Raw genomic sequence first — 184,679 nt, 5'->3', positions numbered from 1 at the left:
TTTAGACTTTGTTCTATAAAGAGTCGGTCTTCTAAAGAAAGATGTTTTTGGTTACCGGGAATAATTTTACTCATAATAAACTCCTTCCATTGCTGCCAGAAGGAGGTCTAAACATACCATGAATGGTGTGAAAGAGAAAATATCAACTGTGCAGAAGTAAAATCTACCGAGAGGTCAATGAGTAGAATTTAGTTTTTCATTTTTGAAAAATGTATAAATATTTATAGAATATTGAAGAAAAAGCGTACAAGTGCTATAATTCCTCTTAAGAATTTATTTTTGCTTGCCTACATTTTCCCCTAAAAATTCTTTCTTTCCCCAAAGAAAGAGTAGCATAAGGGGAAAAGGCGAGGATAAGGGTTTAACCTTAAGGAGAGGAGTGTTTATGGACAGCACAGTAAAAAGAAAGGGAGGGCTAGGGTTCTGGATTTGTAACTTTGCCTTCACCCTGGAGCGCTTTAGCTTTTACTCCGTAAAGTGGCTCATCGTACAGTTTTTAATCGCCAGTGTAGTCGACGGTGGTTTAGGAGTAGCGAAGGAAAATGGTGCTACTTATCAATCTTTCTTCGTAGCATTTACCTATTTAGCGCCTTTGTTCGGTTCTTACATATCCGATCATTTTGTGGGTGCTAAGTATCTGGTTCCTATCGGCATGGCTTTGATCAGCTTAGGATATTTCTTCGGCTTTAGATCATCCAGTCTTACCGATGTTGCTATCATGATTGCTCTGGCTTCTATCGGAACAGGACTCTTTAAGCCCCAGACCAACTCCATCACCGGAAAGTTATTCTCCGATCCTAAGGATTTGGATATGGCCTTCTCCACTCAGTATTCCATGGTAAACTTAGGTTCTTTCATTGGAACCACCAGCGTGGGACTGATTGCAGGAGCAAGAGGCTACAGAATCTGTTTCCTGGTTTGCTCCATCGTTATGTTGGTGAATGCTGTAATGTTCTTCTTAGGTTGGGGACCCTTGGGAGAAGCAGGAGCTAAGCCTTTTAAGGATAGTGCAGAAGCAGCAGCATCCAAGGAGACCATTAAGACAGCTGAGCCAAGCAGACCTCTTACAAAGATCGAGAAGCAAAGAGTACTGGCAATTATCGCCGTTTCCCTCTTCTCCTCCATCTTCTGGATTTTCTGGTATTTGGCATATCTTCCGGTTTATGATCACTGGGGAGCAATGAATGATGCTAAGGAATTTATCAACATGAACTGGAAGCTTTTCGGATTCACGATTCCCACATCCTTCTTTGACTCTGAGAATGGACTTCTTTGTATTCTGTTAGGACCTGCTTTAGGACTCCTTTGGGCTAGAGATGCAAAGCGTGCCGGCGGCGGACTCAGTATCTTTAAGCATACTGCATTAGGTATGGGAATTTTAGGACTTGCTTTCCTGGTGGCTGCAATGGCAGAGATTACCAGAGCAGGAAGACCTGCAAGCTTGCTTTGGGTTGTAGTATTCGGTTTCTGTATGTCTCTTGGTGAGATGACCTTCTCTCCATTAGGAAATTCCTTTATTTCCAAGTTTGCTCCCGGAAAGCTCCTTTCCGCAATGATGGCGGTATGGACCTTCGCTATCTTTATTGCAGGACTTTCCTACGGAACCTTGTATAACATTATTTCCAAGATGCCATTTGCAGCGGCAAACTTCGGTATTGCAGCGCTTTTGATTATCCTTGCAGCAGTTCTTTGGATTATGGACCGAAAGCTGAACAGCTTGATTACCAATGATCAGGTAGAAGAAACGGCATAAGAAGATATAAGATAAAGCATTTAAGAAGGGGAGGGCTTTGAGCCCTCCCCTTTCCTTCCTATATTGCTTAGAAAATTTTTTTGATTTTGTATTGACCCTTCTTTCAAGCTCTAGTCATTCTGATTCAGCCACTCCATCAATACCTTCTTGTAAAGCTCCTCTTCATCTACAAAGCACATGTGCCGAGAATAACGGAAAAGCTCCCACTTGGCATTGGGGATAGCATCAAACATTAATTTTGCGATATAGGGAGAGCAAAGGTCTTCAGCACCGTTACAGATTAGAGTTGGCTTGGAAAAATCCTTCAACTGATCCATGTAATTATAATCCCGGAGAGAACCGGTGGGAGTAAATTCATTTGGACCCCAGCCTGCAACATAAGCTTCGGTTCCTGCTTTTTTCTTTCTTGTCAGGCACTCTGCTGCATCCGGGCCAAAGGGACCGGCACAATATCTGGTCATAAACTCCGTAATGGCAACATCATAGTCCGGATCACTGTAGTTTCCGGTCTTCTCCGCCTTGGCGATAGCCTCCTGCATCTCCTCGGGAAGATAGCCTACTCTTCTTTTCTGTTCACTTTCCCAGATGGCATTGTAGGGAAGGGTACTGGAAAGAATATAGCTGGCAACTCCCTCGGGCTTACATTCACATTCATAAATGATCGCCAGCATACCGCCCCAGGACTGTCCTAAGATATGGACTTCATCCAATCCTAAATGCTTTCTCAGGGCGATTAATTCGTTTAGCCAGGTCTCCTTGGTCCAAAGCTCCGGATGTCCGTCCAGGTAGGAGTTTCCACAGCCCAGCTGGTCATACATAATCAACTGACGTCCGTCCTTATCAGCAAGGTCATCCAAAACCTCGAAATAGTTATGGGTGGAACCGGGTCCCCCATGGAGCAGAAGAAGAGGCTTTTTATTGCCCTTATTCTCTCCAACAATACGATAATACGTTTCATAGCCTAAATAAGGCATGCGCCCTTCTTGAATCTGTGCCATAATGTCCTCCGTTTCTACCGGCTGAGCCGCTGGTTTTCTTAAATTATATTTCTTTTATCATACCATATTTTTCAAGAGATGTTAATTATTTAACGGGAAATGTTATGAAGCGGAAGTCGCTTAATACTAAAAATCCCCCAAGGGAGAATGACAATCCTTTGGGGGATTTTACAAATCTTCTAATGAGAAAACATCGAATTAGATAAGAGAAAAGCTCTTTTATTCTCCCTTAACGATACTTCCGTCTTCTTTTACAATCAGAAGATCCTTGGTGTAGTGGTTCAATACGTGGCATCCGTCCTCGGTGATGATTACCAGGTCTTCTACACGTACGCCGATATTTTCCTCAGGAATATAGATACCGGGCTCTACAGAGAAGCACTGTCCAACCTCGATAATCTCTTCATTAACGGAGGAAACGTCTCCCACCTCGTGATCCTCGATACCTGCGGAATGTCCGGTTCTATGAGTGAAGTATTTACCATAGCCCTTCTCCTCGATATAGTTTCGGCAAGCCAAATCCACATCGCACATTCTGTTGCCGGGCTTTGCCATAGCGATTCCGCGAAGGTTCGCATCTCGAACAATCTGATAAATCTCCTTATGTCTTTCACTGACTTCTCCAATGAAGACGGTTCTGGTCATGTCGGAGATATAGTCATTTAAGACACCGCCGATATCCAGGATAACGCAATCTCCCTTCTTTCCCTTAGTGTCGTCGGTAACGTGGTGAGGATCTGCGGCACCGTGTCCGTAAGCGGTAATGGGATCAAAGGAAACGCCGGAACAGCCATGCTTCTTATACAAATCTCTGGTTACGGCATTTAATTCCTTCTCTGTTAAGCCCTTTACCACATAAGGCACCAACTCTTCCATAACCTTATCATTTACTAAAGAGGACTGAATCATCAGTTCTTGCTCATGCTTGTCCTTAATCTGACGTACCTTGTCCACGATTACGGAACCGTTGACGAAGGAGGAGCCTGCCTTCAATTCCTGTAAGCGAAGGAGGAAACGTGCCGGCCAGGTCTTGTCGATACCCATAGGCTTATCCTTTTCGATGAACTCGGAAAGAATTGCTACAGGATCTTCCGTATCGTCAAAATAAGTGATTTCAACACCTAAGTCTCTCTCCTGGGGAAGCATACGGTTTACGAACAGATGCTTGTCACCCTTTGTGTTGATATACAATGCCAACATTCTTTCGCCGGGATGAATCCACTTTCCGGTTAAATAGAAAATGGCGGGTGGGTCGGTAATAATCATCTGAGAAAGATTCCGCTCCTCCATCTTCTTTAAAATCCGCTCTAACTTGCCCTGATCCATGTTGTTTCTCCTTTCTATAGAGGGAGAAGGGAGCTTCCTGCTTCCTTGCTCCAAAGAATAATGTGTTTGGCATAACTACCTAGATTATAGCAAAAATTAACGAAAATGGCACATTGGATGCAAATTTTTTGCAGAAATTGTAAAAAATTGAAAAGCCTGATATAGATGAAATTTATAACTAAACATTTGAAATAAGAATTAGCATAGGAAGGCTCCTTATGCTATAGTACAGAAGTCCTAGTTGATTAGTAGGTTTATAGGAAATGTAAGTTACAACAGGATGAAATGCGTATAGAAAAAGGAAGAAGTAGTAAATCCGAAAGTAGTAAGCGGAATGTATGGGAGAAGAAGGAGAAGAGAATTATGGATAACGTAAAGAAGAAAAAAATAGCCTTGGGGTTACAATTATTGATAGCATTGTTTTTAGGAGGGGCAGCAGGATATTTCCTTCCCCAATTCGCAAGCTTTTACCAGTTTCTGGGACAGGCCTTTATCCGGCTCATCAGTATGCTGATTATTCCTTTGGTGCTTCCCCTTGTGGTGGTGGCTGTGGCAGAGGTGTTGGGAAAGAATCATTTTCAGAAGCTCCTGGGAAAGACCTTCCTGTATTTCTTTGCCGTAACTACAGGAATTACCGCCCTTTTTGTCTTTGCTTCCTATTACTTAGGCTTTGGTCAGGGAGTAAATATCGGACAGGAAGGTGCAAGCTTGGAAGGAATCGCCACCGGGGTAAAGATTGATGAGTTTTTCTTGAACTTCATTCCTTCCAATCTTTTCAAGGCACTTACCGACGGCGCATTACTTCCGATTCTGATTTTTGCCATTTTCTTAGGCTATGGCGTAGGTCAGCTGGAGCAGGAGAAGAAGGAAGCCTTCCTTTCCGGCACAAAGATTTGGATTGCCGCCATTTACAAGATTTTAGACGCAGTGATTTTACTCTCTCCTGTGGGCGTCTTCGGCTTTATTGCCAAGGACGTAGCAACAACCGGAGTGGACAAGCTGGTGGGACTTGGACAGTTTGTTGTGGGAATGTACCTTGGCTACGGCGTTTTGGCACTTGTAATCTTCCCTGTTATTGCTATTCTATATAAGGTGAATTATGTAAAGCTTTTCAAGAGTATCGGAGATTTGGTGACACTGGCCTTTGTGTCCGGCGGCTCCAGCGTGGTTCTACCCCCACTTTTGAAGCGTTTGAAGAAGGAAGGCTATGACGAGGCGGTAACGGATTTCGTGGTACCTCTCGGCTACTCCTTTAATCTGGAGGGAGCAGCAGTGTATTTTGCCTTGGCGACTGTCTTTTTGGCAAATGCTTACGGCATTACTTTCACGACTCAGGCCTTACTGTTTACGGTTCTCCTTTTAAGTTTAATCGGAAAGACCGCGGCAACAATCCCCTCCGGGGCCATTGTAGTTTTGCTGGCAGCAGCTCCCCAGTTGGGACTTCCTGTGGAAGGTGTAGCCCTGATATTGTCCGTAGACTTCTTTGCAAATGCAGGAAGAACCGCTCTGAATGTGGTAGGGCAGGCTTTAGCAGTGGCTGTATTGGATAGTAAAAAAGCGAATGCGGAAAAAGTAGAAAAGACAGCAAAGGTGGAAAATGCGACAGGCAAGGAACTTGTTGCCAATGCAGGCTAAGGAAAGGAAATATTATGGCAGAGAAAAAGGTATATGTAATCCATGAAAATCTGGAGTGGACCCAACATTTGGTAAAGTGGCTGGAAGAAAAGAAGATTCCCTATGAACTATGGGATTTATCTAAGGGAATCCTGAATTTACAGGAGACTCCTCCTGAGGGCGTGTTCTACAACCGTATGTCTGCCTCTTCTCACACCAGAGGACACCGTTATGCGCCGGAATACACCGAGCAGGTGCTTTCCTGGCTCACAAGACATGGCCGTAAGGTGGTAAACGGTTTAGGAGCCATTAATCTGGAAATCAGTAAGGTAAAGCAGTATCTTGCCTTAGAGGAAAATGGCATTCCCCACCCCAAAACCGTGGCGGTTTTAGGACAGGATCAGATTCTGGAAGGCGCAAGACAGCTAAATATCTACCCCCTGATTACCAAGCATAACCGTGCAGGAAAGGGCTTGGGGGTACAGCTTTTCCAAAATGAAGGGGAGCTGGAGGCCTATGTCAACAGCCCGGCCTTTGAACCTTCCGTAGACGGCATCACCCTTTTGCAGGAGTATATTAAGCCCGCAGACGGCAGAATTCGCCGTTCCGAGTTTATCGGACAGAAGTTCTTATACACCGTATCCATTGACTCCTCCGACGGCTTCCAGCTCTGCCCGGCAGACGGTTGCCAGATCGGAAAGAAGAAGGAAGAGCTGGAAAGCTCCGAAAAGTTCCAAATCACAGAACCTTTGGAGAAGGAAAGAGAGCAGGCCTACACAAAATTTTTACAGCACAGCGGCATTGATGTTGCGGCGATTGAGTGGGTACAGTCGGAACGCGGAGAGATTTATGTTTATGACGTAAATACCAACACCAACTATAATCCCACTGCGGAGAAGAATGCCAATATCTACGCTCATGAGCATTTGGCTGAATACCTGGGCAAGCTTTTAAAAGAGCAGGGGTAAAAAGATTTTCCGGAAATAAAGAATACGGATTGGAAGTTTTTGTAAAGAGAATATAAGCAGCTTTATAAAGTGAAGGAAGGGGATGTTCATTCCCCTTCCTTTTTGCTATAAATAAATGCATAGAACTAGGGAAGAGGGTTTTACGTTTTGAAGGGAGTGAGCAGTTGTGACAGAGATCAGTGCCAGACAAAGGGATTTCTTTGATCGTCAGGTGATTTCTTTGATAAAAATGAAGTACGGGATGGAGGACATGAAAGCCATTCGTTCCTTTTTGTTCTCGGAAACCTATCAGATGCTACTGGATCCATTGACAGAGGTATATACCTTTAGTCCGCAAATTGTATTTGAAATGTGGGAAAGTGAAATGATTACCGGAAATCCTCGTAACTCGCAATATATCAGAGGTGAATAAAATGAGTAAAGAAGGAGAGTTTTTTATTTATCTTTTGGAAAGATATGCAGATTTCAAAAAGCAAAAAGCAAGTGATATTCTAAAGTTATGGGATGAGGCAGACTTGACCAAGCTGATTTATGATTTATACGAAATCTATCATGTGGAGCGTTTGGAGAATGCCTTTGAAGATATAGATATCTTATTAAAAGAAAGAAGTGGCTTAGTAGAAGCCTAAAACAGAAAGGAAAACCCATGAATACATTTATTTGCTATGACCGTTGCAGTACCTGCAAAAAGGCGGAGGATTTTTTAAAGGCTCACAATGTCTCTTTTGAAAAGCGCCCGATTAAGGAGCAAAACCCAAGCGTGAAGGAAATCCATGAGATGAAGGAGCGTTCCGGTCTTCCCTTAAAACGTTTCTTTAACACCAGCGGACAGTTGTATAAGTCTATGGAATTAAAGGATAAGCTGCCCAATATGTCCGAGGAAGAGCAGGAAGCACTACTGGCTACAGACGGTATGCTGGTAAAGAGACCTATATTCCTTTATGGAGAGAAGGTTTTGGTGGGATTTAAAGAAAAGGAATGGTTAGAGGCTTTAGGAATATAAGATAAATACTTCGTCGGTGATATTTGTTGTAAATAAAAGGGGGCTTACAGTCCCCTAATTATCTCACAGCACTTCTTCACATCTTCTTCTTTTGTGGACCAGCTTGTGCAAAAACGAATTACACTGGAGTTTTCATCGTAGCGTTCCATGTAGGCGTACTGGGTCTGCTTTTTTAATTGTTCCATTTTTTCATGGGAAATGACAAAGAAGACCTGATTGGTGGGATAGTCTCCGAAGAGGGGGAGCCCCGCATCCTTTAAGGCTGCCTTAATTTCCCGGGCGTAGGCATTTGCCTTTTCGCCGATATGGAGGTAGAGCTCATCCTTAAAGAGCTCATCAAACTGTAGGCCCAGAAGCCAGCCCTTGGCAATGAGGGCACCATGCTGTTTGATGGAGGTGAAGAAATGGGGAAGTCGGGTGGAATCCGGAATCACCACCGCCTCTCCGAACATGGCACCGCATTTGGTGCCTCCGATATAGAAGACATCGCAGAGCCTAGCCAGATCCGGAAGCTTAATGTCATTTTCCGGGGCGGCAAGGGCGTAAGCCAGCCGGGCACCGTCTACAAAAAGCAGCAGTTGATGCTTTTTACAAAGCTCGGAAATGGCAGTAAGCTCCGCCTTGCTGTACAGACTGCCGTATTCCGTGGGCTGAGAAAGGTAAACCATGCCGGGCTGAACGGTGTGGGCTTTATTTTCGTCCAAGGCAAAGTCGGAAAGAAAGGCTTCCAGCGCTTTCGGAGAGAGCTTTCCGTCTTTTCCATTTAGGGGGAGCACCTTGTGTCTAGTCAGCTCAATGGCTCCGGCTTCGTGCACCGCAATATGTCCGCTGTCCGCACAGAGTATACCTTGGTAGGAAGGGAGGAAGGAGTCAATCACCGTGGCATTGGTCTGGGTGCCGCCCGCCAGAAATTCCACCTGAGCGTCGGGACAGTGACAGGCCTTTCGGATTTTTTCCTTGGCGGCTTCGCAAATGTTGTCGCTTCCATAGCCGGGATAGGGCTTTCTGTATTCTTCCGTCAAACGTTTTAAGATATTTTCGTGACAAGCCTCCAGATAATCGGACTGTAATTGCAGGATATCGGTATTCATTTTGCCTCCTTTTCTTCGGAAAATCTTTTTTTCGATTTTTTTATTTTAAATAGGGATGAAGAAAAATGCAAATCGGAAACATCGGATAAAGGAAAGGTCCAAACCGAAAATTCACAGGTGGAAGACAAAAAGAAAAAGCCCGATTCGATATGTACCGGAACAGGAAAAGAGATAAAAAATTAAATCAAACGCTTATCTTGTCAAAAACCTTGCCGATTATAATAAAGACGGATTCTTCCAGGGATTTCGGATTTAGAGACGAAGGAGAGTCTTCCGTCGAGGAATGTTACGCATTTTCCGGCTTTGCGGTTTAAGACAAAGCATTTTCCTCTTGTAAAGACAAGAGCTTTGCGAAACATTGGCCTCGACCTTTTTAGAAGTATAGAGTATTTAAGGGAGTAGTTAAAAAACGGTCACGTTGGCTAAAGGCTTTGCAGCATATTGCAGGGCCCGAATTACCCCTTAGGGATAGAGAAAAGTCGGTCAGGGAGGTCCTTCTTTTTTCCGGAATGGAGGCAAAATGAAGAAACAAGGAATAGACAGAGTACTGTTCCCCTTGGCTACAGCCATTCTGCTTGGTTTGTTCGGCGGACAGGCCTTTGCGGAGGGGCACAGTGGCACAGCTTCTGAAGGAAGATGGCAACAGGATGGAAACAACTGGAAGTATGTGGACGGTAACGGTCAGGAGAAGACCGGCTGGGTGGAAAACAAGGGACAGTGGTATTTTGTGGATCCCCAGAGCAAGAATTTAAAAAGCGGATGGATGGAGAAGGACGGAAAATGGTTCTTCCTGGACACCAAGGCGGATTCTTTAGGAAAGATGGCAACCGGATGGCAGTGGGTTGACGGCTACTGCTATTACTTTGCCGGAGATTCCGGAAGAATGTATCATAATGAAAAGACACCGGACGGCTTCTTTGTACAGGAGGGCGGAAAGTGCGCCAATGAGAAGGGTGAGCCATTATTCGACCTTTCCAAGGGTGTGCAAAGCACGAAAGAGAAGGAAGCGGTAGCGGAGCAGGCCAGAAAAGAAGGCAAGAGCCTGGAGGAAATCGTAAGTCTTGTGGCACAGGTAAAGTCTGAACCTACAGGAACTTCCCAGTCCCAGGCCGCAGAGGCCGATGCAGGAGCGGTGAAGTTCTCCGGCGTGGTTAAGAGTGCAGGAGGCTCCGGTGGAGGAGGCGGCGGTTCCAGCTCCGGCGGTGGTGGCGGAAGCTTTTCCGGTGGCGGTTCCGGCGGGGGAAGTTCTTCCGGAGGCGGAAGTTCCTCCGGTTCAAGCAGCAGCGCTTGGCAGACCAGCTATAACCCATCAACTAAGAATCCTTTTGCAACGAAGGAAGAGCTGTATAGCTTCCATTTACAAAATGAGCTAGCTAGAAAACAAGAAATTGAGGCGCGTTATCGGGAACAGCTTAGACAGGAACAGGAACGCCTGGATAGGCAGATAGCGGAACAAAAAGAGGCCGCCAGAAAGGCGAGAGAAGAAAAAGAGCGGAGAGACCGTGAAAATGCTGAGCTTTTAAGACAGCAGCAGGCTAAGAGAGAGGCGGCTTTCCGAGAGACAGAGGAGAAATTTAAAAACGGTTTAGAAGAGCCTGATCGCCTTCAAGTGATTTATAAGAAGGGAGAAAGCAGATTCGCTTTATTTGCCAAGGGTGTCGATTTAAATGCAGGAAGCTTCAGAAAAGATGAGAATCTGGTTATTGCAAAGAATACCTACACTTTTGAAATCATTCCCCAAACCGCTTCTTCCGGCTTTTATGATACTGCGAATGTAGCGGAAAGAGTATACGGTGCAGGAGAAGAGAACTACATTTCCAGATTAAGCTACTATGCGGCAGAACGAGATGCTTTACGACATGCCCTTTTACAAAGAAGTCGTGACGTGGTGAATCTCCGGGGAACAAGCCCTCAAAGCGGAAGTTTTAAGGCAAAAATCTTTGGAAAACTCCATAGTCTGGATGAGCTTTATACCGAGGCTGTTACTCCTACAAGGTCCAGCGCTTATGCCCTGTATCCAAAGACACAGGAAGCCGGTCAAAGCCAAAGAGCCAGCGCGTCCACCCTTTCTCGTTCAGAGGCAACAGCTTCCGCTTCCAACTTGGGAAGAGAGGAAGCACAGAACAGTACCCTTCCCCAGAACTTAAGAAATGAAGCTCTCTTTGATGAGAAGGAAGTTAATCCTTCCGACTTTTCCGAGAAGGTTTTGGAGTATTTGAAAAAGGGAGAGGTTCTGCTTCTGGAGCATAGCGGATTTAATAGAAGCGGAAATCAGATTGCCGTAGTTTACGGTGCAGAGTGGGATATCTATGGAGAATTAACCGCATTATATCTTACCGAGCCGGATGATAGTCTGCAGGCAATAAAACGTTATCCTGTGAAGAAGCTGAGTGGAAAAAAGGATGGTAATATCGAAGAAAAACTGGTCTTCACACCGGAAAAGAATGACAAAGTACAGTCTAAGCTGAAGTACTTCTATACGGTAGAGCTGTATGAGAAAGAGCCGGAGAATTTATTCTTTGACGTAACAGACTAAAGCTTTGGAGCAATCATTTTTCAAAACAAGAGAAAGAAAACATATAAAAAAGAAACGCTGAAGTAGCGCTCAGAAGACTAGAGCACTTTTGCTTTTCGAAATATAGCCTGTAATAAGGGGCAATCTGAGCCCGCGGGTTCTTGGCTTTTGTACTATAAAAGCTTAGAACCCCTGCGAGGCGAAGTTAGCGGGAGCGTGCCCCTGTTACAGGCTATATTGTTGAAAAGCGATAAATCACTACTTCAGCGTTTCTTTTATGTAAATTATTTCTCTTCTTCTACAGACTCGGTAAGCTTTGCTACCTCCATGTTCTGAGGCAAAATCGCACTTAAGATTAAAGCAACAACAAAGACTACCGCTACGACATTTTCCCCGAATACGGTCTGTACGATGGAGGGGAAGATGTGCCAGATGCTACTCTCCGTGCTGGAGGTAAATCCGATACCTACTGCCAAGGAAAGAGAAGCGATGACGATATTTCTCTGGCTGAAGCCGCAGGAAGCAATCATCTGCATTCCGGAGACTACGATGCTACCGAACATCATAATGGTACATCCGCCCAATACGCACTGGGGAAGGGAAGCAAAGAAATGTCCTACAGGAGGCAGAAGCCCTGCCAAAAGCATAGCTACCGCACCGGTGGCAATGGTGAAGCGGTTTACCACCTTGGTCATAGCGATAAGACCTACGTTCTGGGAGAAGGAGGTTACGGGAGCACAGCCGAAAAGTCCGGAAATGCTGGATCCGAATCCGTCACATGCCAGAGAACCGGAAATTTCCTTTTCGGTGATTTCTCTGTTTAAGCCGGAGGCTACCATGGCTGTAGTATCTCCGATGGTCTCTGCTGCGGAAACAAGGAAGATGATACAAACGGAAAGGATGGCGCCGATGTTAAACTGTGGAGTAAAGGGGAAGAGTCTTGGTAAAGACACAAAGCCGTCAGAGAAAATCAGGCTTAAATCCACCTTGCCCATAAATATGGAAAGAATATATCCAACAATCAAGCCGGCCAATACGGAAAGCTGCTTCATATAGCCCTTTACGAAGATGCTCCAGCCGATGCAGGTAAGTAAAGTTACGGTGGCAATGATTAAGTTTTCTTTGGAACCGAAGTCATCTCCGTAGCCTCCGCCGAAGGAACGAGCACCTACGGTAAAAAGGGAGAAGCCGATGGCGGTTACTACGGTTGCGGCAACGATGGGAGTAATGATTCTCTTCCAATACTTTGCCAAAAGTCCTAAAACACCTTCAAAGCAACCGCCTACGATTACGGCACCGATGACGGTGGGGTAACCGAAGTTTGCGGCAATGGTGGACAGGATGGTCACAAAGGTAAAGCTTACACCCATTACGATAGGAAGCTTAGCGCCAATCTTCCAGACCGGATACAGCTGGATAAAGGTGGCGATACCTGCGGCAAACATCGCATTTTGTAAAAGCATGGCGATTTCCTGCTGGGTAAGGGCGGGCTGTGCGGCTCCTGCGATAATAGTAATAGGGGCCAGGTTGGATACGAACATGGCTAAGACATGCTGTAAGCCGAAGGGGATGGCCTTTCCGATGGGCACTCTTCCGTCCAGCTTGTAAATGTTCTCCATGCGTGCTACTGACTTTTCTTGACTCATTTTTCCTCCTTCGTTTGTTTGAAAAAGAAAAAAGATTCCTGAAATATCACCGGGAAATAGATATTTTCAATGGTTTGTGCCTAAGGAGCTTCCTGATTTGCTCCCAAGCAGCATTTTCCGATGTCGGACTGTAGAGCTTTCTTCCTTGAAAATGTAGCTATTCCTTTTTGTGATTTTTCATAGAAATCTTTCCTGTTTTTTCAAAAAAATAAAAAATCCTATAACAAGAATCTGGACTGTATTGTAACACCCTGTAAAGTGCTTGTCTATATTTTGACAATACGCCAAAAATTAGACAAGTTCACGGAAATTTCTAAAAATAAAGGAAAAACCTTGGAAATATTAAAATGGCTTTTTGGCAAAAAATCCAGTAATATCAAGCTTGTAGGAAGATGCAAGGATAAGCTGTAATGGAAGGGATTTTTGCCAGTCAGTACAAAATTTTAGATTATCTAAAAAATTTTTTTGTTAAATCTATGACAGAAGCACCAAAAAAGCTTGGCAAAAACTGTGAATAGACTCCAGAAATGGGTGATTTTATACTTAGACAAAGCCATTCCGGAGGAAGAAGGCCTTGTATTTTCGTAACCAATGGATGCATTTGCAAACAGTCAGGAGGGTTTCCATGCGTGCAGTAGGGAAAGATAAGATTCGTGTTGATGCCTATGGAAAAGTCACAGGCGAAGCAAAGTATACTGCGGACTTAGAGCCGAAGAATATTTTGCACGGTAAGGTTTACCATTCCACCATCGGAAATGGTTTGGTAAAGAGCATTGATACCAGTGAGGCGGAGAAGGTACCGGGAGTCGTAAAGATTCTTACCTGCTTTGATGTGCCGGATATTCAATTCCCCACAGCAGGACACCCCTGGTCTGTAGAGAAAGCCCACCAGGATATCTGTGACAGAAAGCTTCTGAATCAGAGAGTCCGGATTTACGGAGATGATATTGCCTGCGTCATTGCGGAAAATGAAGTGGCCTGTGACCAGGCTCTTCGCCTTTTAAAGGTGGAGTACGAGGAATATCCTGTGATGACTACCGTGGAGGAGGCATTGGCGGAGGGAGCACAGGCGCTTCACCCGGATCTTCGTAAGGACAATGTTATCGTTCATAGCCACATGACTATGGGAGAGAAGGATTATACCTTTGAGGAAGGTCTTAAGAAGGCCAGGGAAGAGTATGGAGAGGAAAATATCTTCACTCTTGAGCGTGTGTATGATACGCCGAAGATTTCTCACTGCCATATCGAGCTTCCTGTATCCTTTGCCTATGTGGATGTGAATGACAAGATTACCATTGTCTGCTCCACCCAGATTCCCCATATCGTTCGTTTATATACCGCTATGGCGCTTGGAGTTCCTGCAGGAAGAGTTCGTATTATTAAACCCTATATCGGCGGCGGATTCGGTAACAAACAGGACGTATTGTATGAGCCGTTAAATGCTTACATGTCCATGCAGGTGGGCGGAAGACCGGTGCGCTTGGAGATTTCCCGTGAGGAAACCATTTACGGCACCAGAACCAGACACCAGATTACCGGACATACCAAGGCTGTGGTAACAAAGGACGGACAGATTCTTAGCAGAAGGATGGAAGCCTTTGCCAACAACGGGGGTTACGCTTCCCATGGCCACGCCATCTGTGCAAACTGCGGAAATGTCTTCAAAGAATTATATATTGATAAAATCGGTACAGAGGTAGACTGCTGGACTGTTTATACCAACGCGCCTACAGCAGGTGCTATGAGAGGATACGGTATTCCCCAGTCCGTATGGATTACCGAGTGCTTAACCGATGATCTGGCAAGAAAAATCGGAATGGATCCTCTGGAAATTCGTTTAAAGAACTGCATTCCTGCAGGCTTTAAGGATCCTCATAACGGCATTACCTTCCATTCCTATGGATTAAAGGATTCCATAATAAAGGGTGCGGAGCTTGCCAACTGGAAGGAGAAGAGAGCGGAGTACGATAAGCCTCAAAGCGGAGACAAGAGAAGAGGTATCGGTATGGCGATTTTCTGCTATAAGACCGGTGTTCATCCTATCGCTTTAGAGACTGCTGCGGCTCGTATGGTATTGAATCAGGACGGTTCCTGCCAGCTCTTTATGGGAGCTACGGAAATCGGACAGGGTGCGGATACCGTATTTACCCAGATGGCAGCAGAAGCCTCCGGTATTCGCTACGAGGAGATCTATATTGGATCTACCCAGGATACAGACACCTCCCCCTTCGATACAGGAGCTTACGCTTCCCGCCAGACCTATGTTTCCGGTATGGCTTGTAAGAAGGTGGCAGAGGAGTTTAAGGATCGTATCTTAGACTATGCGGAATATATGTTAAACAATGCGGTACAGGATTTCTCCAAAACCGTGTATGTGGAAGAGGTTACCGCTGCGGCAAAGAAGATTCGAGAGCTTCTTTCCCTTTCCGAAGAGACAGAGATTTCCAAGGATTCCTTAGAACTGGTGGATTCTCAGATTGTGGAAAAGAAGAGCGGAAACCCATTACTTCCCCTTGCTATTTTGGCAGACACCGCGTTCTATTCTTTGGATAAGTCCGTGCATATTGCGGCGGAATGTACCAACCACTGTAAGAGCAATACCTTCTCCTCCGGTGTGTGCTATGCCGAGGTGGAAGTGGATATGCCCTTAGGTTTGGTGGAGATTTTACGAATCGTGGAAGTGCATGATTCCGGAAAAATCATTAACCACGACACGGCAAGGGGACAGGTTCACGGCGGAATGGCACAGAGCCTTGGCTTCGGTTTATCCGAGGATTTACTGGTAGATCCGAAGACCGGAAAGGTATTAAATGCCAACCTCTTAGACTTTAAGATTCCTACCGCTATGGATGTTCCCGATCTGGAAGTGGATTTTGTGGAGCTGGAGGATCCCACCGGCCCCTACGGTAATAAGTCCTTAGGAGAGCCTCCTGTTATTGCAGCGGCTCCTGCAGTAAGAAACGCTATCTTACAGGCTACCGGCGTTGCCATGAATGTGGCGCCGATGACCAGCCAGAGACTCACAGATGCCTTCCGCGAGGCAGGATTAATTAAGACAATCTCTGTAGACTAAGGAGGAAAGCGATAGGGAGGGCTTCCTCCCTATGCCGGTTTCTTCTCAAGATTGTATAGAACATAGAGGACAGGGGCTCCTGTTTTAAGCGGGATTCCCGTCCGTAAAACACAAGAGTGATATTTATCTTATGGTAAAGGAGAGGATAAAGACATGTTTGATTTACAGGGATTTCATGAAGCAAAGGATGTAGCGGATGCGGTGCAGGCCTTAACTGCCAATCCCAATGCGGAAATCATTTCCGGCGGAACCGATGTATTGATTCGTGTTCGTGAGGGAAAGGATGCGGGGAAAGTGCTGGTATCCATTAAAAATATTGAAGAAATAAAGGGCGTAAAGCTTTTGGACAACGGAGACCTTTTCATTGGAGCAGGAACCTGCTTTACCCATTTGACCAATGACCCTCTGGTACAAAAGCATATCCCCATGCTGGGAGAGGCCGTGGACACCGTTGGAGGTCCCCAGATTCGAAATATGGGAACCATCGGCGGAAACATCTGTAACGGAGCAACCTCCGCAGACTCCGCAGCAGGCATGCAGGTTTTAAATGCCATTGTTTGCCTGACAGGCCCCAATGGGGAGAGAAGAGTTCCGATTTCCGAGTTTTATACCGGCCCGGGAAAGACTGTCCGTGAGCAAAATGAAGTTTGTACCGGCTTCTTAATCAAGAAAGAAGATTATGAAGGCTTCAGCGGAAAATACATTAAGTACGGAAAGAGAAAGGCAATGGAGATTGCCACTCTGGGCTGTGCGGTAATGGTAAAGCTGGACAAAGAGAAGAAGCATATTGAAGAAGTAAGACTGGGCTACGGTGTAGCGGCTCCTACCCCCATTCGTTGCCCGAAGGCGGAGGAAAGCCTGAAGGGTGCGGCTTGCACCGATACGGAAAGAATGGAGAACTATGTAAATATCGCCTTAACAGAGGTTCGTCCCAGAAGCTCTTGGAGAGCTTCCAAGGAGTTCCGTTTACAGGTGATTTCAGAGTTGGCAAAGCGTGCTTTAAAGGAAGCCATTGTTTTACAAGGAGGACAGATCAATGCTTAAAATTATTCATTTTAAGGTGAATGGAAGAGATGTGGAACTGGCTGTGGATGAGAGAGAGTCTCTCTTGGATGCCTTGAGAGTGCGTCTTGACTTAACTTCTGTAAAGAAGGGCTGTGAGGTAGGAGAGTGCGGAGCTTGTACCGTTTTGGTAAATGGAGAGGCAGTGGACAGCTGTATCTACCTGGCTATGTGGGCAGACGGAAAGTCCGTTCTTACCGTAGAAGGTCTTAAGGGGCCAAACGGAGAGTTAAATCCGGTTCAGACCGCATTTATCGAAGAAGCAGCGGTGCAGTGCGGCTTCTGTACTCCCGGACTGATTCTTACCGCTGTGGAGATTGTGGGAACAGGAAAGGACTATACCAGAGAAGAGTTAAGAAAGCTGATTTCCGGACATCTTTGCCGTTGCACCGGTTATGAAAATATTTTAAATGCCGTAGAAAGAGTAGTGAAGGAAAATCTTCAGAAAGCAAACTAAAAAATATTTTGGTTTTTGCCTAAAAATTTGTTAGGCAAATCGCACAAAAGTTTTTACTCTCTTTTGGAAAAAAGGGAAGTCTTTGCGGTGGGGGTGGCAACTCTCACCGCTTTCGTTTATAATCATATTGTTAATTTGTAAACGACATAATTATTTTTTAGATTATAAGGAGCGAGCTAAAAAATAATAAGATATCCTGCAGGAATACGGATTGCGATAAGCAGCCGAAAGCTTTTCAAAACAGTAAGAATGCTTAGCCGATAAAGGGGAGGAGCAATTTCTTTTTCTTCATCGGCTTAGGAGAAAGAGTAAAAAGGGAAGAGGATACCTTCGTCGCTATATTGAGTTTAGGAATTAGGAGATGCTTATGGAAGAGATGGATGTATTTCGTTTTATTGTAAACGGAAAAGAGGTGGAAACAAAGGAAGATAAGCCTTTGCTTCGTTTTCTTCGTGACGATTTAAAGTGTAAGTCCGTAAAAGACGGTTGTAGTGAAGGAGCCTGCGGAACCTGTACCATTTTGATTGATGGAAAGGCTGTGCGTTCCTGTATTTTGTCCACCAAAAAGGCAGTGGGAAAGAACATTGTTACTGTTGAAGGACTGAGCCTTCAGGAGAAGGAGGCCTATGTCTATGCTTTTGGACGTGCCGGTTCCGTACAGTGCGGATTCTGTATTCCCGGTATGGTGATGAGTGCCAAGGCTTTAATCGATGTGAATCCGAATCCAACAGAAGAGGATATTAAGAAAGCCATCCGCTCCAACATTTGCAGATGTACAGGTTATAAGAAGATTATCGAAGGAATTGCGCTTGCTGCCAAGGTGCTTCGGGGAGAGGAAAAGATTCAGTCCGAGCTGGAATCCGGAGAAGACTTCGAGGTTGGACAGTCCGCTTTCCGTGTGGATGTTCGAGAGAAGGTTCTGGGAACCGGAGAATATCCTGATGATGTGGAGATGGAAAACATGGTTTACGGAGGGGCTGTTCGTACAGAGTATCCAAGAGCCAAGATTTTAAAGATTAATACAGAGGCGGCAGAGAGTCTTCCCGGCGTTCTAGCTATCTTAAAGGCTGAAGATGTTCCTAACAACAAGGTGGGACACATTCAGCAGGACTGGGATGTTATGATTGCCGAAGGGGACACAACTCGTTGCATCGGAGACGCTCTTTGCCTGATTGTTGCTGAGACTCCTTCCATTTTGGAGGCGGCGAAGAAGCTTGTAAAGGTAGAGTACGAAGTGCTGGAGCCGGTAAGAAGCATTGCAGAGGCTAAGGCGGAAAATGCGCCTAAGCTTCATCCTAACGGAAATCTTTGTCAGCAAAGACACGTAACCCGTGGAGATGCCAAGTCCGCGATTGCTGCCGCTAAGTATGTGGTAACAGAGAGCTTCTCTACTCCATTTACAGAGCATGCCTTCATGGAGCCGGAGTGCGCCATTGCCTTCCCTTATAAGGACGGCGTGAAGGTTTATACCAGTGACCAGGGTGTATATGATACCAGAAAAGAGATTTCCATCATGATGGGCTGGGATCCTTCCAGAATCGTGGTAGAGAACAAGCTTGTAGGTGGCGGATTCGGCGGTAAGGAAGACGTTTCCGTACAGCATATTGCCGTGCTGATGGCTTTAAAGGTGGGAAGACCGGTAAAGGTAAAGTTCACCCGTCAGGAATCCATCAACTTCCACCCCAAGCGTCATGCTATGGAGGGTACTTTTACTCTGGCTTGTGATGAAAATGGTATTTTCCAGGGCTTGGATTGTGAAATCTACTTTGATACCGGAGCCTACGCATCCCTTTGCGGACCGGTATTGGAGAGAGCTTGTACTCATTCCGTTGGACCTTACACCTATCAGAACACCAATATCTATGGATACGGCTATTACACCAATAACCCACCTGCAGGAGCATTCCGCGGATTCGGTGTGTGCCAAAGTGAGTATGCATTGGAAATGTTGATTGATAAGCTGGCTGAGGAGGTAGGCATCAGCCCCTGGGAGATTCGTTTCCGTAACGCCATCGAGCCGGGAAAGGTTCTTCCCAACGGACAGATTGCGGATTCCTCTACAGCCCTTAAGGAAACCTTATTGGCGGTAAAGGACATTTACGAAGCCAACAAGAGCAGAGCAGGTCTTGCCTGTGCCATGAAGAATGCCGGCGTAGGTGTAGGTCTTCCGGACAAGGGAAGAGCCAGAGCGGTTATTAAGAACGGCGTGGTAGAGTTGTATACCGCAGCTTCCGATATCGGACAGGGCTGCCGTACCGTATTTATGCAGATGATGCACGATGGTACCGGTCTTCCGGTGGAGAAGATTGATCTTTCCAAGGGTTCCACAGAGGATTCTCCGGACTCCGGAACCACTTCCGGATCCCGTCAGACTCTGATTACCGGTGAGGCGGTAAAGGGCTTAGCCGTAGAGCTTAAGGGAGATTTGGACAAAGTAGGCGGAGACCTTTCCGCATTGGAAGGAAAAGAATATTTCTTCGAGTTCTTTGATCCCACAGATAAGCTTGGCGCAGACCTTCCCAACCCCAAGTCTCACGTAGCTTATGCTTATGCTACCAACCTGGTTCTTCTGGATGAACAGGGACAGGTAACGGATGTATATGCTGCCCATGACTCCGGAAAGGTTGTAAACCCGGTTGCGATTCAAGGACAGATTGAAGGTGGAGTATTGATGGGAATGGGCTATGCCTTAACCGAGGACTTCCCCTTAAAGGACTGCGTACCCACTGCTAAGCTTGGAACCTTGGGACTGCTTCGTGCAAACCAGATTCCTGACATCCATGCCATCTATGTAGAGAGGGATACACCTATCCCCTTCGCATTCGGTGCTAAGGGCATCGGAGAGATTGCCAGCATTCCTATTGCTCCGGCCATTGCCAATGCTTACTATGCCTTTGATCATGAGTTCAGAACCAAGCTTCCTATGGACAATACATTCTATAGAAAGAAGAAGGCATAATCCGGAATAGCAAAAATATAAGCTCATGAAGAAGGGACTATAAAAATCAAAAAAAATAGATTTTCGGCAATATAGGTCTAAATGAGGGGGTAGTCTGAGCCCGTCGGTACTTGCGAAAAACAAGCAAAACGCAGTTTTTCGCTTAGTATCCGCTACGAGGCGAAGCTAGCGAGAGCGTGCCCCAAATTTAGACCTATATTGCTTAGAAAACTATTTTGATTTTTACAGTCCCTTCTTCGTGACTTAAGGAAAAAATCGGATTATGGGAAAAAAGCTTCCTCATAACGGTGGAAATAAAATTAATTTTTTGTTAAAATAGGAGCATTATGAATCTTACCGCAATGCCAAAGGAGTAAAAATGGATAAGGAAGCATTGAAGAAAAGAATATTTGCAGAAGGAGAGAAGGCTAAGGGCGGTGTAAACCGCTTTCTGGAGGAAGAAAAGCAGGAGCTGTCGCATGAACCGGAACGGAAGGTAGAACAGCCACAAGCTATCCTTCAGAAGTCGGAAAAATCCGGCCTTTCCTTTAAAGCGCGAAAAGCCAGAAGGTGCAGATTTTTTAAGACAGCAAAGGAAAAAACAGAGGCATTTATCGAAAAAGCTGCCGCTCATGCAGAGGAAAGAGGCGTAAGAGGGCTTCCGGAAAGAAAGTTTATTGCGTTAAAGAAGAGAAAGAAGGTGTTGCATGCCTTTGTCATTCCCTGCTATGGAGAATCCTCTTATCTGGAAGCATGCATTCAATCTCTTTTAAAGCAAAAAAATCCATCTCCTATTTACCTTTGCACCGCAACTCCCAATGCATTTTTAAAGAGGATTTCCAGAGAATATCGTTTGCCCTTGTTTGTTCGAAACGGAGAGCCCTCTTTGGCAAGGGATTGGAATTTTGCTTTGGAGGTAGGCAGAAAGAGAGCAAAGCTGGTGACCATTGCCCATCAGGACGATTTGTATCATGAAGATTACACGAAGGCTGTGGAGCATGCCTATTCTCTCTATCCGGATGCCAGCTTGATTTTTACTGCGGTGCAGGACATTGACGGTATGGGACAGAAGCTGCCGAATGTTGCTGAGAAAGTGAAAAGAATCCTACGACTTCCCTATCATTTTACCCATCATACGGAAAAGAGCCTCTGGAAAAAGCTTCCCCTACTTTTTGGCAACAGCATCTCCTGCCCCAGCTGTACCTATGTGACAGCACATTGCAGAAGATTATTATTCAAAAATGACTATCGTTTTATTACGGATTGGGATGCCTTCCTGCATTTGGCGGAAAAAGAGGGGCGTTTCCTCTATATTAAGAAGGCTTTGCTTTCCTATCGAAGACACGAAGAGGCGGAAACCAGAAAGCAAATGAAGAACAAAAACCGCCTGAAGGAAGAAAAGGAACAATTCCGGAAGCTTCACGGCAAGTTTTTGGGAGGTCTTTTGGCGAAGGTTTACAGCCTGTCCGGAAAATGGGCGTAAGGCGTTCTTGTTACAAAGAAAAAGGATTTAAAAAGAGATAAAAACAGAATAGTATATAGTATGCAAAAACAGCATAGGTCTAAAATTCAGGCACGCTCCCGCTAAGTTCGCCCAGCGGGTAGCGGTACTAAGTTCAAACTTCACTTCGTTCGCTTTCACTAAGTACCAGCGGGCTCAGATTGCCTTCGTTTTAGACCTATGCTGTTTTTGCATGGCGGTGATTATACTATTTTCATACCTCTTTTTTTAGGCCAAGGAAAGGCTTCGCTTCATAGCTTGTCTTTGTAAGAGGAGGGACACCAGTACGCAGGACAGTAATTTATCCACCAAGTTTCCACTAACAGCCCCTAGATAAACTGAAGTAAAAAGCTCTTGGCCGGATTGCTTTAAGGCCATAATCACCAAGTCTGTTCCGGAACCGGTCAGTCCTCCGAAGAGGAAGATACGAATGGGAGCTCCAACCATTGGGCATAAAATGGCTAAAAGCAGTCCTGCAAGGATTGCCTTGGGAAGGCTGAAGCCCTTCTTTCCGGCTTTACTGATTAGGGCTACCACAACTGCAACCACTACATTGACCAAGGCAAAGGGGATTGCGCTGGGGCTGGCGGTAAAGCCCATCAGGAGGTTGGTGGCCACACCGGTAAGAACGCCATAGCCCATACCGTAGCATGCCGCAATGAAAATGGTGCCGATGGTATCCATAAAAAGAAGAGGTATCTTTAGCATGCTGACAAAATCTCCAAAAACTACATTTATCACCACCGCCAGAGCACAAAATAATAGGATCTTCGTATTCTTATTCAACTTGTTCATTGCAATTCTCCTTTATTAAATTCCTGCTGTATAACTTACCGTACAGCACACATTTTTTTGTTTTTTCATAGTAGATTTTTCTTACTGCATCTCTTGAGCTTTTTTCATCTTTTTCACTTAAGCTTAAAGCTTTTCTTCTATGAAGGCAGTAAAGCGAGCTTTATATTCTTCCCATTTTTCGTCCTTCTCCTCTTCGTCATAAAATACCGGCACTTCGAAACAGGCCTGTGTCCAGTTTCTTCTTTCCATTTCTTCCATGTATTTTTCCATTAGAATTCCTGGGGGAGAGGAAAGAGAACAGCTGGGGCTTTCCTGAATCCCTAAAACACCAAGATAGCTATAACCGTTTTTCTGATACTCTTCTAACTGCCAAAAAACAGGATCTAAAATCCTTCGGCAATGTTCGGTATAGCCTTCCGTCTTCTCATACTCAGCCTTATTCATTGAAGGACGATTGCTTCCCAGATACAAGAATTCCGGACAGGGAAGCTGAATGATGCCTATCCCCCTCTTTAGAATTTCTTCGACCAGGGGAAAGGCGCCTTTTGCACGCTCCAAGTCATGCACCACAGCATTTTGATTCAAAACACAATGACTGACTACAATGATTTTCTTTGATGGATAAATAGATAAGCCCTCCTTTTTATGTATTTTCAATAGTTTACCATGTTTATCACTCAAATCTTATTGCAATTTTAGATATATTAAGAGATTTATTGAAAAGAGATTTAATAAAAGAAAAATAGAACAAGTATCGACGAAAGGCAAAAACAGCATAGGTCTAAAATGAAGGCAATCTGAGCCCACCGGTACTTAATGAAAGCGAGCGAAGTGAAGCTTGAATTTAGTACCGCTACCCGCTGGGTGAACTTAGCGAGAGCGTGCCTGAAATTTTGACCTATGCTGTTTTTGTGTGTTATGTATTACTCTTTTCTTATCTCTCTTTTTTTATATCCCTTATTACTTACATCGTCCAATGCAGAATCCTGTTTCGAATCTTCTCAAAGCACTGCATCACGATGACCAGAACGATAATCATGAAAATGAAGCCTGCCCAGGTTCTGTCATAGAGCCCAAGTGCAGCATTTTGTCGCACATAATAGCCCATTCCGTATTCAGCACCATACATCTCCGCATAAACCAGCATAACGAAGGTGCCGGAGAGAGAGTTGATGAAGCCGGAGATAATGGAAGGACTGGCCGCCGGGAGAATTACATAAAGATAACGCTTCAAGCCTCTAAGCTTTAATACATCAGCCTTATCCAGATAACGCTTATCAATGGTCATAATTCCGGTGATGGTTCCGAAAACCGTGGACCAAATACTTTCGTAGACAATCAGAAAGAGAGAAGCCATACGAAAGCTTGGTGCCAGTAAGAGGGCAAAGGGAGAAAGCAGGATGGAGGGAACAACGCTAATGGTATAAAGCACCGGATGTAGAGCTTCCCGGAGTCCCTTGTTGCTTCCCATGATAATACCGATAATCAGAGCCAGGATTAAGGAAATCAGGATGGCCGGGGTCAAGATGGAAAGGGAAGCAATCAGGTTTAAACGCATAACATTTAAATCCCCGAGAAAGGCCTTGCAAATGGCTGTTGTGGTGGGGAAGAGAAAGGCATTAACCAACCGGTTGTTCGCCACAAAGGCATACAAAGCAATAATGCCGATATACACCAAAATGGTAATGCGATATTTTCGAAAAAAAGTCTGTATGACCTTCATCATCTGTTCTCCTTTATTCCCTTTTTTGTCTGTATTTCCCTTTGTTCTCTTTAAAACTTAAAGCCAAGACTCCTGGCTTTGGTGCTCATATGCAATATAAAACTTAAGCGTTATGTTCCTGATAGAACTTTTCCATCTTCTCATAGAACTCCGGATTCTCACTGCCGTAAGCTTCCTTGGCTTCCTCTAATGCTTCATAATAGAGGTCGTTTTGGATATGGTCGTCTACCTTGATTTTGTCCCAACCCTCACTTAAGAAGCCGGTTTCCCCCAGAATATTCCAAGCCCTCTCCACCTCGTGCTTCAGAGGATCTACGGAAATGCGGAAATGCTCATTGTCCATATAGGAATCCAGGTAATCCTCGGTTACATTCATTCTCTTGGCAACGATCTTCTTTACCTCTGCCTTATTCTCCGGGCTCTTCTCATAGTAAGCCTGGGCACGAAGGAGTACCTTGATAATCTTCTTAACCACATCTTTATTTTCTTCAAAATACTTGCTGGTTACTACCATACGACAGCAGGAGTACCAGGGCATTAAATCGGACTTATAGCTTACCACCTTCAGATTCGGCTGCTGCTGAACCTCGTAATTACGGCTAGTTCCCACAACGGCATAGTCCACCTCTCCCTTGATGACTGCGGCGGTCATGTCGGAGTAGTTGGGATAATGTACCCACTTCACATCGGTTTTCGGATCGTAGCCCTTTTCCAGAAGCGCTCCGCCGATGGTGTAATCGGAAGCGTCCGCTGCAACGGTTTTCCCTACCAGACTTTCCACACCGGTCCAGTCGTAGTTGTCGGTTCTGGTAATAATGGGCATACATCCGGTTGCCATATAGCCCCCTACAATCTGCAGGTCTTCCCCGGCAGCCAAGGTCTGCAGGGGACCGTTGGTACCGTAGTTGGAGAAAATGTCGATATTTCCGGAAAGAAGAGCGGTGGTAGCATCATTGCTGGCATCAAAGGGTTTCTGGGTGATTTCGATACCCTCGTCTTTGAACCATCCCTTTTCCATGGCTAATTCCTGGAAGGCATTACCGCTATTGTCTCTTGCCCAGTTAATCTTGATGACTTCTTTCTTATCCTTGCCCTCAGCCTTCGAGCCATCCTCTGCCTTGGCGCTTCCCTCCTTGGCGGTATCTGTGCCGGAGTTCTTGCTGTCTCCGCTTCCCTGCCCCTGACAAGCAAATAAAGCGAGAGATAAAGGAAGTACCGCTGCCAACATTTTGATTCTTTTCATAAATCTCCTTTCATGCCTACATAGCTGTGTATATCAGCCTACCGTTCCTATCTTAAGAGAATTATTGCCTATTCGAATAGACAATCCGACTCTCCGGACAGAGAATCCTTTCTTATCCCAAGAGGGATTCTTCTTCTCCCTTTTCAATGTCTTCATTTAGATAGGAAAGCAGGGTGTTTCTTTGGGTAATAAAAAACTCATTTTCAAAAAGTAAATCCGAGCGATTTCGCAAGTCCTTCGGAATCTCCACGGAGTGAATAATATGGCTGGGAGCCTGGCCTAAAACGAAAATACGGTCTGCAAGGAGGAGAGCCTCATCAATGTCATGGGTGACAAAGAGTACGGTTTTTTGTTCCTTTCTTTCCTTGCAAAGGGAGATTAACAGTCTTTGCAGTTTTCTTCTGGTGATGGCGTCCAGTGCGCCAAAGGGTTCATCCATCAAGAGTATGGGCGCGTCCATGCCGAAGGCCTGAGCAATGGCGGTACGCTGCTTCATTCCGCCGGAAAGGCTCTTGGGAAGCTTATGATAAAGCTCGGGTTTTAAGCCCACCATTTGCAAAAGTTCCTCTACCTTTTTCTGTAATACTTTTTTATCTTCTCCAGGAAAACATTGCTGCAGGGCAATCAGAATGTTATTTCCGATGCTTAACCAGGGGAAAAGACCATAATCCTGAAATACCACGGCCCTTTGTAAAGAGGTTCCCTGTATTTTTTCCTCGCCAATCAGAATTTCTCCGGCACTGGCAGACTCCAAGCCCGCAAAGAGGCGAAGTAAGGTGCTTTTTCCGCAACCGGACTGTCCAAGAATGCAGACGAATTCTCCCTGAGAAAATTGGGCGGTGATATTTTCCAAAATGGTTCTTTGATCATCCGCATAGTGAAAGGATAAATTCTTGATGCAAATTTCTGCCATTCTGCTCCTCCTGATTGTTTCTATAAAGCAAAAAAATAAGTATTTTGAACGTACAAATTAATTTCATAAAAAATACTATCAAGATTAAATATATTTGTCCAATTTCAAAACATAATAGAAGGTATTAATTATTCAAAACGACTATAATTATAAAGAAACTATAAAATTCTTAAAAAAGCAAAGGGAAAGGGCAGCTTCCGGGGAAAGAGAAAAAACAAAATATTATTAAAAAGCTTATATAAAATTGCAAATTGTGCCGATAATATAATTACTTATCAGAATATTGTGAAGATAAGGGTTAAAAGAACTGCTGGGGAAGGCAGTTCGTAGAGAGAGTAAGAAGGGCTAAGCTTAGCGGTAAAGAAGAAAGTAATTTAGGAAGAAAGTCGCTAAGAAAGAAAGTCGCTAAGAAAGAAAGTCACTAATGAAGTAAGTCAGCAAAGTAGGAGGAAAGGAAAGAGGAAAGAAAGCATGAAGGGAAAAAAGAGAATACAATTTATCGGTTTTTTTCTCTGCCTTTTGTTGGGGAATTCGTTGTTTGTTCCGAAGAGCTATGCCGCCGTTGCTCCGGTAAAAGTGGAGATTCCGGTGAGCTTGTATGCCGCGGGAGATTCATTCCCGGAGGAAGAATTTACGGTGGAGCTGGAACCGGTGATATCCGGTTCTAATTTGGTGCCGGATGAGAAAGAGATTCATCTCACTTTAGGCGCAGGAAAAACAAAGGAGGAGAAACGTTTTGCCCCCATTTCCTTTTCGGAGGAGGGAATCTATCAGTACGATATTCGCCAGAAAAAGGGTGATACGGAATATATGACCTATGACGATAGGGAGTATCTGGTTTCCGTAAAAGTGGAATTGCAAAACAAGGATAGTGCGGGAAATCCAAGACCTGCCTATCTCACTGCGGTATTGATTGTAACGGATCGAAATGATCCTCTAAAGCAGGATATGAAAAGAGGGGAAATTGCCTTTCACAACCGTTATGACAAGCCGAAGCCTCCGGAGCCGGAAACGCCCCCGGAGCCAGTGCCGCCGGAGCCAACTCCTCCGAATCCGAACACCCCGCCCGGACCGGGTAATCCTCCCGGGGAAAGCGGCAAGCCCCCCGCGCCCATTGTGAGCCATGATCCCGGGGTTTTAGGGGTAAAGAAGCTGGAAATTTTTAATCCGATAGTGGAGATTCCGAAGATTTGTACCAAGATTTATCGTACGGCCAGAAATGTGGCCACCGGAGATGAAAGCGGAATGTTTTTCTTTGGTGTGTCCTTCAGCCTTTCCCTCTTTGGCATCAGCCTATATTTTTATAAGAGAAGAGGAAAAGACTTATCCTCCGAATAAGCGGTAGGAACATAAGGAAAGGTACACACTTCTGAATAAAGATTTGGAAGAAAAGGAAGGGATTTATCCTCCGAATAGGTCTCGTAAAGAGCTAACAAACAGTCGAAATCGAAAGAATTTCTAAAGACCTTGACACCCTCTTAGGAGGGTGTTATTCTTTGAAAAGGTTTAGCACTCGAAATTGATGATTGCTAACAAATGAGACAAAACGTAAAGGAATGAGGAAGAAGAGCAGAAGCTTTTTCCTTGTTTCAGAAGGGATATGTATATGAGCATGCAAGATGTTTTGGAACAAATCCGTTCCCTTTTAAAGAAGAAGAAAAGGGGACGGATTTCTGCCATTTCCCGAGAAATTCCTCAGGAAATGCTAAAAAAGCAGAATTCTAAGCAGGAAAATGAAGCACAAAGCTCTCCGGGACAAAGAGCCCAAGGGCAAGGTTCTGAAGCGCGAAACTCTGTAGGACAAAACTCTGTAGGACAAAACTTCGGCGGGCAAAGTATCGGAGCACAAAACACTGAAGGGCATAATGCCGTAGCGCCTGAGGCGGTAGAGCAGAGCCCTGTAAGGCAAGAGCAGAACAAAGCGGCCCGGAGCGGGAAATCGAATACAGCTGTGCAGAGCACAGGGTGGAATCCAGAAACCCGCAGTGCAGAGCAGAATACAGCAAGTGGGAGCGCAGAATCGAATACAGCGGCACAAAGCACAGGACAAAACGCAGTGGAGCAGAATACAGAGTCGCAAAACGGTATAGAACGAGCGAAAGACAATATGACAGAATATAGAGGAGGAAATGTGATGCGGGTAATTCCGGTTTATAATATGATGGTTCTTCCCCATTCCTACATTTATTTTCAAGTACAAAGCTTTAAAAATATTGCAGGACAGGAAATCAGACAGGACGACCATGTGTTACTGGCTGTTTTAAAGGAAGACAGCTTTAATACAAAGGATTTAAGAAAGGAAGAGTTCCACTCCGTTGCGGTAGAGGGAAGTGTTACGGAAATCAGCGGAGACGGCTATGTGGTGGTTCGTACAGGACAGAGAGTTAAAATTCTGGAGTTGGCTCAAAAAGAAGGGGAGCCCCTGTTGTTGGAAACCGCCCCATTAAGCGATATCGAGGATTTGGATCGGGAGGATTCCGAGCGAAAGTTAAAGGAAATCAAGGCGGAATTAAAGACGCTGGTGGATCGTTTTAGAGCCGGAAGCATTATGCAGACCATGATTGACCAGTACGGTTCCATTCAAGAAGTGGCATGCATTCTTTCTCCATGGCTCAGTTTGAAAAATGAAGAGCGCTATCAGGTATTAAAAGAAGACAGACTTTCCGTTCGTACCAAGATGCTGGAGCAGATTCTTTATGAATATGTAGAAGTCACCAAGGTTACCTCCGATGCCAGAAATCAGCAGCAGGAGGACTACCAGAAGCTCTATAAGGAGCAGGCTTTACAAAAGCAAATCGACTATTTGCAAAAAGAGCTGGATGAGATGCACCCGGAGAAGGTTTCCGATTTAAGAAAGCTGGAGCTTAAGATTGAAGAATCGGGCATGAATGAGATTGCCAAGAAGGAAGCCTCTAAGATTTTAAATCGTTTGAAAAATGAAGGCACCAACGGTCAAGAGGCAGGTATGCTTTATGACTACATGGACTTTGTGACAGGACTTTCCTGGAAGAAGGAAGAGCAGAAGAGCATTGACTTGGACGAGGCGGAGAAGATTCTCTCCGAAGACCACTTCGGCTTAAAGAAGGTTAAGGAAAGAATGATTCAGCAGATTGCTGTAATGAACTTAAAGAAGCAGCAGTCCGGTTCCATCCTTCTCTTTGTAGGTGCTCCCGGAACGGGAAAGACCAGTATCGGAAAGAGTATTGCCAAGGCCCTTGGCAGAAAATATGTCCGAGTAAGCCTGGGTGGCGTGCGAGATGAGGCGGATATTCGAGGCCACAGAAGAACCTATCTGGGAGCTATGCCCGGAAGAATTATGGACGGTATCCATAAGGCGGGAGTTTCCAACCCGGTTATGGTATTGGACGAGGTGGATAAGCTTTCCTCCTCTTACAACGGAGATCCGGCAGCAGCCTTGCTGGAGGTTTTGGATCCGGAGCAGAACAATACCTTTACGGATCACTATATGAATGTACCTTATGATCTTTCCGATGTACTCTTCATTTGCACCGCAAACACCACGGACAGCATTCCCGCACCTCTCCTAAACCGTATGGAGGTGATTCAGTATCAGGGCTATACTCCCAGGGAAAAGTTTGAAATAGGTAAACGGCACCTGATGAAGAAGGCTTTGAAGAATGTAGGTCTTCAGCCGGAAAATGTGGAACTCAGCGATGAGGCCTTGGAAAGCATTATCTCCGACTACACCAGAGAAGGTGGTGTGAGAGGGCTGAAAAAGCGCCTGGATACCCTGTGCAGAATTGCCGCTGTGCATTTGGTAAGAGGAAAGGGCGAGAAGATTACCGTAGGGAAAGAGGATTTACAGGAATATCTGGATATGAATCCTCTTCATCATAGAGAAGTGGAAGAAAAGGGTAGAGCCGGCGTGGTCACAGGTCTTGCTTGGACCGCAGTGGGAGGAGAAATCCTCTTTATCGAGACGCTTGCTACCAAGGGAGAGGGCAAGCTTACCATTACCGGACAGCTGGGTAATGTAATGAAGGAATCTGCCCAGATTGCCATCAGTCTGGTGAAGTCCATGTTCCCGGAGAAGGCAAGCTTCTTTAAGGAAAATGACTTGCACATCCATGTTCCTGACGGAGCCACTCCGAAGGATGGCCCCTCGGCAGGTGTAACCCTCACCGTAGCCTTATCCTCCTTGGTGACAGGACAGGCGGTTTGCCCGCAGATTGCTATGACAGGAGAAGTTTCTTTGGAAGGAAAGGTAAATCCAATCGGAGGACTTCCGGAGAAGCTGATGGCTGCGGAGCGTGCAGGGGTAAAGACTGTCTTGATTCCCAAGGCAAATGTAGATGACCTTCGGGATGTACCGGAGGAGGTAAAGGATAAGCTGGAGATTCGTCCCGTGGAAAATGTGGATGAAGCTTTGTCCATCTGCGGCATCGAAAAAGGAAAGGACACTCCTACCGAAGAAAAGTCCGAAGAATAAAACTGAGACTGCAAAATCAAATTGAGACTGTAAAAAATCAAAATATATTGCCGAAAATTCTTTACTATTTTGATTTTTGCAGTCTCATTTTCTTTGGTTTTATAGGAAAAGCAATAAAGACAAAATAGATAAATAATTATCAAATTGTTAATAAAAAATTATACATATTTACAAATCTGCTGTTTGGAGATATAGTCCTTAGTGTTAGAAAAAACCAATTTATTCCTTGAAAGGAGCTGCACATGTCTACAACATCAGTACAGAAGCATACGAAATCCGGTTTTACTACATTGGGAATCGCAATCACGGCGGTGTTGATTGCGCTATCTACTTTGCTTACGATGTTTACCAAGATTCCCGTGCCCGGTATTCGGGGGTATTTTAATGTAGGAGATGCGGTCATTATGTTGGCGGCTCTTCTGCTGGGACGAAAAGAAGGAACGCTGGTAGGTGCCATCGGTCCAGCCTTGGCGGATTTGCTTTTGGGATATGCGGTATTTGTTCCTATTACCTTTTTGGTCAAAGGAATTGAAGGCTTTTTGGTAGCCACGGTCTACGGCAAAAAGAAAAGCTTTTCCTCCGCTCTTTTGGCGACGCTTATCGGTGGAGCGATTATCGTTATAGGATACTTTGTAGCGGAAAGCTTCGTCTTTGATTTTGGCGTAGCCTCTGCAGGAATTTTGACCAATACCATTCAGGCGGTGATGAGTGTGTTGATTTCCATGCTTCTTTATACCGCTCTTCGAAAGATTCCTTTTATTGCAAATTTTTCCAAGCAGGTGCAAGAGTAAAGAAATTTCTTGTATTTTTCATGGTTCTTAGTATAATAAGCAAGGAAACTATTTTTTACTGTTTTCTGCCGAGATTTAAGAAATTAGCTTGAATCATTTGGCGAAAGAGCTATGGATGTAAGTGCCCTGACCTTAGGAAAAGAGCTCAGGGCGACCGGAAAAAAGGAGGAACTGCATATGGTTTTAGTACCCATTATCCTTATCGTAATTGTTCTTGTTTGGTTTATCGGACAGAGCAATATGCTGAATCGTTACATGGTTATTATTGAAGAATCCAAGAAGACTGTGGATATTACCTTGGTGAAGCGGTTTGACACTATTTCGGAAATGTTAAAGGTGGCTAAGGCCTATGCCAAGCATGAGGAGAAGGTATTTACCGAGCTGGTAGCTTTGCGTCAGGGAGGAAGTATTCAGGATACGAACCGGGCGATTGCCAACCAAAATGATGTATTGGCACAGATTCGTATGGTAGGAGAGAATTATCCGGAGCTTTTGTCTTCTAAGCAATTTTTAAACCTGCAGTCCGAGATTGTCAGTGAAAATGAAGATTTGGCAGCAGCAAAGCGGATTGTCAACAGTAATGTACGTGTATTCAATCAGGCTGTTGTTAGTTTTCCCACAAGTCTAGTGGCAGGAATCAAGGGACTTGGTAAGGTGGATTTTCTGCATGAGGATTTAGAGGGTAAGAGAGATTTAAAGGATTTGGATTATAATATGGATTAAGGGAAGAAAAGCGTTTGCTCATAAGAGGAAATGGCTTAAAGTCCGAAATTTGGCAGGTTGAAAAGTCGAGATATAGGGATTTTTCTGCCTGCTTTTCTAATAGAAAGGACATCTATGTTAGGAACTTTGGAAGAGGATTTAAAGAAAATTGAGGACATGGAGGACAGTGCGGAGTTTCAAATCAAACTCCAAGCACTTCGTAAGAAAATGTTGGAAATTAAAAGGTGGTCTACAGCAAAATACCTTGTTCCGTTTTTTCTGATTCTTATGCCTCGTCTTATCGGGCGGGACAGTATGATCCTTTGCTTTATTTTGATTGGTAGCGGTCTTTTGTTTTATTATCTAAAATACCATAAGATGCCGGAGTTCTTCAGTAATATGGAAAGCCTTCAGGATGTTTATGCCAAGGAGGTGCTGGAGCCGCTGTTACAGAACTTCTATCCCGACCTAACGGTGGAAAAGAAGGGAATTGCTCTGGAGGATGTAGTGAGGTTCACCCCAAAGTCTCAAAAATATCTGCAAGATACCTTTTTGTTCTTTCATGATGACAGAGGACTTCTTATAGGAAATCTGGAGTCCTATCATACAACAGGCGGAAAGCATTCCACCACGGTGTATGATTTTACAGGACAGCTGTATTGCATGAAGAGTCCGGTGACAGTGCAGGGAGAAGTTCGCATTGTCCCTACGGATAGAGCTTTTCTTTTAAAAAATGAAGTGCAGTACAGATATCCTGCCTGCGGAAAAGGGGAGATGAAGCTGGATACGGAAGACATTCAGCACAATGAGCATTTTGATATCTATGCCACGGATGAGTTTGGAACAAGACGATTCCTGACTCCGGAAGTGCTCAGGATATTTTCCGAGAAATTTGCAGGACAGGAGCTTTCCATCTATATCAAAGGAGATCTGCTCTATATCGCCATTTACAGCGGCCACAAAATGTTTAGAGCCCCCTACACCGAAGCGGAAATCAATAGTCTCTCCTTCACAGAGGAGTATAAGAAGCTTCGGGGCTCCTTAGAGTATATCGAAGACATTTGTAAGGCCTTTGAAGAAAAATAGAGGGATGGAAATATCTAAGGTAATGAAATTCTATTTCATGCAGCATAGGTCTAAAATGAGGGCAATCTGAGCCCGCCGGTACTTAGTGAAAGCGAGCGAAGTGAAGCTTGAACTTAGTACCGATGCGAAGGCGAAGTTAGCGGGAGCGTGCCCGAGTTTTAGACCTATGCTGTATGAAATGCATTAACTATATTTCCATCCCTCTATTTTTATCGTAAGAGACCTTGTAAATGTCTTTTACTCCTCTAAGCGCTCCGGAGCGTAATATAACACCTGCGTGCCGCCATTTTCAAAGGAAAAGGGCACATGGATCAAGTTCTTCATAGCTTCCAGCACCTTTCCCTGCTTTTCCTTCTCCACATAGAAGAGGAGGAAGCCGCCGCCCCCGGCACCAAGGAGTTTGCCGCCAAGGGCTCCTGCCTCGCGACCTTTTTCGTAAAGGGCATCAATGCTGTCGGTACTGATGGTTTTTGCGGTTTTTCGCTTTAATTCCCAGGTCTTATGCAGAAGACGACCGAAGTCATTTAAATCCTTGTGTTTATCCTGCAACACATCCTCTGCCTCCACCAGCAAAGCCTTCATCTCGGACAAAAGACTTAGCTTGTCCTGAGGGGAGGATTTTTTATTTTCCTTTTGTACCTCGGAGGAAAAGCGGGTGAAGCCGGTGAAGAAGAGCATCAGATTCTCTTCCAAGGCCTTCTTTCTTTCCGGGAAAATGAGGATGGGGCTTACGGTATAGCCGTTTTGGGAAAACTCGATATGATTAAGTCCCCCAAAGGCTGCGGCAATCTGGTCCTGCCAGCCGCCGGATTCATTACAGAGTACCCTTTCCAGATAAATGGCTTCATCTGCCAGAGTTTTCTTTCCCACATACTTTCCCTTTAAGGCATGGAAGGCATGGAGCATGCCCACCGCAAAGGAAGAGCTGGTACCAAGGCCGGAACGGGCAGGAAGATCCGCCTCATAATTCAAACGAATCTTCTGCATATCCAACATTTTCATCGCCTCCCGGATAGCAGGGTGCTGGATTTCCTCAAGAGAAGAGACCCTTTCCGTCTTGGAGTAGGAAAGCTCGGTGCTATAGTCAAAAAAAGGAGGCAAATGCCGGACATTTACATAACAGTATTTGTCAAAGGTGGTGGAAAGCACTGCTCCGCCATGCTCCTTGAAATATTCTTCCATATCGGTGCCTCCACCGAAAAAGGACATTCTAAAGGGGGTTTTGGTAATAATCATGTTTGCTCCTTATTGGAATTTGATTTTCACTTTTACAGTATAGCATTTAATCGGAAATATCCAAATCTCGGGTAATCAGAAACTGATAGCCGGGGAATTTCTCTTCCAGTTCTTTTTGGATGCCGGCAATAAGGCCATCACGGTCCTTTTCTTCGAAATCCACCACAACATCCATGTGAATCCGTTTCTTCTCTTCTTCTACATAAAAGCCATGCATCTGTAAAACATGCTCCTTGGATAAAACCAGATCATGAATTTCCTGCTGGAGCTTCAGGAGGGCTTTATTTTCCGTGTTGCGGGAGTAAATGCTGATTCCCGCCATAATCACATGGAAGTTTTTGTAGATTTTCCTTTCAATCTTCCGCATTAAGGCATCCAGCTCTGCGGCGTGCATGGTATCCGCCACCTCGATATGGGCGGAGGCCAGATAGGTGTCCGGCCCATAGTTATGGAGGAAGAGATCATAGGTTCCGAAAACTCCGGGAATGGCATTGATGGTTTCTTTAATCTCCTTAGTCAAGTTGCTGTCCGCTCTTGCACCAAGAATCTGGGAAAGGGTTTCCTGTAAAAGCTCCCAGCCGGCTTTCAGAATAAAGAGGGAAATTACTACCCCTACATAGGCCTCTAAGGAGATACCGGTAAAACGGAAAAAGAGGGCGGATAAAAATACGGATAAGGACAGGATGGCATCATTTCCCGCATCCTCACCACTGGCAATAAGATTTTGGGAATTTACATTTTCACCTCTTCTTTTTACAAAACGGCTCAAGAAAAATTTGACCAAAACCGCTACAAAAATGATTACTAAGGAAATCATACTGTAGCTGGGCGCCTCCGGATGAAGAATTTTCTTTCCCGATTCGATTAAAGAAGTGAATCCGGCATAGAGCACCAAAAGACTGATGACACTGGCGGTGAGATATTCAATTCGTCCGTGCCCCAAAGGATGCTCTCTGTCCGGTGCCCTGCTGGCCAGACGGGTTCCTACAATGGTTATGACTGAGGACAGGGCATCCGTTAGATTATTTACTGCATCCAGAGTAATGGAAATGGAGTTGGAAAGAAGTCCGACTCCAGCTTTAAAACCGGCCAAAAACAGATTGGCCAGAATACCGATGATACTGGTTTGTACAATGACTTTTTCTCTATTGTTATTCATAAAGTTACTCTATTCTATGTTTTGCAGAATTCCTTTCGCTTTCTCTCAACTGTTTTCTGCAGAAATCTCCCTTCTCTTTGCTATCTTATTTCCAAAAGATATTTTTCGGAAGCTTTACCTCCGGCTTGTCAAAAAGCTTGTCTTTAATGGCAAGCTTCTTCGCCTCTTCATCGTAAATGGCCATAGGCTTCTGTCTGTCCTTGATGGCAAGGATAATGGGCACAAGGAAAATGGCCACCACACCTCCGGCAAAGCCGTTGTTATAAAGATTTGTCCCATTATAAAGAATTCCAACATTTAAGGCAACGGAAGAATGAAGAAAACCGGCTGCAATTCCCCAGAAAATGCCGAATTCTCCTGCAATGGGAGCCAAGGTAGTCACAAGAATCAGGGTGAGGGTGGAGCTGGGATCCTGCACGGACCAAACCTTCAAGAATCCTGCAAGAATTACGCCGAAGATTACCGGTAAAATATTTCGCAGATGCTTTCCGGTGGCGCTAAAGCCCACCAGACAGAAGATGGAACCGATGGTGGGGCCGTTAAAGTCTCCTCCCAGAATGTAGAGAATCAAAGTCATGGCAAGACCGTTTACCCCCATGTTGAAAATGGTGGGATAGTCTCCGTATTTCTTTAAATAGTCCGGATTTCCCTGTCCGCTTTCCTTCAGGATATCCCGATAGCCAAGAATTGTTTCCTTTCGCCCAAAGAAAAGGGAAAGGAGCATCAAGACGAGAAAGAGCGCAAGCAGACTGTAGAAGCCAAAGAGTCTGTGGTCGGTATCCCAAACCAGTCGGGACTCGATTTTTACCCCGAAGGATTTCATCAGGGAAATGACGATGGTGGCGATAATACCGCAGGCGAAACCGGCATTGTACAGGGAATAGCCCATGTGAGCGTGCTTGGTGTGGAGGGAAATGGGAACCAGAACATAACCGATGACAAGCCCCACAGCAAGCGCCAAAAGAAGCTGCAGGACATCCGGAATATTGGGAATCAGCAGAATCTGGGTGATAATCGGAGAAAGGGTGGTACCGCAAAGCCCGATATGAAGATATTTTCGGAAGGGAACCCGGTGAATTTTGGCATAAAGGGCATAGCCCAGAATTATCGCCCAGATATTTAAAAGATTCTTTCCGAAAAGAGAAAAGCCGAACATCAGGCAGGAGGCCATAATACAGCTTCCGTCAAAATTGGATTTGGCGATACAGAGTAAGCCCAGGGAAATAATGGTGAGGCATCCCGCATTGAAAAAGGCTGCGCCCACGCCGCCTACCACAAAATAGTCCGTAATCAAAATATCCGGTTGCACAATGATTTCCCGTACACCTTCAAAAATGCTCATAGGGTTTTGCTGGGTAAGACTGATGAGCATAAAATAAATAGGCACGATGGACATTAAAAGATAACGCTCCCAGTTCGGGAGAAAATGATGTAAAAGCAACTTGCTGTCTTCTGTGTTTTTCATGAAAAAATTCTGCTCCTTCACTGCCGGGGGAGGGGGATTTTCCTAGCCGATTCTCCAATATGAAACTATTAAAATAGTACAAGAAAAAGAAAAAATAAGCAATTATAAGATTCTAAGCAATTCCGGAAGAAAGACTTGCCTTTCTGTAGACTTTGTGCTATCTTGGTACGGCTAAGGGGTACGCCCTGACAAAGTGCTATTATTTATAGATAGCACATGCATTATGAAAACCAAGGAATCCCCAAGAGGGATAGACGAACCGCATGGTTGGCAATCATGCAGAAAGAGGGAGAAAATGAGAGAAGGTATTCATCCAACTTATCACCAGGCAACCGTAACATGTAACTGTGGAAACACATTTGTAACAGGATCCACAAAGCCGGAAATTCACGTGGAAATCTGCTCCAAGTGTCATCCTTTCTACACAGGAAACCAGAAGCTGGCATCCGCTAAGGGTAGAATCGATAAGTTCAATAAGAAGTTTGGAATGCAGCAGCAGTAAAAAGCAGGGCCTCGGCCCTGTTTTTTTGTTAATCTTTATGAAAAAAGCGTGATACTTTCTTGGGAACGATTGTTCAAAGGCCGGTACTTTAGTATAATTCTTCCTATTCCGGAAAGATAATTGGTTTATTTCCCGTTGGAACTTCTGTGTGTTTTGAAAATGCTTGGAGCTAGGAGATTATTTTCAAAATAGAAAAGAAAGAATAGAAATCTTTTTGTATAGCCGGATAGTAAGAGCTTTGGAAAGGAAGAATTTTGGAAAAACAGGTATATAGCGGTATCGGCGGTCAGGCAGTGATCGAAGGCATTATGATGAAGAATAAGGAGGACTATTCCGTTGCGGTACGAAAGCCGGACGGCAGTATTGACGTGATACAGGGAGAGTATCTGTCATTAACGGACAAATACCCTTTCTTCCGCCTTCCTTTTTTACGGGGAATTTTATCCTTTTACGATTCTATGGCACTGGGGATGAAGTGCCTTAGCCATAGTGCCAGCTTCTATGAGGATGATGAGGGAAGCGAGCCGGGAAAGCTGGAGCAGTTTTTGGACAAGCTTTTCGGAGAGAAGGTGGAGCAGGTGCTTTCCGCCTTAGTGATGGTCTTTTCCTTTGCCATGGCTCTGTTTATTTTTGTGGCTTTGCCCACCATTTTGCTAAGCTTTGTGAAGAAATTTCTTCCTATTGAATCGGCTCTGGCCTTCTTGGAGGGCTTACTTCGTATTTTGATTTTTGTTTTGTATATCAAGCTGATTTCCCGGGCTAAGGATATTCGCAGGACCTTTGAATACCATGGGGCGGAGCACAAATGCATTAACTGTGTGGAGCATGGACTGGACTTAACCGTGGACAATGTGATGGCTTCCTCCAAGGAGCATAAGCGTTGCGGTACCAGCTTTATCGTCTATGTGATGATGATTTCCATCTTCCTCTTTATGTTTTTGCATTTTGACAGCCTCTATTTAAAGATACTGTCTCGTCTTCTTTTGATACCGGTGATTGCAGGCATCAGCTATGAGGTGCTTCGTCTGGTGGGAATGGTGGACAACCCTCTTACCCGCTTGCTCTTTATTCCCGGTATGTGGATGCAGGGCTTAACCACCAAGGAGCCGGAGCGGGACGAAGTGGAAGTGGCCATTGCGGCGGTGGAGCGGGTCTTTGACTGGAGGGCCTTTCAGAAGAAGGCCTTTCCGGAGAAGGCAGTTTCCGAGCAGATGTCTTCGGGGAATACGATTTCGGAACAGTCGGTTTCGGAAAGTTCGATTTCCGAGCAGGCGGTTTCCGGGAATGTGAATTCAGAGCAGACGGCTTCAAAACCGGCTTCGGGGAATGCGGTTTCGGAAAATATGATTTCCGAACAGGCGGTTTCTGAGGAAGGGGAAGCGTGATGGAAGATTGGATGGCTTCCCGGGAAGCTTTGGGCTTTCCGAAACTTAGGGATGCGAGCTTGCAAAAAATAGAATTAACGGGGAAGCAGCTCCTTGTGGAAGCAGGGGTGGAAGAAGAGGAGGCGGCACTGGAAGTCCGCCTCCTTTTACAGGAGAGCTTTTCTTTGAATACCGCCGACTATCTCCTTAGAAAGCAGGAGCCCTTATGCAAGGCGGACAGGGAAAAAGTGGAAGCAGCCGGCATTGAACAAACGGAAATATTGGGAAAGCTTCATTCCTTTTTTGAAAACTTTGAAAAGCGGAGAAGACGGATTCCCTTGGCGCAAATTCTGGGAAGACAAAGCTTCTACGGACTGGATTTTTTTGTCAATGAAGATGTACTGATTCCCCGGGCGGATACGGAGTGTTTGGTGGACCTGGTCTTGGAAGACTATGCAGACTTGGCGAAGCAGGCAGGATCTTCTTCCTTAAATATTTTGGATCTATGCACCGGAAGCGGTTGTATCGGGATTTCTGTGGCAAAGCATTTGCCCTATCAGGAACTGCTTTTGGTGGATCTTTCGGAAAAGGCTTTGGTGGTGGCCAAGAAAAATGCGGAAAAGCATTTAGGGGAAAATGTTACGCTCTTGCAAAGTGATTTATTGACGGAGGTGCGGGGAAAGAAATTTTCCCTATTGCTCTCCAATCCTCCTTATATCGTAAGCAGGGTGATTCCCGGCTTGGAACGGGAGGTGTCGGAGTATGAGCCTAAGATGGCATTGGACGGGGGGGAGGACGGACTTTTGTTTTATCGCCGGATTGCCAAGGAGGCAAAGGCGGTTTTGCTTCCGGGAGCAAGCCTTTACTTGGAAATCGGCTACGACCAAGGTGAGAGCGTAAAAGACATTTTCCAAAAAGAAGGATATGAAGCGGTGGAAGTTTTTCCGGATCTTTCCGGAAATCCCAGAGTGCTTCGAGGGATTTTCCCCGGAAAATAATTCGTTTTTTCTACTGAAGAAAGAGTGATTTTTTATTTTTAAAAACTTAGGCTTCTTAGGGGGCATTATCGGGAGAAACAGTAGTTCTTTCTTGACACGATATGCCCAATCTATTAGTATAAGGATTGCGATTTAATCTATAGATTCTTAAAGGAATCTTAAAATTGGTTTCTGGCAAAGCCATAGGCTTGCAAGAGAAAGAGAGGGTAAGATGAGCTACTTAGAGATTGAGAAGGTCATTGGAAGAGAGATTATTGACTCCAGAGGAAATCCAACCGTTGAGGCAGAGGTTATGCTGTCTGACGGAACTATCGGAAGAGGAACTGCTCCTTCCGGTGCATCCACAGGAGAATTCGAAGCATTAGAGTTAAGAGACGGAGATAAGTCTCGTTTCGGCGGAAAGGGTGTTGCTAAGGCTGTTGAGAACATCAACACCATCATCAACGACGTTTTACTGGGAATGGATCCTATGGACATTTATGCTGTAGATCAGGCTATGATCGAGGCTGACGGAACCAAGGACAAGTCCAAGCTGGGTGCTAACGCAATCCTTGCTGTTTCTATCGCAACCTGCAAGGCTGCAGCAAACGCTTTAGACATTCCTCTTTACCGTTTCTTAGGCGGAGCAAACGGAAACCGTCTTCCTGTTCCTATGATGAACATCTTAAACGGTGGAGCACACGCTACCAACTCCGTAGATACACAGGAGTTCATGATTATGCCTGCAGGCGCTCCTTCCTTCCGTGAGGGACTTCGTTGGTGTACCGAGGTATTCCATGCTTTACAGAAGATCTTAAAGGATGAGGGAAATACCACTGCAGTAGGAGATGAGGGTGGTTTCGCGCCAAACTTAGCTTCCGATGAAGATACCATTGAGCACATCTTAAAGGCTATCAAGGCAGCTGGCTACGAGCCCGGTAAGGATTTCGTTCTGGCTATGGATGCAGCTTCCTCCGAGTGGAAGAGCGAAAAGGGTAAGGGCTTCTACCATCAGCCAAAGTCCGGTAAGGATTTCACCTCTGATGAGCTGATTGCTCACTGGAAGTCCTTAGTGGAGAAGTATCCTATCTACTCCATCGAAGACGGTCTGGACGAGGAAGACTGGGAAGGTTGGGAGAAGATGACCAAGGAGCTTGGAGACAAGGTTCAGCTCGTTGGTGATGACCTTTTCGTAACCAATACCGAGAGACTTTCCAAGGGAATTAAGTTGGGATGCGGAAACTCCATCCTGATTAAGTTAAACCAGATCGGTTCCGTATCCGAGACCTTAGAGGCTATCAAGATGGCTCACAAGGCAGGATACACCGCTATTTCTTCTCACCGTTCCGGAGAGACAGAGGATACCACCATCGCTGACCTTGCAGTAGCATTGAATACCTGCCAGATCAAGACCGGTGCTCCTTCTCGTTCCGAGAGAGTGGCAAAGTACAACCAGCTTCTTCGTATCGAAGAGGAACTTGGTGCAGCAGCATGCTATCCCGGATTCGGCGCATTCAACAGAAAGTAATTTATATCATAAAACGAGGGCTTCCGTGTTTTGCACGGAAGCCCTCGTTTTAAAATAAGGGATTGTAAAAAATCAAAACAATAAGGAATTTTCGGCAATATAGGTCTGAATGAGGGGAAGTATGAGCTGGATACTTATCTAAAGCCGGTGAAGTGAAGGACTGTAAAAATCAATAATTGAAGCGAATGATGCAGTGTAGGTCTATAATAGGGGTAGTCTGAGCCCGTCGGTACTTGCGAAAAACAAGAGAAACGCAGTTTTTCGCTTAGTATCCGCTACGTGGGGAGGCTAGCGAGAGCGTGCCCCGTTTATAGACCTACACTGCATCAGAGCGCTTTCTTATAACAAGTGCAGTCCTTCACTGCGCAGGGCGAAGCTAGCGAGAGGATGCCCCCATTTCAGACCTATATTGCTTAGAAAATTGTTTTGATTTTTTTACAATCCCTTCTTTTTTAATAGTCTTTCTCGTTTTTCAAACTTACACTATTTTGTCTTAAAAATCCCTTATACCCACAATCCCCTCCGCCGATACCATTTATAGAATTATTATAAATGTTCTTTCTTTTTGTGGCATGGAAGTATTAGAAAGAAACTTACCAAGGAGGGAAAATGAAATCTTTACGGAATACGCTTATCTTATCCATCTTACTACCGATACTGGTAGTTTTTATTTTGCTGGGCTTTGTGTTCATGCAGTTTATGGAAAAAAAGAGCACAAGAGAGGGAGATGCGGCTATGGAATCCTCAGCAGTGCAGATGGGAAGCGCTGTGGATACTATTTTATCTGAAATTGAAACCAGAATAGGCGTTATCGAATTGGCGGTAACAGATATTCCCGACCAGGACAAAATTCAGGCAAAGGATTTGGATTACTTTAAATCCTTTGAGGGCAATATGAATAATCTTTTGGTGGATGGCACCAAGGATATTCCCGGCCTGGTAGCTTCTTATGTTCGTTACGATCCGGCATTAACCTACGGTACTTCCGGAACCTTTTATACCGATACGGACGGAGACGGAAAGCTGGAGGCAGTTACCCCTACAGATTTAGCGGCTTATGAGCCTAGTGATACGGAACATGTAGGCTGGTTCTACACCCCCTTGGCCAACAAAAAAGCCACTTGGATGGAGCCTTACTTTAATGCCAACATTTCCAAGACCATCATTTCCTATGTGGTTCCCTTCTATCTGAAAAATGGAGACAACTATGGTGTAACCGGTGTGGACTTCGACTTTGCCTACTTGGATGATTTGTTAAAGAAAAATCAGAAGTATGAGGGAGACAGCAGTTTTCTAATCAATTCGGAGGGTAAAATCCTCTACCATGCCCAGTATCAAAACGGTGAGAATTTCCAGGAGATTGAAGACGGTAAGTATGCCGATGCGTTCAAGGAAATGCAGGATAAGGACCACGGTTTTGTTCATGAAGGAAGCGGAAAGTCCTCCATTTTAATGGGCTTTACCACTCTGGAAAACGGATGGAAGATCGTGGCGGTGCCAAGCTATCATGAAATCTACGGAAGCTTGGAGAGCTTTAAACTGACCTTTACGGTTTTCTCTGTCCTCTTTGCAGCTTTTATGTTGGTTTTGGCTGTCTTGGTAGGAAATCGTATTGCTCACCCCATTGTGAAGCTTTCCAAGTCTGTGGAAAGGATGTCTCAGGGTGCTTTGGATGAAAAGATTACCGTAAAAGATCAGACAGAGATTGGCGCTTTGGCTAAGTCCTTGGAGAGCCTGGGCGGACAGTTGAAAAATTATAAGCTTTACATCGGAGAAATTTCTGAGGTATTGAATCAGATGAGTGAAGGAGAGCTTTCCATTTCCTTACAGCATGAATACAATGGAGAATTTGCTTGCATCAAGGCGGCGTTAAATGCCTTGTCCGGAAAGCTTACCGATTTGATTGGTAATATTCAGACTTCTTCCGAAAGAGTTTCCGAGTTTGCAGGAAATGTGGCAAACAGTGCCCAGTCCTTAAGCCAGGGCTCCATTGAACAGGCAGGCAGCATAGAGCAGTTGTCTGAAAGAATTCGTGCAATTTCCGACCATGTGGAAAAGAGTGCGGAAAATACCAAGCTTGCCAATGCGGAAGCTCAGAGCACCCAGGGCGAGGTCGAGAAGGCTGACCAGCAAATGCAGAAGATGCAGAAGGCTATGGAGGAAATTTCCGATAAGTCCGGTGAAATTTCCAAGATTATCAAGACCATTGATGATATCGCCTTCCAGACCAATATTTTGGCTTTAAATGCGGCCATCGAGGCGGCAAGAGCAGGAAGCTACGGTAAGGGCTTTGCAGTAGTAGCGGATGAAGTAGGAAACCTGGCACAAAAATCCGCCGATGCGGCAAAGGATACCACCACCCTGATTGAAGAAACCGTACGGGCCGTGGAAGAAGGCGCAAAGCTTGCAGAGCATACAGCAGTTTCCCTGCAGCATGTGGTTAAGGGCTCCGGTCAGGTCAATGATTTGGTAAATGAAATTGCCAAGGCAACAGAGGAACAGGCAAAGGCCGTATCCGATGTACGAGAAGGCATTAACAGTATTTCCGATGTGGTACAGAGAAATACCGCAACTGCAGAGGAAAGTGGCGCTGCCAGCGAAGAGCTGAACCGGGAGGCTAAGGCACTGGAGAAGCAGGTGGCGGAATTTAAAATATAGGATAAAGAGGATGTAAAAAACCGAAAGATTTTCATCCAATATAGGTCTAAACAGGGGCACGCTCTCGCTAACTTCGCCTCGTAGGGGTACTAAGCGAAAAACTTCAGTTTCTTTGTTTTTCGCAAGTACCCACGGGCTCAGATTGCCCCTTGCTTCAGACCTATATTGGATGAAAATCAGCTCCAATTGTGTTTTTTACACCCTCTTTTTGTTATATTTAAATAGAAGGTGTAAAGCTAGAGTGATTTTTGGAAGGGAGTCTTGATGTTTTCCAAATGCTCTGTGCCCTGGGTGTGGCTGGGATATTCTCCGAGAAGGGGAGCGGAAAGCATTGGTGATACTCTGCAATGGTTAGAGGGCATAAAAATCCTAAGGCTTAATACAATTTTTGAATAAGTGTAGTCTTAATATATATTTTTAACAAATTCATTGAGCTTTAAGAACCTCCATGCTAAGATTACAAAGTGGCATTAATGACTAGACAAAGGAGGATACTATGGGATTTTTTGATGATTTAGGAAAGAAGCTTTCTGATGCAAGTCAGGACGTAATGCAAAAGGGAAAGGAAATGGCAGATACTGCTAAGTTCAATTCCCAGATTCATGATGAGGAAAAGAAGATTTCAGCAGTTTACAGCAAAATCGGTAAGAAGTATTTTGAAGTTTTTGAAAATGCTCCTTCAGAGGATTTTAAGGCTTTTATTGAAGAGATTCATGCTGCACAGGCAAAGATTGCGGAGATTCAGGAAAAGCTGAATGCTTTAAAGAATGAAGGCAAGGCTGCGGTAGAGAATGTGGCAGCGGATGCAAAGGAAGCTGTAAATCAGGCTGCCGATAAGGTGGAAAATGCTGCAGAAGGTGCTGTGGATGCAGCAAAGCAGGCTGCGGAGCATGTGGAGAACGCGGCAGAACAGGCCGTAAACAAGGCAGAGGATGCTGTTGACAACGCAGTAAACGGAAACTAATTGTTTGTGTGCTGAAAGCATCATAGTTAGGCATGGAGGAAGAAGAGTATGAAAACAAAATTAGGAGTATCTGTAGGCTTAGCAGCTGCCGGCGTTTATATTCTGGCGGTGCTGGGAAACTACACTGCGATTTTACTTGCTGTGGGTTATATTTTTCTGATGGAAGAGGATGCTTGGTTGAAGAAATCCGCATTGAAGGCTTTAGCAACGATGCTTTTCTTTAGCTTTCTGCTGAGCCTCTTGGGCTTGGTTCCGGATGCCTTTAAATGGATAGGAACTGCCCTGTCCGTTATCAATGTCAATGACGGTACTCGTGCCATTACCGCGTTTTGGTCCTTGATTACCCAGGCTATTGACATTTTCAAAACCTGTATTTTCTTGGCGCTGGCTTTCAAGGCACTGAACCAATCCACCATCACAGTTCCCGTTGTAGACGAGCTACTCAATAAGCATTTTGAGGAATAATCCGGAGGATTTGCGTACCAGCAAATCGGTAAACCAAACAAAAAATACTCTACAAAGAGCGGTGTTTGCCTAGGCGACGCTGCTCTTTTTGCATATTTCTCAACGAGTATCGTTCACGGAGCGAGCGGCATTCCGTTTGCCTTGATATAATAAAGAAAGGTGAATAATCCGAAGTTCCACCAATAGCCTTGAAAGAAGAGGCAATCTGAGCCCGTGGGTACTTGCGAAAAACAAAGGAACTGCAGTTTTTCGCTTAGTATCCCCTACAAGGCGAGGTTAGCGAGAGCGTGCCTCTGTTTCAGAATCACTATGTAGAAAGGGGAGCAAGTATTTTTCTGGTTTTCGATACTTCAAAAGGCACCCCCGCTCTTTCCCCTTCCTGACGACATTTTATTGACTAGTGAAAAATCTATGTTAGACTAGGAATGTTTATAGAATATAGAATAAGAACAGAAAATTTCTGCAAAAACGGCATTTGAAAAAAGCGCCGAAAAGAGAGTTCTTTGCAGGATGAGGAAGATAAAAGAGATAAAGGAGAGTCTATGGAAAAAAAGCCTTATTATATTACCACTGCCATTGCCTATGCCTCAGGAAAGCCCCATATCGGGAATACCTATGAGATTATCCTGGCTGATGCCATTGCCCGTTTCAAGCGTTACGAGGGCTATGATGTATTTTTCATGACCGGAACCGATGAGCATGGTCAGAAAATCGAGGGGAAGGCCAAGGATGCGGGGAAGACTCCCAAGGAATTCGTGGATGAGGTGGTAGGAGAAATTCATACCATCTGGGATTTGATGGACACCTCCTATGACAAGTTCATGCGTACCACAGAGGAATATCACGAGAAGCAAGTGCAGAAGATGTTCCGAAAGATGTACGAGAACGGAGATATTTATAAGGGAAAATACGAGGGCTGGTACTGTACTCCCTGTGAGTCCTTCTGGACCGACTCCCAGCTTGTGGACGGAAAATGTCCCGACTGCGGAAGAGCGGTGGAGAGGGCCAGTGAGGATGCCTACTTCTTTAAGATGTCCAAGTATGCGGATCGTTTGATGGAGCATATCGAAAGCCATCCTGAGTTTATTCAGCCGGTTTCCCGGAAAAATGAGATGGTGAACAACTTCTTAAAGCCGGGCTTACAGGACCTTTGCGTGTCCCGTTCCTCCTTTACCTGGGGAATTCCCGTGGACTTTGACGAGAAAAATGTGGTTTACGTTTGGCTGGATGCCCTAAGCAACTATATTACCGGTATCGGTTATGATGTGGACGGAGAGCATCAGGAACGTTTTAAGAAGTATTGGCCTGCGGACCTGCATTTGATTGGAAAGGATATTGTTCGTTTCCATACCATTTACTGGCCCATCTTCTTAATGAGCTTAAATGTTCCTCTGCCCAAGCAGGTTTTCGGACACCCCTGGTTACTTACTGCTACCGCCAAGTCGGATGAGGGAACCAAGATGTCCAAGTCCAGAGGAAATGTAATCTATGCCGACGACCTGGTAAGACTCTTTGGTGTGGATGCGGTGCGTTTCTTCGTTATGCATGAAATGCCCTTTGAAAATGACGGTGTCATTTCCTGGGAGCTGATGGTCGAACGCTTCAATTCCCAGCTGGCCAACATTTTAGGAAATCTGGTAAAGCGTACCATTTCCATGAGCAATAAGTACTTTGACGGCATTGTGGAGGATAAGGGCGTAACAGAGCCGGTGGATCAGGATCTGAAGAACACCGTTTTGGAGCAGGCAAAGCTTGCCGTATCCAAGATGGATGAACTGAAAGTGGCGGATGCTTTAACCGCAATCTTTGAAATTTTCAGACGCTCCAACAAATATATCGATGAGACAGAGCCATGGGTTTTGGCTAAGGAAGAGAGCAAGGCAGACCGATTAAGAACCGTGCTGTATAACCTGACAGAATCCATCGTCATCGGCGCATCTTTACTGAAGAGCTTTATGCCCTCCACAGGAGCGGAGATTTTAGAGCAGCTTTCCACTACGGAAAGAGACTTTGCTTCCCTTTCCGACTTCGGTCTATACCCCTCCGGCAATAAGGTGGTGGCGGACCCCAAGACTCTCTTTGAGAGAAAGGATTGGAAAGAGGTAGAGAAGGAAGTAGAAAAGATTACCGAGGCCCAGATTGCCAAGGCACAGGCCGAGGAGAAGAAGGAAGAGGCCAAGAAGGCGGCAAAAACAGCCTGTGCTTTAGGAAGCTCTCAGGCAGCGGGCAATACGGATTTGGAAAAGGGCATTGATATTCCCTTTAAGGCTGAGATTTCCTATGAGGACTTTGACAAATGTGACTTCCGTATTGGAAAGATTATTCATGCCGAGGAAGTGAAGAAGTCTAAAAAATTACTGCTTTTCAAGGTACAGGTGGGATCCGAAGTAAGACAGATTCTTTCCGGTATTAAGTCCAGTTACAAGCCTGAAGATCTCTTAGGAAAGAAGGTTATGGTGCTTTGCAACCTTGCCCCCAGAGAGATTTGCGGCTATCAGTCCGAAGGCATGCTCCTTTCCGCCATTGACGAAGAGGGCAAGCTTTCCCTGATGACTTCTTTGGCGGATATGCCTGCCGGAGCAAGCATTTCATAATATGACGAACTACCAGGCCATTTTAAATACCAAGAAAAAAGGGGGAGGAGTTTCCGCGTTTCTGCTGAAGCTCCTTGCCCTTATTTCCATGACTATAGACCATTTTGCCGCCATCGTAATTTTAAACGGAAAACTCTACGGCTATTCTACCGAGTATTTTCAAATGGCCATTGCAACAGAGGAGGGGCACAGACTGCTCCAAATCTATAGAATCTTTCGGATTATCGGCAGACTGGCCTTTCCGATTTATGCCTTTCTCCTGACAGAAGGCTTCCGTCATAGCCACGACCGAAAGAAGTATTTTTTCAGACTGCTTTTGATGGGCATAGTCTCGGAAGTGCCCTTTGACCTGGCATTTTTTAATCAGGTCTATAATTTTACCGTTCAAAATATCGGTTTTACTCTGGCATTGGGCGTGCTGTGCATGGAGGGGATGCATCGTTTTCGGAAGAACGTTTTCTACAAATGGGCTGCGGTGCTGTCCTGTGCCGCCATTGCGGAGCTGATTCGGGCAGACTACGGGGCACTGGGCATTTTCCTGATTGCCGCACTGTATAACTTTCGAAAAGAAAAGGCATTGCGCCTATCTTCAGGGGCTGCGCTGTCAGCGGCTCTGTCCTATGGAAGCTACTGTTTTGCAGCATTGAGCTTTCTTCCGATTGCCTTTTACAATGGTGAAAAGGGGCGAATTTCCCTCAGTCGTTTCTTCTACGTGTATTATCCTTTGCATCTTGGTTTTTTCTATCTTTTGATTTACTTAGGGGCAAAGATTACGGCGTAGGAATCGTCCGGAAAATAGTCATAAGATTATCCGAAGAACGGTGCGAAGAATAAGCACCAAGAATAAGCGCAAGAATAAGCACAAAGAATAAGTACCAAGAATAATTAAAAAGAATATAAAGTATGTAAGGAAAACAGAAATCAAAAAGGAGAAGAAGATGATTTTTGATACCCATTGCCACTACAATGATGAATCCTATGGGTCAGACAGAGAGGCATTGCTCCGCTCCCTTCCGGAACAGGGGGTGGACCGGATTTGTGAAATCGGTTATAACCTGGAAAGCTCCAAGGAGGCTATTCGTTTAGCGAGAGAGCTTTTTATTCCGGGACTTCAAAAATATGCAGTAGTTGGCTTTCATCCGGAAAATGCGGATGAGCTTACGGAAGAATCGCTGCTTGAGATTTATACCCTGAGCCAGGAAAAGGAAGTGGTGGCTATGGGGGAGATAGGACTGGATTATTTTCGGATAGATAAGCGCTCCAGGGTAGAAAAAGAGCAGGAGGCAGAGGCCTTTGCCAAAGGGGAAATTACGGAGATGCAAGCGTTCAATCCGGATCCGGAGGTGCAGAAGGACTGCTTTATTGCCATGCTGGAGCTGGCCAGGAAAAGAAACCTTCCGGTAGTGCTCCATTCCCGGGATGCAGCTATGGACACCTACCATTTACTTAGAGACCATAGGGGCTATGTCAATGGGGGAATTGTGCATTGCTTTTCCTACCCGGTAGAAGTAGCTAAACAATTCATCGATTTGGGCATGATGGTAGGCATCGGCGGCGTACTGACCTTTTCCAATGCCAAGAAGTTAAAGCAGGTGGCGACGGAGATTCCTCTAAACCACATTGTTTTGGAAACGGATTGCCCTTACATGAGTCCGGTTCCTCTTCGAGGAAGCAGAAATCATTCCGGAAACCTTCGCTATGTGGTTTCCTGTCTGGCGGAATTAAAGGGAATTTCAGAGGAAGAAGTGATTCGAAAAACCACGGAGAATGCCTTACAGGTGTATCGCATTAAGGATTAAGAAAGGAACAACGCAGTATAGCACTGCATCGTAAGGAATATGACAGCGAAAAAATTTGCTATCATATCTTGGTAAATAAAAAACTTCGGGAACTCCACCCAGGATAACCCACGGCACATGAAAGGTTTACCTTAGTGCTGCTATGTTCCCATCCTGACACGGTTCGGTATCTCCCATTGCGTGGGGCCCAAGCTTCATTGCCCCCGAAGCTCATTGAGTATAACGGATTTTTAGAAAATTGACAAGGGAAAGGTTTGCAATATGCAGTTTTCGCAAATGATCTTTGTGGCGGGATTTCTCCCCCTGTTTTTTGTTTTGTATTTCGGGAAGAAGGAACTTGCTTGGAAAAATGCGGTGTTTTTCCTGGCATCTTGCTTCTTCTTGCTTTTTCAGGGACTTTTGGCAGTAGCCTTTCTTTGCTTTTTTACCCTTTTTGTTTTTTTTATGGGAAAAGCTTTGGAAAGGGCCACGGAAGGGAAAAAGAAAAAAATATTTTTCCTATCCTTAGCGGGAATTCTCCTGCCTCTAGCTTTTTTCAAGTACAGTGCAGCTCTACCTTTCCTACCGAAAATGGTGAAGGGCTGGATGCCCTTTGGCATCTCCTTTTACAGCTTCCGCTTTATAGCTTACCTTTACGATTGCTATCAGGGAAAGGAGGCGGAGCAGGACATTTTTTCCTTTTCCCTTTTCGCCTTTGCCTTTCCGGTGCTTTCTCAGGGACCGATTCTTCGTTATTCGGAAATACGGGAAGAAATCAAAAATCGTGCATTTTCCTATGAAGCCTTTTCCCACGGTCTATTCCGATTTACCTTCGGCCTTTGGAAAAAGCTGGCTTTGGCGGATGCGCTGGGCTCCCTTTCAGTAGAAGTTCTTAGCTTGGACAGTCTGAAAAATGCTTCTATGCTACAGTCTTCTTCTCCGTCATTTTCCTTTCTGGCAGTCTTCCTTTCCGGTATTTCCTATATGCTGCAGATCTTTTTGGATTTTTCCGCCTATACGGATATGGCTATAGGAATCGGGGAAATCTGTGGCTTTACCCTTCCGGAAAACTTTCAGGCACCCTATAGTGCCCGTTCCATTCGAGACTTCTGGAGACGCTGGCATATTTCACTATCCATGTTTTTCCGGGACTATGTTTATATTCCGCTGGGAGGAAATCGAGTTCCCTTTCCTTTACAGGTGAGAAACCTGCTCTTGATTTGGGTATTAACCGGAATCTGGCATGGTTCCACGGCAAATTTCATTCTTTGGGGGCTGTATTTCTTTGTTTTTATCCTGCTGGAGCTTTGCTGTAAGAAGCTGTGGAAAAGAATGAAAAAATCAGAAGGAGGAAATTTCTCCTTTGTTCTGAGATGCTTACAGCACGTTTATACCCTGGTGGTGTTGTATTTTTCCTGGATTCTTTTCCGCTTTTCCGATTTCCAAAGCCTGAAAAATATCCTGTGGCTTCATACCTTGCCGAAGAGCCTGGCTTTAGTGGACGGAAAAACCCTGCTGATTGTAAAGAGCAACATTTTTCTTCTTCTTGTAGCTATTCTCTTTTCGGGTAATCTTTTGAGTAGCTTAGAGGAAGAATGGCAGAAGCTTCTGTTCCGGGGAAAATCCCGTTTGGCAAGGAAGAAAAGAGCAAGTTTGGGCTTTTACGGCATGGAGGATTCGGAGGAAGATTCTCCGGAAGCAGGGACAGATTCTCCGGAAGCTGTAGTAGATACCCCGGAAGTAGCGGCGATAGATGCCGGGGAAGCTGCTTTGAAAGGAGTTCCGGAAGCTACAGCAGATGAGTCGATTTTTGCTGCTTCTTCCGATAGGAAGGATTTATTCCCTGAAGAAAAATATCCTATGCTAAAGCTTAGCTTGGACGGGGAAGGTGCTCCTCGCCCTGAGGAAATATCCGGGGAAACGGAAGTGCAAAAGGAAGAAGCTATTTCACTTGCAGAAGAGGCAGAAGCTGAGCTTAGTCAGGAAAATCAGGAGGACTTGCTCCGCCATGAGAAAATCCTTCGAAGAATCCAAAGAAGAACAAAGCTTAGCATTTTCTTCTTAGACCATGCGGAACAGCTGTATTTCTGGGGAAAGCTTTTGGCGGCGATTGCCTTTTTGCTCTTGTCCTTCGCTCTTATGGCAGGGCAGAGCTATATGCCGTTTTTGTATAATCAATTTTAGTGAAGAATTTTCCGAATTTTTCAAAAGGAAAGAATGGCAAATGCGTAGAGGATAAGACTTATCGTACAGGGAGTAGAGGGGAATGGATAGTCGGGGAAGAGAAGAACAAATTACAGAAGAACAAATCACAGAAGAAAAGATTATGGAAGAAAAATTGACGGAAGATAAATCTACAGAAGTGGAAACTCCTAAAGCGAAGAGCAGGGAAGAGACGAGTCCGGAAAAGTCCGGGAAGGATTTTCCCTATGCCAAGGTATTTTCGTTGGCTATGATGGGGCTCTTGTGCTGCCTTTTTGTGCTGGGTATACTTCTCCCCTTAAGACCGCGATATTCCGATGCGGAAAAAAGAGAACTGAAGCAGTTTCCCGCATTTTCCTTGCAGGGACTTTTTGCGGGAAGCTATTTCCGGGATATCACATCCTGGTATCAGGACAGCTATCCGGGAAAAGAGGAGTGGATGCTTTTGGCTTCGAAAACAAAGGCTTTCTACGGCTTGCAGGGAGAGCAGATTTACGGAGCTGCCGAGCAGGTCAAAGAAGAAATTCCCACCGGAGAAGGCGCAATGGCGGAGACCTTCGCGTTGAAGAAGGATGGGGAAGGCCTGCAGGAGAACGGAACAGAGAAAAAGGAATCCGATGGGGAGAGCCAAAGAAAGTCGGATGCCCGGGATAAGAAAGAAGGAAAAGAGCAGCCAGAAGAAGGAAAAGGAACAGAGGAAAGGCAGGAAGAGGCGGAAGCTAAGCAAAGCGGGGAAGTAAAGCAAAGCTCCGATGCAAAGCAAGGCTCAACGAAAGAAAAAGAAGAAAACAGTAATTTTGAAACGGATGCGGAGGGAAATCTGCAGATTAAAAAGGCGGATAAGGCGGAAAATGTAGCCGGAGAACAGATTGGAAGTCTTTATCTGAACGGAGATTCTGCCTATGAGCTGTATTATTTCAGTGAAAAGGCGGTTCGTGCCCACGCTTCTTTATTAAATACGGTGCAGGCCATGTTTCCCAAGGTGAAGCTTAGCGCCATGATTGTGCCCAATTCCTTTGGCGTGATCTTGGATCCGAAGGTGCAGGAAAAGCTGGCTTCCTCCGGGATGGATCAGGCCATTGCCTATAGCTACAGCCTGATGGATAAAAGAGTCAATACGGTAAATGTTTTTGACGCTCTTTCCGCACACAAAAAGGAATACATCTATTTCCGAACGGATCATCACTGGACACAGCTTGGAGCGTATTACGGCTATCAGGAATATTGCAAAAGTATGGGCTACAGCACCAAGCCTTTGTCTGACTATCAAAAGCTGGATTTCCCGGAATTTTACGGAACCTTTTACTTCTTTATGAATCGTCCGGAAAGTTTAAAGGGGCATCCCGATCAGGTAACGGCTTATCAGGGGAGCATGAATACCATGCAATATACCGACAGCAAGGGAAATCTTCAGGAAGGAAAGTTGATTAATGATGCCAGCCAAATGCTTCCCGGAAATAAATACAACTGTTTTATGCTGGGAGATCATGGCTATGTGGAAATCCATAATGAAGGGGCTCCTCGAAAGAAGAGCATTTTGGTCTTAAAGGATTCCTATGGAAATGCTTTTGTGCCTCTTTTGGCACAAGATTACCGGGACGTTTATGTGGTGGACTACCGGCATTATCAGGGAAATGCTTCCTCCCTGATCAGGGAAAAAGGCATTGAAGAAATTTTATTCCTGAATAACATTATGGGAATCGGAGAAAGTCTCTCTCAAAAAATGTTGGCGGTATTTCAGTAGGTATAGAGCTTGTACGAAGATAGTTTCGAAGCCGGCGCCGGAGACCTTTTGAAGCCGGTACAGGAAATAGTTCTCATTGACACAAGTATTTCTATCCCTTAAAATAAGCTTGTTAAAAGGTTGAATATGGTAACAGAGAGATTTTTGCAAGGGATTTTTGGCGTGGCCAACCCTGCTTTGCTTCACATATTTGTACATTAACAAAAGAATAGTGAAGGAGGTACAGACATTGAACCCATTGGGAATCGCCATCATTGTGATTGTGGCGGCAGTGGTGGGGGCAATCATGTTCATCCTTGGACAGAATAAAGAAAAAACCAATTATGCTCGGAAGGTAGGAACAGCTGAGGAAAAGTCCAGGGAGATTATTGATGATGCCATTCGCACTGCGGAGAACAAGAAGAGAGAAGCATTACTAGAAGCAAAAGAAGAAGCACTGAAGGCTAAGAATGAGCTGGATAAGGAAATTAAGGATCGTAGAAGAGAAATTTCCGACCTTGAGAAGAGAATTTTGAAAAGGGAAGAAAGCTCCGAGAAGAAAGCGGCAAGTTTAGAGAAGAAGGAATCGGATCTCCAGAGAAAAGAGGAAGGATTACAGACCAGGGAAGGGGAAATCGAACAGCTTCATAGCCAGAAGCTGATTGAGCTGGAAAGAGTTTCCGGCTTAACCAAGGATCAGGCCAGACAGGAATTGTTGCATTCCGTAGAGGAAAGTATTAAGCACGATACCGCTTTATATATTCGGGAATATGAGGCCAGAGCCAAGGAAGAGGCGGAGAAAACCGCCAGAGAATATATCGTAGAGGCTATTCAGCGTTGTGCGGCAGACCAGGTAACAGAGTCTACCGTTTCCGTTGTACAGCTTCCCAACGATGAAATGAAGGGAAGAATCATCGGTCGTGAGGGTAGAAATATCCGCACTTTAGAGCAACTGACCGGAGTGGAGTTGATTATCGACGATACACCGGAGGCAGTAGTGCTGTCCGGTTTCGACCCGATTCGAAGAGAAGTAGCCAGAATTGCACTGGAAAAGCTTATTGTAGACGGCAGAATTCACCCTGCTCGCATTGAAGAGGTGGTGGAGAAGAGTCGTAAGGAAGTGCACGACAGCATTAAGGAAGAGGGAGAGTCTACTCTCCTGGAGCTGGGGGTTCACGGTGTGCATCCGGAGCTGGTATTCCTTTTGGGAAGAATGAAGTTCCGTACATCCTTTGGTCAGAACGCTTTACAGCATTCTATAGAAGTAGCACAGATTTCCGGCCTTTTGGCGCAGGAGCTGGGCTTGGATGTTCGTATGGCTAAGCGTGCCGGTCTTCTCCATGATATTGGAAAGGCCATTGACCATGAAGTAGAAGGAACCCATGTGGATCTTGGTATTGAACTTTGTCAGAAATACCATGAGCCCGAACCCGTTATCAATGCTGTGGCATCTCACCACGGCGGAACGGAGCCCACATCCTTGACTTCCTTCATCGTGGCGGCAGCGGATGCCATTTCCGCAGCAAGACCGGGAGCCAGAAGAAAGGCTTTGGAGACCTATACCAACCGTTTGAAGGAATTGGAAGAGATTGCCAACTCTTATCACGGAGTAGAGAAATCCTTTGCGGTACAGGCGGGACGAGAGGTTCGCATTATGGTAGTTCCGGAAGAGGTGAGTGATGATGATATGACCATTATGGCCAGAAACATTTCTCAGCAGATTCAGGAGCAGATGCAGTATCCCGGCGTGATTAAGGTAAACATCATCAGAGAGTCAAGAGCGGTAGATTACGCGAAATAAGGCTTCGGCACAGGGTTCAAAAGAGCTTTGTGCCGATTCTTTGATTTTCCGAAAGTTGCAATCCGCTATTTTTTATAGGCGGATTTGGATAAAGAAGTAACGAGTTTAAGAGAAATTTGTCATATCCTAAGAAGTTCTTTCAATATTTTTTCTGATTCTCCACAGAATTTTTGTTAAAATTCCGGAGAGAAATAGAAGGGATAAGAAATACAGTTTTGCTAAATTAACAGACATATTGTTGGAATATGAGGTTCAAGAATGGGAAGAGAGATAAGAGAAGGAGAAAGAGGACATAAGAGAGGAAAGAAGAAATCCTCTGCCTTTCGCTTTATCCGGAGGCTGTTTCTGGGCAGTGTTTTGTTTCTGTTTGTGCTTTCTGTATTGGGCTATGTGATTTTTATCCGTCCGGAGGTGAATCGTCTCCGGGGGATTGCCTATGATAAGCTGGCAGGCAGCAATTTAAAGGATTTAACCAAGAGAGCGGATACGGTGGTTTTTGATACAGACGGACAGCAGCTTGGCACCATTAATGCCGGGCATTTTGTGTACGATAAAATCGAAGACATTTCCCCGAATCTGCAAAATGCCTACATCGCCCAGGAGGATAGAAATTTTAAAACTCACCACGGAGTGGATTATAAGGCCACACTTCGTGCGGTTTTTCAGCTGGTCAAAAATCGGGGAAGAATCACCCAGGGCGGTTCTACCATTACCCAACAGGTGGTGAAGAATACCTATCTAAGCCAGGAGAAAACCTTTACCAGAAAGATTGTAGAAATCATGTTGGCGCAAGAGCTGGAGAAGATGTACAGCAAGGCCGACATTATGGAGATTTACTGTAATACCAACTTCTACGGAAATAACTGCTACGGAGTGGAAGCTGCCAGCCAGTATTACTTCGAAAAGCCTGCAAAGGACTTAACGGTGGAAGAAGCGGCGATGTTGGCAGGGATTTCCAACGCACCTTCCCGATATGAACCGGTGCGCCACCCGGATTTGGCTTTAAAGAAGCGAAATCAGGTATTAAAGTCTATGGAGACAGTGGGATATATTACAGAGGCGGAATATGAGGAGGCCATCGGAAAGCCTTTACAGATTTCCCAAAATGTGCAGAAGGGTACGGATGAGGATTATATGAACTCCTATGCTCTCTATGCGGCTACCATCCGTATGATGGAGGTTAATAAATTCCCCTTTACCTATCATTTTGAAACCCAGGCAGATAAGGAAGCTTATCAGGATCAGTACGAGGAACAATACAATTTTTACAATCGGGAGCTTCGGGCGGGAGGATACAAAATCTATACCTCCCTGGATCCTAAAATCCAAAACATTTTACAGGAAACGCTGGACAAGGGGCTGTCCAAGTTCCAGGAGGTGCAGGAAAACGGAAAGCTTTCCATGCAGGGAGCCGGCGTAATCATTGACAATAAAACAGGTTATGTGGTGGCTACCGTTGGAGGAAGAGGCACCGAGGACAAATATAACCGTGCTTACTTAAGCTATCGTCAGCCCGGTTCCGCGATTAAGCCTTTGCTGGATTATGCACCGGCCTTGGATCTTGGAGAGTACAATGCGGCTTCCGTTATTGACGATCACAAGTTTGAAAACGGACCCTCTAATTCCGATGGCAACTACTATGGGGCGGTGACCATGAGAGAGGCGGCCAACCGTTCCTTAAATACGGTGGCTTGGCAGATTTTGGACGGCATCGGCATTCAGAACGGTTTGGATTATTTGGAGAAAATGCATTTTTCCGGAATCAGCGTGAAGGATAATGATGCCCTGGCAGTTTCCATCGGCGGCTTTACCAACGGCCTTCGTGTGGTGGATATGGCGAAGGGTTATTCCACCTTGGCCAATGGGGGCGTATACAGCAATAAAACCTGCATTATCAAGATTGAATCCGATAAAGACGGCGTGGTGGCGGATGAGAAGACCATCCAGAATACCCAGGTTTTCCGAGAAGATACCGCCTTTATTATGACGGACATTTTGAAGGGAACCATGAATACGGAGTATGGTACCGGCCGTGGTTTACAGCTGAAAAACAAGATGCCGGCAGCGGGAAAAACCGGAACCAGCAACGGCTCCAAGGATACCTGGTTCTGCGGCTATACCAAATATTACAGTGCGGCAATCTGGGTTGGCCATGATATGCCGGTGGAAATGCCGGGAATCTACGGTGCCACCTATGCCGGAAAAATCTGGAAAAACACCATGGATATTCTTCATGAGGATCTGGAGCCGGAGGATTGGGAAGTGCCGGATACTGTAGTCAAAGAGGCGGATGAAAAGTCCGGCATTACAGACTACGTTTCCAAGACCGCAAAGCAAAGAGGCGAAGAGAATCGTAAGAAGAAGGCGGAAAAGGAAACCAAGGCACAGATAGAGAAGGACATCAAGACCTATGAGGCTATGAAGATTCAGAAGCTGGAGGATGTCTTTACCGCCAGAACCCTTTTCGGAAAAATCCGGGATTCCTTAAATGATATTACGGATGAAAAATTCAAAAAGGAATATCAGGAGCGACTCTTTACAAAGCAAAAAGAGTTCCTGGTGATTGAGGATAAATGGAAAGACGAGATTGATGCTTACATTGCCAAGAAGGAAGAAGAATCCAGAGTACAGGAATCTATAGCGGAAAGTAAGGCAAAGGAAGCGGAGGAAAAGGCGCAGAAGAATGCCAAGCGAGAGTCCTTCTTATCCGCTCTGACCGGTTTACAGAGCTTAGAGTATAGAGACGGAGATACGGAGGCATTGATTAATGATGCTATCGAACGTTTGCAGGAGTTGAACGGCAGTGAAGACTATTACAGCTTAAGCCAGCAGCTGGATGCGGCCATCCGCCGTGTTCGAAGCCTGCCCAGGAAGGAAGAAGAAACTCTCGAAAGTAAGAGCGGAGAAGGATCTCCCTTCTATAGCGGTCCGGGACCGGGAAATTACCTGGGAGAGCGAGACAGTAATAACGGCCCGGGAGTAAGCCCATAGAGGGATCCCGAAGGAACTAATCCGGGAGAAGTACTTAGGAAGGAAAATGGTTTATGGCAATAGGAAAAATTCATCCGGCTTGTAAACAGTATTTGTGGGGAGGAGAAAAGTTGATTCGGAAATACGGGATATCCTCCCCCAACACTCCCCTTGCGGAGGCTTGGGTGCTTTCCGCCCATTCGGATGGAGACAGCCGTATCAGTTTTTCTGAAGAAGAGCTTTGTTCCGAAGGAAAGGAATCTTCTGAAGGGGAGGTTTGCTCCGAGGGAAAGGAATCTTCTGAAGGAAAGGTTTGCTCCGAGGGAAAGGAATCTTCCGAAGGAGAGAGTTTTTCCGAAGAGGAAAGTTCTTCTGAAGGAGAAAGCTTTGCCGAATATCTAAAATACCATCCTGAGGCAGTGGGAAGCTTTGGAAAAGCCTTTCCCTTTTTTCCAACGCTGATTAAGCTGATTGATGCAAAGAAAGCCTTGTCCATCCAGGTACATCCCGATGACAGCTTTGCTTTATCCCGGGAGGGGCAATACGGCAAAACAGAGATGTGGATTGTCTTGGAACGAGAGGAAGGCGCTTTCCTGTATTTCGGATTTCAAAAAGACTATACGGAAGAAGAAATCCGAAGAGCGATAGAGGCGGAAAACTTTCCTTCTCTTCTTTGTAAGGTGATGGTAGAACCGGGGGATGTATTTTTCATTCCGGCAGGAACCGTACACGCCATCGGAGCAGGTATCCTGCTTGCGGAAGTACAGCAAAATTCCAATCTGACCTACAGAGTTTACGATTATGGAAGAAAAGATGCCCAGGGAAATACAAGAGAACTGCATGTGGAGAAGGCTTTAGAGGTGATGAACCGAAAACAGCTTTCCGCATATAGGCAAGAAGCATTCAAAAAGCAAGGGAAAAAGCCGGTAGGAGAAAAGGCGGCAGGAGAAAAGGCGGCAGGAGAAAGCGCGACAGGAGAAAACATCTACCTGGAACAAATCGGTTCCTGCGAATATTTTACAGTAGACAGACTTTTCTTAGAGGAAAATGCTTTCTACAGCGGAAAACTCACGGAAGAGAGCTTCCTTTCTCTCTTGGTTTTGGAGGGAGAAGGGGTACTTACCGTAGAAACTAAGCATGCTAAGGAAAAGCATCCGGATGGTTCTCCGGAGTATAAAGAGGAAACTTACTCTTCCAAGGGACAGAAATCCAAGTGCTTTGTAAAAAAGGGAGAAAGCTATTTCCTCCCTGCGGAAGAGGGACAGTGGTCATTAAAAGGCACAGGAAAGTTTTTATTGACTTTCCTTAGCGAAAAGAACTGCGTCCGGGAGGATTAAGCAGTTTAAAGTATTCAGTAACATTGAAGGCAAAAGTAATATTCAAGGGAAAAGCAATTTTCTAGGGAAGGGAAGGAAAAGTATGAAAGCTATTTCTGTAAAGCAAATGAGTCTAACGGCTATTATGACGGCGGTATGCTGTATCTTATCGCCGATTTCCATTAATATCGGACCTGTGCCGATTTCCTTAGGCACCTTTGCAGTATGTTTATCGGTAACGATTCTAGGAAGAAATCTGGGAATGCTTTCTTACCTTTTATATCTTTTGCTGGGCTTCATCGGCTTACCGGTTTTTTCGAATTATGGTGCCGGTGTGGAAAAGCTACTGGGACCGACAGGAGGCTATTTAATCGGCATGATTTTCCTTGCTTTTTTTGGCGGCTTTGCTGTGGAGCGTTTTTCCAAAAGCTTTGTAAAACAGTATCTGGGCTTGGCCTTCGGTATTGTTCTCTGCTATTTACTGGGGACTTTATGGTTGGGAAAGGTTTTGTCTATGGATTTTGGTAAGGCATTATCGGTAGGCGTGCTTCCCTTTATTCTTCCGGATGCCATCAAGGTCTTTTTGGCACTGGCTTTAGGAAGGAAAATCAGGAGCAGACTGTCGTTTTTGCAGGCAGAATAAAATTTTGGGTTGGGGAGTAAGGATGGAAGGTCAATTTTCAAGAACCGAGCGATTGCTTGGGGCTGATGCAGTGGAAAAGTTAAGTAAAGCCAAGGTAATTGTTTTCGGTATCGGCGGAGTGGGAGGCTATTGTGTAGAGTCCCTTGTGAGAAGCGGAGTCGGACAAATCGATGTGGTAGATGATGATGTGGTTTGCTTAAGTAATTTGAACAGACAAATCATTGCCACAAGGGATACCGTAGGAAGAGCCAAAGTGGAGATTGCGGAGGAAAGAATTCATTCCATCAATCCGGACTGTAAAGTCCGGGCTTTTCGCTGTTTTTATTTACCGGAAACCAAAGATCAGTTTGACTTTTCTGCTTATGATTATGTGGTGGATGCAGTGGATACGGTGGCAGCAAAGCTGTCTTTGATTGAAGCGGCCAAGGAAGCCGGTGTGCCGATTATTTCCGCCATGGGAGCAGGCAATAAGCTGAATCCTGCCGGGTTTAAGGTGGCGGATCTGTATGAAACTAAGATTTGTCCTCTGGCCAAGGTAATGAGAAGAGAATGTAAAAAAAGAGGAATAGAAAGCCTGAAGGTGGTGTATTCCGAAGAAATGCCCAGGAAACCCATAGAGTCCATAGAACAAGAGGAAGAAGTGCAAACGGTTTCAGAGCTTCCTCACACTGAAAACAGTGGAGCGGATTTGGAGATTGCTAAAGCGAAGGAAGCCGGAGCGGATTTGGAGATTCCTAAAGCGAAGGGAAAACGGTCCATCCCCGGTTCCGTTGCTTTTGTTCCTCCTGTGGTAGGTTTAATTATGGGGGGAGAAATTGTGAAGGATCTGCTGCAATAGTTCGATAATCCGGTAAGAAGCATAGCTTTTGTTTTTTATGAAAAGTAAGGGGAAATCTTATGCTTTTATACTTATGATTTATCCGTTTAAAGACGAAAATCTTTTGATAGGATAAAGGAGTGGAAGGATGTCACTGAGAAAACCCAAGGATAAGGAACTGGAAAGCTATATAGAAAACCATATCGAAGAAGCCATTGAAAAAGAATGGATTCAGGTGTATTTGCAGACCAATATTCGTGGATTATCAAAGCGTGTTTGCGGAGCGGAAGCTCTATCCCGTTGGATAGATCCGGTATATGGGATGATTTCTCCGGGGGAGTTTATACCCGTGCTGGAGAAAAAAAGAAAGATACATCTTCTGGACCGATATGTAATGGAAACGATATGTCGGGAGCTTGGAGAAAGAAGAAGACGAGGACAGTTTATCGTACCGATTTCAATGAACTTTTCCCGCCTGGATTTTGATGTGCCTAAACTTCTTCAAGAGATGGAAAAAATCATGGAAAGGAATTCCTTGCCGAGAAATTATCTTCATATTGAAATTACGGAAAGTGCCGTAATGGAAAATGAAGCCTATATGAAGGATACGGTAAGAGAATTGCACACTCTGGGCTATAAGGTATGGATGGATGATTTCGGCTCCGGATATTCCTCTTTAAATCTTTTGAAGGAGTTTGAGTTTGATACCTTTAAAATTGATATGCGTTTCCTCAGTGATATGGGGAAAAAGTCTCTTATAATCATTTCTTCTATTCTGTATATGGCGAAGGAAATCGGGATTCATACGGTAGCGGAAGGTGTGGAAACGGAAGAGCAATATCGTTTTTTAAAGGTGGCAGGTTGTGAAAGAATGCAGGGCTATTATTTTGCCAGACCTGAACCCATGAAGGAGTGGTTTGCTTCCACGAAAGAAAACTGTGAAATGGAGACGGAAGAAGATTGTTATCTGTACGATGAAATCGGTTTTGTCAATATCATCAGTCCCATTCCCTTTGACTTGGAGCGCTCCGATTCTTCCCCCAGCATTCATGGCTTTGAAACAGGTCAGCCGGTGGCGGTTATGTCGGAGATGGATGGGGTATTAAAACACTTGAATTTTACCAAGCCATATCGAAAGAATCTTTTGGAGCTGGGCTATGAGGGAACTCATCAATTTCAGGATTTGTTAAATGACAGATCTATTCTTTTTACGGATAAAATGCGGGATATTATGGATGTAGCCAAGGAATCCGGACGAATTGAAGCCATGGATTTTTTATCCGGAGGCAGGCATTGTCAATTCCAGACCAGATTGGTAGCCAGAAAAGGAGAGAAAAATATTTTTTTGGTGCGCTTGGATATCCTGTCCAATATCAGAAGATTTCAAAAGAATAAGGAGTTTCAGGAGGCATTAAGTCCACTATATACCGTCTATGATATGGTTTTTGTTTTTGACTTAAAGCAGAATATATTAAATCCGGTTTATGTCAACGAAATCTATGAAGGAGTTCATGAGAGTAGTAATCTTCGGGGAGAAATCGAAAAGTTTGTGGAAAACAAAGTCTATCCGAAGGATAAGAAAGCATGCTGGCAGTTCTTAAATCCTGACACTATGGCGGAAAGAGTGGAATGTGCGGAGAATGATTTTCTTTTAGCGTATTTTAGGAGCAAGAATCGTAAGAACGAATATGTATGGAAACGTTTCGTCTTAATCCGTTCTCATGAGCGCTCAAAGCAGGATAGGGTAATTTTCGGTATTCATACTTTGAATATGGAGAAGGTATCTATGATGCATAAAGAAGATTAAAGAATTATTCAAGAAGAGGACTTTTTTGAACGCTAGAAATCTTTGTATGTGTGTAGAAGATTGTATGTGTGTAGAAGATTGTATGTGTGTAGAAGATTGACGTGTGTAGAGTATTGATGTGTGTAAGTGTAGAGTATTATGTTTAAGTTCGGAGTAGTACTAGTTTAGATATAGGGGAACAGAGTAGGGGAAAGTTTTAAGAAAGGATAAAGAATGAGTGACAGGGCAGATTCATGGTTAAATCTGGATTATGACACCATTACGTTACGGCTTAAAGAATTAGCATCCGCATTTCATGCTGTCAGTATTGTTAACCCGTGGAACAAAAAGGTGGTAAAGCTTTACCCAAACCGCGTAGAGGAACTACATTCGGTTTGTGATGCACGATGGAATCGTAGAGGAGATTGTAGATTTTGTATTGTTGCTAAAGCCATGTCTACCAAGGGCCGGGCAGAGAAGTTTGAATTTATTGATGATGATATCTATTTTGTGATTGCTCAATATACGGAAATTGAAGGAGTGCCTTATGTTATTGAAATGGTGTCTTCCATGGAAGAATCTGCTTTAATGGGGGTTTCCGGAACCGGTGGAGTGATTGAAAAGATAGCTCATTTGGATATGGCAATCTATGCCGATAGTCTTACCAAGGCCTGGAATAGAAGATTTTATGATGAAAAGGTACAGGAAAAGCAGTATCAAGCTCTGGCCATGATTGATATTGATCATTTTAAAGATATAAATGACGGCTATGGTCACGTAGTGGGGGATTTGGCTTTGAGATCTTCTGCGGATTTGATTCAATCTTGTGTTCGAAGCTCGGACCAACTGATTCGCTATGGGGGAGATGAATTCATTCTTTGCTTTTCCAAAATCACAGAGGAGGCTTTCCGCAGAAAGCTTCAGCGTATCCGTAAAAAGGTGGAGCAGCTATGCTTCAAAGAATATCCGGATTTGCATATTACCTTAAGTATTGGGGGCTATTATGAACAGTCCATCGTACGGAATCTTATGCCACTAGCGGATCGGATGTTATACACGGCAAAGGAACAGAGAAATACCGTTAAAATCGGGAAAACGGTTGTGCTGGAATAAAATACTTATTCTTTACGAAAAAAATGTCGAAAAAGTATTGTTCAAAAAGTAAAAAGGAAAAGTAGAGAAGGAGAAACAATGGAGAATTTGATGGACAAAAGGAAAGTACTGTTTTTATTTCTGCCGTTACTTGTATTATTTGTTTATGACCGCATTGGAGATGTTGTAATCTTCATTATTCATAAAGCATTTGACTTATTTGCCGTAAGTGAGTCATTTATCGATACCAGTGCCAGCTTTATCGATGCAACCACAGCGGTGGTTTTATCGGTAATCTGTTACCTGTTTTATCGAAAGGTCTTTCCAAGAAAAAAGGCAGAAGTAAGTTTACCGCTTTGGCAAAATATCCTCTTTGCCATAGTCATTGGATTTGGTGTAGGAGGATTGGCAACCATCTGGTTGAATTTTGCAGAGTTTGTGGGAAATAATATCTCCTTTTTAGGAAAAGAATCAGAGGCTTTTTCCACACTTTACGATGATTTGGATCAGGGACCCTTTATCTGGACTTTCTTAGCCATCGTGGTTGTGGGACCGCTGGTAGAAGAGATTTTATTCCGTGGAATTATTTTTAGCAGCTTTGAAGAGGTAACAGATATACTTTGGTTCCCTGCCGTGCTTTCCGGTGTGATGTTCGGCGTATGGCACGGAAGCTTCATTCAGGCAGTGTATACCGCTATGACCGGTATAGCCCTCGGTTATTTCATGAAGAAAAGCAGATCCTTGTTTTTCACAGTACTGGCTCATGGCGTAAACAATTTAAGTGGAACCCTGCCTCCATTTTTAGATACAGATTTAATCAATGGATTTATTAATGTAATGTCTTATCTTTGTATCATCCCGATGTTTTGCATTTTTGCTTATCTTCACTTCCAGGGGAAGAAAGAAGCAGAATTAGATAATCCAGAGCTGTATACAGAAGAAGAGCCAGCTCCAGTAGAATAACAAAGGGAAGATAATGGAATAGAAAACCGGAGCCCTTGAAATAGAATAGAGCTAAAGGAAGGAAGAGCATAAGGAAGATGCCCAGCAGCATTTTCTTTCTGCCTTCCTTTTTTCTTTTCTTTTGTTCACGGTCTGCAAGGGAAGAAACAGGAGAAGAAACGAGGGAAGAAACAGGGGAAGAAGCAGGAGAAGAAGCAGGAGAAGCAATAGAAGAAGGCAAGTGAAGAGATGCCAGGAAGCCCTTTTTCTTCGGAATGGTATTTGCTGCATCCGTATAGGAATGCTCTTCTTGAAAATGATTGGAATCTACAGCGGATTGTGTAGCAAACTCAGGTGTTTCCTGCTCCTGTTTTTGGAAGGAAGAGGTGGAGCATTGGCATAAATCCAATTCCGTATAATTCTTTCCGGAATCTTCAAGGGATTGAGCAGTTGTTGTTTTTTCACCTAGAGGCTTAGGGAAGACTCGGGACGATGCTTTTTCACCGGAAAAAGCTTGGGAAGACGGGTGGGGACTTTTTTGCATGGTCCTGGAGGAGCTTATTTCCTTTTCTTGCGATTTTGGAACAAGCTGCTTCTGCTCTTGAATATGAAGGATTTGCAGGATACGGGATAATTGCAAACCGCCGTGTTTTTGCTCTTGATACAGTAAAAAAGCCGCCAATACTACAGCTTCCTCTTCTTCATCAATATTTTCCAATACCTGCTCCAAAAGAGCAGACAAGCCTTCCTCCGGATATTCTTTTTTGAAGGGAATAAGAGGAAAGAGAAAATGCTGATTTTCCACATCATAAAAGATTTCTTCCCATTCAATAGATAGGAGAGAAGGAGAGAGAAGATATTCCTCCATATTTCGTAGGGCATTCTGTAGAGAGGAAAAAAGTGAACTAAGGTGCTGCAGTCGTATTTTCCTTTGAGAAAAATACAAGCAGGCTCTTTGATAGGGAGAGAAATCATACTGTAAGAAATTCTCCCCTTCTTCCTCCAGCAGGCGAAAGGATAAGGTTCCCGGAATTTGGCATTGCCGAAGAATTTTTTGCTCATGATTTTCCTCTTGAGGAACGCTATGAAGATACATAAAGCTGTGTTGAAAGTCATTTTTAAATTGAGGACTGTAGTTTGACATGGAAGTTCCTTTCTCTATCTGCGCTTTTATGGGAATCTATTTAGGAGCACTTGTGAATTAAAGGCTATGGGAGTTCTTGATTTTCTGTCTTTTCCGGATTGTTATCGGCATCCTTCGCGTCTGACTTTCCTTCTGCTTGAGAGCTTTCGTCTTTTTTTCGTATGAGTAAATCCTCAGCAACGGAAAAGAAGCGAGTATAGAGCTCTACCTTAAAATAGTCCTTGGGTTTTTCCAGACTATGGCTTTCTACTTCTTCGTGATAGGCTGCTTGTGCTTTCTCCCGTATACGTTCATGCAGTTGTATATTTTCTTGTAAAAGGATTACCAGGCATAAAAAACAAATACCTAAGAGAACAGTGGTTTCAATGGTATGCATAGGGATTCCTTTCTAGTGTATGTAAAATCAATTATTTCAAAGCACAGATTATTCTTTTCCCTTTTGTTTAGAAAAAGGAAATACCAAGCAAATACAGTACTCCGGGGAGAAAACAGGGAAGGAAGGGAAAACGGCAGTTTTTAGGATTTTTCTTTTTCAGCTTGCAGGAACAAAACAAAAACATGGATACTATGGTGGAACAAGAGAAGGCGGTAATAATCAAAAAGAAGAAATGATAAGCATTACAATAAAAAGAGGAAAGCAGAATAAATAAACTATCCCCGTAGCCTATGGCTTCTCTACTCCACTTGGAAAGGAGAAGAAGAAAAAAAGCGAAAAGAGTAGGGAGAAGGAGCAAGGGGAATTCCTCCATGGATAAGGAAGAAAAGAAAGCATAATAAATCTTCCTAAAGAAAATGCTATGGATGAGCAGGATTCCCCCAAATAGCAAAAAAATCATAGAGGGTATTCTTCGCTTTCGACAGTCAAAAAAGAGGGTGAAAGCAAAGAACAGGAGAAAAAGAATTCCTTTGCTGATAGTAAAATACTGTGGTTCCGCCATACTCTTTCCTCCTGTTTCTGTACAAGTTTTTCGATTTATTTAAGTCTTATTTACCGCATCTGGGACAGGGATGTCTGCCCTCCTCTAAAGCCTGCTTGAGCGGAATCTTATGGACACTGGAACGCATGGCCGGGCAGTCGGTGCTGCTGTGATATCGCCTTCCGGCTTCGGTGTAGTACACTACAGGACTGTTTGGATCCGGGTGGCAGGCTTTGCAGGGACAGAATTTTCCACCGTATTTTGCATTTGTACCGTCGATTTTTCTGGCGCTGCAGCTTAGAAAGTCATTGGAAATGTAAGTGCAATCCGAAGACAGATGATAGACCTTGGAAGGCCCGTCTATCACGTAAACCATTTCCTCCTCATTCTCTTCTTCTGCATTTTCTTCTTTTTCCCAACGGGCACCCTTGGCACCAACCCAGGCTCTTCTATGGGCAACGATTTCCTGTCTCATGTTCTTCTTTTGTAGAAGTCCGAAGGGTATGGGTTCGTCGTACTGTAAGTTCAGATAAATATCTTCTTCGGTAATATGAGAGCGAAAGCTTTGAATGTTTTCCATTCCCTCCGTGGGAATAGTATTCGGGAGAAGGATGTCTTCCAGTGCGGTTTCCGAAATTTCCAGAATCTGATCGATGTGCTCGATATCCGCGATATCTGTTTTTTTCAATCCATAGTGTTCCAGATATTTGGCCATACAAAGGATTCTGGCGTTCTTCTCCATTTCTCGGCTGATGCGGATTTCCCGGTTCAAGATAAAAAGGGGAGTCATCAGAATGATGATGGCAAAAAGAAAAAGGCTTAAGGAAAAGGCTGCTTCTATCGTCAGGGAGGCAAGCAGATTCTTTTGAAAGTAAGAGGAGAATAAAGCCTCCGCTTTGTCCACTTTTTTTCTACACAGTCTTGGTTTTCGAAAGGAAAGAAAATTGCTTTGGCCTCTCATAAATACTCCTCTTGCTATTTTTTATAGGAAAACGGCTCCATAGCTCTTTTGGAACCATAGCTTGTTTAGAACCATTGCCGCTTTCATGATATTCGGTATTGGAATCTTAGTGGCTGAGATTTTTGTATTTATAGTCGGAATGAAGGGTGAATTGGTAGTGCTCTTCCGGGCGAAGCCCCAGACTTTCCAAAAATCCTTTATGGTAGAGGCTGTGCTTAGACTTAATTCCGGCGTCTGTGGAAAGAAAATATAGGCAATGCTCTAATTGAAATTGGCTTTCCTTTTCTGATACGGTGCTTTGGATATTCTTCTCCATGCAATACAGCATTCTGTCATTGACTTTGCTTTGGGACAAACAGCCGGAGGCAAAGAGAAAGGCTCTGCAATAATCTTGATAGGATAGTCCGTGCTTTCCCTGATTTTCGTCGCCACCTTCTTCATTTATGTTGAAAGTAAGCAGGTGAGATAGTGAGAGCCGCCAGCTTTCTTCACTATGCATAAGCGGAACCCGTTTATCATCCAAAAGCTGTCTGACATCGATTAGGGATTGGGCAAAGGCCCAAATACCGATGACGAAGAGGGTAAAGACCTCTATCACAATGGGGTTTAAAGTAACGGCGAGAAAGGCTGTAACAAAGGCTTTGGCTTCTTCCCGCATCTCCGGACTTTTCATTATATAGATAAAGTTCATAGCTTCTCGGAAAGCTAGAAGAGACAGGACCTGTGCCGAAAGGTTTGCATAGTCGCTCTTTTTCTGGTGGATAAGATATTCCACCTCCATGCCGTTTGCTCCGCTATATGGAATGGATTTATCGTCATCCTTTTTATGATAGGAATGGAAGTACCGTAAAGAGTATTCTCCCAAAAGCCCCACCTGTAAGGGATTGGCCTTGGAGTTTGTAGAAAATCCGGGAGGTACGGCGTATTTTTCATCATCACTTGGACAGGGTACTCCCTCGGGAAGGAGATATTCCAAGAGCTTTTTCTTACCCAGATTTCTAAGGTTTTCCAAGGCTTTTCTATTTTGCTTGTTGATTTTTGTGACCTGTCCGTTGTAGGCCGGAAGGGAAAAGCTGTTCCATTCTGCTTCTGCGGAATGATAAAAGTCTTGAATTTCTTGGGATAAGTCTTCTTCATCATCGTCCTCCTCGTCTTCATTTTCCCTTCTTGCTTCTCGTTCTTCCTCCAACCATTCCTCAAAATCTTTTACTTCTTGCTTCACCGTTTCTGCCTGTGCTTTTAAGCTGTCACACTTTGGCGGAAGAGCTTCAATGTTTTGCCTTATGCTGCCCTCCGCATCCAAATATTGGTCGTAGCTGCTTAATTCAGCCTCTATAGCGGCAATGCCGTCTTCTTCCAAATTTGGCTTTTCTTCTTCAAAGTGTTGCCGCAACTGGGCTACTTTTTCCCGAAGGGAATCGGCAGTGGATTGGTACCTTGGCACAGTTTGCTGAATTCTTTCCAGTCCGGCAGTAAAGCCGGCACAGGAAGAATAAAAAGCTCCCGGATTGTGGGCAGAAAGTGCTTTTGCGCCGTTCTTATGCTGTGTTGCACAAGCTTTGCACTCCATATCGATGGTCTCAATCAGTCCTTCCAAGGCTTCAATATCTCGATGGCTTAGGGAATATTTTTTTTGTAATTCTTCTATGCTTTTGGATTCTTTTTCTTTCTTTTGAAAATCCTTCAGAGTAGCAAGGGCTTCCGTGTCTTCTTTCTTCTCTCCTAAAAATTCTATGGCATCCTTTGCCAGAAGTGCCGGCATGTATTCCAGCACTTCTTCTTCAAAATAATGGTCTTCGCAAAGGATTCCCCGATTGGGAAAGAGAAAGTCTTCCTTCTCCACCTTGCATGGAAAGAGATCCTTGGCTTCTGTATAAAGGGAGGTGAAGCCCTCCAGTTCTTCTTGCAGCAGCTTATCATCTCGATATTCCAGGGCATATATACGGTAGTTTTCCCAAAGCGGCCTATGAAATTCTGAAAAAAGGGACTCCATGGCACTGTTTAAGGCGGTTTGCATATAGAGCTTTTGGGAGATTGTTCTGGCGGATTCCGCAATGGTAAGCACCAGTGCAGCTACCAGAACAAAGATTAGGGAAAGAAATACCGTAATCGATGCGGAGAATTGTTTTTTCGCCATAAACTCTTCCTTTCCAAAAAGGGGAAGTATCAAGAAAGCACTTTAAATACCCTTACTTTGATCTTCGATTTTTTTCATAATCTCTTCCAGCACTTTAACAATTTTTGCCTTGAAGATAATAACTAAACCGATTAAGACCACCATAATGAGAACCAACTCAATGGTGCCGATGGCCTCATCACCATTCAGCAAATCCCTTCGTTTTTTCCTGCATTGTTCTATTCTGGAAAAAAGCCAGGCGTCCATTGCATAATGGGCATCTTCTAATGCGTATTTGTACATCGTAACCTCCTTTTGTGTGCGGCATGATTGCCGAGTGAATGTATGGGCAAAGAGAATGCTTGCTGTTTTCCAAGAACTCTCTTCGTCTTTTTAGTGTAGGGATTGCATGGCCGGATACAGAATCATCAGCATAATGACAAAGAGTTGTAATATTAAAGGAAGCAGAAGCTTGGTTCCGGCTTCTTCTCCCAGACGCTTTGCCATATGTTTTCGTACGGAAAAAGCTTCTTCCATTTCCATATGGAGCTGACGGGAAAGATCCTTGCTGCCATTTTTCCTGTTTTGTTCTATGAGACTGATGAGCTTGCCATAGGGCTTTAAAGCAATTCTTTTCGAAAAATTCAAATAGGCCTCTCCCTCCCCCACATTGCTTGCCAGCTGGTTTAAGAGGGTATTTAACTCCTCATATAAGGGGTGGGATTCCTGATGACAATTTTTCACCAGATAGTTGTAGTGCTTGGCTATTTCCGAAAAGCTGTTCCGTATGGCCAGGCCTGCTCCAAGATAAACTACTAACTTGGAAACCAATTCTGCATAATCCAGGGTAAGGGAGGACAGTCTGGTTTTTTGACGGGTTTTCTGTTGCTCTAAAGCTTGCAGAGGGAGAAGAAAGCAGGCAAAAAGACCTAGAAGCGGAATCAATAGATAGCGAAAATTCTTTTTTTCGGAAAAATGAATATGATGCCCCATAATTTCTTTGGGCAAAAGCAGTTTATCCGTGGAACGGGTATGTTCATTGCTGTACTGTAATGTATTTTGAAGGGCCATTTCCAGGGCTTCGGTTTCACTTAGCTTTAAGGGCAAAATACGAAGGGCATAGGAGTAGGTGGGTGAGTTGTAGGTGATTTCATTATTTTCGTTAAAGAAACTGCTGATTTCATCCCCTTCCACTTCCTCTTCAGGATGAATATTGGCGCTGAGAACTACTTCCAATGTTCCTGTAAGAATCTGGTCTTTTTCCAGATATTCATGATGGATTTGTCCTGAGTCTTCTAAAATATCTCTATACTTTGTGTAGCTTTTATCGCTATCTTGAAGGGGAGTTTCCTTCTGATTGGTCCATAAGCTTTCCGGACGAAAACTCCAGGTAGCTTTGATGTTTTCCGGATTAAAGATTTTTTTGAGCTGTATATTTCCGGAGATGCCGTCAAAGCTGTCTTCCTCGCTTAGAATTAAGCTTTCCATTTTGCCTTGCAGCTTCGCAAAAGCTTTATCCGCTTCTTCCTTGCTATAGAGCCTTGGAGATACCGTGACATAAATTTCTTCCTTTTTCTTTCCTGAAATTCCCGTAACATTGAGGGGGATTTTTTTCTCTACTCCTCCTATAGGCTCTCTTTGGATTTGATTTCCGGGGAGGAGGAATTGCTGCTCTGTTCCCTGCATGAAGAGGAGTGCAGCAAGAAGAAGGGAGACAATCAGAATAAGGATTTGCTTTTTCAGTAGTTCTGTTTTAGAGCCCGGAATACGAAACCATATTTTTTTGAGTTCTTGCTTTATAGTGTAGGGGTTCATAGATAGTCCTTTTTTGGTGACAATAGATTCCATCTGATAAGCCTTATACGGGGATGGCAATAATCTTTTGGGAGAGGTAAATGGCCAGAAGGTATATACAGAGACAGAAGCTCATTACCACTCTTCCCATAATACTGGAATAAAGAATCCGGAAAAATTCGGGAGAGCTGGCATTTAGATAAAAAATCATAAAGAAGGGTACACCGTTCATTATCTTTTGCTCGAATCGTCTGGAAGCATTGAGGGTGATAATTTCTTCGGTAATGGTCAGTTTATCTCGAATAATCGTACTGCTTTGCTGAATAATCTGAATCAGATCTCCTCCGGAGCGCTTTGCCACCAGGAAGATTTCCGAGAAATTATGGATATCATCAACACCGGAACGAAGAGCAAATTGGGAAAGAGCTTCTTCCAAAGGGCAATTCATGGAAAGGGAGCGTTTGATTTGCTTCAGCTCCTCTACCATATAGCACTTCTTCCCCAAAAGATTTTCCAGATCCGGGATGCAGGCGAATAGGGCATTTTCCAAAGAATATCCGGCACTCAGATAGGCACTGAGGATGGAAAGCATTTCTTTAAATTGGGAAACCAATACCTCCTGTCGCTTTTTTCTTAATTTATTTCTTTGGAGAAAAGGATAGAAAAAACTGAAGGGAAGCAGAAGCAAAAAGAAGAGAATATGCTGATAAAAGGCATAGGAGAAAAGGAGAAGGAGCAATAGGAACTTGACCCATAGGAAGAGGTATTCCGGAAGATAAATGATGTACTCTCTATAATCGACTACGGAGTTTGTCTTCGTTATGGAGATCCGACAGCTTTTCAAGAATTTTGCCATTGTATTGATATAATTTTTTGAGTTTAACTTCTCCATTTTCAATCCCCATTACTTCTGATATTTCCAAAACCCGCCGTTTGTGATCCTTGGTTCTCCCAAGATGAACCATAATTTCAATGGCGGAGGCAATCATGTTTCTAATGGATGGGAGAGGAAGATCCGCACCCTGCAACACCATGGTTTCCATTCGCTTTAACATATCCGTAGAGGAATTGGCGTGACCGGTGGAAATGCTGCCGTCGTGACCGGTGTTCATGGCGTTTAACATATCCAGACATTCCTTTCCTCTAACCTCTCCAACAATAATACGGTTCGGGCTCATTCTGAGGGAGGCTTTAATTAAATCGGAGATACTGACGGCGCCTTCTCCCTCCGCATTGGCGTTTCTGGTTTCTAAAGAAACCAGGTTTTCCACGGATTGAATCTGTAGCTCCGCGCTATCTTCGATGGTAATAATTCGCTCCTCCTTAGGGATGTACTGAGAAAGTGCGTTTAAGAAAGTGGTCTTTCCACTGTTGGTACCGCCGGAAATGAAAATGTTATAAGAGGAACGAACCAGAGACTGCAGAAAATGACTTGCTTCCTCCGTGAGACTTTCCAGTTGAATTAACTTTTTCATGGTGATAGGCTCCGGAAATTTTCGTATTGTGACCGTAGGTCCCTTTAGTGCAATGGGGGGAAGCACCACATGAACACGGGAGCCATCTTCTAAGCGGGCATCTACAATGGGACTTTTGGTATTTACCGCACGATTGATTCGGGAAACAATCTGTTGAATCAAATCCGCAAGCTGTTCTTCACTTTGAAAGGAGCCCTGCCAGCGCTCCATTCGCCCCTTTCTTTCCACAAAGATCTCTTTTGGACCGTTTATCATGATTTCACTGACCGTACCGTCATCCAATAGTTCGGAAAGTAGATCCAGCCTTCGAAAGCTGTCAAAAACCGCGCTTCTTAAGTAGAGTTTTTCCCGCAAAGCCAGATCCTTTCGGCTTAAAAGGGCGGAGTCGATTTCCTGATACAAATGGCTGTCACTGACTTGTTTTTCTTCCAAATCCAGCAAAAGCTCTTTTTTGATTTCTTGTTTTACCTGATCCAGGGCCAGCACTTTAAGCTCCTTTCCGATTCATATTTCGATTCGCATATCGATTCTTGTATCGCTTCTTGTATCTATTCTCATTTCTATTTTTGTTTCTATTTCTATCTCTATCGCTATCTTCCAAATGCTTATAAAGCCATTTTTCGGTATTGCTCCGCTTCTACCTGCTCCTCTTCATAGACCTGTCGTAATAAAAGCTCCCGGCAGTATTGTTCCAAGGCGGGGAAGGAGGCGCTTTCTTCTGTCAGAGTGGGGAGATTGCATTGAATGAATTTTTCCGCTACGCCTTCTCCTGCATTTTTCTCCAAGTATTGTTGAAGAACGGAAAGCTTAGTCTTGCTTTTTCGGTCTTCCAAAACCGGAAGAAAGACTTTTCTGGCTAAAGTGAAACATTCCAGATAACGACTCATACTGCTGTCGGTATCTACAACCAAAGCATCAGCCCCCGCTTCTTCCGCAATTTTTTCCAAGAAAAGAGAAAGGTCTCTTTGAGAGACACTGCTGATATCCTCCGGACTTCGAACCGGATGGATGGTGACATAGTTATCTTTGGCATAGGAAAGGGCTCGCAAAATCATCGGAGTCAGATGATTTTCCTTAAAGTGATACAGGGCTTCCGTTAAACATTCCTTCTCCTTTTCCTGATCCTTTGGAGAAAAAGCGGACTCTTCCAGACTGAGATAGAGCGTCTTTCTATTCTTCCCCAGTTCCTTAGCCAAGGCTTTGGAAAATGTGGTTTTTCCCAAACGACCCAGGGGGCTGTAAACCAGAAATACATCCGCACGATGCTGGCCTCCTTCCGCTAAAAGCTCCAACTCTCCGTACTGCACCAGAATTTCCCGCATAATTTGGTCTCCGGACTGGTATTTATAGATACAATTCTCCTTCCGTTGCTTTGTAAGCAGATTTTCTTCGGAAAGATAAAGGGTTTTGTGGGACTTGGGAGAAAAATGGAGGTTTTTCGCATTTTTTTCGGAGAGAAGCAGAAGATCCACTTCCTTTTTCTTGGAGAAGCTTTCCAGGCTTTCTTTGTTAAGAATCGGATAGATTTGGAAGGGGAGCTTGGTGTTTTGCCGAAGGTAAAGGCTAAGGCGCTTGCAATACAGGGCATCTTCATCGTAGATGGCAAGAATTTTTTCCATGACGAATATCCTTTCTGTGGGAATTAAGAATTTATCCTTTCATCAGCATAATCGGGGTGTAGCCGAGAAAGAGAGAAAAAGCATAGGGAATGTCTTCTGTGCGACAAATGAAAAATAAAAGGAAAGAGAAAAGGGATGCCAGGAGGAGAAGGGGAAGACTTTCTTCCAAGGGTAAAAGGGGGATAAGAAGGGAGCATAGTTTCCAGTCTGCTCCTCCGGCGGCGGTGAAATAAAAGAGGGGATAGCTTACGAAAAGACTTAGAATCCAGTAGATAAGGGTAATAAGGGATTTTTTCAGATCTGCGGCTTCAAAGGGGAAAGCAAGAAGGAAGAAAAAGAATGAGGGAAAAAGTATAAAATAGACTTTGGGGATTTTCCGTTCTTGTAAATCTTTGATGGCTGCATAGAGTAGAAAAAGATAAAGAAAATGATGTTTGAGATAAGGCATATCCACCTCCTGAAAAGGATTATAGCGGTAGCCTTAGGAATCTCCTATACTCCACATTCGGATAATATCCACTTACGGATAATATCCGAATGTGGAGTATATAGGGGAAAGTGTAAGGATATCAGCTTATCCGCTACCCTGGGAATAGAAAAAGTCATAATGAGAGAAAAAAAGACAGTCTTTGTGGAAAACAAATAAGTTTTGATGGATAATTTAGTGATTATTTTGCGCTGAAAACAGCTATCATATAAGTTTAGAGATAAAGTCCAAGGGGGGGCTTTTTAACGAGGATTTCAACAGGAATTTATAAAAGAAGCTTTTCAAAGATACTTTTCAACGATACTTTCCAAAGAAGCTTTAAAGAGATTAGGAGGATGACCGTTATGCTACAGATTCGAAAAGCAAATCCGGAAGATTTACGGCAGATTATGCCTTTATACGAAAAGGCCAGAGAATTTATGGAGAAAAACGGGAATCCTACGCAGTGGGGAAAGAATAATCCTCCGGAGGATTTGATTCGAAAGGATATCGAAGAGGGCTATCTCTATGTAGGAGAGGCGGAGGAGATTGCGCTGGTCTTTCATTTTCATGTGGGAGAAGAGCCCAATTATAAAGAAATCTATGAAGGAGCTTGGCATAGGAATGAAGCCTATGGTGTCATTCATCGGGTGGTATCCTCCGGAAAAATTCCCGGTCTTGCCCAGTTATGCTTTCAGTTTTGTAAGGAACAGCATCCCTACCTTAGGATTGATACCCATGAGAATAATCAGGTCATGCAAAGGGCCATTCAGCGTTTCGGATTTCAATATTGTGGAGAGGTTATCGTAGGAGATGGAACCAAGCGTTTAGCCTACGACTATTTTACGTAAAGATTTCAAATTTTCTAAAAGGAATTCTAAAGGAATTCCCGCGGGTAAATCCCGTTGTGGAACCTAGTTTGAGAATTAACTCTTCAAATCTTCAAAACTTTTTTGAATTTTTACTGCCCCCGTATTGACAAGCAGAGGAACATTCTGTATTATCGTACTGTTGCAAAACAATGCGACGTTTTCAGGGAAACTTGAAACGCCGGCGTGGCGGAATAGGTAGACGCACAGGACTTAAAATCCTGCGGGACAAAAATCCCATACCGGTTCGACCCCGGTCGCCGGCATTGTGAAGGAATGGCGAGACTGTCTCGCCGTTTTTTTTACAAAAAATCAGGAGATATACCCAAGTGGTTGAAGGGTCCGCACTCGAAATGCGGTAGGTCGGGAAACCGGCGCGAGAGTTCAAATCTCTCTATCTCCGGGATAGGCCGGGAAAGGAAAGCGCGTAGAGAGCATTTTTCTTTCCCGGCTTTTTAAACGTTAGGAGGCAAGAGGATGCAGGAATTCATTTTAGTAGCGGAAAAGTTATTTATCGGCTTTTTTGCTTTGATTTTTGTCATTAACATCTCAGGAAAAGGCAATCTGGCACCCAGTACAGCCTCCGATGCGGTACAAAACTATGTATTGGGCGGTATTATCGGCGGTGTAATTTATAACGACAACATCAAGATTTGGGAATATCTGGCGGTGTTGGCGATTTGGTGCGGTCTGGTTCTGCTTCTTCGCTACGTGAAGATGCACAATGTAAAAATGAAGCAGGTTCTGGACGGTATTGCCCTTCCCGTAGTGAATGTAACAAAGGAGAGCTTAAGTTATTTCCGTATAAATCATAGAGAATGCTAAAAAAAGAAAAAAGCTTCTTTTCCATAATGCAGACTGGTTTAGTCTGGGGGGAGAACAGTTCAGTTCTGTCGGAGGAAAGTGAAGCTTTTTTTTGTGAAGAAAAAATGTTATAGTAAACTAACTTTGTTACAGAAGACATCTTTACTTTTTCTTGTTGAAAAATGGATTTAAAGGCTAAACCGAAGAGCGGTTTTGCTGTTTTTTAGAAAGGAGCAGTTTATGGAATGGAAAATAGAGAAGCATCAGATTCGCTATGAAGAGGCCGGAAAAGTACTGGCGGAAATAACTTTTCCTTATTATATAGAAGAGGAAAAGGTCTATGAGTTTGACCATACCTTTGTGGACCCCTCTCTCCGAGGACAGGGGATTGCAGGAACCTTGGTGGAAAAAGCTATTGCAGAGGTTAAGGGACAGGGCGGAAAAATTCTTCCCACCTGCCCCTATGTAAAGACATGGTTCGCCCGTCACAAAGAGGAAGAGGGGATTTTGTATCGTGAGCACTAAAAAGACATTTCCTCATGCTTCTTTTTCTTTTTTACGCTTTCGAAAGTCCTGTCTTGCCCTTGGCGCTTGCCTTGTCCTCAGTGTCTGCCTTCTTCTTAGCGGCTGCGGAAAGAAGAATCGCTACCAGGACCAGTTTATGGATGTCTTTGATACGGTTTCTCTGGTCATCGGCTACGAGGGTAATGAAGGTGATTTTCAGAAAAACTTTAAGGCAGTGCATAAGCGCCTGCAGGAGCTCCATCAGCTTTTTGATGTGTATGACGATTATCCCGGAGTGCAGAACTTAAAGTATGTAAATGAAAATGCCGGCACTGCTCCGGTAAAGGTGGATCCGGAGATAATGGCCTTACTGAAGTTCGGAAAGGAAATATATGAAAAGACCGATGGAGAGGTAAATATTGCCTACGGGGCAGTGCTGCGAATCTGGCACGATTACCGGGAGGCAGGCATTGCCAATCCGGAAAATGCAAGTCTTCCGGAGGAAACTGCTCTTTTGGAGGCGTCCAAACATTGTAATATTGAGGATTTAATTTTGGATGAAGAAAACTCCACCGTGTATTTTCAAGATCCTGAGCTTAGGCTGGATGTAGGCGGTATTGCCAAGGGCTGGTCCGTGGAAAGGGCCGCAGAGCTTCTGGAAGAAGCCGGTGCTAAGCATTATTTACTGAATATTGGCGGAAACCTGAGGGCTATCGGAAAAAGGGGAGACGGAAAACGCTGGGTTTGCCCCGTGGAAAATCCCTTTTACGTGGATGGACAGGATGAAGAACAGTTTGCGGTGGCGGGAGAAATTGAAGACACTTCTTTGGTCACCAGTGGAGACTATGAGCGTTTTTATGTGGTAAACGGAAAGCGATATGCCCATATCGTGGACCCGAGAACAGGGATGCCGGCTGACCGCCACCGTTCCGTAAGCATTTTGACCAAGGATTCCGGCCTTGCGGACGGGCTTTCTACGGCTCTTTTTATTCTGGATGTGAAAGAGGGAAAAGCGCTTCTGAAGAAGATTCAGGATGGCGGAGCGGATGTGGAAGCGATGTGGATTGAGCCGGATGGAACACAAGAGTATACGGAGAATTTTTTGAGGAAAATATCGGCTGACAAGTGAAAGAAGTCTTTACAAGACTTCTTTTTTCTATTATACTTATGCGACACGCACGGCAGCGTGGAATTGAATCCGAAAACAAGGATTCGAGACGATAAGAGGTTTTTCTCATGTTTTTGATTTTGTGCAAAAAAAGCGGGATAAATCTTGCTTTCTGCCCGGGGATATGGTATTTTAGTACGGCTGTGGCATGATAGCGTTGAAGGAAAAGATTACTATAGAAATGAAAGCAGTAATGTATAAGTTTCTACAGAGAGCTTTCTGGAGCGAATGTCAAGTTTTGAAACTGACGGCAGGTCACTGTACTACAATCTAAGCACCAAGCAGCGGGTGCGGCGTGTGTATTTTTAAAAGATACGCGCGGAAACGTGTACAGTCACCAACTTATCGTCAATAACCCGATAGGAGGCGACTTTTTTTATGGCAAGTCAAGTAATGAGAATCACCCTCAAGGCTTACGAGCACGGCCTTGTGGACGAATCCGCCGCAAAAATCGTAGAGAACTGCAAGAAGACAGGTTCTCAGGTTTCCGGCCCAGTACCTCTTCCTACCAAGAAGGAAGTTGTAACAATTCTTCGTGCAGTGCACAAGTACAAGGATTCTCGCGAGCAGTTTGAGCAGAGAACCCACAAGAGATTGATTGATGTCATCAATCCTAACCAGAAGACCATGGACAGCTTACAGAGATTGGAGATGCCCGCAGGTGTTTTCGTAGACATCAAGATGAAAAACAAATAATTCTAGTATGAACCGATTACGGTTCCGCTGTAGAAAGGAGAACAGATGAAGAAAGCTATTTTGGCAACAAAAGTAGGAATGACACAGATTTGGGATGAAAATGGTGTGTTGATTCCAGTAACTGTACTGCAGGCCGGTCCTTGCGTGGTTACCCAGGTAAAGACCCTTGAGAACGACGGTTACAAGGCAGTTCAGGTGGGATTTTTAGAGAAGAGAGAGAAGCTGGTGAACAAGCCTCTTAAGGGACAGTTCGACAAGGCCGGCGTTTCTTACAAGAGATTCTTAAGAGAATTCCGTTTTGAGAATGCAGAAGAGTATAAGGTTAAAGATGAGATTAAGGCAGATATCTTCGCCGAGGGAGATAAGGTAGACGTAAGTGCTACTTCCAAGGGTAAGGGATTTGCATCTGCTATTAAGAAATATGGACAGCACAGAGGACCAATGACCCACGGTTCTAAGTTCCATCGTCATCAGGGATCTAACGGTACATCTGCAACACCATCCAGAGTACTTCCCGGTAAGGGAATGCCCTCTCACATGGGTGCGGTAAAGGTTACTACTCAGAACCTTACTGTAGTGAAGGTTGATGCAGAACAGGGATTAATCCTGGTAAAGGGTGCGGTTCCGGGACCAAAGAAGGCTCTTGTAACCATCAAAGAAGCTGTTAAGTCCTAAGACGAGAAGGAAGGAGGAACATACTAATGGCTAACGTATCTGTATTTAATATGCAGGGTAAGGAAGTTGGCAAGATGGATCTGAATGATGCGATTTTCGCAGCACCGGTTCACGAGCACTTATTACACCTCGCAGTAGTTGCACAGCTTGCTAACAAGCGTCAGGGAACACAGAAAGCCCTTACTCGTGCAGAGGTTTCCGGAGGCGGAAGAAAGCCTTGGAGACAAAAGGGAACAGGTCATGCAAGACAAGGTTCCATTCGTGCCCCGCAGTGGAAGGGCGGCGGAGTAGTATTTGCCCCGACTCCAAGAGATTACACCACCGGCATGAACAAGAAGGAAAAGAGAGCAGCGTTAAAGTCTGCACTGTCTAACGCAGTGGCAGAGAACAAGCTTATTGTATTGGATGAGATTCGTTTCGACGAAATCAAGACCAAGAACTTCCAGAGCATGTTAGACGCTTTCAAGGTAAACAAGGCTTTCGTTCTTCTGGATCAGAATGATCAGAATACTGTGCTTTCTGCAAGAAATATTCAGAATGTAAAGACAGCTCAGGTTAACGAGTTAAACGTTTACGATGTTTTGAAGTACGGCACTGTATTAGCTACAAAGGCGGCTCTTTTAAAACTTGAGGAGGTATACGCATAATGGCTAACTTACAATATTTCGATGTGATTCTTCGCCCTGTTGTGACTGAGAAGTCCATGGCAGACATGAGCGAGAAAAAGTACACCTTCCTGGTAAATCCTGAAGCGAACAAGATTCAGATCAGAGAAGCTGTAGAGAAGATGTTCGAAGGAACAAAGGTAAAGGCTGTTAACACCATGAACCTTGACGGAAAGAAGAAAAGAAGAGGAATGGTATTCGGAAAGACAGCTAAGACTAAGAAGGCAATCGTTACATTGACTGCTGAGTCTAAAGAAATCGAGATTTTCAGCGCACTGTAAATTGCTAAGAACTGCGTGAAAAAATTTCTCAATTATACGCAGAAAGAAGGAGAAAAAGGAAAATGGGTATTAAGACATATAAAGCTTATACACCGTCCAGAAGAAATATGACCGGTTCCGACTTCGCTGAAGTTACCAAGAAGACACCGGAAAAATCTCTTTTGGCTAAGAATAAAAAGACTGCCGGTAGAAATAACCAGGGTAAGATCACTGTTCGTCACCACGGTGGTGGAAATAAGCAGAAGTACAGAATTATCGACTTTAAGAGAAACAGTAAGGACGGCATTGTGGCAACTGTTGTAGGTATCGAGTACGATCCAAACCGTTCCGCAAACATCGCACTTCTCTCTTATGCAGACGGATCCAAGGCATACATCCTTGCACCTAACGGTTTAACTGACGGGATGAAGGTTATGTCCGGAGCAGAGGCAGAGGCAAGAGTAGGAAACTGCTTACCATTGTCCGCTATCCCTGTAGGTTCCGAAATTCATGCTATCGAGTTAAAGCCCGGTAAGGGAGCACAGCTGGTTCGTTCCGCAGGAAATGCAGCACAGCTTATGGCGAGAGAAGGAAAGTATGCAACCTTAAGACTTCCTTCCGGAGAAATGAGAATGGTTCCTATCGAGTGCCGTGCAACCATCGGTGTAGTAGGTAACGGAGACCACAACCTCATCAATCTTGGTAAGGCAGGAAGAAAGCGTCACATGGGTATCCGTCCAACAGTTCGCGGATCTGTTATGAACCCTAACGACCACCCACACGGAGGTGGAGAAGGTAGAGCTCCTATCGGACGGAGCGGACCTAGCACACCTTGGGGTAAGCCTGCACTTGGTTTGAAGACCAGAAACAAGAAGAAGCTTTCCAATAAGCTTATCGTAAGAAGACGTGATGGTAGAGCCATCAAATAATTGAGGAGGAGAAAGAAAAATGGCACGTTCTATTAAAAAAGGACCATTTGCAGATCAGAGTCTTTTAAAGGCTGTGGATGCACTGAATGCACAGAATCAAAAGACAGTAGTGAAAACTTGGTCTCGTCGTTCCACAATCTTCCCGTCATTTGTTGGACACACCATTGCGGTTCATGACGGAAGAAAGCATGTACCTGTATACGTTACAGAGGACATGGTAGGACACAAGCTGGGAGAATTCGTTGCAACAAGAACTTACCGCGGACATCACGGTAACGGCGACGAAAGAAGAGGATAATCTGCATAGAGAAAGGAGGACATGAAAAATGTCAAAAGGTCATAGATCTCAGATTAAAAGAGAGAGAAATGCAAATAAAGATAAAAGACCTTCCGCTAAGCTTTCTTATGCTAGAGTGTCTGTACAGAAAGCTTGCTTTGTTTTAGATGCTATTCGTGGCAAGGGCTTGGAAGAGGCATTGGGAATCGTTACCTATAACCCAAGATATGCTTCCACATTGGTTAAGAAACTTCTTGCGTCCGCAGCTGCTAATGCAGAAAACAATAACAATATGAATAGAGAGAATCTTTATGTTGCAGAGTGCTTCGCAAATGCAGCTCCAACATTAAAGAGAATCCACCCAAGAGCACAGGGTAGAGCTTATAGAATCTTCAAGAGAAGCTCACACATCACTGTTATTCTGGACGAAAGAAAGTAAGGAGGCAAGGAATGGGACAGAAAGTCAATCCGCACGGTATGAGAGTCGGTATCATTAAGGACTGGGATTCTAAGTGGTATGCAGACAAGAAAAACTTTGCAGATAATCTTATCGAAGATCACAAGATCAGAGAATTTTTAAAGAAGAAGCTGTATTCCGCAAATGTCTCTAAGATTGAAATCGAGAGAGCGGCTGAGGATAAGGTTCGCATTATCGTATTTACTGCTAAGCCCGGATACGTTATCGGTAAGGGCGGAGCGGAAATCGAGAAGTTAAAGAAGGATGTTCAGAAGATTACCAACAAGAACATCTTCATCGATATCAAGGAAATCAAGAGACCGGATAGAGATGCACAGCTTGTTGCAGAAAGTATCGCGTTGTCCTTAGAGAACCGTGTATCTTTCCGTAGAGCTTTGAAGCAGGCTATGTCCAGAACCATGAAGGCAGGAGCTTTGGGAATTAAGGCTTCCGTTGGTGGACGTTTGGGCGGAGCGGATATCGCAAGACGTGAGTTCTATAGCGAGGGAACAATTCCTCTTCAGACTCTTCGTGCAGATATCGATTATGGATTTGCTGAGGCCGATACTACCTATGGAAAATTAGGAGTAAAGGTATGGATTTACAAGGGCGAGGTACTTCCTGCCAAGAAAAATAAGGAAGGGAGCGAGAAATAATTATGTTAATGCCTAAGAGAACGAAATTCCGTAAGCAGATGCGCGGAAGAATGACCGGTAAGGCTACTAGAGGCAATACCGTTAGCCATGGAGAATTCGGAATTATTTCCACTGAACCTTGTTGGATCAGATCCAATCAGATCGAGGCAGCCAGAGTTGCCCTTACAAGATACATTAAGCGTGGCGGTAAGGTTTGGATCGACATTTTTCCAGACAAGCCTGTATCTGCAAAGCCCTTGGGAGTACGTATGGGATCCGGAAAGGGTGCTACAGAGTACTGGGTTGCAGTAGTTAAGCCGGGACGCGTGTTATTTGAGATTGCCGGTGTACCGGAGGAAATTGCAAGAGAGGCATTACGTCTTGCTTCTCACAAGCTTCCTTGTAACTGCAAAATCGTCGCAAAGGCAGATCTGGAAGGCGGTGATAACTAATGAAAAAGAAAACATATTTAGAAGAGCTGAAGGCAAAGTCAGCTGAGCAGCTGAATGAAGAGCTGGTTTCCGCAAAGAAAGAACTTTTCAATCTGCGATTCCAGAATGCAACCAATCAGTTGGATAATACAGCCCGCATTACCGAGGTTCGGAAAAACATCGCTCGGATTCAGACTGTTATCACTGAGAAAGCGAAAGCGTGAGAAGGGAGAACAGAATAATGGAAAGAAATCTGAGAAAAACCCGTACCGGTAAGGTGGTTAGTGCAAAGATGGACAAGACCATCGTTATCGCTATTGAAGATCACGTGAAGCACCCTCTTATTGGAAAAATCGTAAAGCGTACCGTTAAGATTTACGCTCATGATGAGAACAATGAGGCTGGTGAGGGAGATACAGTTAAGGTAATGGCAACCAGACCTTTATCTAAGACCAAGAGATGGAGACTTACTTCCATCATTGAGAAGGCGAAGTAATATAGGAGCAAGGAAGGAGCATATATGATTCAGCAGGAAACAAGACTTAGAGTTGCTGATAACACAGGTGCAAGAGAGCTTCTTTGCATCCGTGTTATGGGAGGCTCTACCAGAAGATATGCCGCCATCGGAGACATCATTGTAGCTTCCGTAAAGGACGCTATTCCCGGCGGACAGGTTAAGAAGGGTGACGTTGTAAAGGCCGTTGTGGTTCGTACAGTGGATGAGACCAGAAGAAAAGATGGTAGCTATATCCGTTTCGATGAGAACGCAGCAGTTATCCTCAAGGAGGATAATACCGCAAAGGGCACCCGTATCTTTGGACCGGTAGCAAGAGAGTTAAGAGATCATGGTTACATGAAGATCGTATCCCTCGCACCGGAAGTATTATAAGGAGGGGAGCCAGATGCGTAGAATTAAGAAAGACGATATGGTAAAGATCATTACCGGTAAGGACAATGGTAAGCAGGGTAAGGTTTTATCCTTCGATCCAAAGACCAACAAGGTAGTGGTAGAAGGTTGCAACATGGTAACCAAGCACCAGAAGCCAAGTCAGGCTAACCCACAGGGCGGAATTGTTCGTAAGGAAGCAGCTTTGGATGCATCCAATGTAATGCTTGTTGTTGATGGACAGGCTACTCGCGTAGGATTCAAGCTTGAGAATGGCAAGAAGGTTCGTGTGGCTAAGAAGACCGGTAAGGTTATTGACTAAGAGAAAGGAGGAATAAAGGATGGCTAGATTAAAGGAAATTTACAATAGCGAAATCAAAGAAGCTATGCAGAAGAAGTTTAACTATAAGAATGTTAACGAAATTCCAAAGCTTGAAAAAATCGTCATCAACATGGGTGTTGGTGAAGCAAAAGAAAATTCCAAGGTTCTCGACAGTGCAGTACGTGATTTAGAGATCATTACCGGACAGCATGCTGTAACAACAAAGGCAAGAAAGTCCGTTGCGAACTTCAAGATCAGAGAGGGACAGGCAATTGGATGTAAGGTTACTCTTCGCGGAGAGAAGATGTACGAGTTCGCTGATCGTTTGATCAACTTGGCTCTTCCTCGAGTAAGAGACTTCCGTGGTGTGAACCCCAATGCCTTCGATGGTAGAGGAAACTATGCCCTTGGAATCAAAGAGCAGATTATTTTCCCTGAAATCGAGTTCGACAAGGTAGATAAGGTTAGAGGAATGGATATCATCTTCGTTACAACTGCAAAGACTGACGAAGAGTCCAGAGAGCTTCTTACCCTGTTCAATATGCCTTTTGCGAAATAATCGGAGGAAAAAATGGCTAAATTATCAATGAAATTAAAGCAGCAGAGACCTGCAAAGTTCTCCACAAGAGAATACACAAGATGTAAGATTTGTGGACGTCCCCACTCTGTACTTCGTAAGTACGGAATCTGCCGTGTATGCTTCCGTGAGTTAGCATATAAGGGAGAGATTCCAGGGGTGAGAAAAGCATCTTGGTAAAATGATTGTAAAACGAATATCGATTGCATAAGCATTCGATATTTCGTTTGCAAAGAGGATAGTGCATAGGGCGCATCCTCATAGATAAAAAGAAAGGATATCCGTAAAAATGAGTATGAGTGATCCAATCGCAGATATGCTTACAAGAATTCGTAATGCAAACACTGCAAAACATGACAGCGTATGTATCCCAGCATCTAAGATGAAGCAGTCTATTGCTGAGATTCTTCTGAAGGAAGGTTACATTTCCAGCTGCGAGTTAGTTGAAAATGGAAAATTCCAGGACATTAAGATCGGACTGAAGTACGGTTCCAACAAGAATGAGAAGATCATTTCCGGAATTCGTAGAATTTCCAAGCCGGGTCTTCGTGTATACGCCGGCAAAGAAAATATGCCTAGAGTACTTGGTGGACTAGGTACAGCAATCATTTCCACAAACCAGGGTGTAATCACCGACAAGGAAGCAAGACAAAAGGGTGTAGGCGGAGAAGTCCTTGCCTTTGTATGGTAATCTGTCGGAATATATTTTCTGAAAACAGTATTTTACTGAGAATTTAAGAGAGGAGTATACTATGTCACGTATCGGAAAGTTACCGGTCGCGATCCCGGCAGGCGTTACTGTTGAGATTAAGGACAATGTAGTAAAGGTAAAGGGACCAAAGGGAACCTTAGAGAGAACCTTTGCAAAAGAAATCACAATTAAGGAAGAGGATGGCCACTTAGTGGTTACTCGTCCAAATGACAATAAGAAAGAGAAGTCTCTTCACGGATTATCCAGAGCTTTACTGTTCAACATGGTTGAAGGTGTAAGCAACGGTTACGAGAAGAAGCTGGAAATCAATGGTGTAGGATACAGAGCGGCAAAGCAGGGTAAGACCTTGACTTTGACTTTAGGATATTCTCACCCTGTAACCATGGAAGATCCGGAAGGCTTGGAGACCGTATTAGAGGGAGCCAACACCGTATTTGTCAGAGGAATCGACAAAGAGAAGGTTGGCCAGTATGCTGCGGAAATCCGCTCTAAGAGAGCACCGGAGCCTTATAAGGGTAAGGGAATTAAGTACTCTACCGAGGTCATTCGTCGTAAAGTCGGTAAGACTGGTAAGAAATAATAGGAGGAAAGTAGAATGGTTAGCAAGAAAAATAAAGCCGAGCTTCGTCAAAAAAAGCACGCAAGAATCAGAAACCGTTTATCTGGTACTCCTGAGAGACCACGTCTTGCGGTTTTTCGTTCCAATAAGCACATGTATGCACAGCTTATTGATGACGCTGCAGGGAACACCCTGTGTGCAGCTTCTACCTTAGATAAGAATGCGAATTTGCAGTTTACCGACAATGTTGAGGCAGCTCAGTATGTAGGTAAGGCCATCGCTGAGAAGGCTTTGGCTAAGGGAGTCAAGGAAGTGGTATTCGACAGAGGCGGCTTCCTGTATCATGGTAAGGTTCAGGCCCTTGCAGATGCTGCAAGAGAAGCCGGACTAGTATTCTAATCGAGAGGAGAAATCACTAAGATGAAGCGCGAAAAAATTGACGCAAATCAGTTAGAGTTAAATGACAGTGTAGTAGCCATCAAGCGTGTTGCTAAGACTGTTAAAGGTGGACGTACCATGAGATTCTCCGCTCTTGTAGTAGTTGGAGATGGAAATGGACACGTTGGCTGCGGTACCGGTAAGGCAACTGAGGTACCTGAAGCGATTCGTAAGGCAAGAGAGGCTGCAGTAAGAAACATGGTTACTGTACCTGTAAATGAGGATAAGTCTGTACCACACGATTACCTTGGAAAGTTCGGAGCTTCCACAGTTCTTCTGAAGAAGGCTCCTGAAGGAACAGGTATCATCGCCGGCGGACCTGCACGTATGGTGTGTGAGTTGGCAGGAATCAGAAACATCCGTACAAAGTCTTTAGGATCTAACAACAAGACAAATGTAGTTTATGCAACTTTACAGGGACTTACTTCTATGAAGACTCCTGAGCAGTTCGCTGCACTCCGTGGCAAAACTGTAGCAGAAATTACAGGTTAAGAGGGAGGGTAGAAATGGCAGATAAATTAAAAATTACTTTAGTGAAGTCTCCTATCGGTGCCATCCCTAAGCAGAAGGCAACCGTTCAGGCTCTTGGACTTAAGAAGATTCGTCAGTCTGTAGAGCTTCCGAACAATGGCACCACTAAGGGAATGATTCAGAGAGTCAATCACTTGGTAAAAGTGGAAGAGATTTAAGGAGGCGACTATGGAGTTATCAAAGTTATCACCTGCAGAGGGCTCTAAGCACTCCCAGAATTTCCGTCGTGGCAGAGGTCACGGTTCAGGAAATGGTAAGACAGCAGGTAAGGGACACAAGGGTCAGAAGGCTCGTTCCGGAGCACCAAGAATCGGTTTCGAGGGTGGACAGATGCCCTTATTCCGTCGTATTCCTAAGAGAGGATTTACAGATCCCAACTCAAAGGTAATTACAGGAATCAACGTTTCCGTATTGGAAGATCGTTACAATGCAGGAGATGAGGTTACTTTAGAAAATTTACTGGAGAAGAGAATCATCCGTAAGGTAAATGACGGTGTTAAGATTCTTGGAAACGGTGAATTAACAAAGAAGCTTACTGTTAAGGTAAATGCTTTCTCCGAGAGCGCAAAGGAGAAGATTGAGGCTGTGGGCGGAACCTGTGAGGTGATCTAAATGCTTCAAACAATACGAAATGCATTTAAGGTAAAAGATTTAAGAGACCGTCTTATTTATGTTTTCCTTATGCTCGTAGTAATTCGTTTTGGATCAAATCTTCCTATCCCGGGTGTAAATCCGGGATATTTTGGAGATTTATTTAAGAGCATGGCCGGAAACGATGCTTTCGGTTGGTTTAATACCATGACCGGAGGATCCTTCGAGCAGCTCAGTATTTTTGCATTATCCATTACCCCCTATATCACTTCCTCCATTATTATCCAGCTTTTAACCGTGGCGATTCCCGCCCTGGAAGAAATGCAGAAGGATGGAGAAGAGGGAAGAAAGAAGCTGACAGAATACACCAGATACGTGACCATCGGTTTAGCACTTTTAGAGTCTACAGCTATGGCAGTAGGATTTGGCGGTTCCGGACTTCTGATTGGATATGCAGAGGGTTCAGTCTTTCGTAAGATTGCCGGCGTAGTGATTTGCGTAGTAGCAATGACAGCCGGATCTGCACTTCTGATGTGGATTGGAGAAAGAATTACGGACAAGGGAGTGGGAAATGGTATTTCTCTGGTTCTTTTGTTCAATATCTTATCCTCGGTTCCACAGGATTTTCTCACACTTTATGAGAGATTTATTATGGGAAATAACACTGCGAAGATGGTTGTAGCGGCTATTATCATTGCTGCGGCAATCTTCTGTATGGTGGCGTTTACCGTAGTTCTGCAGGATGCAGAAAGAAGAATCCCGGTGCAGTATAGTAGAAGAGTACAGGGAAGAGGACTTGTTGGCGGACAGCAGTCTCAGATTCCGTTAAAGGTGAATACGGCAAGTGTTATGCCGGTAATCTTTGCTTCCTCCTTAATGACCATGCCGGTGGTTATCGGGCAGATTATAAGGGTGGATCAAAGCTCTATTGTAGGACAGATTATCATGGGATTAAATTCCGGTTCTTGGGCAAATCCCAATGCTCCGATTTATTCCTTAGGTTTAGTTCTCTACATTGCCCTACTGTATTTCTTTGCTTACTTCTATACTTCTATTTCCTTTAATCCCTTGGAAGTAGCAAACAATATGAAGAAGCAGGGTGGTTTTATTCCCGGAATCAGACCGGGAAAGCCGACCAGTGATTATCTGGAAGGTATTCTTCGATATATTATTTTTATCGGAGCCACTGGACTGGCTATTATTGCATTAGTTCCCATTATCATTTCAGGCGTATTTAACGTCAGCAGAATTTCCTTCTCCGGAACTTCCTTAATCATCATCGTAGGTGTTGTTTTGGAAACTTTGAAGGCCATCGATTCTCAAATGGTAATTAGAAACTACAAAGGATTTTTAGACAACTAATCTATAGCCTCCTTAGTAAACTAAGGAGGCTCATAGTGGTTTATCCCATCATGAAAGAGGCCCATATTGAAGATTATCATGTTAGGAGCGCCTGGTGCGGGAAAAGGAAGCCAGGCAAGTCGTATTTCTAAGGTTTACGGTTTACCCCATATTTCCACCGGAGATATTTTCCGGGCTAATCTTAAAGGGGAAACAGAGCTTGGTTTAAAAGCAAAGACATATATGGATCATGGGGAGCTGGTTCCCGATGAAATCACCATTGCGATGCTTCTGAACCGTTTGGAAGAAAAGGATTGTGAGAAGGGCTATATCCTGGACGGATTCCCCAGAACCATTCCTCAGGCTGAAGCTTTAGAAAATGCTCTGGCTCCAAAAGGAGAAAAGATTGATCTTGCATTGGACGTTGAAGTACCGGATGATGTGATTATTCACAGAATGGCCGGCCGCAGAACCTGTCCCCATTGTGGCGCGATTTTCCATTTGGAAACCTTAAAGCCGAAAAAAGAGGGGGTTTGCGACAACTGCGGTGAGCATCTTGTGCAGAGAAAAGATGATGAAGAGAATACGGTAAAAAATCGTTTGAAGGTTTATCATCAGAGTACCGAACCATTGATTTCCTTCTATAAGAAAGAGGGAATTCTGGAAGAGATTGACGGAACAAAAGATTTAGAAACGGTATTTGCAAGGGTAAAGGAAATCTTGAGCCAAGTGGAAAGGAAAATCCATGATTGAGATTAAGTCCAAAAGAGAAATTGAACTAATGCGGGAAGCAGGCAAGGTTCTTGCAGAAGTACATGAGAAAGTAGGAGAGGCGGTAGCCCCGGGAAAGAGCACCTACGAACTGGATAAGTACGCAGAGGAGCTCATCCGAAAAGCAAAATGTACTCCCAGCTTTCTTCATCTCTATGACTTTCCGGCAGCTTGTTGCGTATCCGTGAATGAGGAGTTGATTCACGGAATACCGGAGAAGACAAGGATTTTAAAAGAGGGAGACATCGTTTCCTTCGATATCGGAGTAAATTACAAGGGCTATCACAGCGATGCCGCAAGAACTTGGGCGGTGGGAGAAATCGCTCCCAATGCAAAAAGACTGGTGGAAACTTGTAAAGAATCCTTTTTCCGAGGAATCGAAAATGCGGTTCCCGGAAATCATCTAAATGATATTTGCGGAAGTATCGGAGATTATGTTGAAGCTCATGGCTACGGCGTAGTTACCCAGTATGTGGGACACGGCATCGGCCATCAGGTACATATGGATCCGGAAGTACCCAACTATCGTATGAAGAAGAAAGGCCCGAAGCTTCAGGCGGGGATGACCCTGGCCATAGAGCCCATGATCACGGAAGGAAATCCTGCGGTCAGGGTTTTATCCAATGATTGGACGGTGGTTCCCTTGGACGGCAAGCTTACGGCACATTATGAAAATACAATTTTAATCACAGACAACGGACCGGAAATCCTAAGTCTATCGAAAGGATGAATTGAGTATGTCGAAATCAGATGTAATCGAAATTACAGGTAAGGTAATCGAGAAGTTACCAAATGCCATGTTTCAGGTTGAACTGGAAAACGGGCATCAGGTATTGGCTCATATTTCCGGAAAATTAAGAATGAACTACATTCGTATTTTACCGGGAGATAAGGTGACTATTGAGCTTTCTCCCTATGACTTATCAAAGGGAAGAATTATCTGGAGAGATAAGTAGGGTTTCGCTTTACATTTCAAGACTGTTTTGCTAGAATGATACGGCAACTCTGTTCAAATTCGTAAAGGAAAGGGGAATTTTACTTATGAAAGTAAGATCATCAGTAAAACCTATCTGCGAAAAATGCAAAGTAATCAAGCGAAAGGGCTCCATCAGAATTATCTGTGAAAACCCTAAGCATAAGCAGAGACAAGGTTAATTAACAGGAGGAAATCAAAGATGGCTCGTATTGCAGGTGTGGATTTACCTAGAGAGAAGCGAATCGAAATCGGTTTGACTTACATCTACGGAATCGGAAGACCCTCAGCAGACAAGATCCTTGCAGAAACCGGCGTGAATCCGGACACAAGAGTAAAGGATTTAACTGACGATGAGGTAAAGACTCTGGCGACCTATATTGCAGAACACCAGATGGTAGAAGGTGACCTTCGTAGAGAGATCGCTTTAAACATCAAGCGTTTGCAGGAAATTGGTTGCTACAGAGGAATCCGTCACAGAAAGGGACTTCCCGTAAGAGGTCAGAAGACTAAGACCAATGCAAGAACCCGTAAGGGACCAAGAAAGACCGTTGCTAACAAGAAGAAGTAAGGTCTGAACAGTAACTAATGGATCTTCATGTTTTAAATACAGGAAGAAGAGAAAAAGGAAAGTAGGTTAGTTTAACTATGGCTAAGTCAACTGGTAAGAGAGTGACAAAAAAGCGCGTAAAGAAAAACGTTGAACGCGGACAGGCACATATCCAATCATCTTTCAATAACACTATCGTTACTTTGACAGATGCTCAGGGTAATGCTTTATCATGGGCAAGTGCCGGCGGTCTGGGATTTAGAGGTTCAAGAAAATCTACTCCATATGCAGCGCAGATGGCTGCTGAGACTGCTGTAAAGGCAGCTTTGGTACACGGCTTAAAGTATGTGGATGTAATGGTTAAAGGACCGGGATCCGGAAGAGAAGCAGCAATCCGTGCTTTAGCAGCAAACGGATTGGAAGTAACCTCCATCAAGGACGTTACACCGGTTCCACATAACGGATGCCGCCCACCAAAGCGCAGAAGAGTATAATGCACTGTGCCCGGGAGATTGTGGAATTTCCTATAGCGGCATAAGCTTATACAGAACAGTATGACCATGTGGTCAGCCTGAAGAAGCCTTATCGGTGTAAAGGGCGTATCAATTTTTTAGGGATGTTGGCTTGTTGAGTCGACAAAACTTGATATTTAGGAGGATAAAATGGCAGTAGATAAAGTTCCTGTGCTTAAAAGATGCAGGTCACTTGGACTGGACCCCGTATTTTTAGGAGTGGATAAGAAATCCAACAGACAGCTTCGTAACCCAAGAAGAAAGATGAGCGAGTACGGTCTTCAGCTTAGAGAGAAGCAGAAGGCAAAGTTCATCTATGGCGTATTAGAGAAGCCTTTCCGTAACTACTATGCTAAGGCAGAGAAGTTAGCAGGACAGACCGGTGAGAACCTTATGATTCTTTTAGAGTCTCGTCTGGACAACGTTATTTTCCGTATGGGAATGGCTAGAACCAGAAGAGAAGCTAGACAGGTTGTAGGACACCGTCACGTAACCGTTAACGGAAAGATTGTAAACATTCCTTCTTATCTTGTATCTGCAGGTGATGTGATTCAGATTAAAGAATCCATGAGAACTGCACAGAGATATAAGGATATTGTGGAAGTAACCAACGGCAGAATGGTACCGGCATGGTTAGAGATGGATGCTGAGAAGCTTAGCGCAACCATTAAGTCTCTTCCACACAGAGAAGACATTGACGTTCCTGTAAACGAAATGTTAATCGTCGAGTTGTATTCTAAGTAATGATAGCCTAAAAAAGGAGGCAGCATGTTTGATTTTACAAAACCAAACATTGAAATTCTTGAAATTTCAGAGGATAAGCGTTTTGGTCGTTTCGTATGTGAACCACTGGAACGAGGCTACGGCTCAACCCTAGGAAATTCTCTTCGGAGGATGATGCTTTCCTCTCTGCCCGGGGCTGCGATTTCTGCAATTAAGATCGAAAATCTGTCCGGAGACAAGGTTTCCGGAATTCAGGAAAGTTTCCCTGAGCTCTTAACCAATCTTAAGAGCATTGCGGTGATTTTGCCGGAGGAAGTGGAAAGTCTGGAAGTTTCCGTTGATTTATCCGGAAAGTCCGAGATTCTGGCTGAAGATTTTATTGGAGAGTCGGAACTTAAGCTGAGTAATCCTACAGAGCATATTGCTACTGTAGAGGCGGGAGCCCAAGGCTCCATTTCCCTCTTTATCAGTAGAGGGCAGGGTTACTCCGGAGAAAAGGCAGAAGGAAGAGTAGAAGCACCAAAGGAATATCAGGACATTGATGCTTTGTATACTCCAGTGGAAAGAGTAAATATGTCTATCGAGAATACCCGTGTAGGAAATATGACGGACTATGATCGATTGACTTTGGATGTATATACCAACGGAAGTATGTCTCCGGAAGATGCGATTTCCAAGGCGGCACAAATGCTTTTTCAGCACCTGGATTTGTTTGTAGCGCTTTCTGAAGAAGTGGCTGCAACAGAGCTTATGGTGGATAAGCCCGAAGATGAAAAGGGCAAAGTAATGGAAATGAATATTGATGAACTGGAATTAAGTGTCCGTTCTTATAACTGCTTGAAGAGAGCAGGAATCAACACAGTGTCCGAGTTAACCTCCAAGACACCGGAGGATATGATGAAGGTTCGTAATCTTGGAAGAAAGTCTCTTGAGGAAGTTTTGGCGAAGTTAAGAGATTTGAATCTGGGATTATCATTTCCGGAAGAATAGATAACAGTAAGGCCAACCGGTAAGACTAAAAAGCACGGATAAGGAGAAAACATGGCAAATTATAGAAAGTTAGGAAGAGCTTCAAACCAGAGAAAGGCAATGCTTCGTGCATTAACCACTTCTTTATTGGAGCATGGAAAGATTTTTACTACTGAGGCTAGAGCGAAGGAAGTTCGTAAGCAGGTAGAGAAGCTTATTGCTTTGGCAGTAAGAGAGAAAGATAACTATGAAATGGTTGTCGTTAATGCAAAGGTTGCAAAGAAGGACGCTGATGGAAAGCGCGTTAAAGAAGTCAAAGACGGTAAGAAGGTTACCGTTTATGAGGAAGTAGAGAAGTCCATCCAGAAGGATAAGCCTTCTCGTTTGCAGGCTCGTCGCCAGATTCTTGCAGCGACCTATGTTCCCACAGTTAGACCTGCAGAAGCAGCCGGAAGAAAGAAGAACACCAAGAAGTTAGACTTGGCAAAGAAGCTTTTTGAAGAGATTGCACCAAAGTACGAGAACCGTCACGGTGGATATACAAGAATCGTAAAGGTAGGTCTTCGTAAGGGAGATGCTGCTATGGAAGTTCTTTTAGAGCTTGTATAATATTTTACAAAACGAATAGAACAAAGTTGCTTAAAAAGAGGAAGCTTGCTTCCTCTTTTTTAATGTCTAAAGCGTAAAAACTGGCGTATTTGCATAAGGACTCAGGAAGATTACTGAGTAATATTTCTAAAACAAAATAAAAGATAGAGAGCTTATAGAAAAATGGAATATCAAAATGTAAAAAAATGATAATGCTTCTATAAATAAAATTGGCAAAATAAGAAAGAAAAAATAATTAGGAATATCTCTTATTCTATAAATATAATTGACGTAGCATAAAAATACAGGTAAGCTATGGGTTAAAATATTGTGAGAAACAAAGAATTTTCTTATTTTCAAATCATGAACTGATTTAGTGAGAAAAAATGAGCTTCAGGAGATCACAATACTTTTTCATTATAGGATGGAACAGCCAGCAAGGAAAAAGACTAAGAATCAAGAAAAAAGACTAAGAATCAAAAAAAAGACTGATAATCAAGAAAAGCCGAAACTATGGAGGAAATAGCATGGGAATGTTTAGGACGCCCTATGGAAAAGGCGGCGTTCTTTCCAAAGAGGCAGATGAAGCCAGAAAGAAGCTGTATAAAGATATACGGCCTTTGGAACTGCAAAGAAAAGAAAAACGGCTTTTAATTGCCTGCTATTTCTTTCAACTTCCTTTTCTCTTGATTCCGGGATTTTTCTCGAAGCCGGCTTTATCCCACAAACTTTTTCTAACCCTACCCTATGGGATGTGCATTATCCAGGTGTTTTTGGCCTCAGTTCGATTCTTAGGATATCTTCGGAAGGAAGGCACCGTGGACGGATGGACCTATCAAAAAAGCTTTATCCCTTTGGAGGGAAATGTAGTTCTTTCCTTCCTTTTCGCGGGCATCCTTCTTCTATTCCAAGGGATTTATCTCCTAAGAGGGGGAAGAGATGGAGGGCTTTTAGGCGAAGTTATGGTTTTAGCTTTGGTTTTGGGATATTTCGTTTCTTCTATTCTGTTTTGGCGGAAGTTAAAACAGAGCTTTTCTTCTTGGAAAATGGAGGAAAGAACAAGCTATAATGAATGAAAATGCAGTTTGAAAGGAAGCCAAGAAATTACTAAAAGGAGGAAGTAGAATGAAGAAAAGAAAAGCGATTATGGCATCACTGCTTGCATCAGTGATGGCGTTTTCCGCATTGGCAGGATGTTCTCCCAAGAAAGCGGAGGATGGAACAAAGGCTCAGGGCGAAAGCGGTCAAGAAGCTGCCGGCAATACCGACGGTTCCTTGGTTTTTGCTCAGGATGAGTTTAGTGCGAAGTTTTCTATGTTCTTTGCGGAGACTGTACAGGATCAGGATGTAGCAAATTTAACTGCGACTACTCTCTTAAACTCAGATCGTAGCGGTGCCATTATTTACAAGGGGATTGAAGGGGAGACCAAGGAGTATAACGGTAAGGAATACACCTATAAGGGAATTTCCGACCTGGCAGTTACCGAGAATGCAGACGGAACTGTATATTATGACTTTACTTTAAGAGACGACGTAAAGTTCTCCGACGGTAAGCCTTTAACTGCTGATGATGTGATTTTCTCCATGTATGTATATTCAGATCCGACCTATGACGGATTGGCTTCTATCTACTCTTTACCGATTCAGGGTATGGAAGAGTACAGAAAGGGTATGGAACCCCTCTTTAATCTGATTCTGGCTGCAGGAGAGGACAATAAGGACTTCTCCAAGTGGACAGAGGAACAGCAGACAAAGTTCTGGGCAGATTACAAGAAGGCTGCAGAGGCCTTTGTAAAGGAAATTGAGGATGCCTTGATTGCCAATGGAAGCAATAAGGAAGGGGATTCCGTAGCGGCATTTGCGGCAAACTATGGCTATGAAGGCTTGAAGGAAGATGCAACAGCTATGGATTTCTTCAATGCCATGGTGGCAAAGTATAACGGCAGTGTAAAAGATATGAGCTCTGCAGAGAGTGCAGGAACTCCCTTTACCGAGTTAATGGAAAGCTACAAGGATTACGCAGTCGGTGTGGAAACCGGTAATTCCGCTCCCAATATCAGCGGTATTCAGAAGACCGGAGATTATTCTGTACGTATTATAACAACCAAGGTGGATGCTCAGACGATTTATCAGCTTACCTTTGCCGTTTCTCCTTTACATTATTATGGAGATCCTGCCCAGTATGACTATGCGAACAATAAGTTCGGTTTCCCTAAGGGCGATTTAAGCGGTGTACGTGCAAAGACCACCCAGCCTTTAGGTGCAGGTCCCTATGTTTTTGAGAAATATGAAAACGGTGTGGTTTCCATGAAGGCAAACGAGAACTACTATCTCGGCGCACCGAAGACCAAGAGTTTGAAGGTGAACTATGTTGCACAGGCTGACCGTGTGAACGCTGTATTAACCGGAACGACGGACGTAACTAATCCACAGTACACTACAGAAATTGCAGATGCCATTAAGAAGGCAAACAGCAATGGAGAAATCTCCGGAGATAAGATTTACACCTCTGCCGTAGATGCCTTAGGTTATGGCTATATCGGTATCAATACCCACAATGTTTCTGTAAACAATGAGCCGGGAAGTGAAGCTTCCAAGAATCTTCGTCGTGCCTTTGCCACCATTTTCTCTGTATATAGAGACCTTGCGGTAAGCAGCTACTATGGAGATAGAGCAAGTATTATTAATTATCCGATTACTAATACTTCCTGGGCAGCACCTCAGCCTACCGATGACGGCTATCAGATTGCTTTCTCCAAGGATGCAAAGGGAGAACCCATTTATACCTCCGGAATGTCCGATGAGGATAAATATGCAGCAGCAAAGAAGGCGGCTTTAGGATTCTTAGAGGCGGCAGGCTACACTGTAGCAGATGGAAAGATTACTGCAGCTCCTGCAGGAGCAAAGATGGAATATGAGGTAATGATTCCCGGTTCCGGAACCGGAGACCACCCCTCCTTTATGATTTTGACAGAGGCACAGAAGGCCTTTGCGGAAATCGGTATGAAGCTTAGCATTAACGATATTTCCAACAGCTCCGATATGTGGAACAAGATTCAGGCTAAGCAGGCAGAGATGTGGTGTGCGGCTTGGCAGGCAACACCGGATCCGGATATGTTCCAGGTGTATTACTCCGATATTGCAAATGGTGGAGCAGCTCCCGGCGGTTCCAACTATATGTACCAGATTGAAGACGCGGATTTGGATACTATGATTCTTCAGGCAAGAGAGTCTACCGACCAGGAATATCGTAAGACCATGTACAAGGCTTGTCTTGACAAGATTATCGACTGGTCCTGCGAGGTACCAATCTACCAGAGAAAAGAAGTAACCATTTTCTCTGCACAGCGTGTTCAGGTGGATACCATTACTCCGGATATGAGTCCGTTTTATAAGTGGTATACCGAGATTGAGAATCTTCAATTAACAAAGTAAAAGTAAACGGATTGTTCCGTCTACATTTTTCGGGTAATAGCCGCATTTCCTGAAACTTTAGGAAAGCGGCTATTCTTGATATGGAAGAGCAGGTTTTTCAGTGAAAAAGTATATTATCAAACGATTATTATGGTCCGTAGTGATTCTGTTTATCGTATCTTTCTTGCTTTATATTTTAATGCGATCTTTACCAACCTCCTATTTGGAGCAGATCGCCAGACAGAAGTCTCAACAGCCCGGCTCCAAAAGCTTTGAAGAGTGGATGCAGCAGTTGGAGGCTACTTACGGTATGGACAAGGGCATTGTGCCCGGATTCTTTGCCTGGTTGGGCAAGGCACTTCGAGGAGACTTTGGAGACAGCTGGAAGTATACCGTGCCGGTTACCCAGAAATTTAAAGAGGTAGTGGGTATTTCCTTTATCATGAGCTTTGTGGTTATGGTTTTGGAATTTGCGATTTCCGTGCCCTTGGGCATTATTGCGGCAACCAAGCAGTATTCCTGGCAGGATAATGTGATTTCTATCGTAGCTTTGGCAGGAATTTCCCTTCCCACCTTCTTCACAGCTTCTCTTTTGAAGCTGGTATTTTCCGTGAAATTACAATGGTTCGACTTAGGCGGACTGGTGGGAAGAAATTACGATATTCTTTCTCCAAGCGGAAAGAAGATGGATATTGCTTTACACCTGATTTTACCGATTCTTACCCTTCTGATTGCCAGCATCGGAGCGTATATGCGATATATTCGTACCAATATGCTGGAGGTATTAAATTCGGATTATATCCGTACGGCAAGAGCGAAGGGACTTTCCGAGGGACGGGTAATCTATCATCATGCCTTCAGAAATACTTTGATTACGCTGGTAACCATCTGGGGTACCTCTCTTCCCGGATTATTTTCCGGAGCCATGATTACGGAGCAGCTCTTTTCCATTCCGGGAATCGGCTACACCTCTTATCAGGCTATGATTTCGGGAGACATTCCGTTCTCCATGTTTTACTTAGTGTTTATTGCCGTTTTGACCTTGATTGGAAACCTGCTAACGGATATTTTATATGCCGTGGTAGATCCTCGAGTTCGCATTGATTAGGAAAGGAGGGGAAAAGATGTCTGATTTAGAAAATTCTGTAGATAAAACTACACAAGAAACTGTGCAGAATACGGAAGAGTATAGCGATGCTAATGCATCGAAGAATGCTGAATATTCTTTAAGTGATGACCGACGCGTCAAAACCCTCTCCCCCGGAGCAATGGTGGCAAAGCGTTTTTTCCGAAATCGTATTGCGGTTTTGGGCATGGTGGTTTTGATTTTCATGTTTCTTTTCTCTTTCTTAGGAGGAGCCCTAATGCCCTACGGAGAGTCTCAACTTTTCTACCGTAAGGACAGCCAAAGCCAGAAGTATGCCGGCGTTAAGGTAAACACGGAGCTTCGTTATCAGCAGGCGGAAAAGGATAGCTTCCCTGCTCTTGCCCAGGCCCAGTTCGTATTGGCCAAGGGAAAGAAGCTGACAGAGTTTGCCGCAGGAGGCGTAGACTACAGCTATGAAGAGGCGGGAAAAGACTTCTATATCATTAGCAAGAAGGGGAGCTCTGACCCGGTAGCCTTTGCGGCAGTGGATACCGTGACTTCCGTTTCCGGGGAAGGACAGATTCCTTTTGCGGAGCAGCTAAGCATTTTAAAGGCCTTGACGAACGGAGAAAAGGAATTTACGGAGGGGGGCAGCAGTTACACCCTTTCCGAGGATGGAACCGTAACAAAGGACGGAACAGCTTATGCCTATGCCAGCCGCTATGTGGTAAATGCCATTATGAGCGATGTGACCTTCTCCCAGAAGTTTAAGGAAGAGCTTCTGGAGCAGATTCAGGCGGGAGCTACCAGTTTTAGCTTTACCGACGATGACGGAGTAGAGGCAAACTATACCATGGAATATGATGCCACCTCCAAAACCTATAATATTCTGCAAAGCAGAGAGCAGATGGTCTATGACTCTTATTCTCCACCCAGCAAGGCCCATCCTCTGGGAACCGATAAGAACGGTATGGATATGTTGACCAGACTGATGTACGGCGGAAGAGTTTCTCTTTATATCGGCTTCGTAGTTGTGATTATCGAAACCGTTTTGGGAATGCTTCTGGGCGGTATTTCCGGATATTTCGGAGGCTGGATTGATTCCTTAATCATGAGAATTGTGGATATTTTCTACTGCATTCCCACCATTCCAATCTACATCATCATCGGTGCGGCTATGGATGCGATGAGAGTGGATCCCCAGATTCGTATGTTTTACCTGATGATTATTCTGGGATTTTTCGGTTGGCCTTCCATCACCAGATTGGTGCGTGGACAGATTCTTACTTTAAGAGAGCAGGAATTTATGACTGCGGCGGAGGCTACAGGCATTAAGCCCGTAAACCGAATCTTCCGACACCTTTTACCAAACGTTATTCCTCAGCTCATTGTTACCTGTACCATGAGTTTGGGAGGCGTAATTTTGACAGAGGCGGTATTGTCCTTCCTGGGACTTGGTGTAAAGTTCCCCTTTGCTTCCTGGGGAAATATCATTAACGATGTTAACAATACCTATGTCTTAAGTAACTATCTCTTCATTTGGATTCCTGCCGGTGTCTGCCTATTGCTTACCGTGTTGGCCTTTAACCTGGTGGGAGACGGCTTGCGAGATGCCTTTGACCCGAAGATGAAGCGATAAAAGGTTTCGGTAAAAAATCATGCTTTCCGGCATTTGCCTTGGAAAGCTGTAGGAAGATAAGTTGAGGATAGAAAATGGCAAGAGAAGACGGTTATCTCTCCGGTAAAGAATCCCGGAGGATATCGAAAGAAAATAGAAAAATCACCGCTGCCTTAGAGAAAAAGCGGAAGCGGAAAAATGTCCCGGAATCAGAGTATTTGACGGAGATGAAGAATCCGGAGAATACGGTGGAGTTTGAGAATCTTCGGACCTATTTCTACACGGATGCCGGAACGGTAAAGAGTGTGGATTCCGTGAGCTTTTCCGTTCCTATGGGAAAAACCGTGGGGGTAGTGGGAGAGTCCGGTTGCGGAAAATCCGTAACCAGCCTTTCTCTGATGCAGCTTTTACAGCGGCCTCAGGGACAGATTGTGGACGGAGCCATTCGCTTAAATACTGGAGATAAGGTTTACGACATTACCAAGACCCCTGAGACAGTGATGCAGCACCTTCGGGGAAACTTTATGTCCATGATTTTCCAGGAGCCTATGACCTCCTTAAATCCGGTTTTCAAAATCGGAGACCAGGTGGATGAGGTGCTTTTGTTCCATAAGAGCGGTTATGAAACAAAAGAGGCGGCGAAGAAGCGTACCATTGAGCTTTTGGAAATGGTGGGCATTGCCAACAGTGAGGGCGTTTACAATATGTATCCCCACGAGCTTTCCGGCGGTATGCGTCAGCGTATCGTAATCGCCATGGCTCTGGCCTGCTCCCCCAAGCTGATTATTGCGGATGAGCCTACAACAGCCTTGGACGTAACCATTCAGGCCCAGATTCTGGATTTGTTACGAGGCTTAAAGGACAAGATTAACTCCTCCATTATGCTGATTACCCATGACCTTGGAGTAATTGCGGAAATGGCGGACTATGTAGTGGTTATGTATTCCGGTCGTGTGGTAGAGGCGGGAACGGCAAAGGAAATCTTTTCCAATCCTTCTCACCCCTATACCATCGGTCTGATGGCTTCCAAGCCTGTGGTAGGAAAGCATGTGGATAAGCTCTATTCCATTCCCGGAAAGGTGCCAAACCCCATTAACATGCCGAATTATTGCTACTTCCGAGATCGTTGTGACAAGCGGAAGGGCTGCTGTGACGGGGCTTATCCCGGAGAAATCAGCCTCTCCGAGACCCACAGAGTAAGCTGCTACCTGTATGATGAGGAAGCGAGGAAATAATGGAAAATAGCATTTTAAAGGATACAGAAGCTAAGACTGTCCGGGAAAATGAAGACAATATTTTAGAAGTCCGTGGCTTAAAGAAATACTTCCCCATTAGAGGAGGCTTCTTTAATACGGTGGTGGGACAGGTAAAGGCCATTGACGGCGTTTCCTTTTCCATCAAAAGAGGAAGCACCATGGGGCTGGTGGGAGAGTCCGGTTGCGGAAAGACCACCACAGGAAGAACCATCCTGCGTTTAAGCGGAGAGAAGACAGCGGGAGATGTGCTGTTTAACGGAAAAGAGGTTTACAATATTCCCAAATCCGAGTTAAACGAACTGCGTACCAAGATGCAGATTATCTTCCAGGATCCCTTCTCATCCCTTTCTCCCAGACTTCCTGTAGGAGAAATCATCGGAGAAGCGGTAAAGGAGCATCATCTGGTTCCCAAGGAGGAATACGAGGATTATATTGACCGCATTATGGATAACTGCGGTTTGCAGCCCTTCCATAAGGGCCGTTATCCCCATGAGTTCTCCGGTGGACAAAGACAGAGAATCTGTATTGCCAGAGCCTTGGCCTTAAATCCGGAGTTTGTGGTATGTGATGAGCCGGTATCCGCCTTGGACGTATCCATTCAGGCGCAGATTATCAACCTTTTGAAGGATTTACAGGAAAAGTATAAGCTGACCTACCTCTTTATTTCCCATGACTTATCCGTGGTTGAGCATATTGCGGATACGGTGGGAGTCATGTATCTTGGAAATCTGGTGGAGTTCGGAAATACGGAGGATATCTTTGCCAATCCTCTCCACCCCTATACCAAGGCTTTGTTCTCCGCGATTCCGATTCCTGATCCGGAGGCTAAGATGAATCGTATTATTTTGGAAGGAAGTATTCCTTCCCCGGCGAACCCTCCTGAGGGCTGTAAGTTCCATACCCGTTGCAGCCAGTGTATGGAGATCTGTAAGAGTAAGGTGCCGGAAGAAAAGGATATGGGCAATGGGCATAAGGTTTGCTGTCATTTGTATGATGACGGAGCTGTGAAGAGTTAAACCGTTTTATAATGAAAGTGCAGTAGTGATGGTATTTGTGTGCCTACTACTGTACTTTTTTGTTGAAAAAAGATAGTTCGGATATGCTTTCCCGGGCAGGGGTTTCTGTATGCGATAGTGAAAATCTTTTATTCATTGGGGAAAGCTTTCTGAAATGGAATCGTGATAGAATGATGGATAGAATTAGGACAAATGGCGCGATATTACGGCGGGAAAGGATAGCTTATGGGAAAGAAAGTGAAGCTTGGGGTAATCGGACTTGGACAAAGAGGGGCAGACTTAGTAAAAAATGTGTATTCCGAGCATCCGGATGTGGATTTTATTGCCCTTTGTGATGTTTATAGGGATCGGCAGGAGGAGGTGGCCAATGCCCTTGTGGAGATGGGAAGAGAAAGACCGAAGACCTTTTCCGACTATAGGGAAATGCTTTCCATGGAGGAGCTGGATGCTGTCTTGATTTGTGCTTCCTGGGATACCCACAGTGAAATAGCCATGGCGGCCATGCGGGCAGGAAAGGCGGTGGCCTCCGAGGTAGGGGGAGCCTATACCCTGTCGGAGTGCTGGAAGCTGGTGGATTGCTATGAAGAAACGAAGACTCCCATCATGTTTATGGAAAACTGTGTCTATGGCAGAGACGAGATGATGGTTTATCGTATGGCAGAGGAAGGGGTACTGGGAGAAATCGTGCATTGTGAGGGTGGATACAAGCATGATTTGCGGGAAGAAATCTCCTTTGGAAAGGAAAATCGCCATTACCGTCTGGACAATTATATTCATCGAAATACGGAAAATTATCCTACCCATGAGCTTGGCCCCATTGCCAAGGTGCTGCATATCAACCGGGGAAATCGTATGCTAAGCCTTTGCTCCATGGCTTCCAAGGCGGCAGGACTTAGAGAATATATTAAGGAAAAGAAGCCGGAAGACAAGGCGCTACAAAATACCGTTTTTCAGCAGGGAGATGTGGTGAATACCATCATCAAATGCAGTAACGGGGAAAGCATTTTGCTAACGCTGGATACCACCCTGCCCAGAGCCTATTCCCGGGGCTTTACTGTACAGGGCACCAAGGGGATGTATATGGAGGATAATGCTTCCATTTTCCTGGATGGAGATGAGGGGGCAAAGGATCATTTTGAATGGAAGAAGCAGTGGGGAAATGTGGAGCGTTTCCGGGAAAAATATGAGCATCCTGTGTGGAGAGAATATCTCAAGGCGGGGGTGAAGAAGGGACATGGAGGCATGGACTACCTGATTTTCTCTGACTTTGTTCGCTGTCTTCAGGAAGACTTGCCTATGCCTATTGATGTATATGATATGGCCAGCTGGATGAGCATTACCGCTCTGGCGGAGGAGTCCATTGCTCTTGGGGGACAGCCGGTGGCCATTCCCGACTTTACCAATGGAAAGTGGATAAAGAGGACTTAAGAAATCAAATCGTTGTAATATACCATATAATTGAGTCACGGGATTGCAGAATGTTTTCGAATCATCTTTAGCCTATAAGGAAGCTTGATACCTTAATGTCTGCGGCAAGTCAGCTGTTCCGGAATCGTAAGAGAAAAGCACTTGTTTTCCCTTATGCCCCAGCCTTATACTAGGAGGAAATGTGAACAGGAGGTTTTGTATGATTAGATTTTTTCAAAATACAGGAAAGCGCCTGGGGCTGTCTTTAGCCTTTATGGCCACAATGCTTTTTTCTTTGAGCATGCCTGCTTTTGCGAGGGATAGCATCAGCAATATCAATATGATTCGGATTAAGGTGGAGGAAAGACTTCGGAATCTGGATCCGGGAGACAGTCTTGGCAATATCAGCGAAGGTGATTTTTCCACAGGGGACAGTGACAAATATCATGTGGACGCGGTTCAATGGGTAGACAGCGGAAATGCAGGAGACGTTACCGTGGGAAGTACCCCGAAGGTGCAGCTTTATCTTGTGGCGGACAGCCGGGATAAGAGTAATGGAGACACCCTTTATTACCAGTTCTTCGGTGCCTATAATAGCAACAATGTTCGTGTGACCAACGGAACTCTGATTAGTGCCAAGAGAATCAGCTCTACGGAGCTGGAGCTTCTGATTCAGTTAAGAGCGGTGCAGGGGCAGTATTCCATGGCGGATAATTTGCAGTGGGACAATAATTCCTTGGGAAGAGCTCGTTGGACTGCTCCGGAAAACGGTTCCGGCGTCTATGAGGTCAGTCTTTTCAAGGAAGGCAGAAGACTGGCAAAGATTACCACAGATGCGTTAAGTCTGAATTTTTATCCGTGGATGACAGAGGAGGGAAGCTATACATTTTCCGTAAAGACCATTCCTTATACCGAGGAGCAGAAGAAGGCGGGAAAGTCCTCCGAAGAAGCGGAGTCCGAAGTTCTGGACATCCAGCAGAGCACCCGCTCCAATGGAGAAGGAAAATACAGTGAGAATCAGGTACATGGCCAGAACGGACAGAACAATTCCGGCACTGCCAATATTCCCGGTACCATCGGCTTTAGCCAAAGCAACGGAAAGTGGTATTTCCGTTTTCCCAACAGCCAGCCTGCCATCAATACCTGGGTAGAGTGGAATGGACATTGGTATCATTTCAACGGACAGGCGGAGATGGAAACCGGATGGTTTAAGAACAGCTACGGAGACTGGTACTATTTGGATCCTGTAAACGGCGATATGAAGACCGGCTGGAGATTCATTAACCAGAAGTGGTATTATCTTCGTCCGGAAAAGGATGACCGCTGTGGAGCTATGCTTTCCAACGGTATCATGCAGATTGGCAAGGAGCAGTATTACTTTGACAATTCCGGTGCCATGAGAACGGGCTGGATTTCCTTACAGGAAAACGGAAACACGGTTTACTACTATTTCAGAGAGGACGGGGCAATGGCGAAGAACACTACTATTTCCGGCTTCCGTTTAAATGAAAGAGGCCAGTGGGTAAAGTAATGCAAAAAAGAAATACAGTATCGTATGCGAAAAGGGATTTTCTTTAGCATATTTGTTTGGGCCTTCCGGGATAGAGATATCTTGGAAGGTCTAAATATTTTATAGAAAAGTATTGCCTTTTTTGGGGGGATGAAGCTAAAAAATAGGGAAGCAATAGTGAGCGTATAGTCATAGTATATGATTGGAGATGGACATGAGTGACTTAAAAGCCAAGGAGTATAAACAATTTGAGGAAATAAAGCATATTCGAGGTGACGGATCTGAATACTGGAGTGCTCGGGAGTTGGCGATTGCACTAGATTACACAAAATGGGAGAATTTTTCAAAGGTAATTGGGAGGGCAATGATTGCTTGTGAAAACAGTGGGCATAGGGTTGTTGGCGATTTTCCTGAGGTCAGGAAAATCGTGGAGGCAGGGGCAACTTCAAACCCCAAGAAAGATTATGAATTATCTCGATACGCCTGTTACCTTATTGTTCAGAATAGTGACCCTAGGAAGGAAGTGGTTGCACTTGGTCAGACCTATTTCGCTATACAGACATACAGGCAAGAGGTAGCAGACCACTTTAACAAGCTTGATGAGGACAGGAGAAGGCTGGTTGTCAGGGGAGATATTAAACAGTGGAAGCAACTTTTAGCGGAAGCGGCGAACGATGCCGGAGGATTTACCAAAGCCGGAGAAAAGTATTCAGCAGATTGAGAAAGAACAAATGGAAATGCTTAAGGTCAAAGCAAAAAAAGGAAAGATTATGTTAGACGAATAGGATAAAGGCAGATGCGGGAGCTATACTCTTGGCGGGAGGAGACATTTATATGCCCGAATGATTCATCAAACAGCAAGCGTTAAGAATTTTTTATTCTAATGACGCTATGTGTAGGAAATGAAAATGTGTCACCATTGGTGACATAATTGAGTTGGGCGAATCATCTACTGATTATGTCAGGATGTAAATCCAATGATGGTATCGCGATATCAGTTGCAACTACCAGATAGGAAAGGAGGTAGTAAATGCTGGAAATCAAGGGTTTGAAGAAAAGATTTAAGGCAAAAGAAGTTTTGAAGAATCTGAATCTTTCCATCAATGAAGGAGAAATTGTCTGTTTGCTAGGGAATAATGGGGCCGGAAAGACTACCTTAATTAACTGTATTCTTCGCATGCTACAGGCAGATGCGGGCTCTATCTTCTTGGAGGGACGAGACATTTCTACGTATAAAAATGAGGAGTATTTTTCCAAGGTAAATGCTTTGCTGGAATCCAGTGTGAATGTCTATGATTATCTTACCGGATGGCAAAATATTGAGTACTTTTCCGGACTACTGAAACTCGATTCCGGGAACGAGAAAATAAAAACTTATATTTCTTTGTTTGAGTTGGAAGAAGCAATCCACGAAGCTGTAGGAACTTATTCTCGAGGAATGCGCCAAAAGTTGGCCTTATTGATTGCCCTAATGTCTTCTCCGAAGCTCTTGCTCTTGGATGAGCCTACTTTGGGGCTGGATATTCAGAGTAAGTTATCCGTTATTCAGATATTGAATACCATTATAAAAACAGAGAAAATTGCAGTATTACTCACCTCTCATCAAATGGATGTAGTACAAAAGCTTCAAAGTAGAATACTGATTTTAAAGGATGGAGTCGTCCATGCTTTCGATAAAGCAGATTACGAAGACAAAGATTTATATACGGTCTCTTATATAAAAGATAGCGTAATGGAAAGTGACACGATTCGGGGAAGTTTTCAGGATATTTATCAAAGTTATTATGGAAAATATGAAATTATGGAAATAAGAAAAAAGGAAAGAGACTTGGAAGAAATATTGCTGGAGGTTTTCCATGAAACTGATGAAGGCTGAATTTAAAAAAAGTCTGATAGAGGCGGCCAGCTATTATCCGGATTATATTGTGGGCCTATTCACCGACATTTTGTTGCTCGTGATAGTCATGAATACGGAGGGAGAACAAGAGGAAAAACTCTTTGCTTATCTTCTATGGGTTTTGGTAAATGGCGTTTTATCGGAAGCGTCTTTATGTATATCTACAGAAAAGCAACTGGGAACTTTGCAAAACCTGATGATTAAACCCTATTCCATTATGCAAATCATTAGCGTGAAAACCTTAATCTGGTTTATGATTAACAGTGTAAAAGCCTTGGTTTGCATAGGGATAGCTTCTTTGTTTATAAAACTGAGCTTTCGATTTGAACATTTTTATATTGTTATCTTGGTGTGTTTTGGCTGTATGGGAATATCCTATGTACTGTCTGCCTTAACCCTCATTTTTACGAAAATGGCCTCCTTTGTCAGCATTGTGGGTTATCTGTTTTTATTTCTTTCCGGCAGTATCCTTTCTTTGCCGGAATATTTGCAGTATACCAATCCGCTATCGGCAGGTTCCCATTTTTACGCTCTATTGATTTATCAAACAGCAGGGGTTAAGGACTTTTTTATTCTACTGATGCTATGTGTAGCATATTTCTTTGCAGGAAAAGGTATTTTTAGCTTTGTTTTTCAAAGGAGTAAACAATTTAAATGGACATATTAAGACTATGATGAAGCATGAGCTGACGATTAGAACCGCATTTCATTGCCTTTTCACATGCTAAGGGATATACTGACTAGGATTTATTGTGTATTTCTTTAGGAGAAAATTTTTGAATAATATAGAAGTAAAAGATTGTACTTACGAATACGTACGAAGGGATGAAAATGATGAGGTAGTGGAGAAACTTTCCGCTATTTCTCATTTGAATTTCACAATCGAAGAGGGAAGCTTTGTCTGTGTGCTGGGCCACAACGGTTCCGGAAAATCCACACTGGCAAAGCTTTTTAATGCTTTACAGATTCCTACGGAGGGATGCGTGATTATTTCCGGTATGGACAGTCGGGAGGAGGCCAATGTTTTCCCTATCCGGGAAAAGGTGGGCATGGTTTTTCAAAATCCCGACAACCAAATTATTGCCTCCGTGGTGGAGGAGGATGTGGGCTTTGGTCCGGAAAATATCGGTATTCCTACAGAGGAAATCTGGAAGAGAGTGGCAGATGCTCTGGACGCAGTCAATATGGAAGCCTACCGCCTGAAGTCTCCTAATCACTTATCCGGCGGACAGAAGCAAAGGGTAGCTATTGCAGGAACTCTGGCTATGGAGCCGAAAACCATTGTACTGGATGAGCCCACCGCCATGCTGGATCCCAGCGGTAGAGCGGAGGTGATTCGTTCCATTCGGGAGCTGAACCAAAAGAAGGGCATCACCATCATCTTGATTACCCATTATATGGAAGAGACGGTAGATGCGGATCGAATTATTCTTATGGATCAAGGGAAGCTGGTATTGGACGGCACGCCGAAGGAAATCTTTTCCAAGGTGGAGGAGCTGAAGTCTTTACGGATGGATGTGCCTTTGATTACGGATCTGGCCCATGAGCTTTGCCTTTCAGGAATGCCGATTTCGGAGGGCATTTTAAAGGAAGAGGAGCTGGTGGAGGAATTGCTTGCTATCTTCGGGAAGGATTCCTTCGGGGAAGAGGAAGCAGCTTCCCAAGCACCTACCCTCTCTTTAGAAGAAACGGAAAATGAAAAGGACAAGGAAAAAGAAAAGGACTTTATCCTGAAAGTGGAGAATCTTTCCTGCATTTATCAGAAGGGCACTGCCATGGAAAGCTATGCCTTAAAAGACATTCATCTTTCCATTAAGAGGGGAAGCTTTTCCGCCCTGATTGGTCACACCGGTTCGGGAAAATCCACCCTTTTACAGCATTTTAACGGTCTGATTAAGCCGGAAGAAGGAGAGATTTCCGTACATTTTCGGAAGAATCCTGCCCTGATTCTACAGGATAAGGGCTTTTTGTTCTGGAAGGGTAAGAAAAGAAAAGTGGAAAAGGAAGGGGTGCTTTCTTTCCGGGAAGAGGGCTTTGATTTTCAAGGACTTCGCTTCAAGGTAGGCTTGGTCTTCCAGTATCCCGAGTATCAGCTTTTTGAGGAAACGGTTTTCGAGGATGTGCTTTTCGGGCCGAAGAATCAGGGCCTATCTTTGGAGGAAGCCAGGAAAGAGGCGGAAGAGGCTTTAAGAAGTATGGGAGTGGAAGAAGCTCTATGGCAGAAGTCTCCTTTTGAACTTTCCGGCGGACAGAAGCGAAGGGTAGCTATTGCGGGGGTGCTGGCTATGGACCCGGAGCTTTTGATTTTGGATGAGCCCACCGCAGGCTTAGATCCGGCAGGAAGGGAAGAGCTGTTTCAAGTGATTGCCCATTTGCAGGAGCGCTATGCCATGACCATCCTCTTGGTTTCTCACTCCATGGATGATGTGGCTCGCTATGCAGAGGAGGTTTTTGTCCTAAATCAAGGAGAATGTATCCGGCAGGGTAGCCCGGAGGAGGTATTTTCCCATAAAAAGGAAATGGAGGAACTGGGCTTAGGACTGCCCCAGATTCGTGCCTTTTTGTATAGCTTGGAGGAAAAGGGCTTGTCCTTCCCTAAGAAGAATACGGTAGAGGAAGCGAAGGCAATGATTCTTTCAGCCTATAAGAAGAGAAGGGGAGGGGAAAATGCTTAGAGAAATTACTTTAGGGCAGTACTACCCGGTAGACTCCCTTCTTCATAGACTGGATCCCAGAGTGAAGCTGGCAGGAACCTTTTTGTTTCTGATTGCCTTGTTTATTGTAAACAGCTGGACTGCCTATATTTTTCTGGCTCTGGTTTTGCTTTTATTGATTAAGCTTTCCAATGTTCCCTTCTCCTTTATGGTTCGGGGATTGAAAAGTGTTTTGTTCCTCCTCTTACTGTCGGTGAGCTTTAACCTGTTTTTAACACCGGGAAAAGAGATTTTTCGCTTTTATATCTTTAAAATCAGCCAAGAGGGATTGCACATTGCGTCTATGATGGCGGTGCGACTGATTCTTTTGGTATTAAGCAGCTCCTTAATGACCCTTTGCACCACCCCCAATGAGCTGACAGACGGTATGGAGAAGGGTCTTTCCATCTTAAAAAAGCTGCATTTACCCATCCACGAGATTGCCATGATGATGTCCATTGCGCTACGTTTTATTCCGATTTTGGTGGAGGAAACGGACAAGATTATGAAGGCCCAGATGGCCAGGGGAGCGGATTTTGAAAGCGGAGGAATCGTTCACAAGGCAAAGGCTATGGTGCCGATTTTGGTGCCCCTCTTTGTTTCCGCCTTCCGAAGAGCCTATGATCTGGCTTTGGCCATGGAATCCCGTTGTTATCAGGGGGGAGAGGGTAGAACGAAAATGAAGCCTCTCCACTATGAAAGAAGAGACTATCTTTCCTATCTCTTCCTGCTTATAGTGTTGGCGCTTTCCATTGGAAGCAGATTTGTCTCTCTACCATAAAATCAGAACTATGCAGAGATAAAGCGGACAGAATGGCTAAGGGTAAACAACAGAAAGGAAGAGATGGAACAGCGTATTGTATTAAAACTGGCCTATGAGGGTACGTCCTACCATGGCTTCCAAAAGCAGGAGGGGCTTTCCACCATTGCAGGTACTGTGGAAGAGCAGCTCCGTAATCTTTTTCCATGGAAAATGGAGAACTTTATCGGAGCTAGTCGGACGGATCAGGGGGTGCATGCTCTTTGCAATCTTCTTTCCTTTGATACGGAGGGGAAGGTTTCCGGAGAACAGATTTTACGGGCATTAAACAGCTATTTGCCGGAGGATATCAGGGTGATGGAAGCCTACTCCGTGGAGCAGAATTTCCATCCCCGCTTTACCCCTCATAGGAAGGCTTATCGTTACAGCATTTGCCGGAGCAAAGTGGAAAATCCCCTTCGCAGAAGGACAGCCTATCACTATACCTTTCCTCTGGATTGCGGGAAAATTGCCGAGGGAATGGAGCTTTTAAAGGGAGAGCATGATTTTCGAAGCTTTGCCAATCCCAAGGCTCAAAGTCTTCTACAGGGGGGAAGCTCTGTGCGGGAGATTTATCGCTTTTCCATGGAAGAGGAGGGGGATTATCTTCATTTTTCTGTAGAGGGAAATGGATTTTTGTACCACATGATTCGGATTCTGGCAGGGACTCTTTTGGAGCTGGGGAGGGGAAGGATAAGCCTTTCCCAATTAGAAGAGATTTTGGAAAAGAAGGATCGCACTCTGGCAGGTCCCACCGCTCCGGCAAAGGGGCTTTGCTTAATGAATTTAGACTATGGAGATTTTCAGACTTTTCTTTTATAGTATAGAAGAGTTTTCGAAAGGCCATGGAATTGTTTTTTAGAGAACAGTGCATTGTTGTTATAAAGCTAGGATACAGTTTTTATATAGGCTATGGAACTGTCTTTATAGAAAGTATAAAATAGAGCTTTAGAGTGGCTTGAGGGGATGAAGAGGAAAGAAGGGAGTAAGGCATGGAAAAAGAGCAGATTTCCTTTTTTGATTTTCAGGGAAGATATGGGAAAGAAGAGTATTCTTCTCTTCGAGAAAAGGGAAGCTATTATCCGGAAAGATTGGAGCAGGGCTGCATGGGCTTTCGGAAAAGCCTCTTAGAAAAGAATATTTCCCCCTATGGATTGCATTTCTTTGACTGTGCTTCCATGCACTTTTTGACCAAGTTTTTTTTAGAGAGACTTCGGGAGGACTTTATTCTTCTGCTTTTTGACCATCAGGCGGATTTGAAGAGGCGGGAGGCAAGGGCGCTTTGTCACAATTCCTGGCTTCGGCAGGTAATGGTTCGCCTTCCCCATTGCAGGGGAATTTTGCTTTTGGGAGCCACCGAAGAGGAAAAAGGAATCATTAACGATGCTTTAATGACCTTAGGGGATGAGTTTGTTCCTATGCAGGGGGGCGGAGATAGCCTGGAATCCAGAAGGGAGCTTGCCGCGAAGCATCCCGGGGTTCGGGACCCCTTGATGCACACCAGTCTTTATTGTTTTACGGATAGGGATTTTCAAAGCGGAAGAGCCAAGACCCACATTCCTTCCCTTCTTCGTTTGGTGCAGCTGCCTCTATACTGTTCTATGGATAAGGACATTTTCGGGAAAGGCTTTACGGAGCAGGAATACCGTATCGCCATGGACTGCGTTTTGGCTTCGGGACAGAGGATTTTGGGGATGAATATTTTCGAAGGAGAGGGAGAAGCTGCTCCGGGAGAGGAGTTTAACCTTTCTCTGATTCGGGAATATAAGGAAAATGCCTGTGGGCTATTCCAAAAGACAGAGCTATAAAAGCATGAAGATGCTGAAAATAGAGTTTTAAAGCAGTAAGCCGCTTAGAATTGCCAGCAAAGAACAGCTAGCAAAGAACAGCTAGCAAAGAAAAGCTTGCAAAGAACAGAAAACTTCTAAAGAATGGAAGAACTGGAAAACAAGTATGGCGCAAAGATGAACCGGCTTACAAAGTGTAGGTAAGGTATGAAATGTAAACAAGAGCAGGAGGAAGCAGGAGATGAAGATTCGTGTAGCAGACTACATTGCCCAAAAATGTTATTCCATGGGACTGAGCAGAAATTTCTCTGTGGTTGGCGGAGGGGCAATGCACCTGAATGATGCCTTAGGACACCATAAGGGAATCAAGACCTTATACCAGCACCATGAGCAGGCTTGTGCCATGGCGGCGGAAAGCTATGCCAGAATCCATAATGTACCGGGGATTGTATGTGTGACTTCCGGCCCCGGCGGTACTAATGCCATTACCGGTGTGGCAGGAGCGTATCTGGACTCCATTCCCATGCTGGTTCTATCCGGTCAGGTGCGTCACGACAATACCGCCCGTTGGTCCGGTAGAGCACTCCGCGCCATGGGAGACCAGGAATTTGATATTCTGCAATCCGTATCCTGCATGTGTAAATACAGCGAGATGCTGATTGACCCTTATCGGGTGCGTTATGCCATTGAAAAGGCAATTTACCTTTGCCAGACCGGACGTCCGGGACCATGCTGGCTGGACGTTCCTGTGGACGTGCAGGGCTTTATGGTGGAGGAAGAGGATTTGTTGGGCTTCTCCCCGGAAAGTTATGAGGCAGGAGGAGACGGCTGGGCAGACGGAAGGGTGAAGGATTCCCATCCGGAGACTGCTACTGCCCTTCGGCGGTATTTTGCGTCGGATGCGGAAAAGGAAGCTCTTTTAAAGGCTTTATCTTCTGAGAAGAATCCGCATATTCTGGAAGAGGACAGAACAGAGAAGAAGGAAAAGACCGGGATTCAGAACTGGCAGGATTTCCTTCCTCTGGCAAAGGAAGTTTTAGAGAAGATTCGAAGCAGTGAGCATCCTATCTTCTATACCGGAAACGGTATTCGTATTGCGGGAGCGGAGAGCTTGTTCTTAGAATGTGCGGAAAAGCTGGGAATCCCCGTGGTTTTGGGCTGGAATGCTCCGGATATCTTCCCCACTACTCATCCCTTAAATGCAGGCCGTCCGGGAGGAAGAGGAGACCGCCCGGGAAATCTGGCGGTGCAAAACGCTGATGTGATTTTAAGCATTGGCTCCCGTTTAAATATTCGTCAGGTAGGATACAGCTTTTGGGAATGGGCGCCTAAGGCCTATGTGATGCAAAATGATATTGATTTGGAAGAGATTGCAAAGCCCTCCGTACACTGCGACCTGGCGCTTCACGGAGATGCCAAGGCTCTCTTAGAGGCTTTACTGCATTTATTGAAGCAGGAAGAAAAGCTTCCTCTTTTTGCCGGTGGAAAGGGAATTTCCAGAGAAAAGGCGAAAGGCTTTGTGCGGGAAGATGCGGCAGAAAAGATTTTGGCAGAAAAGCAGGATGAGAAGCTAAGCTGGCTTGACACCATCCGTTTTTATCAGGCAAACTATCCCACCGTGCTTCCGGAGTATCTGGAGGAGCGGAAAGGGGAGTTGACCAATGTTTACGCCCTTGTGGAAAAGCTTTCAGAGAGGGCTTCGGAAGACCAGATTACCGTGGTGGGAAACGGTTCTCCCTGTGTTGCCGGCGGACAGAGCTATATCATCAAAAAGGGAACCCGTTTTATCAGCCAGGACGGTGTGGCTTCCATGGGGTACGGATTGCCGGCGGCTATCGGTGCCTACTACGGCGTAGTGGATTTTACCGAGGAAGAGAAAAAGCGTCTTTCTGAGGATCCCTATTGGAAGGGTAAGGGAGAAATTTATCCTCCTTACCAAGGGAAGGATATTCTTCTGATGACCGGCGACGGCTCTATTCAGATGAATTTGCAGGAATTGCAAACCATTATCCATCATCAGATGCCCATTAAGATTTTCGTGGTAAACAATGGAGGCTACCACTCCATTCGCCAGACCCAGAACAGCTTCTTCGGAAAGCCCCTGGTGGGAATCGGTGTGGACTCCGGTGTGGAGGGCTGTGACCTGTCCTTCCCGAATTTGGAAAAGCTGGCCCATGCCTACGGCTATCCCTATGTTTCCATCAAGGAAAATGCGGAGCTTGAGCAGGGGATTGAAAAGACTTTAGGACAGAGCGGACCCGTGATTTGTGAGGTATTTGTCAGTATGGAGCAGCAGTTCCTGCCAAAGTCCAGTGCCAAGAGAGATGCGGAGGGCAATCTCTTCAGCCCGCCTCTTGAGGATATGGCGCCCTTCCTTCCGGAGGAGGAAATGGAAATGCTTATGCTCTATCCCAGAAAGAAATAAGGAAAGCTTTTCAAAGGAAGATGCAAAGTATTTTCAAGCGGGAACAATCAAGCAATAAGGGAGTTTTGTGAAGATATTAATCAGTGGGGTAAGCAGTTTTCTGGGGATTTATACCGCAAAGGAACTGCTTTCCCAAGGCCATCAGGTCTATGGCATTGTTCGAAAAGAGAGTAAAAATAGAGAGAAGCTGGAGTCCCTTAGGGGGCTTCAGCTCATTTCCGTTGATATGAAGGCATTTTCCTCCTATGCAGAGGAAGGGGAAATTGCTTTGGCAGAAGGCATCAGGAAACAAGAAGACAGTTTCTCCTGGGAAGCTGCCTTCTCCCGGGATGGCTTTGCTTTAGCGTCTCTAGTTCCAAATGACTTGGATGCCATCATTCACTTTGCCTGGGACGGTGTAGGCTCCAAGGGGAGAGAAAATCCGAAGATTCAGGAACAAAACCTTTTGATGAGTAAGGGCTTTTACCAATGGGGGCTTCAAACCGGCGTGAAGTACTTTCTCTTTGCCGGCTCTCAGGCGGAATACGGCAGAGGTACAAGGGAAAATCCGGAGCCGGTGAGTGCCTATGGAAAGGCAAAGCTTAGCTTTTCCCGCTACGGACTTTCCGGTGGCAGAGCAGTAGAAGACTCCGCTTTTTCGGAACAATGCTTTAGGTCTTTCGATGATACGGAAGAGACGGAACAAGAGAAGGCAAAAGAGACAGAACAAAAGGCGGAACAAAAGGCGGAACAGAAGGCGGAACAAAAGGCAGTACAAAAGGCGGAACAAAAGGCGGAACAAAAGGCGGAACAAGAGAATCCGATGAAGTTCTTAGACCTTCGGATCTTTTCCGTCTATGGCGTAGGCGACCATGAGACGACTTTGGTACATACTCTGGTGCAGGCGGTACTGGCAGGTCAGTCCATGGATTTAAGCCCATGCAGTCAAATGTGGAACTTTATGGAGGCAAGGGACTTGGCTAGAGCCATAGCTTTCCTGCTGGAGGGAGGATTCGGAAGCGGTACTTATGACCTTTGCAGTCAGAATAGTCGCCCTTTGAAGGACTATGTTTTGGAAATAGAGAGTCTTGGCAAGGCATTTTTAGAAAAGAAAGAAGGAAAGACCTTAAGCCCGTCCTCCTCTCTTCTTCGATTCGGAGAGCGGGCTTCCAATGCGGAGGGACCTGTGGATTTAAAGCCTTCTATAAAAGACTTATACGATAGAGGATTTTTGGAGAAAATCTCCTTTCAGCAGGGAATAGAAGAGCTGTATCAACACTTTTATCAGAAGAGAGTATAGAAAACTATATAAAAAACTATATAGAAAAATATGTAGAAAAGAATATAGAAAAGAATATAGAAAAGAATATAGAAAAGAATATAGAAAAGAATATAGAAAAGAATATAGAAAAGAATATAGAAAAGAATATAGAAAAGTATTATAGAAGCGTATATAGAAGAGTATATAGAAAAGAGGGAAAGCATGGCAGAGAAAAAATGTTTAGCCTGTGGAGAAAATTTGGAGGAGCTGGCTGTTTTTCATAATATGCCTAAGTCTGCCCAGGAATTTCCCACAAGGGAAGAGCTGGCTACGGAGAAGGGGATGGATCTTTCCCTTTGCCAATGCAGGTCCTGCGGTCTTGTGCAATTTGATACGGAAGCGGTTCCCTATTACAAGGATGTGATTCGGGCCGGGGGTGGCAGCAGCACTATGAAAGCCCTGAGGGAGGAAGAGTATCAAAAGCTTCTCTCTTTTTTGGCAAAAAAGGAAGAAAAGAGACCTTTGATTTTAGAGTTGGGCGCCGGAGCAGGAGAGTTTCTGGCCATGTGGTCCGGGGTGGAAAGCGGATCCGACACAAGTTCTGATGTAAACTCCGTTACAAGTCCTGATACAGCTTCCGGCACAAGTTTAAGCATAGGTGCAAAAAGAAGCCAAAAGCTTGAACCCTATGTGCTGGGGATTGAGCATAAAAAGGAGCTGGTGGAGAAGGGGCAGGCAGCAGGGCTTTCCCTGTATCAGGGCTTTCCGGAAGCAGGCTTCGGGCTGAAAAATATGGAAGGAAAGCATTTGCAAAGCGGAAAAACCCGTCCGGTAGAGGGGCTGTTAGACGCCATGGTACAGTTTAACTTTTTAGAGCATCAGCCCAATCCCGGGGAAATGCTCTCCTTTGCCTATGAGCATTTAAAAATGGGGGGATATTTTCTCCTCACTGTGCCCAGCTTTCAATACATCTTAGACCACCTTTCCTACTATGAGCTGCTTCGGGACCATATTGCCAACTACAGTGAGGAAAGTCTTTTGAGTCTGGTACAGGATCAGGGCTTTTCCCTGGTGGAAAGCAGGGTTATCAACCGGGATACCATAGAGTTTCTCTTGGAAAAGCGGGAAAAGGAAAGCTGTACCACCTTCCGCTCATTGGGACAGAAGGTGGATATTAAGCCGATTTTGGAAAATGAGAAGGCCATCCAAGAAGACATCCAAAAGCATTTGGAAGGTCTTAGGAAGAAGGGGGAGAAAATGGCGGTGTGGGGTGCCAGCCACCAGGGCTTAACCCTCCTTTCCACCACAGCCTTACAGGAGGAAGTGGCTTATATCATTGACTCCGCCCCCTTTAAACAGGGAAAATACAGCCCTGCCTCCCACCTTCCCATTGTGGATAAGAGCCATTTTCAAAAGGAGCCTGTAGAGGAGATTCTGATTGTGGCGCCGGGCTATACGGAGGAAATTGCCGGTATTATTCGAAGAGATTTACGCCCCTGCCCCAGGGTTTTGGCCTTAAGGGGAGAGAAGATAGAGGAGCTGTAGACTGTTTTTTTGGATTATAAACGACAAGCGGTAAGTAGTAAGTTATAGAAAGGAAAATGCGGATGAAAGCCTTTGTACTGGAGGGGAGAGGAAAAGTCTCCTTTATCGAAAAGGAAAAGCCTAAGCTTTTAGAAGAGCATGGGGTATTGATTACGCCGGTTCTCGTCAGCCCCTGTACCAGTGATGTGCATACCATTTGGCAGGGCTCTCCAAAAAGAAAAGACCTGACGCTGGGGCATGAGTGTATTGGCAGAATCCTGAAAAAAGGGAGAGAGGTGAAGGACTTTTCCGAGGGGGAGATTGTGGCGATTTCCGCTATTACTCCGGATTGGGGGAGTCCTGAGGTTTTGGAAAATGAAGCCCATGCGGGGCATCCCTTCTCCGCCCATAGCCTGGGAAAGTCCAATGACGGAGCCTTTCAGGAGTGCTTTTATCTTCCCTATGCAGATCAAAACCTTGGGAAAATCCCAAAGGGCATGGATTTGGAGGATGTCCTCCTTTCTGTGGATGTTTTGCAAACCGGCTTTACCGCTGCGGAGGAAGCAGAAGTTAAGGAAGGGGATACGGTTTGTGTACTGGGAATAGGGGCTATCGGCCTTGGGGCTGTCTTTGCCGCAAAGCTTATGGGTGCCAAGAAGATTTTTGCAGTGGGAAGCCGGGAGGACAGCAAAAGGATGGCGGAAAGCCTTTCTTCGGAAAGCTGCCCGGTAGTGGTGCTGGACTATAAGACCTGCAAAGCCTCCCTTCCAAAGGATAAGCACCCTCTGGCAAACTCCACCCATTCCCCTATAGTCAATGCCATCTGGGAGGAAACGGAAGGAAAGGGCGTGGATAAGGTTCTCATCTGCGGTGGAGACGAGTATGCCCTGGCGCAGGCCCTGGACATGGTAAAATATGGCACCGGCATTATCAGCAATGTAGCCTACTTCGGCTCCGAGGAGGATGTGGAAGCCCTGGAAATGGCGGGGCAGGATATGGAGCTTTCTCTGGGAGAAAAGAAAAAGCGGAAGAAGGCCATAGACGGACTATTGCTTCCGAAATTTTCCTTAGGAAAGGGCATGGCCGGAAAGACCCTTCGCTTTTCCCTTTCCAAGGGGGGCAGAAAGCATTTGGAATGGGTATTGGAGAAGGTACAGGAATCCGGCTTCCATCCAAGCATTTTCCTTACAAAGCGCTATCACGGCATGGACAAAATTCCGGATGCCCTCTATGATATGAAGGAAAGAAGAGCCATTAAGGTGGCTGTATATATGGAAATTTAGAAGATGCCCCTATGGAGATAGGGCATTTTAGAAAGAGGTTTCTTTTGAAAAAAACCATTAGTATCGTTGTTCCCTGTTATAACGAAGAGGAAAATGTAGTTCCCTTGGCCAATGCTCTCAGGCTCTGCTTTAAGGAGCAGCTTCCGGAGTATCAATACGAAATTCTTTTTATCGACAATGATTCCTCCGATAAAACCAGAGAGAAGATTCGGGGGCTTTGCAAGCTGGATAAGGGGATTAAGGCGATTTTTAATGCTAAGAATTTCGGCCAATTTAATTCCCCCTACTATGCCATGCTGCAAAGTACGGGAGATGCCACCATTTTGATGGCGGCGGACTTTCAGGATCCGGTGGAAATGATTCCCCGCTTCGTTCATGCCTGGGAGGAGGGCTACCGCATTGTAATAGGGGTTAAGACCGAAAGCAACGAGTCAAAAATCATGTACGCCCTTCGGAGCCTGTACTATAAGCTGATTCGAAAAATGTCTTCCGTGGATCAAATCAGTCAGTTTACCGGCTTCGGTCTTTACGATCAGGGCTTTATTTCCGTGATGAAATCTCTGGACGATCCCACCCCCTTCCTTCGGGGGATTGTGGCGGAGCTTGGATACAGAAGAAAGGATATCCCCTATACCCAGCCCAAGCGCCGGGCCGGGGTTACCCATAACAATTTCTATACCCTGTATGATGCAGCCATGCTGAGCTTTACCAGCTATACCAAGGTGGGACTTCGAATTGCGGTATTTTTCGGGGGAATCTGCGCCGGCCTTTCCATGCTCTTTGGCTTACTGTATTTGATTATGAAGTTGATCTGGTGGGATCGTTTCCCTGCCGGTATGGCACCTATGCTTATAGGAATGCTTTTCCTGGGCTCTGTGCAAATCTTTTTTATCGGACTTTTGGGAGAGTATATATTATCCATTAACCAAAGGGTGATGAAGAGACCGCTGGTAGTGGAGGAAGAAAGATTGAATTTTTCGGAACAGCCGGGGCAGGATGCCGGCGAAAGCAGTGCTTCGAAACAAGCAAGCGGCGAAGTTAGTTCCTCGGAACAGCCTGTACAGGATGAAAGTTCTTCGGAAGAGGTGTAAGAGAAAATGAGAGCAAAGATTGATATTGCCTTAGTCAGAGAAGGAAAATTGCATATTCAGGGCTGGGCCTTTGGAAGAGATCCGGAGACCCCGGTGAAACTGTCCGTCCAGGGAAAGGCAGGGGAAAAGAGAGAATTTTCCTATGAGGAAGTGGAGCGGGAAACCGTAAATGAAGCCTATTTTCCCAAGTACGAGGAGGAAAACGGGAAGAAAATTAAGAGGAAGCTGGGCTTTTCTTTAGACACCCCCTATGCGCTTTCTAAAGGCGAGAGGGTGGAGCTTTTGATTCAGGTGGATCAGCAGCTTCGTCGTTTTAGTTTTGATGATAAAAAAATCGAGTCCTTTAACTCCCATGCCCATAAAAAGATGGAGAAATTCTTAGCCCTCTTCCAATGGGAAACCGTGGAAGCGGTAAAGGATACCTTGAAAAAGGGCGGTCTGTCCGCTCTTTGGCATAAGAGTGTGCGGAAGCTAAAGAGCATCGAGCAGGATTACGACTATAACGAGTGGTACAAAAAAGAGAAGACCGGAGCGGAAGAGATTTCACGGCAAAGGGCGGAAGTTTGGGAGAATCCTCTGCTTTTTTCCATTGTGATTCCGGTCTATCGTCCTAAGGAAACTTTTTTAAGAAGACTCTTGGACAGTATTTTATCCCAGACCTATCCCCATTTTGAAATTTGCCTTGCGGATGCTTCCGAGCTTTCCGGGGATACTTTGGAAAATGGAGAAAAGTCCCCGGTTTCGGTTTTACAGGAGTATCAGGAGAAGGACAGCAGAGTGCGTTTTTCCGTACTTCCCAAGAACCTGGGTATTTCCGGAAATACCAATGCCGCCATTGCCATGGCTAAGGGAGATTTCATCATTTTCTCCGACCATGATGATGAGCTGACGGAAGATGCCTTATATACCATTGCAAAAACCATCAAGGAGCATCCCAAGGCGGAGCTTCTCTATAGTGATGAGGACAAAATTGACTTTGCCTCTGCCTACTATTTTGAGCCTCACTTTAAGCCGGACTACAGTCCGGAGCTTCTCCGAAGTGTAAATTATTTCTGCCATTTATTGATTGCCAAGCGTTCCTTGCTGGAAGCTGTAGCGAAGGAGGGAGAAGAGGGAGAGAAGATTTACGAGCAGAAGGAATATGACGGTGCCCAGGACTATGACCTGATTTTGCGACTTTGTGAAGAGGCGGAAAGAAGAGAAAAGGCGGCAGGCCTTAGCAACGAGGAGAAGAAGAGGCAGGAAGAGGCGCTCTTCACCTCTTCCACCATTATCCATATCAGGAAGGTCCTCTATCATTGGCGTTCTCACCAGCTATCCACGGCACAAAATCCGGAGGCAAAGCTCTATGCCTTTACTGCCGGAGAGCGGGCGGTTTTCGACCATGCGAAGCGCCTGGGGCTTCCCATTGAAAAGGTGGAGCGGGGCATTACCTACGGCTATTATTATTGCCACTATGCCTTGGAGAAAAAGGATGGGGAGCTTCCTCTTATTTCCGTGATTATCCCCAGTAAGGATCACAGCGAGGATTTGGATCTGGCCATTCGTTCTCTCTTTGCCGGAAGCTATCCTTACCTGGAAGTGATTGTGGTGGAGAACAATTCCGTAGAGGAAAAGACATTTGCCTACTATGAAAAGATTCAGGAGGAATTCCCGGCACGATACGGAGATTTCCAAAAGAAGGCGGTACGGGTGGTACGCTGGGAAAGAGAGTTTAACTACTCCGCCATCAATAACTTCGGGGTGAGCTTTGCCCACGGAGAGTACCTGCTCTTTATGAACAATGACATTGAGTGCCTGAAGAAAGATTCTGTAGAGGAAATGCTTCAGTTTGTGCAGCAGGAGGAAATCGGAATCTGTGGTGCAAGGCTTCTCTATCCGGATAAAATGATTCAGCACGCCGGTGTGGTGATGGGCTTTGGCGGTATTGCCGGAGCCACCTTTATCGGTACCCACGAAACGGAAAACAGTTATATGCATAGGGCGGCCTGCATTCAAAACTATACAGCGGTAACTGCCGCCGTTTTAATGACCAAGAAATCCCTCTTTGATAAGGTGGGGGGCTTCCGAGAAGAACTTGCGGTAGCCTTTAATGATGTGGATTTTTGCTTGAAGATTCGGGCCCTTGGAAAACGGGTGGTGTATACCCCCTATGCTCTTTTTACCCACTATGAGTCCAAGTCCAGAGGCCTGGAGGACAATCCGGAGAAGGTAAAGCGTTTTAACGGAGAGATTGTCTGCCTGGCAAAGCATTGGCCGGAGATTTTGAGACAGGGAGATCCCTACTATAACCCGTCACTGACCCTTCGGAAGTCAAACTTTACGCTAAGAGACCTTTCCGTAGAGAAGGTGGGAGAGCCATTTCCTTTGGAGATACTGAAGGATATCGTGTAATACCAGTGCAAGCCGTATTCTGTTGAATGTGTGACTTCACAGGAAGGATAATTTATGGCAGATAAGCAGGAGAAAGAAAAGCCTGTTTCTAACACAATGCAAGTTAATGATTTTGGAAATCGAATATATACCATTAGAGGAAAACAGGTAATGCTGGATTATGAACTTGCGGCTCTATATGGTTATGAAGTCCGGGCTTTGAATCAGCAGGTTAAACGAAATATTGAACGCTTTCCGGATGACTTTATGTTTCAGCTAACAAAGGAGGAGGTGGAAGGGGTGAAATCACAATTTGTGATTTCACCGTTTTCCAATTTTTACGCTGGTCAGGAAGGAGGGCGCAGAAAACCCCCTTATGCTTTTACTGAACAGGGAATTTATATGTTGGCTACAGTACTGAAGGGTAAAGTGGCGGAACAACAGAGCATTTTTATTATGCGAGCATTTCGGGAGATGCGTCAATTTATATCTAATAATGCACTTCTTTTTGAAAAGATCAGTCATATAGAACTGAAACAACTGGAATACCAGAAAAGTACAAATGAGAAGCTTGAAAAGGTGTTTCAATATATTGAGGATCAAACGGAATCGAAACAGAAGATTTTTTTCGATGGACAGATATATGATGCTTTTAGCTTTATTACATCAATTGTTCAAAAGGCGCAGAATGAAATTATTTTGATTGACGGATATGTAGATGTGGGAACGTTGAATATTCTGGCAAAAAAGAATGCAACTGTGGATGTAAAGATTTATACCTATGCAAGTGCTTCTATAACAAATAATGACATAGTAAATTTCAACGCTCAATATCCTACACTTACAGTAGAAAAAACACAGATATTCCATGATAGATTCATCATTTTAGATGGAAAAACAGTTTATCATATTGGGGCATCATTAAAGGATGCAGGAAAAAAATGCTTTGCCATATCACTGCTGGAAGATACAGAAAATGCAATGAATTTAATAAATCGTCTTAATTCTATATAAGGATGAGAAACATATAGAGAGGACAAACTATCTGTCAGAGGGTATGACGAAACATTTGCATAATAGAGTTTTCTACTATATTTTTTTATGTTCTCACCCAAAGAAAATCGTCCATGCTTTCTAATAATTTTTTAAGTCATTCTCAAGAAATTGGGAATGACTTTTATTTTTTTTGGGATATAATGAGAGAAACGAATGCATTCGAAAGCTTGAACAAACAGATAACTAATCTTCTTTACTCTCTTTTGAGAAAGGACGGTATTTATGGACGAAGACAGAATTTTACACAAAAATTTGACTTTGATTTTTTGCTATGTTCTGGCAGTTCCGGTGGCATTTTCTTGGACTATTGCTACGCTGACGGGGAAAAATCTTCTTCCTCTTCTTCTCCTGGCCTTGTTTATTCCTTATCTTTTCTACCTTCGTAGGGTACAGGGAGCTTTATATCCGCAGGAAGAACAGGAAGAAGCCGGAAGAAAAGATATTAGTAAGCGGGGAAAAGAGGGGCTTGTTTTTATCGGCTTGGTTTTTCTCTCTATATTGATCGTGTTTCTAAGCTTAATCAATATGGATGTTGCGTTTTTAGGATTGATTTTAGTGAAAGTACTAAGCTTTATAGGAGGCGGTATCAGTCTCTATCGCTGTTCTCAACGCTATTTAGAGAGAAGCTCAATGACTAAGCCCCTTTTGGCCTTATTCTTCTTTGTATTTTTGGCGCATAGCTATGAAATATTGCTTTGGATGTCCTTTAAGGCCAGTGTTTTGCTTTTGGAGTTAGGATTTTAGGATTGTATTTTTATAAAGGTCGGCAGAAATAGTTTAACTATTTTTCGTCGGCCTTTTTTTGGTGAATGGACGTTAAATGGCATAGAGGCTTTTTTCATGTCTACTTTTCTTGGCTGCTACATGTCTACTTTTCTTGACTGCTACACAATCATTATGCAATCTTGGAAAAGTGTCAAAATTAGTGTGAAAATACCTTGGAAAAGTGTCAAAATTAGCTTGAAAATACCTTGGAAAAATGTCAAAATATAAGTCAAAATACCTTGGAAAAATGTCATTGGCCGGCTTAAGAGAAATGACTTATGGCGCTGTTATGCCGGATTTTGGAGAAAAGATGCTGAAAAGAAAAATTGAAAAAGACCTTTTGAATTGGATTACAAGTGGAGAAAAAGCCTTACTGATTTATGGTGTTCGTCAGGCAGGAAAGACCTATATTATTCGAGCATGCCTAGAGCAGTCAGGCTGTGATTATGTTGAGTTTAACCTTATTAGCCAAGCGGAAATAGTGGATATTTTGCGTGAAGCGAATAGTATTGATGATCTTATTTTAAAGCTGTCTTTGTACAGCAGTAAGAAGATAATTCCCGGAAAAACAATCATTTTCTTTGATGAAATTCAGCGATACAAAGAAATTGTTACTAAGATAAAGTTTCTTGTAGAGGATAAGCGTTTTCGTTATGTCTTATCGGGATCTTTGCTAGGAATAGAACTGGTTAATTTGAAGTCAGCACCGGTAGGATATTTGCAGACTCTAAAAATGTTTCCCCTTGATTTTGAAGAGTTCCTTCAAATCTTTAATGTTGAAGATAAAGTATTAGAGAGGCTTCGCAGTTCCTTTTTATCCAAGACTCCGGTAGATGAAGTATTTCATCAAAAAATAATGGAGATATTTAATTTGTATCTCATTATAGGGGGGATGCCTGCTGCTGTGGAGCAATATCGTAAAACAGAAAATATAGATAATGTCATAGAGGAACACAAAGCCATTATCGAGCAATATAAGTTAGATTTTACACAATACGAGGAAGAGAATCGGAAATTATTACTTACGCAAATTTATGAACTGATTCCCGCAGAATTAAATGAAAAAAATAAGCGTTTTAAGCTTACGGATATTAAGGCGAATCTTCGATTTGAAAGAGTTTCTGATAGTTTTACATGGCTTTGGAAGGCCGGAGTTGCACTAGCAACTTTTAATACGACAGAACCGACAGTTCCGCTTTTACTCAACGAAAAAAGTACTTTATTTAAACTGTTTTTGTCCGATGTGGGTTTGCTCACAAGCCTGTATGGAAAGTCCTGTAAATTAAAAATTGTTAGTAAAGAAAAAGATATCAATAAAGGCTCCGTATATGAAAATGTGATTGCTCAGGAGCTTTGTGCACATAATTATCCCTTGTATTATTATAGCAATAAGAAAAAAGGAGAACTGGACTTTATTATTGAGCATGCAGGGGAAGTGCTTCCCATTGAAGTAAAAAGCGGAAAGGATTATGAGAAACATTCCGCTTTGGATAACGTATTACGTGTTCCTGAATATGGCATAAAAAACGCATACGTTTTTACAAATGATAATGTAAAAACAATAGGGCGGATTAGCTATTTTCCAATCTATATGGTGATGTTTTTAGAAGAGAAATCCATTGACTTTGTAGATATATCTTTGGATAAGTATAAGCTGTAATTAGTGGATTGATTAGAAGGGAGCATAATAATCATTGACAAATCATTTAGCCAAATATAGTATAGATAAAAAAGTGGGAAATCCCACATACATAGGAGGAAGATGATGGAAGCAGCAAAGGAGTATAATGTTCACCTTGATAATAAAAAGAGAGTTACTTTGCGCGGTGCTTTATACCAATATTATAACGTTAAGGAATATGAAAATGGTTGTATTATGCTAGAGCCTCGTGAATTGACGGTTCCGGATACTATTTCTGCACGTACTTTGAAAGATATGGATAAGGCTATCAGCAATTATAAACAAGGATACGTATCAGATCCTATAGATCTCTCGGATTTTGGATAGTGTGAATATATGAGTTTTATAATACGTATGGGACTTCCGGAGATGGAAGAATTGTGGAATAAACTTCAATCTGAATATAGAGTCGGGACAATCAGTAAAAATGATGCAATTATTTTCAAAAAGTGGGGAAAAGCTTTAAAGTTGTTATCAGAAAATCCCAGACATCCTAGTCTGAGAACGCACGATATAGAAGCATTATCGGAGCGATATGGAGAACGTGTGTGGCAATCCTATCTTGAAAATAAAACCAGTGGAGCAATGAGAATGTATTGGGTATATGGCCCTGATCAAAAGTCTATAACTATTATCGGACTGGAGCCACATCCGGAGGATAAGAAGAATGGTGCATATGAAAGAATTACTCTATCAGATCTCCCTCTCATGAAAAAAGATGAATCATAAAACAAGCAAACATAAGTGTGAATTTTTTCTTTGGCCTTATAGTGTCCGAACTTAATAGATGGGGATGTAAAAATCATTTTGATTTTTACATCCCCTATTTTTTCTGTGCAAAAGGCTAAAGGAAAAACACAAAACTTATGGAATATTCCCATAGAAATGTTATGCTTATACCGATTGTTTTACATTGTGCTTTATGAATTGGAGGATAATATGAAATTTACCGAATTTCCCTATGAGAGAATTGATTTTGATAAACTGAAGGCTGATTTTTTGGAGCTGTGTGAGGGAGTAGATAAGGCGGAGTCCGGGGAGGAGCTTTTTGCCCTGCATCAAAAATACTATAAGCTGGTGGATGATGTGATGACGGAAAGTGTGATTGCCAGCATTCGAAACGATATTGACATGACGGATCCCTTCTATGAGAAGGAGAGAGCCTTTTATGATGCCAATATGCCCATTTTCCGAAATCTCTTAGTGGACTACCAAATGCGGGTTTACCATTCTCCCCATAGAGCCTATATGGAAGAAAAGCTTGGGCATGTAGCCTTTAAAAACATGGAGCTGGCGCAGAAGGCGGTAGACATTTCTCTGATTCCCCTGATGCAAAAGGAAAATGAATTGACCACCGAATACAGTAAGCTTCTGGCTTCCGCAAAGATTCCCTGGGAGGGAGAGAATCTGAATCTGTCTCTTATGACACCCTACCTTACGGCAGAGGATAGAGAGGTGCGTAAAAAGGCATGGAAGGCCTATACCAAGTTCTTTGAGGACAATGGGGAGAAGCTGGACTCTATCTATGATGCCTTGGTCAAGAATCGTACCGAGCAGGGGCAGATGATGGGGTATCCGGATTTCACGGAAATCGGCTATGCCAGAATGAATCGAAACTGCTACGGGGAAAGGGAGATTGCATCCTTCCGTCAGCAGGTAAAACGGGATTTGGTACCCTTTGTTCAGAAGCTTCATGAGAGAAGAAGACAGCGTCTTGGACTGGATAAGCTCTATTACTATGATGAAGGGGTATTTTTCAAGGAGGGAAATCCTGCCCCCATCGGAACACCGGAGGAAATCCTGGCAGCAGGGCAGAAGATGTACGATGCTCTTTCTCCGGAAACCTCCAAGTTTATGCAGGATATGATGAAAATGGAGCTTTTCGATGTGCTGGGCAGAAAGAACAAGAGAACCGGCGGCTATATGGAAATGCTTCCCAACTACCACATGCCCTTTATCTTTGCCAACTTCAACGGAACAGCCGGAGACTGTGACGTGATTACCCACGAATGCGGGCACGCCTTCCAGGGCTATATTACAGCGGATTTGCCCATCCATGAGCATAATCAGTTGACCATGGAAACGGCGGAAACCCACTCCATGTCCATGGAATTTTTTACCGAGCCTTGGATGGATTTATTCTTTGGAGATCGGGCAAAGGACTACCTTTCCATGCATTTTGAAGAGTTCCTGATGTTTATCCCCTACGGCACCATGGTGGATGAGTTCCAAAACATTGTCTATAAGAATCCGAAAATGACTCCGAAGGAGAGAAAGCTGCTTTGGAGAACCCTGGAGCAGGAGTATAAGCCACATTTGGATTATGCGGACAATGCCTTTATGGAAGAGGGGGGCTTCTGGCAGAAGCAGCACCATATCTATGACCTACCTTACTATTACATTGATTACTGCATTGCCGGCATCAATGCCTTACAGTACAAGGCTTGGATGGATAAGGATTTTCAGGGGGCATGGAAGAGCTATATGGACTTCTCCAAGTACTCCGCATCCCTGTTTTTTACGGAACTGGAGGAAAAGGTTGGCCTCATGAATCCCTTTAAAGAGGGAACCATTAAGAAGATTGTAGAGGACTTGGAGAAGAATCTATAAAAGAATCTGTAAAAGGGTTTGTAAAAGTAATAAAAAAGCTTTATTTGAAAATATCGTGAAGCACGCTATATCATCTTAAGCTTTGCTTATATGTCAGAGAGGGATACAAATGAACGATCAATCGAAAGAGGGGCGGAATCCTTCCCCTTCTCCTTTAGAAAAATATTTTCAGCACTACAATGAAAAAAATCTCCTTCCCCTGCATATGCCGGGGCATCAAAGAAAGGCGGAAATGGGTACAGCCCTTCCTTATGCCTATGATTACACGGAGGTAGAGGACTTGGACAATCTTCATACTCCGGAAGGAATTTTGCAGGAAGCCATGAATCGCACCGCCGCTTACTATGGCTGTTCGTATTGCTTCTATCTTGTAAATGGCAGTTCCTCCGGTTTGCAGGCGGGTATTTTCACTCTGCTGGAAGAGGGAGATGAGGTAGTGGTGGCAAGAAATTGCCACCGCTCTGTTTTTTATGCCCTATCTCTCCGAAAGGCAAAGATTCATTTTCTTCTGCCGGAGTTTTGGGAGGACTTTTCCTGCTTTGGATCCATTTCCCCGAAGGAAGTGGAAAGACTGCTTGGGGAGTTTCCAAAGAGCAAGGCTTTGATTTTTACCAGCCCAAGCTATGAGGGAGTGGTCTCCGATGTGGAAGGGATTGCAAGGCTTTGCCATGAAAATGGTCTTTCCCTTCTGGTGGATGAAGCTCATGGAGCCCATTTTTCTCCGAAAAAGGGAGCTTCCTTTCCGGAGTCGGCTATTGCCCTAGGGGCGGATTTGGTGGTGCAAAGCCCCCACAAAACCCTTTGCTCCTTAACCCAGAGTGCCTGGATATTGGGGAATGGACAAAGATACAGTAGGGAAAAGCTGTCTTTCTATCTTTCCGTATTTCAAACGACCTCTCCCTCTTATCCTTTGATGCTTTCTTTGGAAAAGGCAACGACGCTATTAGAAAGAGAGGGAGAAGCTTTATTTTCTCATTGGAAGGAAGTGATGAGGGGCTTTCGAGAGAAGACAAGAACACTTTCCTATTTTACTTTTCTTTGGGAGAAGGAAGAGGCTTGCTTTGCTATGGATTTTACTAAGATATTTCTACGAGCCCGAGGAATCCCCAAGCTTAGACTGGGAAAGGACTTGGCTAAGCTTCTTCGGGAAGATTACGGCATTGAATCGGAAATGCATAGCGGAGAAAATCTGCTTTTGATGACAGGACCCTTTATTTCGGAAGAGGAACTGGATAGATTGTTTATTGCCTTGAAGGATATAGAAAGAAGATTTGGGGAGGAGAAGGGAAAGCCACTCCGTTCTAAACTCCTATCCTCTGCCCTGTATCAAATTTCTATAGCGGATAATACTTTGCAAATTTCAGAAGGCCTAAAAGAAGGGGAGGAGCTTAATCTTCGTGACGGGGAAGGGCGCATTTGCCTGGAATATCTTAGCCTTTATCCCCCCGGTATTCCCCTGCTTTTCCCGGGAGAGAAGCTTACAGCGGAAAAGATTCAAGGGATAGAAGCTCTGGAAAAAGAAGGCATAGAGCTTCAGTACTCTAGGCACAGACAGGGGGAGAGAGGAAAGCTTATTTTCCAAAAGGATAAGGGAAATATGTAAAGGAAAAGCATAGAGGAAAGTATAGAGGAAAGTATAGAGAAAAGCATAGAGAAAAGTACAATGGAAGAACTTCGGAAGCTTAGTGTGAGGCTTTTTAAAGACGAATAAAAGACTTATAGAAGCGTGACAAGAGAGTATATAAGGGTATAAAAATAGGACAATAGAGTATGACAGCAGGAAGGAAAAGAACAGTATGAAGCAGCGTAATCCCTTAAGTCAAAGCTTTTTTCAAGGCAATCGGAAAAATCTATTTATGGCGGTTTTGGGTACCACGGTTTTGTCCGTGGGTATTCTTTCTGTACCGCAACTGATGCAGATTTTGATTGATTTCCTATCCGGAAATCGCCGTTACAGTATGCATCAAATCATCCTAATGGCCGTAGCGGTGTTACTGATGGTGAGCTTTTCCGGCCTTTGTACCTACTATTTTCGGACGAAGTTCAGCACCAAGGCGGTCTTTCAGTATCGGAAAATGGCCTATCATTATCTGTCCAAAAAGAAGGTGACAGAGTTTTACGGACAGAATACGGCGGTGTATCTTTCTGCCCTGAATACGGATTTACAAAAAATCAAAGAGGATTTTTTGGACCAGATTCCCATACTTTCCCAAATCGTCATTTGCGGAATAGGGGCTGTATTGGTAATGATTCGCTACAATTTCTTTTTAGCCATGATGGCCTGTCTCATTTCCCTGATTCCCTTTTTTGCCGCTCTTTTCTCCGGAAGAAATATGGAGAAGATTGAGGAGAATTTATCCAAGGAAAATGCAGAATATTTAGCATTTTTGAAGGACTTTGCCATTGGCTTTACCATCATTAAGTCCTATAAGGTGGAAGGAATTTTTTCAGCTCTTCACGATAAAATCTGCCAAAAGGTGGAAGCTCGCATGGAAGAGCGGGAAAAATGTGTGGAGAAAATCAATTACTTTGCCGCCATTTCCGGCTATATCACCCAGTTTGCCATTTTGCTCCTATGCGCTGTTGTGGCCTATAGAAGTAAAAGTATTTCCGTGGGAACTGTGCTGGCCTTTTCTCGACTGATTAACTATATCATTGATCCGGTGACAGAGCTTCCGGGAATGCTTAGTAAGGCAAGAACCGCCTATGCTCTTTCCGAACAATTTTGGGAGAAGATAGAAAAAGGGGAGCAGGAGGAACAGCAGGAACAGCAGCAGAGGAGCAGTGAAATTGTTCAGGACGGTTATCATCAGCATACCGACACAGACTCCCATGAGAAAGCCCTTCCCATCCCGTCTTTACAGGGAGATATTTGCTTCTCCCGTCTTTCCTTTTCTTATACTCCGGAAAAGCAGGTTTTGAAGGACTTTACTCTGCGGGTAAAGGAGGGAGAAAAGCTGATCCTTCTGGGAGCTTCCGGTTCAGGAAAGTCCTCCATTCTAAAGCTTCTTATGGGGATCGAGCGAAGCCAGGGAGGAGAGATTTCTATTGGAAACAGGCAACTTTCTACCCTTCCCGAGGAAAGCCTCTTTCGTTCGATTTCCTATATTCAACAGGAGGTCTTTATTTTTGACGGCAGTATTTATGAGAACATTACTCTGTTTCAGGACTATGGTAAAGAGGAGCTGGAGCTGGCCATTGAAAAGTCCGGTTTAAAAAATCTGATTTCGGAGAAAGGTTTGGATTATCCTTGCGGGGAAAATGGAGCGGCCCTTTCCGGAGGAGAACGGCAAAGAATCAATATTGCCAGAAGTCTCCTTCGAAAAACCCCTATCCTCCTTGCGGATGAGATTACTGCAGCTTTGGATAAGGAAAATAGCTATCTGGTGTTGGATTCCCTTTTATCCTTGGAGAATATCACGGAGATTTTGGTACTCCATGACTTGGATTCCAGGATTTTAAATCGTGTAGATAGGATTTGTGTGTTAAAAGAAGGGGAGATCGTAGAGGAAGGAATCTTCTCTGAACTTATGGAAAAGAAGGGATATTTTTACTCGCTCTTTACGATGGAGCAGTAAGGAGGTATCTATGCCATTTTTCATGAAATGTGAGAAAAAGGCAAAAAGTGGCTCATGAAATGTGAGAAAAAGGCAAAAAGTGGCTCATAAAATGTGATGAAAGGCGTTGAAGTGGCTATTTTTTTGTGATACCATCCCTTTATGGAGGGGTGAAACATGTATTTTAAAAGAAAGATAGATGATTTTTTGCAGGAATGGAAGGCGGATTCCAAGCATAAGCCTTTGATCATTAAGGGTGCCAGACAAATAGGAAAGACGGAATCCATTTTACATTTTGCAAAACAGAACTATAAAAATATCGTTTATATCAATTTTGCTCTGGAAAAAAAGTTCATGCAGATTTTAGCAGATGGGTATGATGTGGAAAGTGTGACCAGAAATATCACCTTGGCAGACCCGTCTATTCAGTTTATTCCGAAGGAAAGCATTATTCTTTTTGATGAAATACAGGAGCATCCTGATGTGGCTACTACCTTGAAATCCTTCCATAGAGATGGAAATTATGATGTGATTTGTAGCGGATCCATGCTGGGGATAAATTATAAAAGAATTCACAGTAATAGCGTGGGCTCTAAAATAGACTATGAAATGTTTTCTATGGATTTTGAAGAATTCCTTTGGGCAAAGGGCTATAGGGAGGAGCAGATTGCCAGTATCCTTAGCCACATGCTGGAGAACAAACCATTTAACGAGAATGAGCTCTCCATTTTCAAAGAACTTTTTCTCAGCTATTCAGTCCTTGGGGGAATGCCGGATGTGGTAAAGCAGTATTTGGAGACGGGAACATTTTCCGGCACTCTGGATTTACAGAATCAGATTCGCTTGGACTATGAAGAGGATGTCAGAAAGTACGCAGAGGGCTTGGATCAGACGAAGATTATTAGTGTCTATCGAAGTATTCCTGCTCAGCTTGCTAAGGAAAATAAGAAGTTTCAATTTAATAAAGTGGCGAAAAATGCCAGATCTCGAGAATATAGCGGCTGCATCGATTGGCTAAAGGATGCAGGTATCATCATGGAATGTAACTGCCTCCAATTCCCCGAGCTTCCTTTGAAGGGAAATATCGAAGAAAGCAAATACAAACTATATTATATGGATACCGGTCTGTTGATTTCTTCCTTGGATGAGGAGGCGCAGGAGGACCTTAGAGTCAATAAGAACCTGGGGGTGTATAAGGGGGCTTTATATGAAAACTTTGTTGCAGAGGCTTTTGTGAAGCAAGGTTTTGGGCTCTATTATTATAAGAAGGAAAATGCCAGCCTGGAGGAAGATTTTTTTGTGCGTACCCAAAATGCTTTGGTTCCGGTAGAGGTGAAGGCTAATAGCAATCAATCAAAGGCACTTTCCGCCTTGATTAGCAATAAGAGATACCAGGATATTTCATTTGGGATAAAATTTGGAGATGTAAATGTGGGATATGCCAATCAGATTTATACCTTCCCTTATTTTTGTGCGTTTAAATTGAAGGAGTATCTGAAGAAAAAGGAATTTGGGGAAGTGGAAAGATGTAGTGATTAAGGGGGAATAATCAAGAAGAATAAAGGGGAATATGGAAGTGGCTACAATTTGTAGCCGATTTAAATATAAAATGGGGATAACCAATACGTGACAAAATGTCACACAGTGTAGGTAGGACTAAAAGTAAAAAGCTGTAAAAATATCCCATAGTTACCCCCTTCCCCCATCTCCCTGTTGACAAGCCTGGCTTTGTCCCATAAAATTAATTTTACGAATAAATTAAGACTTGCGAAGAGGGACTAGAAAGAAAAAAGGGGATGCTAGGAGCAAGATTCCCCAAGATTTCAGGAGGAAGACAATGGGGCTTTTGCAGAATTTCTCGAAACCCAGAGGATTTTTTGGGAGAGTCATTAGCCTATTAATGAATTATGGAGAGCATGCCAAGCTGGGGCACTGGGGCATGTCTTTTGTGGAACTGCCGATTCAGGCGGATATTTTGGATTTGGGCTGCGGGGGAGGCGGCAATCTGGAACGGTGGTTGGAGCGTTATCCGGATGCCCATGTCAGCGGCATTGATCATTCCCCGGTATCTGTTTCCATTGCGGAAGGCTGGAATGAAAAGGCGATTTCTCAGGATAGATGCGAGGTGATTTTAAGTGGAGTGAATAAGCTTCCCTTTCGGAATGAGAGCTTCGATGCCATTTCCAGCTTTGAAAGCATTTACTTTTGGAAAAATATGGATAAAGCCTTGGCGGAGGCGTATCGAGTTTTAAAACCGGGAGGAGTACTTCTTCTGGCGGTTACGCATGATAAGGAAAGTAAGTGTTGTTCCATGACTAAGAAAATTCATGGCGCAAGACTTTATGATGAGGCGGAATTGAAGTCTTATCTGGAAAATGCCGGTTTTCTGAAGTTTCGTTATATCCGGGCAAAGAAGAAGCCTTGGCGTATTGCTCTTTGCCGAAAGGGAATACCGGTGGAGTTATAATTTTGAGAACGGGATTTGTAATCCGTTATACTTTTAAAATACCTGAGGGGAAAACGCTTCCGGTATTTTGAAATTTGACAAAGCGGGGGAGATTCCGTATAATGCCTGTATTCTTTTCAGTTGAGGAAAGAGACAAGAAGGGGAAGAACATGGACGAAGACGGGGACGCGGATAACGGAAGTCCTAAGAATCATATAGTGAGAAGGTATAGTGTGTAGGACACGCTATACCTTTTTCTGCAGTTCATTTTTCGAGTATTCCCGGAACAAAAAACTATTCCAAGGATTTTGGAGTTAAGGAGGATTTTTAAACACAGCTATGCTTGGTCGAGTCATACTCTTGTTTGTACTGATTTTCATTAACGGATTTTTTTCCTGCGCGGAAATTGCGGTTTTGCAGATGGGAGAGGGAAAAATAAGAAAGCTTGCGGAGGACGGAAGCCTAAATGCAAAGCATCTTTTAAAGCTTGTGGAAGAGCCTTCCCGCTTTTTGTCCACCATTCAGGTGGCGATTACTCTGGCGGGATTTCTCTCCAGTGCCTTTGCGGCAGAGAGCTTTGCGGGATATTTGGACAAGCTCCTGGTAAAGCTACCTATCCCCAATACGGAGAGCATGATGCACCCCCTTTCTATTGTGCTGATTACCCTGCTTCTATCCTATATCAGTATTGTTTTCGGAGAGTTGGTGCCGAAACGCTTGGCGCAGGTATATAAAGAGCCTATAGCGCTTTTCATTGCCCCGGTACTGCGGATTGTGTCTATTATTTCCATGCCCATCGTTTTCTTTCTTTCCGCATCCACCAATGCGGTACTGAAGCTTCTGAAAATCGATCCGGAAAGAGATATCAATGCCGTTTCCGAGGAAGACATTTTGATGATGATTGATGAGGGAATGGAAAGCGGCATCTTTGAATCCAGTGAAAATGAGTGGATTCAAAATGTGTTTGAATTTAAAGATCTTACGGTGGAAGACGTTTGCACCCACAGAACAGATGTGGCTATGCTTTATATTGAGGATACGGACCGGCAGTGGAGACATACCATCCATGAAAACCGTTTTGCCAGTTACCCGATTTGCGGTGAGGACAATGACGATATCATCGGTGTCTTGAATACCAAGGATTATTTCCGCCTAAACGACTTAAGCAGACCCAATGTTATGCGGAATGCGGTGGATCGCCCCTTCTTCATTTCTCAGAATATGAAGGTTTCCGACCTTTTCAAAATCATGCAAAAGGAAAGAAAGTACTATGGGATAGTGCTGGATGAGTACGGCGGAATGACGGGAATTGTTACCCTCCATGACCTGATTGAGGCCTTGGTGGGGGACCTTCATGAGGAGGATGAGCTTCCGGAGCCGGAGCCTATTGAGCAGATTTCTGAAAATGAGTGGAGCATTCTCGGCTCTGCAGATTTGGAGGATGTGAATGAAGCCCTGAAGATTCATCTGGATTTAGAGGCAGCGGATACCTTTGGCGGTTATATTATGGGAATTATCGGTAGGGTGCCGGAGGACGGATCCTCCTTGCACTTGGATACGGACGGTCTGAGTATCGATGTGGCGGAAATCAAGAACCACCGTATCGGAAAGACTATCGTACACAAGGAAGAGACGGAAGAGGAAGAAGAAAAGGAAAAATAAGACCCGGTGCATCACGATAGGAAAAATAAAATTTTTCAAAATTCCTTGACAGGAGAAAACAAGAGACTAAACTAAAGAAGTTAGACATAGCTAATGAATTTAAGCTAAACTTGTTTTCAGAGAGGAAGAACAGCATGGGAAATTTTGTCATCTTGGCACTGGTAGGCGTAATTATCGTTTTTGCGGTAAGAAGTGTCATTAAAAGAGGAAAAAATGGTTGTTGCGGCGGAGGAGAATGCAGTGTGGATTCCGTAAAGGTTTCCGACAAGGTGGAAGGACATTATCCTTTTAAAGCCATAATTTCCGTAGACGATATGCATTGCGGAAACTGTAAGAAGAAGGTGGAAAATGCCTTAAATGCCATTGCCGGTGTCTGGGCTACGGTGGATTTAAGCAGTCATACAGCGGAAGTGCGGATGAAGGAAGAGCACAGCGAGGAAGAGCTTAGAGAGCATATCAACAAGGCGGGATACGGAGTTTCTAAGGTGGAGTTTTCCAAGTAAGATTACTGAAATTAATCTTTATAGGATTTTTCGGGGGAGATTTTTTAAATGGACTTTCCGAATGGACTTTCCGAATGGAATTTCCAATTTTTTTCTAAAGTGAAATTTCTTAATTGATTTTCCAAAAGGGTGAAGAGAGGAAGCGTTGCGTTTCCTTCTGTTCGCCTTTTTTTTCGTTTCTAAAGGGAGTTCTTTCGACATCCAAAGGGGGAGTTCTTTCGACATTCGAAGGGGGGAAATCTTTTGTTAAATCATGGAGATATCCCTATAAGTATGTTAGAATAAAGAAGTTTGAGGGGAAAATCTTATAGAGAATTTCAAATCAAAATCTTTCGGAATAGGAGTGTTTGAAAGATGGAAGAAAAGAAAAAGCAGGAAGAGAAAAAAGAAGAGCTTCCGGTTCGTTTACTGGAACGAAAGCTCCGCTACAAGGGCTCGGTGCTGGAGGTCTATGAAGATACGGTGGATGTGTCCGGTCATGTGACCCACTGGGACTTTATTCATCATATGGGAGCCGCGGCGGTACTTCCGGTCTTAGAGGACGGAAGGCTTCTCATGGTTCGGCAATACCGTCATGCGCTGTCGCGTTTTACCCTGGAAATTCCGGCGGGAAAGCGGGATAGTGAAGAGGAAGACTTTCTTCTTTGTGCAAAGAGGGAGCTGGAGGAGGAAACGGGCTATAAGAGTGAGGCTTTAGAGCTTCTTCTTTGGGTCAATACCACGGTGGCCTTTTTGGATGAAAAGATTGCCATTTATCTTGCCAAGGATTTGAAGAAGGGACAGCAGTGCTTTGATGAAGATGAGGAGATCTTCTTGGAGGCTTGGGCGCTGGAGGACTTACTGAAATTGATTTCGGACGGAAAGATGACAGACAGCAAAACTGTGGCGGCCATTCAGGCCTATGCCATAAAGAACTTGAGGGGAGAACTATGAAAAGAGAGCATTTAGCAGATTATGTATTGTCCATTCCGGATTTTCCGGAGAAGGGAGTAATCTTCCGTGATATTACTTCTTTGATTCAGGATCCGGACGGATTGAAGGATTCCGTAGATGGCTTAATCCGGTCTTTAAAGGATGTGGATTTTGATCTTGTCATCGGTCTGGAGAGCCGGGGCTTTATCTTCGGAACAGCCATCGCCTATGAGTTGCATAAGGGCTTTGTGCCGGTACGAAAGAAGGGAAAGTTGCCCAGAGAGACGGAATCCATTGCCTATGATTTGGAGTATGGCAAGGCTGAGGTGGAGATTCACAAGGATGCCATTCAGAAGGGAACCAAAGTCGTTATCGTGGATGACTTAATCGCGACAGGAGGTACTTTGGAGGCGGCTTGCAAGCTTGTGGAGCGTCTTGGGGGAGAGGTAGCCAAGATTTCCGTGGTGATGGAGCTTGCCGGACTGGAAGGCAGAAAGAAGCTTGAAAACTACTCCTTGGAATCTCTCATTTGCTACGAAGGAAAATAAAGCTTTAGGAGAATAGGATGAGTGAGGAATTAACCCGGGAGGATGTGCGGAAAATCGAGGCGGAGATTCAGAAAAGAAAGCTGGAGATTCGCCCGAAGTTGATTGAGGCGGTGAAGGAGGCCAGAGCCCAGGGAGACCTGTCGGAAAACTTTGAATACTATGCCGCTAAGAAAGAGAAGAATCAAAATGAATCCCGGATTCGTTATTTAGAGCGGGTCTTAAAGTTTGCCAAAGTGATTTCCACAAAGTCGGAAGAGGGCGTTGTGGGGATTAATGACACGGTGGTGGTGTATTTTCCGGAGGATAAAGAGGAAGAGTGCTATCGTCTGGTCACCTCTATTCGAGGGCAATCCCTGGAAGGAAGAATTTCCAATCAGTCTCCTTTGGGAAAGGCACTGATGGGAAAGCGTGTGGGGGAGGAAGTGGAGGTTTTCCTGGAAGGGGGAAGCAGTTATACCGTTTTGATTCGCAGTATTGAAAAAACAGGAGAAAAAGAGGAAGAGGAAATCCGAAAATTCTAGGATTTCCTCTTCCTTTATTCTTAATGATTGTCTCTCGGGTAGTTTGCAATATCCTGTTTTTACCGAGTATCCCTCGTGTAGTATGCGGTATCTCATTTTACCCGAGTGCTCCTCGCGTAGTATGCGATATCTCATTTTACCTGAGTGCCCCTCCTTTGGATTTTCCATTCTGCTTCTTATGCTTTAGCCGGTTAAGGAAGTGTCCTCCGCCATTAACATGGATTCTTCCTTATCCAAAGCCACGAAATCCGCATGACGGTACAGATAGTCCATCAAATCTCGACGTTTTACAATGCCGATAAAGTGTCCCAGGTCATCCACCACCGGCACAAAGTTTTGGGTAAGAGAACGAGCAACCAGTCCCTCCATAGAACTGTTGATTCCCACCGCCTCAAAATGCTTTCGCATAGGGATATCCTTTACCAGTACCTTCTCCGCCTCTTTCAAATCCAGATTCAGTTGATTCTTAATTTCCCAAAGAAGATCCCCTTCCGTCAGAGTGCCGGCAAATTTTCCGTCTTTACTTAAGACGGGAATGGCTGAATACCGGTGAAACTCCATTTTCTCCAAGGTATTTCGCAAACTGTCTTCTTCCTTTACATATGCCACGTCACATTTTGGAGTAAGAAAGAAAAGTATATTCATGCTTGGGACCTCCTGTCATTTTCTGCTCATAGAATGGGACAAAAAGAAAATATCCTTTTGCCCAAGGTAGTATATCGGCAAGAAAGAAAAAGAGTATGAACTTTTCTTTATAATTTTGTAAAAAAAGAAGAATACTTATACATTTTCATCTTATACCGATAGTACTATATTTCTTGTTTCTACTATAAAAAAAAGATATGTACGAATTGTGACAGGCTTATTAAAACTTCCTGCAAATAAAGGCTTAAATTTTTTGAATACTTCGATTTTGACAAGGAAGAGGAGACAGGGTAGAATACAAGAATAGTGACAGATTGGAGTAAGTATGACAGATAAAAAGGAAGACAAGCCCTTAGAGAGACCAAGGGATAATACCCCTCCTGAGGAGCTTTTAAAGATACTTTTGGCAAATGTTCGTTCCTACCATCCTTCAGACGACCTTTCCATGATTGAAAAGGCCTATGAGGTGGCGAAGGAACAGCACAAGGACCAGAAGAGAAAGTCGGGAGAACCCTATATTATTCATCCCCTCTGTGTAGCCATCATTTTGTCCGACCTGGAAATGGATAAAGAAACCATTGCGGCGGGACTCTTACATGATGTGGTGGAAGACACGGGGATGAGCCTTAAGCAGGTAGAGGAAATGTTCAATCCGGACGTTGCCGTACTTGTGGATGGGGTTACCAAGCTGACCCAGTTAAATCTAAATACCGATAAAGTTGAATTGCAGGCGGAGAATCTCAGAAAGATGTTTGTATCCATGGCCAAGGATATCCGGGTCATCATCATCAAGCTGGCGGATCGCTTGCATAATTTGCGTACTTTGGAATACCAGAGCCCGGAGAAACGAAAGGAAAAGGCCAGAGAGTCCCTGGAGATTTATTCTCCCTTAGCGGATCGTCTGGGTATCAGCAAGATTAAGATTGAGATGGACGACCTTTCCTTGAAATACTTGGAGCCGGAAGTTTATTATGATCTGGCGGAGAAGGTGCATTTTAAAAGAGAGGTTCGGGAAGAGCGAATCGACAAGATTGTGCAGGAAGTGCGGGAGCATATCGAAGAGTCCGGCATCAGGGCCAATATCAAGGGACGAATCAAGCATTTCTTCTCCATTTACAAGAAGATGGTCAATCAGAACAAAACCATAGACCAGATCTATGATTTGTTTGCCATCCGTATTATCGTGGATACGGTGAAGGACTGTTATGCCGTGCTGGGCTTTATTCATAAGCTTTACACCCCCATTCCCGGGCGCTTTAAGGACTATATCGCCATGCCTAAGCCCAATATGTACCAGTCCCTTCATACTACGGTAATCGGAAAGGACGGAGTGCCCTTTGAAATCCAGATTCGTACCTTTGAAATGCATAGAACCGCGGAGTTCGGTATTGCCGCCCACTGGAAATATAAAGAAGAGGGAGGCTCTGAGAATAAGGCCACTGAGAATGAAATGACGAAAATGAAGTGGCTCAGCGAAATCCTGGAGTGGCAGAAGGATGAGTCCGACTCCAAAGAATTTATGAAGATGGTAAAGTCCGACCTTTCCCTCTTCAATGAAAGCGTGTACTGCTTTACTCCCACAGGAGACGTGAAGAATCTTCCGGCGGGCTCCACCCCTATCGACTTTGCTTATTCCATCCACTCCGCTGTAGGAAATAAGATGGTAGGAGCCAAGGTTAACGATAAGCTGGTGCCCATTGAATATGTGCTCCATAACGGAGATAGAGTAGATATTATTACCAGCCAGAATTCCAGAGGACCTTCCAGAGATTGGCTGAAAATTGTAAAGTCCACCCAGGCGAAAAATAAGATTAACCAGTGGTTCCGCCACGAGCAAAAGGATGAAAATATTGACAGAGGTAAGGACCTCCTGGATCGCTATGTGAAAAGTAAGGGACTGAATCTTCCGGATCTTACCAAACCGGAGTATGTGGAGGCAGTGCTTCGCCGTTACAGCTATCGGGATTGGGAAAGCGTTTTAGCCGGTGTAGGTCGAGGGGGTATTAAGGAGTCTCAGGTCATTTCCAAGCTTTTGGATTCCAAACAAAAGGCGGAAAGCAAGACGGTGGACGACAAGACCATTTTGCAAAATATCGGAGAAATGACCAATAAGCCGGAGGTTATCCGAAGAGCCAAATCCGGTATTGTGGTGAAGGGAATCCATGACTTGGCAGTGCGCTACGCAAAGTGCTGTAATCCCGTGCCGGGAGATGAAATTGTGGGCTTTGTGACCAGAGGTCGAGGGATCACCATACACTGTACTGACTGTATCAATATGATGAACCTTCCGGAAGCGGAACGGAAAAGAATGATTGATGCGGAATGGCAGAGAGGACCGGAGCAGGAAAGCTATGCTACGGAACTTACCATTTATGCCAATAACCGTATGGGACAGATTGTGGACATTTCCAAGGTTCTTACGGACAATAAGATTGACATCAGCAGTATGAATTCCCGTACTGCGAAAAATGGCAAGGCCACCATTAATATCAGCTTTGAAATTAAGAGTAGAGAAGAGCTGAACGATATTATCGGAAAGCTGAAGAAGATTCAGGGAATTATAGAGATAGAAAGGGCAAAGGGGTAAGATGTTTAATATACGAAGCCTCACCGTAGGCATTGTGGCAACCAACTGCTATTTGGTTTGGAATAAGGCAACAGGAGAAGGGGTTTTAATCGATCCGGGGGATGAAGCGGAGCGAATTTGTTCAGCCATTGCGGAAGAAAGAGTGAAGCTAAAGGCTATTCTTTTAACCCACGGTCATTTTGACCATATCCTTGTGGCGGAAGAGCTGAGGGAAAAGTACGAGGTGCCCTTATATGCCTCAAAGGATGAAAAGGAAATGCTGGAAAATCCCAAGTGGAACCTTTCCGGTATGGATGAGGGCGTGACAATTACAGAGTATATTCCGGTACAGGACGGAGATAAGCTGGAGCTTTTGGGAAAGGAATGGCAGGTCATTTCCACCCCGGGACACACCAAGGGCTCGGTATGTTACTTTGTACCGGGGGAAATTCCTTATCTTTTTAGCGGAGATACACTTTTCTATGAATCCTACGGACGAACCGACCTTTATGGCGGTTCCGAGGCGGAGATTAAGAAAAGCATTAAAGAAAAGCTATTTTGCCTGCCCGACGAAACCCTGGTTTATCCGGGACATGAAGAAGCAACCACCATTGCCAACGAAAAGCAGTATAATCCGGTGAATTTTATGAGGTAAAGAAGGCGAAGAGAAAGGCCATGGAACGCTTCCCACAGGACAGGAGAAAACCGGGGCACGCTCCCGCTAACCTCGCCACGTAGGGGTACTAAGCTTTTACAAGACAAAAGCTAAGTACCCACGGGCTCAGATTGCCCCTGTTTTCCCCTATCCTGCGGGAAGCTACGGGCCTTGCTCTTCGGGAGGATAAGGCGAAGTGAATGGGACATTGCCATAAAATCGTTGTAACTCTAGTAAAAGAAATTAAAATACAATAAAAATGAAAAGCTGTTGTGTTTCTAAAGATGCTTAGGACACAATGGCTTTTTTGTTCTCTGACTTCCGGTGTAGAACCATCTAAAGTTCGGAGGAATCCATTTTCGGGCTTTTCTAAAATGCAATAGGCATTTTGACGAATTTTTATTTCATGAAAAAATGGCATGGAAAATGGAGGGTTTTCCTTGCATTCGCCTTGCTTTTTGGAGGGGAGGGGACAGGCGGGGGAATCTGAGCCCGTCGGCACTTGCGAAAAACAAATGAAATGCGGTTTTTCGCTTAGTGTCCGTTCCCGTTGGGCGAACTTAGCGGGAGCGTGCCCGGCCGGTTCCCTTCACCTCTTAAAAAGCAAGCCTTATAAGACTCTTTCCCACCCGGTTTTCACCCTGAGAAAATTTGTGAAAATGCCTATTGAATATCCCCTTCCTTTGTCGTATGATTGAGAGGCTTTCACAAGATATTGTGTTTTCGTGATAAGAATGTTCTATATCGTGTTGGTTTTTTGGGCAGGATAGAGAATAAGAAAAGCTTGAAAAGTCTTGACTTTTTGGGCTTTTTTGCTGGAAAAGAGGGAAAATTAAATAAAAAGAATGGAGTGTTTTCTGTTGTAAAAACAAACTTCGATTCTTTCAAAAAGGCAATGGATGGGGGTTAAGATGGACAAGGAACTTTTGATTATGACCAATGTGATTAAGAGAAATGGCAAGGAGGTTAAGTTTGATATTTATAAAATTATCCATGCCATGGAGAAGGCCAATAAAGAGGTTGCTCCTGTCTATCAGATGAATGAGTATCAGATTCAGGCTGCTGCGGAGACGGTGGCAAAGAAGATTCAGGCCTCCAGTCACGCGGTGAATGTAGAGGATATTCAGGACATGGTGGAAACTGCCATCATGGAAATGAGAGCCTACGAGGTGGCCCAGAAGTATGTGCGTTATCGTTATAAGAGAGAGATGGCAAGAAAAGCCAACTCCACCGATGAGGATATTCTGGCATTAATCGATCAGGCAAATGAAGAGTTAAAGCAGGAAAACTCCAATAAAAACCCTGTTATTAACAGTACCCAAAGAGACTATATGGCGGGAGAGGTTTCCAAGGATTTAACCAGAAGACTTTTGCTTCCGGAGGATATTGTGAAGGCTCATGAGGAAGGGGTGATTCACTTCCATGATTCCGATTACTATGCCCAGAAGGAGCATAACTGTGACCTGATCAACCTGGAGGATATGCTGCAAAACGGCACGGTGATTTCCGAGACCATGATTGAAAAGCCCCACAGCTTCTTTACTGCCTGCAATGTAACCACTCAGATTGTGGCACAGGTGGCTTCCAACCAGTATGGCGGACAGTCCTTTACCCTTTCTCATTTAGCGCCTTTCGTAGATATCTCCAGACAGAAGATTCGGGAAGCGGTTATTGCGGAAAGAAAAGAAACCGGCGAGAGCATGGATGAGGACATCATTGCGAAAATCGTAAATCGCCGTCTGAAGGAAGAAATTAAGAGCGGAATCCAGACCATCCAGTATCAGCTGATTACCTTAATGACCTGTAATGGACAGGCTCCCTTTGTGACCATGTTCATGTATTTGGATGAGGTTCCTGAAGGGAAGACTCGAGAGGATTTGGCTCTCATTATCGAAGAAGTGCTTCATCAGAGAATGCAGGGCGTAAAGAATGAAAAGGGCGTTTGGATTACTCCGGCCTTCCCCAAGCTGATTTATGTTTTGGATGAGGACAATATTACCGAAGATGCGCCTTACTATCATTTGACAAAGCTTGCGGCACAGTGTACCGCAAAGCGTATGGTTCCGGACTACATTTCCGCAAAGATTATGCGGGAGTACAAGGGAGGAGATGTGTATCCCTGTATGGGTTGCCGTTCCTTCTTGACAGAGGACAGGGAAGGCTTGGGGGAAAATGGTGCTCACAAGTATTATGGTCGCTTTAATCAGGGTGTGGTAACCATCAATCTGGTGGATGTGGCTTGTTCCTCCGAGGGAAATATGGACAGCTTCTGGCAGATTTTAGAGGAAAGGCTGGAGCTTTGCCACAAGGCTTTACGGCTTCGCCATGAGAGACTTTTGGGTACGGTTTCCGATGTGGCGCCTATTTTGTGGCAGCATGGTGCCTTGGCAAGACTGAAGAAGGGCGAGAAGATTGACAAGCTGCTTTACAACAATTACAGCACCATTTCTCTGGGCTATGCAGGTCTTTATGAGATGTGCGTACGGATGCTTGGAAAGTCCCATACCACAGAGGAGGGAAGAGCATTTTCCTTAAAGGTTATGGAGAAGCTGAACGATTCCTGCAAGAAGTGGAGAGAAGCGGAAAAGATCAGCTACTCCGTTTACGGAACCCCCATGGAGTCCACTACCTATAAGTTTGCAAAAGCTTTGAAGAAGCGCTTCGGAACCATTCCGGGAGTCACGGACAAGAACTACATTACCAACTCCTATCACGTTCATGTTTCCGAAAAGATTGATGCCTTTTCCAAGTTAGCCTTTGAGGCGGACTTCCAGAAGCTTTCTCCGGGAGGAGCCATCAGCTATGTGGAAGTTCCCAATATGCAGAACAATATTCCTGCGGTTTTAAGCCTGATGCATTTTATCTATGAAAATATCATGTATGCAGAGTTAAACACCAAGTCCGACTATTGCTGTGCCTGCGGTTATGACGGAGAGATTCAGATTGTGGAGGACAGTTACGGAAAGCTCCAGTGGCGTTGCCCCAACTGCGGAAATGAGAATCAGGATCAGCTGTCTGTTGCCAGAAGAACCTGCGGCTATATCGGCACCCAGTTCTGGAATCAGGGTAGAACTCAGGAGATTAAGGATAGAGTGTTACACCTATAAGGGAAGTGTTTTTTCGAGAAAGTGTTTTTGAAAATGCATTACGGAGAAATTAAATACTTTGATATTGCCAACGGTCCCGGTATCCGAGTGAGTCTTTTTGTTTCCGGCTGTCCCCATGCCTGCAAGGGCTGCTTTAATGAGGCTTCCTGGAATCCCGCCTTTGGAGAAGCTTTTACGGAGGAAGTGGAGGAAAGGATTTTGCAAGCCCTTTATAAAAAGGAAATCCAAGGCTTAACCCTTCTTGGGGGAGAGCCTTTGGTGCCGGAAAATCTTCATGCCCTACTGCCGCTTCTTCGGAAAATGAGGGAGCGCCTTCCGGAAAAGGATCTTTGGTGTTTTAGCGGCTACCGCTATGAGGAGCTTATGCAAAGAGAGGGCAAAGAGAAGGAAGAAATTTTGGAATTGTTTTCACAGCTTTCCGTTCTGGTAGATGGCAAGTTCCATTTAGAAGAGAAGGATTTAAGGCTTTTGTTCCGGGGATCCCGAAACCAGCGTTTGATTTCCATACCGGAAACGCTGGAAAGCGGCAAGATTTGCCTGTATGCGGGGTGGAATGACGAATCTGCTTGCAGAACATTTTTAGAAGAATCCTAGGAAAGCCTTAAAGAATTTGTTTGTATTTCTTCCTCTTCTTCCTGTATAGTGGGAGCTAAGAGAAGCCTTTGCTTCGTTTTTGCCACATAAGAAAAATAGCGTATAGGAGCATCAAAATTGATAAGTTCCTGTTGAATGCATAGAGCTCAAGGAGGTTGAAGATGAGAAAAAAAGGATTAGTACTGGCAGCACTTTTGGCTATGGGAATTTTGGCCTGTGGAAAGAAGGCGTCCACTGCAGAGAGTAGCGCCGCAGCAACAACAGCGGAAGTAAAGACCGGTCAGGAAGGGGAAGATAAGGAAAGTAAGGCTGCTACAGAAGCTGCCAAGGCAAAGGAGTCCACTACTGCTGAAACAAAGGGGAAGGAAGAAGGCGGCAAGGAAAAGAAGGATTTAACCGTGATTACGGGAACTATCACCGATGCAGCCATGAACAGCGTAAGCGTTAAGGGAAATGACGGCAAGGACTATGAGCTGAACAAGATTGATAAGTCCGACATTTCCGGACTTTCTCAGGGCATCGAAATCGGCACCAAGGTGGAGGTGACCTTTGATAAGGATATGAATATCTTATCCATGGTGGACCCGGGAAAATAAAGCTGTTGTTTCTACAAGGCTTGATTCGGAAGTAGGAAGCTGGCGTTTCCGCTAAGATATACGATAGTTCATGGAAGCTTCCGACCGGAGCTTTGTTATATTCAATATCAACAAAAAATATACTTGCTATAAATTATCGCTATAACTAAATCTTAATATTTTGCATTATCCCTTTTTGCTTTTTTATGCTACAGTGTGCAGGAAAAGAAAAAAGGGATTTTTTTATCATAGAGAAAGAGGGAAAGAATTATGGCATATCATATAAGTACACGATGTCAACACTTGGAAGGACAGAATAAGGAGGAGCATTACGGGGCGATTTCTTACCCTATTTACCCAAGCTCCGCCTTTATTCATCAGGAGGTAGGGGGGAAGAATCCCTACGATTATTCACGTTTGCAAAACCCCACCAGAGCACAGCTGGAAAAGGTGGTGGCTTCTTTAGAACACGGTACGGATTGCATTGCCCTGTCTTCAGGAATTGCGGCATTGGCCTGTATTATGGAACTCTTTCGTCCGGGAGACCATATTATAATTGATCGTGACCTATATGGTGGCTCCATTCGATATTTTCGTGAGGTAAATGAGAAGAACGGTCTTCAGTTTTCCAGAGTATCTCTCCATGAGAATGGCTGGGAAAAGGAAGTTAAGGAGAACACCAAGGCGATTTTCCTGGAAAGCCCTACAAATCCTTGCATGAATGTAAATGATATAGAAGCGCTGGGGAAATTCTGTAAGGCACATAATTTACTTTTGATTGTGGACAACACCTTCCTTTCTCCCTATTTTCAAAATCCTCTGGAGCTGGGGGCGGATATTGTGCTGCATAGCGGCACCAAGTTTTTATCCGGACACCATGATGCCATTGCAGGCTTTATTGTGGTAAAGGATGAGGCACTTCAGGAAAGACTTCGTTTCTTGTTTAAGACTACCGGAGCAGGACTGGATGCCTTTGACAGCTGGTTGATTTTACGAGGCATCAAGACCTTAGCCATTCGTATGGAAAAGGCGCAGGAAAACAGTCTGAAAATTGCGGAATTTTTAGAAAAACACCCGAAGGTAAAGAGGGTTTTGTATCCGGGACTTCCCAATCATCCCGGACATGAACTCATGAAGAAGCAGGCCAGAGGCTTTGGAGCAATGATTTCCTTCGACGTGGAATCCGGTGAGGAGGCTAAAGAAATTTTAAAGAGAATTCAGTTGATTTATTTTGCGGAGTCCTTGGGAGGAACGGAAAGTCTTTTGACCTATCCCCTGACCCAAACTCACGCGGACGTACCAAAGGAGATTTTGGCGGAAAACGGAATATATGAAACCACCCTCCGCCTGTCTGTGGGTATTGAGGATGCGGAGGATTTGATTTCGGATTTAAAGCAAGCTCTGGGATAAGTTTGTAGCACGAAATAAAAAGGAGCTTTAAGAACAAAAATAGAATTTTAAGCAGTACAGGATAGAAAAAGGAGCGGTAAGAAGATCCGAAATAGAATATGCAGTATAGGTCCAAAAAGGGGTAGTCTGAGCCCGTCGGTACTTGCGAAAAACAAGAGAAACGCAGTTTTTCGCTTAGTATCCGCTACGTGGCGAGGCTAGCGGGAGCGTGCCCCGACTTTAGACCTATACTGCATATTATTTTACAGCTTCTTTTTCAAGACCATACTGCATAATTTCTATTTTTATTCTTACAGCTCTTATTTCTTATTTATCCCGCATCATGCTGAACTTATCCATAGGATAGTTCTTCAAGTTATCCAATACCTTTCTGGTATCGGCTTCGTCCAAAAGGCTTTGACGGGACTTCTTAATCTCATTTTCCGCCTTATGCCGGGAAGGACCGCCTACACAACCTCCATCACAGGCCATACCCTCGATAAAGTCCTCAGGAAGCTTTCCGGCTTTTAGAAGAGAAAGGGCGGTAACGCATTCCTTTCCTCCGGAGCAGGCGCGAAGCTTGATATCGGTGGTATCTTCTCCTCTTTCCCGCATACATTCCATAACCGCATTGGCTACGCCGCCGGAGCTGGCAAAGTTCTTTCCCCAAAGAGATGCTTCCTGATATGGGCTTACCTCCGCCTCAAGCTGCACATCCTTGGAACGAAGAAGACTGCTGAATTCTCCAAAGGAGAGAACATAGTCCGCATTTCCCTCAATGCCCATTTCCTGAGACTCGGATTTCTTTGCCATACAGGGACCGATAAATACGGTTACACAGTCGGGGTGAATGGCTTTTAAATAACGGGAAACCGCCGCCATAGGAGAAAGGGTCTCCGACATATTTTCATGGTACTGATCCGGGAAGTGTATCTTCAAAAGGTTAATGAAGGCAGGGCAGCAGGAGGTGGTCATTTTCTTTCCTTCTTTTCTGGCCTCTGACCATTCCAATGCCTCGTAGGCGGCGGTCATATCGCCACCCAGTCCAACCTCCACCATATCGGTAAAGCCGAGTTTCTTCAAAGCCACACGGATTGCGGACATAGAGATATCTTTACCGAACTGTCCCTCTGTGGCAGGGGCACACATGGCATAAACTTCTTTTCCTTCCTTAATGGCGGAAATTACTTGCAGAAGATGAGTCTTTGTGGAAATTGCACCGAAGGGGCAGGAGTGCACACACTGTCCGCAGCGGATGCAACGGTTGTCATCAATAACGCAAAGACCGTTTTCATCGTAGGTAATAGCATTTACCGGGCAGGGCTTTTTACAGGGACGGGTAAGCTGAGCAATGGCACTGTAGGGGCAGGCTGTTGCACACATTCCACATTCCTTACACTTCATAGGATCAATGTGGGCTCTTTGGTCTGTCATGGTAATGGCACCAAAGTGACAACTGTTCTGGCAGGCCTTACCTAAACAAAGACGGCAGTTATCCGTAACGGAATAGGAAGAAATAGGGCACTCCTCACAGGCAGGGTCGATAACCTGAATGACATTGCTGCTCTTTCTCTTCGGGCTGGCATCCTCATTACAAGCCAAACGAATACGCCAACGAAGAATTTCCCTTTCCTTATATACACAGCAACGGAAGGCGGCCTTCGGTCCCGGGGATAACTCCCGGATTAAGCCTTCCTTTGCTTCTTCCGTAACTTCTCCGTTCCATGCGATTCTTGCCAAGCCTTCAATTACACGGTGTTTGAGAGGGATAAAACCCTTGTCATTTGTAACCATACTCTTTTCTCCTTACTTAGACTCTTTTCTGTTCCCGGCGAAGCGCTCATTTCTCCGAGAAGTCAAACTCGTTAAAAGTATAACATAGTTTTTCTGTTTGGGGGATATACTTTCCCTTAGTACGAAAAAAAATACTGATAAACAAAAGCCTTTTGCAATGATATCACTGCGTTATTTTATGGACCGGAAAAGCAGATACATTCACAATCCGGATTCCTTTCCATAAGCTTTCTCCTTAAAAAGAAATATTCTATAAAATCCAAAATCCCCCTTATAGAGCATAAAAAGGGGACGATAATTAAAATACAAAGTTAAAAAACAAAATAGAATTGATATTTAATCAAATATTTTAATAAAAGCTTTGCGAAATGGAAAGAAGGTAATATAATAAATAAGATATTAGTAGATTTTTCATAAAATTACCAGAGAGCCTTACTAATATTTTTTAGAAAAATGTCGAAAGAATACCTAATTCAACTGTTTGTGATAAAGGTGGATTAGGGTATAGGAGAGGGAGAGCTTATGTCACTAATGCAAATGATTTTTAAAAAGCCTGAGGAAGTTTTCGGGGAAGACGGGGAAGAGCCCGTTGAGAAACAACCTTTGGACTTGTTGTCTGTAAAGGGCGACAGAATAAGCACGGTGTTAGAAACAGAGAACATTGAGCTCCTCCTGGAAAAAGAACAGGGACGAATCCGCCTTGTACAGAAAAATTCCGGAGGAGAAGAGTTAAAGACTCTGATGGAATGCCCCTATGCGGAAAATGCGGATGCCCGAAAAGAATTGACGGATATGATGACCGCCGTAAAGAAGGATATTGAGTCAGCCATTGAAGTGGGAAGAACCTCCCTTCGCATTCCGGAAAGTAAATATGAACTCTTCATGTATATGCGGAGACGCCCATCTATCCCTATGGATATGGATAAGCTAAACCGAGAGCTTTCTTCCGGTGAAGCAAGGGAAAATGTGGCTTTATTCCGTTCTTTCTTGGAGAAGAATCCCAGAATCAATGTTTATGTGGGAATTTATACCCTTGGACAGGATACGGCTTACAGAATCTTGAAGCAGGAATGGCGTATGCTTTCCAATGTTCGTTTTATTGTCTTGGAAAATTATGAAAAGAAGCCGATTTCCTGGTCTGATCCACGGATTCAGGAAAGTCTGAAGGATTCTCCCAATGTGGCTTCCATCGGTATCGGTATTAAGGGAGATCGTCCCCGTTATGCCATTGAGCTCCGCACAGAGGATTTGGCTTCCTCTGTTAAGAAAGCGGCAATGCTGAGTCACCACCTTTTCAATATTCGAGAGGAAATGATTGACGCCCAGACCCAGGGCTTTGCCAAGGCTATGTGGGAGCTTGGGACAAAGCGGGGAAAGAGTGAGGAATTTATTCGGAAAACCGTGGAGGATCTGGCTTTAGAGGATGCCTGCTACAGAATTTCCGAAACTGCCGCAAAGGAAATCGTAAAGAAGGTTCAGGAGAGAGGCTTTAATGAAGGAGAGGACATCGGTCTTTTCCGTGTTCCTGTTTTAGACAGACGACTCCTTTTAAATCTTTTGAAGAAGGCAGAAAACGGCTTCTTGGTAGTGGATGATGCAGGACAGTTCCAGTACTATAGAGACATGACCGGAAAACTTGTGATGCAGTACGGCTGGGAGAAGGATGAATGCTGGTATATTGCGCCAAAGGGGAAGGAAGAAAAGGAAATTCGTGCCGAGGCGGCAAAGGTTCTTTTGGAAGGAAAATATCTGCAGGCTCTTGGGAAAATTTTGATGGAGAACCGGAATCTCTCCGTTAGTGACGCCTACAGCAATCTGAAAAACTTCATTATTTCCTATGAGAAGCTGGGTATGGGAGAGGGAGAACAAATCGAAACTTTAGGCCTTGCCAGAGACTTCTTCCCCAAGGAAAATATCGAAGAAATCCAAACCGTGATTGGAGAGGTGCTTTCCGAAAGCTCCCTCTATGACAATTTCGGATTTTAAAAGATAGTATATATTAATGCATTCTATACCATGTAGTTTTGGATAGGGGCACGCTCTCGCTAGCTTCGCCACTTAGCAGTACTAACTTCAAGCGTCGCTTTGCTCGCTTTCAGTAAGTACTGAAGGGCTCAGACTACCCCTTTTCCAAACCTACATGTTATAGAATTAGTAATCTTATATCCATAATTTTTGAAAATGGCTACATTTATATAAAATAGAGTTTCGCTGTATTTGAAGTGCTATAGAAATTGATATATTCTCTCCATATTGCATGTCCGGCAAAGAGGGGATATATCATTTCTATGGCAATTTTTTATTATAAAATTTTCTCCTACATATTTAAACAAATTAAAATATATGCTAGACTTAAACTGTATGGATGTACCTAGCGAATTTATGTAAATACTATTAATTTCACGCCTATGGATATTTTTTATATATGCTTAGCTTACGGATTGTTTGTTTTTTCTATATTCGTCAAAATATTTACAAAGACAAGTTTGTCCGCCCCCGAAGAATATGATTTTGTGATGAAACATAAGCTATTAACCGTATTGTTGGTTATTTTAGGCTTATTCATTCTGCTTTTCCTATACGATGTGTTTTCTTATTTCAATATCCCCATAATAAGCTGAATTTCACTGGTAGATAAAGCAACAGGCTCCCTCGAATAAAGCAACAGGAATACTTGCAAGAAGTAATGATTTTTTGTAAAGTATTCCTGTTTTGTTTTTTATAAAGAAGGGAAAGAAAAGAATGAAGGAAAAGAGTAACCGTATTGTTTCGCTGACTTCCATCTGTATTGTACTTTTGTTTTTGGTGGCAGCGGCTTTTTTGACCAGTAAGGAGTCGGTGCAGAATTCCCCCTGGTCTTTGGTGCCACCGGTGATTGCCATTGCCTTGGCTTTAATTACCAAGGAGGTTTACAGTTCCCTGTTCTTAGGGATTTTATCCGGCGCTCTTTTATATTCCGGCTATAACTTGGAGGGGACACTTAACCATGTGTTTGTGGACGGCATTATCCATGTGCTTTCCGATGCCTGGAATGTGGGAATCCTTTGCTTTTTGGTGATTTTAGGCATGATGGTACAGCTGATGAACAAAACCGGCGGTTCCAAAGCCTTTGGAGATTGGACGAAGAAGCATATCCGAAGCAGAAAGGGTTCTATGCTGGCTACCATTGCCTTAGGCTGCCTGATTTTTATTGACGATTACTTTAATTGCTTGACCGTGGGTTCTGTGATGCGACCGGTAACGGATCAGCACAAAATAAGTAGGGCAAAGCTGGCGTATCTCATTGATACTACGGCGGCGCCGGTATGTATCATTGCGCCGATTTCCTCCTGGGCAGCGGCAGTTTCCGGCTTCGTAGAAGGGGAAAATGGAATGAAGCTCTTTGTGAAGACCATTCCTTATAATTTCTATGCCCTTCTATCCCTTTGTATGCTGATTTTTTTGGTTTTGCTTAATGTGGATTTTGGTCCCATGAAGCTTCATGAGGAAAATGCGGTAGAGAGGAATGACCTGTTTACTACAGCAGAGCGTCCCTATGGAGAAGCCACTGAGGAAGAGGGAAGAAAAGGGCATATCCTGGATATGCTGGTGCCGATTTTCTCGTTGATTGTTTTCTGTGTTGTGGGCATGATTTATTCCGGAGGATTTTTCAATGGTGCTGACTTTGTGACGGCATTTTCCAAATCAGATGCTTCTACAGGATTGGTGCTGGGTTCCTTTGGTGCCTTGGTAGTGACCTTGTTTTATTACTTTGGCAGAAACGCCCTTTCCTTTAATGAAGGAATGGACTGCCTGCCGGAGGGATTTAAGCAGATGGTGCCGGCTATCTTGATTTTAACCTTTGCATGGTCTTTGAAGGCTATGACGGATAGCTTGGGAGCGAAGGAATTTGTGGCAGTGATGGTAAAGAGCAGTGCAGGCTCCGCATTATCTTTCCTGCCGGTATTTATTTTCCTGATTGCCATTGGCCTTGCTTTTGCTACAGGAACCTCCTGGGGAACCTTCGGAATTTTGATTCCGATTGTGGTGGCCATTTTCCAGGATGTGGATACCAACATGATGATTCTTTCCATGTCCGCCTGCATGGCGGGAGCGGTTTGCGGAGACCACTGTTCTCCCATATCCGATACCACCATTATGAGCTCTGCCGGAGCCCAAAGCGTTCATATCAACCATGTGCAAACCCAGTTACCCTACGCCCTTTTGGTGGCCGGGGTATCCTCGATTAGTTATGTTTTGGCAGGATTTTTAAAGACACCTTGGATTCCATTAGGGGTTGGCGTAGTGTTATTATTTGGTATTTTGCTATGGATTAAGACAAGTCAGAACAGAAGCAGAGTTAAAGCCTAAGAGGCAAAACAAAGCATGAGAAAAGACTTTCCTTTCTGAAGAAGTAGGGAAGGAAAGAGATAAAATTGCAAAAATAGCTTGCCCTGCCCTTCGGCAGGGTAAGCGTAACTCCTATACAAAAGGGAGCCGGACGAAAATGCATTCTCGTCCGGCTCTCTTTCGCATAGGAGTAGGTAGCTGTGAAAAACACAGCTACCTATTTTTGCTCTTCCAAATCCCTCTTCCCCGGCAAGAAGTGGTTTTCAAAACCACTTCTTGCATATTTTAAACTATATCCCTTAAAAAAATATTCTATTGACAATTTTATGATTTACAGTTATATTGCTTTCGAAAATTTAATTAAAATAATTTTTAGTAAAAAGGCGAAAGGAGTTCAGTATGGAATTCGAGAGATTAAAGGAAATCATTGTAGATACTTTGGCATGTGATGAGGATAAGGTTACTTTAGAGGCAGATATGCAGAAGGACTTAGAGGTGGATTCTCTTTCCTTAGTGGAGCTGCACATGGCTTTAGAGGATGAGCTGGGCGTTTCCATTCCTGATGGAGAAATCGGAAAGATGCATACCGTAAAAGATATTTTAGACTATGCAAATAACGCAAAGGCGTAAATTTATCAAGATAGAAAGACAGAAAACAGGCGTCCTTAGGGACGCTTTTCTCAAAGAAAAGAATTGTTTCTAAAGGAAAGGTCAAGAACCATAGGAGGAAATATGAAATCACCCATTCAAAGTCTGGTAGAGCTGGTGAAAGACAGGGACTTACGGCAAAAAGCCAATAAAGATACCATGAGCGGAGCTGCCCCATTAAAGGTGCCTGCAACCTTTATCAGCTGTAGAAAATGCGGAAGAAGAGCACTTCATTCCCGTTGGGAAGAAAATTACTATATTTGCCCTCATTGCGGTTCTTATAGTCCTATCGGAGCCTATTATCGCTTGAAAATGCTTTATGATCCGGGAACCTTCCAGGAGCTGGATCAGGATATGGCGGTAAAGGATCCTTTGGACTTCCCGGAGTATAGAGAGAAGGCGGAAAGCCAGGCGAAAAAAACCGGCCTGAAAGAGGCGGTGGTTTCTTCCAAGGGGAAAATTGGAGGAATTCCTGTGGTGGTATTGGTACTGGACAGTCGCTTCTTTATGGGTTCCATGTCTCAGGCCGTGGGAGAAAAGGTAACCAGAGGAATTGAAGTGGCGGATAAGGAGCAATGCCCCTTGATTATTTTCTCCGCTTCAGGAGGAGCCAGAATGCAGGAGGGAATCTACAGCCTTATGCAAATGGCAAAGACCTCTGCGGCAGTGGAGCTTTTCTCCGAGCACGGGGGACTTTTTATCAGCTATTTAACTCACCCCACCACAGGAGGAGTAACTGCAAGCTTTGCCACATTAGGAGATATTACCCTGGCAGAGCCGGGAGCGCTCATCGGTTTTGCCGGCCCCAGAGTTATTGAGCAGACCATTAACAGTAAGCTCCCCAAGGGCTTCCAGAAGAGTGAATATCTGGAAAGCCACGGCTTCGTAGACAAGATTGTGGAGAGAAAAGATATGAGAGAAACCTTGATTCAGCTTTTGAAATTACATCAGAAGGCTTAAGACAGTTTATGGACAAATTTTCCCTACTGCAGGAACGGGAAGCCTCAGTTTGGAAGAGGCCGGCTGAAAAAAGTTCAAAAGGGACAAAAGTAGGATGGAAATCCTTCATGCCGGAAAAACCAGGATTGAAAATGACATTGTCGGAATCGGGAATCAAGGAGGAATATAGATGATTAAGGAAGTATTGGAAAAAACAGACGCCTTAGAAGAGAAAATTCAGGCTCTTCTTGCGGAAGAAGAAAAAACCGAGGAAATCAAAGTTTTACAAGAGGAAAAGAAGAAGCTTTTAGACAGCTGTAAGGATTTGGAGCCGGGAGATCGGGTATTCTTGGCAAGACACCCTAGACGCCCCCATGTGGAGGACTTCGTTTCCGCCCTTTTTACAGACTTTTTCGAGCAAAAGGGAGACCATCTTTATGATGAGGACCGCTCTATATACGGAGGAATTGCCCGTTTTCACGGACGTCCGGTAACGGTATTAGGTCACAGAAAGGGAAGAACGGTGGAAGAAAATCTTTCCTGCAACTTCGGAATGACCTGTCCGGAGGGCTATCGTAAGGCAAAAAGAATCATGGAGCAGGCGGAGAAGTTTGACAGACCGATTATCACCTTCGTAGACACTCCGGGAGCTTATCCCGGTCTGGAGGCGGAGCAGCACGGACAGGGGGAGGCCATTGCGAAAAACCTTGCCTTTATGAGTTCACTCCATGTGCCGGTGATTGCGGTGGTTACGGGAGAAGGAAGCTCCGGCGGTGCTTTGGGAATCTGCGTAGCCAATAAGATTTTGATGCTGGAAAATGCCATTTACTCCGTTCTCAGTCCGGAGGGCTTTGCTACCATTTTATGGAAGGACAGCTCCCGTGCGGCTGAAGCGGCAAAGGTGATGAAGCTTACCGCAAAGGATTTAAAGGAAGCCAATGTGGCGGATGAGGTTGTGCCGGAGTCCTTGGGAGGCGCCCAGGATGACCCGGAAAGTCTTTACAAGGCATTGGATCAAGTCTTGGAGAAGACTTTAGCATACTACGATGGTATGAGTCGTCATGAAATCCGTAAGGACAGACTCTCTAAGTTCAGAAACATTTAGGAAAAGAGGAATGATGGAAGGACTAAAGATACTTGGCCTTGGATCGGCTATCCCAAGCAAGAGGGTACACAATGATGACCTGGCGAAGCTGGTGGATACCAGTGACGAATGGATTTTTCCCAGAACAGGCATTCATGAAAGACGTTTTTGTGAAAAGGATGAGAGTGCGGGAACATTAGCGGTTAAAGCGGCTAAGGAGGCTGTAGAAGATGCGGGACTAAAGGGAGAAGACATCGGGGTGATTGTGGTGGCTACCATGTCTCCGGATTTCTCTACCCCGAGCCTTGCAGCCATCGTGGCAAGGGAATTGGGCACGAAAGAAGATGTTCCCGTATTGGATTTGAATGCGGCCTGTAGCGGTTTTGTTTACGGGCTGGAGGTGGCCAGGGGGCTTTTACTTTCCACCAATAAGGACTATGCCCTGGTGGTAGGAACGGAACAGCTTTCCCGACTACTGAAAATAGAGGATAGAACCACCTCCGTCATTTTCGGAGACGGAGCAGGAGCTGCTGTGGTAAAAAGAGATGCCAAGACTCTCTACGCTTCCTACTTGGGCTCTAAGGGGGATTATTCCATTATGGCTCCCGGCATTTACACCGGAGCCTTTGACGGCTTCTATGAGGATGGCACGGAGAATCCGGAGAAACAGGGAGAGGGAGTCAGTGCCGGAAAGCATGAAAAGCTGGATCACCTGGTAATGGATGGAAAGGGCGTTTTCCTCTTTGCCATTGACATCGTTCCTCATTGCATTGAGAAGGTCTTGGAAAAGACCGGAGACAGCTTGGAAACCGTGCAGCATGTGGTTTGCCATCAGGCCAATTCCAGAATCATTCGAAATGTGGTACGACACATGAAGGCGGATCCTAAGAAGTTTTTTGAAAATATGGAGTATTTCGGAAATACCTCCGGAGCCTCCATCCCCATGGCTTTAAAGGATATGCAGGAAAAGGGCCTTTTACATTCCGGAGACAAGCTGGTTTTGGTGGGCTTCGGCTCGGGACTGACCTATGCCTCAGCAGAAATTCAGTACGAAAAAGCGTAGAGAAAGTAAAGGAAATTAAGGAGAGATTATGACCGGATTACAGGAGATGTTAGGAATTCGTTACCCCATTATTCAGGGAGGAATGGCCAATATTGCCACGGGAGCCTTTGCGGCGGCTTGTTCTGACGCGGGAGCCTTGGGCTTGATTGGCACAGGAGGCATTCGAGAGGCGGAGGGGCTTCGTAAGGAAATCCACATCCTTCGGGAAAGAACCGATAAGCCCTTTGGGGTGAATCTCATGTTGATGAATCCGGAAACCGATAAGATGGTGGAAATCTGCATTGAGGAAAAGGTGCCTGTGGTAACCACCGGAGCCGGAAATCCCGGCATTTACATGGAAGCCTTTAAGGCGGCGGGAATCAAGGTGATTCCTGTGGTGCCGGCTCCCATCTTGGCGAAAAGACTGGAAAAGCTGGGAGCGGATGCGGTGATTGCGGAGGGCTGTGAGTCCGGAGGCCATATCGGAGAAATGACCACTATGACCTTGGTGCCTCAGACGGTGGATGCGATTTCCATTCCGGTGATTGCAGCAGGCGGTGTTGCAGACAATCGGCAAATGCAGGCCGTGCTTACCTTAGGAGCCTGCGGTGCCCAGATTGGTACGGCTCTTTTGGCGGCGGAGGAATGTCCCATCCATGAAAATTATAAGGAGGCGGTATTGAAGGCCTCCGGCTCCGACACCATTGTCACCGGAAGAATTGCCGGTGTACCGGTGCGGGTACTGAAGAACCAAATGAGTAGAGAGTACTTAAGCCAGGAAAAGGCAGGGGCTGATAAGATGGAACTGGAAAAGTTTACTCTTGGCTCCCTTCGCAGGGCGGTTTTTGACGGAGATATCAAAACCGGTTCCCTCATGGCAGGACAGACCTGCGGACAGGTCACAAAGATTCGTCCGGTGGCGGAGATTTTGGCGGATATTTGCCGGGGAATTCCCGGGATTTCATAAGGAGGAAAGATGAAGACAGCATTTTTATATGCAGGACAGGGAAGTCAGGTTAAGGGAATGGGCAAGGACTTATATGAGGCCTTCCCCGCCTTTCGAAAGGCCTATGACGAGGCAGAGCTGGACTTTGATCTAAAGACGCTCTCCTTCGAGGATCCTGAAGGGAAAATCAATGAGACCCGATATACCCAGCCGGCTCTTGTGGCATTTGCCTGCGGTATGACTGCGGTTTTACGGGAAAACGGAATCAAGCCGGACTATGCGCTGGGCCTTTCCTTGGGAGAATACTCCGCACTGGAGGCGGCTTCCGTATTTTCCGCAAAAACAGCGGTGGAAATGGTAGCTTTCCGTGGTAAGAAAATGGAAGAGGCCTCCAAGGGAATCGAATCCTCCATGGCGGCAATCCTTGGGATGTCTGAGGAAGCTTTGGACAAGGTTTGTAAGGAAGTGGGAGGCGCTGTGAGCCTTTGTAACCTAAATTGCCCGGGGCAAATCGTTATCGGCGGAGAAAAGAAGGCTGTGGAAGAGGCCTCCGCCTTAGCGTTGGAAGCGGGGGCAAAGAAGGCGATTCCTTTAAAGGTTTCCGGCCCCTTCCATACCTCTTTTATGAAAAGTGCGGGAGAAGCACTGCGGGAGTATTTTAAAGATATTAGCTTCCAAGAGGGAACTTGCCCTGTGCTTCACAACTTCTTAGGAAGAGAAAGACAGGAAGGAGACCCAAGTGTTCCGGAGCTTTTGGTGGAACAGGTACAAAAGCCGGTGCGTATGGAAGAGGATCTTAGGAGACTTCTGGAGCTTGGGGTGAGAAACTTTGTAGAAATCGGTCCGGGAAAGACTATTTCCGGTTTCTTAAAGAAGACGGCCAAGGATATGGGCATCGAAGATTTTGAAGTGGCAAGCTTGGAAAATAAAGAAGAGCTGGAAGCATTTTTAGAGAGTAAAAAAGCTTAGATTCCGGCTTAGGAAAGCAAGGAAAAAAGGGATAAGCCTTTCAACAAGCGTAAAGAGGGAACAATAGAAAGGACTATCCTTTGAACGTACAAGGCGTAATGGATAGAAAGGAAGGAAGATGGCGGAAAGAGAGACTTGTCTGGTTACAGGTGCCAGCGGAGGCATCGGCAGTGCTATTGCCTTGAAAATGGCGGCGGAGGGAAGAAATGTGGTGCTTCACTACGCCGGAAATGAAGCGGCAGCCAGGGCTGTAGAGGAAGAAATTCATAAGGCTTATCCTTCCGTAGAAACCCTCCTTTGCCAGGGTGATATAAAAAAGGAAGAGGATGTGGAAAGAATTGTGGCGGAGGCCGTTGTCCGTTTTTCCGAAATTGAAGTTTTAGTGAACAATGCCGGCATCACAAGAGACAATCTTTTTCTAAAAATGTCTTCGGAAGACTTTGATGAAGTACTGGATGCAAACCTTCGGGGAGCCTTCTTATTTTCCAAAGCGGTAGGGAAGCTGATGATGAAAAAGCGTTACGGCAGGATTATTCAGATTTCCAGCATTGTGGGGGTTCACGGAAATGTGGGACAGAGCAATTATGCGGCTTCCAAGGCTGGACTTATCGGCATGTCCAAGTGTCTGGCCCAGGAGCTGGCAGGACGAAATGTAACGGTAAATGTAGTTTGTCCCGGCTTTATTGATACGAAAATGACTGCAGGACTGCCGGAGGCGGTAAAGGAAGAGATGCTACGGAATATTCCTATGAAAACCTTTGGTACCGGAGAAGATGTGGCAAATGCTGTGGCCTTTTTCGCGAAAAGAGAGTCCCGCTATATTACAGGAGAAACTTTACTGGTGGACGGCGGAATGGGCATGTAGAGCGAAAATATAGAATGAAGCTATATAAAGTTACGATATAGAAAGAAACTATAGAGTGGCAATGTAGAGCGACAATAGAGTTTGTAAAAACAGAGTGCAATCTTGATTGGAAATGGAGAATAAGAATACTATGGAGAGAAGACGCGTTGTAATTACCGGATTAGGAACAGTGAACCCCACCGGAAATTCCGTTGCTGAAAGCTGGCAGGGAATTCAGGAGGGAAAGGTGGGCATTGGCCCCATTACCGCCTTTCCGGCAGAGGACTTCAGCATTCATTTAGCCGGAGAAGTAAAGGATTTTCATCCGGAGACCGTTTTTGATAAAAGAGATTTAAAGCATATGTCCCGCTTTACCCAGTTTGCCATGTGGGCAGCAGAAGAGGCGGTACAGGACAGCGGTATTGTAGGAACGCTTCCTGAGGAAGAAATCGGTTGTATTGTTTCCAGCGGAATCGGCGGCCTGCAAACCATTGAAGCAGAGCATACTCGTGGTGCTTCCAAGGGCTTTGAGCGTGTAAATCCTTTCTTTATCCCTATGTCCATTTCCAATATGGCGGCAGCGGAAATTGCCATTCGCCATCATTTAAAGGGAATGTGCATTTGCCCGGTAACTGCCTGTGCAGGCGGCTCCAATGCCATCGGAGATGCCTTCCATAGAATCAGAGACGGTTACGAAACTGCTATGGTTTGCGGAGGAACCGAGGCCACCATTTCCGAACTGGGAATAGGCGGATTTTCCAGTATGAAGGCTCTTTCTCCTGCTTCCGAAGTCAGCAGAGGCTCCATCCCCTTCGATAAGGAGCGTTCCGGCTTCGTGATGGGAGAGGGGGCAGGCATTTTGGTGCTGGAGGAAAGAGAGCATGCTCTGAAGAGAGGGGCAAAGATTTACGGAGAAGTGCTGGGCTATGGTGCCAACTGTGATGCCTTCCATATTACCTCCCCTGCACCAAACGGAGAAGGGGGAGCGGATTGCATGAAGCTTGCGTTAAAAGATGCCAATCTTGCTCCTGAAAAGATTGATTACATCAATGCCCACGGCACCTCCACCAATTTAAATGATAAAGGTGAAACCGCCGCCATAAAGACGGTTTTTGGAGAGAGAGCCTATTCTATCCCCGTATCCTCCACCAAGTCCATGACCGGACACCTTTTGGGAGGGGCGGGAGCAGTAGAGGCCATCTTCTCCGTGCTGGCTTTGAAGGATAGCTTTGTACCTGCCACCATGAATTATCAGGTAAAGGATGAGGAGCTGGATCTGGACTATGTACCAAATCAGGGAAGAAAGCAGGAGCTCCACTACAGCCTTTCCAATTCTTTAGGATTTGGCGGTCATAATGCCACTCTGGTTTTCGGAAAAGCAGAGTAGTTTCCCTACAATACAGTAAGCCAATAGTAAGATGGAACTGCTAAAATAACTTAAAGTGGCTTTTCGGCTGTATAGCTTTAAATACGGGCAATCTGAGCCCGCCGGTACTTGCTGAAAGCGAGTGTAGCGAAGCTTGAAGCTTAGTACTGTTGCAGGGCGAAGTTAGCGGGAGCGTGCCCGAATTCAAAGCTATACAGCAGAAGAAAGCCAAGTTTCTTTTATCAGTTTCATCTTCAATATCTACTCCATCGGCGGGGAAACTGCCGGTGGAATTTTTTTAGAGGAGGTCAATATGCCTAAGTTAAACATTGAAGAAATCAAAGCCATTATTCCCCACCGTTATCCTTTTTTGCTGATTGACGAAATTCAAGACTACGAAGCGGGAGAATTTGCGGTGGCAAAGAAATGCGTTACCATCAACGAACCCTTTTTTCAGGGACATTTTCCTTCCTATCCGGTAATGCCGGGGGTTTTGATTGTGGAAGCTCTGGCCCAGACCGGAGCGGTTGCTCTTTTGGCTCTTCCGGAAAATAAAGGAAAAATTGCTCTCTTTGGAGGAATTAAAAATTGCAAGTTCAAGCAGCAGGTTCGTCCCGGGGACGTGTTGGAGCTTAGCTGCCGGGTGGTAAACCGTAAAGGGCCGGTTGGCATAGGAGAGGCGGAAGCCAAGGTGGATGGAAAGACCGTGGTGAAGGCGGAGCTGACTTTCGCAGTGCAGTAGGGCATTATACACTACTGAGGAAAAGAAGTTGTAAAAAGTGAATATGGTTTTCCCACAGTGCCGGCTGAAAGCGAGAGCGTGCCCGAAGAGGAAAGCTGTACCGCAGAAATGCGTAGCTTATTATCCTTTAACACTACCGGAGTTCAGAAGAGAACCATTAAAACCCCTTATATAAAATCATTTTATTAATAAGTTTTGAAATTTTATAGAAAAATTCCTTATACCCTATAGGCAAATGCAAGATTTTCTGTTAAAGTTTAACAAGTCACAGTCTACTTATTTCAAGAAGAGAGAATGCTATGTTTAGTGAATCGATTATTGAGTTGTACAACAAGTTTCGAATTTATTTTTACATGCAGGTGTTTGCGAAATTCGAAAAGAGAGAGGCCAGTCTGACCACTGTGGAAAGCTATAGCATTGAGTGCATTAAGGCTCTGGGAGAGCCTACGGTGCAGGAGTTTGCCATTATGATGGGAATTTCCGCTCCCAATGCAGCTTACAAGGTAAATGCCTTAGTACAGAAGGGCTATATCGAGAAAATTCAGGATGAAAATAATCGAAGAGAGTTCCACCTTCGTCCCACGAAGAAGTTTTGGGATTATTACAATGTTTCCTACAGTTATGTAAAGACTGTAGAAGCTCGTTGTAAGAAGCGTTTCAGCAAGGAGGATTTGGCAAAGTTTGAAGAGATGGTAAAGATTATTACCACAGAGCTTATGCCTGAGCTGGATACCAGGAAATTTACCAAAACAGGATTTGAAAACCACGTCAGCATCGGTGAAGTGGAAGAGTAAAAGTAACGGAAGAATCGAAAAAGTCCCCTTGGCCAGGAAGGCCTTGGGGATATTTTTTTGAAAAAATCCCGTATTTCTAGGAAAGGAATTGCCTTTTTTCTTGCGAGCAGGGTGAGCCTATGATAATATAAATCGGTATATGCCCGAGTGATGGGAGTAACCGGAAAACTTCGGAGAAAACAGGGATAAGGGCGAAATCTGGTGAAACATTTTTCCTTTTCCGGAGGAGAAAAGCGTTTCACCAAATTCGATTGTAAAGGAAGTAGAAGATGAACAAGAAATCAAATGCAGTGCTACGGCTTATAGGAATCCTCCTGCTGACCATAGCTTTTTGCGTTTTGGGATACCTGAACGCAAAAAACATTAAGCTGGGCTTGGACCTGAACGGTGGTGTGTCCATCACCTACCAAACCGTGGAAGAGAATCCTACCGCCGAGCAGATGAGTGACACGGTGTATAAGCTTCAAATGAAGGCTCAGAGCTATTCCACAGAGGCGCAGGTATATCAGGAAGGAAAGAATCGTATCAATATTGATATTCCCGGAGCTACCGATGCCAATGAAATTTTGGCAGAGCTTGGAGAGCCGGGTACCCTGCAGTTTGCGGATGAGGATGGCAATGTTCTTCTTACCGGTGACGATGTAAAAACAGCTACTGCGGGAATGACCAACCAGAACAACAATCGTGAATATGTGATTGAGTTGCATTTCACAGAGGCAGGTGCGACAAAATTTGCGGAAGCCACCAAGAACAATGTGGGAAAGCGTATCTTCATTATCTATAACAATGAAGTCATTTCTTCTCCAAATGTTAAAGAAGCGATTACCGGCGGACAGGCCAGCATCAGTCCCATCGAAAGCTATGAGCAGGCGCAGAAGATTGCTTCTACCATTCGTATCGGTGCTTTGCCGGTTAGCCTGACAGAGCTTCGTTCCAATGTAATCGGTGCTACCTTGGGTGCGGAAGCGATTTCCACCTCTTTGAAGGCTGCGGCTATCGGTATTGCATTGGTTATGCTTTTCATGCTTTGTGTTTATCGTATCCCCGGTCTTGCGGCATCTTTGGCTCTTTTCATGTATGTGGGGCTGGAAATGGTGCTGATGCAGGCCTTTGAAGTTACCCTGACTTTGCCGGGTATTGCCGGAATTATTCTATCCATCGGTATGGCGGTGGATGCAAACGTTATTATCTTCACTAGAATTAAAGAAGAAATTGGTGCCGGAAATTCTGTGGATAAGGCAATTAAGTCAGGATTTGAAAAGGCCTTGTCTGCAATTTTGGACGGTAACATCACTACTTTGATTGCGGCGGCAGTGCTGTATGTCCGTGGTTCAGGAACCGTAAAGGGCTTTGCAACCACCTTGGCCATCGGTATTATCATTTCTCTGATTACTGCACTTTTTGTAACCAGAGGATTATTAACTGCTTTTTTCGCTTTGGGAGCGACAAACCCCAAGCTCTACGGTATTAAGAAGGAAACCAAGGTAATCAACTTTATCGGTTTCAGAAGAATTGCTTACAGCATTTCTTCCTTAGTAATTATTGTGGGATTCATTTTCCTGGCAATGAATAAGAAAAATACCGGAGATATCTTTAACTATGACCTGGACTTTAAGGGAGGTTCCTCCACTACCATTACCTTCGATAAGGATATGTCCATGAAGGAGATAGATAGTGAGGTGATTCCTCTGTTTACCGCGGCTACCGGGGGAAATGCTTCCACCCAGGCTGCTAAGGTTGCGGGAACCAATGAGGTTATCATTAAGACCAGAACCATGACCACCGAGGAAAGAACTAAGCTGTATGATAGTCTTCAGGAGAAGTTCTCCATTTCCGAGGATAAGATTGTTACCGAGAACATTTCCGGTGCGGTTTCCACAGAAATGAAGAAGGATGCGGTTTGGGCTTTGCTGATTGCTATCTTCTGTATGTTGATTTATATCTGGATTCGATTCAGAGACATTAAGTTTGCCTCCGCTTCCGTAATGGCCTTGGCTCATGACGTATTGATTACCGTTACTTTTTATGCGGTACTTCGCTGGGCGGTGGGCTCAAACTTTATTGCTTGTATCCTTACCATCGTAGGATATTCCATTAACGCTACCATCGTTATCTTTGACCGTATCCGTGAGAATTTACACAACGGTACCAAGAAGAAGGGATTGGAATATGTGGTAAATGAGGCGATTTCCAGTACGGTAACCCGTTCAATCAACACCTCACTGACTACCTTTATTTCCGTATTTGTGCTTTACATCTTCGGAGTAAGCTCCATTAGAGATTTCACTCTGCCCTTGATGGTGGGTATTGTGGCAGGTGCATGGTCTTCCGTATGTATCGCAGGACCGCTTTGGTTTGATTTTGTGATTCTTTCCAAGAGAAAGAAGGAACAGCTTAGCAAGAAATAGTAAAGGAAAAGGGGTGACTATGGCAGCTGCCAAAATGAAATATGAAATCAAAGGGCAGTGCGGAAGAGCCAAGTCTGCCCATGTGGAAACCGTCCATGGTGTGATAGAAACCCCGGTCTTTATGAATGTGGGTACTGTGGCAGCCATCAAGGGTGGGGTATCCACGGATGATCTTCGTCTGGTGCATACACAGGTGGAGTTGTCCAATACCTATCATCTCCATGTGCGAACCGGAGACAAGGTTATCCGGGAGCTGGGTGGCTTACACAGGATGATGAATTGGGACAAGCCCATCCTTACCGATTCCGGCGGTTTTCAGGTTTACAGTCTAGCGAAGACCGGAAGAAAAATTCGGGAAGAAGGGGTGGAATTCCGCTCCCATATTGATGGAAGAAGGATTTTCATGGGACCGGAGGAATCCATGCAGATTCAGTCTAACTTGGGCTCTACCATTGCCATGGCCTTTGACGAGTGTCCGCCGGCCTTGGCGGAACGGGATTATATTCTTCCTTCCGTGGAGAGAACCACCCGTTGGCTTCTTCGTTGTCAGGCGGAGATGGATCGTTTGAACAGCCTGGAAGATACCCTGAATCCTAAGCAGATTCTCTTTGGAATCAATCAGGGAGGGGTTTTGGAAGATATTCGCGTCGACCATGCCAAGCGTATTACGGAGCTGGATTTGGAAGGCTATGCAGTTGGCGGTCTGGCCGTGGGAGAAAGCCATGAGGATATGTACCGGATTTTGGATGCGGTGGTTCCTCATTTGCCCCGGCATAAGCCTACTTACCTTATGGGGGTAGGAACTCCGGAAAATATGATTCAGGCTGTGGATCGGGGAATTGACTTTTTCGATTGTGTATTCCCCAGCAGAAACGGAAGACATGGTCATGTGTATCATGCCACCGGAAAGCTGAATCTTTGGAACCTGGCTTATGAAAAGGATATGCGCCCCATTGAAGAGGGCTGTGATTGCCCGGCTTGCAAAGGGATTCGAAAAGAGGACGGAACGTATACCGGCGGTTTTTCCAGAGCGTATATCCGTCATCTTTTAAAGGCGAAGGAAATGCTGGGAATGCGGCTTTGCGTTTTACATAATCTTTCCTATTACAATCGCCTGATGGTGGAAATGCGTAACGCCATTCGGGAAAATCGTTGGGAAAGCTGGAAGACGGAAGCCTTATATAAACTAAAAATACAAAACTCCTAAGGGAGAAGATTTGACAGAAGAAAAGGAGATACATTATGGCAGGATTGGGAGCAGTAGGTTGGATTATTTATGCGGTAGTGATTATTGCCATGTTCTATTTTTTGGGTGTTCGTCCTCAGCAGCAGGAAAAGAAAAAACTGCAGGATTTGATGAGCTCCCTTGCTGTGGGAGATACGGTTCTTACCAGTTCGGGATTTTACGGTGTCATCATTGACCTTACCGAGGATACGGTAATCGTAGAGTTCGGCGGAAACAAGAACTGTCGTATTCCGATGCAGAAGACAGCCATCGTTCAGATTGAGAAGGCTTCTAACTAAGGCTTTGATCGAGAGTAGAGCAGATTTTGTTTTAAGCTTTCAAAATACTTATTCTCCTGTTTGGGAAGAATAAGATGTTTTACAAAAATAGAAAGAAGGAAAATGATGAGGAAGACCCTGGTTTTACTTTTTGGGGGACAGTCTACAGAACATGAGGTTTCTTGTCGCTCTGTACTCACGATTAAGAGGGCGGTAAATCAAGAAAAGTACAAGGTGCTTTGTATCGGTATTACGAAATCCGGGGAATGGATTCCGGTGGAGAAAGAAGAAGCCATTGAAGACGGAAGCTGGAAGGAAAGTGCAGAGAGAGCCATGATTCTTCCGGACGCAAAGCTTTCTTCCGTGCTTTTTCTGGGGAAAAACGGAGAAAGTCATTTGGAAAAAATTGATGTAGTCTTTCCGGTGCTTCATGGCAAGGATGGAGAAGACGGAACCATTCAAGGACTTTTGGAGATTGCCAGAATTCCCTATGTGGGCTGCGGGGTACTTTCCTCTGCGATTTCTATGGATAAGGTTTATACTAAGATGGCGGTGGAAAAGCCTTTGGCAAAGATTGGCGTTCGACAGGCTAAGTATATCTCCTTTGTGCGAAGCCAGTGGGAAAATCAGGAGAAGATTATTTCCAAGGTGGAAGCTGCTCTTTCCTATCCGGTGTTTGTAAAGCCTTCCAATGCAGGCTCTTCCTGCGGCGTAAGTAAGGCAAAGGATAGAGAGGCCTTAAAGATGGCGGTGGAAAATGCCCTTTCGGTGGATAGAAGAGTCTTGGTGGAAGAAAGCATTACAGGAAGAGAACTGGAATGTGCAGTATTCTCCGGAAAAGAAGGGCAGGTAGAAAGCTCCTCTGTGGGAGAAATTCTTGCGGCAGCAGAGTTCTATGATTATGACGCCAAATATAATAATCCGGATTCCAAGACGGAACTCCATCCGGATATCTTCGGGGAGATTGAAGAGAAAATCAGAAAGGCGGCTGAGACGGTCTTCTTAGCGGTGGACGGCTTCTCTCTCTCCAGAGTGGATTTCTTCTTGTCCGGGGAAGAGGTGATTTTTAATGAAATCAATACTATGCCGGGCTTCACTTCTATTTCCATGTATCCCATGCTTTTTAAGAAAAAGGGATATTCCATAGAAGAGCTGGTAGAGAAACTTCTAGAGAGTGCTTTTCATAGACCTTAAGAATTTCATAAATAATTATTTCCGTGGACTTTAAACTTTTTTGCAAGATTGTGCTATACTAAGTACACAATCAATTTGATTTTAAATGTTTGATTTCCATTCTCCTAGGGGCTCTGTTATGCACGCAGGGTCCCTATTATATTGTCTTTATTGTCGTAAAGAAAAGTTATGGAAAAGAAAAGTTATGGAAAAAGAAAGCTGTGACTGAGGTAAGAGATTAAGATGAAGGTCAAAATGACTATGCATACCAGGCAAAAATATGACGGGGACCTGGACAGCTTCGTACTGGAGCATTCCGGTGTACTGATGCAAAGAGGAGAGCAGTTTCTTCTCAGCTATTTTCAAGAGGGAGTACACCATGGCATGAAGTTATATCCGACGGAAGGTCGTCTGGAAATTATACGAAACTGGAAGGAAGAGGAGAAACTTCTCTATGAAGGAGGCGTCCGTTGGAAAGTGGACTATGAAACGGAGGTAGGCGTTCTGCCCTTGGAGTTTGATACGGCAGAGGTGGATTTTCGAAATGTCGACTTCTCTCGGGGACAAGGAGAAATTCGTCTCTATTACACACTCTTTCAGTTTGGGCAAAAGGTGGCGGAGACAGAACTCTCCATTGCAATTTCGCCCTATTCGGAGTAAAATGTAAACGTTTCTTTGCAAAAATAAGCACAATAATTTGTAGACTTGGAAATGAGGTGTTCATGGTACTGGCAATTGCTCCACAAAGCATTATTTCGATTTTGTTGGTAATTTTGATTTTGCTTTTCATCGTATTAATAGCTTTATATTTTATGGGAAGACGTTTGCAGGAAAAGCAGGCTGCACAGCAACCCATGATTGAAGCCAATACCATGGAAGTTTCCATGTTGATTATTGATAAGAAGAAGCTGAGTGTGAAGGCGGCTGTTGCGGCAGGCTTGCCGGAGCAGGTGGAGAAGGAGCTTCCCTTCTATCTTCGCTTTTCAAAGCTTCCCATTGTTAAGGCAAAGGTGGGACCGAAGGTATTAGCTCTTATGGCGGATCCCAATGTTTATGAGGTACTTCCTGTAAAGAAGGAAGTAAAGTGTGCGGTATCCGGAATCTATATTCGCTCTATCAAGTCTGTACGAGGCGGAGTGGTACCTGAGGCACCAAAGAAGAAAGGATTTTTCGCCAACTTAAGAAAGAAGGCGGAAGACGCAGTGAAGAAGCAACAAGCAAAGAAGTAATATTGAAAGATATTTGAACTGAAAACCAAAGCATAAAGAATACCACTCATGGGTTTTATGAAAGAAGATAATTTGAGTGTTTTTTCGGGGGAGTATTTTGGAATAGAGGCAATCTGAGCCCGCCGGTACTTGCTGACAGCGAGGAAACGAAGCTGGAAGCTTAGTACCGCTGCGAGGCGAAGTTAGCGGGAGCGTGCCACGATTCCAAAATCTCCAACAGAAAAAACGATAAATACTCTAGCTTTTTTCATAAAGCCTTTTCTGTTTTCTTTCTAAATTCCAAGGCCTTCTTCTCAAATTTCCAAGGCCTTCTTCTCAAATCTCCTTGACAGAAAAAGGTAAAGAATGGTAGTATGAAGTTTGCTTATTTGGCCGGTAGGGGGATAACTCTGCCTATTTTTCGTCCAAAGGAAGAAAAATGTCAAAGAAAAGTGAACGTATCGTCAACTAATCCATAAATTAAAGGAGTTTCCCGAGTTGTTTTAAGCAGATTATAATACTAAAGGCAAATTGGGACAAGTTTTTTGTGGATTCTTAGCAAAGAGATGAGATATATCTCGGATATTAGGGGTGAACGGTCGATGAAAAAAAGCAAAATGCATCCGGTGCAAACCGGAAAGAATCTCAGAATGACTTTCTCTCGGAGCAAAGAAGTTCTGGAAATGCCAAACCTCATTGAAATCCAAAAGGATTCTTATGAATGGTTTTTGCATGAAGGCTTGAGGGAGGCCTTTGATGATATCTCTCCCATCCAGGACTTTGCAGGACATCTTAGCTTGGAGTTTGTGAACTTCAAACTGGCTAAGGAAGAGGCAAAGTACAGCATAGAAGAGTGTAAGGAAAGAGATGCAACCTATGCAGCTCCCCTTAAGGTTAAAGTTCGCCTCTTTAATAAGGATAAGGAAGAAATCAATGAACATGAAATCTTCATGGGTGACCTTCCTTTAATGACAGAGAACGGCTCCTTCGTCATCAACGGTGCGGAAAGAGTTATCGTTTCTCAGTTGGTGCGTTCTCCGGGAATTTATTATGGGGTAGACCATGATAAGGTAGGTAAGGAGCTTTACAGCAGTACCGTAATTCCAAATCGTGGTGCCTGGATTGAGTACGAAACAGACTCCAATGACGTATTCTTCGTTCGTGTAGACAGAACCAGAAAGGTACCGGTTACTGTCTTTATTCGTGCGCTTGGGGTAGGTTCCAACAAGGATATTCTTGATTTATTCGGAGAAGATCCAAAGCTCTTAGCTTCTATCGACAAAGATCCTTCTGAAAATTACCAGGAAGGTCTCTTAGAGTTATACAAAAAAATTCGACCGGGAGAACCGCTTTCCGTTGACTCCGCCCAATCCCTATTGAACTCCATGTTTTTTGACCCAAGACGCTATGATTTAGCCAAGGTGGGACGATACAAGTTCAACAAGAAATTACATTTTAAGAACAGAATCAAGGGCCATGTATTGGCTGAGGCTGTTTATGCACCGGAGACCGGAGAACAGCTGGCTGAGGCAGGTGCAACCGTTAGCCAGGAATTGGCGGAGCAGATTCAGAATGCCGCTGTTCCCTTTGTTTGGATTGACGGACCTACAAGAACCGAGAAGGTGCTTTCTTCCATGCAGGTGGATATTAAGGAGTGGATTCCCGCTTCCATCAATCCTGAGGAGTGCGGCATCAATGAATTAGTATTCTATCCTGCCTTAAAGGAGCTTTTAGCTTCCGTGGAAGGACAGGGAGAGGACGCACTGAGAGATGGGATTCGTAAGAACATCCACAGCCTGATTCCAAAGCATATTACTAAGGAAGATATTTTTGCTTCCATTAACTATTTACTGAATCTGGATGAAGAAATCGGCACAGTGGACGATATTGACCATCTGGGAAATCGTCGTATTCGTGCCGTTGGAGAGCTTTTACAGAACCAGTATCGTATCGGATTGTCCCGTATGGAGAGAGTGGTAAGGGAGAGAATGTCCACCCAGGACATTGATGAAATTACTCCTCAGTCCTTAATCAATATTAAGCCCGTAACGGCAGCGGTAAAGGAATTCTTCGGTTCCTCCCAGCTGTCTCAGTTCATGGACCAGAACAACCCGCTTTCCGAGCTTACCCATAAGAGAAGACTTTCCGCATTGGGACCCGGCGGTCTTTCCAGAGATCGTGCAGGTTTCGAGGTGCGAGACGTACACTATACCCACTACGGAAGAATGTGTCCTATCGAGACCCCTGAAGGACCGAACATCGGTTTGATTAACTCCTTGGCTTCTTATGCAAGAATCAATGAGTACGGTTTTATCGAGGCGCCTTACTTAGTGGTAGATAAGACCGATCCGGCCAATCCGGTGGTTACCAATCAGGCGGTATATCTTGCCGCAGACGAGGAAGACCAGTTCGTGGTTGCTCAGGCGAATGAGCCTCTGGATGAGGAAGGACATTTTAAGCATGATAACGTTTCCGGTAGATATCGGGATCAGACTTCTGCTTTTCCCAAGACCAGTATTGATTTAATGGACGTATCCCCGAAGATGGTCTTCTCGGTAGCGACTTCCATGATTCCTTTCCTGCAAAACGATGACGCGAACCGTGCCCTGATGGGATCCAACATGCAGCGTCAGGCAGTGCCGCTTTTGATTACCGAATCCGCAGTGGTGGATACCGGTATGTCCAGTAAGGCGGCGGTAGACTCCGGAGCCTGCGTAGTGGCGAAGAACAGTGGAGAGGTTACTCTTTCTTCCTCTGCAAGAATCTTGATTAAGAGAGATAAGGACGGAGGAATTGACGAGTATAAGCTGATGAAGTTTATGCGTAGTAACCCCAGTAACTGTTATAACCAAAAGCCCATTGTCAATACCCATGACAGGGTAGAGGCAGGGGATGTTATTGCAGACGGTCCTTCTACAAAGGACGGCGAGATTGCCTTAGGAAAGAACCCCTTAATCGGATTTATGACTTGGGAAGGTTACAACTACGAGGACGCGGTTTTACTTTCCGAGCGTTTGGTACAAAACGATGTTTACACCTCCGTTCATATTGAAGAATATGAGTGTGAGGCCAGAGATACAAAGTTAGGACCTGAAGAAATTACCTCCGACGTTCCCGGTGTAGGTGATGATGCCTTAAAGAATCTGGACGAAAGAGGAATTATCCGTATCGGTGCGGAGGTTCGTGCCGGAGATATTCTTGTAGGTCGTGTAACGCCAAAGGGAGAGACAGAGCTTACCGCCGAGGAGCGTTTGCTTCGTGCCATCTTCGGTGAGAAGGCAAGAGAAGTAAGAGATACCTCCTTAAAGGTACCTCACGGTGCTTACGGAACCGTTATTAACACCATGGTTTATACCAGAGAGAATTCCGACGAGTTGGCTCCGGGAGTTTCCCAGTCCGTTCGTATCTATATCGCCCAGAAGAGAAAAATCGGTGTGGGAGATAAGATGGCGGGACGTCATGGAAACAAGGGTGTAGTTTCCCGGGTGCTTCCTGTAGAGGATATGCCATACCTTCCAAACGGTCGTCCCTTGGATATCGTATTGAATCCTTTGGGTGTGCCTTCCCGTATGAATATCGGACAGGTCTTGGAGTTACATCTTTCCTTAGCGGCAAAGGCCCTGGGCATTGATGTTTCTACCCCGATCTTTGACGGTGCAACCGAGGTGGATATTCAGCAGACCCTTTTACTGGCAAATGATTATGTAAATCTTTCTTGGGAAGAATTTTCCGAGAAGCATAAGGAAGAATTGGATCCGGAAGTATATGCTTACTTGGGCGAGCATCTTGACCACCGTAAGGAATGGCAGGGTGTGCCTATCGGCATTGACGGAAAGGTACAGCTGAGAGACGGAAGAACCGGAGAGAAATTTGACAGTCCTACTTCCATCGGCTTCATGCATTATTTGAAACTTCACCACCTGGTAGACGATAAGATTCATGCCCGTTCTACCGGTCCGTACTCCATGGTTACTCAGCAACCTCTGGGAGGTAAAGCCCAGTTCGGTGGACAGCGTTTCGGAGAGATGGAGGTTTGGGCTTTGGAGGCCTACGGTGCAGCGTATACCCTGCAGGAGATTCTGACCATGAAGTCCGACGATGTGGCAGGTCGTGTAAAGACCTACGAAGCAATCATCAAGGGACAAAACATTCCGGCGCCGGGAGTACCCGAGTCCTTTAAGGTTCTTTTAAAGGAAATGCAGGCTCTGTGTCTGGACATGAGAGTGCTGGATGAGAATCAGCAGGTGGTAGAGATTACAGAAGATCTTTACGATGCAAATCAGGATATGCACAGACTCTTATCCGGCGGTGACTATCGTCAGGATAAGCAGGAAAACTTCGGAGCCTACGGCTATACTAAGCAGGAATTCCAGGATGGAGAGCTGGTGGATGCCGAGGAAAATGAAGAGAGCGCAGAAGAGGATGACTCTATAGAAGAGCTGGATCAGGATGATTTTTATTCCTTAGCTTCCGACTTCGGTGATGATGGTGATAACGAGTAGAGGAGGAAAAATGGCAAACTTTCAAAGTGGAAATGAGCCGGTACAATTTGATTCCATAAAAATTGGTTTGGCTTCCCCGGAAAAAATTCTGGACTGGTCCTATGGAGAAGTAAAGAAGCCGGAAACCATTAACTATAGAACCCTGAAGCCGGAGAAGGACGGATTATTCTGCGAAAGAATTTTCGGACCGGTAAAGGACTGGGAATGTCACTGTGGAAAATATAAGAAGATTCGCTACAAGGGTGTGATTTGTGATCGTTGCGGTGTAGAGGTTACCAAGTCTTCTGTACGTAGAGAGCGGATGGGGCATATCGCCTTAGCGGCTCCCGTATCCCACATTTGGTACTTCAAAGGAATTCCTTCCCGTATGGGACTTATTTTGGATATCAGTCCCAGAATTCTGGAAAGAGTTCTGTATTTTGCCTCCTACGTGGTTCTGGATCCCATGGAAACGGGGTTAAACTATAAGGATGTGCTTTCCGAGAAGGAATATAGAGATGCTGTAGAGCAGTACGGTTACGGCAACTTCAGAGTAGGAATGGGTGCGGAAGCGGTATATGAGCTGCTTTCCAACATTGATCTGGAGAAGGAGTATACGGACCTTCGTGGAGAGCTGGACAGCTCCTCCGGACAGAAGAGAGCCCGTATCGTAAAGCGTTTGGAAGTGGTGGAAGCCTTCCGTTCCTCCGGAAATAAGCCGGAGTGGATGATTCTATCCAACCTTCCCGTAATTCCTCCCGATTTACGTCCTATGGTACAGCTGGATGGCGGACGTTTTGCTACCTCCGACTTAAATGACCTGTATCGTAGAATTATCAATAGAAATAACCGTCTGGCAAGACTCTTGGAGCTTGGAGCACCGGAAATTATCGTGCGAAACGAGAAGAGAATGTTACAGGAGGCGGTGGATGCCCTTATCGACAATGGTAGAAGAGGACGTCCTGTAACCGGTCCAGGAAACCGTGCTTTAAAGTCCCTTTCCGATATGTTAAAGGGTAAGCAGGGACGTTTCCGTCAGAACCTTTTAGGAAAGCGTGTGGATTACTCCGGACGTTCCGTAATCGTAGTAGGACCGGAATTAAAGATTTATCAATGCGGTGTGCCTAAGGAGATGGCTATCGAGCTCTTTAAGCCCTTCGTTATGAAGGAGCTGGTAAAGAGCAACAAGTCTCATAACATTAAGAATGCCAAGAAGATGGTGGAAAGACTGGATCCATTGGTTTGGGATATCTTGGAGGATGTTATTAAAGAGCACCCGGTTATGCTAAACCGTGCCCCTACCCTGCACCGTTTGGGAATTCAGGCCTTCGAGCCGATTCTGGTAGAGGGTAAGGCGATTAAGCTTCACCCGCTGGTATGTGCGGCCTTCAATGCGGACTTCGATGGAGACCAGATGGCGATCCACCTTCCTTTAACACAGGAAGCACAGGCAGAGTGCCGTTTTATGTTGCTTTCTCCCAACAACCTCCTGAAGCCTTCTGACGGTGGTGTGGTTGCGGTACCTTCTCAGGATATGGTACTGGGTGTGTATTATTTAACCCAGGAAAGAGAAGGAGACAAGGGAGAGGGAATGCTCTTCAAGTCTATTAATGAAGCTATTTTGGCTTATGAGAACCACTATGTAACCCTTCATGCGAAGATCCGTTGTAAGGTGAAGAAGGAATTCTTACAGGAAGACGGTAGCAAGAAGGAAGAAGAAGGTATTATTGAGACCACTGTAGGAAGACTTCTCTTCAATGAGATTATTCCCCAGGATTTAGGATTTATTGACCGTTCTTTACCGGAGAATCGTTTCCTTCCGGAAATCAATTTCCTGGTAAAGAAGAAGAACCTAAAGCAGATTCTGGAAAAGGTAATGGATGTGCATGGGGCTATGCAGACCGCTTTAACCTTGGATGATATTAAGTCCATCGGTTATAAGTTCTCTACAAGAGCGGCAATGACCGTATCCATCCACGATATGACCGTTCCGGAGACTAAGGAAACTCTCTTGGAAGATGCCCAGAAGACTGTGGATAGAATTGCCAAGAACTTCCGCAGAGGTTTGATTACCGAAGAAGAGCGTTACAAGGAAGTTATCGAGACCTGGAAGAACACCGATGAACAGCTTACTCACGACCTCTTAACAGGACTGGATAACTACAACAACATCTTCATGATGGCTGACTCCGGAGCCCGTGGATCCGATAAGCAGATTAAGCAGCTTGCCGGAATGCGTGGACTCATGGCGGATACAACCGGTAAGACTATCGAACTTCCCATTAAGTCAAACTTCCGTGAAGGTCTGGATGTATTGGAGTACTTTATCTCCGCTCACGGAGCACGTAAGGGACTTTCCGATACCGCTCTTCGAACAGCGGACTCCGGATACTTGACAAGACGTTTGGTAGACGTATCTCAGGATTTGATTATCCGTGATCTGGATTGCTCCGAGGGAAGAGAAACTATTCCTTCCTTGGAAATTACAGAGCTTTCCGACGGACAGGAAAAGATTGAGTCCTTGCAGGAGAGAATTACCGGCCGTTATGTGGCGGAGGATATCATTGATCCGGAAACCGGAAATATGGTCATTAAGGCGAACCACATGGTAACCCCGAAGAGAGCACCACAGGTTATGGATGCTTTAAACAAGATGGGCAGAAAGTCCATTCGTATTCGTACCGTTCTGACCTGCCGTTCCAAGTCCGGTATCTGTGCAAAGTGTTACGGAGCAAACTTGGCAACAGGAAAGCCGGTTGAGGTGGGAGAGGCAGTAGGAACCATCGCTGCACAGTCCATCGGAGAACCGGGAACACAGCTGACCATGAGAACCTTCCATACCGGAGGTGTGGCAGGTGGAGATATCACACAAGGTCTTCCCCGTGTAGAGGAGTTGTTCGAGGCCAGAAAGCCTAAGGGACTTGCCATTCTTACGGAGATTCCCGGTGTTGTAGAAATTCGTGACACCAAGAAGAAGAGAGAGGTTATCGTAACCGACAACGAAAAGGCTCAGTCCAAGACTTACCTGATTCCTTACGGATCTCGTTTAAAGGTTACAGATGGACAGGTTCTGGAAGCCGGAGATGTATTAACCGAAGGTTCCATCAATCCTCATGATCTTCTTAAGATTAAGGGCGTTAAGGCTGTACAGGAATACATGATTTCCGAAGTGCAGAGAGTATACCGTTTACAGGGTGTAGAAATCAACGATAAGCATATCGAGATGATTGTGCACCAGATGATGAAGAAAGAGCGTGTCAATGAAGCAGGAGATTCCCGCTTTATCCCGGGAACCACTGTAGATCGTTTAGACTTCGAAGATGAAAATGAGAGACTCATTGCAGAAGGAAAGGTACCTGCAGAAGGAAAGAGAACCATGTTGGGAATTACCAAGGCTTCCTTGGCTACCGATTCCTTCATGTCTGCAGCATCCTTCCAGGAGACCACCAAGGTTCTTACTGAAGCGGCTATCAACGGTAAGATTGACCACCTTATCGGTTTGAAGGAAAACGTTATTATTGGTAAGCTGATTCCGGCAGGTACAGGAATGCGTCGATATAGAAACGTTAAACTTTCTACAGATAAGGAAGAAGTGGTAGATACTTCCGACGTGCTTAGCAACGAGGTAAATGAACCTTTAAGCACAGAAGAGATTTTTGATGCGGATCCCAAGGGATTATCCGGATTATCCGCAGCCCTAAGAGCAATTAAAGAGGGCGAAAACGAGTTATAATATTAGCTTTAAAAGAGGCTATATAAAATCAAAATAGTTTTTTTACGCAATATAGGTCTGAAGCCGGGGCACGCTCCCGCTAGCTTCGCCTGGACTGAGCAGTGGTTTTGATACCCACTGCTCACTTTGCTTCGCAAAGCAAATTCCTTCGGAAGTTGGTCTGATACAGGACGACTTTTCTGATGAAAAGTCTGTCCTTGCGGATACTAAGCGAAAAACTGCGTTTCTCTTGTTTTTCGCAAGTACCGTCGGGCTCAGACTACCCCATTTTCAGACCTATATTGCTAAAAATTTTCTTTTTAATTTTGATTTATATAACCTCTTTTTTTTTGAAAATTTGAAGCACTTTCATACAGCATAGGTCTGAAAGGCTAAGAAATATTTTCAATAAAAATAAGAGAATATGTGACCAATTCCTTCCTTTTACCGTTTATAAGGTAGAGAGAAGAATATTGCAGTACTTTCTGGTCCACGAGATACCGCATATTACGCCGGTAATACTCGTTAAGAAGGAAAAGACTGACCTGCAACATCAGGGCATAAGCCAAGGAGGAAATTATGAAAAAAAGGAAGGAAAAGAGAAAAATATCTGTTTTGGCAATAGGATATTGTGCCGCCATTTTATCCGCAGGAGTATTGACAGCTTGTAGCGGAGCAAGAAAAGACACAAGCTATAGCGAGGATAACTCTATTAAGAGTGCGGCATATGGGGATGCAGAGGCTGAAAGATCTGATGAAGCAGCTTTTGCAGGAGCACAGGTGGCAAAATCCAATGCCGGAAAGGATTCTGTAGTTACTAAGGAAAATGAAGTTCCCGGAGCCTCTCAGGGAGAAGCCGCTGAGGAGACCGTTCCGGAAGTAAGCAATCCTGATTCCAATACGCCTGATTCCAATACTCCCGATGTTTCGGAGGACCCCAATGTTCAGATTTCGGAAAAAAAGATTCGTACCGTGAATATGGAAATCGATACAAAGGATATTCCGGAAAAAGCAAAGGCGCTTCGAGAAAAAGTGAAAGCAATGTCCGGCTATGTGGAATCAGAGGATTTTCAGGATGACGACAGCTATAGCGACTTTAGAAAAATGTATTTTACCATTCGTATTCCAAAGGATAAGATGGATGAATTCCTTACTTTCGTGGAAGGAGAGGGACAAATTAAGTCTCGTAACGAGAATCTGGAAGATGTTCGTTTACAGTATCATGATGCCCAGGCTCATAAGAATTCTTTAGAAAAGGAGCAGGAGAGGGTTCTGGCTTTAATGGACAAGGCGGAAAATCTGGATCAGCTTCTGATTTTGGAAAATCGTTTAACTGAGATACGCTATCAGTTGGAGAATTACGGAAGCCAAATTCTGGAATATGACAACAGGATTAACTTTGCCACCTTAAACCTGACTTTGACGGAAAAGTCAAAGCCGGAGGCAAGAGAGCAGAAGGAGGAAGGCTTTAAGGATAGATTGAAGACGGGATTTAAAGAAAATCTCTACGGTATCAAATGGTTCTTTGAAGCTCTTCTTTTCCTGATCCTTGTGTACAGTCCTCAGATTATAGGAATTGCAGCTATCGCCTTGCTTTTGATTTTTCTCCATAAAAGAGAGCAGAAAGCCAGGGCAATGAGGGCAAAAGCAATGGAGCAGGAATCGTTAAAAGAGCAGGATAAGAACATAAAGTAGCATATAGAGCGAAATATACAGTAGAACATAAAACAAAAGTCCCCGGAGAATTTTCCGGGGACTTTTTTATGATCATTCTGGTTTGCTTACGGCAAGATTTTTTAATAAACCGTTTTGTAACTGGAAGATTGCATTGGAATCGCCTGCAACAGCAGAGCGGTTAGCTTCTTCCGCATGGGATAACTCCTCCCGTAAGATGGAGATATGTTTTGGAGCATCAATGGCAATACGAACGCCGTCAGCGGCAGTTTCAATTACCGTAAGACGAATATTATCGCCGATTAAAATGCTTTCATTCTTTTTTCTTCTTAAAATTAACATGGTTTTCCTTCACCTCTTTCTTCCACATCCCTGTGGAAACTCCTCCGGGCTATCTTATACGGCAGCCTTTTGCTTTGCCTGTACAGATTCAAAGCTGCCCAGAGTGTGCTTGTATTCGTATCCGCTTGCTTCAAGTATTACTTGCATGCCCTTATGATTCTCTGGATTAATCACCAAAGGACACTTCAAATTTACGGTGTTGTCCAGGTAGTCTGCCTGTAAAACGCAGGTCACATAGTAGCTTAATTCTTCCGCATCCTTAACCCCTAAGTAAGTAAGCTCTTCCTCGGTAAGGTTTGGAGCATAGTCAGGATCCAATGAGAATGGATTGATGACAACAAAAGCCACTTCGGGATTCTCAACTCCCTGTAAAAGAAGAATGGTAGAATCTTCCTCTTCGTTTAAACATAAGGGAAGATAGTGCTGCACCTCTGAAAAGCCGAAAAGCCCATCAGGGAAATGAAACAAATCCTTCTCCTCATAATCGATAACGCCATAGTCCTTGGTATGTAATTGCATAATTTCCTCCATAGAATAATAATGATCATGTTTGTAATTTTTTGGAGATTTCCCTCCCTCCTTTCGGAGAGAGGGTCGGCTGTTATCCTATGTCGCCTGCCAAAAGCAAGGGACTTCTGTAAGATTTCAGCTTTCTAAATCTATGGATCCGCCCATATCGGGTTTTTTCGGAAAATAGATAAAATCTCCGGTATACTCGAATTTAATGTCCGGCATTTGGGTTACGATGGTCATATCCATCGCGGGAAGAAAAGATAAATCTCCCTTGTGTACCCGCATTTCAAAGGCTCCCCGATCCTGAAGATAGCCGGCTGTTTTTTCTTGTCTCATAGCTCTTTGAGATTCTAAAATCTCCAGTGTTTCTGCAGCTGCTCTTTGTTTATTGCCTTGGATATAGAGATTTGGGGATTGGGTATCAGCTCCTGTAAGGGGTAAGGAATCTGTGCCCATCTCCGTTCTTTTGGCAGAGACAGCCTGCATGGCGGAGTAGTAAGCCAAATGGTTTTCTACTCTTTGGTATTGCCGGTTTACCTTATACTGCAAAGCAGCATCCTCTTTTCCGGCTTTTTGTGCTTCAATGGTACTTAGACGAAGCGCTCTCCCTCGTGCTTGGTCAATTTGATCGGAAGGGACCAGCTTTCCACCACTGCTTAGGTGAATCGCTTTAAAGTCAGTCGTACTTACTTTGATGAGTTGTCCCATACTCGCCTCCCTGTTTCCAACCTGCTATAGAAACTATAGCAATCGCCTTGCCTTGGTCAGGTTAATGGAGAGATGACCTGTTCTTTTATCTACCAACGAAATCAAATAAAGAAGACTGCATGATGTTGGAGCCCACCTTCATTGCGGCATTGTAGCTGTATTGGTAGGAATACATCTTCACTACTGCATCATAGGGGTCCACACCCAGCTTAGAGGTATATTCTTCCTGGAGAGTATCCATCGTAATATCTAACTTACTCTGGGTAGTTTCCAGTGCGGCATACTTAATACCCAATTCTCTGTAGCTGTCGCTGACTCTTGCCTCCGCATCATCATTTTGGTTGATGAAGTCGGACATATCTTTATGAAAACGAGATTTCGCTGTAGACACATTTGTATTTGTTTTTAGGGCTTCCTTATACTGGTGGGAAGTTAAAATTGCCTTAGACATTAAGGCTACCGGGCTGTTTACCAAGGAATCTTCCTCGGCTACAACAGGACCTCCGTTAGAGGCACCCTTGATTCTCTGGATGGCATCTGCATCACTAAGGCCTCTCAGAGTATCGGAGGAAAGTCCGGTAATCATGTTTAAACCGCCGGTGTAGGTGTCTAAAAGAGTGCTTCTGTCTCTTAAAGAACCGTAGCCGGTGCTCATTTTTCCCTGCTCCCTCATAGCGGAAAGAATCATCTTTAAGCTATCATTTTCATTGAGGGCATTCCCGTCCGCATCGGTACCGGAGAACTCATTCTTGTAGTTTGTTCCGTCATAGCTGTACTTAATGTTCAGCTCTGTGGCTTTTGCGTCTCCCGGGAATTTGTGGGTATAGGTAAGGGTAATACTTGGATTGGTACCGTTTAAATCCTCCTTTAAGGAGAATGGAACGGTGGTCATATCGTTTCCGCCGTAAACATAGAAGTTGTCATACTGGGAATTCAGGGTGTTTACTACGGAATGAAGACGCTGGGTAAACTCTGTTTCATAGGTTCCCACAGTTCCTTCATTAGCATTCTGGCTATCGTTAGAGATAGCGAGCACCTTGGTGTTAACGGCACGCATATCCTCCTGAATGCTTAATGCACCTTTTTCCTGCTGGTACAAACGATTTTTTACGTCGTCGATTATGCCTTTCTTTGACTCGGCATCCATGTACTGATTGTCCATTCGCTTTCCGGCATAGTAAGCAATGGGGTTCTCATCGGCTGCCTTGTATTTTCTTCCGGTAGAAACCTGCTCCATAGACTCGTTTAACTTGCCATGAAGATTTCCGACGGACTTTGCATAATCCTGATAATAGGTTCTTGCTGTTACTCTCATGATTTACTCCATTCTTTCCGGATGTTTATCCTTTGCTTCTTGCATGTTCTCGGGCATCCTTTCCCTGATGAAAGAAGAGCTGTTTTAGCTCTTTTTTCATTACTGTATATATCGAGCTATTTTTCTTAAACTATAAGTATTTTTCGCAAAAACTCTTAAAAATACAAGAGGAATGGCTACCGTATTTTTAAGAATCAAAGATAAAGCGAAAGAAGGAGTGTAGGTCTGTAAGAGGGCAATCTGAGCCCATTGGTGTTTACAGAATGCCAGCGAAGGGAAGGACTGTAGAAATTAATAAGACGAAGCGAAAGAAGGAGTGTAGGTCTGTAAGAGGGCAATCTGAGCCCATTGGTGTTTACAGAATGCCAGCGAAGGGAAGGACTGTAGAAATTAATAAG

164 protein-coding genes, 2 tRNA genes and 1 other RNA gene are annotated in these 184,679 nt (G+C 44.5%); 137 read left to right on the top strand and 30 right to left on the bottom strand.

What is annotated here, in order from left to right:
- Positions 1-385: 385 nt before the first annotated feature.
- Complete coding sequence (locus tag HNQ46_RS06450) at positions 386-1,753, top strand: peptide MFS transporter (RefSeq protein WP_183683941.1); 1,368 nt, start codon at positions 386-388, stop codon at positions 1,751-1,753.
- A gap of 110 nt (positions 1,754-1,863) precedes the next feature.
- On the opposite strand, the gene pepI is transcribed toward HNQ46_RS06450, so the two are convergent.
- Together pepI and HNQ46_RS06440 are read right to left on the bottom strand one after the other, a co-directional pair.
- Positions 1,864-2,751, bottom strand: coding sequence for a proline iminopeptidase (pepI, locus tag HNQ46_RS06445; protein WP_183683939.1), 888 nt, complete (start codon positions 2,749-2,751; stop codon positions 1,864-1,866).
- A gap of 219 nt (positions 2,752-2,970) precedes the next feature.
- Entirely contained in the window at positions 2,971-4,077 is a 1,107-nt protein-coding gene (locus HNQ46_RS06440) for a M24 family metallopeptidase (protein WP_183683937.1), read from the bottom strand.
- 363 nt (positions 4,078-4,440) lie between these two features.
- On the opposite strand from HNQ46_RS06440, the gene HNQ46_RS06435 reads away from it, so the two are divergent.
- The 5 genes from HNQ46_RS06435 to HNQ46_RS06415 all read left to right on the top strand — a co-directional run bounded on the left by HNQ46_RS06435 (position 4,441) and on the right by HNQ46_RS06415 (position 7,662).
- A complete protein-coding gene (locus HNQ46_RS06435; RefSeq protein ID WP_183683935.1) occupies positions 4,441-5,712 on the top strand; it encodes a dicarboxylate/amino acid:cation symporter in 1,272 nt (423 codons plus the stop codon).
- A 14-nt stretch (positions 5,713-5,726) separates the two neighbouring features.
- The gene (locus tag HNQ46_RS06430; RefSeq protein ID WP_183683933.1) at positions 5,727-6,659 is read left to right on the top strand and encodes an ATP-grasp domain-containing protein; all 933 of its coding nucleotides are present in this window, start codon (positions 5,727-5,729) and stop codon (positions 6,657-6,659) included.
- 166 nt (positions 6,660-6,825) lie between these two features.
- Positions 6,826-7,071 carry a hypothetical protein gene (locus HNQ46_RS06425; protein ID WP_183683931.1) on the top strand — a complete coding sequence of 82 codons (246 nt, stop codon included), beginning with the start codon at positions 6,826-6,828 and terminating at the stop codon, positions 7,069-7,071.
- A 1-nt stretch (position 7,072) separates the two neighbouring features.
- Positions 7,073-7,288, top strand: a complete 216-nt coding sequence (locus tag HNQ46_RS06420; protein WP_007157749.1) for a DUF3791 domain-containing protein — start codon at positions 7,073-7,075, stop codon at positions 7,286-7,288.
- A gap of 17 nt (positions 7,289-7,305) precedes the next feature.
- A complete protein-coding gene (locus tag HNQ46_RS06415; RefSeq protein WP_183683929.1) occupies positions 7,306-7,662 on the top strand; it encodes an arsenate reductase family protein in 357 nt (118 codons plus the stop codon).
- A 44-nt stretch (positions 7,663-7,706) separates the two neighbouring features.
- Here the strand turns inward: HNQ46_RS06415 and HNQ46_RS06410 are convergent, their stop codons facing one another.
- Positions 7,707-8,753 (bottom strand): threonine aldolase family protein, encoded by a 1,047-nt coding sequence (locus HNQ46_RS06410; protein ID WP_183683927.1) that lies wholly within the window; start codon positions 8,751-8,753, stop codon positions 7,707-7,709.
- Between the two features lie 520 nt (positions 8,754-9,273).
- Between HNQ46_RS06410 and HNQ46_RS06405 the strand changes: the two genes are divergently transcribed.
- Positions 9,274-11,289, top strand: a complete 2,016-nt coding sequence (locus HNQ46_RS06405) for an N-acetylmuramoyl-L-alanine amidase family protein (RefSeq protein ID WP_183683925.1) — start codon at positions 9,274-9,276, stop codon at positions 11,287-11,289.
- 263 nt (positions 11,290-11,552) lie between these two features.
- Here the strand turns inward: HNQ46_RS06405 and HNQ46_RS06400 are convergent, their stop codons facing one another.
- Positions 11,553-12,914, bottom strand: coding sequence for a uracil-xanthine permease family protein (locus tag HNQ46_RS06400; RefSeq protein ID WP_183683924.1), 1,362 nt, complete (start codon positions 12,912-12,914; stop codon positions 11,553-11,555).
- Between the two features lie 625 nt (positions 12,915-13,539).
- Between HNQ46_RS06400 and xdhA the strand changes: the two genes are divergently transcribed.
- The 5 genes from xdhA to HNQ46_RS06375 all read left to right on the top strand — a co-directional run bounded on the left by xdhA (position 13,540) and on the right by HNQ46_RS06375 (position 21,927).
- The gene (gene xdhA, locus HNQ46_RS06395) at positions 13,540-15,987 is read left to right on the top strand and encodes a xanthine dehydrogenase subunit XdhA (protein ID WP_183683923.1); all 2,448 of its coding nucleotides are present in this window, start codon (positions 13,540-13,542) and stop codon (positions 15,985-15,987) included.
- Between the two features lie 153 nt (positions 15,988-16,140).
- Positions 16,141-17,031 (top strand): xanthine dehydrogenase subunit XdhB, encoded by an 891-nt coding sequence (gene xdhB, locus HNQ46_RS06390; protein ID WP_183683922.1) that lies wholly within the window; start codon positions 16,141-16,143, stop codon positions 17,029-17,031.
- Positions 17,024-17,506 carry a xanthine dehydrogenase subunit XdhC gene (xdhC, locus tag HNQ46_RS06385; protein WP_007157738.1) on the top strand — a complete coding sequence of 161 codons (483 nt, stop codon included), beginning with the start codon at positions 17,024-17,026 and terminating at the stop codon, positions 17,504-17,506. Before xdhB ends, xdhC begins: the two co-directional genes overlap by 8 nt.
- Before the next feature lie 376 nt (positions 17,507-17,882).
- On the top strand, positions 17,883-20,465 hold the full coding sequence (gene xdh / locus HNQ46_RS06380) for a selenium-dependent xanthine dehydrogenase (protein WP_183683964.1): 2,583 nt from the start codon (positions 17,883-17,885) through the stop codon (positions 20,463-20,465).
- 358 nt (positions 20,466-20,823) lie between these two features.
- The gene (locus HNQ46_RS06375) at positions 20,824-21,927 is read left to right on the top strand and encodes a glycosyltransferase family 2 protein (RefSeq protein WP_183683921.1); all 1,104 of its coding nucleotides are present in this window, start codon (positions 20,824-20,826) and stop codon (positions 21,925-21,927) included.
- A 246-nt stretch (positions 21,928-22,173) separates the two neighbouring features.
- On the opposite strand, the gene HNQ46_RS06370 is transcribed toward HNQ46_RS06375, so the two are convergent.
- The 5 genes from HNQ46_RS06370 to HNQ46_RS06350 all read right to left on the bottom strand — a co-directional run bounded on the left by HNQ46_RS06370 (position 22,174) and on the right by HNQ46_RS06350 (position 26,619).
- Complete coding sequence (locus HNQ46_RS06370) at positions 22,174-22,740, bottom strand: CD3073 family putative ECF transporter S component (protein ID WP_207719992.1); 567 nt, start codon at positions 22,738-22,740, stop codon at positions 22,174-22,176.
- Between the two features lie 123 nt (positions 22,741-22,863).
- Complete coding sequence (locus tag HNQ46_RS06365; RefSeq protein ID WP_243155866.1) at positions 22,864-23,397, bottom strand: CD3072 family TudS-related putative desulfidase; 534 nt, start codon at positions 23,395-23,397, stop codon at positions 22,864-22,866.
- 307 nt (positions 23,398-23,704) lie between these two features.
- Positions 23,705-24,466 (bottom strand): ABC transporter permease, encoded by a 762-nt coding sequence (locus HNQ46_RS06360; protein WP_243155865.1) that lies wholly within the window; start codon positions 24,464-24,466, stop codon positions 23,705-23,707.
- Positions 24,467-24,566: 100 nt separating this feature from the next.
- Complete coding sequence (locus HNQ46_RS06355; RefSeq protein WP_183683920.1) at positions 24,567-25,706, bottom strand: ABC transporter substrate-binding protein; 1,140 nt, start codon at positions 25,704-25,706, stop codon at positions 24,567-24,569.
- A gap of 112 nt (positions 25,707-25,818) precedes the next feature.
- Positions 25,819-26,619: an ABC transporter ATP-binding protein gene (locus HNQ46_RS06350; protein WP_183683919.1), complete on the bottom strand. Its 801-nt coding sequence runs from the start codon at positions 26,617-26,619 to the stop codon at positions 25,819-25,821.
- 471 nt (positions 26,620-27,090) lie between these two features.
- Between HNQ46_RS06350 and HNQ46_RS06345 the strand changes: the two genes are divergently transcribed.
- The 5 genes from HNQ46_RS06345 (at position 27,091) to HNQ46_RS06325 (ending at position 33,648) form a co-directional block, all read left to right on the top strand.
- On the top strand, positions 27,091-27,957 hold the full coding sequence (locus HNQ46_RS06345) for a Spy0128 family protein (protein ID WP_183683918.1): 867 nt from the start codon (positions 27,091-27,093) through the stop codon (positions 27,955-27,957).
- 262 nt (positions 27,958-28,219) lie between these two features.
- Positions 28,220-31,069, top strand: coding sequence for an endopeptidase La (gene lon / locus HNQ46_RS06340; protein WP_183683916.1), 2,850 nt, complete (start codon positions 28,220-28,222; stop codon positions 31,067-31,069).
- A gap of 242 nt (positions 31,070-31,311) precedes the next feature.
- Entirely contained in the window at positions 31,312-31,860 is a 549-nt protein-coding gene (locus tag HNQ46_RS06335; RefSeq protein ID WP_183683914.1) for an ECF transporter S component, read from the top strand.
- A 177-nt stretch (positions 31,861-32,037) separates the two neighbouring features.
- On the top strand, positions 32,038-32,583 hold the full coding sequence (locus HNQ46_RS06330; protein WP_183683912.1) for a LemA family protein: 546 nt from the start codon (positions 32,038-32,040) through the stop codon (positions 32,581-32,583).
- 114 nt (positions 32,584-32,697) lie between these two features.
- On the top strand, positions 32,698-33,648 hold the full coding sequence (locus HNQ46_RS06325; protein ID WP_183683910.1) for a DUF3137 domain-containing protein: 951 nt from the start codon (positions 32,698-32,700) through the stop codon (positions 33,646-33,648).
- A 237-nt stretch (positions 33,649-33,885) separates the two neighbouring features.
- Here HNQ46_RS06325 and HNQ46_RS06320 read toward each other — a convergent pair whose 3' ends face one another.
- From HNQ46_RS06320 to HNQ46_RS06310, 3 genes are all read right to left on the bottom strand, one after another.
- A complete protein-coding gene (locus tag HNQ46_RS06320) occupies positions 33,886-34,884 on the bottom strand; it encodes a GHMP family kinase ATP-binding protein (protein WP_183683908.1) in 999 nt (332 codons plus the stop codon).
- A gap of 46 nt (positions 34,885-34,930) precedes the next feature.
- The gene (locus HNQ46_RS06315) at positions 34,931-36,043 is read right to left on the bottom strand and encodes a cation diffusion facilitator family transporter (RefSeq protein WP_183683906.1); all 1,113 of its coding nucleotides are present in this window, start codon (positions 36,041-36,043) and stop codon (positions 34,931-34,933) included.
- A gap of 85 nt (positions 36,044-36,128) precedes the next feature.
- Complete coding sequence (locus HNQ46_RS06310) at positions 36,129-37,508, bottom strand: DUF1576 domain-containing protein (protein WP_183683904.1); 1,380 nt, start codon at positions 37,506-37,508, stop codon at positions 36,129-36,131.
- 295 nt (positions 37,509-37,803) lie between these two features.
- On the opposite strand from HNQ46_RS06310, the gene rpmE reads away from it, so the two are divergent.
- From rpmE to HNQ46_RS06260, 10 genes are all read left to right on the top strand, one after another.
- A complete protein-coding gene (gene rpmE, locus HNQ46_RS06305) occupies positions 37,804-38,010 on the top strand; it encodes a 50S ribosomal protein L31 (RefSeq protein ID WP_040649303.1) in 207 nt (68 codons plus the stop codon).
- 254 nt (positions 38,011-38,264) lie between these two features.
- Positions 38,265-39,395 carry a DUF1385 domain-containing protein gene (locus HNQ46_RS06300; RefSeq protein ID WP_183683902.1) on the top strand — a complete coding sequence of 377 codons (1,131 nt, stop codon included), beginning with the start codon at positions 38,265-38,267 and terminating at the stop codon, positions 39,393-39,395.
- Positions 39,395-40,372 (top strand): peptide chain release factor N(5)-glutamine methyltransferase, encoded by a 978-nt coding sequence (gene prmC, locus HNQ46_RS06295; RefSeq protein ID WP_183683900.1) that lies wholly within the window; start codon positions 39,395-39,397, stop codon positions 40,370-40,372. Before HNQ46_RS06300 ends, prmC begins: the two co-directional genes overlap by 1 nt.
- Before the next feature lie 211 nt (positions 40,373-40,583).
- Entirely contained in the window at positions 40,584-41,879 is a 1,296-nt protein-coding gene (gene eno, locus HNQ46_RS06290; protein ID WP_007157719.1) for a phosphopyruvate hydratase, read from the top strand.
- Positions 41,880-42,488: 609 nt separating this feature from the next.
- Entirely contained in the window at positions 42,489-44,537 is a 2,049-nt protein-coding gene (locus HNQ46_RS06285; RefSeq protein WP_183683898.1) for a methyl-accepting chemotaxis protein, read from the top strand.
- A 496-nt stretch (positions 44,538-45,033) separates the two neighbouring features.
- Positions 45,034-45,501, top strand: coding sequence for a hypothetical protein (locus HNQ46_RS06280; protein WP_183683896.1), 468 nt, complete (start codon positions 45,034-45,036; stop codon positions 45,499-45,501).
- 48 nt (positions 45,502-45,549) lie between these two features.
- Positions 45,550-45,966 carry a hypothetical protein gene (locus HNQ46_RS06275; RefSeq protein WP_183683895.1) on the top strand — a complete coding sequence of 139 codons (417 nt, stop codon included), beginning with the start codon at positions 45,550-45,552 and terminating at the stop codon, positions 45,964-45,966.
- A 542-nt stretch (positions 45,967-46,508) separates the two neighbouring features.
- Positions 46,509-48,560 carry a methionine--tRNA ligase gene (gene metG / locus HNQ46_RS06270; RefSeq protein ID WP_183683893.1) on the top strand — a complete coding sequence of 684 codons (2,052 nt, stop codon included), beginning with the start codon at positions 46,509-46,511 and terminating at the stop codon, positions 48,558-48,560.
- Position 48,561: 1 nt separating this feature from the next.
- Positions 48,562-49,341, top strand: coding sequence for a TraX family protein (locus tag HNQ46_RS06265; protein WP_183683891.1), 780 nt, complete (start codon positions 48,562-48,564; stop codon positions 49,339-49,341).
- Positions 49,342-49,498: 157 nt separating this feature from the next.
- A complete protein-coding gene (locus HNQ46_RS06260) occupies positions 49,499-50,359 on the top strand; it encodes a TatD family hydrolase (RefSeq protein ID WP_183683890.1) in 861 nt (286 codons plus the stop codon).
- 93 nt (positions 50,360-50,452) lie between these two features.
- On the opposite strand, the gene ffs is transcribed toward HNQ46_RS06260, so the two are convergent.
- An RNA gene (gene ffs, locus HNQ46_RS06255) (signal recognition particle sRNA small type) lies at positions 50,453-50,552 on the bottom strand.
- 68 nt (positions 50,553-50,620) lie between these two features.
- Between ffs and HNQ46_RS06250 the strand changes: the two genes are divergently transcribed.
- From HNQ46_RS06250 to HNQ46_RS06205, 10 genes are all read left to right on the top strand, one after another.
- On the top strand, positions 50,621-52,522 hold the full coding sequence (locus tag HNQ46_RS06250) for an MBOAT family O-acyltransferase (protein ID WP_183683888.1): 1,902 nt from the start codon (positions 50,621-50,623) through the stop codon (positions 52,520-52,522).
- Positions 52,523-52,604: 82 nt separating this feature from the next.
- On the top strand, positions 52,605-54,284 hold the full coding sequence (locus HNQ46_RS06245; protein ID WP_183683886.1) for a DHHW family protein: 1,680 nt from the start codon (positions 52,605-52,607) through the stop codon (positions 54,282-54,284).
- 229 nt (positions 54,285-54,513) lie between these two features.
- Positions 54,514-56,064: a ribonuclease Y gene (gene rny, locus HNQ46_RS06240; protein ID WP_183683884.1), complete on the top strand. Its 1,551-nt coding sequence runs from the start codon at positions 54,514-54,516 to the stop codon at positions 56,062-56,064.
- A 258-nt stretch (positions 56,065-56,322) separates the two neighbouring features.
- A complete protein-coding gene (locus HNQ46_RS06235; protein WP_183683882.1) occupies positions 56,323-59,055 on the top strand; it encodes a transglycosylase domain-containing protein in 2,733 nt (910 codons plus the stop codon).
- Between the two features lie 53 nt (positions 59,056-59,108).
- Positions 59,109-60,371 (top strand): type I phosphomannose isomerase catalytic subunit, encoded by a 1,263-nt coding sequence (locus HNQ46_RS06230; RefSeq protein WP_183683880.1) that lies wholly within the window; start codon positions 59,109-59,111, stop codon positions 60,369-60,371.
- A gap of 82 nt (positions 60,372-60,453) precedes the next feature.
- A complete protein-coding gene (locus HNQ46_RS06225; RefSeq protein ID WP_183683878.1) occupies positions 60,454-60,993 on the top strand; it encodes a biotin transporter BioY in 540 nt (179 codons plus the stop codon).
- 22 nt (positions 60,994-61,015) lie between these two features.
- On the top strand, positions 61,016-61,831 hold the full coding sequence (locus HNQ46_RS06220; protein ID WP_183683877.1) for a tRNA threonylcarbamoyladenosine dehydratase: 816 nt from the start codon (positions 61,016-61,018) through the stop codon (positions 61,829-61,831).
- Positions 61,832-61,958: 127 nt separating this feature from the next.
- A complete protein-coding gene (locus HNQ46_RS06215) occupies positions 61,959-63,617 on the top strand; it encodes an EAL domain-containing protein (RefSeq protein WP_183683875.1) in 1,659 nt (552 codons plus the stop codon).
- 213 nt (positions 63,618-63,830) lie between these two features.
- Positions 63,831-64,709 (top strand): GGDEF domain-containing protein, encoded by an 879-nt coding sequence (locus tag HNQ46_RS06210; protein WP_183683873.1) that lies wholly within the window; start codon positions 63,831-63,833, stop codon positions 64,707-64,709.
- Between the two features lie 78 nt (positions 64,710-64,787).
- A complete protein-coding gene (locus HNQ46_RS06205; protein WP_183683872.1) occupies positions 64,788-65,651 on the top strand; it encodes a CPBP family intramembrane glutamic endopeptidase in 864 nt (287 codons plus the stop codon).
- On the opposite strand, the gene HNQ46_RS06200 is transcribed toward HNQ46_RS06205, so the two are convergent.
- The 11 genes from HNQ46_RS06200 to HNQ46_RS06150 all read right to left on the bottom strand — a co-directional run bounded on the left by HNQ46_RS06200 (position 65,542) and on the right by HNQ46_RS06150 (position 76,104).
- Positions 65,542-66,774, bottom strand: coding sequence for a DUF6382 domain-containing protein (locus tag HNQ46_RS06200; protein ID WP_183683870.1), 1,233 nt, complete (start codon positions 66,772-66,774; stop codon positions 65,542-65,544). The two genes, HNQ46_RS06205 and HNQ46_RS06200, sit on opposite strands and share 110 nt — an antisense overlap.
- A 64-nt stretch (positions 66,775-66,838) precedes the next feature.
- Positions 66,839-67,150, bottom strand: coding sequence for a hypothetical protein (locus HNQ46_RS06195; protein ID WP_183683868.1), 312 nt, complete (start codon positions 67,148-67,150; stop codon positions 66,839-66,841).
- Positions 67,151-67,217: 67 nt separating this feature from the next.
- On the bottom strand, positions 67,218-67,712 hold the full coding sequence (locus tag HNQ46_RS06190; protein ID WP_183683866.1) for a hypothetical protein: 495 nt from the start codon (positions 67,710-67,712) through the stop codon (positions 67,218-67,220).
- 46 nt (positions 67,713-67,758) lie between these two features.
- On the bottom strand, positions 67,759-68,652 hold the full coding sequence (locus HNQ46_RS06185; protein ID WP_183683864.1) for a hypothetical protein: 894 nt from the start codon (positions 68,650-68,652) through the stop codon (positions 67,759-67,761).
- A 106-nt stretch (positions 68,653-68,758) separates the two neighbouring features.
- Positions 68,759-70,789, bottom strand: a complete 2,031-nt coding sequence (locus HNQ46_RS06180; RefSeq protein WP_183683862.1) for a DUF5702 domain-containing protein — start codon at positions 70,787-70,789, stop codon at positions 68,759-68,761.
- Between the two features lie 42 nt (positions 70,790-70,831).
- Positions 70,832-71,071 (bottom strand): Flp1 family type IVb pilin, encoded by a 240-nt coding sequence (locus HNQ46_RS06175; protein ID WP_183683861.1) that lies wholly within the window; start codon positions 71,069-71,071, stop codon positions 70,832-70,834.
- Positions 71,072-71,161: 90 nt separating this feature from the next.
- Entirely contained in the window at positions 71,162-72,583 is a 1,422-nt protein-coding gene (locus HNQ46_RS06170; protein WP_183683859.1) for a hypothetical protein, read from the bottom strand.
- 43 nt (positions 72,584-72,626) lie between these two features.
- On the bottom strand, positions 72,627-73,175 hold the full coding sequence (locus HNQ46_RS06165; protein WP_243155864.1) for a type II secretion system F family protein: 549 nt from the start codon (positions 73,173-73,175) through the stop codon (positions 72,627-72,629).
- 178 nt (positions 73,176-73,353) lie between these two features.
- A complete protein-coding gene (locus HNQ46_RS06160) occupies positions 73,354-74,523 on the bottom strand; it encodes a CpaF family protein (RefSeq protein ID WP_183683857.1) in 1,170 nt (389 codons plus the stop codon).
- Positions 74,524-74,642: 119 nt separating this feature from the next.
- A complete protein-coding gene (locus tag HNQ46_RS06155) occupies positions 74,643-75,656 on the bottom strand; it encodes a P-loop NTPase family protein (protein WP_007157690.1) in 1,014 nt (337 codons plus the stop codon).
- Positions 75,657-75,687: 31 nt separating this feature from the next.
- Positions 75,688-76,104: a prepilin peptidase gene (locus HNQ46_RS06150; protein ID WP_183683855.1), complete on the bottom strand. Its 417-nt coding sequence runs from the start codon at positions 76,102-76,104 to the stop codon at positions 75,688-75,690.
- A gap of 383 nt (positions 76,105-76,487) precedes the next feature.
- On the opposite strand from HNQ46_RS06150, the gene HNQ46_RS06145 reads away from it, so the two are divergent.
- The 73 genes from HNQ46_RS06145 to greA all read left to right on the top strand — a co-directional run bounded on the left by HNQ46_RS06145 (position 76,488) and on the right by greA (position 140,216).
- On the top strand, positions 76,488-76,973 hold the full coding sequence (locus HNQ46_RS06145) for an N-acetyltransferase (protein ID WP_243155863.1): 486 nt from the start codon (positions 76,488-76,490) through the stop codon (positions 76,971-76,973).
- A gap of 198 nt (positions 76,974-77,171) precedes the next feature.
- Positions 77,172-77,257: transfer RNA gene (locus HNQ46_RS06140), tRNA-Leu, on the top strand.
- Between the two features lie 49 nt (positions 77,258-77,306).
- Positions 77,307-77,394: transfer RNA gene (locus HNQ46_RS06135), tRNA-Ser, on the top strand.
- Positions 77,395-77,468: 74 nt separating this feature from the next.
- The gene (locus HNQ46_RS06130) at positions 77,469-77,816 is read left to right on the top strand and encodes a DUF421 domain-containing protein (RefSeq protein WP_183683851.1); all 348 of its coding nucleotides are present in this window, start codon (positions 77,469-77,471) and stop codon (positions 77,814-77,816) included.
- Between the two features lie 219 nt (positions 77,817-78,035).
- Positions 78,036-78,320, top strand: coding sequence for a GNAT family N-acetyltransferase (locus tag HNQ46_RS06125; RefSeq protein WP_183683849.1), 285 nt, complete (start codon positions 78,036-78,038; stop codon positions 78,318-78,320).
- Positions 78,310-79,428, top strand: a complete 1,119-nt coding sequence (locus HNQ46_RS06120) for an FAD:protein FMN transferase (protein ID WP_183683847.1) — start codon at positions 78,310-78,312, stop codon at positions 79,426-79,428. The genes HNQ46_RS06125 and HNQ46_RS06120 overlap by 11 nt, the downstream gene beginning before the upstream one ends.
- A gap of 417 nt (positions 79,429-79,845) precedes the next feature.
- On the top strand, positions 79,846-80,163 hold the full coding sequence (rpsJ, locus tag HNQ46_RS06115) for a 30S ribosomal protein S10 (protein ID WP_007157682.1): 318 nt from the start codon (positions 79,846-79,848) through the stop codon (positions 80,161-80,163).
- A 45-nt stretch (positions 80,164-80,208) separates the two neighbouring features.
- Positions 80,209-80,838 carry a 50S ribosomal protein L3 gene (rplC, locus tag HNQ46_RS06110; protein WP_183683845.1) on the top strand — a complete coding sequence of 210 codons (630 nt, stop codon included), beginning with the start codon at positions 80,209-80,211 and terminating at the stop codon, positions 80,836-80,838.
- A 26-nt stretch (positions 80,839-80,864) separates the two neighbouring features.
- Positions 80,865-81,485: a 50S ribosomal protein L4 gene (gene rplD / locus HNQ46_RS06105; RefSeq protein WP_007157679.1), complete on the top strand. Its 621-nt coding sequence runs from the start codon at positions 80,865-80,867 to the stop codon at positions 81,483-81,485.
- Positions 81,485-81,784, top strand: coding sequence for a 50S ribosomal protein L23 (rplW, locus tag HNQ46_RS06100; RefSeq protein ID WP_007157678.1), 300 nt, complete (start codon positions 81,485-81,487; stop codon positions 81,782-81,784). Before rplD ends, rplW begins: the two co-directional genes overlap by 1 nt.
- Positions 81,785-81,846: 62 nt before the next feature.
- Positions 81,847-82,692 carry a 50S ribosomal protein L2 gene (rplB, locus tag HNQ46_RS06095; protein WP_007157677.1) on the top strand — a complete coding sequence of 282 codons (846 nt, stop codon included), beginning with the start codon at positions 81,847-81,849 and terminating at the stop codon, positions 82,690-82,692.
- Positions 82,693-82,711: 19 nt separating this feature from the next.
- Positions 82,712-82,990 carry a 30S ribosomal protein S19 gene (gene rpsS, locus HNQ46_RS06090; protein WP_007157676.1) on the top strand — a complete coding sequence of 93 codons (279 nt, stop codon included), beginning with the start codon at positions 82,712-82,714 and terminating at the stop codon, positions 82,988-82,990.
- A gap of 28 nt (positions 82,991-83,018) precedes the next feature.
- On the top strand, positions 83,019-83,408 hold the full coding sequence (rplV, locus tag HNQ46_RS06085; protein WP_007157675.1) for a 50S ribosomal protein L22: 390 nt from the start codon (positions 83,019-83,021) through the stop codon (positions 83,406-83,408).
- Positions 83,409-83,419: 11 nt separating this feature from the next.
- On the top strand, positions 83,420-84,082 hold the full coding sequence (gene rpsC, locus HNQ46_RS06080; RefSeq protein ID WP_007157674.1) for a 30S ribosomal protein S3: 663 nt from the start codon (positions 83,420-83,422) through the stop codon (positions 84,080-84,082).
- A gap of 2 nt (positions 84,083-84,084) precedes the next feature.
- The gene (gene rplP / locus HNQ46_RS06075) at positions 84,085-84,513 is read left to right on the top strand and encodes a 50S ribosomal protein L16 (RefSeq protein ID WP_007157673.1); all 429 of its coding nucleotides are present in this window, start codon (positions 84,085-84,087) and stop codon (positions 84,511-84,513) included.
- On the top strand, positions 84,513-84,716 hold the full coding sequence (rpmC, locus tag HNQ46_RS06070) for a 50S ribosomal protein L29 (protein WP_007157672.1): 204 nt from the start codon (positions 84,513-84,515) through the stop codon (positions 84,714-84,716). Before rplP ends, rpmC begins: the two co-directional genes overlap by 1 nt.
- A gap of 17 nt (positions 84,717-84,733) precedes the next feature.
- A complete protein-coding gene (rpsQ, locus tag HNQ46_RS06065; RefSeq protein ID WP_007157671.1) occupies positions 84,734-84,988 on the top strand; it encodes a 30S ribosomal protein S17 in 255 nt (84 codons plus the stop codon).
- A gap of 24 nt (positions 84,989-85,012) precedes the next feature.
- Positions 85,013-85,381 carry a 50S ribosomal protein L14 gene (gene rplN / locus HNQ46_RS06060; protein WP_007157670.1) on the top strand — a complete coding sequence of 123 codons (369 nt, stop codon included), beginning with the start codon at positions 85,013-85,015 and terminating at the stop codon, positions 85,379-85,381.
- Between the two features lie 13 nt (positions 85,382-85,394).
- Positions 85,395-85,700: a 50S ribosomal protein L24 gene (gene rplX, locus HNQ46_RS06055; protein WP_183683843.1), complete on the top strand. Its 306-nt coding sequence runs from the start codon at positions 85,395-85,397 to the stop codon at positions 85,698-85,700.
- Positions 85,701-85,719: 19 nt separating this feature from the next.
- The gene (gene rplE, locus HNQ46_RS06050; protein WP_007157668.1) at positions 85,720-86,259 is read left to right on the top strand and encodes a 50S ribosomal protein L5; all 540 of its coding nucleotides are present in this window, start codon (positions 85,720-85,722) and stop codon (positions 86,257-86,259) included.
- A 12-nt stretch (positions 86,260-86,271) separates the two neighbouring features.
- Positions 86,272-86,457, top strand: coding sequence for a type Z 30S ribosomal protein S14 (locus HNQ46_RS06045; protein ID WP_007157667.1), 186 nt, complete (start codon positions 86,272-86,274; stop codon positions 86,455-86,457).
- A 109-nt stretch (positions 86,458-86,566) separates the two neighbouring features.
- On the top strand, positions 86,567-86,968 hold the full coding sequence (rpsH, locus tag HNQ46_RS06040; RefSeq protein WP_183683842.1) for a 30S ribosomal protein S8: 402 nt from the start codon (positions 86,567-86,569) through the stop codon (positions 86,966-86,968).
- A 61-nt stretch (positions 86,969-87,029) separates the two neighbouring features.
- Positions 87,030-87,569 carry a 50S ribosomal protein L6 gene (gene rplF / locus HNQ46_RS06035; RefSeq protein ID WP_007157665.1) on the top strand — a complete coding sequence of 180 codons (540 nt, stop codon included), beginning with the start codon at positions 87,030-87,032 and terminating at the stop codon, positions 87,567-87,569.
- 15 nt (positions 87,570-87,584) lie between these two features.
- Positions 87,585-87,947 (top strand): 50S ribosomal protein L18, encoded by a 363-nt coding sequence (gene rplR / locus HNQ46_RS06030; protein WP_007157664.1) that lies wholly within the window; start codon positions 87,585-87,587, stop codon positions 87,945-87,947.
- A gap of 21 nt (positions 87,948-87,968) precedes the next feature.
- Positions 87,969-88,478 (top strand): 30S ribosomal protein S5, encoded by a 510-nt coding sequence (gene rpsE, locus HNQ46_RS06025; protein WP_007157663.1) that lies wholly within the window; start codon positions 87,969-87,971, stop codon positions 88,476-88,478.
- 14 nt (positions 88,479-88,492) lie between these two features.
- The gene (gene rpmD, locus HNQ46_RS06020; RefSeq protein ID WP_007157662.1) at positions 88,493-88,675 is read left to right on the top strand and encodes a 50S ribosomal protein L30; all 183 of its coding nucleotides are present in this window, start codon (positions 88,493-88,495) and stop codon (positions 88,673-88,675) included.
- 10 nt (positions 88,676-88,685) lie between these two features.
- Positions 88,686-89,129, top strand: a complete 444-nt coding sequence (gene rplO, locus HNQ46_RS06015) for a 50S ribosomal protein L15 (protein WP_007157661.1) — start codon at positions 88,686-88,688, stop codon at positions 89,127-89,129.
- Positions 89,130-90,470, top strand: a complete 1,341-nt coding sequence (gene secY, locus HNQ46_RS06010; RefSeq protein WP_007157660.1) for a preprotein translocase subunit SecY — start codon at positions 89,130-89,132, stop codon at positions 90,468-90,470.
- Positions 90,471-90,536: 66 nt separating this feature from the next.
- Positions 90,537-91,202, top strand: a complete 666-nt coding sequence (locus HNQ46_RS06005) for an adenylate kinase (RefSeq protein ID WP_183683840.1) — start codon at positions 90,537-90,539, stop codon at positions 91,200-91,202.
- Positions 91,195-91,950: a type I methionyl aminopeptidase gene (gene map / locus HNQ46_RS06000; RefSeq protein WP_007157658.1), complete on the top strand. Its 756-nt coding sequence runs from the start codon at positions 91,195-91,197 to the stop codon at positions 91,948-91,950. The genes HNQ46_RS06005 and map overlap by 8 nt, the downstream gene beginning before the upstream one ends.
- 7 nt (positions 91,951-91,957) lie before the next feature.
- Entirely contained in the window at positions 91,958-92,176 is a 219-nt protein-coding gene (gene infA, locus HNQ46_RS05995) for a translation initiation factor IF-1 (RefSeq protein WP_007157657.1), read from the top strand.
- An 85-nt stretch (positions 92,177-92,261) separates the two neighbouring features.
- Positions 92,262-92,375 carry a 50S ribosomal protein L36 gene (rpmJ, locus tag HNQ46_RS05990; protein WP_003022746.1) on the top strand — a complete coding sequence of 38 codons (114 nt, stop codon included), beginning with the start codon at positions 92,262-92,264 and terminating at the stop codon, positions 92,373-92,375.
- Between the two features lie 20 nt (positions 92,376-92,395).
- Entirely contained in the window at positions 92,396-92,764 is a 369-nt protein-coding gene (gene rpsM, locus HNQ46_RS05985) for a 30S ribosomal protein S13 (RefSeq protein WP_007157656.1), read from the top strand.
- A 77-nt stretch (positions 92,765-92,841) separates the two neighbouring features.
- The gene (gene rpsK / locus HNQ46_RS05980) at positions 92,842-93,237 is read left to right on the top strand and encodes a 30S ribosomal protein S11 (RefSeq protein WP_007157655.1); all 396 of its coding nucleotides are present in this window, start codon (positions 92,842-92,844) and stop codon (positions 93,235-93,237) included.
- 168 nt (positions 93,238-93,405) lie between these two features.
- Positions 93,406-93,999: a 30S ribosomal protein S4 gene (gene rpsD / locus HNQ46_RS05975; RefSeq protein WP_183683838.1), complete on the top strand. Its 594-nt coding sequence runs from the start codon at positions 93,406-93,408 to the stop codon at positions 93,997-93,999.
- A gap of 24 nt (positions 94,000-94,023) precedes the next feature.
- Positions 94,024-94,968: a DNA-directed RNA polymerase subunit alpha gene (locus tag HNQ46_RS05970; RefSeq protein ID WP_007157653.1), complete on the top strand. Its 945-nt coding sequence runs from the start codon at positions 94,024-94,026 to the stop codon at positions 94,966-94,968.
- A gap of 51 nt (positions 94,969-95,019) precedes the next feature.
- Complete coding sequence (locus HNQ46_RS05965) at positions 95,020-95,556, top strand: bL17 family ribosomal protein (protein WP_007157652.1); 537 nt, start codon at positions 95,020-95,022, stop codon at positions 95,554-95,556.
- A gap of 506 nt (positions 95,557-96,062) precedes the next feature.
- Positions 96,063-96,611: a hypothetical protein gene (locus tag HNQ46_RS05960; protein WP_183683836.1), complete on the top strand. Its 549-nt coding sequence runs from the start codon at positions 96,063-96,065 to the stop codon at positions 96,609-96,611.
- Positions 96,612-96,660: 49 nt separating this feature from the next.
- Positions 96,661-98,970: an ABC transporter substrate-binding protein gene (locus HNQ46_RS05955; protein ID WP_183683834.1), complete on the top strand. Its 2,310-nt coding sequence runs from the start codon at positions 96,661-96,663 to the stop codon at positions 98,968-98,970.
- 100 nt (positions 98,971-99,070) lie between these two features.
- On the top strand, positions 99,071-100,057 hold the full coding sequence (locus HNQ46_RS05950; protein ID WP_183683832.1) for an ABC transporter permease: 987 nt from the start codon (positions 99,071-99,073) through the stop codon (positions 100,055-100,057).
- A gap of 16 nt (positions 100,058-100,073) precedes the next feature.
- Positions 100,074-101,675: an ABC transporter permease gene (locus HNQ46_RS05945; protein ID WP_183683830.1), complete on the top strand. Its 1,602-nt coding sequence runs from the start codon at positions 100,074-100,076 to the stop codon at positions 101,673-101,675.
- 74 nt (positions 101,676-101,749) lie between these two features.
- Positions 101,750-102,889, top strand: coding sequence for an ABC transporter ATP-binding protein (locus HNQ46_RS05940; RefSeq protein WP_007157647.1), 1,140 nt, complete (start codon positions 101,750-101,752; stop codon positions 102,887-102,889).
- Entirely contained in the window at positions 102,889-103,926 is a 1,038-nt protein-coding gene (locus HNQ46_RS05935) for an ABC transporter ATP-binding protein (RefSeq protein WP_183683828.1), read from the top strand. Before HNQ46_RS05940 ends, HNQ46_RS05935 begins: the two co-directional genes overlap by 1 nt.
- Positions 103,927-104,151: 225 nt before the next feature.
- Positions 104,152-105,354, top strand: a complete 1,203-nt coding sequence (locus HNQ46_RS05930; RefSeq protein WP_183683826.1) for a Gfo/Idh/MocA family protein — start codon at positions 104,152-104,154, stop codon at positions 105,352-105,354.
- A 199-nt stretch (positions 105,355-105,553) separates the two neighbouring features.
- Complete coding sequence (locus HNQ46_RS05925; RefSeq protein WP_183683825.1) at positions 105,554-106,864, top strand: N-acetylmuramoyl-L-alanine amidase family protein; 1,311 nt, start codon at positions 105,554-105,556, stop codon at positions 106,862-106,864.
- Positions 106,865-107,057: 193 nt separating this feature from the next.
- Positions 107,058-107,564 carry a BRO family protein gene (locus HNQ46_RS05920; RefSeq protein WP_183683823.1) on the top strand — a complete coding sequence of 169 codons (507 nt, stop codon included), beginning with the start codon at positions 107,058-107,060 and terminating at the stop codon, positions 107,562-107,564.
- Positions 107,565-107,873: 309 nt separating this feature from the next.
- Positions 107,874-108,719 (top strand): ABC transporter ATP-binding protein, encoded by an 846-nt coding sequence (locus tag HNQ46_RS05915; RefSeq protein WP_183683821.1) that lies wholly within the window; start codon positions 107,874-107,876, stop codon positions 108,717-108,719.
- Positions 108,700-109,407, top strand: a complete 708-nt coding sequence (locus tag HNQ46_RS05910) for an ABC transporter (protein WP_183683819.1) — start codon at positions 108,700-108,702, stop codon at positions 109,405-109,407. Before HNQ46_RS05915 ends, HNQ46_RS05910 begins: the two co-directional genes overlap by 20 nt.
- Before the next feature lie 109 nt (positions 109,408-109,516).
- Complete coding sequence (locus tag HNQ46_RS05905; protein ID WP_183683817.1) at positions 109,517-111,415, top strand: energy-coupling factor transporter ATPase; 1,899 nt, start codon at positions 109,517-109,519, stop codon at positions 111,413-111,415.
- Positions 111,408-112,214 (top strand): energy-coupling factor transporter transmembrane component T family protein, encoded by an 807-nt coding sequence (locus HNQ46_RS05900; protein WP_183683815.1) that lies wholly within the window; start codon positions 111,408-111,410, stop codon positions 112,212-112,214. The genes HNQ46_RS05905 and HNQ46_RS05900 overlap by 8 nt, the downstream gene beginning before the upstream one ends.
- Positions 112,215-112,277: 63 nt before the next feature.
- Positions 112,278-113,054, top strand: coding sequence for a tRNA pseudouridine(38-40) synthase TruA (truA, locus tag HNQ46_RS05895; RefSeq protein WP_183683813.1), 777 nt, complete (start codon positions 112,278-112,280; stop codon positions 113,052-113,054).
- 170 nt (positions 113,055-113,224) lie between these two features.
- Positions 113,225-114,040, top strand: coding sequence for a hypothetical protein (locus tag HNQ46_RS05890; RefSeq protein ID WP_007157636.1), 816 nt, complete (start codon positions 113,225-113,227; stop codon positions 114,038-114,040).
- Positions 114,041-114,260: 220 nt separating this feature from the next.
- Positions 114,261-116,444: a thiamine pyrophosphate-binding protein gene (locus HNQ46_RS05885; protein WP_183683811.1), complete on the top strand. Its 2,184-nt coding sequence runs from the start codon at positions 114,261-114,263 to the stop codon at positions 116,442-116,444.
- Between the two features lie 67 nt (positions 116,445-116,511).
- Positions 116,512-117,723, top strand: coding sequence for an NAD-dependent epimerase/dehydratase family protein (locus tag HNQ46_RS05880; protein WP_183683809.1), 1,212 nt, complete (start codon positions 116,512-116,514; stop codon positions 117,721-117,723).
- Between the two features lie 303 nt (positions 117,724-118,026).
- Positions 118,027-119,229, top strand: a complete 1,203-nt coding sequence (locus HNQ46_RS05875) for a methyltransferase domain-containing protein (protein WP_408637135.1) — start codon at positions 118,027-118,029, stop codon at positions 119,227-119,229.
- A 62-nt stretch (positions 119,230-119,291) separates the two neighbouring features.
- The gene (locus HNQ46_RS05870) at positions 119,292-120,491 is read left to right on the top strand and encodes an alcohol dehydrogenase catalytic domain-containing protein (protein WP_183683805.1); all 1,200 of its coding nucleotides are present in this window, start codon (positions 119,292-119,294) and stop codon (positions 120,489-120,491) included.
- An 11-nt stretch (positions 120,492-120,502) separates the two neighbouring features.
- Positions 120,503-121,582, top strand: a complete 1,080-nt coding sequence (locus tag HNQ46_RS05865; protein WP_243155862.1) for a glycosyltransferase family 2 protein — start codon at positions 120,503-120,505, stop codon at positions 121,580-121,582.
- Between the two features lie 6 nt (positions 121,583-121,588).
- Positions 121,589-123,976: a glycosyltransferase family 2 protein gene (locus HNQ46_RS05860; protein WP_183683802.1), complete on the top strand. Its 2,388-nt coding sequence runs from the start codon at positions 121,589-121,591 to the stop codon at positions 123,974-123,976.
- A gap of 54 nt (positions 123,977-124,030) precedes the next feature.
- Positions 124,031-124,969, top strand: a complete 939-nt coding sequence (locus tag HNQ46_RS05855; protein WP_183683801.1) for an ORF6N domain-containing protein — start codon at positions 124,031-124,033, stop codon at positions 124,967-124,969.
- 264 nt (positions 124,970-125,233) lie between these two features.
- Positions 125,234-125,755: a hypothetical protein gene (locus tag HNQ46_RS05850; protein WP_183683799.1), complete on the top strand. Its 522-nt coding sequence runs from the start codon at positions 125,234-125,236 to the stop codon at positions 125,753-125,755.
- 235 nt (positions 125,756-125,990) lie between these two features.
- A complete protein-coding gene (locus tag HNQ46_RS05845) occupies positions 125,991-127,436 on the top strand; it encodes an ATP-binding protein (RefSeq protein ID WP_243155861.1) in 1,446 nt (481 codons plus the stop codon).
- Positions 127,437-127,541: 105 nt separating this feature from the next.
- Entirely contained in the window at positions 127,542-127,784 is a 243-nt protein-coding gene (locus tag HNQ46_RS05840) for a hypothetical protein (protein WP_183683952.1), read from the top strand.
- A 42-nt stretch (positions 127,785-127,826) separates the two neighbouring features.
- A complete protein-coding gene (locus HNQ46_RS05835; protein ID WP_243155860.1) occupies positions 127,827-128,186 on the top strand; it encodes a hypothetical protein in 360 nt (119 codons plus the stop codon).
- A 210-nt stretch (positions 128,187-128,396) separates the two neighbouring features.
- Positions 128,397-130,067, top strand: a complete 1,671-nt coding sequence (locus tag HNQ46_RS05830; RefSeq protein WP_183683796.1) for a M3 family oligoendopeptidase — start codon at positions 128,397-128,399, stop codon at positions 130,065-130,067.
- A 109-nt stretch (positions 130,068-130,176) separates the two neighbouring features.
- A complete protein-coding gene (locus tag HNQ46_RS05825) occupies positions 130,177-131,670 on the top strand; it encodes an aminotransferase class I/II-fold pyridoxal phosphate-dependent enzyme (protein WP_183683795.1) in 1,494 nt (497 codons plus the stop codon).
- 193 nt (positions 131,671-131,863) lie between these two features.
- The gene (locus HNQ46_RS05820) at positions 131,864-133,645 is read left to right on the top strand and encodes an ABC transporter ATP-binding protein (RefSeq protein ID WP_183683794.1); all 1,782 of its coding nucleotides are present in this window, start codon (positions 131,864-131,866) and stop codon (positions 133,643-133,645) included.
- 156 nt (positions 133,646-133,801) lie between these two features.
- Positions 133,802-135,163, top strand: coding sequence for an ATP-binding protein (locus HNQ46_RS05815; protein WP_183683793.1), 1,362 nt, complete (start codon positions 133,802-133,804; stop codon positions 135,161-135,163).
- 298 nt (positions 135,164-135,461) lie between these two features.
- Positions 135,462-136,091, top strand: coding sequence for a class I SAM-dependent methyltransferase (locus tag HNQ46_RS05810; RefSeq protein ID WP_183683792.1), 630 nt, complete (start codon positions 135,462-135,464; stop codon positions 136,089-136,091).
- Positions 136,092-136,409: 318 nt separating this feature from the next.
- On the top strand, positions 136,410-137,732 hold the full coding sequence (locus HNQ46_RS05805) for a hemolysin family protein (RefSeq protein ID WP_183683790.1): 1,323 nt from the start codon (positions 136,410-136,412) through the stop codon (positions 137,730-137,732).
- A gap of 134 nt (positions 137,733-137,866) precedes the next feature.
- Entirely contained in the window at positions 137,867-138,235 is a 369-nt protein-coding gene (locus HNQ46_RS05800; RefSeq protein WP_183683788.1) for a FeoB-associated Cys-rich membrane protein, read from the top strand.
- Positions 138,236-138,589: 354 nt separating this feature from the next.
- Positions 138,590-139,168 (top strand): NUDIX hydrolase, encoded by a 579-nt coding sequence (locus tag HNQ46_RS05795; RefSeq protein WP_183683786.1) that lies wholly within the window; start codon positions 138,590-138,592, stop codon positions 139,166-139,168.
- Positions 139,165-139,695, top strand: coding sequence for an adenine phosphoribosyltransferase (locus tag HNQ46_RS05790; RefSeq protein WP_183683784.1), 531 nt, complete (start codon positions 139,165-139,167; stop codon positions 139,693-139,695). The genes HNQ46_RS05795 and HNQ46_RS05790 overlap by 4 nt, the downstream gene beginning before the upstream one ends.
- Positions 139,696-139,712: 17 nt before the next feature.
- Positions 139,713-140,216, top strand: coding sequence for a transcription elongation factor GreA (gene greA, locus HNQ46_RS05785; RefSeq protein WP_007157616.1), 504 nt, complete (start codon positions 139,713-139,715; stop codon positions 140,214-140,216).
- Between the two features lie 183 nt (positions 140,217-140,399).
- Here greA and HNQ46_RS05780 read toward each other — a convergent pair whose 3' ends face one another.
- Positions 140,400-140,861: a CBS domain-containing protein gene (locus tag HNQ46_RS05780; protein WP_007157615.1), complete on the bottom strand. Its 462-nt coding sequence runs from the start codon at positions 140,859-140,861 to the stop codon at positions 140,400-140,402.
- A gap of 325 nt (positions 140,862-141,186) precedes the next feature.
- Between HNQ46_RS05780 and HNQ46_RS05775 the strand changes: the two genes are divergently transcribed.
- The 6 genes from HNQ46_RS05775 to HNQ46_RS05750 all read left to right on the top strand — a co-directional run bounded on the left by HNQ46_RS05775 (position 141,187) and on the right by HNQ46_RS05750 (position 149,768).
- Positions 141,187-143,448 (top strand): RelA/SpoT family protein, encoded by a 2,262-nt coding sequence (locus HNQ46_RS05775; protein ID WP_183683782.1) that lies wholly within the window; start codon positions 141,187-141,189, stop codon positions 143,446-143,448.
- 1 nt (position 143,449) lies between these two features.
- Entirely contained in the window at positions 143,450-144,082 is a 633-nt protein-coding gene (locus HNQ46_RS05770; RefSeq protein ID WP_183683780.1) for an MBL fold metallo-hydrolase, read from the top strand.
- A 911-nt stretch (positions 144,083-144,993) separates the two neighbouring features.
- On the top strand, positions 144,994-147,189 hold the full coding sequence (gene nrdD / locus HNQ46_RS05765) for an anaerobic ribonucleoside-triphosphate reductase (RefSeq protein ID WP_183683778.1): 2,196 nt from the start codon (positions 144,994-144,996) through the stop codon (positions 147,187-147,189).
- 33 nt (positions 147,190-147,222) lie between these two features.
- Positions 147,223-147,783 carry an anaerobic ribonucleoside-triphosphate reductase activating protein gene (gene nrdG, locus HNQ46_RS05760; RefSeq protein WP_183683776.1) on the top strand — a complete coding sequence of 187 codons (561 nt, stop codon included), beginning with the start codon at positions 147,223-147,225 and terminating at the stop codon, positions 147,781-147,783.
- A gap of 161 nt (positions 147,784-147,944) precedes the next feature.
- On the top strand, positions 147,945-148,379 hold the full coding sequence (locus HNQ46_RS05755; RefSeq protein ID WP_183683774.1) for a hypothetical protein: 435 nt from the start codon (positions 147,945-147,947) through the stop codon (positions 148,377-148,379).
- 249 nt (positions 148,380-148,628) lie between these two features.
- A complete protein-coding gene (locus tag HNQ46_RS05750) occupies positions 148,629-149,768 on the top strand; it encodes a trans-sulfuration enzyme family protein (RefSeq protein ID WP_183683772.1) in 1,140 nt (379 codons plus the stop codon).
- Positions 149,769-150,074: 306 nt separating this feature from the next.
- Here HNQ46_RS05750 and HNQ46_RS05745 read toward each other — a convergent pair whose 3' ends face one another.
- Positions 150,075-151,541 (bottom strand): 4Fe-4S dicluster domain-containing protein, encoded by a 1,467-nt coding sequence (locus tag HNQ46_RS05745; protein ID WP_007157603.1) that lies wholly within the window; start codon positions 151,539-151,541, stop codon positions 150,075-150,077.
- A gap of 522 nt (positions 151,542-152,063) precedes the next feature.
- On the opposite strand from HNQ46_RS05745, the gene HNQ46_RS05740 reads away from it, so the two are divergent.
- From HNQ46_RS05740 to HNQ46_RS05640, 21 genes are all read left to right on the top strand, one after another.
- Positions 152,064-153,527, top strand: coding sequence for a hypothetical protein (locus HNQ46_RS05740; RefSeq protein WP_243155859.1), 1,464 nt, complete (start codon positions 152,064-152,066; stop codon positions 153,525-153,527).
- A 756-nt stretch (positions 153,528-154,283) separates the two neighbouring features.
- Positions 154,284-155,891 carry a Na+/H+ antiporter NhaC family protein gene (locus tag HNQ46_RS05735; protein ID WP_183683770.1) on the top strand — a complete coding sequence of 536 codons (1,608 nt, stop codon included), beginning with the start codon at positions 154,284-154,286 and terminating at the stop codon, positions 155,889-155,891.
- 378 nt (positions 155,892-156,269) lie between these two features.
- Positions 156,270-156,500, top strand: a complete 231-nt coding sequence (locus HNQ46_RS05730; RefSeq protein ID WP_007157597.1) for an acyl carrier protein — start codon at positions 156,270-156,272, stop codon at positions 156,498-156,500.
- Between the two features lie 102 nt (positions 156,501-156,602).
- Complete coding sequence (gene accD, locus HNQ46_RS05725) at positions 156,603-157,478, top strand: acetyl-CoA carboxylase, carboxyltransferase subunit beta (RefSeq protein WP_183683768.1); 876 nt, start codon at positions 156,603-156,605, stop codon at positions 157,476-157,478.
- 169 nt (positions 157,479-157,647) lie between these two features.
- Positions 157,648-158,562, top strand: a complete 915-nt coding sequence (locus tag HNQ46_RS05720) for an acetyl-CoA carboxylase carboxyltransferase subunit alpha (protein ID WP_183683766.1) — start codon at positions 157,648-157,650, stop codon at positions 158,560-158,562.
- A gap of 10 nt (positions 158,563-158,572) precedes the next feature.
- Positions 158,573-159,604 carry a 3-oxoacyl-ACP synthase III family protein gene (locus HNQ46_RS05715; RefSeq protein WP_330604549.1) on the top strand — a complete coding sequence of 344 codons (1,032 nt, stop codon included), beginning with the start codon at positions 158,573-158,575 and terminating at the stop codon, positions 159,602-159,604.
- A 28-nt stretch (positions 159,605-159,632) separates the two neighbouring features.
- On the top strand, positions 159,633-160,550 hold the full coding sequence (locus HNQ46_RS05710) for a nitronate monooxygenase (RefSeq protein ID WP_183683764.1): 918 nt from the start codon (positions 159,633-159,635) through the stop codon (positions 160,548-160,550).
- A gap of 9 nt (positions 160,551-160,559) precedes the next feature.
- The gene (fabD, locus tag HNQ46_RS05705) at positions 160,560-161,498 is read left to right on the top strand and encodes an ACP S-malonyltransferase (protein ID WP_183683762.1); all 939 of its coding nucleotides are present in this window, start codon (positions 160,560-160,562) and stop codon (positions 161,496-161,498) included.
- Between the two features lie 118 nt (positions 161,499-161,616).
- Positions 161,617-162,363, top strand: coding sequence for a 3-oxoacyl-[acyl-carrier-protein] reductase (gene fabG / locus HNQ46_RS05700; RefSeq protein ID WP_183683760.1), 747 nt, complete (start codon positions 161,617-161,619; stop codon positions 162,361-162,363).
- Between the two features lie 130 nt (positions 162,364-162,493).
- A complete protein-coding gene (fabF, locus tag HNQ46_RS05695; RefSeq protein ID WP_183683758.1) occupies positions 162,494-163,729 on the top strand; it encodes a beta-ketoacyl-ACP synthase II in 1,236 nt (411 codons plus the stop codon).
- 292 nt (positions 163,730-164,021) lie between these two features.
- The gene (gene fabZ / locus HNQ46_RS05690; protein ID WP_183683756.1) at positions 164,022-164,450 is read left to right on the top strand and encodes a 3-hydroxyacyl-ACP dehydratase FabZ; all 429 of its coding nucleotides are present in this window, start codon (positions 164,022-164,024) and stop codon (positions 164,448-164,450) included.
- Between the two features lie 299 nt (positions 164,451-164,749).
- On the top strand, positions 164,750-165,244 hold the full coding sequence (locus tag HNQ46_RS05685; RefSeq protein ID WP_183683755.1) for a MarR family transcriptional regulator: 495 nt from the start codon (positions 164,750-164,752) through the stop codon (positions 165,242-165,244).
- A 269-nt stretch (positions 165,245-165,513) separates the two neighbouring features.
- A complete protein-coding gene (secD, locus tag HNQ46_RS05680; RefSeq protein WP_183683753.1) occupies positions 165,514-167,652 on the top strand; it encodes a protein translocase subunit SecD in 2,139 nt (712 codons plus the stop codon).
- 34 nt (positions 167,653-167,686) lie between these two features.
- Positions 167,687-168,859 carry a tRNA guanosine(34) transglycosylase Tgt gene (gene tgt / locus HNQ46_RS05675; protein WP_183683947.1) on the top strand — a complete coding sequence of 391 codons (1,173 nt, stop codon included), beginning with the start codon at positions 167,687-167,689 and terminating at the stop codon, positions 168,857-168,859.
- Positions 168,860-168,894: 35 nt separating this feature from the next.
- On the top strand, positions 168,895-169,176 hold the full coding sequence (gene yajC / locus HNQ46_RS05670; RefSeq protein ID WP_183683751.1) for a preprotein translocase subunit YajC: 282 nt from the start codon (positions 168,895-168,897) through the stop codon (positions 169,174-169,176).
- A 102-nt stretch (positions 169,177-169,278) separates the two neighbouring features.
- Positions 169,279-170,349 (top strand): D-alanine--D-alanine ligase family protein, encoded by a 1,071-nt coding sequence (locus tag HNQ46_RS05665; protein WP_183683749.1) that lies wholly within the window; start codon positions 169,279-169,281, stop codon positions 170,347-170,349.
- 222 nt (positions 170,350-170,571) lie between these two features.
- Positions 170,572-170,988 (top strand): DUF1934 domain-containing protein, encoded by a 417-nt coding sequence (locus HNQ46_RS05660; protein ID WP_007157581.1) that lies wholly within the window; start codon positions 170,572-170,574, stop codon positions 170,986-170,988.
- Positions 170,989-171,050: 62 nt separating this feature from the next.
- Positions 171,051-171,557: a hypothetical protein gene (locus tag HNQ46_RS05655; RefSeq protein WP_007157580.1), complete on the top strand. Its 507-nt coding sequence runs from the start codon at positions 171,051-171,053 to the stop codon at positions 171,555-171,557.
- Between the two features lie 581 nt (positions 171,558-172,138).
- Entirely contained in the window at positions 172,139-176,038 is a 3,900-nt protein-coding gene (rpoB, locus tag HNQ46_RS05650) for a DNA-directed RNA polymerase subunit beta (protein WP_183683747.1), read from the top strand.
- A gap of 10 nt (positions 176,039-176,048) precedes the next feature.
- Positions 176,049-179,750: a DNA-directed RNA polymerase subunit beta' gene (rpoC, locus tag HNQ46_RS05645; protein WP_183683745.1), complete on the top strand. Its 3,702-nt coding sequence runs from the start codon at positions 176,049-176,051 to the stop codon at positions 179,748-179,750.
- Positions 179,751-180,308: 558 nt separating this feature from the next.
- Positions 180,309-181,424, top strand: coding sequence for a DUF4349 domain-containing protein (locus tag HNQ46_RS05640; protein ID WP_183683743.1), 1,116 nt, complete (start codon positions 180,309-180,311; stop codon positions 181,422-181,424).
- Between the two features lie 72 nt (positions 181,425-181,496).
- On the opposite strand, the gene csrA is transcribed toward HNQ46_RS05640, so the two are convergent.
- From csrA to HNQ46_RS05620, 4 genes are all read right to left on the bottom strand, one after another.
- Positions 181,497-181,745 carry a carbon storage regulator CsrA gene (csrA, locus tag HNQ46_RS05635; RefSeq protein ID WP_007157574.1) on the bottom strand — a complete coding sequence of 83 codons (249 nt, stop codon included), beginning with the start codon at positions 181,743-181,745 and terminating at the stop codon, positions 181,497-181,499.
- A 54-nt stretch (positions 181,746-181,799) separates the two neighbouring features.
- Entirely contained in the window at positions 181,800-182,264 is a 465-nt protein-coding gene (gene fliW / locus HNQ46_RS05630; protein WP_040649253.1) for a flagellar assembly protein FliW, read from the bottom strand.
- A 126-nt stretch (positions 182,265-182,390) separates the two neighbouring features.
- Entirely contained in the window at positions 182,391-182,966 is a 576-nt protein-coding gene (locus HNQ46_RS05625; RefSeq protein ID WP_183683741.1) for a hypothetical protein, read from the bottom strand.
- An 85-nt stretch (positions 182,967-183,051) separates the two neighbouring features.
- Positions 183,052-184,281 carry a hypothetical protein gene (locus tag HNQ46_RS05620; RefSeq protein ID WP_183683739.1) on the bottom strand — a complete coding sequence of 410 codons (1,230 nt, stop codon included), beginning with the start codon at positions 184,279-184,281 and terminating at the stop codon, positions 183,052-183,054.
- Between the last annotated feature and the right edge of the window lie 398 nt (positions 184,282-184,679).

Origin of the sequence: Oribacterium sinus, from assembly GCF_014202695.1 — a bacterium.
GTDB classification, from domain to species: Bacteria; Bacillota; Clostridia; order Lachnospirales; family Lachnospiraceae; genus Oribacterium; species Oribacterium sinus.
This window is presented reverse-complemented; position numbering and strand designations above follow the sequence as displayed.

What these genes read in the sequence shown, in the direction of transcription:
- HNQ46_RS05865 (WP_243155862.1), top strand. Translation starts at nt 120,503, where the DNA reads ATGGAGATAGGGCATTTTAGAAAGAGGTTTCTTTTGAAAAAAACCATT.
- HNQ46_RS06360 (WP_243155865.1), bottom strand. Translation starts at nt 24,466, where the DNA reads ATGATGAAGGTCATACAGACTTTTTTTCGAAAATATCGCATTACCATT.
- HNQ46_RS05970 (WP_007157653.1), top strand. Translation starts at nt 94,024, where the DNA reads ATGTTTGATTTTACAAAACCAAACATTGAAATTCTTGAAATTTCAGAG.
- HNQ46_RS05740 (WP_243155859.1), top strand. Translation starts at nt 152,064, where the DNA reads ATGTCACTAATGCAAATGATTTTTAAAAAGCCTGAGGAAGTTTTCGGG.
- HNQ46_RS06150 (WP_183683855.1), bottom strand. Translation starts at nt 76,104, where the DNA reads ATGCCTTATCTCAAACATCATTTTCTTTATCTTTTTCTACTCTATGCA.
- yajC (WP_183683751.1), top strand. Translation starts at nt 168,895, where the DNA reads ATGGCAGGATTGGGAGCAGTAGGTTGGATTATTTATGCGGTAGTGATT.
- HNQ46_RS05955 (WP_183683834.1), top strand. Translation starts at nt 96,661, where the DNA reads ATGAAGAAAAGAAAAGCGATTATGGCATCACTGCTTGCATCAGTGATG.
- HNQ46_RS06410 (WP_183683927.1), bottom strand. Translation starts at nt 8,753, where the DNA reads ATGAATACCGATATCCTGCAATTACAGTCCGATTATCTGGAGGCTTGT.
- HNQ46_RS06210 (WP_183683873.1), top strand. Translation starts at nt 63,831, where the DNA reads ATGAGTGACAGGGCAGATTCATGGTTAAATCTGGATTATGACACCATT.
- xdhA (WP_183683923.1), top strand. Translation starts at nt 13,540, where the DNA reads ATGCGTGCAGTAGGGAAAGATAAGATTCGTGTTGATGCCTATGGAAAA.
- HNQ46_RS06130 (WP_183683851.1), top strand. Translation starts at nt 77,469, where the DNA reads ATGCAGGAATTCATTTTAGTAGCGGAAAAGTTATTTATCGGCTTTTTT.
- HNQ46_RS05750 (WP_183683772.1), top strand. Translation starts at nt 148,629, where the DNA reads ATGGCATATCATATAAGTACACGATGTCAACACTTGGAAGGACAGAAT.
- HNQ46_RS05810 (WP_183683792.1), top strand. Translation starts at nt 135,462, where the DNA reads ATGGGGCTTTTGCAGAATTTCTCGAAACCCAGAGGATTTTTTGGGAGA.
- rpsD (WP_183683838.1), top strand. Translation starts at nt 93,406, where the DNA reads ATGGCAGTAGATAAAGTTCCTGTGCTTAAAAGATGCAGGTCACTTGGA.
- HNQ46_RS06430 (WP_183683933.1), top strand. Translation starts at nt 5,727, where the DNA reads ATGGCAGAGAAAAAGGTATATGTAATCCATGAAAATCTGGAGTGGACC.
- fabZ (WP_183683756.1), top strand. Translation starts at nt 164,022, where the DNA reads ATGCCTAAGTTAAACATTGAAGAAATCAAAGCCATTATTCCCCACCGT.
- HNQ46_RS05665 (WP_183683749.1), top strand. Translation starts at nt 169,279, where the DNA reads ATGATGAGGAAGACCCTGGTTTTACTTTTTGGGGGACAGTCTACAGAA.
- rplE (WP_007157668.1), top strand. Translation starts at nt 85,720, where the DNA reads ATGGCTAGATTAAAGGAAATTTACAATAGCGAAATCAAAGAAGCTATG.
- rpsQ (WP_007157671.1), top strand. Translation starts at nt 84,734, where the DNA reads ATGGAAAGAAATCTGAGAAAAACCCGTACCGGTAAGGTGGTTAGTGCA.
- HNQ46_RS05870 (WP_183683805.1), top strand. Translation starts at nt 119,292, where the DNA reads ATGAAAGCCTTTGTACTGGAGGGGAGAGGAAAAGTCTCCTTTATCGAA.
- HNQ46_RS06335 (WP_183683914.1), top strand. Translation starts at nt 31,312, where the DNA reads ATGTCTACAACATCAGTACAGAAGCATACGAAATCCGGTTTTACTACA.
- HNQ46_RS06420 (WP_007157749.1), top strand. Translation starts at nt 7,073, where the DNA reads ATGAGTAAAGAAGGAGAGTTTTTTATTTATCTTTTGGAAAGATATGCA.
- HNQ46_RS05655 (WP_007157580.1), top strand. Translation starts at nt 171,051, where the DNA reads ATGGTACTGGCAATTGCTCCACAAAGCATTATTTCGATTTTGTTGGTA.
- HNQ46_RS06370 (WP_207719992.1), bottom strand. Translation starts at nt 22,740, where the DNA reads ATGAACAAGTTGAATAAGAATACGAAGATCCTATTATTTTGTGCTCTG.
- HNQ46_RS05775 (WP_183683782.1), top strand. Translation starts at nt 141,187, where the DNA reads ATGACAGATAAAAAGGAAGACAAGCCCTTAGAGAGACCAAGGGATAAT.
- rpsS (WP_007157676.1), top strand. Translation starts at nt 82,712, where the DNA reads ATGGCACGTTCTATTAAAAAAGGACCATTTGCAGATCAGAGTCTTTTA.
- nrdG (WP_183683776.1), top strand. Translation starts at nt 147,223, where the DNA reads ATGCATTACGGAGAAATTAAATACTTTGATATTGCCAACGGTCCCGGT.
- HNQ46_RS05625 (WP_183683741.1), bottom strand. Translation starts at nt 182,966, where the DNA reads ATGGGACAACTCATCAAAGTAAGTACGACTGACTTTAAAGCGATTCAC.
- rplV (WP_007157675.1), top strand. Translation starts at nt 83,019, where the DNA reads ATGTCAAAAGGTCATAGATCTCAGATTAAAAGAGAGAGAAATGCAAAT.
- rpsJ (WP_007157682.1), top strand. Translation starts at nt 79,846, where the DNA reads ATGGCAAGTCAAGTAATGAGAATCACCCTCAAGGCTTACGAGCACGGC.
- rplO (WP_007157661.1), top strand. Translation starts at nt 88,686, where the DNA reads ATGGAGTTATCAAAGTTATCACCTGCAGAGGGCTCTAAGCACTCCCAG.
- rpsC (WP_007157674.1), top strand. Translation starts at nt 83,420, where the DNA reads ATGGGACAGAAAGTCAATCCGCACGGTATGAGAGTCGGTATCATTAAG.
- secY (WP_007157660.1), top strand. Translation starts at nt 89,130, where the DNA reads ATGCTTCAAACAATACGAAATGCATTTAAGGTAAAAGATTTAAGAGAC.
- fabF (WP_183683758.1), top strand. Translation starts at nt 162,494, where the DNA reads ATGGAGAGAAGACGCGTTGTAATTACCGGATTAGGAACAGTGAACCCC.
- HNQ46_RS06175 (WP_183683861.1), bottom strand. Translation starts at nt 71,071, where the DNA reads ATGTACAAATACGCATTAGAAGATGCCCATTATGCAATGGACGCCTGG.
- HNQ46_RS05790 (WP_183683784.1), top strand. Translation starts at nt 139,165, where the DNA reads ATGAAAAGAGAGCATTTAGCAGATTATGTATTGTCCATTCCGGATTTT.
- HNQ46_RS05900 (WP_183683815.1), top strand. Translation starts at nt 111,408, where the DNA reads ATGCTTAGAGAAATTACTTTAGGGCAGTACTACCCGGTAGACTCCCTT.
- prmC (WP_183683900.1), top strand. Translation starts at nt 39,395, where the DNA reads ATGGAAGATTGGATGGCTTCCCGGGAAGCTTTGGGCTTTCCGAAACTT.
- lon (WP_183683916.1), top strand. Translation starts at nt 28,220, where the DNA reads ATGTATATGAGCATGCAAGATGTTTTGGAACAAATCCGTTCCCTTTTA.
- HNQ46_RS05945 (WP_183683830.1), top strand. Translation starts at nt 100,074, where the DNA reads ATGTCTGATTTAGAAAATTCTGTAGATAAAACTACACAAGAAACTGTG.
- rplC (WP_183683845.1), top strand. Translation starts at nt 80,209, where the DNA reads ATGAAGAAAGCTATTTTGGCAACAAAAGTAGGAATGACACAGATTTGG.
- rpmE (WP_040649303.1), top strand. Translation starts at nt 37,804, where the DNA reads ATGAGAGAAGGTATTCATCCAACTTATCACCAGGCAACCGTAACATGT.
- HNQ46_RS06170 (WP_183683859.1), bottom strand. Translation starts at nt 72,583, where the DNA reads ATGAACCCCTACACTATAAAGCAAGAACTCAAAAAAATATGGTTTCGT.
- HNQ46_RS05685 (WP_183683755.1), top strand. Translation starts at nt 164,750, where the DNA reads ATGTTTAGTGAATCGATTATTGAGTTGTACAACAAGTTTCGAATTTAT.
- HNQ46_RS06400 (WP_183683924.1), bottom strand. Translation starts at nt 12,914, where the DNA reads ATGAGTCAAGAAAAGTCAGTAGCACGCATGGAGAACATTTACAAGCTG.
- HNQ46_RS05620 (WP_183683739.1), bottom strand. Translation starts at nt 184,281, where the DNA reads ATGAGAGTAACAGCAAGAACCTATTATCAGGATTATGCAAAGTCCGTC.
- xdh (WP_183683964.1), top strand. Translation starts at nt 17,883, where the DNA reads ATGGATGTATTTCGTTTTATTGTAAACGGAAAAGAGGTGGAAACAAAG.
- HNQ46_RS05780 (WP_007157615.1), bottom strand. Translation starts at nt 140,861, where the DNA reads ATGAATATACTTTTCTTTCTTACTCCAAAATGTGACGTGGCATATGTA.
- HNQ46_RS05915 (WP_183683821.1), top strand. Translation starts at nt 107,874, where the DNA reads ATGCTGGAAATCAAGGGTTTGAAGAAAAGATTTAAGGCAAAAGAAGTT.
- HNQ46_RS06245 (WP_183683886.1), top strand. Translation starts at nt 52,605, where the DNA reads ATGGATAGTCGGGGAAGAGAAGAACAAATTACAGAAGAACAAATCACA.
- rplD (WP_007157679.1), top strand. Translation starts at nt 80,865, where the DNA reads ATGGCTAACGTATCTGTATTTAATATGCAGGGTAAGGAAGTTGGCAAG.
- rplX (WP_183683843.1), top strand. Translation starts at nt 85,395, where the DNA reads ATGCGTAGAATTAAGAAAGACGATATGGTAAAGATCATTACCGGTAAG.
- infA (WP_007157657.1), top strand. Translation starts at nt 91,958, where the DNA reads ATGTCGAAATCAGATGTAATCGAAATTACAGGTAAGGTAATCGAGAAG.
- HNQ46_RS06265 (WP_183683891.1), top strand. Translation starts at nt 48,562, where the DNA reads ATGACGAACTACCAGGCCATTTTAAATACCAAGAAAAAAGGGGGAGGA.
- HNQ46_RS05890 (WP_007157636.1), top strand. Translation starts at nt 113,225, where the DNA reads ATGGAAAAAGAGCAGATTTCCTTTTTTGATTTTCAGGGAAGATATGGG.
- csrA (WP_007157574.1), bottom strand. Translation starts at nt 181,745, where the DNA reads ATGTTAATTTTAAGAAGAAAAAAGAATGAAAGCATTTTAATCGGCGAT.
- HNQ46_RS05920 (WP_183683823.1), top strand. Translation starts at nt 107,058, where the DNA reads ATGAGTGACTTAAAAGCCAAGGAGTATAAACAATTTGAGGAAATAAAG.
- accD (WP_183683768.1), top strand. Translation starts at nt 156,603, where the DNA reads ATGAAATCACCCATTCAAAGTCTGGTAGAGCTGGTGAAAGACAGGGAC.
- HNQ46_RS05850 (WP_183683799.1), top strand. Translation starts at nt 125,234, where the DNA reads ATGGACGAAGACAGAATTTTACACAAAAATTTGACTTTGATTTTTTGC.
- nrdD (WP_183683778.1), top strand. Translation starts at nt 144,994, where the DNA reads ATGGACAAGGAACTTTTGATTATGACCAATGTGATTAAGAGAAATGGC.
- HNQ46_RS06235 (WP_183683882.1), top strand. Translation starts at nt 56,323, where the DNA reads ATGGGAAGAGAGATAAGAGAAGGAGAAAGAGGACATAAGAGAGGAAAG.
- HNQ46_RS05935 (WP_183683828.1), top strand. Translation starts at nt 102,889, where the DNA reads ATGGAAAATAGCATTTTAAAGGATACAGAAGCTAAGACTGTCCGGGAA.
- HNQ46_RS06250 (WP_183683888.1), top strand. Translation starts at nt 50,621, where the DNA reads ATGCAGTTTTCGCAAATGATCTTTGTGGCGGGATTTCTCCCCCTGTTT.
- HNQ46_RS05930 (WP_183683826.1), top strand. Translation starts at nt 104,152, where the DNA reads ATGGGAAAGAAAGTGAAGCTTGGGGTAATCGGACTTGGACAAAGAGGG.
- rplP (WP_007157673.1), top strand. Translation starts at nt 84,085, where the DNA reads ATGTTAATGCCTAAGAGAACGAAATTCCGTAAGCAGATGCGCGGAAGA.
- HNQ46_RS06440 (WP_183683937.1), bottom strand. Translation starts at nt 4,077, where the DNA reads ATGGATCAGGGCAAGTTAGAGCGGATTTTAAAGAAGATGGAGGAGCGG.
- HNQ46_RS05805 (WP_183683790.1), top strand. Translation starts at nt 136,410, where the DNA reads ATGCTTGGTCGAGTCATACTCTTGTTTGTACTGATTTTCATTAACGGA.
- HNQ46_RS05820 (WP_183683794.1), top strand. Translation starts at nt 131,864, where the DNA reads ATGAAGCAGCGTAATCCCTTAAGTCAAAGCTTTTTTCAAGGCAATCGG.
- HNQ46_RS05910 (WP_183683819.1), top strand. Translation starts at nt 108,700, where the DNA reads ATGAAACTGATGAAGGCTGAATTTAAAAAAAGTCTGATAGAGGCGGCC.
- HNQ46_RS05640 (WP_183683743.1), top strand. Translation starts at nt 180,309, where the DNA reads ATGAAAAAAAGGAAGGAAAAGAGAAAAATATCTGTTTTGGCAATAGGA.
- HNQ46_RS06325 (WP_183683910.1), top strand. Translation starts at nt 32,698, where the DNA reads ATGTTAGGAACTTTGGAAGAGGATTTAAAGAAAATTGAGGACATGGAG.
- rplB (WP_007157677.1), top strand. Translation starts at nt 81,847, where the DNA reads ATGGGTATTAAGACATATAAAGCTTATACACCGTCCAGAAGAAATATG.
- map (WP_007157658.1), top strand. Translation starts at nt 91,195, where the DNA reads ATGATTGAGATTAAGTCCAAAAGAGAAATTGAACTAATGCGGGAAGCA.
- HNQ46_RS06435 (WP_183683935.1), top strand. Translation starts at nt 4,441, where the DNA reads ATGGATAACGTAAAGAAGAAAAAAATAGCCTTGGGGTTACAATTATTG.
- fliW (WP_040649253.1), bottom strand. Translation starts at nt 182,264, where the DNA reads ATGCAATTACATACCAAGGACTATGGCGTTATCGATTATGAGGAGAAG.
- rpsH (WP_183683842.1), top strand. Translation starts at nt 86,567, where the DNA reads ATGAGTATGAGTGATCCAATCGCAGATATGCTTACAAGAATTCGTAAT.
- HNQ46_RS05830 (WP_183683796.1), top strand. Translation starts at nt 128,397, where the DNA reads ATGAAATTTACCGAATTTCCCTATGAGAGAATTGATTTTGATAAACTG.
- HNQ46_RS05755 (WP_183683774.1), top strand. Translation starts at nt 147,945, where the DNA reads ATGAGAAAAAAAGGATTAGTACTGGCAGCACTTTTGGCTATGGGAATT.
- HNQ46_RS06350 (WP_183683919.1), bottom strand. Translation starts at nt 26,619, where the DNA reads ATGGCAGAAATTTGCATCAAGAATTTATCCTTTCACTATGCGGATGAT.
- HNQ46_RS05855 (WP_183683801.1), top strand. Translation starts at nt 124,031, where the DNA reads ATGGCAGATAAGCAGGAGAAAGAAAAGCCTGTTTCTAACACAATGCAA.
- xdhB (WP_183683922.1), top strand. Translation starts at nt 16,141, where the DNA reads ATGTTTGATTTACAGGGATTTCATGAAGCAAAGGATGTAGCGGATGCG.
- rpsK (WP_007157655.1), top strand. Translation starts at nt 92,842, where the DNA reads ATGGCTAAGTCAACTGGTAAGAGAGTGACAAAAAAGCGCGTAAAGAAA.
- xdhC (WP_007157738.1), top strand. Translation starts at nt 17,024, where the DNA reads ATGCTTAAAATTATTCATTTTAAGGTGAATGGAAGAGATGTGGAACTG.
- HNQ46_RS05800 (WP_183683788.1), top strand. Translation starts at nt 137,867, where the DNA reads ATGGGAAATTTTGTCATCTTGGCACTGGTAGGCGTAATTATCGTTTTT.
- HNQ46_RS06345 (WP_183683918.1), top strand. Translation starts at nt 27,091, where the DNA reads ATGAAGGGAAAAAAGAGAATACAATTTATCGGTTTTTTTCTCTGCCTT.
- HNQ46_RS05815 (WP_183683793.1), top strand. Translation starts at nt 133,802, where the DNA reads ATGTATTTTAAAAGAAAGATAGATGATTTTTTGCAGGAATGGAAGGCG.
- rpsM (WP_007157656.1), top strand. Translation starts at nt 92,396, where the DNA reads ATGGCTCGTATTGCAGGTGTGGATTTACCTAGAGAGAAGCGAATCGAA.
- HNQ46_RS06190 (WP_183683866.1), bottom strand. Translation starts at nt 67,712, where the DNA reads ATGGCGGAACCACAGTATTTTACTATCAGCAAAGGAATTCTTTTTCTC.
- rpmD (WP_007157662.1), top strand. Translation starts at nt 88,493, where the DNA reads ATGGCAGATAAATTAAAAATTACTTTAGTGAAGTCTCCTATCGGTGCC.
- HNQ46_RS06285 (WP_183683898.1), top strand. Translation starts at nt 42,489, where the DNA reads ATGAAATCTTTACGGAATACGCTTATCTTATCCATCTTACTACCGATA.
- HNQ46_RS06415 (WP_183683929.1), top strand. Translation starts at nt 7,306, where the DNA reads ATGAATACATTTATTTGCTATGACCGTTGCAGTACCTGCAAAAAGGCG.
- HNQ46_RS05825 (WP_183683795.1), top strand. Translation starts at nt 130,177, where the DNA reads ATGAACGATCAATCGAAAGAGGGGCGGAATCCTTCCCCTTCTCCTTTA.
- rplN (WP_007157670.1), top strand. Translation starts at nt 85,013, where the DNA reads ATGATTCAGCAGGAAACAAGACTTAGAGTTGCTGATAACACAGGTGCA.
- greA (WP_007157616.1), top strand. Translation starts at nt 139,713, where the DNA reads ATGAGTGAGGAATTAACCCGGGAGGATGTGCGGAAAATCGAGGCGGAG.
- tgt (WP_183683947.1), top strand. Translation starts at nt 167,687, where the DNA reads ATGAAATATGAAATCAAAGGGCAGTGCGGAAGAGCCAAGTCTGCCCAT.
- HNQ46_RS06310 (WP_183683904.1), bottom strand. Translation starts at nt 37,508, where the DNA reads ATGAAAAACACAGAAGACAGCAAGTTGCTTTTACATCATTTTCTCCCG.
- HNQ46_RS06145 (WP_243155863.1), top strand. Translation starts at nt 76,488, where the DNA reads ATGCTACAGATTCGAAAAGCAAATCCGGAAGATTTACGGCAGATTATG.
- HNQ46_RS06215 (WP_183683875.1), top strand. Translation starts at nt 61,959, where the DNA reads ATGTCACTGAGAAAACCCAAGGATAAGGAACTGGAAAGCTATATAGAA.
- HNQ46_RS05965 (WP_007157652.1), top strand. Translation starts at nt 95,020, where the DNA reads ATGGCAAATTATAGAAAGTTAGGAAGAGCTTCAAACCAGAGAAAGGCA.
- HNQ46_RS06315 (WP_183683906.1), bottom strand. Translation starts at nt 36,043, where the DNA reads ATGAATAACAATAGAGAAAAAGTCATTGTACAAACCAGTATCATCGGT.
- HNQ46_RS05730 (WP_007157597.1), top strand. Translation starts at nt 156,270, where the DNA reads ATGGAATTCGAGAGATTAAAGGAAATCATTGTAGATACTTTGGCATGT.
- HNQ46_RS06185 (WP_183683864.1), bottom strand. Translation starts at nt 68,652, where the DNA reads ATGAGAGGCCAAAGCAATTTTCTTTCCTTTCGAAAACCAAGACTGTGT.
- HNQ46_RS05925 (WP_183683825.1), top strand. Translation starts at nt 105,554, where the DNA reads ATGATTAGATTTTTTCAAAATACAGGAAAGCGCCTGGGGCTGTCTTTA.
- rplW (WP_007157678.1), top strand. Translation starts at nt 81,485, where the DNA reads ATGGCTAACTTACAATATTTCGATGTGATTCTTCGCCCTGTTGTGACT.
- HNQ46_RS05835 (WP_243155860.1), top strand. Translation starts at nt 127,827, where the DNA reads ATGGAAGAATTGTGGAATAAACTTCAATCTGAATATAGAGTCGGGACA.
- rpoB (WP_183683747.1), top strand. Translation starts at nt 172,139, where the DNA reads ATGAAAAAAAGCAAAATGCATCCGGTGCAAACCGGAAAGAATCTCAGA.
- rplR (WP_007157664.1), top strand. Translation starts at nt 87,585, where the DNA reads ATGGTTAGCAAGAAAAATAAAGCCGAGCTTCGTCAAAAAAAGCACGCA.
- HNQ46_RS05770 (WP_183683780.1), top strand. Translation starts at nt 143,450, where the DNA reads ATGTTTAATATACGAAGCCTCACCGTAGGCATTGTGGCAACCAACTGC.
- rpoC (WP_183683745.1), top strand. Translation starts at nt 176,049, where the DNA reads ATGGCAAACTTTCAAAGTGGAAATGAGCCGGTACAATTTGATTCCATA.
- HNQ46_RS05735 (WP_183683770.1), top strand. Translation starts at nt 154,284, where the DNA reads ATGAAGGAAAAGAGTAACCGTATTGTTTCGCTGACTTCCATCTGTATT.
- HNQ46_RS05840 (WP_183683952.1), top strand. Translation starts at nt 127,542, where the DNA reads ATGGAAGCAGCAAAGGAGTATAATGTTCACCTTGATAATAAAAAGAGA.
- HNQ46_RS05745 (WP_007157603.1), bottom strand. Translation starts at nt 151,541, where the DNA reads ATGGTTACAAATGACAAGGGTTTTATCCCTCTCAAACACCGTGTAATT.
- metG (WP_183683893.1), top strand. Translation starts at nt 46,509, where the DNA reads ATGGAAAAAAAGCCTTATTATATTACCACTGCCATTGCCTATGCCTCA.
- fabG (WP_183683760.1), top strand. Translation starts at nt 161,617, where the DNA reads ATGGCGGAAAGAGAGACTTGTCTGGTTACAGGTGCCAGCGGAGGCATC.
- HNQ46_RS06220 (WP_183683877.1), top strand. Translation starts at nt 61,016, where the DNA reads ATGGAAGGTCAATTTTCAAGAACCGAGCGATTGCTTGGGGCTGATGCA.
- HNQ46_RS05940 (WP_007157647.1), top strand. Translation starts at nt 101,750, where the DNA reads ATGGCAAGAGAAGACGGTTATCTCTCCGGTAAAGAATCCCGGAGGATA.
- secD (WP_183683753.1), top strand. Translation starts at nt 165,514, where the DNA reads ATGAACAAGAAATCAAATGCAGTGCTACGGCTTATAGGAATCCTCCTG.
- HNQ46_RS06155 (WP_007157690.1), bottom strand. Translation starts at nt 75,656, where the DNA reads ATGGAAAAAATTCTTGCCATCTACGATGAAGATGCCCTGTATTGCAAG.
- HNQ46_RS06280 (WP_183683896.1), top strand. Translation starts at nt 45,034, where the DNA reads ATGGGATTTTTTGATGATTTAGGAAAGAAGCTTTCTGATGCAAGTCAG.
- HNQ46_RS05845 (WP_243155861.1), top strand. Translation starts at nt 125,991, where the DNA reads ATGTCAAAATATAAGTCAAAATACCTTGGAAAAATGTCATTGGCCGGC.
- HNQ46_RS06355 (WP_183683920.1), bottom strand. Translation starts at nt 25,706, where the DNA reads ATGAAAAGAATCAAAATGTTGGCAGCGGTACTTCCTTTATCTCTCGCT.
- HNQ46_RS05715 (WP_330604549.1), top strand. Translation starts at nt 158,573, where the DNA reads ATGATGGAAGGACTAAAGATACTTGGCCTTGGATCGGCTATCCCAAGC.
- rplF (WP_007157665.1), top strand. Translation starts at nt 87,030, where the DNA reads ATGTCACGTATCGGAAAGTTACCGGTCGCGATCCCGGCAGGCGTTACT.
- truA (WP_183683813.1), top strand. Translation starts at nt 112,278, where the DNA reads ATGGAACAGCGTATTGTATTAAAACTGGCCTATGAGGGTACGTCCTAC.
- HNQ46_RS06375 (WP_183683921.1), top strand. Translation starts at nt 20,824, where the DNA reads ATGGATAAGGAAGCATTGAAGAAAAGAATATTTGCAGAAGGAGAGAAG.
- HNQ46_RS06195 (WP_183683868.1), bottom strand. Translation starts at nt 67,150, where the DNA reads ATGCATACCATTGAAACCACTGTTCTCTTAGGTATTTGTTTTTTATGC.
- HNQ46_RS06320 (WP_183683908.1), bottom strand. Translation starts at nt 34,884, where the DNA reads ATGATTATTACCAAAACCCCCTTTAGAATGTCCTTTTTCGGTGGAGGC.
- HNQ46_RS06125 (WP_183683849.1), top strand. Translation starts at nt 78,036, where the DNA reads ATGGAATGGAAAATAGAGAAGCATCAGATTCGCTATGAAGAGGCCGGA.
- HNQ46_RS06275 (WP_183683895.1), top strand. Translation starts at nt 45,550, where the DNA reads ATGAAAACAAAATTAGGAGTATCTGTAGGCTTAGCAGCTGCCGGCGTT.
- HNQ46_RS06205 (WP_183683872.1), top strand. Translation starts at nt 64,788, where the DNA reads ATGGAGAATTTGATGGACAAAAGGAAAGTACTGTTTTTATTTCTGCCG.
- HNQ46_RS05795 (WP_183683786.1), top strand. Translation starts at nt 138,590, where the DNA reads ATGGAAGAAAAGAAAAAGCAGGAAGAGAAAAAAGAAGAGCTTCCGGTT.
- HNQ46_RS05860 (WP_183683802.1), top strand. Translation starts at nt 121,589, where the DNA reads ATGAGAGCAAAGATTGATATTGCCTTAGTCAGAGAAGGAAAATTGCAT.
- HNQ46_RS06230 (WP_183683880.1), top strand. Translation starts at nt 59,109, where the DNA reads ATGGCAATAGGAAAAATTCATCCGGCTTGTAAACAGTATTTGTGGGGA.
- HNQ46_RS06405 (WP_183683925.1), top strand. Translation starts at nt 9,274, where the DNA reads ATGAAGAAACAAGGAATAGACAGAGTACTGTTCCCCTTGGCTACAGCC.
- fabD (WP_183683762.1), top strand. Translation starts at nt 160,560, where the DNA reads ATGAAGACAGCATTTTTATATGCAGGACAGGGAAGTCAGGTTAAGGGA.
- HNQ46_RS05885 (WP_183683811.1), top strand. Translation starts at nt 114,261, where the DNA reads ATGAAGATTCGTGTAGCAGACTACATTGCCCAAAAATGTTATTCCATG.
- HNQ46_RS05875 (WP_408637135.1), top strand. Translation starts at nt 118,027, where the DNA reads ATGGATCTTTCCCTTTGCCAATGCAGGTCCTGCGGTCTTGTGCAATTT.
- eno (WP_007157719.1), top strand. Translation starts at nt 40,584, where the DNA reads ATGAGCTACTTAGAGATTGAGAAGGTCATTGGAAGAGAGATTATTGAC.
- HNQ46_RS05660 (WP_007157581.1), top strand. Translation starts at nt 170,572, where the DNA reads ATGAAGGTCAAAATGACTATGCATACCAGGCAAAAATATGACGGGGAC.
- HNQ46_RS06225 (WP_183683878.1), top strand. Translation starts at nt 60,454, where the DNA reads ATGAAAGCTATTTCTGTAAAGCAAATGAGTCTAACGGCTATTATGACG.
- HNQ46_RS06330 (WP_183683912.1), top strand. Translation starts at nt 32,038, where the DNA reads ATGGTTTTAGTACCCATTATCCTTATCGTAATTGTTCTTGTTTGGTTT.
- HNQ46_RS06180 (WP_183683862.1), bottom strand. Translation starts at nt 70,789, where the DNA reads ATGGCGAAAAAACAATTCTCCGCATCGATTACGGTATTTCTTTCCCTA.
- rpmJ (WP_003022746.1), top strand. Translation starts at nt 92,262, where the DNA reads ATGAAAGTAAGATCATCAGTAAAACCTATCTGCGAAAAATGCAAAGTA.
- HNQ46_RS06045 (WP_007157667.1), top strand. Translation starts at nt 86,272, where the DNA reads ATGGCTAAATTATCAATGAAATTAAAGCAGCAGAGACCTGCAAAGTTC.
- HNQ46_RS05720 (WP_183683766.1), top strand. Translation starts at nt 157,648, where the DNA reads ATGATTAAGGAAGTATTGGAAAAAACAGACGCCTTAGAAGAGAAAATT.
- HNQ46_RS06260 (WP_183683890.1), top strand. Translation starts at nt 49,499, where the DNA reads ATGATTTTTGATACCCATTGCCACTACAATGATGAATCCTATGGGTCA.
- HNQ46_RS05960 (WP_183683836.1), top strand. Translation starts at nt 96,063, where the DNA reads ATGGGAATGTTTAGGACGCCCTATGGAAAAGGCGGCGTTCTTTCCAAA.
- rpsE (WP_007157663.1), top strand. Translation starts at nt 87,969, where the DNA reads ATGAAGCGCGAAAAAATTGACGCAAATCAGTTAGAGTTAAATGACAGT.
- pepI (WP_183683939.1), bottom strand. Translation starts at nt 2,751, where the DNA reads ATGGCACAGATTCAAGAAGGGCGCATGCCTTATTTAGGCTATGAAACG.
- HNQ46_RS06450 (WP_183683941.1), top strand. Translation starts at nt 386, where the DNA reads ATGGACAGCACAGTAAAAAGAAAGGGAGGGCTAGGGTTCTGGATTTGT.
- HNQ46_RS06200 (WP_183683870.1), bottom strand. Translation starts at nt 66,774, where the DNA reads ATGTCAAACTACAGTCCTCAATTTAAAAATGACTTTCAACACAGCTTT.
- HNQ46_RS05710 (WP_183683764.1), top strand. Translation starts at nt 159,633, where the DNA reads ATGACCGGATTACAGGAGATGTTAGGAATTCGTTACCCCATTATTCAG.
- rpmC (WP_007157672.1), top strand. Translation starts at nt 84,513, where the DNA reads ATGAAAAAGAAAACATATTTAGAAGAGCTGAAGGCAAAGTCAGCTGAG.